The sequence below is a fragment of the Marinobacter sediminum genome, from assembly GCF_023657445.1.
In the GTDB taxonomy this organism is placed as follows: domain Bacteria; phylum Pseudomonadota; class Gammaproteobacteria; order Pseudomonadales; family Oleiphilaceae; genus Marinobacter; species Marinobacter sediminum_A.
Genome location: NZ_JAGTWY010000001.1, coordinates 1 through 230686, shown reverse-complemented (window position 1 = coordinate 230686; position 230686 = coordinate 1). Strand labels below are relative to the sequence as shown.

The 230686-nt window shown below is 55.7% G+C and carries 216 protein-coding genes, 2 tRNA genes, 3 rRNA genes, 1 other RNA gene and 1 riboswitch (1 of these 223 cut by a window edge); of the genes, 50 read left to right on the top strand and 172 right to left on the bottom strand.

Annotation, left to right across the window (positions count from 1 at the left end):
• Positions 1 to 303, top strand: the end of a protein-coding gene (locus KFJ24_RS01110; protein WP_250829239.1) for a GGDEF domain-containing protein. Its footprint begins 696 nt before the window's first position; 303 of the gene's 999 nt are visible here — the last part of the coding sequence; its start codon lies beyond the left edge, outside the window; the stop codon is at positions 301 to 303.
• Positions 300 to 1748, top strand: a complete 1449-nt coding sequence (locus KFJ24_RS01105; RefSeq protein WP_250829238.1) for a bifunctional DedA family/phosphatase PAP2 family protein — start codon at positions 300 to 302, stop codon at positions 1746 to 1748. Before KFJ24_RS01110 ends, KFJ24_RS01105 begins: the two co-directional genes overlap by 4 nt.
• On the opposite strand, the gene KFJ24_RS01100 is transcribed toward KFJ24_RS01105, so the two are convergent.
• Positions 1745 to 2323, bottom strand: coding sequence for an LON peptidase substrate-binding domain-containing protein (locus tag KFJ24_RS01100; protein ID WP_250829237.1), 579 nt, complete (start codon positions 2321 to 2323; stop codon positions 1745 to 1747). The two genes, KFJ24_RS01105 and KFJ24_RS01100, sit on opposite strands and share 4 nt — an antisense overlap.
• Positions 2324 to 2375: 52 nt before the next feature.
• Positions 2376 to 3632 carry an HDOD domain-containing protein gene (locus tag KFJ24_RS01095; protein ID WP_250829236.1) on the bottom strand — a complete coding sequence of 419 codons (1257 nt, stop codon included), beginning with the start codon at positions 3630 to 3632 and terminating at the stop codon, positions 2376 to 2378.
• Between the two features lie 172 nt (positions 3633 to 3804).
• Here KFJ24_RS01095 and ilvD point away from each other — a divergent pair, with 172 nt between their 5' ends.
• Positions 3805 to 5640: a dihydroxy-acid dehydratase gene (gene ilvD, locus KFJ24_RS01090; RefSeq protein ID WP_250829235.1), complete on the top strand. Its 1836-nt coding sequence runs from the start codon at positions 3805 to 3807 to the stop codon at positions 5638 to 5640.
• Between the two features lie 66 nt (positions 5641 to 5706).
• Here the strand turns inward: ilvD and KFJ24_RS01085 are convergent, their stop codons facing one another.
• Together KFJ24_RS01085 and KFJ24_RS01080 are read right to left on the bottom strand one after the other, a co-directional pair.
• The gene (locus KFJ24_RS01085; RefSeq protein WP_250829234.1) at positions 5707 to 6126 is read right to left on the bottom strand and encodes a peptidoglycan-binding domain-containing protein; all 420 of its coding nucleotides are present in this window, start codon (positions 6124 to 6126) and stop codon (positions 5707 to 5709) included.
• 123 nt (positions 6127 to 6249) lie between these two features.
• Positions 6250 to 7350, bottom strand: coding sequence for an AI-2E family transporter (locus KFJ24_RS01080; protein WP_250829233.1), 1101 nt, complete (start codon positions 7348 to 7350; stop codon positions 6250 to 6252).
• Between the two features lie 143 nt (positions 7351 to 7493).
• Here KFJ24_RS01080 and KFJ24_RS01075 point away from each other — a divergent pair, with 143 nt between their 5' ends.
• The 3 genes from KFJ24_RS01075 (at position 7494) to KFJ24_RS01065 (ending at position 9219) form a co-directional block, all read left to right on the top strand.
• Positions 7494 to 7844: a hypothetical protein gene (locus tag KFJ24_RS01075; RefSeq protein WP_250829232.1), complete on the top strand. Its 351-nt coding sequence runs from the start codon at positions 7494 to 7496 to the stop codon at positions 7842 to 7844.
• A gap of 74 nt (positions 7845 to 7918) precedes the next feature.
• Positions 7919 to 8173, top strand: coding sequence for a hypothetical protein (locus KFJ24_RS01070; RefSeq protein ID WP_250829231.1), 255 nt, complete (start codon positions 7919 to 7921; stop codon positions 8171 to 8173).
• Between the two features lie 146 nt (positions 8174 to 8319).
• Complete coding sequence (locus KFJ24_RS01065) at positions 8320 to 9219, top strand: haloalkane dehalogenase (RefSeq protein WP_250829230.1); 900 nt, start codon at positions 8320 to 8322, stop codon at positions 9217 to 9219.
• 33 nt (positions 9220 to 9252) lie between these two features.
• Here KFJ24_RS01065 and KFJ24_RS01060 read toward each other — a convergent pair whose 3' ends face one another.
• Complete coding sequence (locus KFJ24_RS01060) at positions 9253 to 10041, bottom strand: acyl-CoA thioesterase (RefSeq protein WP_250829229.1); 789 nt, start codon at positions 10039 to 10041, stop codon at positions 9253 to 9255.
• Positions 10042 to 10238: 197 nt separating this feature from the next.
• On the opposite strand from KFJ24_RS01060, the gene KFJ24_RS01055 reads away from it, so the two are divergent.
• Positions 10239 to 11765 carry a DEAD/DEAH box helicase gene (locus KFJ24_RS01055; protein WP_250829228.1) on the top strand — a complete coding sequence of 509 codons (1527 nt, stop codon included), beginning with the start codon at positions 10239 to 10241 and terminating at the stop codon, positions 11763 to 11765.
• Here KFJ24_RS01055 and KFJ24_RS01050 read toward each other — a convergent pair.
• Genes KFJ24_RS01050 through KFJ24_RS01035 form a run of 4 tightly spaced genes read right to left on the bottom strand, consistent with a single transcriptional unit; the run spans position 11762 to position 14733 of the window.
• Positions 11762 to 12271, bottom strand: coding sequence for a dihydrofolate reductase (locus KFJ24_RS01050; RefSeq protein ID WP_250829227.1), 510 nt, complete (start codon positions 12269 to 12271; stop codon positions 11762 to 11764). The two genes, KFJ24_RS01055 and KFJ24_RS01050, sit on opposite strands and share 4 nt — an antisense overlap.
• Before the next feature lie 29 nt (positions 12272 to 12300).
• On the bottom strand, positions 12301 to 13140 hold the full coding sequence (locus tag KFJ24_RS01045; RefSeq protein WP_250829226.1) for a thymidylate synthase: 840 nt from the start codon (positions 13138 to 13140) through the stop codon (positions 12301 to 12303).
• Positions 13137 to 13925 carry a prolipoprotein diacylglyceryl transferase gene (gene lgt / locus KFJ24_RS01040; RefSeq protein WP_250829225.1) on the bottom strand — a complete coding sequence of 263 codons (789 nt, stop codon included), beginning with the start codon at positions 13923 to 13925 and terminating at the stop codon, positions 13137 to 13139. Before lgt ends, KFJ24_RS01045 begins: the two co-directional genes overlap by 4 nt.
• 10 nt (positions 13926 to 13935) lie before the next feature.
• Positions 13936 to 14733, bottom strand: a complete 798-nt coding sequence (locus KFJ24_RS01035) for a sulfite exporter TauE/SafE family protein (RefSeq protein WP_250829224.1) — start codon at positions 14731 to 14733, stop codon at positions 13936 to 13938.
• Between the two features lie 88 nt (positions 14734 to 14821).
• On the opposite strand from KFJ24_RS01035, the gene KFJ24_RS01030 reads away from it, so the two are divergent.
• The 4 genes from KFJ24_RS01030 (at position 14822) to dxs (ending at position 18873) form a co-directional block, all read left to right on the top strand.
• Positions 14822 to 15595 carry an NRDE family protein gene (locus KFJ24_RS01030; protein ID WP_250829223.1) on the top strand — a complete coding sequence of 258 codons (774 nt, stop codon included), beginning with the start codon at positions 14822 to 14824 and terminating at the stop codon, positions 15593 to 15595.
• A 57-nt stretch (positions 15596 to 15652) separates the two neighbouring features.
• Entirely contained in the window at positions 15653 to 15907 is a 255-nt protein-coding gene (locus tag KFJ24_RS01025; protein ID WP_250829222.1) for an exodeoxyribonuclease VII small subunit, read from the top strand.
• Positions 15907 to 16803, top strand: coding sequence for a polyprenyl synthetase family protein (locus KFJ24_RS01020; protein WP_250829221.1), 897 nt, complete (start codon positions 15907 to 15909; stop codon positions 16801 to 16803). Before KFJ24_RS01025 ends, KFJ24_RS01020 begins: the two co-directional genes overlap by 1 nt.
• Before the next feature lie 132 nt (positions 16804 to 16935).
• Positions 16936 to 18873 carry a 1-deoxy-D-xylulose-5-phosphate synthase gene (gene dxs / locus KFJ24_RS01015; RefSeq protein ID WP_250829220.1) on the top strand — a complete coding sequence of 646 codons (1938 nt, stop codon included), beginning with the start codon at positions 16936 to 16938 and terminating at the stop codon, positions 18871 to 18873.
• 60 nt (positions 18874 to 18933) lie between these two features.
• Here the strand turns inward: dxs and ribA are convergent, their stop codons facing one another.
• The 6 genes from ribA to KFJ24_RS00985 form a co-directional block, all read right to left on the bottom strand.
• The gene (gene ribA, locus KFJ24_RS01010; RefSeq protein WP_250829219.1) at positions 18934 to 19548 is read right to left on the bottom strand and encodes a GTP cyclohydrolase II; all 615 of its coding nucleotides are present in this window, start codon (positions 19546 to 19548) and stop codon (positions 18934 to 18936) included.
• 141 nt (positions 19549 to 19689) lie between these two features.
• Entirely contained in the window at positions 19690 to 20172 is a 483-nt protein-coding gene (moaC, locus tag KFJ24_RS01005) for a cyclic pyranopterin monophosphate synthase MoaC (protein ID WP_250829218.1), read from the bottom strand.
• 88 nt (positions 20173 to 20260) lie between these two features.
• Positions 20261 to 21232 carry a Nudix family hydrolase gene (locus KFJ24_RS01000; protein WP_250829217.1) on the bottom strand — a complete coding sequence of 324 codons (972 nt, stop codon included), beginning with the start codon at positions 21230 to 21232 and terminating at the stop codon, positions 20261 to 20263.
• Between the two features lie 2 nt (positions 21233 to 21234).
• Positions 21235 to 22452 carry a bifunctional glutamate N-acetyltransferase/amino-acid acetyltransferase ArgJ gene (gene argJ, locus KFJ24_RS00995; RefSeq protein ID WP_250829216.1) on the bottom strand — a complete coding sequence of 406 codons (1218 nt, stop codon included), beginning with the start codon at positions 22450 to 22452 and terminating at the stop codon, positions 21235 to 21237.
• A gap of 107 nt (positions 22453 to 22559) precedes the next feature.
• Positions 22560 to 25301 carry a preprotein translocase subunit SecA gene (gene secA, locus KFJ24_RS00990; RefSeq protein ID WP_250829215.1) on the bottom strand — a complete coding sequence of 914 codons (2742 nt, stop codon included), beginning with the start codon at positions 25299 to 25301 and terminating at the stop codon, positions 22560 to 22562.
• A 194-nt stretch (positions 25302 to 25495) separates the two neighbouring features.
• Positions 25496 to 26449, bottom strand: coding sequence for a M23 family metallopeptidase (locus tag KFJ24_RS00985; protein ID WP_250829214.1), 954 nt, complete (start codon positions 26447 to 26449; stop codon positions 25496 to 25498).
• 216 nt (positions 26450 to 26665) lie between these two features.
• Between KFJ24_RS00985 and KFJ24_RS00980 the strand changes: the two genes are divergently transcribed.
• Positions 26666 to 27112, top strand: coding sequence for a DUF721 domain-containing protein (locus KFJ24_RS00980; protein ID WP_250829213.1), 447 nt, complete (start codon positions 26666 to 26668; stop codon positions 27110 to 27112).
• Between the two features lie 11 nt (positions 27113 to 27123).
• On the opposite strand, the gene lpxC is transcribed toward KFJ24_RS00980, so the two are convergent.
• The 18 genes from lpxC to rsmI form a co-directional block, all read right to left on the bottom strand.
• Positions 27124 to 28041, bottom strand: coding sequence for a UDP-3-O-acyl-N-acetylglucosamine deacetylase (lpxC, locus tag KFJ24_RS00975; RefSeq protein ID WP_250829212.1), 918 nt, complete (start codon positions 28039 to 28041; stop codon positions 27124 to 27126).
• Positions 28042 to 28252: 211 nt separating this feature from the next.
• The gene (gene ftsZ / locus KFJ24_RS00970) at positions 28253 to 29410 is read right to left on the bottom strand and encodes a cell division protein FtsZ (protein ID WP_250829211.1); all 1158 of its coding nucleotides are present in this window, start codon (positions 29408 to 29410) and stop codon (positions 28253 to 28255) included.
• 97 nt (positions 29411 to 29507) lie between these two features.
• The gene (gene ftsA, locus KFJ24_RS00965) at positions 29508 to 30743 is read right to left on the bottom strand and encodes a cell division protein FtsA (protein WP_250829210.1); all 1236 of its coding nucleotides are present in this window, start codon (positions 30741 to 30743) and stop codon (positions 29508 to 29510) included.
• A 35-nt stretch (positions 30744 to 30778) separates the two neighbouring features.
• On the bottom strand, positions 30779 to 31618 hold the full coding sequence (locus KFJ24_RS00960) for a cell division protein FtsQ/DivIB (RefSeq protein ID WP_250829209.1): 840 nt from the start codon (positions 31616 to 31618) through the stop codon (positions 30779 to 30781).
• Positions 31611 to 32576, bottom strand: coding sequence for a D-alanine--D-alanine ligase (locus KFJ24_RS00955; RefSeq protein ID WP_250829208.1), 966 nt, complete (start codon positions 32574 to 32576; stop codon positions 31611 to 31613). Before KFJ24_RS00955 ends, KFJ24_RS00960 begins: the two co-directional genes overlap by 8 nt.
• A gap of 1 nt (position 32577) precedes the next feature.
• Positions 32578 to 34023, bottom strand: a complete 1446-nt coding sequence (gene murC, locus KFJ24_RS00950; protein WP_250829207.1) for a UDP-N-acetylmuramate--L-alanine ligase — start codon at positions 34021 to 34023, stop codon at positions 32578 to 32580.
• The gene (gene murG / locus KFJ24_RS00945; protein WP_250829206.1) at positions 34016 to 35101 is read right to left on the bottom strand and encodes an undecaprenyldiphospho-muramoylpentapeptide beta-N-acetylglucosaminyltransferase; all 1086 of its coding nucleotides are present in this window, start codon (positions 35099 to 35101) and stop codon (positions 34016 to 34018) included. The genes murC and murG overlap by 8 nt, the downstream gene beginning before the upstream one ends.
• Positions 35094 to 36293: a putative lipid II flippase FtsW gene (ftsW, locus tag KFJ24_RS00940; RefSeq protein ID WP_250829205.1), complete on the bottom strand. Its 1200-nt coding sequence runs from the start codon at positions 36291 to 36293 to the stop codon at positions 35094 to 35096. The genes murG and ftsW overlap by 8 nt, the downstream gene beginning before the upstream one ends.
• A complete protein-coding gene (murD, locus tag KFJ24_RS00935; protein ID WP_250829204.1) occupies positions 36293 to 37633 on the bottom strand; it encodes a UDP-N-acetylmuramoyl-L-alanine--D-glutamate ligase in 1341 nt (446 codons plus the stop codon). Before murD ends, ftsW begins: the two co-directional genes overlap by 1 nt.
• Positions 37634 to 37648: 15 nt before the next feature.
• Positions 37649 to 38734, bottom strand: coding sequence for a phospho-N-acetylmuramoyl-pentapeptide-transferase (gene mraY, locus KFJ24_RS00930; protein ID WP_250829203.1), 1086 nt, complete (start codon positions 38732 to 38734; stop codon positions 37649 to 37651).
• Positions 38719 to 40095 carry a UDP-N-acetylmuramoyl-tripeptide--D-alanyl-D-alanine ligase gene (locus tag KFJ24_RS00925; protein WP_250829202.1) on the bottom strand — a complete coding sequence of 459 codons (1377 nt, stop codon included), beginning with the start codon at positions 40093 to 40095 and terminating at the stop codon, positions 38719 to 38721. Before KFJ24_RS00925 ends, mraY begins: the two co-directional genes overlap by 16 nt.
• A complete protein-coding gene (locus KFJ24_RS00920; RefSeq protein WP_250829201.1) occupies positions 40092 to 41576 on the bottom strand; it encodes a UDP-N-acetylmuramoyl-L-alanyl-D-glutamate--2,6-diaminopimelate ligase in 1485 nt (494 codons plus the stop codon). The genes KFJ24_RS00925 and KFJ24_RS00920 overlap by 4 nt, the downstream gene beginning before the upstream one ends.
• Before the next feature lie 3 nt (positions 41577 to 41579).
• Entirely contained in the window at positions 41580 to 43319 is a 1740-nt protein-coding gene (locus KFJ24_RS00915; protein ID WP_250829200.1) for a peptidoglycan D,D-transpeptidase FtsI family protein, read from the bottom strand.
• Positions 43320 to 43352: 33 nt separating this feature from the next.
• Positions 43353 to 43757 (bottom strand): cell division protein FtsL, encoded by a 405-nt coding sequence (gene ftsL, locus KFJ24_RS00910; RefSeq protein ID WP_250829199.1) that lies wholly within the window; start codon positions 43755 to 43757, stop codon positions 43353 to 43355.
• Between the two features lie 2 nt (positions 43758 to 43759).
• Complete coding sequence (rsmH, locus tag KFJ24_RS00905) at positions 43760 to 44743, bottom strand: 16S rRNA (cytosine(1402)-N(4))-methyltransferase RsmH (RefSeq protein WP_250829198.1); 984 nt, start codon at positions 44741 to 44743, stop codon at positions 43760 to 43762.
• Positions 44740 to 45192 carry a division/cell wall cluster transcriptional repressor MraZ gene (gene mraZ / locus KFJ24_RS00900; protein WP_250829197.1) on the bottom strand — a complete coding sequence of 151 codons (453 nt, stop codon included), beginning with the start codon at positions 45190 to 45192 and terminating at the stop codon, positions 44740 to 44742. Before mraZ ends, rsmH begins: the two co-directional genes overlap by 4 nt.
• Positions 45193 to 45496: 304 nt before the next feature.
• An RNA gene (rnpB, locus tag KFJ24_RS00895) (RNase P RNA component class A) lies at positions 45497 to 45847 on the bottom strand.
• 55 nt (positions 45848 to 45902) lie between these two features.
• Positions 45903 to 46799 carry a 16S rRNA (cytidine(1402)-2'-O)-methyltransferase gene (gene rsmI, locus KFJ24_RS00890; protein ID WP_250829196.1) on the bottom strand — a complete coding sequence of 299 codons (897 nt, stop codon included), beginning with the start codon at positions 46797 to 46799 and terminating at the stop codon, positions 45903 to 45905.
• A 75-nt stretch (positions 46800 to 46874) separates the two neighbouring features.
• Here rsmI and KFJ24_RS00885 point away from each other — a divergent pair, with 75 nt between their 5' ends.
• The 3 genes from KFJ24_RS00885 to KFJ24_RS00875 are packed head-to-tail and all read left to right on the top strand — an operon-like array spanning position 46875 to position 49802.
• A complete protein-coding gene (locus KFJ24_RS00885; RefSeq protein WP_250829195.1) occupies positions 46875 to 48809 on the top strand; it encodes a penicillin-binding protein activator in 1935 nt (644 codons plus the stop codon).
• A gap of 27 nt (positions 48810 to 48836) precedes the next feature.
• Positions 48837 to 49202: a YraN family protein gene (locus tag KFJ24_RS00880; RefSeq protein WP_250829194.1), complete on the top strand. Its 366-nt coding sequence runs from the start codon at positions 48837 to 48839 to the stop codon at positions 49200 to 49202.
• A gap of 9 nt (positions 49203 to 49211) precedes the next feature.
• A complete protein-coding gene (locus tag KFJ24_RS00875; RefSeq protein ID WP_250829193.1) occupies positions 49212 to 49802 on the top strand; it encodes an SIS domain-containing protein in 591 nt (196 codons plus the stop codon).
• A gap of 41 nt (positions 49803 to 49843) precedes the next feature.
• On the opposite strand, the gene KFJ24_RS00870 is transcribed toward KFJ24_RS00875, so the two are convergent.
• From KFJ24_RS00870 to KFJ24_RS00760, 23 genes are all read right to left on the bottom strand, one after another.
• Complete coding sequence (locus KFJ24_RS00870) at positions 49844 to 50257, bottom strand: ClpXP protease specificity-enhancing factor (RefSeq protein ID WP_250832526.1); 414 nt, start codon at positions 50255 to 50257, stop codon at positions 49844 to 49846.
• Positions 50258 to 50317: 60 nt separating this feature from the next.
• Positions 50318 to 50947: a glutathione S-transferase N-terminal domain-containing protein gene (locus KFJ24_RS00865; protein ID WP_250829192.1), complete on the bottom strand. Its 630-nt coding sequence runs from the start codon at positions 50945 to 50947 to the stop codon at positions 50318 to 50320.
• 109 nt (positions 50948 to 51056) lie between these two features.
• Positions 51057 to 51812 carry a cytochrome c1 gene (locus tag KFJ24_RS00860; RefSeq protein WP_250829191.1) on the bottom strand — a complete coding sequence of 252 codons (756 nt, stop codon included), beginning with the start codon at positions 51810 to 51812 and terminating at the stop codon, positions 51057 to 51059.
• Complete coding sequence (locus KFJ24_RS00855) at positions 51812 to 53044, bottom strand: cytochrome b (RefSeq protein WP_250829190.1); 1233 nt, start codon at positions 53042 to 53044, stop codon at positions 51812 to 51814. Before KFJ24_RS00855 ends, KFJ24_RS00860 begins: the two co-directional genes overlap by 1 nt.
• Positions 53044 to 53637, bottom strand: coding sequence for a ubiquinol-cytochrome c reductase iron-sulfur subunit (gene petA / locus KFJ24_RS00850; RefSeq protein ID WP_250829189.1), 594 nt, complete (start codon positions 53635 to 53637; stop codon positions 53044 to 53046). The genes KFJ24_RS00855 and petA overlap by 1 nt, the downstream gene beginning before the upstream one ends.
• A gap of 244 nt (positions 53638 to 53881) precedes the next feature.
• Positions 53882 to 54274, bottom strand: a complete 393-nt coding sequence (gene rpsI, locus KFJ24_RS00845) for a 30S ribosomal protein S9 (protein WP_250829188.1) — start codon at positions 54272 to 54274, stop codon at positions 53882 to 53884.
• A gap of 12 nt (positions 54275 to 54286) precedes the next feature.
• Positions 54287 to 54715, bottom strand: a complete 429-nt coding sequence (gene rplM, locus KFJ24_RS00840; RefSeq protein ID WP_250829187.1) for a 50S ribosomal protein L13 — start codon at positions 54713 to 54715, stop codon at positions 54287 to 54289.
• Between the two features lie 200 nt (positions 54716 to 54915).
• Entirely contained in the window at positions 54916 to 55701 is a 786-nt protein-coding gene (locus tag KFJ24_RS00835) for a TatD family hydrolase (RefSeq protein WP_250829186.1), read from the bottom strand.
• A 22-nt stretch (positions 55702 to 55723) separates the two neighbouring features.
• Positions 55724 to 57304 carry a peptide chain release factor 3 gene (gene prfC / locus KFJ24_RS00830; RefSeq protein WP_250829185.1) on the bottom strand — a complete coding sequence of 527 codons (1581 nt, stop codon included), beginning with the start codon at positions 57302 to 57304 and terminating at the stop codon, positions 55724 to 55726.
• A gap of 88 nt (positions 57305 to 57392) precedes the next feature.
• Positions 57393 to 57878 (bottom strand): ribosomal protein S18-alanine N-acetyltransferase, encoded by a 486-nt coding sequence (gene rimI, locus KFJ24_RS00825; RefSeq protein ID WP_250829184.1) that lies wholly within the window; start codon positions 57876 to 57878, stop codon positions 57393 to 57395.
• Entirely contained in the window at positions 57878 to 58693 is an 816-nt protein-coding gene (locus KFJ24_RS00820) for a 2-isopropylmalate synthase (protein ID WP_250829183.1), read from the bottom strand. Before KFJ24_RS00820 ends, rimI begins: the two co-directional genes overlap by 1 nt.
• 32 nt (positions 58694 to 58725) lie before the next feature.
• The gene (locus KFJ24_RS00815) at positions 58726 to 60276 is read right to left on the bottom strand and encodes a 2-isopropylmalate synthase (protein WP_250829182.1); all 1551 of its coding nucleotides are present in this window, start codon (positions 60274 to 60276) and stop codon (positions 58726 to 58728) included.
• 119 nt (positions 60277 to 60395) lie between these two features.
• Positions 60396 to 60510: ribosomal RNA gene (rrf, locus tag KFJ24_RS00810) — 5S ribosomal RNA — on the bottom strand.
• A 91-nt stretch (positions 60511 to 60601) separates the two neighbouring features.
• Positions 60602 to 63496 (bottom strand): 23S ribosomal RNA (locus KFJ24_RS00805).
• A 319-nt stretch (positions 63497 to 63815) separates the two neighbouring features.
• Positions 63816 to 63891: transfer RNA gene (locus KFJ24_RS00800), tRNA-Ala, on the bottom strand.
• 45 nt (positions 63892 to 63936) lie between these two features.
• Positions 63937 to 64013, bottom strand: a tRNA-Ile gene (locus KFJ24_RS00795).
• Positions 64014 to 64102: 89 nt separating this feature from the next.
• Positions 64103 to 65642: ribosomal RNA gene (locus tag KFJ24_RS00790) — 16S ribosomal RNA — on the bottom strand.
• The 16S, 23S and 5S rRNA genes sit together here with 2 tRNA genes alongside, the layout of an rRNA operon.
• Before the next feature lie 521 nt (positions 65643 to 66163).
• On the bottom strand, positions 66164 to 66787 hold the full coding sequence (locus KFJ24_RS00785) for a sulfite oxidase heme-binding subunit YedZ (protein WP_250829181.1): 624 nt from the start codon (positions 66785 to 66787) through the stop codon (positions 66164 to 66166).
• Positions 66787 to 67761 (bottom strand): protein-methionine-sulfoxide reductase catalytic subunit MsrP, encoded by a 975-nt coding sequence (msrP, locus tag KFJ24_RS00780; protein WP_250829180.1) that lies wholly within the window; start codon positions 67759 to 67761, stop codon positions 66787 to 66789. Before msrP ends, KFJ24_RS00785 begins: the two co-directional genes overlap by 1 nt.
• Before the next feature lie 101 nt (positions 67762 to 67862).
• The gene (gene pssA, locus KFJ24_RS00775; protein ID WP_250829179.1) at positions 67863 to 68714 is read right to left on the bottom strand and encodes a CDP-diacylglycerol--serine O-phosphatidyltransferase; all 852 of its coding nucleotides are present in this window, start codon (positions 68712 to 68714) and stop codon (positions 67863 to 67865) included.
• An 89-nt stretch (positions 68715 to 68803) separates the two neighbouring features.
• Positions 68804 to 69820, bottom strand: a complete 1017-nt coding sequence (gene ilvC / locus KFJ24_RS00770) for a ketol-acid reductoisomerase (RefSeq protein WP_250829178.1) — start codon at positions 69818 to 69820, stop codon at positions 68804 to 68806.
• A 64-nt stretch (positions 69821 to 69884) separates the two neighbouring features.
• The gene (gene ilvN / locus KFJ24_RS00765; protein WP_250829177.1) at positions 69885 to 70376 is read right to left on the bottom strand and encodes an acetolactate synthase small subunit; all 492 of its coding nucleotides are present in this window, start codon (positions 70374 to 70376) and stop codon (positions 69885 to 69887) included.
• A 2-nt stretch (positions 70377 to 70378) separates the two neighbouring features.
• A complete protein-coding gene (locus tag KFJ24_RS00760) occupies positions 70379 to 72097 on the bottom strand; it encodes an acetolactate synthase 3 large subunit (protein ID WP_250829176.1) in 1719 nt (572 codons plus the stop codon).
• Between the two features lie 520 nt (positions 72098 to 72617).
• On the opposite strand from KFJ24_RS00760, the gene KFJ24_RS00755 reads away from it, so the two are divergent.
• The gene (locus KFJ24_RS00755) at positions 72618 to 73091 is read left to right on the top strand and encodes a DUF4124 domain-containing protein (protein WP_250829175.1); all 474 of its coding nucleotides are present in this window, start codon (positions 72618 to 72620) and stop codon (positions 73089 to 73091) included.
• A gap of 56 nt (positions 73092 to 73147) precedes the next feature.
• Here the strand turns inward: KFJ24_RS00755 and clpB are convergent, their stop codons facing one another.
• The 3 genes from clpB to rluD all read right to left on the bottom strand — a co-directional run bounded on the left by clpB (position 73148) and on the right by rluD (position 77612).
• Positions 73148 to 75724, bottom strand: coding sequence for an ATP-dependent chaperone ClpB (clpB, locus tag KFJ24_RS00750; RefSeq protein ID WP_250829174.1), 2577 nt, complete (start codon positions 75722 to 75724; stop codon positions 73148 to 73150).
• Between the two features lie 168 nt (positions 75725 to 75892).
• Positions 75893 to 76645, bottom strand: a complete 753-nt coding sequence (gene pgeF / locus KFJ24_RS00745; RefSeq protein ID WP_250829173.1) for a peptidoglycan editing factor PgeF — start codon at positions 76643 to 76645, stop codon at positions 75893 to 75895.
• Positions 76635 to 77612, bottom strand: a complete 978-nt coding sequence (rluD, locus tag KFJ24_RS00740) for a 23S rRNA pseudouridine(1911/1915/1917) synthase RluD (protein ID WP_250829172.1) — start codon at positions 77610 to 77612, stop codon at positions 76635 to 76637. Before rluD ends, pgeF begins: the two co-directional genes overlap by 11 nt.
• 136 nt (positions 77613 to 77748) lie before the next feature.
• On the opposite strand from rluD, the gene KFJ24_RS00735 reads away from it, so the two are divergent.
• Positions 77749 to 78582 (top strand): outer membrane protein assembly factor BamD, encoded by an 834-nt coding sequence (locus KFJ24_RS00735; RefSeq protein ID WP_250829171.1) that lies wholly within the window; start codon positions 77749 to 77751, stop codon positions 78580 to 78582.
• 20 nt (positions 78583 to 78602) lie between these two features.
• Here KFJ24_RS00735 and KFJ24_RS00730 read toward each other — a convergent pair whose 3' ends face one another.
• Positions 78603 to 80267 carry an NAD+ synthase gene (locus tag KFJ24_RS00730; protein WP_250829170.1) on the bottom strand — a complete coding sequence of 555 codons (1665 nt, stop codon included), beginning with the start codon at positions 80265 to 80267 and terminating at the stop codon, positions 78603 to 78605.
• A 93-nt stretch (positions 80268 to 80360) separates the two neighbouring features.
• Here KFJ24_RS00730 and KFJ24_RS00725 point away from each other — a divergent pair, with 93 nt between their 5' ends.
• From KFJ24_RS00725 to KFJ24_RS00715, 3 genes are all read left to right on the top strand, one after another.
• Positions 80361 to 82010, top strand: a complete 1650-nt coding sequence (locus tag KFJ24_RS00725; protein ID WP_250829169.1) for a sensor histidine kinase — start codon at positions 80361 to 80363, stop codon at positions 82008 to 82010.
• A gap of 56 nt (positions 82011 to 82066) precedes the next feature.
• Positions 82067 to 83455: a sigma-54-dependent transcriptional regulator gene (locus KFJ24_RS00720; RefSeq protein ID WP_250829168.1), complete on the top strand. Its 1389-nt coding sequence runs from the start codon at positions 82067 to 82069 to the stop codon at positions 83453 to 83455.
• A gap of 121 nt (positions 83456 to 83576) precedes the next feature.
• Positions 83577 to 84137 (top strand): GspH/FimT family protein, encoded by a 561-nt coding sequence (locus KFJ24_RS00715; RefSeq protein ID WP_250829167.1) that lies wholly within the window; start codon positions 83577 to 83579, stop codon positions 84135 to 84137.
• A 40-nt stretch (positions 84138 to 84177) separates the two neighbouring features.
• Here KFJ24_RS00715 and KFJ24_RS00710 read toward each other — a convergent pair whose 3' ends face one another.
• From KFJ24_RS00710 to murJ, 13 genes are all read right to left on the bottom strand, one after another.
• On the bottom strand, positions 84178 to 84627 hold the full coding sequence (locus tag KFJ24_RS00710) for a type IV pilin protein (RefSeq protein ID WP_250829166.1): 450 nt from the start codon (positions 84625 to 84627) through the stop codon (positions 84178 to 84180).
• Between the two features lie 6 nt (positions 84628 to 84633).
• Positions 84634 to 87564 carry a pilus assembly protein gene (locus KFJ24_RS00705; RefSeq protein WP_250829165.1) on the bottom strand — a complete coding sequence of 977 codons (2931 nt, stop codon included), beginning with the start codon at positions 87562 to 87564 and terminating at the stop codon, positions 84634 to 84636.
• On the bottom strand, positions 87561 to 87935 hold the full coding sequence (locus KFJ24_RS00700) for a hypothetical protein (protein ID WP_250829164.1): 375 nt from the start codon (positions 87933 to 87935) through the stop codon (positions 87561 to 87563). Before KFJ24_RS00700 ends, KFJ24_RS00705 begins: the two co-directional genes overlap by 4 nt.
• Before the next feature lie 25 nt (positions 87936 to 87960).
• Positions 87961 to 88443 (bottom strand): PilX N-terminal domain-containing pilus assembly protein, encoded by a 483-nt coding sequence (locus tag KFJ24_RS00695; RefSeq protein WP_250829163.1) that lies wholly within the window; start codon positions 88441 to 88443, stop codon positions 87961 to 87963.
• Between the two features lie 13 nt (positions 88444 to 88456).
• Positions 88457 to 89548 carry a PilW family protein gene (locus KFJ24_RS00690; protein WP_250829162.1) on the bottom strand — a complete coding sequence of 364 codons (1092 nt, stop codon included), beginning with the start codon at positions 89546 to 89548 and terminating at the stop codon, positions 88457 to 88459.
• An 8-nt stretch (positions 89549 to 89556) separates the two neighbouring features.
• A complete protein-coding gene (pilV, locus tag KFJ24_RS00685; protein ID WP_250829161.1) occupies positions 89557 to 90099 on the bottom strand; it encodes a type IV pilus modification protein PilV in 543 nt (180 codons plus the stop codon).
• Between the two features lie 14 nt (positions 90100 to 90113).
• Entirely contained in the window at positions 90114 to 90719 is a 606-nt protein-coding gene (locus tag KFJ24_RS00680; protein ID WP_250829160.1) for a GspH/FimT family pseudopilin, read from the bottom strand.
• 216 nt (positions 90720 to 90935) lie between these two features.
• Positions 90936 to 91889 (bottom strand): 4-hydroxy-3-methylbut-2-enyl diphosphate reductase, encoded by a 954-nt coding sequence (ispH, locus tag KFJ24_RS00675; protein WP_250829159.1) that lies wholly within the window; start codon positions 91887 to 91889, stop codon positions 90936 to 90938.
• Positions 91890 to 91927: 38 nt separating this feature from the next.
• Positions 91928 to 92380, bottom strand: coding sequence for an FKBP-type peptidyl-prolyl cis-trans isomerase (fkpB, locus tag KFJ24_RS00670; RefSeq protein ID WP_250829158.1), 453 nt, complete (start codon positions 92378 to 92380; stop codon positions 91928 to 91930).
• 5 nt (positions 92381 to 92385) lie between these two features.
• A complete protein-coding gene (lspA, locus tag KFJ24_RS00665; RefSeq protein WP_434967990.1) occupies positions 92386 to 92910 on the bottom strand; it encodes a signal peptidase II in 525 nt (174 codons plus the stop codon).
• A complete protein-coding gene (ileS, locus tag KFJ24_RS00660) occupies positions 92910 to 95729 on the bottom strand; it encodes an isoleucine--tRNA ligase (protein ID WP_250829156.1) in 2820 nt (939 codons plus the stop codon). Before ileS ends, lspA begins: the two co-directional genes overlap by 1 nt.
• Before the next feature lie 71 nt (positions 95730 to 95800).
• Positions 95801 to 96772: a bifunctional riboflavin kinase/FAD synthetase gene (ribF, locus tag KFJ24_RS00655; protein WP_250829155.1), complete on the bottom strand. Its 972-nt coding sequence runs from the start codon at positions 96770 to 96772 to the stop codon at positions 95801 to 95803.
• A 113-nt stretch (positions 96773 to 96885) separates the two neighbouring features.
• Entirely contained in the window at positions 96886 to 98466 is a 1581-nt protein-coding gene (murJ, locus tag KFJ24_RS00650; RefSeq protein ID WP_250829154.1) for a murein biosynthesis integral membrane protein MurJ, read from the bottom strand.
• 258 nt (positions 98467 to 98724) lie between these two features.
• On the opposite strand from murJ, the gene rpsT reads away from it, so the two are divergent.
• Positions 98725 to 98994, top strand: a complete 270-nt coding sequence (rpsT, locus tag KFJ24_RS00645) for a 30S ribosomal protein S20 (protein ID WP_250829153.1) — start codon at positions 98725 to 98727, stop codon at positions 98992 to 98994.
• Between the two features lie 67 nt (positions 98995 to 99061).
• Here the strand turns inward: rpsT and proB are convergent, their stop codons facing one another.
• The 4 genes from proB to rplU form a co-directional block, all read right to left on the bottom strand.
• On the bottom strand, positions 99062 to 100186 hold the full coding sequence (gene proB, locus KFJ24_RS00640) for a glutamate 5-kinase (protein WP_250829152.1): 1125 nt from the start codon (positions 100184 to 100186) through the stop codon (positions 99062 to 99064).
• Between the two features lie 21 nt (positions 100187 to 100207).
• Positions 100208 to 101401, bottom strand: a complete 1194-nt coding sequence (gene cgtA / locus KFJ24_RS00635) for an Obg family GTPase CgtA (protein ID WP_250829151.1) — start codon at positions 101399 to 101401, stop codon at positions 100208 to 100210.
• Positions 101402 to 101544: 143 nt separating this feature from the next.
• Positions 101545 to 101805 (bottom strand): 50S ribosomal protein L27, encoded by a 261-nt coding sequence (rpmA, locus tag KFJ24_RS00630; RefSeq protein ID WP_250829150.1) that lies wholly within the window; start codon positions 101803 to 101805, stop codon positions 101545 to 101547.
• A gap of 36 nt (positions 101806 to 101841) precedes the next feature.
• Positions 101842 to 102153, bottom strand: a complete 312-nt coding sequence (gene rplU / locus KFJ24_RS00625) for a 50S ribosomal protein L21 (RefSeq protein WP_219868811.1) — start codon at positions 102151 to 102153, stop codon at positions 101842 to 101844.
• 240 nt (positions 102154 to 102393) lie between these two features.
• On the opposite strand from rplU, the gene ispB reads away from it, so the two are divergent.
• Positions 102394 to 103362: an octaprenyl diphosphate synthase gene (ispB, locus tag KFJ24_RS00620; RefSeq protein ID WP_250829149.1), complete on the top strand. Its 969-nt coding sequence runs from the start codon at positions 102394 to 102396 to the stop codon at positions 103360 to 103362.
• On the opposite strand, the gene KFJ24_RS00615 is transcribed toward ispB, so the two are convergent.
• Positions 103355 to 104341: a glutathione S-transferase family protein gene (locus KFJ24_RS00615; RefSeq protein ID WP_250829148.1), complete on the bottom strand. Its 987-nt coding sequence runs from the start codon at positions 104339 to 104341 to the stop codon at positions 103355 to 103357. The two genes, ispB and KFJ24_RS00615, sit on opposite strands and share 8 nt — an antisense overlap.
• A 159-nt stretch (positions 104342 to 104500) precedes the next feature.
• Here KFJ24_RS00615 and KFJ24_RS00610 point away from each other — a divergent pair, with 159 nt between their 5' ends.
• Positions 104501 to 105412, top strand: a complete 912-nt coding sequence (locus KFJ24_RS00610) for a LysR substrate-binding domain-containing protein (protein WP_250829147.1) — start codon at positions 104501 to 104503, stop codon at positions 105410 to 105412.
• 115 nt (positions 105413 to 105527) lie between these two features.
• On the top strand, positions 105528 to 107057 hold the full coding sequence (locus KFJ24_RS00605; protein ID WP_250829146.1) for a WS/DGAT/MGAT family O-acyltransferase: 1530 nt from the start codon (positions 105528 to 105530) through the stop codon (positions 107055 to 107057).
• Positions 107058 to 107092: 35 nt separating this feature from the next.
• On the opposite strand, the gene KFJ24_RS00600 is transcribed toward KFJ24_RS00605, so the two are convergent.
• A complete protein-coding gene (locus KFJ24_RS00600) occupies positions 107093 to 107773 on the bottom strand; it encodes a DUF2057 family protein (protein WP_250829145.1) in 681 nt (226 codons plus the stop codon).
• A gap of 170 nt (positions 107774 to 107943) precedes the next feature.
• Between KFJ24_RS00600 and KFJ24_RS00595 the strand changes: the two genes are divergently transcribed.
• Positions 107944 to 108246, top strand: a complete 303-nt coding sequence (locus KFJ24_RS00595; protein ID WP_350455557.1) for a DUF6316 family protein — start codon at positions 107944 to 107946, stop codon at positions 108244 to 108246.
• A gap of 29 nt (positions 108247 to 108275) precedes the next feature.
• Here the strand turns inward: KFJ24_RS00595 and KFJ24_RS00590 are convergent, their stop codons facing one another.
• The 8 genes from KFJ24_RS00590 to glyA form a co-directional block, all read right to left on the bottom strand.
• Positions 108276 to 108803 (bottom strand): phosphatidylglycerophosphatase A family protein, encoded by a 528-nt coding sequence (locus tag KFJ24_RS00590; RefSeq protein WP_250829143.1) that lies wholly within the window; start codon positions 108801 to 108803, stop codon positions 108276 to 108278.
• Positions 108800 to 109756 (bottom strand): thiamine-phosphate kinase, encoded by a 957-nt coding sequence (gene thiL / locus KFJ24_RS00585; protein WP_250829142.1) that lies wholly within the window; start codon positions 109754 to 109756, stop codon positions 108800 to 108802. Before thiL ends, KFJ24_RS00590 begins: the two co-directional genes overlap by 4 nt.
• 3 nt (positions 109757 to 109759) lie before the next feature.
• Complete coding sequence (gene nusB / locus KFJ24_RS00580) at positions 109760 to 110236, bottom strand: transcription antitermination factor NusB (protein WP_250829141.1); 477 nt, start codon at positions 110234 to 110236, stop codon at positions 109760 to 109762.
• A complete protein-coding gene (gene ribH / locus KFJ24_RS00575; RefSeq protein ID WP_250829140.1) occupies positions 110236 to 110712 on the bottom strand; it encodes a 6,7-dimethyl-8-ribityllumazine synthase in 477 nt (158 codons plus the stop codon). The genes nusB and ribH overlap by 1 nt, the downstream gene beginning before the upstream one ends.
• Positions 110713 to 110759: 47 nt before the next feature.
• A complete protein-coding gene (ribBA, locus tag KFJ24_RS00570) occupies positions 110760 to 111875 on the bottom strand; it encodes a bifunctional 3,4-dihydroxy-2-butanone-4-phosphate synthase/GTP cyclohydrolase II (protein WP_250829139.1) in 1116 nt (371 codons plus the stop codon).
• Between the two features lie 64 nt (positions 111876 to 111939).
• Positions 111940 to 113055 carry a bifunctional diaminohydroxyphosphoribosylaminopyrimidine deaminase/5-amino-6-(5-phosphoribosylamino)uracil reductase RibD gene (gene ribD / locus KFJ24_RS00565; protein ID WP_250829138.1) on the bottom strand — a complete coding sequence of 372 codons (1116 nt, stop codon included), beginning with the start codon at positions 113053 to 113055 and terminating at the stop codon, positions 111940 to 111942.
• Complete coding sequence (gene nrdR / locus KFJ24_RS00560; protein ID WP_250829137.1) at positions 113052 to 113570, bottom strand: transcriptional regulator NrdR; 519 nt, start codon at positions 113568 to 113570, stop codon at positions 113052 to 113054. The genes ribD and nrdR overlap by 4 nt, the downstream gene beginning before the upstream one ends.
• A gap of 75 nt (positions 113571 to 113645) precedes the next feature.
• The gene (glyA, locus tag KFJ24_RS00555; RefSeq protein WP_250829136.1) at positions 113646 to 114899 is read right to left on the bottom strand and encodes a serine hydroxymethyltransferase; all 1254 of its coding nucleotides are present in this window, start codon (positions 114897 to 114899) and stop codon (positions 113646 to 113648) included.
• 264 nt (positions 114900 to 115163) lie between these two features.
• On the opposite strand from glyA, the gene ettA reads away from it, so the two are divergent.
• Positions 115164 to 116825: an energy-dependent translational throttle protein EttA gene (ettA, locus tag KFJ24_RS00550; protein WP_250829135.1), complete on the top strand. Its 1662-nt coding sequence runs from the start codon at positions 115164 to 115166 to the stop codon at positions 116823 to 116825.
• The gene (gene radA / locus KFJ24_RS00545; RefSeq protein WP_250829134.1) at positions 116825 to 118201 is read left to right on the top strand and encodes a DNA repair protein RadA; all 1377 of its coding nucleotides are present in this window, start codon (positions 116825 to 116827) and stop codon (positions 118199 to 118201) included. Before ettA ends, radA begins: the two co-directional genes overlap by 1 nt.
• Positions 118202 to 118382: 181 nt before the next feature.
• Here radA and KFJ24_RS00540 read toward each other — a convergent pair whose 3' ends face one another.
• The 12 genes from KFJ24_RS00540 to KFJ24_RS00485 form a co-directional block, all read right to left on the bottom strand.
• The gene (locus KFJ24_RS00540; protein ID WP_250829133.1) at positions 118383 to 118751 is read right to left on the bottom strand and encodes a PilZ domain-containing protein; all 369 of its coding nucleotides are present in this window, start codon (positions 118749 to 118751) and stop codon (positions 118383 to 118385) included.
• Between the two features lie 123 nt (positions 118752 to 118874).
• On the bottom strand, positions 118875 to 119939 hold the full coding sequence (gene hemE, locus KFJ24_RS00535) for a uroporphyrinogen decarboxylase (protein ID WP_250829132.1): 1065 nt from the start codon (positions 119937 to 119939) through the stop codon (positions 118875 to 118877).
• Between the two features lie 131 nt (positions 119940 to 120070).
• Positions 120071 to 121489, bottom strand: coding sequence for an FAD-dependent oxidoreductase (locus KFJ24_RS00530; RefSeq protein ID WP_250832525.1), 1419 nt, complete (start codon positions 121487 to 121489; stop codon positions 120071 to 120073).
• Between the two features lie 81 nt (positions 121490 to 121570).
• On the bottom strand, positions 121571 to 126019 hold the full coding sequence (gltB, locus tag KFJ24_RS00525) for a glutamate synthase large subunit (RefSeq protein WP_250829131.1): 4449 nt from the start codon (positions 126017 to 126019) through the stop codon (positions 121571 to 121573).
• A 218-nt stretch (positions 126020 to 126237) separates the two neighbouring features.
• Positions 126238 to 127824, bottom strand: a complete 1587-nt coding sequence (locus KFJ24_RS00520; RefSeq protein WP_350455556.1) for an SPOR domain-containing protein — start codon at positions 127822 to 127824, stop codon at positions 126238 to 126240.
• The gene (aroB, locus tag KFJ24_RS00515) at positions 127787 to 128881 is read right to left on the bottom strand and encodes a 3-dehydroquinate synthase (RefSeq protein ID WP_250829130.1); all 1095 of its coding nucleotides are present in this window, start codon (positions 128879 to 128881) and stop codon (positions 127787 to 127789) included. Before aroB ends, KFJ24_RS00520 begins: the two co-directional genes overlap by 38 nt.
• Positions 128874 to 129440, bottom strand: a complete 567-nt coding sequence (gene aroK, locus KFJ24_RS00510) for a shikimate kinase AroK (protein WP_250829129.1) — start codon at positions 129438 to 129440, stop codon at positions 128874 to 128876. The genes aroB and aroK overlap by 8 nt, the downstream gene beginning before the upstream one ends.
• Positions 129441 to 129577: 137 nt before the next feature.
• Complete coding sequence (pilQ, locus tag KFJ24_RS00505; protein WP_434968028.1) at positions 129578 to 131638, bottom strand: type IV pilus secretin PilQ; 2061 nt, start codon at positions 131636 to 131638, stop codon at positions 129578 to 129580.
• 65 nt (positions 131639 to 131703) lie between these two features.
• Positions 131704 to 132252, bottom strand: coding sequence for a pilus assembly protein PilP (locus KFJ24_RS00500; protein ID WP_250829128.1), 549 nt, complete (start codon positions 132250 to 132252; stop codon positions 131704 to 131706).
• Between the two features lie 2 nt (positions 132253 to 132254).
• Positions 132255 to 132866, bottom strand: coding sequence for a type 4a pilus biogenesis protein PilO (locus tag KFJ24_RS00495; RefSeq protein ID WP_250829127.1), 612 nt, complete (start codon positions 132864 to 132866; stop codon positions 132255 to 132257).
• Positions 132866 to 133429 carry a PilN domain-containing protein gene (locus KFJ24_RS00490; RefSeq protein WP_250829126.1) on the bottom strand — a complete coding sequence of 188 codons (564 nt, stop codon included), beginning with the start codon at positions 133427 to 133429 and terminating at the stop codon, positions 132866 to 132868. Before KFJ24_RS00490 ends, KFJ24_RS00495 begins: the two co-directional genes overlap by 1 nt.
• Positions 133429 to 134493: a pilus assembly protein PilM gene (locus tag KFJ24_RS00485; protein WP_250829125.1), complete on the bottom strand. Its 1065-nt coding sequence runs from the start codon at positions 134491 to 134493 to the stop codon at positions 133429 to 133431. The genes KFJ24_RS00490 and KFJ24_RS00485 overlap by 1 nt, the downstream gene beginning before the upstream one ends.
• A 195-nt stretch (positions 134494 to 134688) precedes the next feature.
• On the opposite strand from KFJ24_RS00485, the gene KFJ24_RS00480 reads away from it, so the two are divergent.
• Positions 134689 to 137187, top strand: coding sequence for a penicillin-binding protein 1A (locus tag KFJ24_RS00480; protein WP_250829124.1), 2499 nt, complete (start codon positions 134689 to 134691; stop codon positions 137185 to 137187).
• A gap of 85 nt (positions 137188 to 137272) precedes the next feature.
• On the opposite strand, the gene KFJ24_RS00475 is transcribed toward KFJ24_RS00480, so the two are convergent.
• Positions 137273 to 138538, bottom strand: a complete 1266-nt coding sequence (locus tag KFJ24_RS00475; protein WP_250829123.1) for a malic enzyme-like NAD(P)-binding protein — start codon at positions 138536 to 138538, stop codon at positions 137273 to 137275.
• Between the two features lie 218 nt (positions 138539 to 138756).
• Positions 138757 to 138981: a 50S ribosomal protein L31 gene (rpmE, locus tag KFJ24_RS00470; protein ID WP_250829122.1), complete on the bottom strand. Its 225-nt coding sequence runs from the start codon at positions 138979 to 138981 to the stop codon at positions 138757 to 138759.
• Positions 138982 to 139246: 265 nt separating this feature from the next.
• On the opposite strand from rpmE, the gene KFJ24_RS00465 reads away from it, so the two are divergent.
• The 6 genes from KFJ24_RS00465 (at position 139247) to hslU (ending at position 147816) form a co-directional block, all read left to right on the top strand.
• Complete coding sequence (locus KFJ24_RS00465) at positions 139247 to 141421, top strand: primosomal protein N' (RefSeq protein ID WP_250829121.1); 2175 nt, start codon at positions 139247 to 139249, stop codon at positions 141419 to 141421.
• Between the two features lie 200 nt (positions 141422 to 141621).
• Positions 141622 to 143304: a hypothetical protein gene (locus KFJ24_RS00460; RefSeq protein ID WP_250829120.1), complete on the top strand. Its 1683-nt coding sequence runs from the start codon at positions 141622 to 141624 to the stop codon at positions 143302 to 143304.
• A 159-nt stretch (positions 143305 to 143463) separates the two neighbouring features.
• Positions 143464 to 145149, top strand: a complete 1686-nt coding sequence (gene argS, locus KFJ24_RS00455) for an arginine--tRNA ligase (protein WP_250829119.1) — start codon at positions 143464 to 143466, stop codon at positions 145147 to 145149.
• 9 nt (positions 145150 to 145158) lie between these two features.
• A complete protein-coding gene (locus KFJ24_RS00450; protein ID WP_250829118.1) occupies positions 145159 to 145800 on the top strand; it encodes an SPOR domain-containing protein in 642 nt (213 codons plus the stop codon).
• Positions 145801 to 145944: 144 nt separating this feature from the next.
• Positions 145945 to 146475 carry an ATP-dependent protease subunit HslV gene (gene hslV, locus KFJ24_RS00445; protein ID WP_250829117.1) on the top strand — a complete coding sequence of 177 codons (531 nt, stop codon included), beginning with the start codon at positions 145945 to 145947 and terminating at the stop codon, positions 146473 to 146475.
• Positions 146476 to 146487: 12 nt separating this feature from the next.
• On the top strand, positions 146488 to 147816 hold the full coding sequence (hslU, locus tag KFJ24_RS00440; protein ID WP_250829116.1) for an ATP-dependent protease ATPase subunit HslU: 1329 nt from the start codon (positions 146488 to 146490) through the stop codon (positions 147814 to 147816).
• A 41-nt stretch (positions 147817 to 147857) separates the two neighbouring features.
• On the opposite strand, the gene KFJ24_RS00435 is transcribed toward hslU, so the two are convergent.
• From KFJ24_RS00435 to KFJ24_RS00425, 3 genes are all read right to left on the bottom strand, one after another.
• On the bottom strand, positions 147858 to 149099 hold the full coding sequence (locus KFJ24_RS00435) for a patatin-like phospholipase family protein (protein WP_250829115.1): 1242 nt from the start codon (positions 149097 to 149099) through the stop codon (positions 147858 to 147860).
• Positions 149100 to 149216: 117 nt separating this feature from the next.
• Complete coding sequence (gene ptsP, locus KFJ24_RS00430; protein ID WP_250829114.1) at positions 149217 to 151523, bottom strand: phosphoenolpyruvate--protein phosphotransferase; 2307 nt, start codon at positions 151521 to 151523, stop codon at positions 149217 to 149219.
• Positions 151524 to 151538: 15 nt separating this feature from the next.
• Complete coding sequence (locus tag KFJ24_RS00425; protein ID WP_250829113.1) at positions 151539 to 152069, bottom strand: RNA pyrophosphohydrolase; 531 nt, start codon at positions 152067 to 152069, stop codon at positions 151539 to 151541.
• Positions 152070 to 152242: 173 nt separating this feature from the next.
• On the opposite strand from KFJ24_RS00425, the gene KFJ24_RS00420 reads away from it, so the two are divergent.
• On the top strand, positions 152243 to 152899 hold the full coding sequence (locus KFJ24_RS00420) for an HAD family hydrolase (RefSeq protein WP_250829112.1): 657 nt from the start codon (positions 152243 to 152245) through the stop codon (positions 152897 to 152899).
• A gap of 21 nt (positions 152900 to 152920) precedes the next feature.
• On the opposite strand, the gene KFJ24_RS00415 is transcribed toward KFJ24_RS00420, so the two are convergent.
• The 6 genes from KFJ24_RS00415 to thiC all read right to left on the bottom strand — a co-directional run bounded on the left by KFJ24_RS00415 (position 152921) and on the right by thiC (position 159213).
• Positions 152921 to 154117, bottom strand: coding sequence for a class I SAM-dependent rRNA methyltransferase (locus tag KFJ24_RS00415; protein WP_250829111.1), 1197 nt, complete (start codon positions 154115 to 154117; stop codon positions 152921 to 152923).
• A 114-nt stretch (positions 154118 to 154231) separates the two neighbouring features.
• On the bottom strand, positions 154232 to 154624 hold the full coding sequence (gene gcvH, locus KFJ24_RS00410) for a glycine cleavage system protein GcvH (RefSeq protein ID WP_250829110.1): 393 nt from the start codon (positions 154622 to 154624) through the stop codon (positions 154232 to 154234).
• Between the two features lie 159 nt (positions 154625 to 154783).
• The gene (gene cpdA / locus KFJ24_RS00405) at positions 154784 to 155590 is read right to left on the bottom strand and encodes a 3',5'-cyclic-AMP phosphodiesterase (RefSeq protein ID WP_250829109.1); all 807 of its coding nucleotides are present in this window, start codon (positions 155588 to 155590) and stop codon (positions 154784 to 154786) included.
• 203 nt (positions 155591 to 155793) lie between these two features.
• Positions 155794 to 156279, bottom strand: coding sequence for a DUF1249 domain-containing protein (locus KFJ24_RS00400; RefSeq protein WP_250829108.1), 486 nt, complete (start codon positions 156277 to 156279; stop codon positions 155794 to 155796).
• A complete protein-coding gene (locus tag KFJ24_RS00395; RefSeq protein ID WP_250832522.1) occupies positions 156279 to 156896 on the bottom strand; it encodes an NUDIX domain-containing protein in 618 nt (205 codons plus the stop codon). The genes KFJ24_RS00400 and KFJ24_RS00395 overlap by 1 nt, the downstream gene beginning before the upstream one ends.
• A 439-nt stretch (positions 156897 to 157335) precedes the next feature.
• Positions 157336 to 159213, bottom strand: a complete 1878-nt coding sequence (thiC, locus tag KFJ24_RS00390; protein WP_250829107.1) for a phosphomethylpyrimidine synthase ThiC — start codon at positions 159211 to 159213, stop codon at positions 157336 to 157338.
• A gap of 92 nt (positions 159214 to 159305) precedes the next feature.
• A riboswitch (TPP riboswitch) is annotated at positions 159306 to 159426 on the bottom strand.
• Positions 159427 to 159609: 183 nt separating this feature from the next.
• Between thiC and KFJ24_RS00385 the strand changes: the two genes are divergently transcribed.
• The gene (locus tag KFJ24_RS00385; RefSeq protein ID WP_250829106.1) at positions 159610 to 160989 is read left to right on the top strand and encodes a TolC family outer membrane protein; all 1380 of its coding nucleotides are present in this window, start codon (positions 159610 to 159612) and stop codon (positions 160987 to 160989) included.
• A gap of 33 nt (positions 160990 to 161022) precedes the next feature.
• On the opposite strand, the gene waaA is transcribed toward KFJ24_RS00385, so the two are convergent.
• A complete protein-coding gene (gene waaA, locus KFJ24_RS00380) occupies positions 161023 to 162276 on the bottom strand; it encodes a lipid IV(A) 3-deoxy-D-manno-octulosonic acid transferase (protein ID WP_250829105.1) in 1254 nt (417 codons plus the stop codon).
• Between the two features lie 122 nt (positions 162277 to 162398).
• Here waaA and lpxL point away from each other — a divergent pair, with 122 nt between their 5' ends.
• From lpxL to KFJ24_RS00360, 4 genes are read left to right on the top strand one after another with little or no spacing between them, the layout of a single operon-like run.
• The gene (gene lpxL, locus KFJ24_RS00375) at positions 162399 to 163346 is read left to right on the top strand and encodes an LpxL/LpxP family Kdo(2)-lipid IV(A) lauroyl/palmitoleoyl acyltransferase (protein WP_250829104.1); all 948 of its coding nucleotides are present in this window, start codon (positions 162399 to 162401) and stop codon (positions 163344 to 163346) included.
• A 50-nt stretch (positions 163347 to 163396) separates the two neighbouring features.
• Positions 163397 to 164383, top strand: coding sequence for a mitochondrial fission ELM1 family protein (locus KFJ24_RS00370; RefSeq protein ID WP_250829103.1), 987 nt, complete (start codon positions 163397 to 163399; stop codon positions 164381 to 164383).
• Entirely contained in the window at positions 164380 to 165495 is a 1116-nt protein-coding gene (locus KFJ24_RS00365; RefSeq protein ID WP_250829102.1) for a glycosyltransferase family 4 protein, read from the top strand. Before KFJ24_RS00370 ends, KFJ24_RS00365 begins: the two co-directional genes overlap by 4 nt.
• Positions 165492 to 166550 carry a glycosyltransferase gene (locus KFJ24_RS00360; RefSeq protein WP_250829101.1) on the top strand — a complete coding sequence of 353 codons (1059 nt, stop codon included), beginning with the start codon at positions 165492 to 165494 and terminating at the stop codon, positions 166548 to 166550. The genes KFJ24_RS00365 and KFJ24_RS00360 overlap by 4 nt, the downstream gene beginning before the upstream one ends.
• Before the next feature lie 7 nt (positions 166551 to 166557).
• On the opposite strand, the gene KFJ24_RS00355 is transcribed toward KFJ24_RS00360, so the two are convergent.
• The gene (locus KFJ24_RS00355) at positions 166558 to 167361 is read right to left on the bottom strand and encodes a glycosyltransferase family 2 protein (RefSeq protein WP_250829100.1); all 804 of its coding nucleotides are present in this window, start codon (positions 167359 to 167361) and stop codon (positions 166558 to 166560) included.
• Positions 167362 to 167495: 134 nt separating this feature from the next.
• Between KFJ24_RS00355 and KFJ24_RS00350 the strand changes: the two genes are divergently transcribed.
• The 3 genes from KFJ24_RS00350 (at position 167496) to KFJ24_RS00340 (ending at position 171918) form a co-directional block, all read left to right on the top strand.
• Positions 167496 to 168911 (top strand): mannose-1-phosphate guanylyltransferase/mannose-6-phosphate isomerase, encoded by a 1416-nt coding sequence (locus KFJ24_RS00350; protein WP_250829099.1) that lies wholly within the window; start codon positions 167496 to 167498, stop codon positions 168909 to 168911.
• Positions 168908 to 169813, top strand: a complete 906-nt coding sequence (locus tag KFJ24_RS00345) for a lysophospholipid acyltransferase family protein (RefSeq protein WP_250829098.1) — start codon at positions 168908 to 168910, stop codon at positions 169811 to 169813. The genes KFJ24_RS00350 and KFJ24_RS00345 overlap by 4 nt, the downstream gene beginning before the upstream one ends.
• A 92-nt stretch (positions 169814 to 169905) precedes the next feature.
• Positions 169906 to 171918 carry a glycosyltransferase gene (locus tag KFJ24_RS00340; protein WP_250829097.1) on the top strand — a complete coding sequence of 671 codons (2013 nt, stop codon included), beginning with the start codon at positions 169906 to 169908 and terminating at the stop codon, positions 171916 to 171918.
• Positions 171919 to 171945: 27 nt separating this feature from the next.
• Here the strand turns inward: KFJ24_RS00340 and KFJ24_RS00335 are convergent, their stop codons facing one another.
• The 4 genes from KFJ24_RS00335 to KFJ24_RS00320 are packed head-to-tail and all read right to left on the bottom strand — an operon-like array spanning position 171946 to position 175893.
• Positions 171946 to 172947, bottom strand: a complete 1002-nt coding sequence (locus KFJ24_RS00335; protein ID WP_250829096.1) for a hypothetical protein — start codon at positions 172945 to 172947, stop codon at positions 171946 to 171948.
• A gap of 34 nt (positions 172948 to 172981) precedes the next feature.
• On the bottom strand, positions 172982 to 174061 hold the full coding sequence (locus KFJ24_RS00330; RefSeq protein ID WP_250829095.1) for a CDP-glycerol glycerophosphotransferase family protein: 1080 nt from the start codon (positions 174059 to 174061) through the stop codon (positions 172982 to 172984).
• On the bottom strand, positions 174062 to 175180 hold the full coding sequence (locus KFJ24_RS00325; RefSeq protein ID WP_250829094.1) for a glycosyltransferase family 4 protein: 1119 nt from the start codon (positions 175178 to 175180) through the stop codon (positions 174062 to 174064). It lies immediately after the preceding gene.
• Positions 175177 to 175893, bottom strand: coding sequence for a 3-deoxy-D-manno-octulosonic acid kinase (locus tag KFJ24_RS00320; protein WP_250829093.1), 717 nt, complete (start codon positions 175891 to 175893; stop codon positions 175177 to 175179). The genes KFJ24_RS00325 and KFJ24_RS00320 overlap by 4 nt, the downstream gene beginning before the upstream one ends.
• A 149-nt stretch (positions 175894 to 176042) precedes the next feature.
• On the opposite strand from KFJ24_RS00320, the gene KFJ24_RS00315 reads away from it, so the two are divergent.
• Positions 176043 to 177080, top strand: coding sequence for a glycosyltransferase family 9 protein (locus KFJ24_RS00315; RefSeq protein ID WP_250829092.1), 1038 nt, complete (start codon positions 176043 to 176045; stop codon positions 177078 to 177080).
• Positions 177081 to 177128: 48 nt separating this feature from the next.
• Here KFJ24_RS00315 and KFJ24_RS00310 read toward each other — a convergent pair whose 3' ends face one another.
• The 3 genes from KFJ24_RS00310 to glnE form a co-directional block, all read right to left on the bottom strand.
• Positions 177129 to 177533: a DUF6165 family protein gene (locus KFJ24_RS00310; RefSeq protein ID WP_250829091.1), complete on the bottom strand. Its 405-nt coding sequence runs from the start codon at positions 177531 to 177533 to the stop codon at positions 177129 to 177131.
• 90 nt (positions 177534 to 177623) lie between these two features.
• On the bottom strand, positions 177624 to 178550 hold the full coding sequence (locus KFJ24_RS00305) for a branched-chain amino acid transaminase (RefSeq protein ID WP_250829090.1): 927 nt from the start codon (positions 178548 to 178550) through the stop codon (positions 177624 to 177626).
• A 76-nt stretch (positions 178551 to 178626) separates the two neighbouring features.
• Complete coding sequence (gene glnE, locus KFJ24_RS00300) at positions 178627 to 181533, bottom strand: bifunctional [glutamate--ammonia ligase]-adenylyl-L-tyrosine phosphorylase/[glutamate--ammonia-ligase] adenylyltransferase (protein WP_250829089.1); 2907 nt, start codon at positions 181531 to 181533, stop codon at positions 178627 to 178629.
• Positions 181534 to 181613: 80 nt separating this feature from the next.
• Here glnE and KFJ24_RS00295 point away from each other — a divergent pair, with 80 nt between their 5' ends.
• Positions 181614 to 182771 carry a potassium channel family protein gene (locus KFJ24_RS00295; RefSeq protein ID WP_250829088.1) on the top strand — a complete coding sequence of 386 codons (1158 nt, stop codon included), beginning with the start codon at positions 181614 to 181616 and terminating at the stop codon, positions 182769 to 182771.
• Positions 182772 to 182777: 6 nt separating this feature from the next.
• Here the strand turns inward: KFJ24_RS00295 and KFJ24_RS00290 are convergent, their stop codons facing one another.
• From KFJ24_RS00290 to typA, 6 genes are all read right to left on the bottom strand, one after another.
• A complete protein-coding gene (locus KFJ24_RS00290) occupies positions 182778 to 183632 on the bottom strand; it encodes a CYTH domain-containing protein (protein WP_250829087.1) in 855 nt (284 codons plus the stop codon).
• 97 nt (positions 183633 to 183729) lie between these two features.
• Positions 183730 to 184704, bottom strand: coding sequence for a porin (locus KFJ24_RS00285; RefSeq protein ID WP_250829086.1), 975 nt, complete (start codon positions 184702 to 184704; stop codon positions 183730 to 183732).
• A 313-nt stretch (positions 184705 to 185017) separates the two neighbouring features.
• Entirely contained in the window at positions 185018 to 185995 is a 978-nt protein-coding gene (locus tag KFJ24_RS00280) for a porin (RefSeq protein WP_250829085.1), read from the bottom strand.
• Between the two features lie 507 nt (positions 185996 to 186502).
• Complete coding sequence (gene dtd, locus KFJ24_RS00275) at positions 186503 to 186952, bottom strand: D-aminoacyl-tRNA deacylase (RefSeq protein WP_250829084.1); 450 nt, start codon at positions 186950 to 186952, stop codon at positions 186503 to 186505.
• A 91-nt stretch (positions 186953 to 187043) separates the two neighbouring features.
• Positions 187044 to 188006: a prolyl aminopeptidase gene (pip, locus tag KFJ24_RS00270; protein ID WP_250829083.1), complete on the bottom strand. Its 963-nt coding sequence runs from the start codon at positions 188004 to 188006 to the stop codon at positions 187044 to 187046.
• Positions 188007 to 188104: 98 nt separating this feature from the next.
• Complete coding sequence (gene typA, locus KFJ24_RS00265) at positions 188105 to 189916, bottom strand: translational GTPase TypA (protein ID WP_250829082.1); 1812 nt, start codon at positions 189914 to 189916, stop codon at positions 188105 to 188107.
• A 543-nt stretch (positions 189917 to 190459) separates the two neighbouring features.
• Here typA and glnA point away from each other — a divergent pair.
• The 4 genes from glnA (at position 190460) to ntrC (ending at position 195333) form a co-directional block, all read left to right on the top strand.
• Positions 190460 to 191863 (top strand): glutamate--ammonia ligase, encoded by a 1404-nt coding sequence (gene glnA / locus KFJ24_RS00260; protein WP_250829081.1) that lies wholly within the window; start codon positions 190460 to 190462, stop codon positions 191861 to 191863.
• Between the two features lie 177 nt (positions 191864 to 192040).
• Positions 192041 to 192565 carry a DUF4124 domain-containing protein gene (locus tag KFJ24_RS00255; protein WP_250829080.1) on the top strand — a complete coding sequence of 175 codons (525 nt, stop codon included), beginning with the start codon at positions 192041 to 192043 and terminating at the stop codon, positions 192563 to 192565.
• A gap of 249 nt (positions 192566 to 192814) precedes the next feature.
• On the top strand, positions 192815 to 193909 hold the full coding sequence (gene glnL, locus KFJ24_RS00250) for a nitrogen regulation protein NR(II) (RefSeq protein ID WP_284709137.1): 1095 nt from the start codon (positions 192815 to 192817) through the stop codon (positions 193907 to 193909).
• Entirely contained in the window at positions 193906 to 195333 is a 1428-nt protein-coding gene (gene ntrC / locus KFJ24_RS00245; RefSeq protein WP_250829079.1) for a nitrogen regulation protein NR(I), read from the top strand. The genes glnL and ntrC overlap by 4 nt, the downstream gene beginning before the upstream one ends.
• Positions 195334 to 195393: 60 nt before the next feature.
• Here the strand turns inward: ntrC and KFJ24_RS00240 are convergent, their stop codons facing one another.
• The 19 genes from KFJ24_RS00240 to KFJ24_RS00150 form a co-directional block, all read right to left on the bottom strand.
• A complete protein-coding gene (locus KFJ24_RS00240; protein ID WP_250829078.1) occupies positions 195394 to 198264 on the bottom strand; it encodes a DUF6701 domain-containing protein in 2871 nt (956 codons plus the stop codon).
• A 116-nt stretch (positions 198265 to 198380) separates the two neighbouring features.
• Positions 198381 to 198794 (bottom strand): hypothetical protein, encoded by a 414-nt coding sequence (locus KFJ24_RS00235; protein WP_250829077.1) that lies wholly within the window; start codon positions 198792 to 198794, stop codon positions 198381 to 198383.
• Positions 198784 to 199569: a pilus assembly FimT family protein gene (locus KFJ24_RS00230; protein WP_250829076.1), complete on the bottom strand. Its 786-nt coding sequence runs from the start codon at positions 199567 to 199569 to the stop codon at positions 198784 to 198786. The genes KFJ24_RS00235 and KFJ24_RS00230 overlap by 11 nt, the downstream gene beginning before the upstream one ends.
• A complete protein-coding gene (locus tag KFJ24_RS00225) occupies positions 199569 to 200060 on the bottom strand; it encodes a prepilin-type N-terminal cleavage/methylation domain-containing protein (protein WP_250829075.1) in 492 nt (163 codons plus the stop codon). The genes KFJ24_RS00230 and KFJ24_RS00225 overlap by 1 nt, the downstream gene beginning before the upstream one ends.
• Positions 200057 to 200488, bottom strand: a complete 432-nt coding sequence (locus KFJ24_RS00220; RefSeq protein ID WP_350455555.1) for a type II secretion system protein — start codon at positions 200486 to 200488, stop codon at positions 200057 to 200059. Before KFJ24_RS00220 ends, KFJ24_RS00225 begins: the two co-directional genes overlap by 4 nt.
• Before the next feature lie 139 nt (positions 200489 to 200627).
• Positions 200628 to 201128, bottom strand: a complete 501-nt coding sequence (locus tag KFJ24_RS18150; RefSeq protein WP_434967989.1) for a type II secretion system protein — start codon at positions 201126 to 201128, stop codon at positions 200628 to 200630.
• Between the two features lie 35 nt (positions 201129 to 201163).
• Complete coding sequence (locus KFJ24_RS00210; protein ID WP_284709136.1) at positions 201164 to 201682, bottom strand: type II secretion system protein; 519 nt, start codon at positions 201680 to 201682, stop codon at positions 201164 to 201166.
• A 36-nt stretch (positions 201683 to 201718) separates the two neighbouring features.
• Entirely contained in the window at positions 201719 to 202300 is a 582-nt protein-coding gene (locus KFJ24_RS00205) for a type II secretion system protein (protein ID WP_250829073.1), read from the bottom strand.
• Positions 202301 to 203530, bottom strand: coding sequence for a type II secretion system F family protein (locus tag KFJ24_RS00200; protein ID WP_250829072.1), 1230 nt, complete (start codon positions 203528 to 203530; stop codon positions 202301 to 202303).
• Positions 203530 to 205296: a GspE/PulE family protein gene (locus KFJ24_RS00195; protein ID WP_250829071.1), complete on the bottom strand. Its 1767-nt coding sequence runs from the start codon at positions 205294 to 205296 to the stop codon at positions 203530 to 203532. The genes KFJ24_RS00200 and KFJ24_RS00195 overlap by 1 nt, the downstream gene beginning before the upstream one ends.
• A gap of 2 nt (positions 205297 to 205298) precedes the next feature.
• Positions 205299 to 206447 carry an MSHA biogenesis protein MshN gene (locus tag KFJ24_RS00190; protein WP_250829070.1) on the bottom strand — a complete coding sequence of 383 codons (1149 nt, stop codon included), beginning with the start codon at positions 206445 to 206447 and terminating at the stop codon, positions 205299 to 205301.
• A complete protein-coding gene (locus tag KFJ24_RS00185; protein WP_250829069.1) occupies positions 206444 to 207283 on the bottom strand; it encodes an ExeA family protein in 840 nt (279 codons plus the stop codon). Before KFJ24_RS00185 ends, KFJ24_RS00190 begins: the two co-directional genes overlap by 4 nt.
• Before the next feature lies 1 nt (position 207284).
• On the bottom strand, positions 207285 to 209009 hold the full coding sequence (mshL, locus tag KFJ24_RS00180; RefSeq protein WP_250829068.1) for a pilus (MSHA type) biogenesis protein MshL: 1725 nt from the start codon (positions 209007 to 209009) through the stop codon (positions 207285 to 207287).
• Positions 209006 to 209341: a hypothetical protein gene (locus KFJ24_RS00175; RefSeq protein ID WP_250829067.1), complete on the bottom strand. Its 336-nt coding sequence runs from the start codon at positions 209339 to 209341 to the stop codon at positions 209006 to 209008. Before KFJ24_RS00175 ends, mshL begins: the two co-directional genes overlap by 4 nt.
• A 13-nt stretch (positions 209342 to 209354) precedes the next feature.
• Positions 209355 to 210047, bottom strand: coding sequence for an MSHA biogenesis protein MshJ (locus KFJ24_RS00170; protein WP_250829066.1), 693 nt, complete (start codon positions 210045 to 210047; stop codon positions 209355 to 209357).
• Positions 210047 to 210652 carry a PilN domain-containing protein gene (locus KFJ24_RS00165; RefSeq protein ID WP_250829065.1) on the bottom strand — a complete coding sequence of 202 codons (606 nt, stop codon included), beginning with the start codon at positions 210650 to 210652 and terminating at the stop codon, positions 210047 to 210049. The genes KFJ24_RS00170 and KFJ24_RS00165 overlap by 1 nt, the downstream gene beginning before the upstream one ends.
• The gene (locus tag KFJ24_RS00160; RefSeq protein WP_250829064.1) at positions 210649 to 211581 is read right to left on the bottom strand and encodes a biogenesis protein MshI; all 933 of its coding nucleotides are present in this window, start codon (positions 211579 to 211581) and stop codon (positions 210649 to 210651) included. The genes KFJ24_RS00165 and KFJ24_RS00160 overlap by 4 nt, the downstream gene beginning before the upstream one ends.
• Before the next feature lie 221 nt (positions 211582 to 211802).
• Positions 211803 to 212333, bottom strand: a complete 531-nt coding sequence (gene ssb / locus KFJ24_RS00155; RefSeq protein ID WP_250829063.1) for a single-stranded DNA-binding protein — start codon at positions 212331 to 212333, stop codon at positions 211803 to 211805.
• A gap of 58 nt (positions 212334 to 212391) precedes the next feature.
• Positions 212392 to 213762 carry an MFS transporter gene (locus KFJ24_RS00150; RefSeq protein WP_250829062.1) on the bottom strand — a complete coding sequence of 457 codons (1371 nt, stop codon included), beginning with the start codon at positions 213760 to 213762 and terminating at the stop codon, positions 212392 to 212394.
• Positions 213763 to 213946: 184 nt separating this feature from the next.
• Here KFJ24_RS00150 and uvrA point away from each other — a divergent pair, with 184 nt between their 5' ends.
• Positions 213947 to 216769 (top strand): excinuclease ABC subunit UvrA, encoded by a 2823-nt coding sequence (uvrA, locus tag KFJ24_RS00145; protein ID WP_250829061.1) that lies wholly within the window; start codon positions 213947 to 213949, stop codon positions 216767 to 216769.
• A 108-nt stretch (positions 216770 to 216877) separates the two neighbouring features.
• Here the strand turns inward: uvrA and rplQ are convergent, their stop codons facing one another.
• The 28 genes from rplQ to rpsJ all read right to left on the bottom strand — a co-directional run bounded on the left by rplQ (position 216878) and on the right by rpsJ (position 230500).
• The gene (rplQ, locus tag KFJ24_RS00140; RefSeq protein WP_250829060.1) at positions 216878 to 217276 is read right to left on the bottom strand and encodes a 50S ribosomal protein L17; all 399 of its coding nucleotides are present in this window, start codon (positions 217274 to 217276) and stop codon (positions 216878 to 216880) included.
• A 33-nt stretch (positions 217277 to 217309) separates the two neighbouring features.
• Positions 217310 to 218314, bottom strand: coding sequence for a DNA-directed RNA polymerase subunit alpha (locus tag KFJ24_RS00135; RefSeq protein ID WP_218637441.1), 1005 nt, complete (start codon positions 218312 to 218314; stop codon positions 217310 to 217312).
• Positions 218315 to 218349: 35 nt separating this feature from the next.
• On the bottom strand, positions 218350 to 218970 hold the full coding sequence (gene rpsD / locus KFJ24_RS00130) for a 30S ribosomal protein S4 (protein WP_250829059.1): 621 nt from the start codon (positions 218968 to 218970) through the stop codon (positions 218350 to 218352).
• 18 nt (positions 218971 to 218988) lie between these two features.
• Entirely contained in the window at positions 218989 to 219378 is a 390-nt protein-coding gene (gene rpsK, locus KFJ24_RS00125) for a 30S ribosomal protein S11 (protein ID WP_007153992.1), read from the bottom strand.
• A gap of 13 nt (positions 219379 to 219391) precedes the next feature.
• A complete protein-coding gene (rpsM, locus tag KFJ24_RS00120; protein ID WP_250829058.1) occupies positions 219392 to 219748 on the bottom strand; it encodes a 30S ribosomal protein S13 in 357 nt (118 codons plus the stop codon).
• A 140-nt stretch (positions 219749 to 219888) separates the two neighbouring features.
• Positions 219889 to 220002 carry a 50S ribosomal protein L36 gene (gene rpmJ / locus KFJ24_RS00115; protein ID WP_008174902.1) on the bottom strand — a complete coding sequence of 38 codons (114 nt, stop codon included), beginning with the start codon at positions 220000 to 220002 and terminating at the stop codon, positions 219889 to 219891.
• Positions 220003 to 220031: 29 nt separating this feature from the next.
• A complete protein-coding gene (gene secY / locus KFJ24_RS00110; RefSeq protein WP_250829057.1) occupies positions 220032 to 221354 on the bottom strand; it encodes a preprotein translocase subunit SecY in 1323 nt (440 codons plus the stop codon).
• A gap of 17 nt (positions 221355 to 221371) precedes the next feature.
• Entirely contained in the window at positions 221372 to 221806 is a 435-nt protein-coding gene (gene rplO / locus KFJ24_RS00105) for a 50S ribosomal protein L15 (RefSeq protein WP_250829056.1), read from the bottom strand.
• Position 221807: 1 nt separating this feature from the next.
• Positions 221808 to 221996 (bottom strand): 50S ribosomal protein L30, encoded by a 189-nt coding sequence (rpmD, locus tag KFJ24_RS00100; protein WP_250829055.1) that lies wholly within the window; start codon positions 221994 to 221996, stop codon positions 221808 to 221810.
• 4 nt (positions 221997 to 222000) lie between these two features.
• Complete coding sequence (rpsE, locus tag KFJ24_RS00095) at positions 222001 to 222501, bottom strand: 30S ribosomal protein S5 (protein WP_008174892.1); 501 nt, start codon at positions 222499 to 222501, stop codon at positions 222001 to 222003.
• Between the two features lie 12 nt (positions 222502 to 222513).
• Positions 222514 to 222861, bottom strand: a complete 348-nt coding sequence (gene rplR, locus KFJ24_RS00090; protein WP_250829054.1) for a 50S ribosomal protein L18 — start codon at positions 222859 to 222861, stop codon at positions 222514 to 222516.
• 9 nt (positions 222862 to 222870) lie between these two features.
• A complete protein-coding gene (rplF, locus tag KFJ24_RS00085) occupies positions 222871 to 223404 on the bottom strand; it encodes a 50S ribosomal protein L6 (protein WP_250829053.1) in 534 nt (177 codons plus the stop codon).
• 9 nt (positions 223405 to 223413) lie between these two features.
• On the bottom strand, positions 223414 to 223806 hold the full coding sequence (gene rpsH, locus KFJ24_RS00080; RefSeq protein ID WP_250829052.1) for a 30S ribosomal protein S8: 393 nt from the start codon (positions 223804 to 223806) through the stop codon (positions 223414 to 223416).
• A gap of 88 nt (positions 223807 to 223894) precedes the next feature.
• A complete protein-coding gene (rpsN, locus tag KFJ24_RS00075; protein WP_250829051.1) occupies positions 223895 to 224200 on the bottom strand; it encodes a 30S ribosomal protein S14 in 306 nt (101 codons plus the stop codon).
• Between the two features lie 12 nt (positions 224201 to 224212).
• The gene (rplE, locus tag KFJ24_RS00070) at positions 224213 to 224752 is read right to left on the bottom strand and encodes a 50S ribosomal protein L5 (RefSeq protein WP_250829050.1); all 540 of its coding nucleotides are present in this window, start codon (positions 224750 to 224752) and stop codon (positions 224213 to 224215) included.
• 15 nt (positions 224753 to 224767) lie between these two features.
• Positions 224768 to 225088: a 50S ribosomal protein L24 gene (gene rplX, locus KFJ24_RS00065; RefSeq protein ID WP_250829049.1), complete on the bottom strand. Its 321-nt coding sequence runs from the start codon at positions 225086 to 225088 to the stop codon at positions 224768 to 224770.
• Positions 225089 to 225105: 17 nt separating this feature from the next.
• The gene (gene rplN, locus KFJ24_RS00060) at positions 225106 to 225474 is read right to left on the bottom strand and encodes a 50S ribosomal protein L14 (protein ID WP_250829048.1); all 369 of its coding nucleotides are present in this window, start codon (positions 225472 to 225474) and stop codon (positions 225106 to 225108) included.
• A gap of 18 nt (positions 225475 to 225492) precedes the next feature.
• A complete protein-coding gene (rpsQ, locus tag KFJ24_RS00055; RefSeq protein WP_012139774.1) occupies positions 225493 to 225759 on the bottom strand; it encodes a 30S ribosomal protein S17 in 267 nt (88 codons plus the stop codon).
• 1 nt (position 225760) lies between these two features.
• Complete coding sequence (gene rpmC, locus KFJ24_RS00050; RefSeq protein WP_041341437.1) at positions 225761 to 225952, bottom strand: 50S ribosomal protein L29; 192 nt, start codon at positions 225950 to 225952, stop codon at positions 225761 to 225763.
• Positions 225952 to 226365 (bottom strand): 50S ribosomal protein L16, encoded by a 414-nt coding sequence (rplP, locus tag KFJ24_RS00045; protein WP_218637435.1) that lies wholly within the window; start codon positions 226363 to 226365, stop codon positions 225952 to 225954. The genes rpmC and rplP overlap by 1 nt, the downstream gene beginning before the upstream one ends.
• A gap of 12 nt (positions 226366 to 226377) precedes the next feature.
• Positions 226378 to 227061 (bottom strand): 30S ribosomal protein S3, encoded by a 684-nt coding sequence (gene rpsC, locus KFJ24_RS00040; RefSeq protein ID WP_070970521.1) that lies wholly within the window; start codon positions 227059 to 227061, stop codon positions 226378 to 226380.
• Between the two features lie 11 nt (positions 227062 to 227072).
• Positions 227073 to 227405 (bottom strand): 50S ribosomal protein L22, encoded by a 333-nt coding sequence (gene rplV, locus KFJ24_RS00035; RefSeq protein ID WP_041341430.1) that lies wholly within the window; start codon positions 227403 to 227405, stop codon positions 227073 to 227075.
• Between the two features lie 16 nt (positions 227406 to 227421).
• Positions 227422 to 227697, bottom strand: coding sequence for a 30S ribosomal protein S19 (rpsS, locus tag KFJ24_RS00030; protein WP_218637434.1), 276 nt, complete (start codon positions 227695 to 227697; stop codon positions 227422 to 227424).
• A 23-nt stretch (positions 227698 to 227720) separates the two neighbouring features.
• Positions 227721 to 228548 carry a 50S ribosomal protein L2 gene (gene rplB / locus KFJ24_RS00025; protein WP_250829047.1) on the bottom strand — a complete coding sequence of 276 codons (828 nt, stop codon included), beginning with the start codon at positions 228546 to 228548 and terminating at the stop codon, positions 227721 to 227723.
• Positions 228549 to 228565: 17 nt separating this feature from the next.
• A complete protein-coding gene (rplW, locus tag KFJ24_RS00020) occupies positions 228566 to 228859 on the bottom strand; it encodes a 50S ribosomal protein L23 (RefSeq protein ID WP_041341428.1) in 294 nt (97 codons plus the stop codon).
• The gene (gene rplD, locus KFJ24_RS00015) at positions 228856 to 229461 is read right to left on the bottom strand and encodes a 50S ribosomal protein L4 (protein WP_250829046.1); all 606 of its coding nucleotides are present in this window, start codon (positions 229459 to 229461) and stop codon (positions 228856 to 228858) included. Before rplD ends, rplW begins: the two co-directional genes overlap by 4 nt.
• 11 nt (positions 229462 to 229472) lie before the next feature.
• Positions 229473 to 230111 (bottom strand): 50S ribosomal protein L3, encoded by a 639-nt coding sequence (gene rplC, locus KFJ24_RS00010; RefSeq protein WP_250829045.1) that lies wholly within the window; start codon positions 230109 to 230111, stop codon positions 229473 to 229475.
• Positions 230112 to 230188: 77 nt separating this feature from the next.
• Positions 230189 to 230500 carry a 30S ribosomal protein S10 gene (rpsJ, locus tag KFJ24_RS00005; RefSeq protein WP_041341420.1) on the bottom strand — a complete coding sequence of 104 codons (312 nt, stop codon included), beginning with the start codon at positions 230498 to 230500 and terminating at the stop codon, positions 230189 to 230191.
• Positions 230501 to 230686: the final 186 nt, after the last annotated feature.

Genomic DNA, 230686 nt, shown 5'->3' with positions numbered 1-230686 from the left:
TTCGGCGTGATACGTGCGGGTGACACCCTGTATACCCTCAACAATTCCGAATTCTTTCTCATTCTTCCGTTTACACCCGAAGAGGGTGTGAGGGTGATTGCCGAGCGTATTCGCCGGACGATTGCAGAACGCGAGTGGCCAGTTGTCGGCAAAGCCACCGTCAGTCTTGGTTGCACAACCCGTGAAAACGGGGACACCCGCACTGACGGGCTTCGGAAACGGGCCCACCAGGCAATGGAGGAAGCCCACAGACGCGGTGCGGACTCTATCTGGTTCAGCCCGGGAGAGACCATTACGACATGAGCACCAGCTGGCTTGGTGACCTTTCAGCCTGGCTGAGCATCCATCCGGGCTGGCTGGCCGCCGCACTTTTCAGCACAGCTTTCGTCGAATCACTGGCCATCGCCGGCATTATCGTGCCCGGGGTCGCCATCCTGTTTGCAGTTGCTGCCCTTGCGGGCCAGACCGGCATGCCACTGATAGCAGCACTGATCTGGGCCGGGCTTGGCGCCATCGCCGGGGATACCATCAGCTTTGCGCTCGGACGAATGCTTCAGGGCAGACTGGACTCCGTGTGGCCCCTGAGTCGCTTTCCGGCACTGATTGCCAAGGGAGAATACTTCTTCCGTCAACACGGTGGCAAAAGCGTTGTTATTGGTCGCTTTGTGGGCCCTGTTCGCCCGGTCATTCCGATGATAGCGGGTGCCCTGCTCATGCCCTGGCAACGGTTTATTGCGTTCAATGTCGCTTCAGCCGTGGGCTGGGCACCAGTCTATATTTTACCAGGGTTTCTGGTGGGCAATGCACTGGCCAGTGAAATACAACCGCCAGCGCACTTTTACGCGGTCATTGGAATTAGCCTCGCCACGCTTCTGATGGTTTATCTGGTGCTGTTTCGATTCCAACTTGGTCTCGGTGAAGGCAGCCGTTTTTATTCATGGCTGGAACGCGCAATGGCACACTATGATGCCACCCACCGCTTCTGGCGCCTCTATACGAATACCCGCCCGGCGCAAGAGGGGGAGTTTCCTCTGGCGTCCTTCATGCTTGCAGCGGGAGCATCCGGCCTACTGCTCTTATGGGGTCAGCTGGCGACCCACACGCAGGTGTTGACACCGTTCAACCATTTGGCACTGGAATGGTTCGAGCAGTTGAGACAACCGTTACTGGATGGCCCCGCGATTGTCGCCACACTGCTGGGTGATCCCCCGGTGCTTGTTGCAGCCGCCATACTGGGTTGTCTGGCCCTCATGTTCAGGGGCTATTATGCAGCTGCCGCTCACATAGTCGCCGCCACATTACTGACTATTGTTCTGGTCTGGCTACTGAAATTCACCTTGAGCATCCCCCGTCCTGATGAAGTATTGAGCCCTCCCACTTCCGGTTCGTTTCCAAGCGGGCATAGCGCCGGCATTACCGTGTTTGTAACCCTGCTCGCCAGTTTCGTGGCGGGCGAGACGCGTAATCGAAAACGCTGGCAGACCTATGTCCTGTTCTCACTACCTTTACTGCCCGTCGCTATCAGCCGGCTGTACCTGGGGGTGCATTGGTTCACGGACATTATCGGGGGGATACTTTTGGGACTGGCTATTACATCTGGTGTCCGGGCCAGCTACAGTCGTTTTGACCGGATTCACCTCAGTGCAGACCTGACCCTGGTCCTCGCGGGGATGTTGTGGTTTGCCTTCACAATCGGCTATCTGGTACTTGCCTGGCCAAATGCGCTTATCGCCTATCGGCCGGTCTAGCCTTCCTCCAGCGCTTCCAGCAATTCCTGCAAACGACTCAACCGCTCCAGAGGGTCCTGCAACTCAACAAGTCTCTGTTTTTCCTGTTTGTCCAGGGGCAACAGTTCTGTAAGACGCCAGCCGACATGGCGCGCATCCTCGTAATCCACCTCCATCTCGAGATCACGGATAACAGGATGTTGGGAGAGCGCCCGCAGAACCGAAGGCAATTCACTGAAACGCCCCGGGACTTTGCTATCCGCCTCATCCAGCAGAACTTCCACGTCGCCGATATTCAGGCCGTCTTCCTGTTGCCAGCTACGAACCACGGAAACCTTGGCAACCCCCTCCACAGTTATCCCCAACAGGCCATTTTCAAGCTGCTGAAAATCAGTAATGCGTACATAGGTACCGATGTCGTAGAAGGCAGCGGTAGAAGCTGTCTCGTTGCCATCCCGTAACAGGACCACGACAAAACCACGATCCTCCTTGAGGCAGCGTGTAAGCATGTCAATGTATCGCGGCTCGAACAGCTGCAAGGGTATCCTTCCCCTGGGCAGGACTATCGAATTCAGGGGAAAGAGAGGTACATTCATATCAGGACCGGTCACCGGAAATCAGACTCCAAAAGTTATACAGCCCAGACGATTATCGAATCGACAACAGTTGCTGAACTTCCTCAACGCGCGCGCGGGCTTCCGTCAGAAGCTGCAGGCTTCGGGATGCGTTCAGTTCCATTTCACCCAACCGGCGATACGCAGGCACCTGATCAAAGGATGGCAGATCGGCATTCTGGCTGGAACCGATCATGGCGTGCAATTGTGCCACGATCACCACATCTGTCAGCTGAGGTTCCGACTCGGGACATTCGTGCTGCCATTCTTCGGCAAAGCGTACCGCATTGATAAAGGTTGGCGGGAAAGACCAGCTTTCCAGAACGGCAGTCCCAACATCGGCGCGGAGCTCCCCAATCGCATGCTGGAGGTTGGCCTCGTTGGCAAACAGATTCGAATGGTGCTCGGCCTGAACCAGAACGGGGACAACCCCGATATCGTGCAGCAAGCCGGCCAGGAGTGCTTCTTCAGGGTTGAGACGTGTGGCATGATCCGCCAGCACCCAGCACAGAGCTGCCACTTCCCGCGAATGGCGCCAGAGCTTCTCCATTTCTCTCTGCAGGGGTGCCTGCCGGGTTTTGAACACCTCCCTCATGGAAAACACGGTCACCAGCTGCCGGGTTGTTCTCATCCCCAGTCGAACCACCGCTTCACGGACATTACGAACATCACTGAAACCGCGATAGAGTGGACTGTTACATGCCCGCACCAATTTGGCGGCGATGGCCGGGTCGGCGGATACGGCGTTTGCAACCTGTTCTGCGGTTGACTCTTCACGATCCACCAAACGCCGGACTTTCCAGGCCACGTCCGGAACACTGGGCAGTTTGAGCTGATTGGAACGGAGCTCAGAGTAGAATTCCATCAACAAGTGATGCTCTTCACTCTCCTCTCCACCCGTGCCTTCACCGGAATCCATCTCGACCTGGGCAACCGGAGCCGAACGCAGCATCTGGTTGAGAATGTCCTGTTCTACCACGAGAAACTCGCAAGGTTTAACGGCTGTCACGTCGTACATTCGAGGCTGAAGTCGCGCAATCGGATGAAGCGCCTTGTCACTCTCCGCATCAATCACGGATTTACGCCCATCAACGGCTTCGAGCTCAACCTGACCGCTGACCAGAAAAAATTCCAGCCCGTCGCGAACACCACGTTCAACAACCCGTTGGCCGGGACCGAGAGAACGTCGTTCAGCGCGACTGGCAAGAAGGACCAACTGATCATCAGTGAGTCGATTTAGCGGCTGAAACACTTTAAGACGACGAAGAGGCAGGCTGTCCTGGCCGGCCATAGGCAAGCTCCTTGTCTGGTTCAAACGATAGGGTAATCTTTCGCTTCTGTTAAACATTGTAACGACCGACTGGCAAAACAACCATGCGATAGGAGTCTAATCTGGTATCCTCTGATTTTGCCCTATGCCATCAGGTATCACCTATCAGGTAACTACAGAGAGAACAGAACACATGCCTCAGTATCGCTCGCGGACATCCACGGCAGGCCGCAACATGGCCGGCGCCCGCGCCCTCTGGCGCGCCACCGGTATGAAAAATGAAGATTTCGGCAAACCCATCATTGCGGTTGCCAACTCCTTCACCCAGTTTGTCCCCGGCCACGTTCACCTGAAAGATCTGGGCCAGCTGGTCTGTCGCGAAATCGAAGCTGCCGGCGGTGTGGCCAAGGAATTCAACACGATCGCCGTCGACGACGGCATCGCCATGGGCCACGACGGCATGCTGTACTCTCTCCCGTCCCGCGAAATCATCGCTGATTCAGTGGAATACATGGTCAACGCGCACTGTGCGGACGCCCTGGTCTGCATATCCAACTGCGACAAAATAACCCCGGGCATGCTCATGGCCGCCATGCGCCTGAACATTCCGACCATCTTTGTCTCCGGTGGCCCAATGGAAGCGGGCAAAACCAAGCTGTCAGAGCACAAACTCGACCTGGTAGACGCCATGGTCATCGCGGCTGATCCCAATGCCGATGATGAGACAGTCGCAGAATATGAGCGCAGCGCCTGTCCGACCTGCGGCTCCTGCTCTGGCATGTTCACCGCCAACTCCATGAACTGCCTGACCGAGGCCATTGGCCTGGCGCTGCCAGGCAACGGGTCAATGCTGGCTACCCACTCCGATCGCGAGCAACTGTTCCTGAAAGCCGGTCGTCAGATTGTGGAGAACGCACGCCGCTATTACGAGGAAGACGATGCCAGCGTCCTGCCCCTGAGCATTGCTTCAATGGCGGCATTTGAAAACGCCATGGTGATGGACATTGCCATGGGCGGCTCTACCAACACCATTCTGCACCTTCTGGCCGCCGCGCAGGAAGGTGGGGTGCCGTTTACGCTGAACGAGATCGACCAGTTGTCCCGCACGGTACCCCAACTATGCAAGGTCGCGCCAAACTCGCCGAAATATCACATGGAAGATGTACACCGCGCCGGCGGCATAATGGGCATTCTCGGTGAGCTGGAACGCGGCAACCTGATCAACACTGACCTGCCAACGGTGCACAGCAAAACCATGAAAGAGGCGCTGGAAACCTGGGACATCATGCGCTCCCCGACTTCAGACGTTGTGGAATTCTACAAGGCGGGGCCAGCAGGCATTCCGACACAGACCGCCTTCAGCCAGAGCACGCGCTGGCCAACGCTGGATGGAGATCGTGAGACCGGCTGCATCCGTTCAGTCGAGAACGCCTACTCCGCCGAAGGTGGCCTTGCTGTTCTTTACGGCAACATTGCACTGGATGGCTGCGTGGTGAAGACCGCCGGCGTGGACGAAAGCATCTATGTTTTTGAGGGCAAGGCGCGGGTCTTCGAGAGCCAGGATTCCGCTGTAGCCGGCATTCTGAGTGACGAAGTCAAACCCGGAGAGGTGGTTATTATCCGGTACGAAGGCCCTCGCGGCGGCCCCGGCATGCAGGAAATGCTTTACCCGACCAGCTACCTTAAATCAAAAGGTCTCGGTAAGGACTGTGCCCTGCTGACCGATGGGCGCTTCTCGGGTGGCACCTCCGGGCTCTCTATCGGCCACGCCTCGCCCGAAGCCGCAGCGGGGGGCGCCATTGGCCTGCTCGAGAACGGCGATTTGATCCGTATCGACATTCCCAATCGGAGCATCAATGTGGAGCTGGATCAATACGAGCTGGATCGTCGCCGGGAGGCCCGTGACGCCCGGGGATGGAAGCCCGAGCTGGCCCGGGACAGGAAGGTCTCTACAGCACTCAAAGCCTACGCACTGCTTGCCACCAGTGCAGACAAAGGCGCCGTCCGGGATCTGAGCAAGCTCGACTGAGCATCGTCGGACCGATAAAAAAGCCCGCTCAGGTATCCTGGCGGGCTTTTTTGCTTCCAGCACGGCTTACCAAAGTGACCAGCCACCGTCATCATCTTCTTCAATAGCCTCTTCCTCGGCGTCAGCTTCCGGCTCTGCGGGAGCTGCGGACTGAGCTTCCACGGAGGTGCTTGAGTCCGTATTGGCCCCAGCCGATGCAGAGGATGCTGCAGCGACCTGAACCGAAATCATCCCCAGGGCTTCTTTGGTTTCGTCATTGAGAATCCCGGTTGCCTGCAGGCCGTTATCGTTCTGAAACTTCGTCAGAGCCGAGCGGGTCGCATCGTCCATCTCGGGACTGACATTCGTGATGCTGTACCCCGCTCCATAAAGCGCATTCTTGAGAGCAACGGTTTCATCTGCATAGGCTGCGGGCGCAAGCCCCAGCATAAAAGCGGCGCCGGCTGCAATTGCGAGACGGCTCAGAGGGTTGGTCGCTTTTCTCATGGTACTCACCTGCATTACTCCTGATATCTCACCGATACCTGTTTCTTTTTTGTTATGTGGTGCCTATCTCCACAAGCTGGGGCAAACAATGAAAATCGTATCACACTTTAGTGACAAGTCACTTTAACCGGCGTCGGGGTCCGCACTCTCCGAGCCTTTTGTGACACGCTTCCCTGACTGAGCTTCATGTCCGAACTCACGAATGAATATACCCCAGAACGCCATGAAGAGAGCCGCCACAAGAGGGCCCATAACAAAACCATTCACACCGAACATAACAATGCCACCCAGTGTCGACAGCAGCACAATATAGTCAGGCAGCTTGGTATCCCTGCCAACCAGCAGAGGGCGCAGCAAATTGTCCGCGAGACCAATGACCACGACCCCGAAAGTCGTCAGTACCACGGCTTCAATCACATCTCCGACAGCCGCCAGATAAATCGCTGCGGGCACCCACACCAACGCGGCGCCCACCGCAGGTAACAGGGAGAAGATCGACATCACCACACCCCAAAGCAGGGCTCCCTCGATTCCAAGAATCCAGAAAATAATGCCCCCCAACGCGCCCTGAATAATCGCAATCAACAGATTGCCCTTTACGGTTGCGCGAGTCACTTCGGCGAACTTCGCGAACAACAGGCGCTCCCGTTCATCGCCTAGCGGCAAGGCATGAATAATAAGCTCCACCAGCTTGCTGCCGTCCCGCAAAAGGAAAAAGGCAAGGTAGACCATCAGCGCAAGCCCAAGGAAAAACTGAAACGTATTCTGGCCAAAGCCAAGCGCCTGCTTTGCCAGGAACTGACTACCGCCAACAAAGGCGCTGACGGTACGATCCCTCAGTTCCGCAAAACTGACGTCAAACTGAGCCAGAAAATGCTGTATCGCCGGGAACGACTGGTTCACCTGATCTATGTATTCTCCGGGGCGGATTTCTCCGCTCTGGATCTGCTGATACAGAGCCACTCCCTCTGCAATAAGCGACGTCACCAGGACAAGCACCGGGATCACCACAATGACCATGCAGATCGCAAGCGTGATCAGCGCGTTAAGATTCGGCCGATCCCCCAGCTTTCGAACCAGCAACTGCTGGACCGGATGAAAAATAAGCGCAATGGCCACAGCCCAGAAGATCGGGCCGAAGAAAGGCTTCATAAGAAACACGAAAGCCAGGGAAACCCCCACCAGCATCGCCAGAAAAGTCCGTGTTTCGAGTTTTGCGTACATAATCCTTGTTTTCCCCGAGCAAGTTGAAGCGGTTGATTAGGGGGCCGCCATACCCTCTGGGCACTAGCGTATCACGGTGGCATGGCCACTGTAGTCCGCTTCAGGTTATAGTGAACGGTTACTGATCAGCCATTAAACAGGTCATGTTGTTGGAACTGGAAACCTTTACCACAGAAACCGCTGTTGAGGCCGCTGTTGAGCTACGCAGGGTACTGGCAGCCCGCACCCATCGCCGCAAGGTCATGGGGCAGGAGGTTCTGGTACCCGGTCAGCTTGGTGAAGCCCTCCATCTGCCGCGCACGATCAACCGGCTCCAGAGCAAACAGCAAAGGCAGAGAGAAAAGGGGCTGGAAGATTTTCAGGAGCTGTGGCCAACCCTCTCCCCGACGACCCGTGAGAAAGTACTCGACGGCATTGGCTGGTACGATCCAAAAGAGCTTGATTGGGAAGATAAGCGCTCCAACCGCCGCCCGCTGGTCGATCCGGACAACTGATCCGTATACACAGCGGGACAGACTTAGACTTGTCACACTCTGTCCCTATGCTGGGAGTTATCAGGAGGATTTTAATGAGTATGACCGAACCACAACATTACACCGCTGTTTTAGTCGAAAACAGTGCAGTACCTACCCTGCTCTGTGGCCACTGCCGCTCCATTCTTTCCCGTGCCCGGATATTTCAGAACGGGAGCGATAACCAGCAGGCGACCGGGTGCAAAACCATTGGTCTTTGCTCCGCCGATGATTGCGGTGCCGTAAACTGCTGTGACGAGGCCATGGCCCGAATTGACAACCCGGAAAAACTATTCGGACTCGCCTCCTGATTCAAAGCGGCAACGCTCTGTTACGCAACTCAAACACACAAAATTTCCATCTGATTTATCCTGATCTTTGACGATTGTCTTAGGGAATACCCGGAAACGGCAGGTTCCGACAATCACGCAACCAATCAGTCAGGACAGTCGATGGCATGCGTATTCTGAGAACCGATGAAGCCCGCTTCGCAGGACTTCCGGATTACCCTTTTGCCCCCCACTATCTGGACGTGGATCCCAACCTGAGGATGCACTACGTCGATGAAGGCCCTGAGTGTGCCTCACCAGTGCTGATGCTGCACGGCGAGCCCTCGTGGTCTTATCTTTACCGGCATATGATTCCGCTGGTAGCGAATGCAGGGCACCGGGTACTGGCACCGGATCTCATCGGTTTCGGGAAGTCGGACAAACCAGCCTCAGTGGCGGATTACAGCTATGATCGACACATGGCGTGGCTGACCAGTTGGCTGGAAACTCTGAACCTCAAAAACATCACACTGGTGTGCCAGAATTGGGGGTCGCTGCTTGGGTTAAGACTGGCTGCGGCAAACCCTCAGCGCTTTAGTCGCATCATTGTCGGTAACGGCATGCTTCCGACCGGCGAAAACCGGATTCCGACTGTCTTTTCCCTCTGGAAAGCTTTTGCCACGCACAGCCCCTGGTTCCCCGTAGGTCGCATCGTCCAACTGGGAACCGAACGCACACTTTCAAAGGGTGAACTGGCCGCTTACGAAGCACCGTTTCCGGCGCCTGACTACAAGGCCGGGGCCCGGGCGTTTCCGAAGCTGGTTCCGGTCTCTGGAGCGGATCCATCCAGCGGAGCCAACAAAGCGGCATGGCGAGTACTGGAAAAGTGGAAGAAGCCGTTCATAACCTGTTTCAGTAACGGAGACCCCATTACCCGCGGCGGCGATCGCTATATGCAACGCCGAATCCCGGGTGCCCACGGCCAGCCGCACATAACGCTCCGCGGCGGCCATTTTTTGCAGGAAGATTCTCCGGAAGACTTCGCCCGCATTATCAACGACGCCCTGAAAGCAGAAATGGCAGCCTGAGCTGCCACTTCTGTGCGGGTTTAAACAGGTCGTTTAACCAAATACGGTGACTGTCTGCCGGCTAAGCGCCAGCAACTCGCCTCTCGGTGTCCAGATACTTGCCTGAAAGTGACAGTAGCCATCACCGGCCTGATCAATACTCGCTTTGTAAAGCAGCCAGTCGCCAGGCTCAACTGCTGGTCTTGGGTGAAGAATATCCAGGGCCCAGGATAGTGAACTTGCCGGCACCCTTGATTTGAGGTGGGGGAGAACCGGGGCCGGCCAGGCGTCGATCAAAGCCACAAGGTGGGCGTCAGAAATGGCCTCCGGCGTTTCCCTGAAACGCATCCAGCCGCCCATTTCGCGGCCACCCTTACCGGTGAACGGCATGTTTCCGAATACCCATCGCATTTCGATATGCCGGGTAAATTCCGGGGTGACGCCTTCGATATAGGGCAAGCCCTGGCAATGGTCCACGGGCGCCGCTTCCGGTGCAGGCAGACCCTCAACTCGTACCGCCGACTCCCGATCACCACCAAAACTGGCCATACAAACCAGCCGCGGTTCTCCCTTCTGGACAATTCGGCCCTCTACCTGGCTGACAGCCCGACCTTCCCGAAGCAGGTCGGCATGGAACGTCACCGGCACCCCGGGCTCTACTGGCGCCACAAAAGACACCTGCATGGACCGCATGGCACGGCCAGGAGCCACCAGATTCTGCATCCGATCGAATATGAGCGCAGTCACCAGGCCACCAAAGGTGGCTCGTCCCTGCGCCCAGCTTGGGGGCATGACAAGCTCTTCGCCGGCACGGCCGGCCGACAACAACTGATCAAAGGTCATTCGTGCATTCCTGTTAGCAACCTATCGGGAAAAAAGAAGACTGCCGCAGATACGTTAGCAAAGCAATAATGGCGCACCGGCAACTACCTACCGAGCCCTCCGGAATTTGCGTATTAAAATAGCGCTAAAGTGGCTATAATGTCGGCACATCATGCATTGCCTGGCAATGCTTTACCTCCCGAATTCCGAGTAAATAAATGTCTGAATTGTCCTTTGCCGAACTTGGTCTGGACCCGGCCGTACTTGAAGCCGTGACCGCTGTTGGCTATGAAAAACCATCTCCCATCCAGGCTCAGGCCATCCCCGCACTGCTGGCCGGCAACCATCTTCTGGGCGTTGCCCAGACCGGCACCGGCAAAACCGCCGCCTTTGCGCTGCCTTTACTGAGCCGGATTGACGCCTCTGTCAGCGAACCCCAGATTCTGGTGCTGGCACCCACGCGTGAGCTGGCCATTCAGGTGGCTGAAGCCTTTACCACCTATGCCAGCAAGTTCCGTCATTTCCATGTGCTGCCGATTTACGGTGGCCAGGATTTCTATCCGCAGATCAAGGGCCTGAGGCGCGGTGCCCAGGTTATCGTTGGCACGCCTGGTCGCATGCTCGACCACCTGCGCAAAGGCACACTGAAACTCGACAGCCTGAAGGCACTGGTGCTGGATGAAGCGGACGAAATGCTCCGCATGGGCTTCATTGACGATGTTGAAGCCATTCTGGCCAAGACGCCGGACAACTGTCAGCGCGCCCTGTTCTCCGCCACCATGCCGCCGCAGATCAAGAAGGTCGCCCAAACCTATCTTCGCAACGCAACAGAAGTGAGGATTGAGAGCGAGACCCGCACCGTTGAACGAATTTCACAGTTCGTATTGCCCGTCTACGCCGAGCGCAAGCTGGATGCCCTGACCCGCATTCTGGAAGTTGAGCCGATCGATGCCGCCATTATTTTTGTGCGCACCAAAGCGGAAACCACCATGCTGGCCGAGAAGCTTTCGGCTCGTGGCCATGCGGTCGCGCCCCTGAGCGGAGATCTGAACCAACGCCAGCGGGAACAGACTGTTGAAGACCTGAAGCGCGGCAAGAAAGACATTATTGTTGCCACCGATGTGGCTGCGCGCGGTCTGGATGTGTCCCGTATCACGCACGTCATCAACTACGACGTCCCCTACGACACTGAAGCTTACATCCACCGGGTTGGCCGTACCGGTCGCGCCGGTCGCGAAGGCAAGGCGATCCTGCTGGTCACACCCCGTGAGCGCAGTTGGCTGCGAACGCTTGAACGCGCAACGAACTCGCCGATGGAAGCCTACGAGTTGCCGTCTCCCGTCGAGCTCAAGAAAATGCGGGAGCAGCAGTTCGAATCCCAACTGCTGGGCTTTGCGGAAGACAAGAAACTGGCCAAGGCGATGTCGCTTCTGGACGAAATTGCCGAGCGCAATGACATGGATATGGCCATGGTAGCTGGCGCCCTCGCTTGCTGGATGGAAGCTGCCCAGCCAGGTTCCCTGCCCCTGGAACAGCCGGAAGCTTTGCCCACTATGTCGACCACACCGCCACGCCGTGATCGCAAAGGCGGCGGCCGTCCGGGCGAGAATCGCAAGGGCCCGAAAGGTGGCTTCAAGAAAGGTGGTCCGAAAGGCCGTGGCGGCCCTGGTGGCCCCGGCGGCCGTGGCAAGCCCCCCGGCAAGGGCGGAAAGCCCGCTGGCAAACGCCCACCTCGCCAGGCTTAAGCCTGGCGCTGATAGACGACGAAGCTGTAGTCGTAAGGATTGTTATCGGACGCGGAGAAATCCTCCCGTCCGATTTCTTCCCACTGATCCCAGTTCACTTCCGGAAAGAAGGCATCCCCGTCCACCTCTGCGTGCACCTGGGTAACGTACATTCGATCCACCATCGGTAAGGCCTCGGTATAGATCTGGCCGCCACCGATAATCATCACTTCCTCACCACCTTCCAGTTCCGCCTGGGCCTCGGCCTTCACCAACGCTTCCTGCAACGACATTGCTGCCACTGTTCCGGCGGGCGCTGCCCAGTCCGGGTTCCGCGAAATCACAACGTTCATCCGTCCAGGCAATGGCCGGCCAATGGAATCCCAGGTCTTGCGCCCCATTATGATGGGTTTGCCCATGGTGGCCTGCTTGAAGTAACGCAGGTCGCCCGGCAGGTACCAGGGGAGGTTGTTGTTGCGACCGATGACCCGGTTGCGGGACATGGCGACTATGAGGGCTTTCCTCATTTGGAGTCCTCTTGTTACGGAGTTCACATTTAGATCGCAATAGGCGCCTTGATACCCGGATACGGCTCGTAGCCGTCAAATTCGAAATCTTCGAGCTCGTACTCGAAGATCGATTCAGGCTTGCGCTTGAGCACCAGCGTCGGCAATGCCCGCGGTTCGCGTTTGAGCTGTTCGAAGACAATATCGTCGGTCAGGTGGTTCTGATACAGGTGACAGTCGCCGAAAGTATGCACGAACTCACCAACGTCCAGATCACATTGCTGGGCGATCATGTGCGTTAGCAAAGCATAGGAGGCAATATTGAACGGCACCCCCAGAAACAGGTCGGCACTGCGCTGGTAAAGCTGGCAGGAAAGTTTGCCATCGGCAACATAGAACTGGAACAGACAGTGGCACGGGGCGAGTGCCATGCGACCTTCGCGCACGTTGTCCTGTGGCCCGATGGATTCGTCCGGGAGTTCCGCCGGATTCCAGGCAGACACAATCAGCCGGCGGGAATTGGGCTTGGTGCGGATCTGCTCAATCACTTCGCTGATCTGGTCAACCACGCGGCCATCCGGGCAATGCCAGCTACGCCACTGCTTGCCATAGATGGGCCCCAGATCACCATCGTCCAGCGCCCACTCATTCCAGATTGAGACCTTCCGCTCTTTCAGCCAGTTGTTGTCCGTAGAGCCGTTCAGGAACCAGAGCAGTTCGTAAATGATGCTGCGCAGATGAACTTTCTTGGTGGTTACCAGCGGAAAGCCGTCCTTGAGGTTGAAGCGAACCTGGCGGCCGAATACGGATCGGGTGCCGACACCGGTCCGGTCACCTTTATCAAATCCGTTATCGACAACATCCTGCATCAGGTCGAGATAGGCTTTCATTCCGCATTTCTCCGGTAAGCAATGAACATCAGGGCGGCGCCCGCCACAATCATCGGTGTCGACAACACCTGTCCCATCGTTAGCCAGTCAAACGCCAGGTACCCAAGTTGCGGGTCCGGCTCCCGTACGAATTCCACCAGGAACCTGAACACCCCATAGAAGATCAGGAACATCCCGGACACCGCCATTCGCGGGCGGGGCCTGGCAGAGAACCACCACAGGATGACGAACAGGGCGACGCCCTCCAGGGCAAACTGGTAAAGCTGGGAAGGGTGTCTGGCCAGGGCATCTGGCGCGGTGGGGAATACCATACCCCAGGAGACGTCGGTCGGTTTGCCCCAGAGCTCGCCATTGACAAAGTTGCCGATACGCCCCGCACCCAGGCCAACCGGGACCAGCGGCGCGACAAAATCAGCAATCTTCCAGAACCCGGCATCCACCTTGCGACCGTACCACCACATCGCCAGCATCACGCCAAGCAGACCGCCATGGAAGGACATGCCGCCCTCCCAGACGCGGAAAAGCCAAAGCGGATCCGCCAGGAATGTATCGAAGTTATAGAAAACCACATAGCCGAACCGGCCACCAAGAATGACCCCAAGGGCCAGATAGAACAGCAGGTCCCCCATCTGTTCCTCGTTGATCGGGGACCAGGGTTTGCGTGTACGCAAACGACCCAGCCACCAACCGGCCAGAAAGCCAACCAGGTAGGTCAAACCATACCAGTGAATCTTGAGGGGACCGATGGCGATCGCCACCGGATCTATCTGGGGATGCTGCAGCATCGACAACCTCTCAGCTCAGAAGAAAACGGAGTCCCACCAAAATCAGGACAATGGCAAATATTCGCTTTAAAACCACGGCATCCAGCCGGTGAGCCAGAGTCGCACCCACCCTGGCAAAAAGCACACTGGTCATGATAATCCCGAGCAGGGCCGGCAGGTAAATAAAGCCCACACTGTATTCGGGGAGATTTGGATGATCCCAACCGGTCCAGATGTTACCCAGTGCACCGGCAACAGCAATTGGAAGGCCGCAGGCCGCAGATGTACCCACAGTCTCCTGCATTCGCACGTTACACCAGTTAAGGTATGGCACTGTCAGGGTACCGCCGCCGATCCCGAAAATAGCGGAAGCCCACCCTATGACGCCGCCAGAGGCAGCCAGCCCGGGTTTGCCCGGAACATCCCGCCCCGGTTTGGGGTTGGCCCCCGTGAGCATTTTGATCGCGACCAGGATCACGAACACTCCGATAACCAGCTCCAGGGTCGGGCCGCTCAGCATTGCGGCGGACCATGCGCCCAGCACGGCACCCACGACAATACCAACCGTCATGGGGCGGAAGATATCCCAACGCACAGCATCATGTTTCTGATGGGATCGGATAGAACTCATGGATGTGAAAACGATGGTGGCCAATGAGGTACCTACGGCCAGATGGGCAGCTATCTCGAAACTGATGCCCTGCAACCCGAAACTGAAGATCAGAACCGGTACGATGACGAGCCCGCCGCCAATTCCGAAAAGACCCGCGAGAGTACCGGCCAGAGCGCCCAGCGCAAGATAGGAAGCAAATACGTATATCAGGGTCATAGCCATTGTTCCGCACCCAAAAACAAGGCTGGTATGATACACACCGCAACAGCCAACTTCATTAACTCCGGGGGACTCACTCCATACCATGTGCCTGATCGCCTTCACCCTTGGCCAGAATGCGCACTTTCCGCTAGTCGTCGCGGCCAACCGGGACGAATTCTTTCGTCGACCCACTGCTCCGATGCACTGGTGGAACACAGATTCGGGAATGGGCGTTCTCGCCGGCCGGGACCTGCAATCTGGCGGAACCTGGCTTGCGGTGTCCCGGGACGGGACAGTCAGCGCTGTTACCAATGTCCGGGAAGGCGTGCCTGAAGCCGGACGCAGCAGCCGCGGCGAGCTGCCGTTACGTGCTCTGCAGGAGCCGATAACGTCACTGGAGGCCGGGCTCTCGGATGAGGCGGGTCGATACTCGGGTTTTAACCTGATACATCTGGCCGAGACATCCGGCTGGTATTACAGCAACCGGGACGCCCAGCCGGGCCGGCATATTCATCGTGGGCTCTACGGGCTCAGCAACCACCTGTTGCAGACTCCCTGGCCAAAACTTCTGCGCCTCAGACAAACAGTAGGCGATGCAGTAACCGTTGCCAGTAACGATGCAGAGGCACTTCATGAAGAGCTGATCGAGCTGCTGCAGGATACCACTCCAGCTCCGGACCATCTGCTGCCGGACACCGGGATCGCTCTGGAAACCGAGCGCTTCCTCTCCTCCCCCTTTATTATCGGAGAAGAATACGGCACACGCGCAACCACCGTGGTCAGCATTTCCCGCGAGGGCGAAATACGGGTGAGCGAACAAAGCTGGGGGCCCAACGCCGAAAGAGGTGAATGCCGCCGTTTCGACTGGCAGCGATAGCCTTCAAGCTCTGATATAATCCGCCAAATTCTGCCACCCGATCGGAGGATCTCCCCGATGGCCAGTGAACAAAGCGCCACATCCATCGCCGATTTCGAGAAATCCCTTGATGAACTGGAGAAACTGGTTCGGGACCTGGAACAGGGCGAACTTTCTCTGGAACAGTCGCTGTCTGCCTTCGAGCGCGGTGTCAAACTGACCCGTGAATGCCAGCAGGCCCTGAAGAGCGCCGAACAAAGGGTTGAACAACTTGTTCAGACCAGTGATGGCACTCTGGAAACCCGACCGTTCTTGCCGGACGATGCTGACTGATGAGTGATCAGAACAAATTGGCGCTCGACTTCCTCGAGACCTGCCGCATTCGGGTAGATACCGAACTGGACCGCTGTATTGATCGCAGCTCTGCGTCTGAACGGCTGCAGGAAGCCATGCGTTACAGTGTCCTTGGTGGTGGTAAACGGATCCGCCCCGCATTGTGCCTCGCCGCAGCAAAAGCCCTGGGGCAGACTGCAGAAGACGCTCTGGCACCTGCATGTGCGGTAGAGCTGATTCACGCCTATTCCCTGATCCACGACGACCTGCCAGCCATGGACGATGACGAGCTGCGCCGTGGTCGGCCGACCACACACATTGCCTTTGACGAGGCCACCGCCATTCTCGCCGGCGATGCGCTCCAGGCACTGGCCTTTGGCTGGCTGGCGGGAACCACGCGCATCAGTGAATCAGCCCGCCTGATGATGGTTCAGGAACTGGCCCGGGCAAGCGGCCACCTTGGCATGGTAGGGGGGCAATCGATTGATCTGGAATCCGTGGGAAAAACCCTGTCGCTTACTCAACTTGAGACCATGCACCGACACAAGACAGGCGCCCTGATCGAAGCCAGCGTACGTATGGGTGCACTGACGGCGCCCACTGTCACCGAGACAGCACTGAATTCATTGAGCGCCTATGCCAAGGCACTGGGGCTCGCGTTCCAGGTGCAGGACGATCTGCTCGATATTGAGGGCGAAACAGAAGTTATCGGTAAACCTCAGGGATCTGATGCCGCCCGGGAAAAACCCACCTACCCGGCCCTGCTTGGCGTAACCGGTGCCAGGGAACATTTGTCCGCGCTTCTGGCCAGTGCTTTGGACAGTCTCGGGGATTTTGGGCCGGAGGCTGATGCGTTACGGGCCATGGCAGATTACGTGGTAGCACGAACTCATTGAATCCGGGCGTCTGAAGGGCGCACACTGGCTCTTACAATCTCGCAATAACTGGCCCGATAGGTGTGAAACCGACTCCCCTATTCCCCTATAATGCCAGTCAGTTGCCGAATATTCCGGAAAAGACCCGAGCAAATGCAGGACACTTATATTTTCAAGGAAATCCCGTCACAGCGGCCCAATACTCCGTTGTTGGACCGGATGGATTCACCGGCCCAACTTCGTGAACTACCGGCCGATCAGCTTACCCAGCTGGCAAGGGAGCTCAGGGCATTTCTGCTGTGGTCAGTCGGTCAGACGGGCGGCCATTTCGGTGCCGGTCTTGGCGTACTGGAACTTACCGTTGCGCTGCATTATGTCTTCAATACTCCAGAAGACCGTCTGGTCTGGGATGTGGGTCATCAGGCTTATCCTCACAAGATCCTGACCGGACGCCGTGAACAGATGGACAGCATTCGCCGCAAGGGAGGCCTTGCCGGCTTCCCGAAACGGGCTGAAAGTGAGTACGACACCTTCGGCGTCGGCCATTCCAGTACCTCCATAAGTGCCGCGCTCGGTATGGCCATCGCCTCCCGACTTCAGAACACCGGCCGAAAGAGCATCGCCGTGATTGGCGATGGCGCCATGACCGCAGGCATGGCCTTCGAAGCACTGAATCACGCCGGTCACCTGCACGCGGACATGCTGGTGATCCTCAATGATAACGACATGTCGATCTCTCACAATGTCGGTGGTCTTTCCAACTATTTTGCCAAGCTGCTGTCCAGCCGCACCTATAACCAGGTCCGCGATGGCAGCAAAAAAGTGCTTCAGGGAGCCCCCCACCTGATGGCTCTGGCCAAGAAAACCGAAGAGCATTTTAAGGGCATGATTGCGCCTGGCACCCTGTTCGAGGAGCTGGGTTTCAATTACATCGGGCCTATTGATGGTCATGACTTGCCCTTGCTGGTGGAAACCCTGGAGAACATCCGGGAACTGGAGGGTCCCCAATTCCTGCATGTGGTGACAACCAAGGGCAAAGGCTTTGCTCCGGCCGAGGCCGACCCGATTGGCTACCACGCCATCAACAAGATTGAACCGGTACCTCCCAGTAAGCCCGAGCCAGTGAAACCGAGGCCGGCGAAACTCAAATACGCCAACATATTCGGCCAATGGTTGTGTGATGCGGCGAAGCAGGATGATCGGGTGGTCGGCATTACGCCCGCGATGTGCGAAGGTTCGGACCTGCTGGCGTTTTCACAGCAGTTCCCGGACCGCTATTTTGACGTTGCCATTGCCGAGCAACACTCGGTCACCCTGGCAGCGGGCATGGCCTGTGACGGCGCCAAACCCGTAGTCGCCATCTATTCCACCTTCCTGCAACGGGGCTATGACCAACTGATCCATGATGTCGCCATCCAGAACCTGGATGTGCTGTTTGCCATAGATCGTGCTGGCCTGGTCGGCGAGGATGGACCGACCCATGCGGGCGCTTTTGACATCAGTTATCTGCGCTGCATTCCGAACATGGTCGTAATGACCCCTTCTGATGAAAACGAGACTCGTCAGATGCTGCATACCGGAATGCTGTTCAACGGCCCGGCTGCGGTCCGCTACCCACGCGGGACCGGCCCGGGCGCGGAAATACAGCAGCAGCTGACACCTCTGCCAATCGGTAAAGGACGACGGCTTCGTGAGGGCAGCAGTATTGCTATCCTGAACTTTGGCACCCTGCTGGCGCCGGCGCTGGAGGCTGCGGAGGCCCTGGGAGCAACCGTTGTCGACATGCGCTTCGTCAAGCCGCTGGACGAAGATATGCTGCTGGCTCTCGCCGAGCAGCATGAGTTGCTGGTAACACTCGAAGAAAACTCCATTGCCGGCGGAGCGGGTAGCGCTGTCACGGAATGCCTGAATCGCCGTGAAATTTCAATGCCGATACTCCAGCTCGGACTGCCGGATACGTTCATTGATCACGGCAAACACGGGGAATTGCTCAGTGATTGCGGGCTGGACTCTGCCGGCATTCAGGCCGCCATTGAAGAACGGATGGAACGCCTCCAGCGCCAGAGACTGAACTTGAAAGCGGTCAAGTAACCTCACGCCCGCTGCATCACAAAAAAAGCCCGCCAGATGGCGGGCTTTTTCGTGTCCGGGTCATACCTCCGGATCATCGTCCTGATGGGTTTCCAGCCAATGACCAAGCTTGCTCTGCTTGGTGTTCAGGTAATGTTCGTTATGGGGGTTCCGACCCACATGCAGGGGCACTCGCTCAGCGATTTCGATACCATAGGATGAAAGCGCCTTGACCTTCCGGGGATTATTGGTCATCAGCCTCAGGCTGCTGATGCCCAGATGCTCCAGCATGTCCTTGCACATGCTGTAGTCGCGAAGATCAGCGGCAAAGCCGAGGCGCTCGTTCGCCTCAACAGTATCTGCCCCCTGATCCTGCAGATGGTAAGCACGGATTTTGTTCAGCAGGCCAATTCCCCGACCTTCCTGGCGCAGATACATGAGAATGCCGCGCCCCTCACGAGCAATACTTCGTAAAGCCTCCTCAAGCTGGTAACCGCAGTCACAACGCATACTGTAGAGCGCATCACCGGTAAGACACTCGGAATGAGTGCGAGCAAGCATGGGTTCCGTACTGTTCAGTTCGCCCAGAGTCAGTGCTACGTGTTCCTTTCCGGTATCCGGTTCTTCAAAACCATGCATGTCAAACACCCCGAACGGGGTTGGCAACCGGCAGGTCTGGATGTAACGAACAGCCACAGTCTTTCCTCGTGGTTCAGTCAATCGGGCCGCGCATTCTATCATGCGGCCATCTTCTTGGCGTAATCCCGGCACTGTAGCTCCTCCGACAGTCTTAAAGTATCGGGGATTTACGAACCCGGGAACGTTGCGGATTAAAGATCAGGACTGCCCGGCAACCCAGTGACCGCTCCGACCACCTTTCTTCTCAAGCAGCCGGACATCGCCGATCTCCATGCCCCGGTCCACCGCTTTGCACATATCGTAGAGGGTGAGCGCGGCAACACTGGCGGCCGTCAGTGCTTCCATTTCCACACCGGTCTGACCGGACAGTTTGCAGCGAGTCAGAATATGAACCGATGCGCCATCCTCGCCGGGGCTAAGCTCTACCTTGACTGACGTCAGATTAAGAGAGTGACAGAGGGGAATAAGTTCATGGGTTTTCTTCGCCGCCATGATCCCGGCGATGCGGGCGACTGCCAGCACATCGCCCTTGGGATGCTCACCTTCAACGATCATGCTCAAGGTATCTGGCGCCATGCGGATGGTGGCCTCAGCCCGGGCTTCTCGCTCGGTCGCCGCCTTGTCCGTCACGTCCACCATACGGGCCTCGCCCTTGTCATCCAGATGGGTCAGTTTGCTCATGGCGTCTCCAGGAATTTCTTGAAACGGGGAATTAATGATGCAGGCGGAGAAGCATACCAGAGATCCGGTAAGATTCCGCTGTAAACCGTCAGGTTTCCGGCCACCAGAAGCGGATACCGGCAATGCCCTGCCCGCCCTCCTGACGAGCTTTCAACACGTCTCCGGGACCAAGACCACCCAGGCCATAAACGGGGAGCGGAGCCGCGCTCACGCTATCCCGGAAAGCCCGCCAGCCAATACCGGCTGCTTCCGGATGGGTGGCTGTGGGTTTGACCGGCCCAAGGGTGACATAGTCTGCACCAAGGCGCACTGCATGGGCGATCTGGCCGGAATTATGACAGGACACCCCTAACCATACGCCGTCCGGCACAGGCCTTGAGGACAGCCGCTCAGCTTCCCGCCATGGCAGATGCAGCCCTGCCGCCTCCGGCACTTCCTGAAACATCGCTGGTGCACCGTGAACCACCAGGCCGGCACCCGCACGCTCACATCGTGGCATGACTGATGCCGCCAGCTGGCGATATTCGCCGGCTTCAAGGGAAGGCGCCCGCAATACCACCAGAGAGGAGGGGCGCCGCTCCAGTGCTGTGGCCAACTGCTCACAGCCTTGATCGACGCTCTCAATGCCACCGGTAATGGCCAGCGTTGGTGGTAACCGCAGGGCACGGATAATAGGCCGGTTCGCAGCGGGAAAATCCTCGTCCCGCATCTCTTCGGGCATTATCCAATCCAGGGGCTGGCCTTCACGACCTTCTGCGTCGCCCTCGGCCTCTGTCGTCCTCCAGACATCAAGAAAGACGCGCTTGTCGCCATAGTCATGGCGGATGCCAATAACAGGCTCGAGGGTCCCTTCAGGCACTTTCAGCCCGGTTTCCTCGGCGATTTCCCGAACCAGCGCCCGGTGAACGGTTTCCCCGGGCTCGACCTTGCCACCCGGGAATTCAAGTAGTCCGCCCTGATGGACATGGTGCGGCCGACGGGCAATGAGGACGCGGCCCGCTCGGATGATAACCGCGACCGCGACATGGATTTCCCGCCCTGCGGATATGTCACCGGCCATGGTCAGGTACGATATTCCGCGTTGATGGTCACGTAATCGTGGGAAAAGTCGCAGGTCCAGACCGTTTCTTTCACGTTCCCACGTTTGAGGTCAATCGCGATGACGATGTCATCCCGGTCCATCACCGCTTGTCCACGTGCTTCCGAGTAATCATCGGCACGGCCACCATGGCGAACAAGGCAGACATCACCGAGGAAGATCTCCAGGGCATTGAGGTCGAGCCCCGGCACACCTGCACGGCCAACGGCAGCAAGAATCCGCCCCCAATTGGGGTCAGAGGCAAACAATGCTGTTTTCACCAGAGGCGAGTGCGCAACGGCATACGCAACATCAAGCGCCTCCTGCTGGGCGGCAGCGCCACTGACTTCGATCGTGACAAACTTTGTCGCGCCTTCACCATCACGGACAATGGCGTGTGCGAGCTCCAGATATACGCTCTGTAACGCCTCTCTGAACTTCGTCAACGCCGGGCTGTCAGCGCTAATTTCAGGTCCCCCGTATTGGCCACTCGCCATCAGCATGCAGCAATCATTCGTGGAGGTGTCGCCGTCAATGGTAATCCGGTTAAACGACTTCTCACCCAGTTCGGACGCCAGAGTCTGAAGTAGCCCTGGTTCGATGCGGGCATCGGTCGCGATGAAGCCAAGCATGGTTGCCATATTCGGGCGGATCATCCCTGCGCCCTTGCTGATACCGGAGATCGTCACGGTATCGCCATCCAGATCTATCTGACAGGAGGCTCCCTTGGGGCGGGTGTCTGTGGTCATGATGCCACTGGCTGCCTCAGCCCAGCGAGTTTCCGAGGTGCTGGCCAGGGCCTCGGGAAGAGCATCAACAATTTTCCCGGTCGGCAGAGGCTCGCCGATCACACCGGTGGAAAACGGCAGTACTTCTTCGGCGCTGACACCGGCCTTCTCAGCCAGAGCTTCACAGCAGGTAATGGCATCTTTCATGCCACGCTCCCCGGTTCCAGCGTTGGCATTACCGGTATTGATAAGCAGGTAACGGGGCGCTTTCGCCGCCAGATGCTTCCGACTCAGGGTCACCGGGGCTGCGCAGAACTGGTTCTGGGTGAATATGCCGGCAACACCGCTACCCGGCGCAAGCTCAAACACCACAATATCTTTACGACCGGGCGTTTTGATACCTGCACTGGCAATACCAAGCCTGACCCCCGCGACCGGGAAAAATTCGGGTAAGGTTCCTGGACCTACCGCCATCCTGCCTCTCCTCTAACAATGCCTGAAACAGGCAATTTAAAACGGAAAAACCCGCAGCCTGAGAGCTTCAGGTTGCGGGTCTTGAAGATCACTTCAGTATCGGGCGATCAACTGACCTTGCCGTGACACTGCTTGTACTTCTTGCCGGACCCGCAGGGGCAAGGTTCGTTTCGTCCCACTTTGCGCTCCTGTCGCACAAAAGTCTCCGGCGCAGCCGACTGCTGCTCACCCTGACCTTCACCTTCGCCCTGACTCTGGGCAGTAGCACTGGTCTCATCATGGCGCAGTCGAGCCCGAGCCAGCTCCTGTTCCAGCTCCTGCTTACGACGACGCTCGACCTCTTCCATCTCTTCCCGGCTCTGGACACGGACGTGACACAGAACGCGGGTAACGTCGCGCTTCATCGTATCCAGCATATTTTCGAACAGGTTAAAGGCTTCCCGCTTGTATTCCTGTTTGGGGTTTTTCTGAGCATAGCCACGCAGGTGGATACCGCGACGCAGATGGTCCATGTTGGAGAGGTGTTCTTTCCACAGGGTATCTAGCACCTGAAGAAATACCTGCTTCTCAAACTTGCGCATGGACTCCGAACCGGCGATTTCTTCTTTGGCGCGATAAGCCGTCACGATCTCATCAAGAATCTTCTGGCGCAGGTTCTCTTCGTAGAGTTTGTCGTCTGCTTCCAGCCACTGCTGAACCGGTAGCTCAATAGCCATTTCAGACTGTAACTGGGATTCCAGACCAGCAACATCCCACTGTTCCGGCATGCTCTGAGGCGGAATATATTCACTGACCAGCCCATCCACAACATCTTCACGGATGGTATCGACCATCTCGGAGATGTCCTCGGAGGACATCACCTCGTTACGCTGATCGTAGATCACCGTGCGCTGATCATTGGCAACGTCATCGTATTCCAGCAGGGTTTTCCGCATGTCGAAGTTGCGGCCTTCAACCTTACGCTGGGACTTTTCGATGGCGTTCGTCACCATACGGTGTTCGATGGCCTCGCCCTTCTTCATCCCCATCGCTTGCATAAGACTCTTGACCCGGTCCGGTGCAAAAATCCGCATCAGGTTGTCTTCCAGAGACAGGAAAAATCGGGACGAACCAGGGTCACCCTGACGACCGGCACGACCCCGGAGCTGGTTATCGATACGACGGGATTCGTGGCGTTCGGTACCGATGATGTGCAGGCCGCCGGCATCAAGCACGTGATTGTGGCGCTCGGTCCATTCAGCCTTGATGCGGGCAACCTCTTCCTCAGTCGGATTCTCCATCGCAGCCACTTCGTATTCCCAGTTACCACCAAGAACGATATCGGTGCCCCGGCCCGCCATGTTGGTCGCTATCGTCACTGCCCCGGGACGGCCTGCCTGCGCAATGATGAGGGCCTCTGAGTCATGCTGTTTGGCGTTGAGGATCTTGTGCTCGATACGCGCCTTTTTGAGCAGCATGGAAAGCAACTCGGACGCCTCGATGGATGCTGTACCAACCAGAATGGGGCGACCTTCTGTGGTGACGTCCTTGATCTCATCAATTATGGCGTGGAACTTTTCTTCCTGGGTCAGATAGATCAGATCGTTGTAGTCAACACGCTGAATCGGCTTGTTCGGCGGGATAACCACCACATCCAGGCCGTAGATCTGCCGAAATTCAAAGGCTTCGGTATCTGCGGTACCGGTCATGCCAGCAAGCTTGTCGTACAGACGGAAATAATTCTGGAATGTCGTGGATGCCAGGGTCTGGCTTTCGGCCTGAATCTTGACACCTTCCTTCGCCTCGACGGCCTGGTGCAGACCTTCACTCCAGCGACGGCCAGGCATGGTGCGGCCAGTGTGCTCATCAACAATTACGACCTGATCACCCTGAACGATGTAATCAACATCCTTCTGGAACAGGTGATGTGCACGCAGTGCCGAATGGACATGGTGCAGCATACTCAGGTTGGTGGCCGAATAAAGGCTCTCGCCTTCCTCCAGGAGCCCCTGACCGAGCAGCAACTCTTCGACCTTTTCGTGACCGGCTTCCGTCAAGTCAACCTGACGGGACTTTTCATCAACGGTAAAATCACCCGTTGGCTCGCCCTCCTCGGGCACCTCTCCCTGCTCCAGACTCGGAACCAGCTCGTTAATCGCCTTGTACATTTTCGAGCTGTCTTCCGCGGCACCAGAGATAATCAGCGGAGTACGGGCTTCATCGATCAGTATCGAGTCTACCTCGTCCACGATGGCGTAGTTGAGACCCCGCTGCACCTTGTCCTCGGTGCTGAACGCCATGTTGTCTCGCAGGTAATCGAAGCCGAATTCGTTATTCGTACCGTAAGTGATGTCAGCCTCGTAGGCGGCCCGCTTCTCTTCCGGAGCCTGGCCGGCAACAACGACACCCACCTGCAGGCCAAGGAAGCGATAAAGTTTGCCCATCCACTCGGCATCCCGGCGGGCAAGGTAATCGTTCACGGTGACCAGGTGAACGCCCTTGCCAGATAACGCATTCAGGTAAACTGATGCTGTCGCTACCAGTGTCTTGCCCTCACCGGTTTTCATTTCGGCGATATGGCCTTCATGGAGCGTTATGGCACCAACCAGCTGGACATCGTAATGACGCATGCCCATGACCCGTCGCCCTGCTTCGCGCACCGTGGCAAAGGCCTCCGGCAAAATAGCATCAAGACTTTCGCCTTCATCTACACGCCGCCGAAATTCTGCAGTCTTACCTTGCAACTCGGTATCGGACAAATTGCCAAACTGCTCCTCAAGTTCATTAATGCGCGATACGGCTTTACGCATTCTCTTGATTTCTCTGGCATTTTTACTGCCGAACATCTTGGTTGCAAGCTTTGTGAACATAGACCACTGCTTCTTTGATTAAACGGAGGAAGCCGGCATTCTAACCTTATTTCGCGACAGGACAAAAGCCACGGCTCACACCAGTAGAATTTGGAGTAACTCGTTGATGTCCCGACTGCAAGCCTGCGCGCAACAGGAGCGCCAGAACGCAGCCGGAACAGAAAAGGCAAGACTAAGCCAAAGAAAGGAAAATATCAGCTATCGGAACGGGCGATGTACTTCACCGGGTCCTTGGATCGACCGTTCGACAGAACTTCAAAGTGCACATGAGGACCGGTAGAACGGCCAGTGCTTCCCATGAGAGCGATAACCTGATTCTTCTGAACCACATCACCCACCTTCACTTTTACCGTTTTACAGTGGCCATAACGGGTTACCAGGCCATCACCATGGTCAACCTCCACCAGGTTGCCATAACCATAGCGCTCGCCCGCCCAGGTCACCACGCCGCCGGCAACGGAAATGATGTCACTGCCGTCTTTACCTGCGAGGTCGACACCATCGTGCCAGGTACGCTTGCCAGTAAACGGATCGGACCGGTAGCCGTATTTGGACGACAACCAACCCCAGGTGATCGGCCGACCCTCAACGAACATTTCGTCTTCGAGTTTCTGTCGGGAAGCCAGCTTGTCCAGCAAGCGCAACTGCTGCTCCCGATCTTCAAGCTGATATTCAAGACGCTCAATCATGCTGGTCAGACCGGGAGCGGAAAAAGACTCTCTCGGTGCTGCGCCCTCGGGGCCACCCACGGCTGCGGGCTCTTCAAAATTGAATTCATCACTGGATACCAGACCCGATTCAACAAAACGCTGGCCCAGTGCATCCAGACGCAGCAGGCGCCCCTGCATAGCTCCCAACCGCAGGGTCAGGGCGTCAATTTGTTGCTGCACTTCCTGTTCCACAGAAGCAAGCTCGGACTTCTGCTCTGCCAGGCGCGACTGCCAATGGGCGACTAGCTCGGACGAAGTCGGTTCAGTCGACTCCGCCTTACTGACAGCCACCTGATAACCGGTCCAGCCGGCAGCGATCAACAATGCAAGCACCACCAGAACAAGCCCAACGGCCATGGAACCGTTCAGGGCCAACACACGGGATTTCCCATGGTGCCTGCCAACGAGGATAATGTTCATACCGTCTTCTGATTTCATCGATGAGCCGCAACCTCGGTTCCTGTAGTGTTGCGTCCCGGACATTTTACGAGTGGGCCTGCCATCCTTGACAGCGACTACATACTAAAAAATCGTAGCACCCGGTAGACATACTCATTTATCACAATGTAAAACGAGTGTAATACAGGCACCACGCACAAACCGTGCCGAAGTGTAACCAATCGTAAACGGAGTCGTCGAGAAAAAAGCCCGTCCATGAAACGAAAAAGTGAACAGAAAATGACCTTCGACAAGCTCGGCGGTTCACCGGTCCTGAAAGACCTCGTGGCACGGGCCGAACTCCATCGACAGGCAGAAACGCAGGTTCTGGCGTCCCTGCCTCCTGACCTGGTGCCAGGGACCCGCTTCATAAGCTGCAAAGAGGGAGAGCTGGTACTGTCTGCGGAAAACGCCGGAAAAGCCAGTCAGATCCGGTTTCGCCAGCACGAGATCATGGAGAAAGTGCGGGGAAATGAACTGTTCAGGTTCGTATGGAAGCTGAAGGTGAAGGTGGCACCACCTCGCTTTCGGGAAAAACCACGATTCGAAAAAACACCTCTCAGCAAAGAAAATGCCCGGCTCCTCAAAGAGGAAGCCGGGCACACGAAGGATAAAAAACTACGCGAGGTTCTCGAAAAACTCGCAAGCCACGTCCGGGATTAAAGCGTCCTGCCTTAGCCCTGGGCCGCCAGCACAGGTTTCATGTAGGAAATGGGCGCGGTCGCCTCGTCATCAAAGGTGACAACTTCCCATGCATCCTCTTCTGCCCTGAGCTTGCGCAGCAGCTTGTTATTCAGATCGTGACCGGACTTGATACCCCGGAACTCACCAATCAGGCTGTTACCAAGCAGATAAAGATCACCAATGGCGTCCAGCACCTTGTGCTTGACGAACTCGTCATCATAACGAAGACCGTCTTCGTTCAGAATCTTGTAGTCGTCAACCACAATCGCGTTATCCACGCTGCCACCGAGTGCCAGATTCATCGCGCGGAGCTTCTCAATATCACGCATGAACCCGAAAGTCCGAGCGCGACTGACTTCCTTCACGAAGGAAGTGCTTGAAAAATCCACGGTCGCTGTCTGGGCACGGCCCTTGAAGACCGGGTGGTCAAAATCAATGCCGAAACTGACCTTGAAGCCTTCGAACGGCAGGAAGGTAGCCTTCTTGTCGCCCTCTTCAATGGTGACTTCACGCTTGATCCGGATAAAACGCTTGGCAGCTTCCTGCTCGGCAATACCGGCAGATTGCAGCAAAAAGACGAAAGGACCGGCTGAGCCGTCCATAATCGGCACTTCAGCTGCGCTGAGTTCAACGAAGCAGTTATCAATACCGAGACCAGCCATCGCTGACAGCAAATGCTCAACTGTCGCCACGCGGACACCGTCTTTTACCAGCGTCGTGGACAGCATGGTCTCACCGACATTTTCCGCGCAGGCACGGATCTCGATCGCAGGATCCAGATCGGTGCGGCGGAAGATGATTCCCGAGTCTACAGGCGCTGGCTTGAGGGTCAGGTATACTTTCTCACCTGAGTGCAGGCCAACTCCGGTAGCTCGGATGGTGTTTTTTAGGGTCCGTTGTCTGATCATCGGTACATAATTCCGTCACAAAATGGCGATATTCTAGGCAGAAATCTGCCCGGAGAATACCAGAAAATAAGACTGAATACTATTTAGCCAATCCAGCATTACCTGAAGTTCATACGTGCCAGATACTTGGCAATCAGTGCACGCTGCCACCGGCCAAACAGTTCCCTTTTTCGCAAAGAGACCGGAACCGGATCACAATTGCACCAATATATCAGTCAGCCTGGCGACGGAGGAATGCGGGAATATCGAGATAGTCGACTCCCTGCTCCTCACTATCCTTGCTCTGATCAATCGCCACATTTCCATTGGAAACCGCACGACGGCGAAGAACAGCCGGTCGATCCAGCTGGTTGTAATCGGTCTTGCCGTCCAGGGTTCGACTGTTATCAACCACCTTTGTCGGCTTCTCACGATCACCACCCAGACCAGTCGCGACCACGGTCACCTTGAGCTCGTCGGTCATTTCCGGATCGATGACGGTACCAACCACCACCGTAGCGGAGTCAGAGGCGAATTCACGCACAATATCGCCAACCTCGGAGAACTCGCCCAGGTTGAGATCCATGCCCGCAGTGATGTTAACCAGAATGCCTTTGGCACCCTGAAGGTTGATATCTTCCAGAAGCGGACTACGAACGGCGGCTTCTGCGGCTTCACGGGCACGGTTCTCGCCAGTAGCGCGCGCGGTACCCATCATCGCCATGCCCATCTCGGACATAACCGTTTTTACGTCGGCGAAATCGACGTTAATCATACCGTTGCGGGTGATCAGGTCTGCAATGCCCTGAACCGCACCCAGCAGGACGTCATTGGCAGCTGCGAAAGCGTCCAACAGGCTGGTTTTCTTACCCATCACCGCAAGCAACTTTTCGTTCGGGATGGTGATCAGCGAATCAACGCTTTCTTCCAGCTCCTTGAGACCGGAGTCGGCGACGCTCATGCGCTTGCCACCCTCGAACATGAACGGTTTGGTTACAACGGCAACGGTCAGGATACCCAGCTCACGGGCCACTTCGGCCACAACCGGAGCAGCACCGGTACCTGTACCGCCGCCCATGCCCGCGGTAATAAAGACCATGTCCGCGCCCTTCAGGGACTCGGCAATGCGGTCACGGTCCTCCAGTGCGGACTGGCGCCCGACTTCCGGGTTAGCGCCAGCACCCAGGCCCTTGGTGATATTTCCACCCAGCTGAATAATCTGGCGAGCATCCATATCCGTCAGTGCCTGCGCATCGGTATTGGCGCAGATAAATTCCACACCTTCGATGTCGCTATTGAGCATGTGACGCACGGCGTTGCCGCCGCCGCCGCCCACACCGACGACTTTAATGACAGCGTTTTGCTGGACATTATCGACGAGTTCAAACATTTCCCTACTCCTTCGTGCTGTTTTTTTTCAGCCTTTTCAGGCTGTTTTTCGAGATTGTGTTTTCGAGATACCTTCGTTTATTACCTGCCTGGCACCGTCAGAAGTGACCGGTAAACCAGGCCTTCATTCGCTCAAACAGCGAGGGTGCGTCTTCACCCTTGAGCACCGGCGCCCGCCCCAGATCCATCTGGCGGAAGCCATGAATCAGCAACCCGACGCCAGTGGCGTAAATCGGGTTATTGACCACTTCCGTCATTCCGGAGACTGCCTGCGGACAGGCAAGCCGTACCGGCATGTGGAAGATTTCCTCAGCCAGCTCCACCACGCCTTCCATGGTGGAGGAGCCGCCTGTAATCACGATGCCCGCGGGAATCATGTCCTCGAAGCCCGAGCGGCGAAGCTCGGACTGGACCAGAGTGAACAGCTCCTCATACCGGGGCTCCACCACTTCGGCCAGCGCCTGCCGTGAAAGGTCCCTGGGGGCACGATCACCGACGCTCGGAACTTTGATGGTTTCCTCGGCCCCGGCCAGCTGAGTCAGTGCGCAGGCATACTTGATCTTGATTTCCTCGGCGTTCTGGGTCGGCGTCCGCAAGGCCATGGCGATGTCATTGGTGACCTGGTCACCGGCAATAGGAATCACCGCGGTGTGACGAATTGCGCCGCCGGTGAACACGGCGATATCGGTCGTGCCACCGCCGATATCGACAACACAGACACCCAGTTCTTTTTCATCCTCGGTCAGGATCGCGTGGCTGGAAGCCAGCTGCTCCAGAATGATGTCGTCGACCTCGAGACCGCAGCGCTTTACGCATTTCTCGATGTTCTGGGCAGCATTTACCGCACAGGTCACCAGGTGCACTTTTGCCTCAAGGCGCACCCCGGACATACCCATCGGCTCCTTGATGCCCTCCTGGCTATCGATTACGAATTCCTGAGGCAGGATATGCAGGATCTTCTGATCTGCCGGGATGGCAACGGCCTGGGCTGCATCGATCACCCGGTCAATATCCGCCTGAGTCACTTCACGGTCGCGGATCGCAACAATGCCATGGGAGTTCAGGCTCTTGATGTGACTCCCGGCAATGCCTGCATACACCGAATGGATGCGGCACCCGGCCATCAGTTCGGCCTCCTCCACAGCGCGCTGGATAGCCTGGACAGTGGTTTCGATATTCACCACCACACCACGTTTGAGCCCCCGTGAGGGATGGGAACCAATACCCACCACCTCGATAGTCCCGTCCATCTTGCGCTTGCCGACAATCGCAACCACCTTGGAGGTTCCGATATCGAGGCCGACAATCATGTTTTCCGTTTCAACCGATGACATGTATCTCACCAAACCGTGGTCTGAATTAAATGTTGCTATGATTTCGGACTGGAGGCGCCCTCGGCCGCCTTCCATTGCACTGCTACACCATTGGTGTAGCGGGCATCGACCCGACTGACTTCATCCGACCGTGACGCCAGTCGGGTTTCATAAACTGTGATAAACCGTTCGAACCGCTGCTCCACCTGATCCCGGCCCAGCACCACCTCGATGCCGTTGGCCAACTGCAAGGTCCAGGCTCCCCGCTCTTCCAGCGAGAGCCCGGCGAAGCTCAGGCCATGACCAACCAGCTCTTCACTCATGGTCCGGGCCATCCGGATCACATCGCGGACCCGTTCGTCCGGCCCTGCGAGCCGGGGTAGTCTGCCGGCAACTTGCGGATTCTCCGGCGCGAACAACTCGCCGGTGCGACTAACAAGTCGTCCGTCGTCCCAGTAAGCCAGCGGCTTCTTTTCTCGAATGTCGATGACCAGTCGATCGGGCCAGACCCTGCGTACCGCAGCGGACTCGACCCAGGGCCGTCTCTCAAGGCTCTCCTTGATCTCGGAAAGGTCTGTAGAGAAGTAGCTTTTACCGATCCAGTTTCCAGCCGCCCGCTCAAGGGCTACCTGGCTGTCGCCAATGAAATCCCCATTCACGTCGACAGCCAGAAACTGCTGATCCATCGCATTGAGCACTTTTCCAGTCCCCCAAGGCACCAGGGCCGCCAACAAAACAATCACAGCCCCCATGCCTATCTGCAGCCAGGGGACCGCCGCCAATACTGCTTTCAACACGCCAAACCGGTCCCGCTCTGGCCCCAGGGTCGTAGCGCCCCTGCGGCGAGGAGGGTCAGACGGTACCGCCCGACTCCGGATCAGCAATGTCTCAAGCATTGGCATCCTCCAGTGTGTCACGGAGTATCCGCACCACCAGTTCCTCGAAACTGATGCCCGCTGCTTTTGCAGCCATAGGTACGAGGCTATGATCAGTCATTCCGGGCACCGTGTTTACTTCAAGCAGCCAGAACTGACCATCGGAATCCTGCATGATGTCTACCCGGCCCCAGGTACGACAGCCCACCACCCGAAAGGCATCCAGTGCCAGCTTTTGCAGACGCAATTCGTCGTCCGTAGCCAAGCCACAGGGGATGCGGTAACGGGTGTCGTCGGCCAGATACTTGGCGTTGTAGTCATAAAACACGTGATCTGTGCTCAATCCGATGGCCGGCAGCGCCTGATCCTGTAACAGACTGACCGTAAACTCGGGGCCCTCGATCCACTCCTCTACCAGCACCAGATTGTCCAGCGCGGCAGCCTCTTCATAGGCTTCCGCCAATTCATCTGCAGTTTGCACCTTGCGAATGCCGATACTGGATCCCTCCCGCGACGGTTTTACGCTCAGGGGCGGGTTCAATTCGCTGACAATCTGTGCTGCCTCAGCGGCGGCTGCCATGGTGCGGAATTTCGGCGTCGGCAGGGCACAACCTTCAAACACGTATTTGGTGCGCAGCTTGTCCATTGCCAGGGCTGACGCCAGAATCTCACTGCCGGTATAGGGAATGCCGGCCTGGGAAAGAATTGCCTGTATCGTGCCGTCTTCGCCGCCACGACCGTGCAAAGCGATGAAGACGCGATCAAAGTCAGGGTTCTCAACGGTCTTGAGCAGACAGCCCTGTACATCGACAGCAAAAGCATCGACGCCGGCTGAGAGCAAGGATGCGAGCACCGCTTTGCCACTTTTCAGCGACACTTCCCGTTCCGCTGAGTCGCCGCCCATGAACACGGCGACACGACCGAGTGCCCGGACAATCTCCGGAGCGGCCTGATAGGCTTGAGGTTCACTATGCTGCATATCACTCACCGGGAATCACTCCTGCTGCGGCTAACCTTGCAGCGACACCGCCAATATCACCCGCGCCCTGGGTAATCAACAGATCGCCATCCTGCAGCATGTTGCTCAACAGACTTTCAATTTCATTGTTGTCCTCGACAAATACCGGCTCAATCTTGCCCCGTTGCCGGATACTCCGGCACAACGCACGGCCATCTGCACCCGGAATCGCCGGTTCGCCGGCCGAATAGACATCCATCAGCAAAAGGCCATCTACCTCCGACAAGACCCGAACAAAATCCTCATAGAGATCCCGGGTGCGGGAATAACGATGTGGCTGATAGAGCATGACAAGTCGACGGTCCGGCCAGGCAGCATGAGCAGCCCGGATGACCGCTTCCACTTCCGTCGGATGATGGCCGTAATCGTCGATCAGGGTGATGGTTCCCCTGGGCGTCTGATAATCGCCATACACCTGAAAGCGACGACCAACGCCGGCAAAGTCCGCCAGCCCTTTACCGATGGCTTCGTCGGCGACGCCTTCGTCCGTTGCAACAGCTATAGCTGCCAGCGCATTCTGGACGTTATGGTGACCCGGCATCTTCAGTTCCACGGCCAGATCACTTCGGCCGCCCGGGCGCTTGACCACAAAACGGGTCCGAAGGCCATCCGAGACAATGTTCTCGGCACGGTAGTCGGCATCCGGATTCTCGATACCGTAAGTAATGATGGCGCGGGAGATACGGGGGATGATTTCCCGCACATAACCGTCATCCACACACATCACGGCAACGCCATAAAACGGCAGGTTGTGCAGGAAATCGACAAACGTCTGTTTCAGCTTTTCCACGTCCCCGCCATAGGTGTCCATGTGATCCGCCTCGATGTTCGTCACCACGGAAATCACGGGCGTAAGATGCAGAAAAGAGGCGTCGCTCTCATCCGCCTCTGCAACCAGGTAACGGGAACCACCCAGTTGGGCATTGGTACCTGCACTGTTGAGTTTGCCGCCAATAACAAACGTAGGGTCCAGGCCAGCCTCACCCAGCACTGAAGCAATCAGACTCGTCGTGGTGGTCTTACCATGCGTTCCAGCCACGGCAATTCCATGGCGATAACGCATGATTTCGGCCAGCATTTCGGCTCGGGGCACGATCGGAACGCGGCGACTGCGGGCAGACACAACTTCCGGGTTGTCAGCGGCCACAGCGGAAGACACCACAACCACGTCCGCGCGGGCACTATTGTCCTCACGATGGCCTATCTGTACCTCAACCCCCATCGCTTTGAGCCGGTCAGTCACTGCACCTTCTTTCAGATCCGAGCCCGAGACCTCATAGCCCTGATTCTTCAGCACTTCGGCAATGCCGCTCATGCCAGCGCCGCCGATACCCACAAAATGGATATGGCGAATCCGGCGCATTTCCGGCACTTGATAGACCAGTGGCGGATTGGTTGCATCAGCCATGGGCGGCCTCCAGACAGTAATTCACGACTCTCTCCGTTGCATCCGGGCGGGCCAGCGTTCGCGCAGCCTTCGCCATGTTCATTACCCGGGTCCGATCCTTTGCCAGATCGCCCAGAGTGTCAGCCAGTGCCGAGGGTGTCAGACGGGACTGGGGAATCAGCATGGCCGCACCGGCACTCACCATCTGCTGGCCATTCTTGGTCTGATGATCATCTACGGCATGAGGGAATGGCACCAGAATCGCTCCTATACCCGCTGCGCAAAGCTCGGAAACCGTGAGCGCACCGGCCCGGCAAAGCACCACATCAGCCCAGCTATAGGCCTCAGCCATATCCGCAATAAAAGGTTCCACACTCGCCTCAACTCCGCTTTGCGCGTATGCGGCATTGGCGGCCTCCAGGTTCTTTTCACCGCACTGGTGCCGAACCTCCGGGCGTTCGCTCTGGGGCATCATGGCCAGGGCCTCCGGCAATTGCTCGTTAAATACCTGAGCACCGAGACTACCGCCCACCACCAACAGCCGCAGAGTTCCGGTTCGATCATTCATCCTTTGATCCGGCGCCGGTAGTTGCGCCAGATCCTGACGCACCGGGTTTCCGGTACACCGTGTAACCACACCTTTTTTAAAGCTTCCGGGAAACGCCTCCAGCACGGTTTCCGCGAACCGAACAAGAATTCGATTGGTCATGCCGGCTATCGCATTCTGCTCGTGGATCACCAGTGGAGTCCGGGTCAGCCAGGCAGCAACACCCCCCGGCCCCGTGACAAAACCACCCATACCGATCACGCAGTCGGGGCGAATCCTGCGCACGACGGTGAAGGCTTCGCCCAAAGCCCGCATCAGCCTGAACGGCGCCGCCAGCAATGCCAGCATGCCTTTTCCACGAAGGCCGGAGATGTGGATCAGTGACAGCGGGATATCGGTGTCACTGATTAACCGCTGCTCCATGCCACCGCTGGCACCCAGCCAGTAAACCTGATGGCCTTTCTCCTCAAGGGCTCGGGCAGTTGCCAGGGCCGGGAACACATGACCGCCGGTACCGCCTGCCATTATCAGGAAACGACGCTGATCACTCATATTTGGCGCCTCCCCTGGTCCCTGGACCGGCCTTCTCCCGGGCAAGTCGCTCCTGGTCCAGGCGCTCCATTTCAACCCGGGCCAGCACACCGATGCAGATACACATAATCATCAGGCTTGAACCGCCGTAGCTGACCATTGGCAGGGTCAACCCCTTGGTCGGCAACAGGCCGGTGCTGACCGCTATATTGATCGTCGCCTGAAGCCCGATCAGCAACGTAATGCCATAGGCAAAACAGGCACCAAAGGGCATTTCGGCCTTTTCCGCCCGACGGGCGATTACGAAACCGCTAACCACCAGCAATGTAAACAGGGACAGCACGATGAGAGAACCCAGTAACCCGAACTCCTCGGCAATAATGGCGAAGATAAAGTCGGTATGTGCTTCAGGCAGATAGAACAGCTTCTGGATCGAGTTGCCGAGACCGACACCACCCCATTCGCCGCGACCGAATGCGATCAACGACTGAGTCAGCTGATAACCGCTGTCGAACTGGTCCTTCCACGGATCGAGATAGCTCACCACCCGTTTGAGCCGGTAGGGCTGCGTCAATACCAGGATCGCGCCCAGAACAACCAGCGTTACGATCAAAGGAACAAATCTGCTAAGTCTTACGCCACTCAGGAAGATCATGCCGGCCGCCGCAGAGACCAGAACTACGGTCGCCCCGAAGTCAGGCTGGATAACCAGCAAAACCGAGGCAACCCCAAGTACCACCAGAGGTTTCAAAAAGCCCCACCAGGTATTCAGAAGCTCCTCCCGGCGACGCACCACATAGCCCGCCAGATAGGCAATCAGGCAAAGTTTCGCCACTTCCGAAACCTGAACGTTGAACAAGCCAAACGAGATCCATCGAGTGGAACCGTTAACTGTGTGCCCCAACGGAGTAAGCACCAGAACCAGCGCCGACAAACCTACACCCAGCAACAACCAGCCGCTGCGCTCCCACCAGGCGACGGGCACGTTTACTGCAACCAGTGCCATGACACAGCCCATACCTGCAAACAACAGCTGGCGAATGGCATAGTGATAGCTATTACCCATGGTTTCCGCGGCCATATCCATGGACGCCGAAGAAATCATCACCACACCCATGACGAGCAGGGCAACTGAACTGATCACCAGCAAGGGCAGCGGCTGGATTTCGCCCAGCCACTCGCTCCGGTTTGGCATTGCGATCTCTGTCTGCATCACAGCGCCTCCACCAGTCTGCGGAACTGGTCACCGCGATCACTGTAATCACGGAACATGTCAAAGCTCGCACACGCGGGGGACAGCAACACCCGATCACCTGCCTTTGCCAGACCCGCAGCGGTGGAAACAGCTTCCTCCAGCGAACGCGCACGGTGAACTTCAACGTTCCCGCCGGTCGCCTCGGCAATCTGCCCCGCGTCACGACCGATCAGAACTAATGCACGGCAGTGCAATACCGCGGGCGCCTGCAGAGGCATAAAGTCAGCACCCTTGCCATCGCCACCGGCGATCAGCACCACCTTGCCGTTGTCTGGTACGAGGCTCTCGATAGCGGCCACGGCAGCTCCGACATTGGTACCTTTGGAGTCGTTGATGTAGTCCACACCCGCCAATTGGCGAATAAACTCGCATCGGTGGGGCAAACCCCAGAAATTGCGGGCCACATCCAACATAATCTCCATGGGGAGGCCGGCTGCATATCCCAGCCCCAGAGCAGCCATGACATTACTGATGTTGTGGCGTCCCAATAATTTCAACTCACTGGCCAACAGCAGGTTTTCAAAGCCAAAAGTAATCCAGGTTCCCTCGTCGTCATCGCGGGTACTGAACGTATCCGGATTGACCCGATGAAATCCGAAACAGATGAACCGGAGAGAATCCCGCGCCATGGGCGTGCTCAGGGCATCGTCCAGATTAACGACGGCATTCTTGCAGCCTCGGAAAATCCGCTGCTTGGCCTGGAAATAAGCCATCTTGGTCGGATAACGATCCATGTGATCGTCACTCACGTTCAACACCGTTGCCGCCAGAGCATTCAGCTCACTGGTGGTTTCGAGCTGGAAACTGGACAGCTCAAGTACGAAAAGATCGGCACCACGTCCGAGCAGATCAAGGGCTGGCGTTCCGATGTTGCCACCGGTCTCTACCCTGCGGCCCGCCGCCTGTGCCATTTCCCCCACCAAAGTGGTTACTGTTGTCTTGCCGTTTGACCCCGTAATAGCGACAATCGGTGCATCGGCAGCCTCGGCAAACAGGTCGATATCCCCGCGGATAAAGGCGCCGGCCTGCGCCGCCCTGGCAATGGCAGGCTCTGCCACACTGATACCCGGGCTTACAACCAATTCGTTAAAGCCCTCGAAAAGCTCCGCATCAAACGCCCCGAGGTAAACGGGCACGTCCGGCCATTGGGCTCGCAATTGTTCAAGCCCCGGAGGGTTTTCCCGGCTGTCCGCGACAGCGATTTCCCGGCCTTGTCCGGACAGATAGCGCACGCAGGAGAGCCCGGTTTTACCGAGCCCTACCACCAGTGTGCGACGATCCGAAACAATGACACTCATAATGGCTGCTTATTCCTAACGTAACTTGAGACTGGCAATGCCAATCAGAACCAGAACAACGGTAACGACCCAGAAGCGCACGATGACGCGCGGCTCCGGCCAGCCTTTCAATTCAAAATGATGATGTAGTGGGGCCATGCGGAAAATCCGCCGACCGGTTAGCCGGAAAGAGGCCACCTGAAGGATGACCGACACGGTTTCCATGACAAACACACCACCCATAATGAAGAGCACGATCTCCTGGCGAACAATCACTGCTACCACACCCAACGCGGCACCCAGTGCGAGGGCACCCACATCGCCCATAAAGACCTGCGCTGGATAAGTGTTGAACCAGAGAAAACCAAGCCCCGCGCCGACTATGGCTCCGCAAAAGACAATCAGCTCACCGGTCCCCGGCAAGTGCGGAATCAACAGGTAATTGGCAAACTGGGCGTGGCCGGAAAGATAGGCGAAAATACCCAGGGCGCCGGCAACCATGACCGTGGGCATGATCGCGAGTCCGTCCAGGCCATCGGTCAGGTTCACAGCATTACTACTGCCGACAATCACGAAGTAGCTGAGCAGGATGAAAATGACCGGCCCAAGTGTTAGAGAGACCTGCTTCACGAACGGCACATATAGGGACGTCTCCTGAGGCAGCGAGGCACTGAAAAACAGTGCGATGGCAGCGCCTGCACCGATAACGGACTGCCAGAAGTATTTCCAGCGTGCCGGCAGACCGCGGGGGTTACGTTCCACCACCTTGCGGTAATCGTCTATCCAGCCAATGGCACCAAACAGCAGGGTTACAAGCAGCGTAACCCACACATAGCGGTTGCTCAGGTCAGCCCAGAGCAAGGTACTGGCACCGATCGCCACCAGAATCAGAGCACCTCCCATAGTGGGGGTCCCGGCCTTGCTGAGGTGGGTCTGAGGCCCGTCGTCACGCACCGCCTGTCCAATCTGGTATTGCGCCAGTTTGCGAATCATTACCGGACCGATAATCAGCGAAATCAGGAGCGCCGTCAGCGTTCCCAGAATCCCGCGCAGGGTCAGGTACTGAAATACCGTCAGGGCGGAGAAGTATTGTGATAGAGCCTCTGTCAGCCAGAGCAGCATGAGTTATTCACCTTTTCTTTAATCCCCTCCACCACGCGGTCCATGGCGGAACTGCGAGAACCTTTAACCAACACAGTTGCTGGCCCCTGTTTAGCACCGACTATCGCCGCAACAGCCTGTTCGTGGGTCTGGCACTCCTCCGTACTGTCACCAAAACCGTCGGCGTAACCTTCGCATCCCGGGCCTACTGTCAGTAATCGTTCGACCTTCTCGTCCCGGGCATACTGCCCCACTTCCCTGTGCAGAGCCCGCGCATCGGGACCAAGTTCTGCCATGGCACCAAACACGGCAATCCGCTCTCCGGACCGCTTTGCGAGAACACTCAATGCAGCCTTCATGGAAGCCGGGTTGGCGTTATAGCTGTCGTCGATAACGGTCAGGTCCGTCGTCAGATTCAGACTCTGCAACCGCCCCTTGACGGGCTTGAGCCCAGCCAGACCGGCCGTGAGCGCGCTATCTTCTGCCCCGAGATCCCGGGCTGCGGCGATAGCAAGCAGCGCATTAGAGATGTTGTGCTCGCCTTCGAGGGCCAGGAACAGATTGCAGCACCAGCCGTCGGGGCCGGTTATCCGAAGCTCAGTCCCGTTTTTGGTCGCCGTATAGTCCGCTTCGGCATGTCCGAACCGGCTGACGCTTAGAACGCGACTTGCCCCGGCGCGATCCCGCCACTGCTCAAACGCAGGATCATCCCGGTTGAGCACGACCAGACCACCCTCCATCACACCATCAATAATCTCGCCCTTGGCGCGAACAATATTTTCGTAGCTGCCAAAGCCCTCGAGGTGCGCAGAACCCGCGTTAGTCAGGATCACGACCCGGGGCCTGGTTATTGCGACCGTATGGGCAATTTCGCCCAGCCCACTTGCTCCCAGCTCAATGGCGCCATAGCGATGCTCCGGCGCCAGGCCGAATAGAGTCAGGGGGACACCAATGTGGTTGTTGAGGTTGCCCTGGGTTGCCAGAGTCGGGCCCATCTGCGACAGAATTGCCGCTGTCATTTCTCGCACCGTGGTTTTACCACTGCTACCCGTAATCCCGACAAGCTGGGCATCGCTCTCAGCGCGGTTGCCAGCGGCCAGCTTTGCCAGTGCATCAATGGTGTCTTGAACCACCAGTTGGGGCATGTCCACGGAATCATCAAACGTGTCCACCACTGCTGCCACAGCACCAGAGTCCCGCGCAGTTCGCAGAAACCGATGACCATCAAAAGTCTCACCACGCAGTGCCACAAACAGCTGGCCCTTCTCAAGCGACCGGGTGTCGGTGGACACACCGGAAAAACAAAGCTTATCGGATTCGTGGTCTGCACCGGTGGCTCCGGTCCAGTGACGGGCCTCAGCCAGGGAAAAGGCGCGCATCATGCCACACCTCCATTGAGGTTCAAGCCGTGGCGAACCTGTTCGGCATCGCTGAAGGGAAACCTCTGGCCGGCCACCTCCTGATAGGTTTCATGACCCTTTCCAGCCACCAGCACGAGATCCTCGGCACAGGCCGACTGAATAGCAGTACGGATTGCCTCGGCACGGTCATGAACAATCATCGCCCGGTCCGGAGCCGAGAATCCGGCAACGATGTCCCGGACAATGACGGCCGGATCTTCGCTCCGGGGGTTGTCATCAGTAACAACAATGACATCGGCAAGCTTTTCTGCCTCCCGGGCCATTTCTGGACGCTTACCACTGTCGCGGTCGCCGCCACAGCCGAAGACGCAGATCAGACGTCCGGTGACATGAGGTCTGAGCGCTGTCAGGGCGTTGGCAAGCGCATCCGGCGTGTGAGCATAGTCAACCACAACACGGACACCATCGGCGCTTCCGAACTTTTCAAGCCGGCCCGGCGGCGGTTCCAGCTGGCTGACCGCTCGCTGCACCCTTTCGACAGGCACTCCGAGGGTAAGTACGGTTGCTATAGCTGCAAGCACGTTGCTTGCATTGAAACTGCCCATCAACGGGACGGAGATATCGAAAGCACCCCACTGACCATCTACCTCCGCATCGAAGCCGTCATCCGTCGGACGGAAGCCCTTTAGCCAGAGTTCAGTCTGGGCTTCATGGAGGCTGTAGCGCACCCGATCGCACTGGCCCTCGAGCTGGCCAAACAACTGGCGCCCAAACGGGTCGTCAAAGTTGATCACGGAAAAGTGCAACTCTTCACGCTCAAACAGCTTCGCCTTGGCCTCGCCATAGGCGTCCATGGAGCCGTGGTAGTCCAGATGATCCCGCGTCAGGTTTGTAAACACACCGGCAGTCATGGCCAGATCATCCACGCGCCCCTGATCGAGGGCATGAGATGAAACCTCCATAACGGCTGCTCTACCACCTTGGGACAGGATTCGTGACAACACACGATTGACCTCAACCACGTCAGGCGTTGTATGAGTTGCGGGCTGCAGTGCACCAGGCATGCCATAACCGACGGTACCCAGGACACCACAGGGAGTACCCGTTTCTTTCAGCAGATGGGCAATATATTGACAGACGGAGGTCTTGCCATTGGTTCCGGTGACGCCAATCAGGCGCAACCGCTGGGACGGATGCTCAAAGAAGCGATCAGCAATCCGTCCAAGCTTTGATTTCAGACCGGCCACGGGGACGATCAGTGCACCATGGTGTTCAGAACATTCGCCGGCAACATCGGATTCAAGCAACACGACCGTGGCACCAGCAGCGATGGCCCTGTCAACATGGTAGTCAGCCGGCGTTTTAGCGCCTGACAAGGCAATAAATGCATCACCTGAACGCACCTCCCGACTGTCTGCCTTGAGACCATGAATGGTCACGTCAAACACCGACGGTACCGGAACAATACCTTGCAACAACGTACTGAGAGATGTGATGCACATAGGTTATCCCCTCGCCCCGGTCGTCTCTGCAGGCGCAGGTGCGCCGCCGACTTCCAGTTCAGGCTTCACATTCAGCAGTCGCAGTGCGTCACTCATCACCCGGGCAAATACCGGAGCAGCGACTTCGCCACCGTAGTATTCACCGGACTGTGGCGCATCAACGGCCACAACCGTAACAATTCTGGGATTATCAATTGGCGCCATACCGGCAAAAATTGCCTTGTACTGGCTATCCTCGTAGCCCTGCTTGCCCACAAGGTGAACCGTCCCCGTTTTACCGCCCGCCGAATAGAAGCCCGGCTGGGCACGGGTACCTGTGCCCCGGGTTACAACCTCCCTGAGCATGTTCCGGACGTCGTAGGTTACCTTCTCGGACAGCACGCGCTGACCCTGAGGCTCTTTATCCAGTTTGAGCAGGCTTAACGGATACCGGATACCGCCATTGGCAATTACCGTGTAGGCCTGTGCCAGCTGAAGCGCGTTTACACTCATGCCGTAGCCATAGGACAGCGTGGCTTCCTCGACCGGGCGCCACTTTGGCGGTGCAGGAAGCACACCTACCGCCTCCCCGGGGAAACCGATACCGGTGGGCTGGCCAATGCCCATTCGGGCATAGAGGTCACGAATGGTGTCTCCACCAATATCCGTTGCGATCTTGCTGATCCCGACATTGCTGGACTTGGCAATGATATCGGTAAGGCTGATGACGCCATAATTGCGGTGGTCACGGATGGTAAAGCGACCAAAACGCCGGTAACCCGGCGATGTATCAATCGTGGTGTTGACCGAATACTCCCCCGATTCAAGGGCGGCAGCCATGGTAATCGGCTTCATGGTTGAGCCGGGCTCAAACAGGTCTGTAATTGCTTTGTTTCTCAGATTTTCTGCCGCCAGCTGACTACGGTCATTGGGGTTGTAAGACCCCTGATTGGCCATAGCCAGCACCTCACCGGTATCCACATCAAGCATGACCAGCGTGCCACCTCGGGCGCTATGTGCATTAACGACCGCTTTAAGCTCGCGATAGGCAAGGTACTGCAGACGCAGGTCAATACTGAGTTCGAGATTGCGGCCAGGGCTGGCATCACGAATGAGGGTCAGGTCCTTGATAGTTCGGCCACGGTTGTCTTTCAGAACCCGCTTGCGACCAGACTCACCGGACAACCAGGGATTGTAAGCCAGCTCCATACCTTCCTGACCATACTCATCAATATTGGTAAAACCGACAATATGAGCAGTCACCTCGCCTGCAGGGTAATAACGACGGTACTCCTGACGGGTGTATACCCCGTCGATATCCAGAGCCATCACGTCTTTGGCAAGACCCGGCTGAACTTTTCTCCGCAGATAAATGAACTCTCGACCCGAATAGTCCTCTAGCCGCTTGCGAAGACCTGCCTCACTGATATCCAGAAGCCGGGCCAGATTTGTCAGACGGGCTTCTTCCGGATCTGCCTCCGAAGGATTGGCCCAGATAGTCTGAACCGGCGTACTGACAGCGAGGGGCTCACCATAGCGGTCCGAGATAACACCGCGATGGGCATCAATCGTCTCTACCCGGATGGTGCGGACATCGCCCTGCTTCCGCAAAAACTCGTTGTCAACAACGTGAAGGTCCACCAGCCGCCAGCCAAGAACTGCAACCACCAGCAGAAAAACACCCAGCACAGAGCCAAAGCGCCAGGCCTTCAGGCCCGTCGCCAATCGCTGGCTCCATGTTGTCTGCTTTCGCTGACCGGACAAATCAATCACCCTGACGGTTATTTTTGTGCTTGATTACTTTGCGGCAACAGGCGACATCAGCGGCACCAAAACGATGTCCTGACGCCCCGGAACCACCATACCGAACCGCTCCGAGGCCAGGTTTTCTACCCGACCGTGAGCACTCAGTGCACTCTGTTCCAGCAGCAGCTGACTCCATTCTCTGTGAAACCGATCGCGTTCCGCCTGCAGATGGGAAAGCGTATTGAAAAGCTCCCGGTTTTCATGGGCACTGACAACAACGCCGATGGACGACGCCAATAGCAGTGCCACCAATGCGAGCGATACCAACACGTTTTTTTGCCCGGTCGCATCGAACACCCGGTGGGAAATACGCACAGCCGTTGCAACGCCGTCACGCACTCTCTGTTTGTTCAACTTTGCCGTCTTAACCGGCTGCTCTATGGCCACCGCGCCCATGATCACGCGCTCCCCTGCGAATTTATATTAATATCAATGCGTTCCAGAACGCGCATGACCGCGCTCCGGGCTCTGACATTGTCATTTATCTCGTCAGAACCTGCCTTGTTGGCCTTGCCAATCAGGCGGAATGCCGACGCTTCCTGGTCCGCCGTCACCGGTATTCCTTTGGGCAACTGAGGCCCACGGGCCAGATCCCTCATGAACCGTTTGACCAGCCGGTCTTCGAGTGAATGAAAACTGATGACCACCAGCCGGCCACCCGGAGCGAGATGTTCAACCGCTGCCTGAAGCCCTGTTTCCAGATCTTCCAGCTCCCGATTAATAAAAATCCGGATGGCCTGAAACGTCCGGGTAGCAGGATGCTTGTGCTTTTCCTTTTTAGGCACAGCCTCACTGACCAGTTCCGCCAGCTGGCGGGTCGTCTCGATGGCCTCTTCCTGGCGACGCGCAACAACAAGACGCGCGATACGGCGAGAGAACCGCTCCTCACCGTATCGCCAGATAACATTTGCGATGTCCCGCTCGTCCGCTTCTGCCAGCCATTCAGCGGCGCTTGGAGATTGCTGGGGATTCATCCGCATATCCAGAGGTCCATCCCGCATAAAGCTGAATCCGCGCGAAGCGTCATCAAGCTGGGGCGAGGACACACCCAGATCCATAAGAACCCCGTTAACATCGCTCCACTCCCTGCGCGCAAGCGCCAGGCTCAGTTCTGCAAACGAACCGTGGAACCAAGAGAATCGCGGGTCCTCAATGGCGAATTGTTCAGCCACCCTGATAGCTTCCGGATCCTTGTCGATGCCTAACAGATGCCCGTTTTCTCCAAGGCGGCCCAGAATCAGCTGACTGTGACCACCACGACCAAAGGTGCCATCCACATATGTTCCATCGGGGTCACTGACCAGATAGTCGACCGCCGAATCCAGAAGTACCGAGCGATGCGGAAGCGCTGCTCCGTCCTTCTGCCTGCGATCGGAGGTCATAAAGAGAGCGCTTCCATTTCAGGTGGCATATCTTCATCGTCGGAGGACTCGTCAAGCCATGCGAACCAGCGCTCTTCGCTCCAGAGTTCCAGCTTGTTTCCCTGTCCTATCAACATCAATTTTTTCTCAAGGTGAGCGTAGCTTCTTAGTGTCGGTGGAATCAGAATGCGCCCCGCGGAGTCCAGCTCCATAGGCGCGGCATTACCAAGCAATAACCGCTGCAACCTTTTCGCCGCCTTGTTCATATTGGGTAGCGCTTTGATTTTCGGCTGCAACTCTTCCCATTCAGGCTCGGGATAGACCAACAGACACCGCTCTTCATCGGCATTTGCTGTCAATACAATGCGGCCACCACAGGACTGCGCGAGCTCTTCGCGCACCTTGGCGGGGATCGCCAGGCGACCCTTCGCATCCATATTGATGGCATGACTGCCGAGAAAATTGCTCATTTACGCTGTCTCTGAGAGCCTGGAAACCACAAAAAACCACTAGAAACCACTTTTTACCACTTCTGCACACTATAGAAACACGCAATACACAATGCAAGCGCCGCGAACGGCGTCGCACTTGGAAAAGTTCCTTTTATGACAAGAGGTTACGAGCAAAGATTTGACGAAATGGTGAGATTACGAAAAAGAAAAGAAGAAAAATCAAACACCTGCAAAAAAGTCTGAAGAAGACAAGTGAGGTTTAAGATTGTTTGGCTATAACAGACATCTACTAAGAATGATGGGCTTCAAATGAAAGGAAAAGAAATCGAGCTCGCCGGTAAGCCGGGTTCTGTCGTGGACAGTCATTCATCTAGGGCCTGCGTCACCACAGGCCTCAAGCAACCTACCCGAATCCAGCGCGGGCCACGCCATTGGATTCCTATTTGGTCTTGCTCCAGGTGGGGTTTACCATCGCCGTGAACTGTTGCCAGCCACGCGGTGCGCTCTTACCGCACCGTTTCACCCTTACCGGCACCCTTAGGTGCTTAGGCGGTATACTTTCTGTTGCACTTTCCGTCGGCTCGCGCCGCCCAGGCGTTACCTGGCACCTTGCCCTGCGGAGCCCGGACTTTCCTCCCCCGGTTTAACCGGCGGCGACTGTCTGGCGAGCTCGGGCGTGACAATACTCCTGCCCACCCGGCCTTGCAAGAAAAAGAACCCTCGCTTTTTTAGTCCTGCTTGAGCTCCAAAGCCCGTTGATAGAGTACGTTTTTGGAGAGACCAGTCAGTTCAGCCGCCATTCTGGCCACCTTTTTCACCGGCAACTCGGCCATTAGCAGCCGGATAAGGCGATCCACATCGAGCGCCCCGCATTCTTCACCTGTTTCAACAGGCTCAGCCCCACGAACCATCACCACAAATTCGCCCTTGGTACCATGAGGATCTGATTCCAGCTTCTCAAGCACTTCACCCATCCCGCCGGAGTAAAAGGTTTCGAAGGTTTTGGTTAGCTCCCGTCCGAGCACAACTTCCCGGCTCTCACCAAAGACTTTCACCAGATCGCGCATTGCGTCCAGTATCCTGTGCGGTGACTCGTAGAACACCAGGGTAGCCCGCTCCTGACCAAGTTCCTCAAGAGCCGTTCGCCGCCCTGTCCGTTTGGCGGGCAGAAAGCCCACGAACAGGAACCGGTCGGTCGGCAGGCCCGCAGCACTCAGCGCCGTAACGATGGCGCACGGACCAGGTATGGGCGAGACCGTCAGACCCCGGTTTCGCGCCTCTCGCACCAGCACATACCCCGGGTCGGAGATAAGAGGCGTCCCGGCGTCCGAAATCAGCGCAACATCCAGCCCGGCCTCCAGCTCATCCAGGAGACTCCCGGCCCGAGCCCTTTCATTATGATCGTGAAGTGCAATCATGCGTTTTTGCAGACCGAGGTGCTGGAGCAGGCGCCCGCTGTGGCGGGTATCCTCGACCGCAACCACATCCACTTTCGACAGCACATTGCTGGCCCGGGGAGAGAGGTCCTCCAGGTTTCCGATAGGCGTAGCGACTATATATAACGTTCCTTTCGGAGCGTCATTTTTTCCCGCACGGCTTGCCGGCTCATCTGCCTCGGATTTCAAATTGTTCGCCTCATTGTTTCTTACTCTCACACCATGACACTTACGTCATGTGAATTGACCCCGGAGCTGCTAAACTTGCCACCGTTAGAGCGGCGCCACAAGCCCAATTATCCGGAGTATTTCGAGCTTGCCATGACCAAGAACCGTATTAACCATCGAGCCCTGGCCAGTATATTAACCGTGGCACTCCTGTCTGCGGGATGCGCCAGCGTCAACCTGCAGTCTCACATTGCCCAGACCCCTGAACAGGCGCTGGACCTTGCCGGCCAGGAAGACAACCGCGAGACAGCTCAACGCTATCTGCTGCGCATTGCCAGCCGGTTTCAGGACCAGGGCGACGACATGGCGGCTCGCACGCTACTGCAAAGCCCACAGTTGACGCAACTGACACCGCCTATGGAGAACCAGAAACGCCTTCTGGCCATGGCTGGTGCAGTCGCGCTGCAAGACAGCGAATGGGCTCGGTCACTGACTGTCGATCTGGACGTAGAGAGTTTTATTAACTACAGCCCGGAACTGGTAGGTCGGGCTGCAGATCTTCAGGCACAGACCTTCGCCCTTGCAGGTGATCGACTGTCGTCAGCCATGACACTCGTTCTCCTGTCTCAGACCGACGGCACCGCAAACCCGCAGGAGCTCCATGACAGGATATGGCAGCTGCTGAAGGCTGTCCCTGAACCCGAGCTGGAAGTCGCCAACACCGAGTCCATCGGATACGAAGTCCAGGGCTGGCTAGAGCTTGCCGCTGCATTTCGGGAGCCAGGGACGGGGATTGATGAAAAGGGCCGCACCATCCGGCGCTGGCAGAACAACTGGCCGGTTCATCCGGCAGCTCAGGTCCTGCCATCCGAGCTGCAGCTGATTGCTACCCTTGCCGAAAGCCGACCGGAAAAAATCGCGCTTGCCATCCCCCTCAACGGACCGCTGGCCAGTGCGGGCAAAGCTATCCGCGACGGATTCATTGCCGCCTACTACCTCGATAAATCCGTGGATCGCAGCAAAACTGATATTCGTATTGTCGACACATCGGGCGGGGCCTTCAGCGAGCTGTACCGGGAACTGTCCGGACAGGATATCGATCTGATCGTTGGCCCCCTGGAAAAGGACTCGCTCGCCGGTCTTCGCTCCCTGAACACACTTCCCGTGCCGGCTCTTGGCCTCAATTATCTTCCTGCCGGCAGCCAGGTTCCCGATGGGTTGTACCAGTTTGGCCTGTCGGCAGAAGACGAAGCGCGTCAGATTGCTGACCGACTGGCTGCGGAAGACATTCGCGACGTGCTGATCCTGATTCCCCAGGGAGAATGGGGAGACCGGGTTGAATCAGCGCTTTTGCAGCGGATGGCGGAAAACAACACGACGGCCCTGGATATCGAAAGATTCTTCCGGGAGGACAACCTGCGGGCAGTCACTGCAGACCTTCTTGGCATCACGATTTCCCGCGACCGGGCGATCCAGGTTGAGCGCACGATTGGCATGGACGTCGAATTCGAGCCCAGAAGGCGACAAGATGCGGAAGCCATCGTCATGGTGGCCGATCCGACCATTGGCCGGCAGTTCAAACCACTGTTCGCGTACTATTTCGGAGGCGACCTTCCGGTCTACTCTCCGTCCATTGTCTATGAAGGTTCACCAGACCCCTCCAGGGATCGGGACCTGAATGCGGTGATCTTCACTGACATTCCCTGGGTTCTGAGCGAGGCAAACGAGCTTAGAACCCAATCTGCGAACTACCTCTCCGGGACCCGGGGACAGGTCGGCCGGCTATTTGCGATGGGCGCCGACGCCTGGAAGCTCAGTAAACGGCTACCGTTGCTGCGGCAGATAGAAACGGCATCGGTGAACGGCGAGACAGGAGTGCTGACAATGACTCCGGAAGGCAGTATTCACAGGGAGCAGACATGGGCGCAATTCAGGAATGGTGTTCCCGAATTACTTCCCGAACTGGAAAAACCGATGTCGGAATCCAACGCTCCGGAAGCGTCAACGGATACTGAAAACACAGCACCATAATCCGCTCACTACCCGGGAGTTCTTGCCATGGAAGGCAGAAAGACTCTGGGCAACCACTTTGAGTCGGTTGCCGCCCGCTATTTGGCCAGTCGCGGCGTGCACATCATTGAACGCAATGTCTATAACCGTGGGGGAGAGATCGACCTCATAGGACGGGACAAGGACACTCTGGTTTTCTTTGAGGTTCGCTATCGGGGCCCGGGCAGTTTCACCGATCCGGCCAGTTCAATCAATTACCCGAAACAGCGTCGCTTACTGAAAGCCGCCTCCTTTTATCTTCACAGACACGGGCTTTGGGACAGCTTGAGCCGGATAGATGTCATTGCCATTAGCCCGGGAACCATCAAAAAATACCGGGTACAATGGATCAAAAATGCAATTCAGGCAGGATAAACAGACGCAATGACCGATACCGAACACCAGATAAACCAATGGTTCGCGAGTCATATGGAGCACACCGCGCAGGCAGCCAGCACGGTGGGCCCGGCAATTGAGGATGTCGCGGACGCCTTTGTTGGCGCCCTGCTTCAGGACGGGAAGATCATCACTTGCGCCAACGGCAATGCCAACATTCTTGCCCAGTATTTCTGCACGGCTTTATTGAACCGTTTTGATCAGGATCGCCCGGCACTGCCAGCCATCAATCTGGGCGCCGATGCAACGACCTATTCGGCCATATGTCGTGACAACCGGTTTAACGACACGTTTTCTCGTCAGGTAAGAGCCATTGGCAAGCCGGGGGATCTGCTGTTCGTCATTGTTGATGACGGCCATAAGGCCAACCTGATACAAGCTATTCAGGCGGCCCACGACAGGGAAATGAATGTCGTGGTGCTCAGTACCCGGGAGAAGTCCGACATAACTTCCCTTATGCAACCTGAGGACCATGAAATTGCATTGAATAATCTGACGCCGACAGAAGCAACACCGCTGCTACTGGTTATTATCAATGCCCTGTGCGGACTGATTGACAGCAAACTTTTTGGGGGATAAAAAAGCCAGCAAATAATGCTGGCTTTTGAGGGAACTGCTTACTACTTGACGACTTTCAATGTCGGGCGACCCGAAGGGCGCTCTTCCTGGCCATGCCCCTGCTCAGATGCATCGCCATCACTGGTACCGTCAGGATCTGGAGAACCCGGCTCACTGCCGAACACCATGCCCTCACCGTTTTCTTTGGCATAGATGGCCATAACCGCCTGGAGCGGAATAAACACCTGCATTGGCACACCGCCAAATCGGGCACTGAACTCCAGCGCCCCATTACCAACGACCAAACTACGGACCGCACCGGGGCTGATGTTCAGGACAATCTGACCATTAGCCACGTGCTCATTTGGCACCTGAACACCCTGAACGCCGGCATCGACCACAATGTATGGCGTGCAGTCGTTGTCCAGTATCCACTCATTAAAGGCCCTTACCAGGTAAGGGCGGCTGGACGTCATAGTGATTTTGCTATCAGGCACTGCCACTCTCCTGCCCCGCGTTCACGAGTTTCCGCCAAATCAGCTGCGAATATCTTCTTCGAGGTCTGAAAGACTGGCTTTGAAACCCTCACGACTGAAAATGCTTTCCATATACTTCTGAAGCGGTTTTGCCTGCTTGTCATTCAGCTCAATACCCAGAGCCGGCAAACGCCAAAGGATTGGAGCAATACAACAATCGACAATCGTAAACTCTTCAGACAGGAAGAAGGGCATTTCACCAAACAATGGCGCCGTTGCCAGCAGACTTTCCCGAAGCTCCTTACGCGCAGCGTCTGATGCTTTCGCGTTGGGCTGGGCCAGAATCTGATCCACCAGGCCACACCAGTCCTTCTGGATCCGGTGGATCATCAGGCGACTGTTTGCCCTGGCAACCGGATACACAGGCAGCAACGGCGGATGCGGGAAACGCTCGTCCAGGTATTCCATCATGATGTTGGGCTCATAGAGCACAAGATCACGATCCACCAGCGTTGGCAGGGCGTTGTACGGATTCAGGTCGGCCAGCTCAGCCGGCGGGTTATCAGGATCCACGTCTACAATATCGACGGTAACACCCTTCTCTGCCAGGACAATACGCACTCTGTGGCTGTAATGGCTGGCTGGATCCGAGAAAAACGTCATTGATGACCGCTTGGTCACAACGCCCATAGAACTACCTCACGAGTAAACAAATCGAAATGATCCTGAAAAAACGCAAAATTCCAGCGGGCCAGTTACTGCCCGCTGGAAATCAGGAGACGGGATTATACCCTATTTCTCAGTGTACGTCCTTCCAGTACTCACGGTTGAGCAAGTACGCAAAGATGAAGAAGATCGCCACGAAGATCAATACGAAGATCCCCAGACGCTCACGCTCCACCTTGACCGGATCAGCCATGTAAGAGAGGAAGTTGGTCAGGTCATACATTGCCTGATCAAATTCTTCGGCTGACATACTGCCCTCAATGGCATAGTCAGAACATGCATCCGCATTATTGATGTTGCCACTCAGCGGCTCAACGCTTGGCTCAACACCAATCTGCGGCTCAGTTGCACACAACCCTTGCAGGTCATACATAACGTGCGGCATACCGACATTCGGGAAAACCACGTTGTTCACACCGAGGGGACGGCTCTCATCCTTATAAAACCCTCTAAGATAGGAGTATACCCACGACTCGCCACGAAGACGGGTCTCAAGAGTCAGGTCGGGAGGCGGAGCACCAAACCAGCCTGCTGCCATGTCTTTGCTCATGGAGTTCTTCATCAGCTCACCAATCTTGGCGCCGGTGAAGATCAGGTTGTCCTCATAGAGTTCAACAGGAATCTCGAGGTCATCGGCAACCCGCTTGTAACGGGCGTATTCCATGGAATGACATCCCATGCAATAGTTGGTGAACAGGGCAGCGCCGCTTTGCAGCGATTCCTTGTTGGTGTGATCCGTCTCGATATGATCAATAGGAACAGCACCTCCGGCTGCCAGCCCGAGAGCCGGCAGGACTGCGATGAAAAGACCAAAAATCAGCTTTCTCATTATCCTGTCACCCTCTCTGGTACTGGCTTGGTTTTCTCCATGCGCGTGTAGAACGGCATGAGAATGAAGTAGAGGAAGTACAGCACTGTCAGAATCTGTGCAACAGTGGTTCGGCCCTCGGTCGCCGGAACCAGGCCGAGGTAGCCCAGGATCACAAAGCTGACGGCGAAAATAGCGAGGGCAATTTTACTGAGCCAGCCTTTGTAGCGCATGGACCGAACCGGACTCTTGTCCAGCCAGGGCAGCACGAACAGGATGGCAATAGCACCGCCCATGACAACCACACCCCAGAACTTGGCCGGCAACCCGAACAGGTCAACCGTGACCGCACGCAGCATGGCGTAGAACGGTGTGAAGTACCAGACAGGCGCAATGTGCGCTGGCGTCTTGAGGGCATTCGCCGGCTCAAAGTTTGGCTTTTCGATGAACAAGCCACCCATCTCCGGGAAGAAGAACACCACGACGAAGAAGATAAAGAAGAAAACTGCAACGCCCACGAGATCGTGAACGGAATAGTACGGATGGAATGGGATACCGTCTTTCGGGATACCGTTTTCATCCTTGTTCTTCTTGATATCGATACCATCAGGGTTGTTGGAACCAACTTCGTGCAAAGCCAGGATGTGGAGAACAACCAGGCCCAACAGAACGATCGGTAGAGCAACAACATGCAGGGCAAAGAAGCGGTTCAGGGTAATACCGGAAATCAGGTAGTCGCCGCGAATCCAGAGGGACAGGTCGTCACCGATCACTGGAATAGCGCCGAACAGGTTCACAATCACCTGGGCACCCCAGTAGGACATCTGGCCCCAGGGCAACAGATAACCCATGAAGGCTTCAGCCATGAGTACGAGATAGATCAGCATACCGAAAAGCCAGATCAGCTCTCGGGGTTTCTGATATGAACCGTACATCAGGCCGCGGAACATATGGAGATAGACCACAATAAAAAACGCGGAAGCACCGGTGGAGTGCAGGTAGCGCAGCAACCAACCCCATTCAACATCACGCATGATGTACTCGACGGACGCAAATGCGCCTTCCGCAGAGGGGTTGTAGCTCATCGTCAGCCAGATACCGGTAACCAGTTGGTTTACCAGCACCAGCATCGCCAGGGAGCCAAAGAAGTACCAGACGTTGAAGTTCTTCGGCGCGTAATACTTGGCCAGGTGTTTGTTCCAGGCATCAACGATCGGCAGACGGTCGTCTACCCACTGAATTAGCTTCTGCATTACGCTGCCTCCGGATCAAGACCAATCGTGAGGGTCGCATCATCGTCAAAACGATAAGGTGGCACCTCAAGGTTCAGGGGAGCAGGCTGCGCCTGATAAACCCTGCCAGCCAGGTCATAGTGCGTACCGTGGCAAGGACAGAAGAAGCCACCCAGCCAGTCTTCCCCCAGATCGGCGGGCGCCACTTCCGGGCGGAAGGAAGGCACACACCCCAGATGCGTACAGAGCCCGACCAGAACAGCGAATTCGGGTTTTATGGCCCGATAAACACCCTCGATGTACTGCGGCTGCTGAGGCTCTTCAGACTGAGGATCTTTCACCTTGTCGTTCAGCTTCTCGATGTTTTCCAGCATCTGATCCGTACGGCGGACAACCCAGACCGGTTTACCCCGCCACGACACGGTAATCTGCTGACCCGGTTCAATCTTACTGATATTGACGGTTACCGGCGCACCAGCTGCTTCCGCCTTGGCACTGGGATTCCAGGATGCCACGAAAGGAACTGCCGCACCGACGACGCCGACTCCACCTACCACGGACGTGGCGCCGATCAGAAACCGGCGCCGGCCTTGGCTCACGTCGCCATTATTCATTATGGTTTTCTCCCATCAGGCGATGTCACAGCCCGCCAACCAGCCGGCAATGTACATCTAAAAGGACTTCACAACCCAAAAATATAAGCGCCCAAATGGTAATGAAATTACCGGAGGCTTACAAGTCGGAAAGCCGCCGGATGCGGCTCCACCCCTGCTCCAGATCAATTTGAAGCCAAATCGTCCGGCCATAAAAAAACCCGACCGAAAGGGCCGGGTTTTCCTGGGCTCTGCTCCAGCGGAATTAACGCTTGGAGTACTGAGGACGCTTACGCGCCTTCCGGAGACCCACTTTCTTACGCTCGACTTCACGGGCATCACGGGTTACATAACCCGCTTTGCGCATTGCCGGACGCAGAGTTTCATCGTAATCCATCAGGGCACGAGTCAGACCGTGGCGAATTGCGCCTGCCTGACCACTGATACCACCACCCTTTACAGTGATGTTGATATCAAAACGATCGGACGATTCAGCAACAACCAGCGGCTGACGAACGATCATGCGCAAAGTCTCACGACCGAAGAAATCTTCGATGGTGCGACCATTGATGGAAATGTTACCGCTTCCCGGCTTGATAAAAACCCGAGCCGTGGATGTCTTGCGGCGACCAGTACCGTAATTTTGTGCTACAGACATATCCGCCTTCCGTTAAATGTCGAGTTCTTTGGGCTGCTGGGCTGCGTGAGGGTGCTCAGCGCCGGCATAGATTTTCAGCTTCTTGAACATGGCGCGGCCGAGCGGCCCCTTCGGAAGCATGCCTTTCACAGACTTCAGAATAACCTGTTCAGGCGCCTTGTCCACCAGCTTCTCGAAGTTGATGGACTTGATTCCACCCGGAAAGCCGGTGTGACTGTAATACATCTTGTCAGATGCCTTGTTGCCTGTAACCCGGACCTGGCCCGCATTGATAACAACAATGTAATCGCCAGTGTCTACATGAGGGGTATACTCAGGCTTATGCTTGCCCCGCAGACGACGGGCGATTTCGGTTGACAGACGACCCAGCGTCTTGCCGGCTGCGTCTACAACGTACCAGTCACGTTTTACTGTTTCTGGTTTCGCACTCAGAGTCTTCATTGATTCCGCCTTGAACGCTATATAAGAAACGTTAAAAACCACCGCCGGTAAATGCGTTGCATCCGGAGGCGATTCTGTACCTGTAATAAAGTCGGCAGTGACACCATTCGGGGCTGAGATAGTGACATCGCCTTGAAAAGCCAGGGCGCGAAGTATACTCGAACAAAAAAAGAAAGCCAACCCTGAAGACTCATGTTTCGTTATTCCCCTACAGCGTTCTTATTCAAGCCATAGAGCCGGCATACGTTATCCATAAGAACCGGCGCCAGCTCCCGCTCTGTCATACCCCGGAGGTCAGCCAGGGCGCGAACAATCTGCCCGAGAAACGCCGGTGAATTTTGTCCCCGCCCCACCCCGGCTGGCGACATATCCGGGGCGTCGGTTTCAAGAACCAGGGATTCCACCGGGAGGCCTGCTATAGCGTCACGGGTTTTCCGGGCGCGAGGATGGGTGATAACTCCTCCAACCCCGATATAACAACCCAGATCCACCAGCTTCCTTGCCTGCTGATAGCTCCCGGAAAACCCGTGCACCAGAGCTCGCCCACTCCAGTTCGCACGATTCAGGGTACTATGTACCTCGTCGTGGGTTTTGACGGAATGAATCACAAGCGGAAAGCCCAGTGCCGAGGCCAGATCAACCTGCGCCTCAAACCATGGCCACTGAGCCGACAGATCACCCTGCAGCCTGTCCAGGCCGCACTCACCAATAGCAACACAACGGCCGGGATTTTCACGCACAAGTTCACCAAGAACCTGCAAATCGCTCTCACGGTGCTCGGCGACAAACCAGGGATGAATTCCCAGGCAATAATACAACCCCGGATAAGCCTCCGCCGTTTTACGGACCCTGGACCAGTCTGGCCGTCTCACGCCCGGGATCACCAGACCAACCACACCCGCCTTTCGCGCAGCTTCAAGCTCCCTCTCACGGCAGCCATCAAATCGAGGAAAATCGAAGTGACAATGGGCGTCGATGATCTGCACCTGGCCCTCCATCCCGACCGGATTAATGCTCCCGGGTCTTATGGAAATGGACGTCCGGATAACGCTCCTGCGCCAGATTGAGATTCACCATCGTGGGTGCGATATAGGCAAGGCGGTCGCTACCATCAAGCGCGAGGTTGTCATTATTCTTACGCTGGAATTCGTCGAACTTGCGCTCATCCTGGCAGGTTACCCAGCGTGCAGTCGCGACATTGATCGGCTCGTATATAGCCTCGACCTTGTACTCACTCTTGAGGCGACTAACGACAACATCAAACTGCAGAACACCAACAGCCCCAACAATCAGATCGTTGTTCCGTAGCGGACGAAACACCTGCACCGCACCCTCTTCGGAAAGCTGAATCAGCCCCTTTTGAAGCTGCTTTGCCTTCAGCGGATCTTTAAGGCGGATGCGGCGGAACAATTCCGGTGCAAAGTTCGGAATGCCGGTAAATTTCATATCCTCGCCAGCCGTGAAGGTATCGCCGAGCTGGATCGTCCCGTGGTTATGAAGGCCGATAATGTCGCCAGCAAAAGCCTCACCAGCGTGCTCCCGATCACCCGCCATAAAGGTCAGGGCGTCAGAGAAACGCACATCCTTGCCAATTCGTACATGGCGAGCCTTCATCCCCTGGGCATACTTACCTGAGACAATTCTGAGAAAGGCAACCCTATCCCGGTGCTGCGGATCCATATTTGCCTGAATCTTGAAAACAAAACCGGAAAAGCCGTCATCTTCCGGCTCAACCAGACGGAGATCCGTTTCCCGTGGCTGCGGTTCAGGGGCCCACTCGACCAGGCCATCGAGCATATGATCAACACCGAAATTACCCAAAGCCGTCCCGAAAAACACGGGGGTAAGCTCACCTGCCATGAAAGCCTCCCGGTCGAACTCGTGAGAGGCCCCCTTGACCAGTTCAATCTCATCCCGCAGGTCACCGGCATACGCACCAATCGCCTCTTCAAGCTCCGGATTATCCAGCCCTTTGATGATTCGGGTGTCCTGAATTGTATGCCCCTGGCCGGATTTGTAGAGAATTACTTCATCCCGAAGCAGGTGATAAACCCCCTTAAAGCTCTTACCCATGCCAATAGGCCAGGTAATCGGGGCGCAGGCAATTTTCAAAACGTCTTCGACCTCGTCCATAAGCTCCACCGGATCACGGGTATCCCGGTCCAGCTTGTTCATGAACGTGAGGATAGGCGTATCCCGAAGCCGGGTAACTTCCATCAGCTTGATGGTGCGCTCCTCGACGCCCTTGGCACTGTCGATAACCATCAGGCACGAATCCACCGCTGTTAGCGTCCGGTAGGTATCTTCAGAGAAGTCTTCGTGGCCGGGGGTATCAAGAAGGTTGACCAGCTTGCCACCATAAGGGAACTGCATGACGGAAGTGGTCACGGAAATCCCCCGCTCCTTTTCCATCTCCATCCAGTCGGATTTTGCATGCTGCCCGGACTTTTTCCCTTTTACGGTACCGGCTTTCTGAATGGCCTGACCAAACAGCAACACCTTTTCAGTAATAGTGGTTTTACCGGCGTCCGGGTGCGAGATAATCGCGAAAGTGCGGCGTTTGGCCACTTCCTGGGGAAGGTTCGACATAATAGAAAAACAACCTGAATCAGATGTTCGGATAAACCCGCTATTATAAGGGCTAAGCGATCAATACGCGACCGGATGCAGCGTGGGGTCAGTGCCTTAAGCGAAAGACCATGACGCAGGCATCTTCTCTGCCACTGGCGCCGGGGTAATAGTCCGGTCGCCGGCCAATCTCTTCAAAACCCTCGCTGGCATATAGACCGTTAGCCACAGCATTGCTGGTCCGCACCTCGAGAATGACCTGCCACATCTGCTCCCGGGACGCCTCAGCCAGCATATGGCGCAGCAACAAACGAGCCGTTCCCTGCCCCCGACTGTCGGGATGGATGCAAAGGTTGAGCAAATGCGCCTCGTCGAACATATAGGCAACCACCGCATATCCCACCAGTACGTCCCCGCGCCAGGCGGCCCAGAGGCGGTAATTCTCTCTGAAACAGTCACGGAAAACGGTTTCTGCCCAGGGATGGGAGTAGCCCTGACGCTCAATTTCCAGAACCTGCGGAAGGTCTCCCGGAAGCAGCTCCCGGATAAAAAGATCACTCCCCATAACGGCCCTGTAAGTATCCGGCTCCGACATCAGTTTCCTGCCAGTGGCTTAATCTCGTGCCACAGCTCACGCTTGAGGGCGGGGTTCGCGGCAAGCTCTGCGAGAGAGTGGGGGAAAATCACCTCCGGACTGACGCCCGGCATCAGATCCATCAGGGGGAGCTCCTTGCCCCCCGGCTCTCCTACCCCAACTGCCAGAACCGTTTGACCGTCAAGGCGGGACATAACGTGACTCATTACCGAATGCAGATCCGGCAGGGAGTTTCCGGGGGCCAGAAGGTTGTTAAATACAGGCCAGCGGATCACCCCCAAAGAAAGGGGGGACGACTCCCCAAGACTCTTGAGGATATTCAGGGCCAACGTCTCCTGCAGCCGGACACTCGCTTCCTGGGACAGCCCGGCAATCAGGGCGACGTGCCGCCCCATCCAGACCTGCACGTTTAGACGAACGGGCAGCTCTTCTACCCCAACTGCAGTAGAAGCCGGACTTTCCGGGTGCTCGGGCAAATCCGACCGGTCTACGACAGTCTTCTCTTGAGCGGTAGCGAGATCTGCAGCCGCAGGCGCCGGCTCAGACGATCCGGACGTGCGGTCCATCATGGCCTGAAGACTGGCAATCCGGGCGGCGCCCGCCTCATGATCCGGCCTCACTGGCTTATTAGCCCCGGAGGGCTTACTCACAGGCGCGGCAGATGCCTCAAGCGACTGCACAGGTAGCTCGGGCTCATTGTCGGCAAACACAAACTCAGGGCTTGGTGCCGCGCCAGGCAGCGCTTCACGGGCATACCATAGCCGTACACCGGTCATGCCAAGATAAAATTGTCGTTCCGTTTCCGACCGGATCATCAGACTTTTCCCGAATTCCTGCTAAAAACCATTCAGACGTCCGCGACTTGAGGGTGCTGACGAACGCCCCCACGACTAATCAGGTTAAGAGCCTCAATGTAAGCCTTGGCAGATGCAATGATAATATCCGTGTCTGCACCCACCCCATTGACGATGCGCCCTCCCCGCTCCAGGCGCACGGTAACCTCGCCCTGGGCGTCGGTACCACTGGTAATGTTGTTAACCGAGTACAGCTGGAGATTACACCCGGAATCAACCAATGACTCGATGGCCTTGAACGTTGCGTCCACCGGACCACTGCCCTCGGCTTCCACTTTGTGCTCCTTGCCATCGACAGTCAGGGTCAGGTTCGCTTTGGGCACCACACCGGTCTCGGAACAGACCTGCATGCACACCAGCCCATAAGGCCCCACTTCTTCCTTTTGCCGGGTATCGCTGGCGATTGCCTGCAGATCCTCATCAAAAATCTCATGTTTCAGATCGGCGAGGGCCTTGAATCGGGTGAAGGCTTCATTGAGCTCGGTTTCCGTCTCGAACTGAATACCGAGCTCAAGCAGGCGTGAACGGAACGCGTTGCGCCCGGAATGTTTGCCAAGCACCAGGCTGTTGGTGTGCCAGCCAACGTCCTGGGCGCGCATGATTTCGTATGTCTCCCGATGCTTAAGAACACCATCCTGGTGGATACCTGATTCATGGGCGAAGGCGTTGGCACCGACAATCGCCTTGTTCGGCTGAACCGGAAAACCAGTAATGGTGGAGACCAGACGGGAAGCAGGCACGATGTGCTGGGCATCGATCCGGGTATCAATATGGAAAAGATCCTGACGGGTGCGCACGGCCATCACAACCTCTTCCAGCGAGGCGTTACCCGCACGCTCACCGAGACCGTTGATGGTGCACTCCACCTGACGCGCTCCCTGGGTCACAGCCGCGAGAGAGTTGGCGACAGCCAGGCCCAGATCGTTGTGACAATGCACCGAAAAGATTGCCTTGTCTGCATTGGGAATACGGTTTAACAGCAGACGAATAGTCTCAGCAAACTGCTCCGGAATCGCATAACCCACCGTATCCGGAATATTGATAGTGCGGGCACCGGCATCGATAGCAGCCTCTATGATGCGACAGAGGAAATCCAGCTCTGAGCGACCGGCATCTTCACAGGAAAACTCGACATCATCAACGTGACTGCGTGCACGCTTCACCGAGCGTACGGCTTGTTCGACCACCTCGTCGGGCTGCATTTGCAGCTTGTGCTTCATATGGATCGGCGAAGTTGCAATAAAGGTATGGATGCGACCTCGTTCCGCCGGCTGGATGGCTTCAGCGGCTCGATCAATATCCTTATCCAGGGCTCTCGCCAGGCTGCAGATGGTAGACCCCTTGATGGATTCAGCGATCGCCTTCACCGCATCAAAGTCACCCTGACTGGCAATGGCAAAGCCAGCTTCAATAACATCAACCCTTAGCTTCTCCAGTACCTTGGCAATACGGAGCTTTTCCGTTTTGTTCATGGTTGCGCCAGGGCTCTGCTCGCCGTCGCGCAGCGTCGTATCGAAGATAACCAGGTGATCTTGGGCGGGCATTCGAAGGCTCCATCAAATAGTTTGGCTTGGTATAACGGGAGTATACCACTGACATGGAATTTTTAGATGGCAATAAAAAACCCCAGCTTCGAAGAAGCTGGGGTTTTCAGGTATTAAGAGTCTGACGATGACCTACTCTCACATGGGCAATGCCACACTACCATCGGCGCAGGCCTGTTTCACTTCTGAGTTCGGGATGGGATCAGGTGGTTCCAAGCCGCTATGGTCGTCAGACAAATCGGTTGATCACTGGGGGACGAGATGGAACTGAGTGATGCTGATTTCGTTGGTGCTTTGCGTTATCCGCAATTGTCTTGGGTGTTATATAGTCAAGCCGCACGAGCAATTAGTATCGGTTAGCTCAACGCCTCGCAGCGCTTACACACCCGACCTATCAACGTCCTGGTCTTGAACGGCTCTTCAGGGACCTCGAAGGTCCAGGGAGATCTCATCTTGGAAGGGGCTTCCCGCTTAGATGCTTTCAGCGGTTATCCTATCCGAACATAGCTACCGGGCAATGCGTCTGGCGACACAACCCGAACACCAGCGGTTCGTCCACTCCGGTCCTCTCGTACTAGGAGCAGCTTTCCTCAAATCTCCAACGTCCACGGCAGATAGGGACCGAACTGTCTCACGACGTTCTAAACCCAGCTCGCGTACCACTTTAAATGGCGAACAGCCATACCCTTGGGACCGGCTTCAGCCCCAGGATGTGATGAGCCGACATCGAGGTGCCAAACACCGCCGTCGATGTGAACTCTTGGGCGGTATCAGCCTGTTATCCCCGGAGTACCTTTTATCCGTTGAGCGATGGCCCTTCCATACAGAACCACCGGATCACTATGACCTACTTTCGTACCTGCTCGACGTGTCTGTCTCGCAGTTAAGCGGGCTTGTGCCATTACACTAACCGCATGATGTCCGACCATGCTTAGCCCACCTTTGTGCTCCTCCGTTACGCTTTGGGAGGAGACCGCCCCAGTCAAACTACCCACCACACAGTGTCCTCAACCCCGATAAGGGGTCCAAGTTAGAACCTCAAACATGTCAGGCTGGTATTTCAAGGTTGGCTCCACGATGACTGGCGTCATCGCTTCAAAGCCTCCCAGCTATCCTACACAAACATGCTCAAAGTTCACTGTGAAGCTATAGTAAAGGTTCACGGGGTCTTTCCGTCTAGCCGCGGATACACCGCATCTTCACGGCGATTTCAATTTCACTGAGTCTCGGGTAGAGACAGCGCCCCCATCGTTACGCCATTCGTGCAGGTCGGAACTTACCCGACAAGGAATTTCGCTACCTTAGGACCGTTATAGTTACGGCCGCCGTTTACCGGGGCTTCGATCAAGAGCTTCGCACGAATGCTAACCCCATCAATTAACCTTCCGGCACCGGGCAGGCGTCACACCGTATACGTCCACTTTCGTGTTTGCACAGTGCTGTGTTTTTAATAAACAGTCGCAGGGGCCTGGTATCTTCGACCGGCTTCTGCTCAACCCGCGAGGGGCGTCACATACCACCGGCGTGCCTTCTCCCGAAGTTACGGCACCATTTTGCCTAGTTCCTTTACCCGAGTTCTCTCAAGCGCCTTGGTATTCTCTACCTGACCACCTGTGTCGGTTTGGGGTACGGTCTCGAATAGCCTGAAGCTTAGAAGATTTTCCTGGAAGCAGGGCATCAATAACTTCCCGCCCTAAAAGGGCAGTCGTCGTCGCGTCTCAGAATTGTGGAACCGGATTTACCTAATCCCACTCCCTACACGCTTAAACCGGGACAACCGTCGCCCGGCTTACCTAGCCTTCTCCGTCTCTCCATCGCAGCTATCCAAGGTACGGGAATATTAACCCGTTTCCCATCGACTACACCTTTCGGTCTCGCCTTAGGGGCCGACTCACCCTGCGCCGATTAGCGTTGCGCAGGAACCCTTGGTCTTCCGGCGTGCGGGTTTTTCACCCGCATTGTCGTTACTCATGTCAGCATTCGCACTTCTGATACCTCCAGCATGCTTCTCAACACACCTTCGCAGGCTTACAGAACGCTCCCCTACCCCGCATACAAAGTATGCAGCCGCAGCTTCGGTGACCAGTTTGAGCCCCGTTACATCTTCCGCGCAGGCCGACTCGACTAGTGAGCTATTACGCTTTCTTTAAAGGATGGCTGCTTCTAAGCCAACCTCCTAGCTGTCTGAGCCTTCCCACATCGTTTCCCACTTAACTGGTACTTGGGGACCTTAGCTGGCGGTCTGGGTTGTTTCCCTCTTCACGATGGACGTTAGCACCCACCGTGTGTCTCCCGGATAGTACTCACAGGTATTCGGAGTTTGCATCGGGTTGGTAAGTCGGGATGACCCCCTAGCCGAGACAGTGCTCTACCCCCTGTGGTATTCGTCCGAGGCGCTACCTAAATAGCTTTCGGGGAGAACCAGCTATCTCCGGGCTTGATTAGCCTTTCACTCCGATCCACAAGTCATCCCCTGGCTTTTCAACGACAGTGGGTTCGGTCCTCCAGTTGATGTTACTCAACCTTCAACCTGCTCATGGATAGATCGCCCGGTTTCGGGTCTATGCCCAGCGACTAAATCGCCCTATTCAGACTCGGTTTCCCTACGGCTCCCCTAAACGGTTAACCTCGCCACTGAACATAAGTCGCTGACCCATTATACAAAAGGTACGCCGTCACAGAACAAGTCTGCTCCGACTGCTTGTACGCATACGGTTTCAGGATCTATTTCACTCCCCTCACAGGGGTTCTTTTCGCCTTTCCCTCACGGTACTGGTTCACTATCGGTCAGTCAGGAGTATTTAGCCTTGGAGGATGGTCCCCCCATATTCAAACAGGATATCACGTGTCCCGTTCTACTCGATTTCACTAAACTCAGGTTTCGGATACGGGGCTATCACCCACTATGACGGCACTTTCCAGAGCCTTCTCCTACCAGTTGTTTAGCTTAAGGGCTAATCCCCGTTCGCTCGCCGCTACTTAGGGAATCTCGGTTGATTTCTTTTCCTCGGGGTACTTAGATGTTTCAGTTCCCCCGGTTCGCCCCTTACACCTATGTATTCAGTGCAAGGTACCTGGCCGAAACCAGGTGGGTTTCCCCATTCAGAAATGTCCGGATCACAGCTCGTTTGCCAGCTCCCCGAACCTTATCGCAGGCTTCCACGTCTTTCATCGCCTCTGACTGCCAAGGCATCCACCGTATGCGCTTAGTTGCTTGACTATATAACCCCAAGACAACTGTTCTTCGAAGCAACACCACTCACCGGGCAAGCCCGATGCGCGAGTTATTTCGAGACAGTCTCTTGAAGTGATATAACAACCACTTCAACGACAACACCGGATAACGCTTGAAATCGTTATCACTCTGATCAATGAATTCCGGAGATAATGGAATCCATTAATCGTGTTCTATCTCGTCCAATTTGTTAAAGAGCAAATCTGACCCAGTGATCAGAAAGAAGAACTTCATCCAACAACTCTATCGTCGTGATGAAATGCTTGTTTCTGGACACTGCTAACCGAAGTTAGCCAGTAAATTTTGGTGGAGCTAGGCAGGATCGAACTGCCGACCTCCTGCGTGCAAGGCAGGCGCTCTCCCAGCTGAGCTATAGCCCCATTTAAGCTACCTCAAATCGTTCAACTCCAGGAGTTGAGCAATTTTGGTGGGTCTGGGTGGACTTGAACCACCGACCTCACCCTTATCAGGGGTGCGCTCTAACCACCTGAGCTACAGACCCAATGGTACGGGCCTGAAAGACCCATCTGCTCTCTTTATTAATCAACCAAGTAATTCGTGTGGACTCTGACCGAAGCATTCGGCTTCGTTTAAGGAGGTGATCCAGCCGCAGGTTCCCCTACGGCTACCTTGTTACGACTTCACCCCAGTCATGAACCACACCGTGGTAATCGTCCTCCCGAAGGTTAGACTAACTACTTCTGGTGCAATCCACTCCCATGGTGTGACGGGCGGTGTGTACAAGGCCCGGGAACGTATTCACCGTGACATTCTGATTCACGATTACTAGCGATTCCGACTTCACGGAGTCGAGTTGCAGACTCCGATCCGGACTACGATGCGTTTTGTGAGATTAGCTCCCCCTCGCGGGTTTGCAGCCCTCTGTGCGCACCATTGTAGCACGTGTGTAGCCCTGGCCGTAAGGGCCATGATGACCTGACGTCATCCCCACCTTCCTCCGGTTTGTCACCGGCAGTCTCCCTAGAGTTCTCAGCCGAACTGCTAGCAACTAGGGATAGGGGTTGCGCTCGTTACGGGACTTAACCCAACATCTCACGACACGAGCTGACGACGGCCATGCAGCACCTGTGTCAGAGTTCCCGAAGGCACCAATCCATCTCTGGAAAGTTCTCTGCATGTCAAGGCCAGGTAAGGTTCTTCGCGTTGCGTCGAATTAAACCACATGCTCCACCGCTTGTGCGGGCCCCCGTCAATTCATTTGAGTTTTAACCTTGCGGCCGTACTCCCCAGGCGGTCAACTTAGTGCGTTAGCTGCGCCACTAAGGATTCAAGATCCCCAACGGCTAGTTGACATCGTTTACGGCGTGGACTACCAGGGTATCTAATCCTGTTTGCTCCCCACGCTTTCGCACCTCAGTGTCAGTGTTGGTCCAGGTAGCCGCCTTCGCCACTGGTGTTCCTTCCTATATCTACGCATTTCACCGCTACACAGGAAATTCCACTACCCTCTACCACACTCTAGCCTGACAGTTCGAAATGCCGTTCCCAGGTTAAGCCCGGGGCTTTCACATCTCGCTTATCAAACCACCTACGCGCGCTTTACGCCCAGTAATTCCGATTAACGCTTGCACCCTCCGTATTACCGCGGCTGCTGGCACGGAGTTAGCCGGTGCTTCTTCTGTGAGTGACGTCAAGGCTAGCCAGTATTAGTGACTAACTTTTCCTCCTCACTGAAAGTGCTTTACAACCCGAAAGCCTTCTTCACACACGCGGCATGGCTGGATCAGGGTTGCCCCCATTGTCCAATATTCCCCACTGCTGCCTCCCGTAGGAGTTCGGGCCGTGTCTCAGTCCCGATGTGGCTGATCATCCTCTCAGACCAGCTACGGATCGTCGCCTTGGTAGGCTCTTACCCCACCAACTAGCTAATCCGGCATAGGCACATCCAATAGCGCAAGGTCCGAAGATCCCCTGCTTTCCCCCGAAGGGCGTACGCGGTATTAATCCGGGTTTCCCCGGGCTATCCCCCACTACTGGGCAGTTTCCTATGCATTACTCACCCGTCCGCCGCTCGTCAGCGGGTAGCAAGCTACCCCTGTTACCGCTCGACTTGCATGTGTTAAGCCTGCCGCCAGCGTTCAATCTGAGCCATGATCAAACTCTTCAGTTTAAATCATACAAGATCCGAAGATCTTTAATCTTGCTCAAGACAAAACTCAATTTCGACGAGTCACTGTCCTGATATTTCATATCCGAAATACCTCGGCCAGCGCCCACACGAATTACTTGGTCAATTTTTTAAAGAGCGTTTGAGCTGTTGCTCAATCAAGGCCGCGTATTCTACATCGAACCGCCGCCTTGTCAACCGTTTCTTTTTCCTTGCTTTCCGTCTCCGGAAACCGCCGAAAAATGAACCGGCTTACTGCTTGTCTCGAGGGGCGCATTCTACAGCGAATCGCTTTCCTGTCAACCGCTTTCTGAAGAATTTTGAAACTCAATTTCTTCAGCGCTTTCAAGCAGTTACTCCCTCGGCAAACCGCTGTGTCAGTGGCTTGTCCCTCAGAAGAGATGCGCATTCTACAGGCGTCAGGAAAACTGTCAACGCGGTTTTCAAACTAATTGCCAAAAGTAGCGGTTTCCACCTACGAAATCACTCGCGAAGCGCTGCACCTGGTCAAGAAGCAACCATACCTATCCCCTTTTCAGAGGCATAAGACTCTTCCACCCCGACCAATAACTGCGAAGTGCCAGCAAGCACACAACGACCACGGCATAGGCAACCATTTCCCCGATGTCGCTTCTGGCCTGCCAGATAAAATGAACCCATGCCACAACCACCGCCAGATAGGTCAGTCGGTGTAACCGCTTCCAGCCTGGCCCGAGTCTTCGCATCATACCTTTGGTAGATGTAGCCGCCAGGGGAATAAGGCAAAGGAATGCTACAGCACCGGCGATAATGTAGGGACGCTTGGTGAAGGTTGCCCACAGATCAAACCATCCAACAATGAACTGCAGAAAGGCCAATATATGGATAGCCGCATACGAGAAGGCAAACAGACCCAGCATTCTTCGAATGCGGAGCCAGCCACCCCAATTCGTCCAGCGCTTTAATGGCGTCATACACAAAGTCGCCAGCAATAACTGGAAGGCGGCAAGCCCCAGAGACTCAGTTATCGCCTGCCCAGGGTCTGGCCCCAGCTCACCGGCAAACAAGCGCCAACTCAACAGCCCGAACGGCAACGAGGCCACCACCACAGCTATAAGACGGAAAACCAGGAAAAAGCGGGGGCTCCGGCGCCAATCAAATCCAGGCATCAATAGAATTTCCGCAGATCCATCCCCTTATAGAGGCTCGCAACCTGCTCGCCATAGCCATTAAACTTTTCCGTTTCGATCCAGTTGGGCGAGAGGAGACCGGAAGGCAAGCGACGCTCTCGCTTCTGACTCCACCGGGGGTGATCTACTTCCGGATTAACATTGGCGTAAAACCCATATTCCTGAGGGGCAATCATTTCCCAGGTGGTCTTGGGTCGCTCTTCCTGAAACCGGATTTTCACGATCGACTTGATACTCTTGAAGCCATATTTCCAGGGAACGACCAACCGGATAGGCGCCCCGTTTTGTTCTGGAAGGGTTTTTCCGTAGAGGCCAACCGCCAGGAAAGCCAACTCATTCATCGCCTCATCCATACGCAGCCCTTCCTGATACGGCCAGTCAATGGTACTGAACAGCGACCGCTGCGCCCGCATCTGCTCCGGGTCGTGAAGGGTTTCGAAGTAAACATACTTCGCCCGGGAACCGGGCTCAAAGCGCTTCAAAACGTCAGACAGTGAGACCCCGACCCAAGGGATCACCATCGACCATGCCTCGACACACCGTAAACGGTATATCCGCTCTTCGTAATCATGCGGCTTCAGCACGTCCTCAAGAGCATAGGTGCCCGGCTTGCCGCACTCGCCCTCTACGGTAATTGACCAGGGGTCGACGGACATCTCATCGGCATACTTCGCAGGATCGCCCTTTCCTGTACCAAACTCATAGAAGTTGTTGTAGCGAATGACGTCTTCGTACGGCGTTTTCTCTTCGTCAGTCGACAAGCGCGGCGTTCTGGAAAAGTTCAGCGACTCGCCCTGAACTGGCAGTGGGGCAGCAGATAACAGGCCAGGCATTACAAGACCGGCCGCACCCGCGACAGCTCCGGACATGAAGCGCCGGCGGTTTAGGAAGATACGTTCAGGTGTGACCTGGGAATAGGGGAGCGCCCAGGAAGGACGTTTTTTGATAAACATCGGAACTCTCCGTTCAAGCCATCAAAGTATCTGGCAATAGGGTCGTTGACCGGAGGTTCCGTGTAAAATTCCCGAGCCACAAGGGCCCGGGTCTGATTCACCTATTCAGAAGTGCCCGGGCTACGACGGGGCTTTTTTCTAAATAGCGCACGGAGAGGACCGGACAACGCATAGATCAGGAATCCGGAAAAGAGTACGGTAGCCGGGTCTAGCGCGATCACTACGAAGGTCAACACCACCAGCAATATCGCAGCAAAAGGCACCCTCCCCCGCATATCGAGATCCTTGAAACTGCGATAGAGGATATTGCTCACCATCATCACACCGGTGCCACCAACAACCACGATGGTTAGCAATGTCAGCCAGGACGCCGGCTCGAACTGATGGAAACACCACACCAGGCCAGCCACACAGGCCGCGGCGGCCGGACTGGGCAAGCCGACAAAATACTTCTTGTCGACTGAGCCTATCTGGGTATTGAAGCGGGCCAGCCGCAAGGCAGCCCCGGCAACATAGATAAAGGTGATGGCCCAACCAGCCTTTCCAAGGCCGTTCAGCGACCAGAAAAATGCCACCAGGCCAGGAGCTACACCAAAGGCAACCATATCGGCGAGGGAATCATACTCCTCACCAAACTTGCTCTGGGTATTGGTCATTCTGGCGACCCGGCCATCAAGCCCATCAAGAATCATGGACACAAAAATGGCGATAGCGGCGTTATCAAACATGCCATTAGCAGCCGAAACGATCGCATAGAAGCCAGAGAACAAAGATGCGGTGGTGAGTGCATTGGGGAGCAGATAGATGCCCTTGCGACGCACCGGGGCCCCCTCAACCAGCTCTTCCTCGACCACTTCGCCCGGTTCGACTTCGTATTCCGAGGCATGTTTTTCAGTTTGTTCCGATGAAGCACTCTGTGCGTCAATGTCGGCAGATTTTCTTTCGTCAGTCATTCCCATTACTCCGGAAAGCATTTGGGCGGAGTATATACGAAAAACGCGGCCACCCGGGCCGCGTTTTTCAAAACCAGGCGGAATCCCGCTTAGTTTTTGTCCTTATCCACGATCTTGTTCGCGGAGATCCACGGCATCATGCCGCGCAGCTTCTCACCCACAACCTCGATCTGGTGATCAGCGTTCTGGCGACGACGCGCAGTCATCGACGGGTAGTTCAGGGCACCCTCGGAGATGAACATCTTGGCGTACTCACCGTTCTGAATGCGCTTCAGTGCATTGCGCATGGCTTCCCGGGACTGTTCGTTGATGATTTCCGGGCCAGTCACATACTCACCGTACTCCGCGTTATTGGAGATGGAGTAGTTCATGTTCGCGATGCCGCCTTCGTACATGAGATCAACGATCAGCTTCAACTCGTGCAGGCACTCGAAATACGCCATTTCCGGCTCGTAACCGCCATCCACAAGCGTTTCGAAAGCCGCTTTGACCAGCTCGACCGTACCACCACACAGAACTGCCTGCTCACCGAACAGATCGGTTTCAGTCTCGTCCTTGAACGTGGTTTCGATGATGCCCGTGCGACCACCACCGATACCGCTGGCATAGGACAGCGACAGGTTCTTGGCGTTGCCGGAAGAGTCCTGAAAGATGGCGATCAGGTCTGGGATGCCGCCACCATTGGCAAACTCGGTGCGGACGGTGTGGCCAGGAGCCTTCGGGGCAACCATGATGACATCCAGGTCTTTGCGCGGAACGATCTGGTTGTAATGAATCGCAAAGCCGTGGGCAAACGCCAGGGTCGCGCCCTGCTTCAGGTTCGGCTCGATTTCAGCCTGATACAGCTGTGACTGGAATTCATCCGGGGTGAGAACCATAACGACGTCAGCTGCTGCAACAGCAGAAGGAACGTCGTTGGTTTTCAGACCGTAAGCTTCGGCCTTGGCGATGGAGGAAGAGCCCGGACGCAGACCAACCGTCACATCAACGCCGGATTCCTTCAGGTTGCACGCGTGGGCGTGGCCCTGGGAACCGAAACCGATGATGGCAACTTTTTTGCCCTGGATGATGGAAAGATCGCAATCCTTATCGTAATAAACCTGCATAAAAAACCTCTGTTATTTGTGATGCCCCCGCAGGGCCATAATGTCCAAACTCTGTTTAAAATTATTAAAGGCTGAGCACCTTCTCGCCCCGGGCAATACCGGATACACCGGTGCGCACCACTTCCAGCACGCCTGAGGTGCCAACAGCCTGAATAAAGCCATCCAGCTTTTCACTGTCACCCGCCAGCTGAACGGTATAGACCGAGCTGGTCACATCCACGATCTGACCGCGGAAAATATCAACCGTACGCTTGATCTCGGCGCGTTGTGAACCGGTGGCCTTCAGCTTCACCAGCATCAGCTCGCGCTCGATGTGAGAGCCTTCCGTCAGATCCACCAGCTTCACCACTTCAATCAGTTTGTTCAGCTGTTTGGTAATCTGCTCGATAACCTTGTCCGAACCCGTGGTTGTAACCGTAAGACGCGACAGGGTCTCGTCCTCTGTCGGCGCAACAGTAAGGCTTTCGATATTGTAGTTACGCTGGGAGAACAGACCCACTACCCGCGACAGCGCGCCCGGTTCGTTTTCAAGCAAAACAGAAATGATTCGACGCATGATCACACCCTCTCCGTCTTGCTGAGCCACATGTCCTTCATGGAACCACGGGCAACCTGCATAGGATAGACGTGCTCAAACCGGTCCACGTAGATATCCACAAATACCAGCTCGTCCTTCATGGCCAATACTTCTTTCAGTTTGGTTTCCAGATCGGCCTTCTTGTCGATCAAAACACCCTTATGACCATATGCCTCCGCCAGCTTGACGAAGTCCGGCAGAGACCCCATGTAGGACTCAGCATGGCGGGACTCATAATTCATATCCTGCCACTGCTTCACCATGCCCAGGGCCTGGTTGTTCAGGTTAATGATCTTGACCGGCAGGTTGTACTGTTTGCAGGTGGACAGTTCCTGGATGTTCATCTGGATACTGCCTTCGCCGGTGATGCAGAGCACTTCGTCGTCCGGGTGCGTCAGCTTTACACCCATGGCCGCAGGCAAACCAAAGCCCATGGTGCCCAGGCCGCCAGAGTTGATCCAACGGTTGGGCTTGTCGAACTTGTAGTACTGAGCAGCGAACATCTGGTGCTGACCGACATCGGACGCCACGAAGGCTTCACCCTTGGTGAGCCTGCAGAGCATTTCGATGACTTCCTGGGGCTTGATAACATCGTCGCTGGTTTCGTAGCGCATGCCATGGAAAGCGCGCCATTCGTCGATCTGCTTCCACCAGGCACCCAGTGCGTCCGCGTCCGGTTTTTCTTTACTTTCTTTCACCAGCGAGAGCATTTCCTTCAACACCGCATCAACGGGCCCTACGATGGGCACGTCCGCATCAATGGTCTTGGATATGGACGCCGGATCGATATCGATATGAATAATGCGGGCGCCGGGACAGAACTTCTCGGTGGCGTTGGTGACACGGTCGTCAAAACGGGCCCCCACACAGAGAATCAGATCCGAATGGTGCATGGCCATATTGGCTTCATAGGTGCCATGCATGCCCAGCCAGCCCAAGTGCTGTTTATCACTGGCCGGATAACAGCCGATACCCATCAGGGTATTGGTGATCGGGTAACCCAGGGTGCGAACCAGTTCAGTCAACTGATCGGAGGCCTTGCCCAGAATGACACCACCACCGGCATAGATAATCGGACGGCGTGCCGCCAGCATCATATCTACTGCCTTCTTGATCTGGCCGGCATGGCCACGGATCGCGGGGTTGTAGGAGCGCAGCTTCACCTTCTTCGGATAGGAATACTCATACCGCTCGTTCGGCGTTGTCATATCCTTCGGGATATCGACAACGACAGGACCGGGGCGACCGGTGGCGGCGATATGATAGGCCTTACGGATAATTTCCGGAATTTCTTCGGGGTGACGAACGCTGAAGTTGTGTTTTACCACTGGGCGGGACACGCCCATCATATCCGTTTCCTGGAAGGCGTCCTCACCAATGAGGGTTGACGCAACCTGGCCGCACAGAACCACCATGGGAATGGAGTCCATAAAGGCGGTGGCAATGCCGGTAATGGTATTGGTGGCTCCAGGACCTGAGGTCACCAGGACAGTACCCGGTTTTCCGGATGCCCGGGCGTAGCCGTCGGCCATATGGACCGCAGCCTGCTCGTGCCTTACCAGAATATGTTTAACTGCATCCTGCCTGAACAGCGCATCATAAATATGAAGGGCTGCACCACCCGGATAGCCGTATATGTACTCGATACCCTCATCTTTAAGGGACCGGATCAGCATATCGGCGCCAGACAATAACTCCACGATTTTCTACCCTCTTCTACGAATGAATGAGCCGGGGCCACGCCCCGGTTGCCTGGATTCACGGTTTCCCTGCTTCTTGTGAAAGCGGAACCGGCTCCTCCTCCACACCTTGTAAGAGGTTGTCTCCTGGCCAGCCGCCCTCCTGAGGGTTGCGGAGAACGGCCAATCAACGGGTTGCTCATAAGCAACAACCATCCCGCGACGACGGCGCGATGCGTTCAGTGTGGTGGTTAACGGGGGATACTCGCTCGGGATTGCCTGCCGTATTGACCCCCAGTCTTCAGGCGACTGGTAATTCTGACAGCGCGAAACTCCCTGTCAATAGGCTGCGCAGCTTAAAAGCACCAATATCGCCAAAGGTCTGCCATACTTGGATCGATTACGGATCAGAGATTTGAACCAGACAGAAGAAAAACCGCTGCATGAATGGCATGATACCCTTGTAGCTTGAATAAAGACGGGCCCGGCTACCCAGGTTTTTACCTGCCCCGGGAGCAGTGAACATACGATGAGTAGACCCATGAACAAAAAAATCCTGACGCTGACCTTGTTACTGGCCGTTGTACCAGGTGTTGCGATGAGCGCCTCTGTCTATAAGTGGACAGACAAGAATGGTGTGACTCACTTCGGAGATCGGCAGCCTACCGGTAAAAAATCGGAGAAACTGAACGTGCGCTCTGGCACATCGTCGCAGTCTGCCTCAAACCGTCAGAGCCCACAGGAACGTATGGATGACGTTCAACAACAGCAAGAAGATGAAACAGTAAGACAGCGCGAAACTGCCCAGCAAGAAGCTCGCCGCAAACAGCGCGAAGCCAATTGCGCCACAGCGCGCTCCAACCTGGAGGTCATCGACAGCAAGGCTCGCATCCGTGTGGAAGAAAACGGTGAGCAGCGATACCTGTCACCGGAAGAAATTTCCGAGCAGCGCCGGAAGTTTGAAGAAATTGCCACTGAAAACTGCGGACCGGAAAAAGACCAGGCGCAGCAGTAAATCGGGCGGGAGTGAATACGGGGCCAGACCTCCGATGGTCTGACCCCGCTGACCTGTCAGGCTTTTGCAAATACCAGTTTGTGATCCTTCACAGTGCCATGAATGGTATCCCCGGACACAAACTCGCCCTGCAAGAGCCGCTGTGCCAGCGGATTCTCGATCATCCGCTGGATTGCCCGTTTCAGAGGACGTGCACCGTAGACCGGGTCGTACCCGACTTCCGCCATTAGCTCCATGGCAGGTTCATCCAACTCCAGCTTCATGTCCTGATCTTTGAGGCGCTTGCTCAGGGATTCGATCTGAACCCGGGCAATGCCCAGAATCTGACTCTCGGCCAGCGGATGAAATACGACCACTTCATCAACCCGGTTGATGAACTCCGGGCGGAAATGCGTACCTACCACCTCCAATACCGCGCTCTTCATGGCTTCGTAATTCTCCTCGCCCGCTTTCTGCTGGATAATGTCCGACCCGAGGTTTGAGGTCATTACGATCACGGTGTTGCGGAAGTCCACGGTCCGACCCTGACCATCGGTCAGCCGACCATCATCAAGCACCTGCAGGAGGATGTTGAAAACATCAGGGTGCGCTTTCTCTACCTCGTCCAGAAGCAATACAGAGTATGGACGACGACGAACCGCTTCGGTCAGGTAGCCACCCTCCTCATAACCGACATAGCCGGGAGGAGCACCAATCAGCCGCGCAACCGAGTGCTTCTCCATAAACTCGGACATATCGATACGGACCATGGCTTCCTCGGTATCAAACAGGAAGGACGCCAATGTCTTGCATAGCTCAGTCTTACCAACACCGGTCGGGCCAAGGAACAGGAAGGAACCGTTCGGCCGATGAGGGTCGGACAGACCTGCACGGGAACGGCGCACCGCGTTGGACACCGCCTCGACTGCCTCATCCTGACCTATCACGCGGGCGTGGAGCGCCTCTTCCATGCGCATTAGCTTATCCCGTTCACCTTCGAGCATTTTGGAGACTGGAATGCCTGTCCATTTGGAGACGATTTCGGCGATTTCCTCGTCAGTTACTCTGTTGCGGAGCAACTTCATCTCCATCATTTCTGCCTGACTCGCCATATCCAACTGGCGCTCCAGTTCCGGGATCTGGCCGTACTGAAGCTCAGACATCTTGCCAAGATCCCCGGCGCGACGCGCATTTTCCAGATCGATGCGAGCCTGCTCCAGCTGACTCTTGATCTTTTGGGAACCGTGAAGCGCCGCTTTTTCCGTATTCCACACTTCCTCAAGGTCCGCGTATTCACGCTCAACCCCGACAATCACATCGGAGAGTTCCTGGAGGCGTTTTTTGGAAGCCGCATCGGTCTCCTTCTTCAGGGCCTCGCGTTCGATCTTTAGCTGGATCAGCCGACGCTCAAGACGATCCAATGCTTCGGGCTTGGAATCCATTTCCATGCGAATCTGGCTGGCAGCTTCATCGACCAGATCAATAGCCTTGTCCGGCAACTGACGATCCGTGATGTACCGGTGAGACAGCTTCGCCGCAGCAATAATGGCACCGTCGGTGACCTCTACACCGTGGTGCACTTCATACCGCTCTTTAAGTCCACGAAGGATGGCAATGGTGTCTTCCTCACTGGGCTCGCTCACCAGAACCTTCTGAAAACGACGCTCCAGTGCGGCATCCTTCTCGATATTCTCACGGTATTCATTCAGCGTGGTGGCACCGACACAGTGCAGCTCCCCACGGGCCAGCGCTGGCTTGAGCATGTTGCCGGCATCCATGGAGCCTTCGGCCTTGCCGGCGCCTACCATGGTGTGGATCTCGTCGATGAACAGGATAATCTGACCTTCCTGCTTGGACAGCTCATTCAGGACCGCTTTCAGGCGCTCCTCGAACTCACCCCGGAATTTGGCACCGGCGATCAGAGATCCCATGTCGAGCGAGAGTACTTTTTTGTCTTTCAGGCCCTCGGGCACTTCACCGTTCACGATACGCTGGGCAAGGCCTTCCACAATGGCGGTTTTACCGACGCCAGGCTCGCCGATCAACACCGGGTTGTTCTTGCGCCGGCGCTGCAAAACCTGGATGGTACGGCGAATCTCATCATCACGACCGATTACCGGATCCAACTTGCCAGCCTCGGCCCGTTCCGTCAGATCGATGGTGTATTTGGAGAGAGCCTGGCGGTTTTCCTCGGCACCGGCATCGTCCACAGAGTCACCACCACGAACCTCGTCGATGGCCTGCTCCAGAGCGGCTTTGTCAACGCCCTGCTCCCGCAAAACACGACCAAGGGTGCCACGGTCTTCCAGGGCAGCCAGCAACACCAACTCACTGGAAACGAACTGATCATTGCGCTTCTGAGCCAGCTTGTCCGCGATATTGAACAGTCGCCCCATATCGTTGGACATGGAAACGTCACCGGCCGAGCCCTTCACCTCCGGCAGGTTCTCGATTTCACGAGCAACAGCCTGGCGCAACCGCCCGGGCTCCGAACCAGCCTGCTTCAGAAGTGGCTTGATGGAGCTACCATCCTGATCCACAAGTGCCTGCATCAAATGCAGTGGCTCAATGAAGTTGTGATCCTTGCCAACTGCAATTGACTGGGCATCCGCAAGAGCGGTCTGCAGCCGGCTGGTCAGCTTGTCGATTCTCATAAGTCCTGTTCCCCAATCGGTTCGCGAATGCTGCGGTAGTCTTTAAATGGTCGTCAGCATTCTCTTTGCTTTGACCTTTAATGTAGGGGCAACTGGTGGGACTTCAAGCGGGTAGAAAGCTAAACTGTCAGAAAATTGACGGATATCATCCCTAGAGCAGTGGACGGATTAACCGTCCAACCAGATAAGGCTGGCCATCCGGCCAGTCCGGCCATCGCGGCGGTAGGAATAGAAACGCCCTGGGTCGGCGACAGTGCATAGCGTGCCTCCATAAATCTCATGAACTCCAGCAGCCTCAAGCCTTTGTCGAGCCAACCGGTAGATATCTGCCATGAAGTGACCCGGGCGGCGGGCACCGTCGGTAGAGAACGCGTCCGAAGCGCGGCCATTCTTAACGACAAAAGCCTCCCGAACTTCAGGGCCCACTTCAAAGTGCCGGGGGCCGATAGCAGGGCCAAGCCACGCCATGACATCACTGCCCGATGCTCCGAAACGGCTGACGACCGCTTCAAGAACGCCATCACACAAACCCCGCCAGCCCGCGTGAGCCGCTGCAACACGGGTTCCATCACGGTTGCAGAACAGAACGGGCAGACAATCTGCAGTCAGAATTGCGCACACTTCGCCGGGACGATCAGTCACCGATGCATCGGCAACGGGCACCGCCTCTGCCGGCAGCTCAGTAACACCGGTTCCGTGCACCTGAGACATCCAGCCAATAGATCCCGGATCAAGGGCAAGCCTGTCCGCCAGCCGCTTCCGGTTAACTCCCACATGCTGAGGGACATCGTCGACGTGCCCGCCTAAATTCAGGCTGTCCCAGGGCGGCTCACTCACGCCGCCCATACGGGTTGTACATGCTGCCCGAACATTGGCTGGCGCCGGCCATTCAGGCTGGATTAACGGCAACTTAGAACTCATCGCTTTCCAGGTCTTTCACATGTTTCCGGAGCGCCGCCAGCAGTTGCTCCATATCCTCCGGCAATGGCACTTCCCAGGTCAAAATTTCACCGGTCTCCGGGTGTTCCAGAGTCAGCTTTTGTGCATGGAGCGCCTGGCGGTTGAAAGCGGCCAACACATCGCGCAATTCATCTGTGGTGCCTTTGGGCAAACGCAGACGACCGCCGTAAAGAGGGTCTCCTATCAGCGGATGCTTGACATACGCCATGTGCACACGAATCTGGTGAGTTCGACCGCTCTCCAGTTTGCAGCGAATGTGGGTATGGGCCGCAAAACGCTCCACCAGGCGGTAATGCGTGACCGCAGGCTTGCCGGTGGGAACGACGGCCATCTTTTTTCGCTCCCGCGGGTGTCGACCGATAGGTGCATCAATCGTGGCGCCACCGGTCATTGTGCCGACAACTACCGCTTCGTATTCCCGCCCCATTGTTCGGGTCTGCAATTGTCCGACCAGCGACGTGTGCGCAATCAGGCTCCGGGCAACAACCATAACCCCGGAGGTGTCCTTATCCAGCCGATGAACAATCCCGGCCCGCGGAAGATTCTCGACCTCCGGGGCATAATTCAGCAGCGCATTCACCAGCGTGCCATCGGCGTGACCTGCAGCCGGATGCACGACAAGGCCGGCAGGTTTATTGATGATCAGTAAGTGCTCGTCTTCATATACGACATCAAGCGTAATCTCTTCGGCCTGCCAGCTGACTTGAGCTTCGGGCTCGGCATCAAGCTTCAGCCGGTCATCCAGCATTACCTTGTCCCGGGGTTTGCGTGCCTCGCCATTGACGGTCAGGGCCCCGCTCTTGATCCAGGACTGCAGTCGCGAACGGGAGTGTTCGGGCATCAGTTCTGCAGCAGCCTGATCCAGCCGCCGGTCGCTTAGTTCCGGCGGTACAACGAAACTGCCGGTAATTCGATTTTCAGATGACATTAAGCCCCCAGGGCCTGTGTGTGTTACGTTTCGGACATAATTTTTCAAACAGAAGAGCCACACTCTGCACATGTAGCGTCTTCCCCGCTACAATGGCTTCTCTTTCGAATTTATCGACATTATACGGGATTCCGGCATGAGATCAGTTGTCCGTTTACTGCTATTGACCACACTGGTGGTGTTGGTCAGTGCCTGCGCCTCCAATCAACAGGAAGAAGTACTGCCGGAAAAGACCTATTATGAAAACGCCAGAGATGCTATGAACTCTGGCAATTTCAATGAGGCAGAACAGAATCTGGATTCACTGGAAACCTATTACCCCTTTGGCCGTTATGCTGAGCAAGCACAGCTCGATCTGATCTATGCCCGGTACCAGAACCTGGATCTGGAAGGTGCCCGTGCCGCAGCGGACCGCTTCCTTCGCCTGAACCCCCAGAGCGATCACGCAGACTACGCGTTATATATGCGAGGGCTGGCTTCCTATAACCTTGATATTGGCCTGGCCGCCCGCTACCTTCCGATCGATGTTGCCGCCCGTAATCCGGGCGAGCAAACCCAGTCTTTTCGGGATTTTTCCGAGCTTCTGAGCCGCTATCCGGACAGTCAATATGCCGCCGATGCCCGCCAGCGCATGATTGCCGTCCGTAACCGCATGGCAGAGCTGGAGATATATGCCGCTCGCTATTACATCAAACGTGAGGCCTACGTCGCCGCCAACAACCGCGCCCGCTACATCGTGGAAAACTACCCCACGTCTCCGATTGTCGAGGAGGCGCTGGTTATTCTCGCAGAAACGTTCCGCTTCTTGGATTTCAAGAAGGGGACTCAGGATGCCATCGCGATGCTGCGGGATAACTTCCCGAAAAGCAGCGCGTTTAACGAAGCAGGCGAGTTTGAGCCCGACGTGCTCAAAGGCGAGAGCCGTTCTCTCTCCAGCGTTATAACATTCGGGCTCATGGGCGACGAATAGGCCTGGCAATCACCACAGATTCACTTGCCGCTCTTCCATCCATTAGTGATGGGATAGCGGCGATCCTTTCCGAAGCCCCGCTCCGTGATCCGCACCCCAATCGGCGCCTGACGGCGCTTGTACTCGTTGATGTCAACAAGCCGGATCACCCGCTCAACATCCTCCCGGTCAAAGCCTTCGGCGACGATCGCATCGGCGCTGAAATCACGCTCGACATAGAGATTCAGAATCTGATCCAGAACGTCGTATCCCGGAAGGCTGTCCTCATCCTTCTGATCCGGAGCCAGCTCCGCTGATGGCGGCCGGGTAATGACACGCTCCGGTATAGCCTGTGACAGGGTATTCCGGTAGTTGGCAAGACGGAACACCAGGGTCTTGGGAACATCCTTGAGCACATCAAACCCGCCAGCCATATCGCCGTAGAGCGTGGAATAACCCACAGCCATTTCGCTCTTGTTGCCGGTCGTCAGCACCAGGGAACCGAACTTGTTGGACAGGGACATCAGCAACACACCCCGAAGCCGTGCCTGCAGGTTCTCTTCCGTGGTATCCGGCTTAGTACCTTCAAAAGGTTCCGACAGGGTTTTCATGAAGGCATCGTACATTGGCTCAATAGAAAACACGTCGTACTGAACATCCAGCGCGACGGCTTCGGCTTCGGCGTCCTCAAGACTCATACCAGAGGTATAACGAAACGGCATCATCACGGCACGGACCCGATCCTTCCCCAATGCGTCAACCGCCACGGCCAGAGTAACGGCCGAATCGATACCGCCAGACAAACCGAGGACCACCGAGTTAAAGCCGTTCTTGTTCACATAATCCCGGACACCGGTCACCAGGGCTCTGTAGACGTTGGCCTCCAGAGACGGCTCGTCCGGCAGCGGTTGCGAAACCGGCTGACAATGGTGTTCGCAAATAAACTCCACCGGGAACAACCCCTCATCAAACTGGGGAGCTTCAGCCATAAGAACCCCGGAGTGGTCGAACACCATGGATCCACCATCAAAGACCAGCTCGTCTTGCCCGCCAATCAGATTGACGTAGACAATACTGACCTGGTTCTCCCTCGATTTCCTTTCAAGCAGAGACTTTCGGCGCAGTTGCTTGTCTACATCGTAGGGAGAAGCGTTCAGGTTGAGAATCAACCTGGCGCCGGAGGCGGCAGTATCTTCAACCGGCCCGTCCTTCCATAGATCCTCGCAGACCGTTATCCCCACCGGCACGCCACGAATTTCCAGAGTCAGGACATCCGAGCCCTCGGCAAAATAGCGTTTTTCGTCAAAGACCTGGTAATTCGGTGGGAAACGCTTGAAGTAGCGGCCCGTTATTGCGCCGTTTTCAATAACGACAGCTGAGTTATATAGCAGGGCACCGTGGCGCAGGGGCGCTCCAATGACAATCGCCGGCTCCAGCGCTTCGGCCTGAAGCCGCTCAAGAGCCTCGTTAACACGCACCTCCAGGCTGGGGCGCAGCAACAGGTCCTCTGGAGGATACCCCGTTAAACACAGCTCCGGAAACACAACAATATCTGCACGATGCTCCTGTGACGCACGACGAGCGGCATCGATCACCAGATCGGTATTGCCGGGGATATCGCCCACAAGAAAGTCCAGTTGGGCCATCACCACCCGCAATTTTCTGGATGAAGTCTGTAGTGATGATGCGTTCCCGGAAACGGACATAAATTGGCTCCTGTAACTCATTGCCATGAAAAGGCTATTATAACCCCGCAAGAGTGAGGATTTCTTCCGATCAACAGCGGATTCCCGAGAACCATGGCAGTCGATCACCCAAAAACGGATGCAATAAGCCCCATACCTGTCTCTCCGTCACGACGGCAGCAGGTCAAACTGTTCCGCATTTATAACCACTACCGTCTCGCTGTCAGCCTGATGTTGCTTGGGCTGTTGTTCGTTGACCCGGTCAACTTTGACACCCGTTTCCGCCTGCTGGAGTACTATCAGGCCGGAGTGGCCGGATACTTTGGACTCAATGCGTTCATTGCACTGGTCATGCTGGCTGGCTTTAAACCAGGTCAGAGACACATCACCCTGTCGATTCTGCTCGACATTCTCGTCATACACGGGCTATTGCTCGTGAGTACCGGTATCACTAACGGACTCGCAAATCTGGTCATCATCTCTGTCGCTGCCGGAAATATCCTGACGCCCAGCCGCATGGGTACTTTCTACGCCGCACTGGCTGCCATCTGCTCCCTTGGAATCTCAGGATGGGCGGCACTGGCTCTGGGTGAGTCCGCAGACGACATCGTTCGCGCCGGCTTCCTCGGCATCCTTTATTTCGCCGCCGCTTTCGCCCTGCAGTATATTTCCCTGAGAATGATGCGTAGCGAAGCACTTGCCAGCAGCCGCGCCCGCAGTATTGCCGAGCTCGAACAAATCAATCAGCAGATTATTCAGCGGATGCGCACCGGCATTCTTGTGCTGGACAGGTATGGGCAGATCCGCCTCGCCAATGCGGCAGCCGAAGAGTTGTTATTTGGAAACCCGACTGACCGGACAAGGGATGGGGGCGGCGCCCTCACTTTGCCCCGCCCTCTCAAACTTGGGCTTGAAGCCTGGCTAAGGGATCCGAAACGGCGAATAGAACCTTTCCAGCCGTCCCCGACCTCCCCCGTTCTTCAAGCCAACTTCACCCAGCTGGACCGAGAGCGCGGCGATCAGATTCTCGTGTTCATTGAAGATATGAGCAAAGTCACGCAGCAGGCCCAGCAAATGAAACTCGCATCACTGGGTCGGCTAACAGCAGGCATTGCCCATGAGATCCGAAATCCACTGGGCGCCATTAGCCATGCAGCTCAGTTAATGGAAGAGTCACCCCACCTCGATCAGGGCGATCATCAAATGCTCAATATTATCCGCCGCCATTCACGCCGGGTGAACGGCATCATCGAGAATGTTCTGGACCTTTCCCGGCGGCGGGCGGCCGACGCAGATTTGGTGGACATGGGTGCCTGGCTGGAGGAATTCAGAGCCGACTTTCTGCAGACCCAGGATGAGGACTCCGCTCTCGCATACATTGATTTGCGGGTTGCCTCTGGTGTCCCGCCAGCCAGATTCGATAAAAGCCAGGTTGAACAGGTTATGGTTAATCTCTGCGACAATGGTTTGCGCTACAGCCAGCAACAGACCGGCGATCGACGAATCGAGCTCCATGCTGGCGCAACCGTTGACGGAGAGAGAGCCTATGTCGATGTTCGGGATTTCGGCCCTGGCATTGCATCTGAATACCGCAGTTCAATCTTCGAGCCCTTTTTCACCACCGACAAGCGGGGAACCGGCCTCGGGCTTTATCTGGCCAGGGAACTGTGCGAGGCTAATCAGGCCCATCTGTCGCTGGTGGAGGACGGTCAACCCGGTTGCTGTTTCCGCATTACCTTTGCCCACCCCGGGCGATTGATCTGAGCTGACGCTGGCACAAATCGGGCGTCTGAATAACGACACGGAACCGACAAGATACAATGACAACTCATACAGCCCTTATTGTTGACGACGAGCCGGATATCCGGGATCTGCTGGAAATCACCCTCACCCGGATGGGCATCAAGGCCCTGACAGCACCAGATATTACAAGCGCCCGCAAGCTTCTAGGAGAGAACAACTTCCACCTCTGCCTCACCGACATGAATCTTCCGGATGGCAATGGCATAGAACTGGTGCACTGGATTCAGCGGTACACACCCTCCACGCCAGTGGCCGTCATCACCGCCTATGGCAATATGGATACAGCCATCGAATCGCTTAAAGCCGGGGCGTTCGACTTTGTCTCCAAACCTGTAGAGTTGCCACGGTTGCGCGAACTGGTTACCAGTGCTCTGAAGCTCTCACAAACCAAACCAGACTACGAAACTCCGGGAGACGAGCCAGGATTATTGTTAGGAAACTCCCAGCAAATAAAGAAGCTGCGAAATCAGACTCGCAAACTCGCCCGCAGTCAGGCACCCGTTTTTATCAGCGGCGAATCCGGTAGTGGGAAGGAGCTGGTTGCCCGGATGATTCACTTGCAGGGGCCCAGGCGCGAAGGCCCTTTCATTGCCGTCAACTGCGGTGCCATTCCTTCAGAACTCATGGAAAGTGAATTCTTCGGTCACAAGAAAGGAAGCTTCACCGGCGCTGTCGAAAATAAGGATGGCCTTTTCCGTTCCGCCAACAGTGGCACGCTGTTCCTGGATGAAGTCGCGGACCTCCCTCTGGCCATGCAGGTGAAGCTGCTCCGCGCCATTCAGGAAAAAGCAGTTCGTCCTGTTGGTGACACCAAGGAGGTGCCCGTAGATATTCGGCTTCTCAGTGCTACTCACAAAAACCTGCCGGAACTGGTCCAGGAAGGCGGTTTCCGACAGGACCTGTTCTACCGCATTAACGTTATTGAGCTTGGGGTGCCACCGCTAAGGGAAAGGCCGGACGATATTGCCCTTCTTTCCAGTCACATCCTCGAACGGATTGCCGGTGAATATGATTGCGATCCGGCCACATTAAAGCCGGGTGCCATCAAGCACCTTCAGGACTACGATTTTCCAGGAAACGTCCGTGAACTGGAGAACATCCTCGAGCGCGCATTTACCCTATGTGACGCGGATGAGATCGACGTGGGCGACCTGCATCTGGGCAGTGGAGCTCATTCGCCCACTTCTGCTTCCGGAATAATTACTCAGGGACAAGGTGCTGAAGGGGATACCACTGCGGTGCCCGAAGGAGAAATCGATCTTGAGGGCTATCTGGAAAGCATCGAACGTCAGGCTATCGAGAAAGCGCTAGAAGCCACTCGATGGAACAAGACAGCGGCGGCAAAGCGACTGGGCATCAGCTTTCGGGCGCTCAGGTACCGGCTAAAGAAGCTGGGGATGGAGTAACAATTCCAAGAGAGATATCGCAGTCCGGATTCCAAAGATCATTGTCCTCCAATATACTGCAACTCCCCTGGCAGGAAGCCGGGCAGGAATATAATTCAAATCTTTACAAGGAATGTAACCGATGCACGTCTCAAAGAGCGTGGCAGGGTATACCCTGCCAGAACTCATCATTACGATCGCAATTCTGGCTATTGTCACAGGCTTCGCCACACAAAGCTGGAATACATGGGTCGGAAAAGCCAGACACAGAGCGATCCTGGAAAACTACCACACCCTTTTCGCCTTCGCTCGCTGGACGGCTGCGAGCCAAAGAAGCATAGTGACCGCTTGTCCTCTCTCAGCAACCAACGAATGCGTCGATGACTGGCAGAAGCCGGTTTCGGTGTTCATAGACAATAATAAAGACCGAAAACCAGACGACGACGTTATCCTGAGGCAGGTGAAAGTTGACCTTACCTCGTACTCTCTTCGATCCAGAACAGCTAGTCGCGGCTATTTCCGCTTTAATGCATCGGGTATGAGCGAGGGAGCAATGGGCAGCCTAGTTTTATGTCCCCAAGATACCACCCAAGGCACGATGACCTACATGCCAGTCAACATCGCAGGTCGATTCCGCGTTGAATACGATACAGATGGAGATGGCATCATGCGTTTACCATGGGGGGCAAAGATCAGCTGTTGAATAAAAAAAGAGTCGGCCAAGGCCGACTCTTTCAAAATTATCACTGATCCCAAGTATTATCTCCGGAATCAAATCCATCGTCGTTAACATCCCATCGCCGGACTCCTGTCGAGTCCAACTCCAAATTGCCATTACCAGCCTGCACGCCCTTTGGCGTTGCCCGCAGGGTATACGAGGTCGCGTCGGCGGACTCAATCGTCAGATCATAGTACTTTTGATCGCTTTCCAAAGGCGCTTCATCCGGAAAAATAGCGGGGGCGCCGGTATCGGCTGCCGCAGCGGCAGCACCACCATAGCTATTGTTCGTGGCATAGTAGCGTTCCATCGCTGCCGACATTTCCATCAACACCCCTTGTGCATCTACCCTGCGCGTCCGTTCCACATATTCCTGATAGCTGGGATACGCAATGGCTGCGATGATTCCGACGATCGCGACCACGATTAACAGCTCGATCAGGGTAAATCCCGACTCCTTATGTTGCTCTTCCACCACCGGCTAGTCCTCGTACCAGTATGTTTCTACGACACCGCTCACTGTATCGATCGTCTGACACTCGGTACCAACACATATGACATCGGTATCTTCCACCCGCATTCGCTGCGGTGTCGGGGGCAAGCCTGCAGTACCAAGTTCGACATAGCGGTCTGGTCTGGTTAGTGCATCTGGTTCGCCTAAGCCGTCATAGTTTCGGACAGCCCGTCCATCAAGAACAGAAAGATGATAGAGGCGTGACGTTCCTGTCGGCGGTAGGCAGGGGTTGTCACTGGCCTTCGGTTCGTAAGTCGTGATAAACACCTCGTTATTCACTGTCGTGCTGGACGACAGAACCTTCTCGCCTTCGTTCTTCAGAGTTATATACCAACCTTGCTTCCCAGCCAGAGACTGCGCGGCCGCGTCACGTTCTGTCTCATTACCTTGCTGAATCAGATTGTCGGTCGCGTCGTAGAGGCCGGGACTTGACTCGGACCCGGACTCTGTAATCGTGTTGTAAAGTACCGTCAGTCCATCCTCGTCAGCGGGATCCAGAGGCGCCGAACTGACCGCCGCTATCTTGAGCATATAGATCCGATCATCAACGACTTTATCCAGCGGACTCGCCTGATAACCAGATCCGATCGAAAGGCCTAAATAGCGGGCGCCACCAATCTTGATTCCGAAAAGATCCGGCGAATGATAGAACCGCCGATTGTTTGCAGCATCGTCACCCGCCAGATCGGCAATACGGCCGGCGGTCGCAAATTCCGAGAGTCTATTGGTGTTTGTGAAGTCAAAACGGAGAATTTGCCCCCCCATATCGCCAACATAAACCTGATCGGCAAGCCCATCGCCGTTGATATCCAGCACTTTGGGCGATGCAGGAATGCTGTATTTCATTGCCGCCAATTCAAGGTTGGCACCACTGTCCGCGGGGCCAGCCCACCACAGTAGGCCTCCTGTCTCTGCGTCAACGATAAATAAAGCATTTCCGCTAGAGTCCGGGGTTCGAACATCCACCGAGTCTTGATTGGTGTCATAACCGCCACCGAAGATCAAAACATCGTACTCTCTATTGCCGATAGCTATCTTGGTTTTCACGGGCTTGGACCAGGTTTGGGCCAAATATTCGAAGTCGGTATCTGCCACTCCTCCTGTAATACTCCAAAGTAACTCAGGCGATGTCCGGTCTGTGACGTCTAGCGCGTAATAACTCTTGCCGCCTCGACGCATACCACCGTAAATGCGGGCAAAGTCGTTGTCCGAGGAATCAATCACCCCATCCCGATTTTCATCTTTGACCCATTGCACAATGGTGCCGTCCATGCCGTATACCTTGGCCGAACTTTCTGTGCTGTTCATCATCGCCGGCTGGTTTTTCAAAAGTTCACGTGGGATAAAGGAAAAATGACTTTCCCCAGTTATGCCATTGACTGCGTGAACATAACCCTGATTATCCCCATAGAAGATGGAGATATCCTGAGGGCTGGTTTCCGCATCATAGATAACCAACTGAGGCACGGAATGTAATGGGTCTGCGAGAAATTTCCTTGCTTCCGTCAGGTCTGAATCGCTGTCAGCATCCTTGACGTCAACACCTCGCGTCCACTTGATGATCTCGGCGAGCGCCTCCGGCGTCATGCTAGTGTCGCCAAAGTCCGCGCCTGAGAGATTATTGCCAGTGGTTACAACGGCGTTTGTGGAATGCGAGAGGTCGCTTTGGTTGGAGTTCAGGTTTGAGTATACTTTTCGACTTGAGGTCGTTGCGGGGAGCTGCGACGCGGCTCCACCAATCTTAACATTCGGACCATCCACAACCGGACTCCACCAACTCTGTGCCGTGTCCTTGAAAAATCCGGTTGCCTTATCAATTGCAGCATTGCCATTTTCATCCACGATCACCGCTGTGGGTTGACCGGTATCGTCTGTCTCAATGGCCAGCTTATAACGCTTGAGATTTCCGTTCCAGACTGCGCCTTTTGCGGACTGGAACAGAGCATAGTACAACATGTTCAGATGATTGAGACGATCAAAGGTGTTCACCGCTACACCCGGCGCAACATAAGTCGTGGACTTGGCCCTTACATCGTCCAGAACTTGTGTCAGAGCCGAAGTTAGTTCCGTGGCATTGTCTGCACGCAGGAACTCGCCGCCCCCCTTCGAGGCAGTATCCCTTAACAAGGCCAAGTCCAAGTCAAAGCCAACCGTATATGTCGATATTTTTTGCTGCCCTGGAAAGGAATCGCTCGGATCAGTCGAAGCCGGGATCATGTCGGAAGTAAACATGTGCTCTGCGATTTCATCCAGGCAATTACCGCTACAGCTCCCAACAACATCCTCGATTGTACTCTGATAGTTGTCGTCTCTGGTCGGTTCGCCATCGGTCAGCAAAATCGCGTAGTTCGGCTGGCATGAATATTCGATCGGACTTGTGAAGCTTCCATTTGATGCCACACCATCTACAAAAGCGTCACCCTCGTCGGTACTCCGGATGAAGACATCTTCGCCCTGATAATAGCGCATGGCCTGAAACAGACTTTCCGAAAGGGGCGTGAAGCCACCTGCTGTCAAACCATCTATTTTCTCTCTGATTCCCTCCCTCTGGCTTTCAATCGGTCCCACAGGTGCCTTGAAATAAGCGCCATCATCGCCACCAAAAGCCATCAAGCCAACATTTACATTCTCGAGAGTGGAGACGAGATCCGCCGTCACATCTTTCATTACCTCAAGTCGGGTTGGTTCGTCGTCGTCAAAATTGCCGTCGCCATTGATATCAACTTTGTTATCTCCCATGCTTCCAGAAATGTCGAGGAGTAGCATGATATTCGGCGTTACTGTCTCACTTCTGTCCGTAAAGAATATTTCCGTATCGTCCGCCATGGCGGCATTGCCTGCCATGGAAAAATAGAGGGCAGAACAAACAGTTGTCATAACTCGACTTGAATACTTCATTTTTCGCTCTCCCTGCCACGCGGCATCCAGAAGATGACTTTGACAACCATGCCCGATTTCCGATTAAGCACGACAGTACCGGCCTGCTCGTTCACACCACTCGGCTCGCCGGAAAATGCTGGATTACCCGCCTGCATTACGCTCAAATCAGGCGACGGCAGATAACTGGCCCGATCGCATTGCTCGCACTCTTCAACCAACACCTGAACGACCTCTCCGGAAGAGTTCACAACAAGATCCACCCTTCCCGCTTCCGCCGCCAACAGATTGCCGTCAAGCATCGAGCGGCTCTCATCGGCCTGAACCAAGACCGGTACAAGATTCATCGCAACACAAGCTATGAACACATACAAGAATCGCTTTAAGTTCATCGAATTCTCCCTCCGCCCAAGCGGATCAATAATACTCAATACCCTTGAATACCCGTGCTCCAGCACCGGTATTTGCCATTTCTGACTCACCAATCAGCTCGTACCGATAGCCCTTCAGGTCACTGGAGCCCTCATCGGCATTCATGGAACTGCCGCTTGTGATGATAATTTCCCCCAGATATCGCACCTGGTATCTTCCTGTCACCCCATTTGAAGCATCCAGCGTTTGCTCCACCTTGGAGCTTTCTTCCGACGCTGACTGCATGGATTCCCGCAACAGATCGAGGTCATTCGCATAGAGCTGATTCGTAAGCGCACCAACCGTACTTTCAGCAGCCTGAAAGGCCCGGTTGGAATTCTGGGAATTGACGGCCATCCGTTCCTGCATCACCGAAGTGTTCATCCCCGCCACACCAATCAGCGTGAGCACAAGCAAGATTATCAGGCTGATAATAAGTGCCGCGCCACTATGCTTCTGTCCAAAGCCGTTCTGGGATATCTGCTTCATAAGCTGTATTCCTTCAGTCCCGATTGCGGAGCATTACTGTTGAAATAAATGTGCGGCGAAGCCTTCCGTCCTCGGGATGTGTCACAGCTCCAGCAGCAGCGCTCGTCTCAGCCTCAACGGTCTCACCAGGTAGCGCGTAATCCGCAGTATCCCCAATATCTCGCACCTGGTCAGTATGGCTGATCAACATACCAAGTCTGACCGCAACCACACCTGCCATATCGCCGACATTATCTGCGGTGGTATAACGAATATTGTTAGTACCCAACAGCTCCCCATATTCAATCTGCAGGCTTTCTACCCCCTCGACGATTTCCTGAGGTGCAGAAAACGAACCGTCCAACGCCAAGCTTTGCCGATACAGAGCAAAAATGGCGTTTCCTTGAATATCGCTCCTGCCGGTATCTGCAACGAAGTAGATACTGGAAGAAAAGCGCATAATCCTGGCAGCGTCAGTGTAGGCCTGACTCAGGCGATTAGCGGTATTCACATTATTTGCGTGCGCCCATGTGCCCGAGGACGGTGTGCTCGAGATCCGGAACAGGTCGGAAGCCTCGCAATCGGATATCAGAACCAGGTCGTTCTGAGCAAAGCGAACAACATCGTTCCCCACAACCTGGACGTTCGCATTATCTGCGGTCATATTCCCCGTCAGCTCGATTTCCATTGATTCGCCGCGCTGCACGGCAATAACATCACTACCTATACGCGCACTCGACTCGATGGTTGTATTGTCATATTCCGTTCCATTGGCCCAGGTACCACTGTCAACTTCCCAGCCACGCAGTGTCGTTTCGAAGAAGTTGGAGGTGGGCGGGTTGTTGGCAATTACGTTCAAGGTCACATCATCGGGATCGGCACAGCCCTGAAACCCAACCATCCGCATATCCCTTGCCATAACGTCAGTCGCTATGCGCCCGGATTCCTGGATTCTGGCAAGGGAGGTGGCCAGACGTGAGGTCTGACTCGAATCCATGTAGACAGTGAAAATACCCAATATCAGTGTTGTACTGAGCGCCAACGCAATAATCAGTTCAACTAGGGACAAACCACGCTGACGCCCTGCTCGGCAGCTGTTTTTATGGCCATGAGAAAGCTTCATCATTCCGAACCTCACAATGTAAAGCGGACAGAATAAGCACTATCGCCGGCGATCTGTTCACTAGCATCACCGCCCCTGCTCGCCTCCTGCCATTGCACCGTAACCGTGTATACATTCGACGCCGCATCGAACTGAATGCTGCCAACTCCGCCAGGGACCATAGTTATACCGCTTCCAACACTCTGAATTTGCCTGGTCCAGCCCACAAGATCCAGTGTTACCTGATCGGAAGGTGTGCATCCGGTTGCAAGACTTGCACATCCAGGCAATGCAGTTGACGCGCCGTCGGTGGTAAACCCACCATAGCTGGCGGCCATATTACTGTTAGCACGCATCCGATCCGCCATGTCATAGGCCAAAATGCTTGCCTGTGTACGAAGGTAGGCCCCCTGATTATTGCGCATACCTTCAAATAGCAGTCCCGCCAGCCCGAGCAAACCAATTGCAAGGATAAAAAGCGTTACGAGGATTTCGATCAGCGTGAAACCATTCTGACAACGCGTCCGCAACTGATTACCAGGATTCTTCATTACTTGAGGTTTCTGTTTGCGCATCGTGCTTTCTACCCTCACGGACATGAAATGTCGTTGCCGTCATGATCATTCAGAACACCGGCCGTGCCACCACTGTCCCTCGCCAAACGCGTTTGCCCAGAGACATTGACAACAGTCGCTCTTGCCCTCGCGGCTCCACGGTCATCGCAGATTATGAAGGTGCCAGAAGCGTTACCTGTGGCAGAGGGAACGGGAAATCCGTTACTGGCAAATTGAACCCAGTTACCGCTGTCGCTGCTCAAGTCAACAACCCTGAGCGAATTTCCACCAGACAGGGCGCCACGAACTTTCAGCAACTGATCACCATCGGCCGTTTCAAGCGCTCGATCGCCATCGATATCGCGGAAAACAACCCAACCAGTTTCCCATGCTGCACTACCCGAGCAACTTGCACTATCAGTTGAGCCGCAGACCGTTACCACACCCGCTCGAAGCTTCGACGCCTCACTACGCGCATAACTGATCAGGCTAGAGGTTTCATTAATCTGAGCAGTCAGTCGATTATTCAAAACCGTCTCTTGGAACGACGGAATAGCAAAAGATGCAACGACCGCCAGAACAACGATCGTTATCATCAGCTCAAGCAACGTAAAACCCGAGGAGCGTTGAAATCCCGACATAATTCTTCCCTATTTCTATCTGATTACAGACTATTTAGAGTCCGAAAGGGAAGCTACTCCCTTACGACAAGCGGAAGCCCCATGCGGATAAACGGTCACTAAATGAGTGGTTACGAGAAATTGCTCACAAATCAGTCGAGCACGAAACTGTTTGGCGGGGTGTCTTCCCGGATGAACAGGAGTTTCATCCGGAGGCATGAAAAATGAGGCGGGAAGTCAGGAAACCTCGACAGCATCGATTCTCAATTCACGCGGCATAGAAAACACAATATTCTCCTCCCTGCCTGCAATTTCTTCCGGAACATGCCCCCCCAGTTCACGCAGGCGGGAAATCACATCGTTCACCAACACTTCCGGTGCAGAGGCACCGGCGGTAACACCCACTGAAGTCTTGCCGTCCAGCCATTGCGGCTCGATCTGCCCTGCTTCATCAATCAGATAAGCCGGCGTTCCCATCCGTTCCGCCAGTTCCCGCAACCGGTTGGAGTTGGAACTGTTGGGCGAACCCACCACCAGCATCAGATCGCAATCGCCGGCCAGTTGTTTGACCGCATCCTGCCGGTTCTGGGTGGCGTAGCAGATGTCGTCCTTGCGAGGGCCCTCTATTTCAGGAAATTTGGCCCGCAGGGAATCGATTACCCGGGCGGTATCGTCCATGGAGAGGGTAGTCTGGGTGACATAGGAAATGCGGCTAGCGTCTTTCACGTCCAGTTTCGCAACGTCTTCCTCGTCCTCAACCAGGTAGATCTCACCGCCATTGCTGTGGTCATACTGCCCCATGGTGCCTTCTACTTCGGGATGGCCATGGTGGCCGATCAGAATGCATTCCCTGCCATCACGGCTATAGCGCATCACTTCCAGATGCACCTTGGTAACCAGCGGGCAGGTGGCGTCGAACACTTTGAGGCCACGGCGAGCAGCCTCACTCTGAACCGCCTGGGAAACACCGTGAGCGCTGAAAATCACCAGCTTGTCATCGGGCACCTCGTCCAGCTCATCAACGAAAACAGCACCGCGATTGCGCAGGTTATCCACCACAAACTTGTTATGAACCACCTCGTGCCGCACGTAAATCGGTGCGCCGAATACATCGAGGGCGCGATTAACGATTTCGATGGCGCGGTCCACGCCGGCACAAAAGCCGCGAGGATTGGCGAGTCGGATCTGCATGGTAAATTCCCGGTACTGGTTAATGAGCCGTCTAAAAGTCAGTGCGCTGGCTTTGCCGGTTCGACGTCAATGATTTCCACATCAAATGTCAGTGTACGCCCCGCCAGCGGGTGATTGAAGTCCACTTCTACTTCATCCCCCTCGACGCGGCTGACCACACCCGGAAGTTCGCTTTGCCGGGCATCCGCAAATGAAATCATCACACCCGGCTCGAGCACCATGTCAGCACTGAACTCATGGCGCTTGAAGGTCTGAAGGTTGTTCGGGTTGTGCTGGCCAAACGCTTTCTCGGGCGGCACCTCATAGCTCTCCCTATCACCCGCCTTCATGCCCATCAGGTAGGCTTCAAAATTCTCCGGCAGGTTATCATCACCAATTTCGAGCGTGGCCGGTTCCTTCTCGAAGGTGGAGTCAATCACCTCGCCATCGGGAAACTTCAGGGCAAAGTTCAGCTTTACGCGGGTGCCCTTGTCTACGGGAAGTTCTTTCATGAGCGTTATTTACTCCTTTCGGCATTCCCGTCGGCATCGGCGGGTTTGCGGAAAATATCAAGGATCATCATGGCGGCGCCGATCGTTATCGCGGTATCCGCCAGGTTAAACGCGGGGAAATGCCAGTTCTGCCAGTAGAAGTGCAGAAAATCGACAACGTAGCCGTGAACGACACGATCATAAACGTTGCCAAGAGCCCCTCCGAGAATCAGTACGATGGCAACAGCTGTCCAGGTTTCATGGCGCTGAAGATTTCTCAGCCAGTAAACCAGCACGCTGCTAACAACGAGCGCGAGAGTTACAAAGAACCAGCGCTGCCACCCGGCCGCTTCAGCCAGGAAACTGAACGCTGCCCCGGTGTTATGGAGCAACGTCAGATTAAACATAGGCATGACCGGCACCGGGTCACCGTAATCCAGCATGGCGGTGGCCATGGCTTTGGTGCCAAGATCAATCGCGATCACCAACACCGCCAGCCATAGCCATTTCAGCTTGGTTCCGATTTCCTGCTCAGCCATTGCCGTCTCCATCAGGCAAAGGAGCGGGCTTCACCGGGCCCTTCCACATTAATGACGCAGCGGCCACACAGGTCTCCATATTTGGCATTGCGCCCCACATCTTCCCGATGATGCCAGCAGCGCTCACACTTGGCGTGCGTCGCAGGTGCCACTTTCACCCGCAAACCTTCGTGGCCAGTGACTTCAGCGTCACCTGCTTCGGAAACCGGTTTAACGGTCGCCTCGGAAGTGATCAATACAAAGCGAAGCTCTTCGCCCAGATGCTTCAGGTCGGCTGCCAGGTCACCTTCGCAATAGAGGGTGACTTCGGCGCTCAACGACCCCTTGATCTCACCACGGGCACGTGACTCCTCCAGGCACTTGTTGACAGCCTCCTTGACGTTATACATCTCACGCCAGTAATCCCGACCCAGCTCAGTCGTTTCAGGCAGTTCAAACAGGCCTTCGTACCAGATCTCATAAAATACGGTGTCGCTGCGTTTGCCTGGCAGCTGCTGCCAGATCTCATCGGCGGTGAAGCTCAGAATCGGGGCAATCCAGCGGACCAGAGCTTCGGCAACGTGATACAGAGCCGTCTGACAGGAGCGCCTGGCGAGACTGTCCGCCTGAGTGGTGTACTGGCGATCCTTGATAATGTCCAGATAGAAGCCACCAAGAATGGCCTCACAGAAATTGTAAACTTTCTGGTAGATCCTCAGGAACGCGTAGTTCTGGTAATCCTCATCCAGCTCTTTTTGCAGCTGCAACGTACGATCCACCATCCAGCGGTCCAGGGCGATCATGTCCTCTGGCGCCACCATATGCTGGCCGGGCTCGAAACCGGTCAGGTTGCTGAGCAGGAAGCGCGACGTGTTACGGATCCGGCGATAACCATCGGCCGTCTGACGCAGTATGTCCTTGGATACGGTCATTTCACCGCTGTAATCGGTCGCCGCTACCCACAGACGGAGGATATCGGCACCCAACTCATTCATGACCTCCTGGGGCGCGATAACATTGCCCAGGGACTTGGACATCTTGTGTCCCTTGCCATCGACGGTAAACCCGTGGGTCAGTACCTGCTTATAGGGTGCCTCGCCATTCATGGCGATAGAGGTTTTCAGGGAGGACTGGAACCAGCCTCGATGCTGATCTGAGCCCTCAAGGTACATGTCTGCCGGGAACTGACCAAGTTCGGAACGAACCCGTAAAACCGAGTCGTGCGTAACCCCGGAGTCAAACCAGACATCCAGAGTATCGGTTACCTTTTCATACCGTTCCGAGTCATCACCCAAAAGGTTCTTGCCGTCGATATCATACCAGGCGTCGATGCCGCCCACTTCGACCTCCTGAGCGACCTTCTCAATCAGACTCTGGGTATCCGGATGCAGCTCCTGAGTTTCCTTATGGATAAACAGAGTGATAGGAACGCCCCAGGTACGCTGGCGGGAAATACACCAGTCCGGCGACTGGTTAAACATGGCTTCGATCCGGTTCCGGCCCCACGACGGAACCCAGCGCACACCCTTGATGGCTTCGAGGGCATCAGCGCGGAGGTTTTCCTTGTCCATGCTAATGAACCATTGGGGGGTGGCACGGTAAATCAGCGGCGTTTTGGTCCGCCAGCAATGGGGATAACTGTGCCGGAATTTCTCCGAGCGCACGAGTTTGCCCTCACGCTCCAGCGCGGCGCATACCGGTTCATCGGCCTTGTACACATGCACGCCCGCCAGCTCGCCCGCCGCACTGGTGTAGGTACCGCTGGCCTGAACCAGGTTGATGGTGCCAATGCCGTAGGCCTTGCCCACTTCAAAGTCTTCCACACCGTGGTCCGGTGCGGTGTGCACGGCACCGGTACCCGCATCGGTGGAAACATGATCACCCAGAATGACCGGTACCCGCTTGTCGTAAAACGGATGCTGCAATGCCAGATGCTCAAGGTCAGCACCAGCACAGGTAGCCAGGACTTCGAACTGTTCCACATTCCAACGCGCCATGATGCCTTCCACCATGTCCGCAGCCACGATGATGCGCTCCGGCCCCTGCCCTACATCGGCTTGCACGAGGGCATACTGGAAGTCGGCGTTCAGGGATACCGCCTGGTTGGCCGGTATGGTCCAGGGCGTGGTGGTCCAGATAACAACAGACACATCGCCCTCACCCTTAGCGGTACCGAACAGTGCCAGGGCTTTCGCCTGATCCACTGCAGTGAAGCGCACATCAATCTGGGTTGAGGTCTTGTCCTGATACTCTACTTCGGCTTCCGCCAGTGCAGACTGACCGACCACACTCCAGTAAACCGGTTTGTAACCACGAACCAGGTGCCCCTTGGCCACAATCTTACCGAGGGCCCGGACAATGCCCGCCTCGACCTTCGGATCCATGGTCAGGTAAGGCTTGTCCCATTCGCCCATAACGCCCAGGCGAATGAAATCTTCCTTCTGGCCGGCAATCTGTTTAGTGGCGTAATCACGACAGGCCTGACGGAAGGTTTTGTAATCCACCTTCACACCGGCCTTGCCAATTTCCTGTTCCACCTTGTGCTCGATCGGCAGACCATGGCAGTCCCAGCCTGGAACATAAGGCGCGTCGTATCCCATGAAACTGCGGGACTTGACGATCATGTCCTTGAGAATCTTGTTGACCGCATGACCGATATGAATACTGCCGTTGGCATAGGGAGGGCCGTCATGAAGAATGAACTTCTCCCGACCCTCACGCTGCTTGCGCAGGTTGCCGTAGACATCGAGGTCCTGCCAGCGTTTGAGCATTTCAGGCTCGCGCTTGGCCAGGTTACCGCGCATGGGAAAGGCGGTTTCCGGCAGATTCAGGGTATGCTTATAGTCGCTCATGGTCTGTGTGCGTACTCTTTTGGTCAGTATGGGTCAGTAATCAACTACGTGTGGGCCAGGGTCATCGGTTTTCAATGAGTAGTCCGGGACGATCCAGCCTTGGCAATCCATGCCCTGGCATCGTCAAAGTCACAGGCAATCTGTTCTTTAAGCGCATCCACGGAATCAAACCTGATCTCTTCCCTCAGTCCGTGGCGAAAGACAACTTCTATATGTCGGCCGTAAAGTGTGCCAGCAAAGTCAAACAGGTGCACTTCCAAGGCTGGCTGCTTGCCGTCGACGGTCGGGCGCAGGCCGATGTTGGCAACACCGTCATAAACCAACCCGTCGTCAAGTTTCGTGCTCACAACATAAACACCCTGCAAAGGCGCCATTCTCTGCAACAGTATGTTGGCAGTCGGAGCCCCGATTTGACGCCCTAACTGCCGGCCGTAAACAACTCTGCCGCGAATCCGGTAAGGATGGCCAAGAAGCACTTCAGCTTCCTCGAGCCGGTTCACATTGAGCCGCTCCCGAATCCTTGTGCTGCTCACCCGCTCACCATCAATGGTCACTGTACGGGTGTTCTCAACCGTAAACCCCTGTTGCTCGCCCGCTTCACGAAGCAGCATGAAATCGCCTGTGCGGTCGCAGCCAAAACGGAAGTCATCGCCGACAACCAGGTGACGAACCCCCAGACCATCCACCAGCACAGCATCAATAAACTCACGGCTGGTCAGGCGTCGAAGACGCCCGCTGAAACGCAGGCAAAGCACATGGTCGATACCGGCTGCGGTCAGTGCTTCGAATTTCTGCCGGAAAGACATCAGCCGCGGAGGCGCTTCAGCACCCTGAAAAAACTCTCTGGGCTGGGGTTCAAACACCATCACCACCGACGGCAAACCAAGGCTTTCAGCCTTTTCTTTTACCTGCTCGAGAATGGTCCGGTGTCCAATGTGCACGCCATCGAAATTTCCAATGGTTGCAACACACCCATTCGAGAGCGGTGAATCCTCGCGCCGGGACAGCATGTTCAGGTTGGTCAGGCCACGGATAAGACGCATGTAATGCGAACCTTCAATTGCCAACTGGCTTTCAGCGCCCTTCCCGCACCTGTCAGAAGCGCATTATTACTCGGTGCTACGGGAACGCTGGTGAGAAAACGCGCGATTATACCTTACCTCTGGCGGAAATGTCTTACCCGGACGCCAGCCAGGGCAAGCGCAAGAAAATAGACTGCCACACCGGCGCCCACGAGCGTTGCCATGTCTCCGGCCCGCTCATACCCACCAGCAGCCAGCCACGAGCTGGCCGGCGCTTTCAGCCAGAGAATGGTGCCAGCCAGCGCAGCATTGGCGAACAGCATTTGCAGCAGGAATCTCGGCCAGCCCGGCTGGCTGTGCCATGCGCCCTCCTTGCGCAGCCCTCTCCACAATAAAAACCCGTTCAGCCAGGCCGACAGTGACGTGGCCAGGGCGAGGCCAGCATGGGCCAGCGGGACGATAAGGGCGAGATTGAGGACCATATTGGCAACCATGGCGATAACGCCAATTTTTACCGGAGTCCGGGTATCCTCGCGAGCAAAAAACCCGGGGGCCAGGACCTTAATCAACATAAACGCCAGAAGCCCGGCCGAGTATGCCCGCAAACTCTGTGCAGACATCACCACATCCCGGTCTGTCACTTCACCGTAATGAAACAGGGTGGCAATCAGAGGTTCAGCAAGCAGGGCCAGCGCCAGCGCTGCCGGAAGACCAATCAGCAATACCGCCCTTACAGCCCAGTCAAGCGTGGCAGCGAACTGGTCCGGGGAGGCTGCCGCATGCTTCCGGGAGAGACTTGGCAGAATAACTGTGGCAATCGCAATGCCGAAGACGCCCAGAGGTAACTCGGACAATCGATCCGAGTAATAGAGCCATGACACGCTGCCGGTCTGAAGAAACGAGGCCAGGACTGTATCCAGCAAAAGGTTGATCTGACTGACGGAAACACCAAAAAGTGCCGGCGCCATCAGCTTAAGGATGCGGCTAACCCCCTCATGGCGGTAATCGACCCGGGGGCGCGGCATAAGCCCGAGACGCATCAAAAACGGCAACTGGAAAAACAACTGAAGCGCGCCGGCGATGAACACACCCCACGCCAGCGCCATAACAGGTTCATCCATCAGCGGCGTGAGGTAAATGGCCGCCCCTATCATGGCCAGGTTAAGCAGGACCGGTGTAAATGCGGGCACGGCGAACCGGTCATAACTATTCAAAATACCGCCCGCAAAGGCCGTCAGGGAAATCAACAGAAGATATGGAAAGGTAATGCGCAACATGTCACTGGTCAGGGCAAACTTCACATCATCGTCAAGGAAGCCCGGCGCAAAAACAGCCGTCAGAACCGGCGCCCCCAGCATGGCGACCAGCGTAACCCCCAGCAGAATCAGCCCCAGTGAACCGGAAACCGCATCAACCAGCCGTTTAACATCAGAAACCGACTGACTCTCCCGATAGGAGGACAACACGGGCACAAAGGCCTGGGAAAAAGCACCTTCCGCAAACAGCCGCCGAAGAAAATTGGGTATTTTAAAGGCGACGAAAAAAGCATCCGCCCCCGTACCTGCACCAAAATAACGGGCAATCACCATATCCCTGACCAGGCCCAGTACCCTGGACAGCATGGTCATGACCCCCACCAGTCCCGAGGAGCGGAGCAGGCCTGGCGCTTTGGGCAGCGATTTATTGTCGGGAGTGGTTTCAGATTCCGAAGACATGCAGGCCCTGATCTGGCGGTGAACATCCTTATGGACAGACATCACGGGAATTACTTGCTTAGCCCGGACACCTGCACCCAGTGAGCGGCGAGTTTAACACAGGCCTTTGGTGTCGGGGGATGAAATGGGTTTTGGTCTTGACATTTTGGGGCTTCAGCGGCATAGTTCGGCGTCATTTATTTCGACGCGCTGGTTTTGGCGCGCCCGCGATGTAACGAATCATTCAGCAACGAATTTAAGATTTTCAGGAGTTTTACGGTGGCAAATTCCCCGCAAGCCAAGAAGCGCGCACGTCAGAACGAGAAGAACCGCAAGCACAACAACAGCCTGCGTTCCATGGCTCGTACTTACATTAAGAAAATCCAGTCCAAGATTGAGGCTGGCAACTACGAAGAAGCTCAGGCAGCTTTCCAGCAGGCTCAGCCGATTCTGGACAGCATGGTTAACAAGGGCATCTTCGCCAAGAACAAGGTTGCTCGCAGCAAGAGCCGCCTGAGCGCCAAGATCAAGGCTCTGAAGAGCGCGTAAGCGGACTTTTCTTCAGATTAAAAAAACCGGCCATTTGGCCGGTTTTTTTTGTGTCCGAGAAACTAGTTTACACGATAACCAGATTATCCCGGTGAATCATTTCCTCACCGGAAACGTAGCCAAGCACCTCCACGATCCGGTCACTGGAACGGCCTGCAATGGCCCGGGCCTCGTCCGAACCGTAATTGACCAAACCGCGGGCAACCTCCTTACCTTTTTGATCAACGCACGAGACCATTTCACCGCGACGGAACTGTCCCGTAACACTTTTTACCCCGACGGGCAGCAGACTCCGCCCTCCGAGGCACACCACTTTAACGGCCCCGTCATCCAGGATCAGCTTGCCACGAGTCTGCAGGTGGCTGGCCAGCCACTGCTTTCGGGCGGCGATTCTACCTTGCTCAGGCAACAGTAGCGTGCCGATAACATCACCCTGACGCAAACGGGTAATTACCCCCTCGATCCGCCCACCGACAATCACAGTGAACGCGCCTGAGCGAGCAGCCAGACGAGCTGCACGAACCTTGGTCTGCATACCACCCCGACCCAGGGCACCAGCACCCTCGCCCGCCATGGCGTCCAGTTGATGATCACCCGCCTTGTGCTCAGTGACCAGCCGGGCATCCGAATGCGTGCGGGGATCCTTGTCAAACAGACCAAGCTGATCGGTCAGAATAATCAGACCATCGGCCTCAATCAGATTAGCGACAAGGGCACCCAGCGTATCGTTGTCACCAAAACGGATTTCATCGGTGACCACCGTGTCATTTTCATTAACGATAGGGACCACGCCGAAATCCAGCAGAGCGCGCAAGGTGCTGCGGCCATTCAGATAGCGTTTGCGATCAGAAAGATCATCGTGCGTCAGAAGGATCTGCGCGGTGTGCACACCGTGGCGCTTGAACTGAGCCTCCCACGTTTGCACCAACCCCATCTGGCCGACTGCGGCGGCGGCCTGCAACTCGTGAAGCTGCTCCGGACGGGCCGACCAGCCCAACCGGCTCATGCCTACGGCAACCGAACCAGAGGAGACGATAACCACTTCCACACCATCTTCAATCAGCTCCGCAATCTGGTCCACCCAAAGACCCAGCGAGGCCACATCCAGGCCTTTGCCGTCATTGGTCAGCAGAGCACTTCCGATTTTGACCACCAGGCGGCGGGCCTGGCGCAGCTGGGTGCGTTCACTCATGATGCGTGCGATTCTCTCGATTTACTCTGGGGCGTAGACCACTTCAACGTCGTAATCATCATCATCAAAGTCGTCATCATCGTCATCCTGGCGGGCAGACCTTCGGGCCTGCCGCTCCGCCTCGATCCGGGCCCGCGCTTCTTCGTCCATCTGACGACGGCGCGCAGCTTCGCGCTCAGCAAACTCGGGATTCTCTGCCTCTTCCTGCGCCTGCTCCTCGATCCAGCGCATGACCGCCTGAGAAAGCGGCTTTGTGCCTTCGCCACTGAGTGCAGAAATCCGGAAAACCGGCCCTTTCCAGCCCAACTCATCCACGATCGCCTGACAATGGGCATCACGATCCTCTTCGGCCACCATATCGACCTTGTTGAGCACCAGCCAGCGCTCCCGGTTTGCCAGAGTTTCGCTGAACTTTTCGAGCTCATGCTCAATTGCCCGAACGGACTCCACCGGCGAGGACTCATCGTAGGGCGCAACATCAACCAGGTGGAGCAGCAGGCGTGTCCTGACCAGATGCTTCAGGAACCGGATACCCAGACCCGCACCTTCTGCAGCCCCTTCAATCAGCCCCGGAATGTCAGCAATAACGAAACTCTGGTGTGCCTGGACACTCACCACCCCGAGATTGGGCACCAGTGTTGTGAACGGATAGTCCGCCACCTTCGGACGCGCAGCGGAAACCGAGCGAATAAACGTGGACTTGCCCGCATTGGGCATACCCAGCAACCCCACATCTGCCAATACCTTCAACTCAAGCCGAAGATTCCGGAGTTCACCTTCAGAGCCCTTGGTGGTTTGCCGCGGCGCGCGGTTCACAGAGGACTTGAAACGGGTATTGCCGAGACCGTGGAAGCCGGCCTGAGCAACTTTCAGACGCTGGCCGGCATGAGTGAGATCACCCAGCACCTCATGGGTATCCATATCAACAACTGTGGTACCCACGGGCACCGGCAATGCCAGATCTTCACCTTTCGTACCGGTACAGTTCCGGCCTGAGCCGGGCTCGCCATTCTGCGCCTTGTGTTTGCGCTGGAAGCGGTAATCGATCAGCGTATTCAGCGCGCTGTCGGCTTCCAGATATACGGAGCCACCATCCCCGCCGTCACCACCGTCAGGACCACCTTTCGGCACATATTTCTCGCGCCGGAAACTGAGGCAACCATGCCCGCCCTTTCCGGCTTCAACGATGATGGTGGCTTCGTCTACGAATTTCATGGATAAACCCTTTGCGCTTCGCGCATAAACTAAAAAGCCCCGCAGCCTCTAGGAAGCTTTGCGGGGCTCCAGACAACACTGACAACTGACTATATCAGGATATCAGTGCCATCCAAGGTTCGACAGAACCGGATCGCCGCTGCTTACGCAGCTGGAACGATGCTCACGAACTTGCGGCTCTGCGGGCCTTTGACTTCGAACTTCACCTGGCCTTCCGCTTTCGCGAACAGGGTGTGGTCCTTGCCAATGCCAACGTTGTTGCCGGCGTGGAAACGGGTTCCGCGCTGACGAATGATGATGCTGCCTGCAGATACAGTCTCGCCGCCGTAGCGCTTCACACCAAGTCGTTTCGACTCGGAATCGCGACCGTTACGGGTACTACCTGCTGCTTTTTTATGAGCCATTACAAGCCTCCTGGTTTAAGGGGTGATTCCAGAGCCTCAGCCCTTGATACCCGTGATCTTGACTTCAGTAAACCACTGGCGGTGGCCCTGACGCTTCATGTGGTGCTTACGACGACGGAACTTGATGATGTTAATCTTGTCGTGACGGCCGTGGCTAACCACTTCCGCTGTCACCTTGGCACCATCAACCACCGGCGCGCCTACCTGAACCTTGTCGCCATCGGCAACCAGCAGAACGCGATCAAACTCAACGTTGCCACCTGTTTCAACTTCCAGCTTTTCCAGCTTCAGGGTTTCGCCTTCTTTCACACGGTGCTGTTTACCACCGCTAACAATAACTGCGTACATTAACATTCTCCGCGATTGACCCATCCCTGCTCTTATCCACCTGGTTCTAAGGGAAGCGCTCTGGCAACCCTATAGCAGGGAGCGCAGGTTGGGATGAGTTGGGCGCGTGATTGTACGAAAAGGCGCTTCGCAATACAAGCCAAGTTGACACTGTAGGCAGCAATACCTAGCATTGCCGCGACCTGCCCAATTTATCAACATCAGTTTCAACTGAGAACCAGCAAGGGATCCACAAGCCGCATGACAGCCGAGCGCATTTACGACACCGTGGCAGAGGACTTCAGCCGCGTTAACGACTTGATCATTCAGCGGCTTTCATCAGACGTCCCTCTGGTGGAAAAAATAGCTCAATACATCATCGAAAGCGGCGGTAAGCGCTTGAGACCACTGCTGGTTTTGCTATCAAGCCAGGCTGCAGGCTACGACCGGGATGATCATCTGAAGCTGGCCGCCGTGATTGAATTCCTGCATACCGCCACACTGCTCCACGATGATGTCGTCGACACCTCCGATATGCGCAGAGGCCGAAGCACTGCTAACGCCCGCTGGGGCAATGCTCCGAGCGTGCTGGTAGGTGATTTCCTCTACGCACGTGCTTTCGAGATGATGGTGGAGCTCAAAAGCCTTCCCATAATGCAGGTTCTCTCTCATGCAACTGCCGTCATCGCCGAGGGCGAAGTCATGCAGCTGATGAACGTTAAAAATCCGGATCTTACTGAAGATCAATACATGCAGGTCATCCACAACAAGACCGCCATGCTGTTTGAGGCCGCCTCCCATACCGGGGCCCTGCTCGCCAATGCCAACCATCAGCATGAACAGGCCCTGAAGGATTACGGAAAGCACCTTGGACTGGCGTTCCAGCTTGTGGACGATGTGCTGGATTACCGGGGAGACGCCGAAGCCATGGGCAAGAACGTGGGGGATGATCTGGCCGAGGGCAAGACTACCCTGCCACTGATTTACGCCATGGCAAATGGTAAAGAAGATGAGCGACAGCTCATCCGCCAGGCAATCCGCAAGGGCGGCCTGGATGACCTGCCGCAGATTCTGGAAATCGTGGAGACATCCGGCGCACTCGAATACACCATGCAACAGGCCAGAACCGAGGCAACCCGGGCTGCAGACCGTCTGTCCGGCCTTGCAGCGTCACCCCACAAGGAAGCTTTGGAACTGCTGACACAGATGGCCGTGGCACGGGTTAGCTGAGACTTGCCCGGCCGTGTGGCGCATCGAAATCCAGCTCAGGCCCGACCGGAACAACCTGGGAGGGGTTAATGGTGCGCTGGCTTACATAGTAATGCCGTTTAATCTGATCAATAGCCACCGTGCTGGCCACGCCGGGCACCTGATACAAATCCCTAACATACTCTGAAAGCGCTGGAAAATCGGTGATCCGTTGGCGGTTGCACTTGAAGTGACCAAAGTACACGGCATCAAACCGGATCAACGTCGTAAACAAGCGCCAGTCTGCCTCCGTTAACTGCTCGCCGACCAGATACCTCTGCGCTGACAGTCGCTCCTCAAGCCAATCCAGTGACTTGAAAAGCTCGGTATATGCTTCTTCGTACTTGTCCTGAGCTGTCGCGAACCCTGCCTTATAAACACCATTATTAACGGTGTGGTAAACACGCTCGTTCACCTCATCAATTTCAGCGCGAAGCGACTCCGGATAGAAATCGGTATCGGCATTGACGCCCTCAAGCCCGTTAAACGCCGAATTGAACATCCGGATAATCTCGGCGGACTCATTGCTGGCAATGGTTTGCTTCTCCTTGTCCCATAACGCCGGCACCGTGACCCGACCGGTATACCCGGGAGCCGCTCTGGTATAGAGCTGGTGCATAAATCGGAAATCGAACAGATGATCCCTGTGCTGATCATCCTCCGGCCGGAATTCCCAACCGTTCTCAACCATATCGGGATGAACCACTGATACCGATATGTGCTTCTCCAGACCTTTCAGTTTTCGAAAAATCAGAGTGCGATGCGCCCAGGGACATGCCATGGAGACGTACAGATGATAACGCCCTGACTCGGCCTTGAAACCACCGTCACCGGCCGGCCCGGGGGATCCGTCGGGCGTCACCCAGTTCCTGAACCGCGCAGCTTCTCGCTCGAACTTGCCACCGGTCTTGTCGGTGTCGTACCACTGATCATGCCATTCGCCATCGATAAGAAGACCCATTTCTGACCCCCAATGAATATAATGGTGCTTTAACGAGAAAGGGTGCGCATATAGCTGTCCGCCACGCGCCTGAACCCTACATTTAGAGAGAAGAATACCGGCGACCCTGCTACCCTCTCAAACAAGCATTTCTGGCCAACAACCTCAGATAATTCGAACATGCATACAGCCATCACCATAGACGCCCTGAAAGTCCTCGATGCGATTAACAGAAAAGGGAGTTTCGCCGGAGCCGCCGGCGAGCTTTTCAGAGTGCCCTCCGCAATCAGTTATACCGTGCAAAAACTGGAGGAGGACCTGAATGTCGCCATTTTCGACAGAACCGGACACCGGGCAACACTGACCCCTGCCGGCCGGTACCTGCTTGAGGAAGGGCGAACACTCCTGGAAGCTGCGGAAAACCTGGCCCACACCACGAAACAGGTCGCTCAGGGCTGGGAAACCCGTTTACGCATCGGCTTCAACTCACTGCTTCCGGCGGAATGCCTGTTTCCGGCCATCCGCGAGTTCTATGAACTGGGCGTTCCGGTTGATGTGCAAATTATCGAGGACGTCTTCGCCGGTGCATGGGACGCCCTGCAAAGCCGTCGTGTTGATCTGGTTGTCGGCGCAGATCATTTCAGTAAGCCCGCTGGCAACTTCACCACCAAGACACTGGGCAACATGCCCTTCGTTTTTGCCGTTGCAAGCAACCACCCCCTCGCCAGCGCGAGCGGACCACTAACCGAGGACGATATATCCAAATACCCTGCCGCCGTCGCCGCCGACACGTCCCGCTCTCTTCCTCCTGGCCATGCGGGCATATTTCGCCGCCAGCGCACATTAACCGTCGCCAATATTGATCAGAAGATTGCCGTTCAGGAATCGGGCCTCGGCGTAGGCTGGCTACCCCTGGCCCGGATCCGCAGGCAACTGGATTCGGGCAGCCTGATCATCAAGCATGTGAACGAGCCCAGACAACCTATCGCGCTGCACCTGGCCCGCCACGCCGAGGACCAGGGCAAAGCCCTGATGTGGTTCTGGAGGCGCCTGACCTCGGATAGCACCATCACCGACTGGCTAACTGATTGAAATGAAAATTTTTAAATATGGCCCGTGGACGCGCTGACAATGGGCAAATGAGTCAACTTTAAACCCGTTCCATTCGTTTATACTGGGGAAACAGTTAGCCAAAGGGAGTTCATTGATGCGGCAGCTTTCGGAACTGGATGCCTCATTCCTCTACCTGGAATCCGAGACCACACCGATGCATATCGGGGGCATCTATCTATTTGACGCCAGTGAGCGGAAGACGCCCCTTGCGTTCAGTACGTTCGTTGCCTATCTGCGCAGTCGCCTGCACGTGGTACCTGTGTTCCGCCAGCGGTTGAAGGAAATCCCCTTACGTCTCGGCCGGCCTTACTGGATTGACGACCCTGATTTTAGTATTGAAAGACACCTTGCCTATGTGAACCTTGGCGAAAATGGCCACAAGACCAGCCTGATGACACTGGCCTCGAAGATCCTTGAAGAGCCGCTAAAGCGCGACCGCCCGCTATGGCACATCACGTTTGTAGACGGATTCAAACTGGATGAGGAGGATTCTGGCAGTAACGGCTTTGCCCTGATTGTCAGACTCCACCACGCCGCCATTGATGCATTCAGTGGTGAAGAAATCATTGGCAAGCTCCTTGAATACACCCCCGAACCAAGAGCGATCAGCGCGCCAAGACCCTGGCAACCGCGCCCCGAGCCCTCCGAAGAACGCGTCATCATCCAGGCCGGTGCCAATATTCTGAGAACACCGCTGCAATTTACCTCTCTCGCCGTCAACGCTGCCGAGGCAACTGCCCGAGGACTGGTTCAGAGGCAGCTACGCAAACTCCCGTTGCCGTTGCCCCTGTTTTCCGCCCCGCATAGCCCGTTCAACCGACAGATTACAGCCAACCGCCAGATTGTTGCCGCCAGCGTCGGTCTGTCGCGCCTGAAGGCAATCAAGGCGACGCTCGGAGACGTTACACTTAACGATGTGGTGCTTGGCTTGTGCGCAGAAACGCTTCGCAGATACATGAACAATCACGGCGCTGACACCGGTAAGTCCCTGGTTGCCATGACGCCAATCTCGGTGCGCTCGAACAGCTTGCGCCGAGCCACCGGAAACCAGATGTCGGCCATGCTGCTGGATCTTTCCACCAGCGAGCCTGATCCGGCTTTACGTATTCGCAGGATTCACTGGAATGCGGTGGCATCGGAACCTTATCGGGAAGCGATCGCAGCGGATCGTCTGACTGAACTTCTGCCCTCAACGATGCTCGCGCTATCCGCCAGGTTATATTCTGAGCTGCAAATCGCACAGCGTTACCAACCGGTCTTCAACTTGCCAATCACCAATGTACCGGGACCCCAGGTGCCGCTGTATCTGCAGGGGGCTCGCCTGGTCCAGCAGTACAATACAGCCCCGCTATTCGACAGCATGGGGCTTGTGATTGTGGCAATAAGCTATCAGGGCAAGCTCACGGTGAACTTCACACTCTGCCCGGACGTGGTAGCAGACGGAAGCTCACTGGAAAATTATGTGAACGAAAGCCTGGATGCAATTGAAGAGGCTGCGAACCGCCTTGGGCCAGAGGGCGGCCATGAAGAAGCGCCAGCAGCGCATCCTCAATCGTTAACAGATGACGCACTAACCGCGCTTGAAGGCATTCTGCAAACGGTCCTGCAGCGTTTCAGGAGATAAGGAGAAACCTGCGGGTTAGCGCAGGTCAAACAAGCTTACTCGAATGCCCAGCGGAGGAATGCCTTTTTCTCATCTTCCGTGGCGGTCGCCCAGACAGACTTGAGCGTATTCAGTGCACTTCCCCCGGACGCAGCTTCTGCAGCTTGACTGCCGGAAAGGTTCGGCGTGCGGTCCCAGACCTTGCTCGGCTCCCAAACGCTGGATTCAGCAACAACCTGGCCGTCTTCCTCTATAACAGTCGCTGAGAATCCCTCCAGCATCCCCTCAGCCTCACTGCGTGATTTCGGCTGATCATAACGGAAACGATAGACAGCATCCGGTTCGGCATTAAAACGCACAACCTGCGGGGCACTTTTTACCACATGCACCTTTGATTCGCCGTTTTCGACCACCCCGGACTTTGCCCAGATCGTTTTATGAGTAAACACCACCTCGTTTTCCCCAGGCAACAGAGCATAATTCAGGGCGAAGTCATCCATCAGAAAACTTGTCATTTTCTGACCATTAACCTGGGAAACCTGAATCGGACCCGGTGCTTCCAGCGTGGCTGCATTGGCCGCAGATGCCGGACTTCCCTGCCAGGTTTCAACTTTAGCTACATTCGACGAGCAGCCGGCCAGTGCAAGCAGGAGAACACCTGACAGGCCCCATCGGCCACTCTGCTTAACGGCTAGAGAGCACGACTTGTACAAGCTTAAAACGTGACAGATGTTCATTTAATCTCCTTGGTATGAGAGGAAGGGCGCGAATACAGGTTAGCACCGGTTTCATTGCATTCTGACGAGTGCGGCCGATCAGGGCAAGCCAGCTTGTTGAGCAGCTTGCGGCCCGCTCACAGCACCCGCTCTGCTCCTGACTGAGACCTATCTCGTAAAAATGTAAAAAAATGTTGAATTTGTATGGAATTGGATTAATTTTAAACAGATCGGCAAAACAAATTAAGCGCCCGATAACGAGAAAGAAAAAAACGGGCACAGGAGAAGCCATGGACACCCATTGCAGGTCCGGAGAACAAGGGCCAGTGCCCTTTCGCAGTAGCCGATTCTTCTGCGTCGGAAGCAAGTGGTACTTCACAACCCGGGAGGGCTTTGATAGCGGCCCCTTTGCTTCGCGGGAACGCGCCGAAACTGGTCTGAAGCGGTTTTTACACGTCGTCAGATTATTACCAGAGGAACAACAACTCCACTGACCGGGAGTTACTGGCCGAAAAAAACGTGTTCATACAATGACCGGCATCAACCACCGGTCAATGGCGAACAGGCACCCCAATGCCATAAATCCCGCGACAACGTCATCAATCATAATGCCGAGCCCTCCTGGCATACGCTTGTCGAGCCATCCGATGGGCCACGGCTTTACAATGTCGAATAGACGAAAGAGAGCAAAAGCCATTAACACGCCGTAAATGTGATCCGGGAAAAGGCCAAGGGCAATCCACATTCCCACGAACTCATCCCAGACAATCCCTCCGTGATCATGAACTTTCAAATCGCTTGCTGTCTTCCCGCATAACCAGATACCGACCAGAAAAGCGACGAAAACAAGTAACCAATAGGTAAAGGCCGGGAGCCACGCGAACACGTACCACAAGGGAATAGCCGCCAGACTCCCCCAGGTTCCGGGGGCGCGTGCGGTCGCGCCGCTGCCAAAGCCGAAGGCAAGAAAGTGAACGGGATGCTTCAGAAACCCCGGTGGAAGCAATGCGTTCGGCAGATCCGGTTCGTCTATCTGATCATGCCCGCTCATGACACTCCCCCAAAATGATCGAACCCGAGGGCATCACCCTCTACAGAATGAGGAGATCCCAGGAGGCGAAGGCCTTGATCATGCTCGATTGTACCAATCATGGTAAGTTGCTCCTTCAGTTGCTCCGGAGCAACCTTCCAGCATTCGGGAGAGACAGTCACACAAAGCTCATAGTCATCACCCGAACTCAACCCGTAACGTGCCGCTTCACTACCCTTGACGTTACAAAGCGCCGGGGACAAAGGCAGCTTTGTTACATCAACAGTGGCGCCTACGCCTGAGGCTCTCAGGATATGCCCGAGATCGGCAATCAGACCATCAGAAATATCGATACAGGAAGACCCAAAACCCACAAGCGACTTGCCCAGGTCGAGCCTGGGCGAGGGGTGATGGTAACGGCCAAGTACAAACGCGATGTCATCCGATGGTTCGGGCTCGTCCAGAAAGTCCAACGCAGCACCGGCATCGCCGAGCGTTCCGGACACAAAGACCAGGTCACCAGCCCTCGCTCCGGATCGACTTAACGCCTCGCCACGCTTTATGGTGCCATGCACTTGCAGGCTCACGACCAATGGCCCGCGGGTTGTGTCACCACCAGCCAATACCAGACCGAAACACTCGCTGGCACGGGACAACCCCATGGCAAACCCTGCAAGCCACTGCTCATCAGCCACCGGTAATGTCAGGGCAAGGGTAAAACACACCGGGTCCGCCCCCATGGCCGCTAAATCACTGGCAGCTGCTGCCAGAGCTCGCCAGCCAAGATATTCGGGACAATACCCTTTCGGAAAGTGGATGCCTTCCACCATGGTATCGATGGAAAACACCAGATCCTGATCTGCAGGAATACGTTGAATGGCACAGTCATCCCCGATCCCCAACACAACAGCTTCGGAGCCCTTGTGTTCAGCGAGCGGCTGGAAGTAACGCCGGATCAGATCGAATTCGCCCATGCCCTATCGGGGACGAGTCTCAGCCAAACGCAGGCGACGGCTGAGTTTATCCAGAATGCTATTAACGAACTTGTGCCCTTCCGTTCCGCCAAACCGCTTCGCCATCTCAATGCCTTCGTTAATAACCACCTTGTAGGGAACATCAAGGCGGTACTTCAACTCGTAGGCACCCAGACGCACGATAGCCATTTCGATGGGGTCCACTTCAGTGACAGGACGATCCAGGAAAGGCTCCAGGAGCTTGTCCAGCTCGCCCTGCTCCCGGTGAACGCCACGCAGCAAATCCCGGAAGTACAGCAGATCCACCTTACCCATGTCGTTGTCGACCAGGAATTCGGCTTCGATGTCTGAAATAGAGCTTTTGCTGAAATGGCGTTGATACAGCCCCTGCATCGCCAGAGCCCGCGCACGGCGACGATCGCCGGCTTTGGGCTGACCGGTCGGTGCCGGCTGGGGGGTATTGTCGTCAGTTACGCTCATTACTCACCCAGCTTCTTGAAAAGGCTAACCATTTCCAGCGCAGTAACTGCCGCTTCGGCGCCCTTGTTACCGGCCTTGGTGCCCGAACGCTCAATAGCCTGTTCGATGGAATCCACCGTCAGGACACCGAAGGAAACAGGCACGTCGGTCTCTAGGCTGACAGCACCCAGACCGCTGGACGCCTCACCCGCAACATATTCGAAGTGAGGAGTGCCACCACGGATCACCGCACCGAGGGCAATGATGGCGTCATAGTTCGAAGTCTCTGCAACACGCTTGACCGCCAGGGGCATCTCGTAAGCACCCGGGACCCGAATGATGACGATGTCATCGTCGGAAATCCCGTGGCGACGCAGGGTGTCAACGGCACCCTCAACCAGACTCTCGACCACGAAGCCGTTGAACCGGCCCACTACGAGTGCATACCGACCGCTGCACTGAGTAAAATCACCTTCAATTACTTTGATATCTGCCATGCATGGCTCCTTCACTGGTCACGGCGCACTGGCCATGACCGGGTTAATCATTCGGGGGTATAGGGAACGTATTCAACCACTTCCAGATCGAAACCGGAGATGGCAGAGAACTTGATCGGCGGGCTCAACAGGCGCATCTTACCAACGCCAATATCCCGCAATATCTGAGAGCCGGTGCCCACGGTAAAGTAAACACCGGAGCTACCCTTGCCGGCGGAGCCTTGGCCTTCGTCAAAGAACTCGTGAATGCGATCCTCCAGGTTATAGCTGTCTTCGGCGCTGTTAAGCAGCACTACGGCACCCTTCCCTTCCTCTGCCACCTTTTCCAGGGCATGGTGCAACGGCCAGCTGCGAGAATCCTTGCGGCGGGCACCAAGCAGGTCTCTTAATGTGTCGGTGATATGCACACGCACATAGACCGGCTCGTCGGAGCTGATGTCACCCATAACCATAGCGAGGTGAGTGGCGCCCTGGATGCTGTCCCGGTAGGTGCGCAAACTGAATTCTCCATACTCGGTATCCAGCTTGTTCTCCTCCACACACTCAATGGTGCGCTCGTTCATAGTGCGATAGTGGATCAGGTCAGCAATAGTGCCAATCTTCAGGTCGTGCTCTTCCGCGAACCGTTCCAGATCTTCACGGCGTGCCATGGAACCGTCATCATTCATGATTTCACAAATCACGCCGGCAGATTCGGAGCCGGCAAGCGCAGCGAGGTCACAGGAAGCTTCGGTGTGGCCGGCACGGCTGAGCACGCCACCCGGATCGGCCATCAGCGGAAAGATATGGCCGGGCTGGACCAGGTCTGACGCCTTGGCGTCACGGGCAACTGCTGCCTGAACCGTGCGGGCCCGGTCTGCAGCGGAAATACCAGTGGTAACGCCTTCTTTCGCTTCGATAGACAGGGTGAACTTGGTGCCGAAGCCTGACGCATTCTGCTGAACCATCAGCGGAAGACCCAGTTGTTCGCAGCGGTTACGGGTCATCGGCATACAAATAAGACCCCGACCGAAGCGAGCCATGAAGTTGATAGCTTCAGCCGAACAGTGTTCAGCAGCCATCACCAGATCGCCTTCGTTTTCGCGATCCTCGTCGTCCATCAGAATAACCATCTTACCCTGACGAATGTCTTCAATGATTTCTTCAATGCTGTTCAGTGCCATACGGTTTTGCACCCTTGCGGTTTATCGATAGCCTCAGGCCGTCGAAACACCGTGAATTTAATGATTACCGGCGTGCCAGGATCAATCGTTGATCCTCACCCACCTGACGTCGATCCAGCACCTTCCATTGTACCTTGTCTGCCATCGATTCCAGTGGCAGGTGGGCCGTGGGACGTCCTGTGCTGCCCAGAAAAACCGGGGCCTGATAGAGCCAGAGTTCATCCACCAGCCCTTCGCTGATAAAGGTTCCTGCCAGTGTCGGACCCGCTTCCACCAGCAGCTCGTTAATACCAAGTTCGCCGAGGGAATCAAGCAGTTCCGCCACGTCAATGCCGTTGTCTTTCCAGGCGACCCCATTAATGCTGATCCCTAACGCCGCCAGATCCTGAGCGGGCGCCGTTGCCAGCGTAGACGAGGCACAGAACACCTGGACGTTACCGCCCTGCAAAATGTTCGCAGAAGGCGGTGTGCGGGCATCTCGGTCAGCGATGACCCGAAGCGGCTGCCTGGACGGTTCGGTGGCATCACCTATCCCGCCCAGCTCTTCCCGACGCACCGTCAGCGAAGGATCATCCGCCAGAACCGTGCCGACACCAGTCACAATCGCATCACTGATTGCTCTCAGGCGCTGCACATCCTGACGGGCTGCAACGCCGGTGATCCACTGGCTTTCCCCGGATGCCATGGCAGTGCGGCCATCCAGGCTGGCAGCCATCTTCAGTCGCACCCAGGGTCGCCCGGTGTTCATCCGCTTCATGAACCCCGGGTTCAGTCCGGCCGCTTCATCAGCCAGCAACCCTTCGGTGACCTGAATGCCGGAATCGCGAAGCAACTCAAGTCCGCGCCCTGACACCGACGGATTGGGGTCTTTCGTGGCTGCAAACACATGCGCAACGCCCGCATCGATTAACGCACGGGCACAGGGCGGGGTCCGCCCGAAATGGCTGCACGGTTCAAGCGTCACGTAGACCGTTGCACCACGCGCCGAGGGTCCGGCCTGACTCAGGGCCCGGATCTCGGCGTGCGCCTCTCCGGCTCTTTCGTGCCAGCCCTCACCCAGAATCCGGTCGCCTCGGGCAATCACACAGCCGACCCTCGGGTTCGGGTGTGTCGAGTAACGACCGCGCCAGGCAAGCTGGACGGCCCGCGCCATCATGGCCCTGTCACGGACGTCGGTCATGCTTTTCCCTTCGAGGAGTGGTCGCCGGCCAGCACTTTCGCAACATCAACCGCATTTTCGCCATTGCTTGCCGATAGCCGTTCAATCTCTTCCTTGAACTCGTTGATGTCCTGAAAGCTGCGATATACCGAGGCAAACCGGACGTAGGCAACCTTATCCAGCTGCCTCAGTTCGATCATTACCTCTTCGCCCAGCTGCATCGACTTGACCTCCCTCTCACCGGTGGCACGAAGCCGATATTTGATTCGGTTCAGTGCGGCATCGATTTCTTCAATACTCACCGGGCGTTTCTCAAGCGCTTTCATAAGACCGGAACGCAGCTTGTCCTCGTCAAAGGGCTGACGGGTTCCATCCTGCTTGACGACCCTGGGCATCACCAGCTCAGCACTCTCGAACGTCGTGAAACGCTCATGACAGGACAAACATTCCCTGCGGCGCCGTACCTGATCGCCCTCGGCCACCAGGCGCGAGTCAATCACCTTGGTATCTGCTTCACCACAGAAAGGACAATGCATAATCAGAAACTCCGGAGAGGAGGCCGGAGCCGAACACCCAACTCGGTATCCGGCCCGGCAGGTCTTGCCTGAAGTTTAGCCGTAGACCGGGAAGCGGGCGCACAGAGCAGCAACCTGCTCGCGTACACGACTGTTAACGGATTCGTCTTCAAGGTTGTCGAGAATGTCGCAGATCCAGCCTGCCAGATCTCGGCACTCTGATTCACCAAAACCGCGGGTCGTGATTGCCGGCGTACCGATACGCAGACCGGACGTTACGAACGGGGAACGGGGGTCGTTGGGAACGGCATTCTTGTTGACGGTAATGTGGGCACGGCCCAGCGCCGCATCTGCATCTTTACCGGTGATGTCCTGCTTGATCAGACTAACCAGGAACAGGTGGTTCTTTGTGCCACCGGAGACAACATCGTATCCGCGCTCGATAAAAACCTGGGCCATGGCAGAGGCGTTTTTCACCACCTGCTGCTGGTAGGTTTTGAAGTCATCGCTCATGGCTTCCTTGAAGCAGATCGCTTTTGCCGCGATCACGTGCATCAGGGGACCGCCCTGACCACCCGGGAACACCGCAGAGTTAAGTTTTTTCTGCAGATCGGCGTCATCACAGGCCAGAATCAGGCCGCCACGGGGCCCGCGAAGGGTCTTGTGCGTGGTCGTAGCGACAACGTGCGCATGAGGTACCGGATCCGGATAGACGCCTGCGGCAACGAGCCCTGCTACGTGAGCCATATCGACGAACAGAAAGGCACCAACCTTGTCAGCGATGGCGCGGAAGCGGGCAAAGTCCAGCTCCTGGGAGTAGGCGGAGAAGCCAGCAATGATCATTTTTGGCTTGTGCTCAACGGCCAGAGCTTCAATCTCGTCATAATCAATCAGGCCGGTTTCCGGGTTCAGTCCGTACTGCACAGCGCTGTAGATCTTGCCGGAGAAGTTAACGCTCGCACCGTGGGTGAGATGGCCACCATGGGCCAGGCTCATGCCCAGAACAGTGTCGCCCGGTTTAAGCAGCGCCATGAATACGGCCGAATTGGCCTGGGAGCCTGAATGTGGCTGTACGTTGGCGTAGGCGGCACCAAACAGCTCCTTGGCGCGATCAATCGCGAGCTCTTCAGCAATATCCACGAACTCGCATCCACCGTAGTAGCGCTTACCGGGATAACCTTCGGCGTACTTGTTGGTCAGCACACTGCCTTGCGCTTCCATCACGCGCGGGCTGGTGTAATTCTCGGATGCAATGAGCTCAATGTGAGCTTCCTGGCGTTTCTCTTCCGCCTGCATGGCGTTCCAGAGTTCGTCGTCAAAGCCGGCGATTTTCATATCACGATTAAACATGGATGCGCTGCCCCTGTGTGCATGGCTGGCCCGGAGAGCTTTGGAAATCTCCTCAGGCTCCCTGAAAAATTGGGCCGCTATTCTATCTTACAAACGGGTAAAAAATCATCTTTTATAGGGCCCGGAGGCCCTCCGCAGAAACCGTCACACCGCAACATGCGATTTTCCCTCAATTGCCATAGCTTTCCGGTTTCGCTACCTTACGGGCCTTATCTACGAGTTTCTTTTATTTACCTCCGATTACAACAGAGGACACAGCCAGTTATGGCCCAGTACGTATACTCCATGAACCGGGTGGGCAAGGTCGTCCCTCCCAAGCGTGAAATCCTCAAGGATATTTCCCTGAGCTTCTTCCCGGGCGCCAAGATTGGCGTACTCGGCCTCAACGGTTCCGGTAAGTCCACCCTGCTCCGTATTATGGCGGGCGTCGACCAGGATTACATCGGCGAGGCCCGACCACAGCCAGGCATCAACGTCGGCTATTTACCTCAAGAGCCAGAGCTCGACGACGACAAGACCGTCAAGGAAATCGTCGATGAAGCCGTCTCTGGTGTGCACGACGCATTGGCCGAACTGGACAAGGTCTACACCGCCTACGCCGAGCCCGATGCCGATTTTGATGCGCTTGCCAAGAAACAGGGCGAACTGGAAGCCTACATTCAGGCCACCGACGGTCATGACATCGAGCGCAAAATGGAAGTCGCCGCAGACGCTCTGCGCCTTCCGGCCTGGGACCAGAAAGTAAAACTTCTGTCAGGTGGTGAACGCCGCCGTGTCGCCCTTTGCCGCCTTCTGCTGTCCGGCCCGGACATGCTGCTGCTGGACGAGCCCACCAACCACCTGGACGCCGAGTCGGTCGCCTGGCTTGAACGCTTCCTCCATGACTACGAAGGTACCGTGGTTGCCATCACTCACGACCGCTACTTCCTGGACAACGTCGCTGGCTGGATCCTGGAACTGGACCGTGGCCAGGGCATCCCGTTCGAAGGCAATTACAGCCAATGGCTTGAGAACAAGGAAAAGCGCCTGGAGATGGAATCCAAGCAGGAAGCCTCTCACCAGAAAGCCGTCAAGCAGGAACTGGAGTGGGTTCGCAGCAATGCCAAGGGCCGTCAGTCCAAGAGTAAGGCCCGCCTGGCCCGCTTCGAGGAAATGAGTTCCCAGGAATTCCAGAAACGCAACGAAACCAATGAACTGTACATTCCGCCCGGACCACGCCTGGGCAACAAGGTGATCGAGGTGGATGGTATCCGCAAGTCTTTCGGTGACCACCTGCTTTACGAAGACGTGTCTTTCAGCGTGCCGCCCGGTGCCATTGTCGGCATCATCGGTGGCAATGGTGCCGGCAAGTCCACCCTGTTCAAGATGATCGGGGGTTACGACAAACCCGATTCCGGCAACATTACTGTCGGTGAAACCGTAGAACTGGCGTACGTGGACCAGATGCGCGACCTTGATGGAAGCAAAACCGTCTGGGAAGAACTCTCCGACGGCAATGATATTATCAAGGTTGGCAACTATGAGACGCCTTCCCGCGCCTATGTCGGCCGCTTCAACTTCAAGGGCAGCGACCAGCAGAAACGCGTCGGCGACCTGTCCGGCGGCGAGCGCAACCGTCTGCACCTGGCCAAATTGCTGAAGGAAGGTGGCAACGTACTGCTGCTGGACGAACCCACCAACGATCTGGACGTGGAAACACTGCGTGCGCTTGAAGAAGCGCTGCTGAACTTCCCGGGCTCAGCACTGGTCATCTCGCACGACCGCTGGTTCCTGGACCGGGTAGCCACCCACATCCTGGCGTTTGAGGACGACGGCGAAGTGGTGTACTTCGAGGGCAACTTCAGCGAATACAATGAAGACCACAAGAAGCGCAAGGGGGACTCTGCGATGGTGCCCCAGCGCATGAAGTACAAGAAGCTGGCCTGATGGCGAAAACAAGAACCGCCTACGTCTGCACCGAGTGCGGTGCAGACTATTCCAAATGGCAGGGGCAGTGCACAGCCTGCCAGGCGTGGAACACCATCAGCGAAGTTCGCGGAGCCAGCGGCAATGCCAAAGGCGCCCGCGGTGCTCGTTTTGAAGGCTTTGCCGGCAGCCTGTCGGAGGTTCAGAGCCTGGACGACGTCAGCCTCGCAGAGCAACCCCGCATCAGCTCGGGCATGCAGGAATTCGACCGGGTTCTCGGTGGGGGCCTGGTCGAAGGGTCCGCCGTTCTGATGGGAGGGCACCCGGGCGCCGGCAAGAGCACCCTGCTGCTTCAGGCTGTTTGCCATTTGGCCGCCAGCGTCTCCGCCCTCTATGTGACTGGCGAAGAATCCTTGCAGCAAGTCGCCATGCGCGCCAAGCGCCTGGGCTTACCCACCAGAGACCTGAAAATGCTGTCTGAAACCAGTGTTGAGCGGGTGATGCAGGTGGCGGAAGCCGAGAAGCCTCGCATTCTGGTGGTAGACAGTATCCAGGTAATGCACATGGCGGACATAGAGTCTGCTCCGGGAAGCGTTTCCCAGGTCCGCGAAAGTGCAGCATACCTGACCCGTTTTGCCAAACAGACTGGCACAATTCTGTTCCTCGTCGGCCACGTCACCAAGGACGGCAGCCTTGCTGGCCCCAAAGTCCTTGAACACATGATCGACTGTTCCATTCTGCTGGAAGGCTCCAGTGACAGCCGGTATCGCACCCTCCGGGGCATCAAGAACCGCTTCGGCGCAGTGAATGAGCTGGGCGTGTTTGCGATGCTTGAACAGGGTCTCAAGGAAGTGAAGAACCCCAGTGCCATCTTCCTCAACCGTGGCGAGGAGGCCGCGCCAGGCAGTGTCGTTATGGTTGTCTGGGAAGGCACCCGGCCAATGTTGGTGGAAATCCAGGCGCTGGTGGACATGGCTCAGGGCGGCTACCCGCGGCGGGTTGCCGTGGGTCTCGATCAAAACCGGTTAGCCATGCTTCTGGCGGTGCTTCATCGCCATGGCGGCATGCATGTGTCCGATCAGGATGTGTTTGTAAACGTTGTCGGCGGCGTAAAGGTAGCGGAAACAAGCGCCGATCTTGCGCTTTTGGCCGCCATTGTCTCCTCGTTCCGTGACCGCGCCCTGCCCCAGGACCTGGTGATTTTCGGGGAGGTCGGCCTCTCTGGCGAAATTCGACCGGTGCCTAGTGGTCAGGAGCGAATTTACGAGGCGGCGAAACATGGGTTTACCCGGGCTCTGGTGCCCAAGGCCAATGCACCTCGCAAAAATATCGAGGGAATGAAGGTGATTCCTGTGACAAAGCTTAGTGACGCTCTCTCGGCTTTGGAGGAGCTTTAAGCTGCTGCCCGAGATGGCAAGGCTCGGTGATTGGTCAGCATTGGGGAGCCTTTCCAAAAACCGCTACGAGCACATCCATGTGCGCTTGTTTCCGGCCATCCATGGCCTCCAACATTTTTGGAAAGGCTCCCCAATGCTGACCTTCCGACTCTCTGGCGGAGTCCAGGAAAAAGTAACGAGATTAATCAATCAGGTGGGCAAATTCCCGTTCAAGCAATGCCTGATCGCCCAAGTTGAGCTCAACCAGGCGTTTTAGGTGAGAAGCACTGTCCAAATCGATGTACTGACATTTGAATCCGAGCCTGTGCGGCTCCACATGCCGCAACTCCACCGCCATAACAATAGCCGCCTCATGATCATTCAGGTGAATAATCACCTCACAAGGCTGCTTTAACGGCACATCCCATCCCTCGGGTCGCTTGACCAGAACGCCTTTCAGCGAGATGTCGAGCACCTCCGTTGTCCAGACACTCTCCAGACAGTGCAGCTCACAGGGCGCATCGAATTCGATTCTATGGAATCGGCGTTTCTCGGGGCTTTTGGCAGGCAAGTGGTTACTCCTGTTTACCGGTCTTGTTTTACCTGACTATAGACCGGCCAGCAGAGGACATCCACTGAGAGCCCCGGGGCCGCCTCCCGGAGCTTAAAGGCCGGGAGGCGACTGCTCCCCGTGTTACTGATGATATTCGGGGCTCAATTCAACAACGGCTTCAATAAATGCTTTGGCATGCTCAGGATCCACATCCGGCGTAATACCATGCCCAAGATTGAAAACATGGCCGGTACCGGTGCCAAAACGGCGGAGAATATCCGCCACTTCCTGACGAATCCGCGCGGGCGGCGCATACAGCATGGCCGGATCCATGTTGCCCTGAAGGGTAACTCGATCGCCAATACGGGCACGGGCCTTACCAATATCGGTGGTCCAGTCGAGGCCGACCGCATCGGCACCGGTATCCGCAATAGACTCCAGCCACTGGCCACCGTTCTTGGTAAACAGAATCACCGGGATATGGCGGCCTTCACGTTCGCGGATCAGACCGTCGACAATTTTCTTCATGTAACGCAGCGAAAATTCCTCATACGCCCAGCTGCTGAGCACGCCGCCCCAGGTATCGAAAATCTGAACAACCTGGGCACCGGCCTTGATCTGACTGTTGAGGTAATCGATGACCGCATTCGCCAGATGATCGAGTAACCGATGCATGACCTCAGGCTGCCCGTACATCAACTTCTTGGCCTCCCGAAAATCCTTGGAGGAACTGCCTTCGATCATGTAGGTCGCCAGGGTCCAGGGGCTGCCGGAAAAACCAATCAGGGGCACACTGCCATTGAGCGCTCCGCGAATCGTGGACACGGCGTTCATGACGTAGTCCAAATCCACTTCGGCAGTCAGTGTCGGCAGCGCAGCCACGTCTGCTTCAGAGCGGATCGTATTCTTGAATTTGGGCCCTTCGCCGGTTTCAAAATACAAGCCCAGACCGAGAGCATCCGGAATGGTCAGGATATCGGAGAACAGGATTGCCGCGTCGAGCGGGTAGCGCTCCAACGGCTGCAGGGTCACCTCGCAGGCCAGCGGAGTATTCTTGCACAGGCTGAGGAAATCACCCGCCTTGGCACGGGTGGCGCGGTATTCCGGCAAATACCGGCCGGCCTGGCGCATCATCCATACCGGGGTACGGTCAACGGGCTGGCGCATCAAGGCGCGCAGGAAGCGGTCATTCTTCAACTCGGTCATAGAAAATCCAGCGTTCTCAGTTCTGCAAGTGGTGATAAACGAATGGGGAGCAATGATACCCCGTTTGCCATAATAAAAAAGGGCGGCTTACCCTTAGCAAGCCGCCCTTCTGATCCGGATCAGGCAGTCAATCAGATATCCAGATAGTCCAGAATACCCTCTGCCGCCTGACGACCTTCCCAGATAGCCGTTACGACCAGATCTGAGCCACGGACCATGTCGCCACCAGCAAAGATTTTCGGGTTACTTGTCTGGAACGCGAACTCGGCTTCTTCGGGGGCAGCTACGCGACCGGAATCGTCAGTGCTCACTTTCAGCTCATCGAACCAGTCCGCGGGGCTCGGGCGGAAACCGAAAGCAACCAGCACCGCATCTGCCGGAATGACCTCCTCACTGCCCGGAACGACTTCCGGGCGGCGACGGCCATTCTCATCGGGGTCGCCCAACTGGGTAGAAACGACCTTGACGCCTTCAACCTGGTCCTCACCAATGATGGCGATCGGCTGACGGTTAAACAGGAATTTAACGCCCTCTTCCTTGGCGTTCGCCACCTCTTTGCGGGAACCCGGCATATTCGCTTCGTCCCGGCGATAGGCGCAGGCCACACTCTCTGCCTGCTGACGGATGGACGTCCGGTTACAGTCCATAGCCGTATCACCGCCACCCAGAACCACCACCCGTTTGCCCTTCATATCGATGAAGTCGGCCTCGTCCTTCTCGAAACCGAGACGACGATTAACGTTAGACACCAGGAACGGCAGAGCGTCATAAACACCCGGCAGGTTCTCACCAGGGAAGCCGCCCTTCATGTAGGTGTAGGTGCCCATACCCATGAAGACCGCATCGTACTCATCAATGACATCCTCAAGCATCACGTCTTTGCCCACTTCGGTCGACAGACGGAACTCTACGCCCATTTCCTCGAATACTTGGCGGCGACGGGTCATGACAGATTTTTCCAGCTTGAACTCGGGAATACCAAAGGTCAGCAAGCCGCCAATTTCAGGATAGATATCAAAGACTACCGGCTTCACGCCATTGCGCACCAGAATATCGGCGCAGCCAAGGCCTGCCGGCCCCGCACCAATGACAGCGACCTTCTTGTCAGTCCACTTGACCGCTGACATATCCGGCTTCCAACCCAGAGCAAAAGCGGTGTCGGTAATGTATTTCTCAACAGATCCAATGGTAACCGCGCCATAGCCATCGTTCAGAGTGCAGGCACCTTCACAGAGGCGATCCTGCGGACACACGCGGCCACACACCTCCGGCAGGGAGTTGGTCGCGTGACACATCTCCACAGCCTTCATGATGTTGCCTTCAGAGACCAGCTTCAGCCAGTTCGGGATGTAATTGTGGACCGGACACTTCCATTCACAATACGGGTTACCGCATTCCAGGCAGCGATGCGACTGAGATGCAGCATTGTCTGCAGTAAATGGGTGGTAGATCTCACCAAATTCTTTCTTCCGCTTCCTGGCCGGGACCTTCTTCGGGTCCACACGCCCAACCTCAACAAACTGGAAGTCGTTATTAAGTCGTTCTTTCATCATGATGCTCTCATCAGCTCAATTTCGACAGGAGCGGCGGCAAGCAAAGCCACCGACTCCAAACCCTTTCGACCCTGTTGCTTATTCGGGACGAGCCCTGGTGCTGGCCAGCAGGCTGCGAAGGTTGGCAGCCTTGGGTTTAACCAGCCAGAAACGGCCGATGTAGTCGTCGAAATTCTCAAGAATATGCTCGGCCCACTCACTGCCGGTCTCTGAGATATGCTCCCGGATCACACCACGCAGGTGATTGCGATAGGATTCCATGTCTTCGCTGGAAATCCGCTGGATCTCCACCAGTTCGTGGTTGTATCTGTCCACAAAGGTGTTGTTCCGGTCCATCACATAGGCAAAGCCACCAGTCATACCAGCACCGAAGTTGTGCCCGATATCACCCAGCACTGTCACCAGACCGCCGGTCATATACTCACAGCAGTGGTCCCCGGCGCCTTCTACAACGGCATGAGCCCCTGAGTTACGTACCGCAAATCGCTCACCTGCTGTGCCGGCGGCAAACAGTTTGCCGCCAGTTGCACCATACAGGCAGGTGTTGCCAACGATGGACGTCTCCTGAGTTTTGAAGGCGCTGCCGCGCGGCGGCTTGACTACCAGCTTGCCACCGGTCATGCCTTTGCCAACGTAGTCGTTGGCGTCACCTTCCAGAATCAGATTGAGACCACCGACGTTCCAGACACCAAAGCTCTGGCCGGCCGTGCCGGTCAGATCAAGGGTAATCTGTGCATCAACCATGCCCTGGTTGCCGTGTACGGCCGCAATTTCGCCTGACAGGCGGGCACCAATGGAACGGTCACAGTTGGTAACCCGATAAGACCAGGCACCTCCGGATTTATTCTCGATAGCCGTAGCAGTGTCTTTCACCATCTCTTCGGCAAGCACGCCCTGGTCAAACGGGTAGTTTCGTTCAACCTGACAGGTCTGAGGCTTATCGGCTGGAATGTTGTCGTTGGACAACAGACGCGAGAGATCCAACTTCTTCTGACGCTCAGTATCGCCTGGCAGTCGCTCCAGAAGGTCAACGCGGCCGACCAGTTCTTCCAGGCTTCGCACACCCAGATTGGCAAGCCACTCGCGAGTCTCTTCCGCAACGAAGCGGAAGAAGTTCATGGCCATCTCGACAGTGCCCTTGAAGTGCTCTTCACGCAGATACTCATTCTGGGTGGCAACACCGGTGGCACAGTTGTTCAGGTGGCAGATACGCAGGTATTTACAACCCAGAGCCACCATCGGAGTGGTCCCGAAGCCAAAGCTTTCCGCGCCCAGGATCGCACCCTTGACTACGTCCAGACCGGTCTTGATGCCGCCATCGGTCTGCAGGCGAATCTTGCCTCGCAGATCATTGGCTCGCAGCGCCTGCTGGGTTTCTGTCAGGCCAAGCTCCCAAGGGGAGCCTGCATAGCGGATGGACGTCAGCGGGCTGGCTGCAGTGCCACCGTCATAACCGGAAACCGTAATCAGGTCAGCGTACGCCTTGGCCACACCCGCTGCGATTGTGCCAACACCCGGCTCAGACACGAGCTTAACGGAAACCAGCGCTTCCGGATTGACCTGCTTGAGGTCAAAAATCAACTGCGCCAGATCCTCAATGGAGTAGATGTCATGGTGCGGCGGCGGAGAAATCAGCGTCACGCCGGGCACCGAGTAACGCAGGCGTGCGATCAGGTCGTTGACCTTACCGCCCGGCAGCTGGCCACCCTCGCCAGGTTTGGCACCCTGAGCGACCTTAATCTGCATGACGTCAGCGCTGCGCAGATACTCCGCAGTAACACCAAAGCGACCGGAGGCCACCTGCTTGATCTTGGAGCGTTTCTCCGTCCCATAGCGGGCTGGGTCTTCACCACCTTCGCCAGAGTTGGAGCGCCCTCCCAACGTATTCATCGCCACTGCGAGGGCTTCATGAGCCTCAGGCGAAAGCGCCCCCAGAGACATCGCCGCAGAATCGAAACGCGGGAAGATATTCTCGACCGGCTCGACCTCGGAAATGTCGATAGCCTTGAGGTCCTTGCGGAAGCCCAAAAGGTCGCGCAGAGTTGCAACGGGACGCTCATTGACCAGTCCCGCATATTCCTTGTAGTGACCATAATCGCCGCTGGTAACGGCTTCCTGCAGCTTGCCGATGACGTCCGGGTTAAAGGCGTGATACTCCTGGCCATGAACGTACTTCAGCAGGCCGCCCTGGGAAATCGACTTGCGGGGTTTCCAGGCAATTGACGCCAGCTGCTCCTGATCCTGCTGGAAATCAAAGAAGCCTGCGCCCTGGATTCGGCTCGGCACGCCTTTGAAGCAGAGATCGACCACTTCGTCAGCGAGACCGATGGCTTCAAACAATTGAGCACCCCGATAGGAGGTAATGGTGGAGATCCCCATCTTGGAAAGGATCTTCAGCAGCCCCTTGTTGATGCCCTTACGGTAGTTGTTCTTCGCTTCGATGGGATCCATCAATACTTCGCCGGTTCGAATCAGGTCGTTAAGAAGCTGATACGCCAGGTATGGATAGACTGCCGTCGCACCAAAGCCAAACAGCACGGCAAACTGATGAGGATCGCGGGCCCAGCCACTCTCCACAATAATGTTGGAATCGCAACGCAAGCCTTTTGCAACCAGGTGGTGGTGAACCGCACCGGTCGCCATCATGGCGTTTACCGGCAGTTCGCCTTCCTTCAGATCCTTGTCGGTCAGCACCAGCAGCACCTTGCCATCACGAACGGCCTGCTCGGCCTCATCGCACACCTGGCGGACTGCCTGCTCCAGACCCAGCTCCGGGCGATAGCTCATGGAAATGCGAGCGATCTCAAAGCCGGGACGATCGTTATTGGTGATTTTGAGGAATTTCGCTGGAGATAGAACCGGAGTGGTCAAAATAATCCGATCCGCATGCTCCGCAGTTTCCTGAAAGACATTGCGTTCAGCACCAAGACAGGTCTCCAGCGACATCACGATGGATTCCCGCAGCGGGTCAATAGCCGGGTTGGTAACCTGGGCAAACTTCTGACGGAAGTAATCCCCGACATGCCTGACTTTGCTGGACAGCACCGCCATCGGAGTATCGTCGCCCATGGAACCAACCGCTTCCTGGCCATTCTCAGCCAGAGGGCGCAGCACCTGGTCGCGCTCCTCGAACGACACCATGAACATCTTCTGATGCACCTGAAGCACATCAGCATCCATCAGCTTGAATTCCGGAGTAGCCTGATTGAGCGTGGTCTCAACACGCAAAGCATTCTCCCGTAACCAGCGTTTGTATGGCTGGGCAGACTTCAGGCGCTGATCGATGTCCTTGGTATGCAGCACTTCTCCGGACTCAGTATCAATGGCCAGCATCTGCCCCGGTCCGACGCGACCCTTTGCAACCACGTCATCGGGCTGATAGCCATAGGTACCAATCTCTGACGCCAGAGTGATGAAATCATCCTTGGTGATAACCCAGCGGGCCGGGCGCAAGCCATTGCGGTCAAGCATACACACGGCATAGCGACCGTCGGACATAACCAGCCCGGCAGGGCCATCCCAGGGCTCCATGTGCATGGAATTGTATTCGTAGAAGGCTCGTAGTTCGGAGTCCATGCTGTCGACATTTTGCCAAGCCGGCGGGATCATCATGCGAACAGCACGGAACAGATCCACACCCCCAGCCAACAGGATTTCGAGCATGTTATCCATACTGGAGGAGTCAGACCCTGTCAGGTTTACCAACGGCTGAAGCGTCTGAAGGTCCGGAAGGTCTGGCGAGCTGAATTTGGCGGCACGGGCAATGGCCCAGTTCCGGTTACCGTCGACGGTATTGATCTCGCCGTTGTGGGCGAGGTAACGGAACGGCTGCGCCAAGGGCCAACGCGGCATGGTATTGGTCGAGAACCGCTGGTGGAAAACACAGATAGCAGTTTCCAGATCCGGATCACCCAGGTCCTTGTAGAAGTTGGCCAGATCGGCTGGCATCATCAGGCCCTTGTAGGCCAGTGTCCGATGCGACAGGCTGCAGATATAAAACTCGGCATCATCAACCATGTCCCGTTCGGCGTGGCGACGGCCTACAAACAGGCCGATCGCAAATTCCCTTTCGGTCTTTCCGGCCGGTACAACAAACACTTGTTCAATACGCGGCAGGCATTCCAGTGCCATGGGGCCGAGGCAGCTGTCATCAACGGGCACTTCGCGCCAGCCCATAATCTCCAGACCCTGCTCGGCCAAGCGTTTCTCAACCGCTGCACGTCCAGCTGCGGCCTTGGCCTCGTCCGGGTTCAGGAATACCTGGCCCACGGCAAACAAATCTCCGGGTTCCTTGCCAAACGCAGCCTTGGAAGCCTTTTTCAGGAAGGCGTCCGGGCTCTGGATAAGAAGGCCACAACCATCGCCGGTCTTTCCGTCTGCAGCGATTCCACCTCGGTGGGTCATGCAGGTCAGCGACTCGATGGCAGTTTGTAACAACTTGTGGCTGGCATCGCCCTTCATATGGGCAATCAGACCAAATCCACAGTTGTCCCTGAATTCATCGGGATGATACAAACCTGTCATCATAAGCGTTCTCTCGCGTAGAAATTCTTTTCAATCAAAGGGTTATTCGGCGCACTGCAACCTGGCCACCCTTTGACACTGAAAATGGGGGCTGGTCATTTTACACACGTAGAAATACGTACTCAAATCAGAGTGACATTATTTTGGGGAACAAAAACCGGACTTCCCAGTCCTCGGGCTTACGGAACAATGAGTTAGCTTGCCCGACGTGCGCGGAGCCGTTACAAACTACCAGTTGTCCGTATCCAGGGCGACCGGCTCCTGAGCGCCTGGGGCAACCGGGCTGCTGCTGCCTGGGCATCGGTCCTGGATGAAAACTGACCATAGAATACCATAAACCACGGCTGACCCTGCCGCTCACCTCTGGTATAAAGCATATCCGGCAGCTCGGGGTGCTGCTTCAGGACGTTTAAAGCGGTTTGCTCAAGGTTTCCGGCGACCAGCTGAATCGTCCAACCGCCCCGGGACCGAATCCTGTCAACGGCCACAAACTGCTCGACATTGGCGGGGCTGAACTCAGGCTCAGGCTCAGGCTCAGGCTCAGGCTCAGGCTCAGGCTCAGGCTCAGGCTCAGGCTCAGGCTCAGGCTCAGGCTCAGGCTCAGGCTCAGGCTCAGGCTCAGGCTCAGGCTCAGGCTCAGGCTCAGGCTCAGGCTCAGGCTCAGGCTCAGTAACAGGATCCAGGTTGGCCAAATCGTCCGTCAATGGTACCGGCTCATCCGCCGGCGGAGTCTCGAATTGATCATCTTGGGCTGGCGACTCCGGCCCGATTGTTACACTTTTCCGGGTGGGTTCTTGCTGTTGCAAATGCGCAACACTCTCAGAAATCGAACTGTTGTACTGCTCGGATACAAACCACCAGGAACCCCCAAGCAGGGCCAACGCCAGCATCGGCCAACCAAGATTTTTGTACGTAAGAATCGGATGGTTGACCGACCTCTTTTCGGGAGAAACAATATCCAGCCACACACCCGGGGCTACTCGCTTGAGCCGGGAGAAACTGCCCTGACTCAGGGAATGAATCCTCGCCAGCCTGGCCGGGCTCAGCAACTCGCTTAGCTTTCCTCCAGCCTGATGAATCCTCGGCTCAAGATACGCAACCAACTCCTCTTTGGTGAGCGGGCGCAGATGCACCTGATGCACATTGGTGGAGTCGGCATCAAGCCCCAGGACGCCGACCAGGTCATCAAGACCGGCGATCACTGGCACGGCCGCAGAAGCACGTTCCGAAGCAAGAAAACCAGCCAGAATCAGTTTCAAAAGCTCTGGGGGCACGCGATCGGCATCATCAATCAGCAGTACCATGCGCTGCCCCTTGCGGGCGCGGGATTCTGACCACCGAAAGAATCCATACACTACGTCCCGAGGGCTTTCATCTTCTCGCAAACCGGAAAGCCCAAGGCTTTTCAACGCCCGCGACAGGGCCTGCGAACTTGTGAGTGCAGATGTGGGAATACGATGAAAGTCCAGGCGTGACGATTCACTGCGAACAAGCTCAGCGAGCAACCGGGTCTTTCCAGAGCCGACCGCCCCGGTTAACAGCAGCGCCATGTCGCCAAAACCGCAGAGGTGGCGAAGCGTTTCAAGGGCATGATGCCGCATGGCATCGGGGAAGAATGGCGTTTCCATTTCCAGCGGGTTCGCCCGCAACCCGTACCGTTGTTGCAGCCTGGGGAACAGGCCACCACCATCCTGAGCGTTCAAGTATTCTTCCGTCACAACTCTTCCCTGCCGTTTACCCTGGCGGCCAAATACCGAATCGAGTCGGTTGTCATTGATGCCGACAGAATTCAGCCAGTGTTGCAGCAAGATTTTCCGCAGCGGCATCCGCAGTCACGACCGCGTCTCCCAGTGCACGAAGCAAAACCAACCGTAATTGTCCGTCGACATTTTTCTTGTCCACTGCCATCAGATTCATGAAATCCTCTGGCGTCATACTCTCAGGAGGTTTCTCGGGCAAGCCCGCTTGCGAAACAAGGCGCGCCGCTCTCTTACATTCCTCATGAGTTATCGAACCCTCTCGGGCAGAGAGGTCAGCGGCCATGATCATACCAACACCAACGGCCTCACCATGAAGCCAGTTGCCATAGCCCGAAAAGGTTTCAATGGCGTGACCAAACGTATGGCCAAGATTGAGAATCGCCCTCAATCCACCTTCACGCTCATCTTTGGCGACTACCTCTGCCTTACAGGTACAGGAGCGGAAAATGGCTTCGCCGACTGCCTCGTCTTCAAGGGCCACCAGCCGATCCATATTTTCTTCAAGCCAGTCCAGAAACCCCGGGTCCCGGATCAAACCATACTTGATCACTTCCGCAAGTCCCGCAGATACTTCGCGCGACGGAAGGGTTTTGAGACTATCCGTATCAATCAGTACGGCTTCGGGCTGATGAAAGGCACCGATCATGTTCTTGCCGAGCGGATGATTGATTCCGGTCTTTCCACCAACAGAGGAATCTACCTGGGATAGAAGAGTTGTCGGAACCTGAATAAACGGTACTCCGCGTTGGTAGCAGGCGGCGGCAAATCCAGCCATATCCCCAACAACACCGCCTCCAAGGGCGACAAGGGTGGTTTTCCGTGTATGCCGCTTTTCAAGTAATCCGTCAAAAATAAGGTTCAGAACCTGCCAGTCCTTGTACTTTTCGCCATCGGGCAGAGTTACGACGTCAGCATGCTTCCCGGGGAAACAGCCCCGCACCCTTTCCAGATAGAGCGGTGCCACCGTCTCATTGGTAACGATCATAACCTGAGAACCGCTCACGTAAGACGAGAGATCGATCTCTCCCAGAAGCCCTTGACCAATGATTATCGGGTAGCTGCGCTCACCCAATTCAACGGTGAGTTCATGAAGCACTTCAGACATGATTTCGCCCTTCCTTCCGCACTTGCCGCTTGTGGCGAGGCGTCCTGGGGTTCATTCGATTAACAAGTTGACGAACGACCAGTCGCGGACTCTTGCGATCGGTATACATAATAATATCGGCCAGCCCGGTATATAGAGGATCCCGGATCGAAAAGAGTTTGCGCAAAACCCCCTCAGGATCGTCATTCTGGAGCAATGGCCGGTTTCGGTCTCTTCGCGTTCGCTCGACCTGCTGTTCCAGGGAGGTTTTAAGATAAACCACAACGGCATCTTTCTTGAGTAACGGATGGTTTTCAGTGCGCATGACCGCTCCGCCACCTGTTGCCAGAACAGTCTTCGGCTCGGTGGACAGCTCCTCCAACATGGCCGTTTCTCGCTGACGAAAACCCTCCTCGCCTTCCACATCGAAGATCCAGGGGATGTTAGCGCCACACCGGTCTTCGATAATTCGATCCGAATCCAGAAAACGATAGCCCAGCTCTTTGGCCAGCATACGACCAATAGTACTTTTGCCAGCTCCCATGGGGCCAACCAGGACAACGCGTTTGGGCAAAGACATAACTTCCGCTCAATTGTGTTCAGGCGGGTGAGAATATCACAGGGCTACTCTTTCCATAAGTTCCCCGACTCTTATTGCAAAGGCATCAGACACAAAAAAGCCGCCGGTTTTACGCGGCGGCTTTGAACCGAACCAGATTAACGAATCAGGTCGCTCTTTATAATCTTCGGTGTTATGAAGATCAGCAACTCACTGCGCTCATCGATACGCTCAGTTCGCTTAAACAGGCGGCCCAGATATGGGATGTCACCCAGGAACGGAGTCTTGGTGGTCTGGGTAGCAACCTCGGACTGGAAAATACCGCCCAGCACAACAGTCTCCCCATTACCAACCAGAACCTGTGTAGTCACCGCATTGGTATTGATGGAAGGAATACCCGCTGTCACTTCCCCTCGGGAATCCTGATTTACCACCAGATCCATGATGATTTTGTCGTCTGGCGTAATCTGAGGCGTCACTTCCAGGGACAGCACAGCTTCCTTGAACGAAACAGAGGTTGCGCCACTTGAAGACGCTTCCTGGTAAGGAATCTCTTCACCCGACTTGATGGACGCGGTCTGGCGGTCCGCCGTTACCACGCGCGGCTGCGAGACAACTTCAGCCTGGCCATCACTCTCCAGCGCAGAGAGCTCAAGATCAACGAGGAAGTCATCACTGCCCCAACCGATGGCAAAGGATGATGCGCCCTCACCTGTGACGCCGAGGTCCACTGCCAGGGCTCCCGGGAAGGTTATTGTATTACTTCCTCCACCAGCTGCCTGTCGGGCTTCTTCGACTGCACCTTGGGAACCCCCGATGGCAAAGACGTTATCACCACTGACGTCATATGCCGCGCCGCCCCAACGGATACCGAGATCCTCGGCTACGTTGGTTTGTGCCCGCACAATACGGGCCTCAATGGACACCTGGCGCACCGGAACGTCCCACGTAGAAACGAGGCGCCGGATCTCTTCGAGTTTCTCGGCCGTTTCCCGAACACTGATGGTGTTGGTTCGAACGTCTGAGGATACGAAACCACGGTCCGAAATCAGCTCCTCGTCCTCTTTAATCAGCCCTACTATGTCACCGGCCTTGGCATAGTTCACCTGAATGATGTCCAGACGAACCGGTGCAAGTTCAGCAATCTGTTTGGTGGTTTCAAGCTCAAGCTTTTCTCGAGCCGCAATCTCATCCGCCGGAGCCACCAGAAGCACATTCCCGATCTGGCGCTTGTCCAGGCCTTTGGTTTTGAGAATCAGATCAAGAGCCTGATCCCATGGAACATTCTGCAAGCGAAGCGTAATGCTTCCGCCAACCGTGTCACTGGCAACCAGGTTCAGGCCTGTAAAGTCGGCAATCAGCTGTAACACTGAGCGGACTTCAATATCCTGAAAGTTAAGCGAGAGCTTTTCGCCGGTATACGGGAATTTTTCTTCCCTTCGAGCCTCAGCCTCCTGCTCCGTCAGCTTCTCGACACTGACTGTAAACTCGCTTCCAGACTGGTAAGCAATGTAATCGTAATTACCTTCCGGACGGATCTCGACAATGGCGTTACCATCTTCAACGTAGGTATCGATTCGATTAACCGGCGTCGCAAAATCCGTTACATCAAGACGACGGCGCAGATTCTCAGGTACGGCTAAATCCGGCATGGTCAGTCGAATCTTGCCCCCCAGTTCGGAGAGATCAACAGGCGCGGAAGTGCTACCCAGGTCAACCACGACCCTGCCTTCGCCATCCTTGCCGCGCCTGAAATCGACGCCCGCCAAAGCGTTCGCACCGGTAGTTGCCGACACTGAAGCCGCTGATGCTTCAGAGGACATGGAGGCCGTTGCAGCACCCCCGCCACCAATGGTCATCACCAGGGAATTGTTATTGCGAGTGGTGTCATAGGGCACCAACTCCACCAGATTAAAGATCAGTCGTGTACGGTCTTTGGTTTCGACAACCGTCATGCTCTGGGCATTGCCAGAGCCAAGCGGGATGCTACGGCTGTCAAGTCCGCTCGTAGTGTCGCTTAAATCAACCGCAATACGTGCGGGACGCTCAATGGTGTAGCCCGTTGGTTCCGGCGGCTGACCATCAAACTGAAGCGTCACTTCCAGGCGCTCCCCCGGCAGGGACGAAAATGTCACGTCTTCCAGCGTGACCGCATTGGCCAGGCCGGATAACAACCCAAAAGCAACCACGCTGACGTATACATTGAGTTTTCTGAACATCGCTAGCCTCGACCCCAAACTTTTTTGTTCGTGCATGTTTCTGTCAATCATCATAGTGCCGCTCCTTAGCCCTCTTCCCCAGTCAGTGTCAGGGAACGCGGACGCTCTACCCAACCACCCCGGCCATTGGGAACGATTTCAATGAGTTCTATACGCGTTTCGCCCACGCCAACAATACGGCCATAGTTTTTACCCATATAGTTGCCTGCGCGTACCCGGTGAATACCGCCAGTATTGTCCTCGATTAAGGCAAAGAGGTTGCCTGACGTGCCCTGCAGAGTTCCAACCATTACCAGCTCTTTGATATCAAAGTTCTCAAGAACCTCTCGTGGCCTGTCTAGATCAGGCTCAACGTCACTGACCGGCTGCTGGTCAACCATCGTTAGCTGAACATCGACGGGCGGCTCGAAGGGCGCACGCCTGTCCGCTGCCGAATAGCTAAACGCCTCATAAGCCTTGAACTCAGGCAGTGGCTCCACGTGCCCTCTGGGTTTAGCACGGGTATCCGCCATAAACTTATCCAAATCCGAAAAACCGCTATCCTGGGAACATGCCGTCAGGAGAGATACCAGACATACACCCAGCCAGGCTTTTCCCGCATGCTTTACTGTCATGCTCATTCTCCGGCCCGGTAGCGGTAAGTACGGGCAAGAACCTGCATATCAAGCTGCTCTCCGTCTCCGCCAGTTGGTTTAATGGTTAGGTCATGCAGGGTCACAATCCGTGGAAGGCTTGCGACACTGCTTACAAAAGATGCCAGCTCGTGGTAAGCCCCTGAGACACGTATATTTATTGGCAACTCAGCATAAAAATCACGTCTCTTCTCAGGCTGGAGCTTCACTTCCTGCAGCGATAGCCCACTGCCCAGAGCGGTATTGGTAATGTCTTCCAACAGGCCCGGAACCTCGGTTTCACTGGGAAGCTGGCGGACAAGGGCCCCAAAGGTTTCTTCCATCTCCGCCATCTGCGCTTTGAACACCTCAAGGTTGGCAACCTGATAGGCCTTCTCTTCGTATTTCTTACGCAAATCCTGCTCGGTTTTTTCCACTCGATCCAGCTGCATGTACTGATCTTTGATAAAGAACCAGTACCCGCCACCAGCAATCAGACCAACGATAATCAATACAACAATTGCCTTGATCGGCGCAGGCCAGATACCAGCGTTATTGACGTCGAGGTCACTAACATCAAACTCATTCAAGCTCTTAAGTGAGTCCGCGAGGCTCATTACTTATCCTCCGCTTCGGGCTCGGGCGTCTTCTGCTGCACCGACAGGTTGAACTGGCTGTATCCTGCACGACGATCGTCTGCCGCTGACACATTGGAAAGGTTGGGATTGGCAAACCAGTCAGAATTTTCGAACTGACGCATCAACGTCGAGATTCTGCTGTTGGATTCCGCCATACCCACGATATTGATACGATCACCTGCCCTTGCAAGGTCGCTATAGAAGAGGCCATCTGGCAGAGTCCGAACCAATTCGTCAAAGACCCTAACGATGACCGGCCGCTTGCCTTGAAGATCCTGGATAACCTTCATGCGCGCGAGAAGTTCATCCCTTTTGCGCTTGAGACTTTCAATTTCCCTGATCTGCTGATCCAGCTTCTTCGCTGCTGTCTCAATATACGCATTCCGGGACTGTTGATAAGCGATCCGGCTGTCCATATCAGACTTCCAGAGGAATACGACCCCGGCGGCTATAATCGCGGCCCCCAGGATCATCACTACAAACTGCTTCTGCTTTTCGGCCCGTAGCTCTTCTCGCCAGGGCCTGAGGTTAATCTTTGCCATCAGTCGAAGCTCCTCATTGCCAGGCCGCATGCAATCATCAGTGAGGGGGCATCATTACTGAGAGCTGATGCATTAACCCGCGACCCTACAGCCATGTCGGCGAACGGGTTCGCAACCAGAGTAGGCGTACCGGTTTTTTCCTCGACCATTTCTGTCAGTCCCTGTATCGAGGCGGTACCGCCTGCCAGAACCACGTAGTCGACTGCATTGTACTGACTGGCACCAAAGAAGAACTGGAGAGCACGGGCAACCTGCTGAACCACAGCCTCCCTGAAGGGCGTAAGCACCTCTGATTCATAATCGTCCGGGAGACCACCCTGCTTCTTGGCAAGACCAGCCTCCTCAAGGGAAAGCCCGTAGCGACGCTGAATTTCTTCGGTCAGTTGCTTGCCACCGAAGATCTGCTCCCGGGTGTAAACCGTTTTCCCGGCCGCCAGAACGCTGAGGGTAGTCATGGTTGCACCGACATCCACAATCGCCACAACCAGTTCCTCTCCCTGGGAGTCGAGCTGAGACTCCAGCAAGGTGTAGGCACGTTCAAGCGCGTAAGCCTCAACATCGACAATTTTTGCAGACAGAGAAGCAATCTCGAGAGCGTCTTCGCGGATATCGACGTTTTCCTTGCGGCAAGCCGCAAGCAGGACATCCACCTGATCCGGATTGTTCTCTGAAGGCCCCTGCACCTCAAAGTCGATAGCGACTTCATCAAGGGGATACGGAATGTATTGATCCGCTTCAAGCGTGATCTGATCTTCCATTTCAAATTCGTTAAGCCCACCATCCATCTGAATGAGCTTTGTAATAACCGCTGACCCCGAGACAGCTACCGCCACTTGCTTCACACCTGTGCGAGACTTGGCGGCAACGCGCTTCAGCACCTCACCAACGGCCTCAACATCTGTGATGTTTTTTTCGACGACAGCATTCGCTGGCAACGGTTCAACTGCGTAGCTTTCGACCTTATAGCGGTCGCCCTGCTTCGACAGTTCCAGAAGTTTCGCCGAGCTGGAACTTACGTCCACGCCCAGCACTGCACTGGATTTCTTTCCAAACAATCCGAACACGCGCTCACCCTATACCTGGTTAGATGCACCGGGTTAAGTTACTTATGTGTTTTTTATTTAAGAGAATTTCTTCAGTTTTCCGTCTACAATGCCTGTTCTTCTTTAATTGAGAAGTATTGCGACGGTGAAGCGACTCTTCCTTCCTAAAGCAATTTCTCAAATGATAGACCTATATCCAACAGTTGTCAGAAAAAAATGTCTCATTTGTTGCGCACATCTCGCCTTTTCGCCTGGTTGATTCTTACCGGACTGAGTTCCGCCGTTATCGTCACATCAGGCTTTTATCTCTATCTTCGACCGGGACTCCCTCCCGTCGAACAACTCCTTGAAATAAAGCTGCAGACGCCTATGAGGGTCTACAGCAAAGACAGCAAATTAATAGCAGAATTCGGTGAAAAGAGAAGGGCACCGATCACAATCGAACAGATCCCAACAATTCAGTTACAAGCCTTTATGGCCGCTGAAGACTCGCGTTTTTACGAGCACTTAGGGGTCGACATCAAAGGCCTGGCGCGGGCTGCAATCGAACTGGTCTCCACCGGATCAATCCAGTCTGGTGGCAGCACCATCACAATGCAGGTTGCAAAAAATTACTTTTTGTCACGCGACAGGACCTTTATCCGGAAGTTCAATGAGATACTTCTTGCTCTTCAGATTGAGCGTGAACTGGACAAAAACCGTATCCTGGAGCTCTATCTGAACAAGATTTACCTGGGCAATAGAGCGTACGGTATCGCCGCAGCGGCCCAAGTCTATTACAACAAAACCGTCGCAGAGCTCTCTCTGGCGCAGATGGCCATGCTGGCCGGCCTGCCAAAGGCTCCCTCGGCCTTCAACCCGCTGGCCAACCCGGAACGCGCGCAGATTCGCAGAGACTGGATCCTTGGGCGAATGAGGGATCTCGGCTATATCACGGATGATGCATACGACCTGGCCTCATCCGCTCCCCTGACCGCAAGCTACAACGCCACCAAAACGGAAGTAGACGCCGACTTTGTAGCCGAGATGGCTCGCTCGGAGATGGTTCGCCGATTCGGCGAGGAAGCCTACACCGATGGATACACCGTGACGCTCACCGTCGACGGCCTGAAGCAGCAGACTGCTACAGACGCTCTCCGAAACGGTTTGGAAGCCTATGATCGACGTCACGGATTCCGGGGACCTATCGGCCAACTCGAACCTGATGCCCTTACCAACAACGAGGTGTCAGACCTCGTGCGCAATTACCCGCGAGTTGAATCACTGATCCCTGCCGTGGTTACCAGCGTCAATGACGACAAATTGCTGGCCGAGGTTTACGCAAGAGACATTGGCGAAGCAACCATGGCCTTCGAGACCATGACATGGGCGCGGCGACACAAAACGGTAGACCTGACGGGGCCGGAACCGGAAAAACCCTCCGAGGTCGTCTCCGCCGGAGACGTCATCTATGTACACGCCCTGGAAGCCTCCGATGACAATACAACCGACTCACCTCGTGCTGTGTCGCTGGCGCAGGTACCCCGGGCAGAAGGCGCCCTGATATCACTGGATACCGATACCGGGGCTGTTGAGGCCCTTGCCGGGGGCTACAGCTTTGGTCAAAGCAAATATAATCGGGCGATACAGGCAAAACGGCAACCCGGCTCCACATTCAAGCCCTTCCTTTACCTGACGGCACTTGAAAATGGCATAACCCCGGCAACCATTTACAACGATGCCCCCATCGTTTTTGACGATTCAGAGCTGGAAACCGCCTGGCGCCCGCAAAACTCGTCGGGACAGTTCTACGGCCCGACGCGGCTTCGAGAGGCCCTCTACCGCTCCCGCAACATTGTATCCATCAGACTGCTCAGGGATGTCGGCATTCAGACCACACTGGATTACCTGAAGCAGCTGAAGATCCCGGTCGACAACATGCCGGACAACCTTTCGCTTTCCCTTGGCAGCGGTCAGCTAACGCCGATGGAGCTGGCCCGAGGCCTGGCGGTGATTGCAAATGGCGGCTACGACGTCCAGCCGTACCTTATTGACCGTATTCAGGATGTGAAAGGAAAAACCTTGTACCAGGCGCCGAAAACCGTGCTTTGTGAGGAGGACTGCGACCAGATACTGACCAATGCTCCGGACGGAGACAAACAGACAGAAAATGCCTCCAGCATCATCACTACCGGCGAAACGCCAGTTGCCAGCAGCGGTTCATCCAACCAGACCCGCGTGATGAGACGACTGGCAGACGAGCGCTCTGTCTATATACTCCACTCGATGATGCGCGACGTCATCCGCCTCGGCACGGGAAGGCGCGCGCGTGCTCTGGGCCGCGATGACATTGCAGGGAAAACCGGCACCACCAATGAACAAAAAGACACCTGGTTCGCAGGATTCAACCACAAGATAGCCACCACTGCCTGGGTAGGCTTTGACCAGCCAGAACCTCTTGGCCGGCGCGAGTTTGGCGCCAGTACGGCACTGCCAATCTGGATTGACTACATGAAAGTTGCGCTAAATGGCACTCCCCCGGCAATGATGCAGCGACCCAACGGCATTGTGAACATACGCATCAACCCTGAAACCGGAAAACGCGCAAGGCCAGGTGAAGACGGCGTGTTCGAAGTCTTCAAGGAAGAGGATGCACCGGCTCCGCTGCCCCCCGAGAATGAGAGCGACGACAACGGCAACTCCGGTGGAGATGACTTGTCCCGCCAGATCTTCTGATCGCCCTGCACCTGTCGTCAGCGGCAGGCAAGCATAAAAAAACCGGCGGGATCACCGCCGGTTTTTTTATTATCCTGAACGAAACTTAGATAATGTCGTCCATAGATTTCAGCGGATAGTGCGCCGGGTACGGGTTTCTGGCAACACCAGAATCAACCGCCGCACGAGCAACCGCCGCAGGCACTACCTCAAGCAGACGCACGTCCATTGGCTTGGGAATAATATATTCCTTGCCGAACTCGAAGCTCTCCACACCATAGGCCTCGCAGATCTCTTGAGGCACTGGCTCCTTCGCAAGCTCGCGAATGGCGTTTACCGCAGCCACCTTCATCTCTTCATTGATAGCAGTTGCGCGAACATCCAGAGCGCCACGGAAGATGAACGGGAAGCCCAGCACGTTATTCACCTGGTTCGGATAGTCGGAGCGACCGGTTGCCATGATGAGGTCATCACGAACAGACAGTGCTACTTCCGGACTGATCTCGGGGTCCGGATTTGAACAGGCAAACACAATGGGATTGGGCGCCATTTTCTTGAGCTGATCCGCTGTCAGCAGATCCGGACCGGACAATCCCAGGAACACATCTGCGCCATCAATGGCGTCATCCAGAGTGCGCTTATCCGTATCATTGGCGAACATCGCCTTATACTGGTTCAGATCCTCACGACCCGAGTGGATCACACCCTTACGGTCGAGCATGAAGATGTTTTCAGAGCGAATACCGCAGCTGATCAGCAGCTTCATGCACGCGATAGCAGCTGCGCCCGCACCGAGACAGACAACCTTCGCTTCTTCAATTTTTTTACCCTGCAGCTCAAGGGCATTGATCATGCCGGCTGCAGTTACGATGGCAGTACCGTGCTGGTCATCGTGGAAGACGGGCACATTGCACTTTTCGATCAGCGCACGCTCAATTTCAAAGCACTCAGGCGCTTTGATGTCTTCCAGGTTGATACCACCGAAGGTATCCGCGATACGCTCAACTGTTTCAATGAACGCCTGCGGGCTTTCGGAATTGACTTCAATATCGAAGACATCAATTCCGGCAAAGCGCTTGAACAGTACGCCTTTGCCTTCCATAACCGGCTTACTTGCCAGCGGACCCAGGTTACCCAGACCAAGAATCGCTGAACCGTCGGAGATTACAGCCACCAGGTTGCCCTTGGCCGTGTATTTATATGCGTTCTCCGGGTCCTTTGCGATCTCGCGGACCGGTTCGGCAACCCCGGGGCTATACGCCAGAGAGAGATCGCGGGAGGTCTTGGTTGGCTTCGTGATTTCAACACTCAGCTTACCAGGCCGCGGCTTGGCGTGATATTCAAGGGCTGCTTCTTTCAGATCTTGAGACATTGCCACTGTTCCGTTTGTCACGTTTAAGGGTAATAAACCGCCGAGCTTCCACTCAGCAGAGCGCGCCATTATGGCGCGCTCGTCCCCAAACGACAAGTGGCATTCGGGCATTTTGTGATCAGTCAATAGTGCGAATTGCGTATGTATTCAAAAAATACATACTTTCCCGAGGGCATAAAAAAAGCGCCCGGAGGCGCTTTTTTCTTTTACCAGAGCGATCAGTCTTTCTTGCCGCCGGCGATGCGACCGCCGAAGCGCTTCTGGAAGCGGTCGATACGACCACCGGTATCCATAACCTTCTGCTTGCCAGTGTAGAACGGGTGGCACTGGGAGCAAACGTCCAACTGCAGGTCATGCCCGATAGTGGAGCGCGTCTTGATTACATTACCGCAGGAACAAGTTGCAGTAATCTCTTCGTACTTGGGATGAATACCTTCTTTCATGGCGAACCTCTTTAGGGTCATGCCGCTACCTGATCAAGGGGGCTGAACACCAGCCCGGTGCCAGGCACCGCATGTTTGAATCAATTGACAAGACGGGGCACACTAATGCCCTGCCGGAAACAGACCGCGAATCTTACTTGCAATTACCACAGCAGGCAAGCGCCACACCGTTTTCTGGCCCCGCCCGCAAGCGTTTTCGCCGTAAGTCGCCGATTACGAAAGGATAGGGAAAAACCGTAACACTCTATTTTCAGTGGAGCACTTTGTGCCATCGATTGCACGTATTGCCCTGAATCGCCCATTACGCCGACTGTTCGATTACACCATTCCTGACGATCTCCGGCTTGTCGCGGGCCAGAGAGTCCGGATACCTTTTGGCCGACAGCAAGCGACAGGGCTGGTTGTTCAAACCGGAGTGGAGCCACTGCGCGGGATAAGCCTTAAACCGGTTTACGCCGCACTGGAAAACTGGCCCGCACTGCCAGAGGAAACCTTTCGGCTTCTAAGCTGGGCCAGCGACTATTATCAGCACCCACTCGGAGAATGTCTGTTCACTGCCTTACCACCTGCCCTGAGGCGAGGCCGGGTTGCTGAAGAGAAAACGCAGGAATGGTGGCTCGCCTGCAATGATGGCGAAGCGCTTCCCGCCAACGCCCATCGACAAAAGGCACTGTTTGCATGGCTGAACGAACACCGATCCGGCGTAGCAGCAAGCGACATTATTAAGGCCGGATTTACCCGGGCCCAACTCAGGGCCCTCAGCGACAAGCAACTGATCAAACTTACCTCCCCCCCCGCCAGCGGCTCTTCGCCTGAGACTGTCGAGGCCGTGTCTGAAAAGCCAGCCCTTTCAGCTGCGCAGACTACCGCCGCCAGCGCACTCGCCACCCCTGCCGAGGGATTCAGCACATCCCTCCTATACGGAATCACTGGAAGCGGAAAAACAGAAATCTATCTGCACTACCTTAAGCAAAACCTTGAGGCTGGCGACCAGGCTCTGGTACTGGTTCCGGAAATTAACCTTACCCCTCAGACTGTCGCTCGATTCCGACACTACTTCGGTACGCGTATTGTGGTGTGGCATTCAGCCCTCAACGACAGCGAGCGACTTGCTACATGGCTGAAAATACGCAACGGTGAGCCGGTCATCCTGATCGGCACCCGGTCGGCTGTTCTAATGCCGTTCACCGGCCTGCGCACGATCATTGTCGATGAAGAGCATGACAGCTCCTACAAACAGGGTGAGGGTTTCCGCTATTCCGGCCGCGACCTGGCGGTTTACCGCGCACACCTGAATCAATGCCCGGTGATTCTTGGCTCTGCAACTCCTTCACTTGAGTCCGTTCACAATGCCGAGCAGGGCAAATACCGACTGGTGAAACTGGAAGAGAGAGCAGGAAATGCAACCCAACCGACGATCAGCCTGCTGGATATTCGCAGCCGCAGCCTTGAGGGAGGCATCTCCCGCCCTGCCCTCAATGCCATCGAAAAAACCCTGGCCAATGGGGAGCAGGCACTGATCTTTGTCAATCGCCGGGGGTTTGCTCCGGTGATGATGTGCTTTGACTGCGGCCATATGGTCGAATGCCCTCGCTGCGACACTCGCCTCACCTATCACCGCCGTGACCGGGCCATGCGATGCCACCATTGCGACTATCAAACCGCTGCAACCGAGCAATGCCCCAAGTGTCACAGCGATGCCTTCAAACCTGTCGGACAGGGCACCGAGCGAACCGAAGACGTTCTCGCATCAACATTTCCCCAAACACCTGTTGTCCGGGTCGACCGCGACAGCACCCAACGCAAAGGTAGCATCCAGACAATTCTGAATCAGGTAAACAGCGGCAAGCCCTGCATTCTTGTTGGCACCCAGATGCTGGCCAAGGGCCACGACTTCCCGAACGTCACCCTCGTGGTCGTCGTCAACGCCGACGGAGGCCTGTTCAGTGTCGATTTCCGTGCGCCAGAGCAGCTCATTCAGACGCTCCTCCAGGTCAGTGGCCGGGCCGGGCGTGGCACAAAGCCGGGCAAGGTATTGGTGCAAACATGCCACAGCGATCATCCGCTGCTGAAAACACTGTGTGAAGGTCGTTACCTGGAGATCGCGGACCAACTTCTCAGCGAACGCGAGGAGGGGCAGTTCCCTCCGTTTCGCGCTATGGCCATTTTCCGGGCAGAGGCAGACACCATGGAAAAGAGCCTGCAAGTGCTCGATATCATCAAGCCTCTTACCAATATTCCCGGAATCGAGACATGGGGCCCACTGCCAGCACTGATTGCCCGGCGCGCCGACAAACACCGTGCGCAATTGATCCTGAATGCCAGAAACAGAAAACGACTGAACAACCTGTTAACCGGTATCTGCCAGGAACTGGACCAGAGCAAACTTCCTGCCGGGGTCAAGTGGATGATTGATGTTGATCCTCAGGAAACCGGCTAAACTGAGACATAACACCTCGCAATTTCACACTATTTCACAGAAAACCCGAGCCTCCCGATTTGCTTTCTGCGCACCTGTGCTAAGATCCTGATGATCTATTAACTTAAATTTAAGTGCAAAAATCACATATACGATTCTCATGCAGGGAATACGTTTTATGGATAGCTTTTATACCCAAATGGAAAACATGGAGATTGGAAATGTCAGGGAAATTCCTTGCACGAACGGCCGCATTGTCACTTGCGGTACTCATGGCTGCCTGTGGCGGCGATGAAAGCTCATCATCGCTTTCAGGGGCGGGCAGCTCAGGAACAGAGGGAGCCTCAGACGAAGGAACGGAGCGGACCGTAACGCTGGAGCTCGGAACCGGAAGCGGCTCCTCATTCCAAGCCGGTCAAATGAAGGTTTCAGCCTCTTCACTTTCCGCAGGAGGCTCCACGAGACTGGAGTTCAACGTAGTAAATGCTTCTAACGGGAACACCACCTACAATGCGGTCAGCACGAGCGTCAGCATTTCGTCTCTTTGTCAAAGCGCCGTTTTTGACAACCCCGTAACGACAAGTTCTGGTTCATTCACCACTACCTATGAGGCCGGTTGCGCTGGCGCCGACACTATTACCGCTCGCCTGCCAAACGGATCAACAGCAACGGCAAACGTTACCGTAGCCGCTCCTGAAATCGGGGAACTGGAGTTTGTGGGCGTTTCTCCCGATTCCATTGCTCTCAGCGGAAGCTCCAACAACGCTCGCCCCAGTGTTTCAGAGGTTTCTTTCCGCCTTGCCGACAAAAACGGAAACCCAATCACGACCGGCGAACAAATCACCTTCTCACTATCCACAACAGTTGGAGGGATCTCCCTTTCCCAAACAACGACCGAAAGCGACGAGGATGGCCTGGCAATAACCAGAGTCAATGCGGGCACTGTGGCCACTGTTGTAAGCGTTACCGCAACCTATACACCAATTTCTGGCTCTGCCATTCAGACGACTTCGGCTCCAATCTCGATCAGTGCAACCATTCCCGACCAAGACTCTTTCTCGCTGTCCGTTGAACAAAATTTTCTACCCAACTCCCGCAATTATGACGGTGTCACCATTCCTATCACCATTCGGGCTGCAGACCGAAACAACAACCGCATAAGCGACGCGGTGGTCAATTTTGTCACTAATGGAGGCTCCGTTCAAAGCGAGTGTACGCTGCAGGATGGCGTTTGCTCGATTGAATGGATAAGCCAAGACCCTCGTCCAGAAGGTGGTGTTGTACAGATTTTGGCCCGAACTGTTGGCGAAGAGAGTTTTACTGACGTAGACAGTGACGGGAAGTTCACGGCCTCAGCCGACACCTTTAACACCGCTCTGGATGATAAAGGGGAGGCCTTCCTTGATGTTAACAGGAACGGGACCTATGACCCTGGCGAGGTCTATTTCGACTATAACGACAACAAGGCTTACGACACCCCGAATGGCATATATAACGGGACCGCATGCGTTGATGAACCAAACTGCTCGACATCACTTCTCGAAATTACTCAGACGGGCAAACTGTTTCTCGCCAGCGATGACATCGGGATCACCTTCACTACCCCGGTCGCTCCGGGAACCGTTTGCGCAAAAATTGCGGGCCTCTTTGAGGACAACAGCGGCAACGTGATTGCGGGCCCACCTCCGGGCGGAACCTCAATCGCTTTCTCAACGACGAACGGTAGCATTGTGGCCCCAAACAGTTTCAACTCGCCCACGGATTTCACTGAGCTTCCGATTGAGCGCTGTGTAACGGTTGAAGCTGACGACACGCCTGACACCGGTACCCTGACCGTTAAAGTTACGCCACCACCGCCATTTAACAGCGACCCATTTGTTGCCCAACGATCAATAAGTGATTGATATCTGCTCAACAGCATGTTCTGGCCAGCGATAAGAAGCGCCGGCCAGAACTTCCGCATTTGAGAAGCTGAGCCCTTTCCGCGATAATACCCGCCTTCTATTTCTAACGGGCGCCCTGCCCTAACCACAATTCTCCAGTAAACCGAGTCATCTGACAGCATGAAAGAGACCGTTTCCGATCTGCTCCAGTCCGCACTGGCGGCCCTTCAATCCGAAGGCACGCTGCCCGCTGACCAGACCTTTACCCCACAGGTGGGCAACACCAAGGATAAATCCCACGGCGACTATGCCTGCAACATTGCCCTGGTAGCTTCAAAGGCTGCCGGTTGCCCGCCGCGCAAGCTGGCTGAAGCACTGGTTGAAAAACTGCCGGATAGTAAAGCTGTGGAGAAAGTGGAAATCGCCGGCCCCGGCTTTATTAATTTTTTCATGAGCACGGCCAGCGCCTTTGAGGTGGTCAATACCATTCTGGATGAGGCGGAATCCTACGGTCGCAACAACCAAGGCAACGGCGAGAAGGTGCAGGTTGAATTTGTATCTGCAAACCCAACCGGGCCACTCCATGTGGGCCACGGGCGCGGGGCCGCCATTGGCGACTGCCTGAGCCGACTGCTGGAAGCCAACGGATACGACGTTACCCGGGAGTTCTACTACAACGATGCCGGCGCCCAGATTAACAACCTGGCCTTTTCCGTTCAGGCACGGGTAAAAGGCCTGACGCCGGAGGACGAGAGCTGGCCGGCAGACGGCTACCGGGGCGATTACATCGTCGACGTGGCCAATGCCTATCTCGCCGGCGAGACGGTCACAGCTGATGACCGGGAAGTAACCGCCAAGGCAGACCCGGAAAATCGGGACGCCATTCGCGAATTTGCCGTTGCCTATTTGCGCCGGGAGCAGGATCTGGACCTGAAGGCATTCGGGGTTGAGTTTGATGTCTACTTCCTAGAGTCCTCACTCTATGAAGATGGAAAGGTCGAAGCCACCGTCAAGCGTCTGCAGGAAAATGGCTACACTTACGAGCAGGATGGCGCGATGTGGCTGAAAACCACAGAATTCGGCGATGACAAGGACCGCGTCATGCGCAAGAAGGACGGTGGTTATACCTACTTCCTGCCTGACGTGGCCTATCATCTGGACAAGTGGCAGCGAGGCTTCACCACTGTCATCAACGAACAGGGTGCTGACCATCACTCTACCGTTACCCGTGTGCGTGCCGGCTTGCAGGCTCTGGATACAGGGATTCCAAAAGGCTGGCCGGATTACGTTCTGCACCAGATGGTCATGGTCACCCGTTCCGGTCAGGAAGTAAAAATCTCCAAACGGGCAGGCAGTTATGTCACCGTCAGGGACCTGATCGATGAGGTCGGCCGCGACGCAACCCGCTTCTTCCTGGCGGCCCGTCGAGTGGACTCCCAGTTGACCTTCGATATCGATCTGGCCCGCTCACAGACCAATGAAAACCCGGTGTATTACATTCAATATGCACACGCGCGCATTTGCAGTGTGCTGCGGAAAATGGAAGAAGAAGGTATCACGAGGGGGCGCAATGAGTGTGTGGGGGATTTGTCACTCCTGGTCCTGGACGAGGAGAAAGAGCTGGCAAACCAGCTCGCCAAGTACCCCGAACTGATCGCCAACTCAGCAGCGCAACGTGAACCTCATCACCTGACGCACTATCTGAGGGATCTGGCTGGCCAGTTCCATACTTATTACAACGCCCACAAGGTGCTGATTGAGGATTCTGCCGTCCGTGACGCCCGTGTCAGCCTTTACCTTGCGATTCGCCAGGTTATTGCCAACGGCCTGGATCTGCTGGGTGTCAGTGCACCGGAAGAGATGTAAACAGCGACAATGTCCCGAGACTACGCACGCAAGAACCGGTCAACCGCGCCCTCTGCGACAACGCAGAATAAACAGCCGAAACGCGCGCGCACTCCGAAGAAACGACATAAGCCTGCTGCTCCGGCACGCTCTCAGCACGGAGGGCTGTCGGTGAAGTGGATTTTGTCGCTTGCCGCGGTAGGCGGATTCATCGGGTTCATTGTCTATCTGAACTCACTGCCAACCAGCAGCCCGGCGCAACCTGTCCCGCAGAGTCAAAGCCCTGCAACCGGACAGGGGATAAAACCAACAACCACGGCGAAGCAGGATGAGAAAAAGCCCGGATTCCGCTTCTACGAAATGCTGCCCGAATCCGAGGTGGTACCGCCAAAAGTTGAAGAATATACCCCTGGCCCGGTCAAAAAGGATTTCGATTACCTGGTCCAGTCCGGCTCTTTCCGCAGCAAAGAGGACGCCGAGCGACAGCGGGCGCAGATCGCCTTCCAGGGCCTCCGGGCAAACGTTCAACGCATAGACCTGGACAGCGGATCGGTCTGGTACCGTGTCAATGTGGGCCCTTTCAGCTCCCGTAGCCAGATGAACTCGGCCATCGACAAACTGGTTTCGATCAATATCCAGCCACTGATTCGCAAGATTCCCAAAGACGGCTAAGACCAACAGTTTCGGGGGTTCTGCACTCAGGGCCTTACCGGAGCCGTGCGGAGCCATGGACGGTGGAGCCGCAGCCTCTTGAATTCTCCCACCCCGCCTCCATAACTGCCTGATACCGATTTCAATCAGGCAATTGGAGCCCAAATGACTACCATACTTTCCGTCAGGCGCGATGACGAAGTTGCCTTGGGTGGCGACGGCCAGGTTTCCCTTGGCAACACTGTAATGAAGGGGAATGCACGCAAGGTTCGTCGCCTGTACAACGGCAAGGTGATCGCAGGATTCGCCGGAGGCACTGCGGATGCCTTTACTCTGTTTGAACGGTTCGAAGCCCAACTTGAAAAACACCAGGGCAATCTGACCAAAGCAGCCGTAGAATTGGCGAAAGACTGGCGAACAGACAGGGCTCTCCGGAAACTGGAAGCGTTGCTGGCAGTAGCGGATAAAACAGCATCGTTGATCATAACCGGTAACGGCGATGTTATAGAGCCGGAACAGGGCCTGATTGCCATCGGCTCTGGCGGCCCCTTTGCCCAGGCATCGGCCCGGGCACTGCTCGAGAACACCGACCTCTCAGCTCACGAGATTGTTGAGAAAGGCCTCGATATTGCCGCCGACATCTGCATTTACACCAATCACAATCGCACCGTCGAGGTGCTGTCTACCAACGACTGATCCGGAGCGACCATGTCTGCAATGACTCCCCGTGAGATTGTCCACGAACTCAATAAACACATCGTGGGCCAGGAAGAAGCCAAGCGGGCGGTGGCGATCGCCTTGAGAAATCGCTGGCGCCGGATGCAACTCGATAGCAGTCTGCGAGATGAGATCACGCCGAAGAATATCCTGATGATTGGCCCGACCGGGGTAGGCAAGACAGAAATTGCCCGACGCCTGGCGAAACTGGCCGACGCTCCCTTCCTGAAGATAGAGGCAACCAAATTTACGGAAGTGGGCTATGTCGGTCGCGATGTAGAGTCGATCATTCGCGACTTGGCGGACATGTCCATCAAAATGCTGCGTGAACAGGAGATGAAGCGTCATGAACACCGCGCCCTGGATGCAGCAGAGGATCGCATTCTGGACGCACTCCTCCCGCAACCTCGTGACTTCAATGAGGACAGCCAGCGCAGTGAGGATTCATCAACCCGTCAGATGTTCCGCAAGAAACTTCGCGAAGGTGAGTTGGACGATAAAGAGATTGAGGTCGACCTGAGCAGCAGCGGTGCCGGCGTTGAAATCATGGCACCTCCCGGAATGGAGGAGATGACCAACCAGCTTCAGAGCATGTTCTCTAACCTGTCTTCCGATAAGCGCAAGACCCGCAAAATGAAGGTGTCTGATGCGCTGAAACGGGTCAAGGAAGAGGAAGCGGCAAAACTGGTCAACGAGGAAGAAATAAAGCAGAAGGCCATCCAGGCCGTGGAGCAGAACGGTATAGTCTTTATCGACGAGATCGACAAGGTTGCCAAACGCTCAGAGAACACATCGTCTGACGTTTCCCGCGAGGGCGTGCAACGAGACCTGCTCCCGTTGATCGAAGGGAGCACCGTCAGTACCAAGTACGGCTCTGTTCGCACCGACCACATCCTCTTTATCGCCTCTGGCGCTTTTCACCTGTCAAAGCCCTCGGACCTGATTCCGGAACTTCAGGGCCGCCTTCCAATTCGGGTTGAATTGCAGGCCCTGACGCCCGATGACTTCAAACGCATCCTCACCGAACCGGATGCCTCCCTGGTCCAGCAGTACGAAGCACTAATGGCTACTGAAGGCGTCAAGCTGACGTTCCGAGATGATGCGATAGCCCGAATCGCCGAAGTTGCCTGGAAGGTGAACGAGACGACTGAGAATATCGGTGCCCGTCGCCTGCATACGGTTCTTGAACGGCTGCTGGAAAGCCTCTCGTACGATGCTGGTGACAAAGTCACGGATGGCTTTGAAGTGACGGCAGAGTTTGTGGACGAGAAGCTTGGCGAGCTGTCCGAGGACGAGGACCTGAGCCGCTATATTCTATAACTCTCGCGAATGGGCACCCGAGGGTGCCCCAAACCCAAAGCTTACTGGGCCCTGTTGAACAACTGCGTTACGTTCTCGAGGCCCGAAGCCAGCCGGCCTTTTTCGGCTTTTTTCTTACGGCCCTTCGCCACATAAAGCGGCAACATCTCCCCGTAAAGACTGGTGCTGATCGTCCGCTGCTCATCTTCCAGACGATCCCTACGAAGTTTGATGCCATATTTCGCGAGCTTTGGCTCCAGTTGATCCGCACGATTAAGCAGGTCCCGACGTGTCATCTGGTAGGCATGCTCACAGACCATGCGGCGAGACTGGAAGCTGAAGACATTGGAGAAAAACAGTTTGGCATCGTCGCGCGTGGGCTCGAACAACAAGATATCCTTGTCCGGGTAGTCCCGCGCATACTGGGCAATACCTGACTGCATCCGCGAATAGACCATGGTTCGGAATGTCTGTGACAACAGATGCGGCATGCCGGAACGGGTCAGCTCACCCGGTTTCATTGTGCCAGCCCGAACAGCGGCGCTGGCGTCAATGGGCACCTGGGGGTTAACGGCAAAGACCAGATCTGCGCCATCCTCAAACGCGACAGATGCGTGCAAACCCTTGCGAAGCGTTCCGTCAACGTAATAACGGCCATCGATCTCTACAGGAACATATAGCCCCGGAGACGCCGTACTGGCCTGAATCGCCTTCGAAATAGGCACGTGGTCAAAGCCCGGTGCCCCAAAACAGACAGCGTCCGTACTCTCCACATCCGCCGCTACAATATAGAGGCTGCGCTTCAGCTGTCGGAAATCATTGGTTCGGCCGAGCATGGTAAAAGCCCGCTTCAGGTACTCGTGCAGCCCATCATTGTCGAAAAGACCAGCGGGCGCTGCCTGAGCCAGAATAGTCAGGGCTTCCAGCAGGCTCTGATCGTAGGGGTTATTAATAAAGCGCTGAACAGCCGTAGAGACGAGACCGGGCACGGACAACAGCCGGCTACCGATTTCCCGAAACGCCGGCCGGTAGAATACCTCAGGGTGAAAGGGATGGACCTCGGCTTCGTTTCGGACGAATATCCGACAAAGCTGGGCCGTTGTCATCTGGTTGGCCAGATTGGCCGCCGCAAAGGACCCGGCATTAACCCCGACATAGACATCAATATCGTTAAAATCGAGACCATCCAGAGCTTCGTCCAGGGCCCTCAGGGCACCGATCTCATAAATACCACCCAGTGGTCCACCGCCACCAAGGGCCAGCCCGATGCGGGGAGTGGATTTAAGCTCGGTTGGAGCGGTCATGGCCTTTCCTTTACCGTTTCGGTTCTCGGGAACCGTGTTCATTTATCAGCGTATTCCCCAAACTATCAGCCTGCTTTAGAGTTCACACCCTATATTTCCCGAAATTGGCAACAAAGTTCACGAAACGGCCTTCTCGGCAAAGGCCGCTGACGTTGATCGCCCCGGCCGCAAATATCGTCCAAATCCCGCGTTCCGCAGTGCCAGATCCACACAACTCTTGATCACATGCGGCGAATCCAGCAGCAGGACATCCTCCAGGAGCTGCACGGCCCACTCACGACTGACGCTGCGAATCACGGACTTCACTTTCGGCAGGCTTGCTGCGTTCATGGACAGGGAGTCGTACCCCATGGCCATCAAAAGCAAGGCGCCTCCGGGATCTCCTGCCAGCTCGCCACAGATACCCACAGGCTTACCAACCACATGGGCGTCCTGCGCGATTCGGACAAGGGCTTGCAGCACTGCCGGGTGGTAGGAGTGGTAGAGCTGCGCCACACGCGGGTTGTTGCGATCAACCGCAAGCAAGTATTGGGTGAGGTCGTTCGACCCCACCGAGAGGAAATCGACGCGATCCGCAAGTTCACGAATCTGGTAGACTGCGGCCGGGATTTCTACCATCACGCCCACCTTGGGCATGTGGATATCGTATCCCTCTTCCCGAACCTCATGGTAAACGCGGTAGATCAGGTGCAGTGATTCCTCGACTTCCGAGATGTTGCTGATCATCGGCAGCATGATCTGAAGGTTATTCAGGCCTTCACTGGCCTTGAGCATGGCCCGCACCTGAACCAGAAAGATTTCCGGGTGATCCAGAGTCACACGGATACCACGCCAGCCCAGGAAAGGGTTTTCTTCCTGAATAGGAAAATAGGACAGGGACTTGTCCCCGCCAATGTCCAGCGTCCGCATGGTGACCGGACTCGGAGCAAAAGCCTCCAGTTGCTCCCGGTAATATTCCCGCTGCTCCTGCTCCGATGGGAAGCGCTCCTTGATCATGAACGGCACTTCAGTCCGATAAAGACCAATGCCTTCAGCGCCATGGGACAGAGAGCGAACCACATCGGTCATCAGCCCCGTGTTCACCAGCAATGACACCCGGTGCCCATCGGTGGTTTCACAGGGCTTGTCCTTTAATACCTCAAGGCCGCGGAAGAGTTCGTCTTCCTCGTCGCAGATGGCCTGATAGAAAGTGCGCAGATCGTCGGATGGCGAGGCAAAAATCTGGCCTTCAAAACCATCGACAATCAGCTCTTTGCCATCCAGCTGGTTGACCGGGATATCCACCAGCCCCATGACCGTCGGAACCCCCATGGCGCGCGCAAGAATGGCAACATGCGAGTTGCTGGATCCCTTTACGGAAACCAGACCAACAAGCTGGCCCTTGGGGACTTCCCCCAGCATGGCGGGCGTCAACTCCTCACTAACCAGAACGGTGCGTTCCGGGTATGCCACATGCTTCTGCTCACCTTCCTGAAGATGAGACAACAGCCGGCGGCCCAGATCACGAATATCCACAGCTCGCTCTTGCAGGTAATGATCATCCATCATTTCGAAGTGACGGATGTATTGCTGGACCACCTGCTTCAGAGAGCCCTGCGCCCAGACCCCCTCCCGGATCTTGTTGGCAACCTCCCCGGGCAAAGCATCATCACCGAGCATCCTCAGGTATACGTCAAAAAGTGCCTGTTCTTCTGGTCGAAGCTGGGAGGCCAGCCGCTTTGCAACGCGCTCAATGTCCTCCCTTACTGCTTTTACGGCGGCGCGGAACAAAGCCAGTTCCTGGTCAATGTCTTCCGTCTTTTTTTCTGGCACGACATCCAGATCGGCCGCAGGGTAAACCACAACGCCAGCACCAATGGCCACGCCAGGAGCGCCAGGAACACCACTGAAGCTGACATCCCTGGCCTCTTCTCCGGTCAGCGACAAACCACTGATGGCCCCGGTCGCCTCACTGTGGGCGATAACACCCGCCAACTGCGCCGACACGGTAACCAGAAATGCTTCCTCGCCCTCGTCAAAACAGCGGGAACTCTCGCGTTGCTGGACCACGAGGACACCAAGCACCCGGCGATGGTGGATGATGGGAACACCCAGAAAGGACCGGAAGCGCTCTTCACCGGTTTCCGGAAAGTAGCGATACCTCGGGTGGGCAGGCGCATCTTCGAGATTAATGGGCTCTTCACGGGAACCCACAAGACCAATAAGCCCCTCAGAATAACCTAGGCTCACTTGTCCTACGGCTTTACGGTAGAGGCCTTCAGTGGCCATCAGGATGTAGCGATTCGTGGCAGGATCCAGCAGGTAGACGGAACAAACCTCAGTTCCCATAGCCTTCTGCACCCGCGATACGATGATATCCAGCGCCTCCTGCAAATCGCGGGCGCTGTTTACCTCTTGTACAAGACTTCGCAGTATGCTCAGCATGGCTGAATCAGTCCGTCATTTCTGGTGTTCCTTTAAACGCCGGTTCTGCTCGCTACGGTGCCACTGTTCCATGTTGTAGAACAGTCGCGGGGCGAGTTCTCTCAGCGCACGTCGATACACTTCACGCTTGAAGGAGACAACCTGGCCCAACGGATACCAGTAGCTTACCCACTGCCAGCCGTCGAACTCCGGTGAATCGGTACCGTCCACGCAAACCTGCGCGTCCGGCGATAACATCCTCAGCAGGAACCATTTCTGTTTTTGGCCCACACAAACGGGGTGCGAGTTATGGCGTACCATCCTCCGCGGAAGCCGGTACCTTAGCCAGCCCCGGGTACAGCTGATGATTTCCACATCACTGCCCTCCAGACCAACTTCCTCTCCAAGCTCCCGGTACAGTGCCTCCTCTGGTGATTCGTTGTGTTTGATACCACCTTGCGGGAACTGCCAGGAGTCCTGCCCTATTCGCCTTGCCCACAGGACCTCTCCCCTGTGGTTGGCCAGAATGATTCCGACGTTGGGTCTGAAACCGTCTGAATCGATCACGGCACAGTCCTCTCAAGAGTCGGCAGACCGGCACAAAAATTCACCGGTCGGAATTGTCCAAGTTGCTATCATTCTTACAGAATCCCAAGGGTTCGGCAAACGGAGCCGCAATGCACATGTCATGGTAGACTGTCGCCTTTGGCGCAAGCCCTGCAATCACCGGAGGTAACAGCTTGACCCTAGCGATTTTCGATCTCGACAACACTCTTCTGGCCGGCGATAGCGACCATGCCTGGGGCGAATTCCTTGTAGAAGAGGGTATTGTGGATGCCGAGGAATACCGTAAGGCCAACGACCGGTTTTACCATGAATACCTGAATGGCGAGCTGGACATCCTGCACTACCTCGGCTTTGCGCTTGAGCCTCTGGCAAGCCACAACATGGATCAGCTGCTGGACTGGCGTAATACTTTCATGGACAAGAAGGTCCGACCAATGATGCTCAGCAAGGCTGCCGAACTGCTGGACCGCCATCGCGACCAGGGCCACACCCTGATGATCATTACAGCCACCAACCGGTTCGTGACCGAGCCGATTGCTGAAGCACTGGGCATTGAGCACCTGATTGCAACCGAGCCGGAGCTGGTAAATGGCCGCTATACCGGAGAAGTTGCCGGTATACCCAGCTTTCAGGATGGCAAAGTCGAGCGATTAAACGCCTGGCTGGAAGCGCACGGCAAGAATCTGGACGGAGCCTGGTTTTACAGCGACTCCCACAACGACGTTCCCTTGCTGAAGGTGGTAAGCAATCCCGTTGCCGTAGACCCGGACCCCACACTGGAAGCACTGGCTCGGGATCAGGGTTGGCAGATCCTGTCCTTGCGGGATTGACCAGAATTTGACCAGATTTTTTCAGAAGAAGCTGGTCAGGGACCGTACAAAGCAGGATTTGATGTAATCAGTTTCCGGAATGCCCGGAATTACCGGGTGGTCCGGGGCCTGATGCCCCTGCTCCAGCAGCTGCACGAAGCGATCAATCTTGCGACCACTACCGCGTATAATATCGGTCAGCTTTTCCTGAGAAAGATGCATGGAGCAGGATGCTGATACCAGAATCCCGTCCCGCTCGAGCAAGCGCAAACCCAACTGATTGAGCCGAGCGTATGCCTGCTCTCCTGCCTTCTGATCTCGGCGGCGGGGAATCAGCGCCGGCGGATCCAGCACGACAATGTCGAATTTCTCTTTCTCGTCACAGAGTGCTTTCAAGGCTTCGAAGGCATCCCCTTCCAGGGTTTCCACGTTATCAAGACCGTTCAATCCGGCATTGTGATGCACCGAGTCGATCGCTGACGAAGAGCTGTCCACACAGGTTACATGAGTCGCACCGGCACAGGCGGCCTGAATTCCCCACCCTCCGACATAACTGAAAACGTCGAGGACCCGCTTGCCCGGTGCATAGGCCTGCAACCGCTGACGATTCATTCTGTGATCGTAAAACCAGCCGGTCTTCTGGCCGCCTTCCAGCGGCACCTCAAAACACACCCCGTTTTCTTCAATCCTCAGCAGAGACGTTTCAGGACCATGCGCCTGCTCCACGTATGTGTCCAGCCCCTCAACCTTTCGCATCTTGCCATCGTTTTTCAGAACAATCGCTACCGGATGCACCAGACGCTGAACGGCCCGCACGATCGCATCTTTCAACAACTCCATGCCCGCCGTTGAAATCTGCACTACCACTGTATCGTCAAAGCGATCAATAACCAGCCCGGAAAGGCCATCACTGTCCCCAAAAACCCAGCGGTAAAAAGGTTTGTCGAAAAGACTTTTGCGCAGAGCCAGCGCCGTTTCCAGGCGTTCGGTCAAACGTTTTGGTGTCATGCCATGACTGGCATCGCGACTGATCAGACGACCACAAATCAGGGCCTGCGGATTAACGAAAACCGTTCCCAACGACTTGTCGTTGGACGCTCTCAGCTCAGCCTGAGCACCGGCTTCAAAGTCGCTCAGCGGCGAACGGCGGGTATCCACCTCATTGCTGTAAACCCACAGGTGACCCGCCCGGAGCCGGCGCTCGGCACCTTTGCGAAGATATAAAACCGGAAAATTCATAACGACCACCTGACAGAAACAAAAACGGGGGCGAGGATTATACATAACCCTGAAACAACAACACGGAATAACGGGAGCCGCCGGGCCGGCGGCTCTTGCACCTATTCGCAGAGATTACCCCTCGGCAGCGACATGCTCCGAGTAGGCCGTAGCATCCATCAGACCATCCAGCTCGCCCTGATCAACCAGCTTTACCTTGAACAACCAGCCATCTCCGTATGGATCTTCATTGACCTTTTCCGGCTCATCCTCAAGGGCCTCATTCACCGCAACAACCTCACCGGTGACCGGGCTGAAAACATCTGAAGCTGACTTGACCGACTCCGCCACTCCAGCCTCTTCGCCCCCGTTCACCGTAACACCCAGATCCGGCACACCAATATAAACCACATCACCCAGCTGCTCCTGGGCAAAATCGGTGATACCGACAGTTGCCGTGCCGTCACCGGAAACACGGACCCACTGGTGAGTTTCAATGTATTTGAGATCTGCGGGTATGTTGCTCATGGTCGGATTCCCTGATTGGATTTTTCGCGCAGTTTACCGCAAGAGCCGAATGCCAGCGAGCTTCAGGCACCATAGTCATGATCGAATTCAGATCATCCACTCCCCTGCCCCCTGCGCTTGAGGGAATGCTCGAAGCAGCCAGGCAACTTCGGGGAAGGCTCAGTAGCCTGTGCTGTCCTGGTCCAGCTCGAACTCGAAGTTCGTGGCCCGGTGTACGTCAGTCTTGAAGTTGCCGCCAGCGCTGAGCTCGAACCAACGATAGCCCGGAGGTACAGCCTCAACAGAGAACTGGCTGGATCCAGAGGTAAACTGGATGCAGGTAGAGGGGGTCGCCAAAAGGCTGACGCCGTGCCTTTCCAGATCATGCTCCTGATGAATATGTCCCCAAAGCACCATTCTTACCTGTGGGAATCGATCCACAACCTCCCAGAACGCGTCCCGGTTCCTGAGGCCGATTTTCCCCATCCAGTCAGAACCAATGTCGACCGGGTGATGGTGGAGGGTCACCAGAGTGGGAATGTCAGGATTCTCTCTAAGCGTGCTCTCAAGAAAGTCCAGCTCGGATTGGGCCAGCTCGCCATAGACTTTGCCGGCTACTGAAGAGTCCAGCAGGATAAACTGCCAACCACCCTGAACGATGTGGCGCCGATCTGCCTGATAATCCGCCGCTACTTCACGCAACGTTCCGGCATCATCATGATTGCCTGCGAGCCAGGCCGACCCACAAGCAAACGCCTTCAGGCTATCGCCAAAAACTCTATAGGCCGTTTCCGAGCTGTCCTGCGCCAGATCACCGGTCGCCAGAATGAGATCCGGCTGACCGTGCACTTGCAGAACTTCTTCAATGACGGCATTCAGACTGTCCCGGGTATTGACCCCCAGCAACTCACCGCTGGCATTGGCCATCAAGTGGGGATCTGTCAGTTGCAGCACCCGGAATGGCCGGGATTCATCCTTTGTGGTCATGGCGCTCTTGGTCAAAATCGGCCTACGTCGCTTGAACTAGGGGTAAGTGTACGACGACAGCTCCTGAATTTATCACTTTGCAATGGAACCGGGATCACATTCTGACCATGCCCTGGCGACAGTTTGCAATTTTTGACAACTATGGCACACAGGTCGCGCCAAGCCAGCCCAATCTCGTCCTGCTTTCAACATGAAGAGAAGATTCAGTCGACACCTTCTCCAGCCGACCAGGCTGCATGCTCCATAGGCAAATGGCCAAAGCGCAGACAGTAATCGAGCCAATCGGCCAGAAAACCATTCACCTGGACCTTTTCATCAGGGTGGTGCATGAAACGATTGGGGTAGTCGTTTACGGGAGCAATCTGCCTATCCCGATAGCAGCTGATAACCTCCGCCAATCCCGCATCATGATAAACGCGCACGGTCATCTGCGGATTGTTCAGCCAGCGTCCGGAATTATGCACCTGCTCGAGCAACAGGGTTTCCGTGAATTTTGCCGTCTGCAGAACCTTTATCCGGACCCGCCCCAGGTACTGGTTTTCGCGATGGAGCTCAAACTCACAGATAGGTCTGCCATCCACTTCCAACTGACGCAGCTTGTTCAGACGCTGATAATTACCATCACACAAAGCGCCCAGCTGCCTGAGATTCGGCACATAACGCTTTGGCTTCATGCTCCACTCTGTCATTACTTCGCCTCCTTCCGAAGCCTTGAACGGTTCAGTTCAAGCCATTGAAGCGCGATGATAGCGGCCGCATTGTTGATCCGGCCATCGTGGATCATGGCAATGGCCTCGTCGGCGCCGACCACATGGGCACGAATGTCCTCATGCTCGTGTTCGACACCGAACAGGCCACCCGCGGATTCAGTGCTGATCAGGCCACAGAACAGGTGAATCATTTCTGTGCTGCCGCCCGGAGAGACCAGGTAGTCGCAGATCTTGTCCAGCTCACTGAATGTCAGGCCGGCCTCCTCCTGCCCTTCGCGCTGGGCGACTTCTTCAGGCGTTTCGCCGTCCTCGTTCATGCCCGCGACCAGCTCCAGCAGCCAGGGCGACTGTTCACGCCCGAGGGCTCCCAGCCGGAACTGCTCCAGCAGCACGACTTCATCCCGCGCAGGGTCGTAGGGAAGTACGCAGGTAGCGTCCCCGCGGATAAACAGTTCTCGCGTGAAAACAGGCATTTCCCGGCCATCAAAACGCGGGTGGGTCAGCCATAGCTTGTCCATACGGAAGAAGCCCTGGAAGACGGTTTCGCGTTTTTCGACTTTGACGTCGCTGGCCTGAAACTGGAACGGTTTGGTCATCATACATCCGACTTCTGAATCGACTTTGAACGATAGCCGGTGGCTGACTCTTATTGCAAGCCCCTTGATCCAGGCTCTGGTGCAAGGCCAGTGTTGGGGGCGGCTTTCCAAAACACGCTCCTTGCGGCACGTCCATGTGACGCTTGAGCTCCGCCATCCATGGCTCCGCACAGTTTTGGAAAGCCGCCCCAACACTGGCCCCATAATTTCCAGAAAGCCGTAGTCTTAAGCGAAACATACAGAGAAAGTCCTCGAACCATTCAGCTATTTTCTCAGCGATATTGCCGAGTTCAGATAGAGCCGGGCTGGTGAGCCTGGTCAGAAACGTGCGGAGCCAGGGATGGCGGAGCCCGAGACGCACAGGGACGTCTCGAGTCGCTTTCTGAGCGGGCTCACCAGCCCGGCTCACGCACAAACCTGTCAGGCCAAGTGTCAGACCTCAGACCTTATCGTAGAGCTTACTGCCGGATTCCACGAATTCGCGAGACTTCTCCTGCATCCCGGCGTCAACCGCCGAAACCTCGTCCAGGCCATGCTCCCTGGCATAATCCCTGACTTCCTGGGAAATCTGCATGGAACAGAATTTCGGACCGCACATGGAGCAGAAGTGCGCCACCTTGGCAGAATCCTTGGGCAGGGTTTCGTCGTGATAAGAACGCGCGGTATCCGGATCAAGCCCCAGGTTGAACTGGTCTTCCCAGCGAAACTCAAAACGGGCCTTGGAGAGTGCGTTGTCCCGAATCTGGGCTCCGGGGTGTCCCTTGGCAAGGTCAGCGGCGTGGGCGGCAATTTTGTAAGTGATGATGCCGGTTTTCACATCGTCCTTGTTGGGCAGCCCAAGGTGCTCTTTGGGCGTAACGTAGCAGAGCATTGCGCAGCCATACCAACCGATCATCGCGGCGCCAATGCCCGAGGTAATGTGGTCGTACCCGGGAGCAATGTCGGTGATCAACGGGCCAAGGGTATAGAACGGCGCCTCATCACAGCACTCAAGCTGCTTGTCCATGTTTTCCTTCACCAGATGCATGGGCACATGGCCGGGGCCTTCGATCATCACCTGCACGTCATGTTTCCAGGCAATTTTTGTAAGCTCGCCTAACGTCTCCAGCTCACCAAACTGGGCAGCGTCGTTGGCATCGGCAATTGAGCCCGGACGCAGTCCGTCGCCCAGACTGAAAGAAACATCGTAGGCTTGCATGATTTCGCAGATGTCTTCGAAGTGCTCGTAGAGAAAGCTTTCCTTGTGGTGAGCCAGGCACCACTTTGCCATGATTGAGCCACCGCGAGACACAATCCCTGTGGTCCGCCGGGCGGTCAGAGGCACATGGTGAAGGCGCACACCGGCATGAATGGTGAAGTAGTCAACGCCCTGTTCTGCCTGCTCAATCAGAGTATCGCGGAAGACTTCCCAGGTCAGGTCCTCAGCCACACCGCCAACTTTTTCCAGGGCCTGATAGATGGGCACCGTGCCAATAGGGACCGGGGAATTGCGGATAATCCACTCCCGCGTTTCGTGTATGTTCTTGCCAGTGGACAAGTCCATAATGGTATCCGCGCCCCAGCGAATTCCCCAGGTCAGCTTCTCCACTTCTTCCTCTATCGATGAGCTCACCGCGGAATTACCGATGTTGCCATTAATCTTCACCAGGAAGTTACGCCCGATAATCATCGGCTCGGATTCAGGGTGGTTAATGTTTGCCGGGATGATGGCACGACCTCGCGCCACTTCATCACGGACAAACTCCGGCGTAATCTCTTCCGGCAGGCTGGCGCCGAAGGCCTGTCCGGGATGCTGGTCTTTAAGCAGCCCCTTATCACGGGCTTCCTGAAGTTTCAGGTTTTCCCGAATGGCAATGTATTCCATTTCCGGCGTGACAATACCCTTGCGCGCATAGTGCATCTGACTGACATTTTTACCCGGTTGCGCCCGCAGGGGTTTGCGCTCGTCCATGAATCTCAGTGTATCCAGCTGAGGATCTTTCATCCGGCGAAGAGTAAATTCCGACGTGTAAGCGGGTAACTGCTCCACGTCGTCGCGCTCGAAGATCCATGGGGTACGGATCGGTTCGAGCCCCTTGCGGAGGTCAACGGCTGCTTCAGGGTCGGTGTAGGGGCCAGAGGTGTCGTAGACCATAACTGCCGGGTTCTGCTCTCCCCCCAGCTCTGTGGGCGTATCGCTGACGGTTATTTCCCGCATGGGTACGCGCAAGTCGACACGACTGCCTTGCACGTATACCTTTCGGGAATTTGGCAGGGATGTAACTGCTGCGGAATCTACCTGGGCGGAATCACTGAGGTAGGAAGGTAGCTCTGTCATCATTCGCTCCCGGGACTTCTGTTGGATGTCGGGTCGCGTATGACGGAGCTGCGGACACAGCTTCCCCTTCGTACCGGGAAAAGTCTGCCTCTGAGCGATGTGGTCTCAATCCCTACGCCGGTATTATCCGGATCAGGTCGCGGGTTCTGCATTGCAATCTCAGCCGGCCGCCCTCATTCAAAGTAAGGCAGGCCAGCACCCCGTCAAGACGCGAAACTGTTTTGTGTAACACCTACAATCGGTGTTGTTTGCAAGTGTAGAGCTGCCAACCATTATTGTCCATAATGGCCAACCATAGCCTTTCGATTGCACTGCTCATCACAGCTTTTGTGGTTCTGCAGCCAAAACAGCGTTTCAGAGCGGGACGCATATGCGCACAGGTATTCAGGAGAAACGATGAAGAAACGACTGCTTTCCGGACTTGTTGGCCTATTGGCGGCCCAGCCTGCCCTTTCCATGGATCTGGTAGAGACCTATGAGAAAGCACTCTCCTACGACTCTGGCATTGCTGCCGCCCAGGCCAGCTTCGAAGCTCAAAAGGCCGCGAGCGACGTCAGTAAGAGCGCCTTGCTGCCGCAGATTGGCGCGTTTGGCGAGACGAACCACACCGATGTGGACGGTCCAAACCAGGACAACAGTTACCGTGAACTGAACTATGGCATTCAGTTGACCCAGCCACTGTTTCAGGCGGATGCGTGGTTCCGGTATGACGCGAGCCAGTTCCAGACAGATTCGGCACGCGCCCAGTACAACCTCGCGCAACAGCAACTGATGTTGGACGTTGCCACCGCCTACTTCAACGTACTCCGCGCCAGGGACACAGTGACGACAACATTGGCGGCTGAAGCTGCAATTCAGCGCCAGTATGAACAGGCACAGGAGCGTTTTGATGTAGGCCTGATTGCGATTACTGAGGTTTATGAGGCCCGCGCAAGCTACGATGACACCCGAAGCCGGCGCATCGTCGCTGAAAATCAGCTGAACATTGCGCGGGAACAGGTAGCCCGGCTAACCGGAGAATTCGCGGAGGACCTCGAAAACCTGCGTCAGAACTTCCCTCTCGGTCGGCCGGATCCGATGAACCCTTCCGCCTGGGAGACGACCGCACTGGAGCAGAACTGGTCGATTCGTTCGGCTATGTACGACCTGAACGCCAGTGAAGCTAACCTGAAGGTTGCCAAGTCCGGCCACTACCCGACGGTCGACCTGACGGCTTCCTATGGCAAGTCTGACATCAGCGGCATTGAAGACCCTAACGCCATCCAGACACAGAGGGATGGCACCACAACCCAGGGCGTCATTGGGCTAACGCTGAACGTACCGATTTATACCGGTGGGGGCACCCAGGCCGGCGTTCGCCAGCAGCGTTCACAGGTGACGGTTGCGGAGCAGTCATTGAATACCGTGCGCAGAGATGTCCGCGTGAACACGCGCAGCCTGTTCCTGACAGTGAACAACAATATTGAAACCGCGTCAGCACTGGGGCAGACGATTATTTCCCGCCGCAGCGCACTGGACGCGACCCGCGCGGGATATGAAGTGGGTACCCGCAATATTGTAGAGGTTCTGGATGCCGAACGTGCCTATTATGTCGCACTTCGAGACTATGCCAATGCCCGTTACGACTACGTGATCAACACGCTTCAGCTGAAGCAGGCGGCCGGAACCCTTAGCCCCCAGGACCTGATCAGTCTCAATAACTGGCTGAGTGAGACGGCGCCCGGAATAGAGGCCCTGGCGAACGAAGAAAAAATGCTGGAAGTTCCGGCCCAATAAATGCTGAAGGCGGACGAACCGTTTCGTCCGCCTTCAGATCCGCTCAATAATTCCGTCCACGACCTTGTCCAGCGCTCCGCGGTTTTTGTCGACCACAGACAGCGCTCGCCGTCCGATTGCCTTTCGCGCCTCTTCGTCACTGAAAAGATGGATGATATGCGCTGCCAATTCGTCCACATTGGTAACGAGTTTGACCCCAGCATCATCCAGCAGACACTGATAAATGGTTTCAAAATTAAAAACGTGGGGCCCTGAGAACACCGGAATTCCCCATGCGGCAGGTTCAAGAGGATTATGCCCTCCGCGTCTGATCAGTGAGCCGCCCACAAAAGCCATGTTACTCACACCATAAAGCATCATCAGCTCACCCATGGTGTCCCCCAGATACACCTGGGCGGTGCCGGGAGCATCACCGGTTGACCGGCGAACGAATGAGAGCCCGGCCTTGCCAATTTTATCTGCTACCGCCTCAAACCGATCCGGATGACGCGGCACAATAATCAGCAAGGCCTCGGGGTGCGCTTCCAGAACCCTCTGGTGGGCCGCCAGCAACTGCACATCCTCACCTTCGTGGGTACTGCCCGCTATCCAGACCGGGCGTTTGGACAGCCTGTTTCTGAGCGCGCCGGACTCTTCACGGACATCGTCTGGAATATCCACGTCAAACTTCACACTGCCCGTTACCGCAACTTTGGCTGCAGCTACACCGATCCGACGGAAACGCTCGGCGTCCCTTTCAGCCTGCGCGGCAACCCAGCCGATACTGCGCATGATCGGCGAAGCCAGACTCCTGATGCGCTCATAACCCCGGGCGGAGCGCTCAGAAAGACGGGCATTAATGAGAAAGACAGGCACGTTGCGGTTCCGGCACTGACGTATCATATTTGGCCAGATTTCCGTTTCCATGATTACGAGAATACGGGGGTCTACCCGATTCAGGAAACGACGAATGGAGCCGGGCGTGTCATAAGGCGCATAAGCATACTGGACCTGATCACCAAACATCTTGCGAGCCTGAGCGAGCCCCGTATCGGTCATGGCTGTCATCAGGATGGTAATGTCGGGATTCCGGCCGAGCAGCCGGCGAACCATGGGGCCGGCGGCAATCGTCTCGCCCACGGAGACGGCATGCACCCATACCACAGCCCCTTTTGCGCGGGGCACCAACCCGAGCCTCTGTCGCCAATTTCGACGAAGCTCAGGAGCCTCGCGACCGTTCCACCACAGTCGCAGCAAAATAAAGGGTAAAAGCAGCCGTATCAGCTGGGAATAGATAAATTGCAGCACACAGGACTCCCGGCAAAACAGTGCGGTATCATAGCGCAAAACCTGTTGATTTGCTTCCGGTTGATCCCTTAGTCACTCTACATGTGACGACCAGTATGACGAACACGCAGGACCCGTTTCCAGTGAAAAAGAAATACCGCAAACTAGCGAGAAATACCGATTATTCAGCCTACCGCCATCCTCGCTGGTGGCCCACATGGATGGGCATTTCCCTGATGTGGTGCATTGCACAACTCCCCATTCGCCTTCAGTGGTGGCTCGGGAAAATGGCTGGACTGCTGGCCTGGAAACTGGCAAAAAGCCGGCGCCACGTCACCGAAGTGAATATTCAACTTTGTTTTCCAGAACTTACGGCAGCTCAACAATACGCTCTGGTCCGAAAGGCGTTCATCGCCAATGGCATCGGCTTGCTGGAGCTGGGGATCGCATGGTTCCGGGATCCAGCCAAGCTGATCGGCATCACCAGGGTTCATGGCCTGGAGCATTTCGAGCAGGCACTATCCAATGGCAAAGGCGTTCTGCTTCTCGGAGGTCACTATAGTACGCTGGACCTCGGGGGCAGTCTGGTCACGGAATACATCAACTCAGATGTCATGCAACGGGATCACAATAATCCACTTGTGAATGCTGTTATGACAAGAGCGAGGGAAAGGCGCTACGGCACCGTACTTGGAGCCAGGGACCTGAGGGGATTATTCCGAAACCTGAAAAAGAACCACGCGGTCTGGTATGCCACGGACCAGGATTACGGTCGTAAAGATATCGTCTTCGCCCCGTTTTTTGGCGTCGAGGCCGGCACCATCACAGCGACCTCTCGCATCGCCGAGCGCAGCGGATGCAAGGTTGTGCCATTCAGCCACTTCCGGCGGGAAGATAGACCGGGCTATGACATCTATTTCCACCCTGCCCTCGAGAACTTCCCCAGCGGGGATGATCTCAAGGACGCGACGCTGCTCAATGGCATTATCGAACGGGAAATCCGGCGGGCACCGGACCAATACCTCTGGATGCACCGCCGTTTCAAAACCCGCCCGGATCCGAAAGCCCCGGGCTTTTACGGTAGCAAGTAAACCGGAAAGCCATTCAATACAGGGAGGCCGGCAGTCAATGTCCGGACACCATGGCAAAACCAAATGACCGTGACAGCTCCGCACCAGTCGTATGGCTGTTAACGGATAATAAGCCTGGCCACCGGAACCAGCTGAAGGGGCTGGGCAATCGCCTTCGGGTGTTGGCCGGCGTCAGTCTTTACTGGATAGATACCTCGGCATTAAAAGTCTCACTCTGGCGCGCCTTGCTGGCAGTACCTCCGTCCGTGAATGACGCGTTTCCGCACCCGGACCTTGTAATCGGTGCAGGTTCCGGAACGCACCGTTTGCTGCTCTCGCTGCGCCGGCTGAAAAAGACAAAATCCCTGGTCATTATGAAGCCCGCCTTTCCTCTGGGCTGGATCAGTGGCGCGATAATCCCTGCCCATGACAGAGTTCACCCGGAGCCTAATGTCCTGATGACGGAAGGCGTAATTAACACGGTCACACCATTGGCCCGGATAACGGACAAACCCGAAGCACTCATTCTCGTGGGCGGACCCTCTCCACATTTTGACTGGGACAGCGACGTGGTGCTGGGGCAGATCAATCACCTGATTGGCCATTACCACCAATGGCGCTGGACCATCAGTGGTTCCCGACGCACACCAACCGACCTCCTGGCACGCCTCGATGAGCAGGCTGGCCCGAAAATTACCGTTGCCGACCCGGCAAAAACTCACGAGAGCTGGCTCAGCCACCGTCTTTCAGCCTCAAGGGCGGTGTGGGTTACCCCGGACAGCATGTCCATGGTCTGTGAAGCGGCAACCTCATCAGTGCCCACCGGGATTTTCGAGCTGCCGAGAAGGACCGGCAGTCGCGTGGCAGAGGGAATCGATCGACTGGTCAGCCGCGGCCATATTGCCAGTTGGAGTAACCATGCCGCTGTCATGGCGGGGGAGACTGGTCATCATGAGACCTTGTGGGAAGCAGATCGCGCTGCCCGCTGGGTACTCAAACAGGGTCTGTTGCCCGCAGAGAAAGACAGCCATCGAAACAACAAAAGGAAAGACGTTTGAGAATTCTCCAGGCACTGCCTGCGCTATACAGCGGGGGGGTAGAACGTGGCACCGTTGAATTCGCTTCCGACCTGGTGAAGCGGGGCCACGAGTCATTTGTGGTCTCCAAGGGTGGTCCGATGGCCGAGCAGCTTCGGGGCCAGGGTTCACGGCACATCTTCATGCCCATACACCGAAAGTCCCCAGCCTCGTTCGGGCAGGTCCTGCCAATGAGGAAGCTGCTCCTTGAGCTGAAGCCGGACATTGTTCATGTCCGCTCCCGTATGCCGGCGTGGATCATTTACCTGGCACTCCGAAGTATTCCGGCAAGCCAGCGTCCGGCTATCGTTTCCACCTTTCATGGCATGTACTCCGTCAACCCATACAGCGCCATCATGACCCGGGCCGATCACATGATTGCCGTATCCCAATGTGTGCGGGATTACATTTTAAAAAGCTATCCGGTACCCGAGGAAAAACTGTCAGTAATACAGCGTGGCGTTGACGTGGATGCCTTTCGGCAAAGGGAGCTCACACCGCAGTGGCTGAGCCGATGGTTCCGGCAATACCCGCAGCTGACCAACCAGAGAATCATCATGATGCCGGGCCGAATTTCACGCTGGAAAGGCCAGCTGGATTTCCTGACCATGATGGCGAAACTGGTTCACCAGCGGCCGGATTGCCACGGCATCATCGTAGGCGGCGCCGAACCCGGCAAGGAGCACTTTCTGGAAGAACTGGAAAAAGAACGCGCCCGCCTGAACCTGACCGACAAGGTCAGTTTTCTGGGCCAGCGTAACGACATGACCAACCTTTACCTTCTGGCGGATGTCGTCTGCCACATGAGCACCAAACCGGAACCCTTCGGCCGCACGGTCACTGAAGCTCTCGCCTCAGGCACACCGGTGGTGGCCTACAACCGCGGGGGAGCCGCGGAGACACTTCAGGCCTGCTTTCAGGCCGGACTGGTGACGCCGGACGATACCGACGGGGTTGCCGAAACCGTATTACGGCTTCTGGACTCGGAGACGCCGACCATTGAGATTCCCTACCGGTTTCGGCTTGAAGCGCAAACCGAAGCGTCGCTGCAAGTCTATGAGAATGTGCTCGCGCAACGCAAAAACGCCCAATGAACAGCGAACACAAACTAACCATCGTTCTGGTTTTAGGAACGCCGGGCACAACCTGGGGCGGCATGGAGAAACACACTGCCGACCTGGCAGGAGCACTGGCCAGTCGCGGTCATAACGTGCACGTAATGGGGCACCCCTCCTACATCGACCGATTCCCGAGAGGTGTGCACTTCCACTCTGTGCCGTTTCATCTTGGGCGGCGCAATCCCTGGCTCATCCTGACCCTCAAGCACCGCGTAAAAAAGATCGCGCCGGATATCCTCCACGCCCAGGGAAATAAAGCAGCCCAGCTGACAGGAAGTATTCAGTCTGACACCATAAAACTCAGGGTAGGCACTGTTCACGGTATCAAATCCAGTCACAAAGCGTTCAATCGCCTGGACAGGGTTATAGCTGTCAGCCCCCGGATCTTCGAGAACCTTAAGCACCCTGGCAGGCACCTGATCTACAATGGCGTGGCGTTGCCTCGCACGCCGGAGCCGGAAAATTCATACAATCCGGCGTTCCCACCCGAAGTAATCAATGTTGTTGCCATTGGCCGACTTGAACCGGTTAAAGGCTTTCAGAGGCTCATTGAAGCCTGGGCCCTGCGGGCAAAGTCGTTACCTTCGGCTCACCTCACGATATTTGGTGACGGCTCCGAACGAAAACGACTTGAAAAGCTGATCTGCGAACTAAGCCTCGGGGACGACGTTACCCTCGCAGGATTCCACAACGACCTGAGTTCAGTCTATAAACAGGCGCAACTGACGGTACTAAGCTCTGAACGGGAAGGCTTTCCCTACGTCTTGATTGAATCACTGTTGGCCGGCTGCCCGGTCATTTCAACACCGGTCTCCGGGCCACAAAACATTCTTCCGGCCGGTGCGCTCTGTCAGGACCACGAAATCAGTTCCTTATCCGATCTACTGTCTGAAGCCCTTGGCAATCTGGCCGGACTGAAAAAAGCTGAAGGACCGGCAATGGCTTTCGCGAGAAAGAAACTCACGCTTGAAAACATGACCGATGAAACGGAACAACTGTATTTCGATGCATTGTCCGTTGACCGAAACTGAGCACTGGTCAGAATCGCTTTGGACCCGAATCCATTTCCAGCTCCGCAAGCATCTGCAACTCCTTTGCTTTCGCCAGCCGCATAAAATTTCTGTTTGCTGCGGTGATGGCGACGCTCAGGCCAAACCAGCCATTCAGAATCTGCCGATGAATCAGGTAGTACTTCAGGAACTTGAGCGGAAACTCCGCAAACAACCGGCCACTGGAGATGCGCCGGCCTTTGGCCGCGAGGAATCTCGCCTGCTCTGTGGAGAGCTGACAGTATTTCCGTTCCATCTGTTCCAGCGAAACAAGCGTTCTGTGCAGCACATCGCCCTTCAGATCAAGTACCCGCCCTTCCCTGACCTGCGGCCGGTCGTTGTTGCTGTCTTTTTCAGCTTCGATAACTGCCTTCTTCCGATTGTACAAGCGCAGAATTTTCTTGGTTTTATCATGCTTAAAAGGGTGCGCCGGATTCGGCTGGGACAATACCCAGCGCATTCGGAAACCAGCAACATCTTCGGGAACAGGCTGAACAAACACAGCCTTGATGTTTCTTACCAGTTCATCGGACAACACTTCATCGGCGTCGAGGTCCAAGGCCCAGTCATTGCGACAAAGGCTTGCGGCATAGGCCTTTTGAGAGGCAAAGCCCTGCCAGTCGTTGTAGACAAAACGTGCCCCGGCGCCTTCGGCTATCTCTCTTGTTCTGTCGGTGCTTCCGGAATCAACCACAATGATCTCATCCACCCACCCGGTCACTTTCGCCAGAGACTCGGGCAGCCTTAACTCTTCGTCCTGGGTGATGTAATAAACGGACAGAGGTAGCTTCATCACAGTTCCTGATTTTAATGTTGTTGGATTCGGTTTGTACCGGGGCAATATTATGATGTCCCTGTGCTAAGATGGCGCACATTCAGATCAATGTTTTTTCACGGCATTCCCAAACTCAAGCCCGGAGTAAGCACATGATTCACCCCGTCATTATGGCTGGCGGCACCGGCTCACGGCTCTGGCCACTGTCTCGGCAACTGAATCCAAAGCAATTCCTGAAATTGACAGACAGTCCACTATCAATGCTGCAGTCAACAGTCGCCCGGCTTGAGGGAATGGACACTGACAACCCCCTCCTTATCTGCAATGAGGAGCACCGGTTCCTTGCCGCGGAACAGATGCGGCAATCCAATCACGAAGACGTCCAGATCATACTGGAACCCTGCGGGCGCAATACCGCACCTGCTATTGCCCTGGCCGCGCTGCAACTGTGTGAAAGCGCAGGTGAGGATAATCCCCTGATGCTGGTCCTGGCCGCTGATCACCTCATCCAGGATGTTACTGCCTTTCAGCAGGGTGTCACCAAAGCCTTACCCCTGGCCCAGCAGGGTAAACTGGTTACCTTTGGCATCGTTCCTCACCAACCCGAAACGGGGTATGGCTACATCCACCAGGGAACCGGGCTGGCAACCGATTGTTACTCTGTCGACGAATTTGTCGAAAAACCGGACCTCGAAACCGCAAAAAGCTACCTTGCCTCCGGCGAATATCTCTGGAACAGCGGCATGTTCCTGTTCGGCGCCAGAGATTATCTGACCGAACTGGGAACCCACCGCCCTGACATCCTGTCCGCATGCAGAGCTGCGATTAACGATGCCAGCGAAGACCTTCACTTCATCCGCGTCAATTCAGAGTTGTTCGCCGCATGCCCTTCTGAATCGGTTGACTACGCCGTGATGGAAAAAACAGACAAAGCGGCTGTCGTGGCCCTGGACGCCGGGTGGAGCGACATCGGCTCATGGTCTGCACTCTGGGACGTGAGTGAAAAGGACGAGGATGGCAACAGCCTGGCGGGCGACGTGATTGTCCACGAAACGGCCAACACCCTCGTTCGTGCAGATAGTCGCCTGGTAGCGACAGTCGGCGTGGACAACCTGGTCATCATTGAGACCAAGGACGCGCTTCTTGTTGCTCACAAGGACAAGGTCCAGGACGTCAAAACCATCGTCGAGCAGATCCGCAATGATGGTCGCCACGAACACATGAATCACCGGGAGGTCTATCGGCCCTGGGGTGTTTACGATTCCATTGATAACGGGACCCGGTACCAGGTTAAACGAATCACGGTGAAACCCGGCGCCAAGCTATCGGTACAGATGCATCACCATCGCGCCGAGCACTGGATTGTGGTCAGCGGCACGGCTCGCGTTACCAATGGCGAGAAAACGTATCTGGTCACTGAAAACCAGTCCACCTTCATCCCCGTGGGACAAGTACATTCCCTCGAAAACCCGGGCGTAATCGACCTTGAGCTGATAGAGGTCCAGTCTGGTTCTTATCTGGGCGAAGACGACATCGTAAGATATGAGGACCGGTACGGCCGAAAATGAGCAAGTTCAAGTATTTCGTCATCGCCGGGCTTCTGCGTATGGCTGGCTGGCTGCCTCTCGCTGGAGCCCAAAGAATCGGTAAGTCACTGGGATTGCTGCTCTGGAAACTGCCGACCAAGTCGCGTCAGGTGACCGACATCAATCTCTCGATCTGCCTGCCAGAACTTTCTGACAGCGTGCGCCGCGAAATGTCCAGGGAGTCAATGGCTCAAACAGGCATGACAATGCTTGAGGTCCCGCTTATGTGGGAGTGGCCGGTGGACAAGTGCCTCGGACTGATCAAGGAGACCGAAGGCCTGGAGCTGATCGATGAAGCCCTGTCCGGTGGCGAGGGCCTGATATTGCTTGCCCCCCATCTCGGAAACTGGGAATTAGCCGGCCTCTTCTTTTCCTCCCGCTATAAGATGGCCGCACTGTACAGTCCGCCCAACATGCCCGAATTTGAAAACTACATGATCAAGGTTCGGGGGCGCCTGGGCTCCGAACTCGTGAGGGGAGACAGACGCGGACTGGCAAGACTGGCCTCAATCCTCCGTGAAGGTGGTGTTGCTGGCATACTGCCTGATCAATCGCCCCGGGGAAAAGGCAACGCATTTGCCCCCTTTTTCGGCATGGAAGTCAAAACCATGACTCTGGCGTCCAAGCTGATCCAGCGCACGGGCGCCAATGTCCTGATCACCTACGCTGCGCGGCTTCCAGATGCCCGAGGCTTTCGTATCGTTGTCCGTAAAACAGAACCAGGACTAGGAGACAAGGATCCCGTGGCCGCGACAACCGCCATGAACCTGTCCATTGAACACTGCGTAAGAGAGATCCCCGAGCAATACCAATGGGAGTATAAACGGTTGAGACATCGCCCGCCCGGTGAAATAAATCCCTATAATCCGGATCGGGTATGCTAGGCCTGCCGGAAGTCAGAAGCGCCATTGATCATCGCACCGTTTACGGCTCAAACGGCCAGACGCTCACCAGATAACACACGGAATTCAGACACATGACCGCCCACGTCCGGACGTTACTCCCGCTATTGCTGATGATTGGCCTCGGAGGCGCCCTTTTATCTTCGACTATTCTCGCGGCAGCGACACTGCTGCTGGCCATCGCTGGCATGACCATCGGTATTCGCAAGTCACTCCAGAACACCGGCTGGGACCAGCCGAAAGAACTGCGACTGATGCATTTTGCGTTCTGGTTTTTTGTACTGGTGAGCTTCTGCTCCTGGACCCTCGAAGGATTTGACTATGAGGGCGGGAAAACCCTGGGCACCCATGCCCGCTTTATTCTGTTCTGGCCACTGATTGTTGCCCTGAGCTACGCCCAAGTCCGCGCCAGTCAGGCTTTTGCCGCGGTCGGACTGATAGCACTATCCGTGATCATGAGTTTTGTCATAGCTCTTGCTGCCCGCCACGGAGCCCTCGGGCAGCTTATGAATACCCGTTTTGGTGGCGGCATCAACCCCATCAGTTTCGGCAATATTGCCCTGCTTGGCGGCATGATGACGATAGTCGGCGGGTTATTCTTCATTCGCTGCAAACGTAACATTCTCGCTGCTCTGTTCCTGGTGGCAGGGGGAGTTGCTGTCGTGGTATCTATGCTCTCCGAAACCCGGAGCAACCTCGTTGCTCTTCCCTTCCTCTTGCTGGCGCTCCTGCCGCTAGTCGGCAAAAAGCTCCGCCTCGCCGGTTTTGTTCTGGTTCCAGCCTTAGTGATCGCGGCAACTGCAGGCAGCGATCGTATGACGCAATCGCTTGAGGGCGTTTATCAGAATGGCCATCTCGATACAGGAATGGAAGTTCGACTGGAAGTGTGGGAGCTTGCCTGGACCATGTTCCAAGACAATCCGTGGACAGGTATTGGCCTTGGCGGGTATACCCACAGCATAGAATCGTCTGTGGAAACCGGCGAGGCATCAGCCATTCTGTTCGATTGCTGTACAGGCCACGCCCATAGCGACCTTCTTAACAGTGCTGCGACCAGCGGCGTTCCCGGCATATTGAGCTGGCTTTTCCTTATTTTCATACCGCTTGTCACTTTTGCGCGTCACCTGCCAAGCAAGCACGGACCTACGGCCCATCTTGCTGCAGCAGGCACCATGGTCACAGCAGGTTACTTTTTCTTCGGCCTGACAGAGGCAACCTTTAACCGAACCCTGTTTCTGACCTTTTATCTACTCGCTGTCGCAGGCCTGGGCTCAGCGTTGTTTAACGAGCTAAGCGCATCTTATACGCGGAAACGGACGCGAAGAGTCTCAGCCACCATCATCACGAAAAACGAGGAAGACCATATTGCTGACTGTCTGCAGTCAGCACGGTTGGTGTCAGACGAAATCATTGTTCTCGATAGTGGTAGCACCGACAGAACGGTGGAAATCGCAAGGGACTATGCGGATGTCGTCGAGATCACCGACTGGCCGGGGTTCGGGATACAGAAGCAGAGAGCCCTGGAAAAAGCAACGGGGGACTGGGTGCTGTCGCTGGACGCAGATGAACGTATCACGCCTGAGCTCGCCCGCGAGATCAATCATCATCTGGCCAACCCGGATGCCGATGCCTACAAGCTGCCCTGGGCCGTCACTATCTATGGTAAACGCCTCGACTTTGGCCGCAGCGGCCGGGCACCACTGCGCCTGTTCCGGCGTGAGGGAGTCCGCTTCTCTGATGCGCTGGTGCATGAGCGCATCCTGATTCCCGAGGGCAGGAAAACCAAAACACTGCGTGGCCGCCTTACCCATTACACTCACCGGGACTTTGGTCACTCTTTGGAGAAAAGTGCCAAATATGCCTGGCTGGGATCACTGGAAAAGCACCGGAAGGGCAAGAAGACCCGAACCATGATTTATCCAACGTTGCGAGGATTAATGACTTTTGTGCAGGTTTATTTTATCCGGTTCGGGTTTCTCGACGGTGCAGTGGGGTATCTGACGGCTGTCACCTATGCCCAGGTAACCTTCAACAAATACGCAGGCTTGTGGACGCTGGACAGAGCTGACCAGTCCAGCAAGACTTGATGCGCAGGCCAGGCAGGCCCCGGGAAGTCAAAGCGTAGTCGTCTCGACGCCGATTTCCCGAAACATGCTTACGATCTTATCGTAAAAGGGAATCCTGACACTCAGCACCTGGTCGTCAATCTGGCACATCTGCATATCCGGGAAGATTTTCTTGAGGGTAAACAGAGCCGTGGATACAAAACTGTAGAAGGCAATGTAGGCTTCACCGGAAAGGGCCACCTCTACCTCGATGGGACGCCCCGCCTGCCGGATCTCAACCGGAAAGCCGGCCAGTATTCGCTCAAGTTCCGTCCGACTCTCCTTTCGGTGCATAAAATAGACGATGCGTGTTTCCGGATGACGTTCGACCACATGTGCCATCTGGTCACGAAGCTGCTGCGGCCGACTCTCGCCGCCTATGGGTTGCCCCAGAAAACCAACCAGAGGCTCGCCCCCCTTCTTCCGGGCGCTTAATGCGAACGTCTCGCGAAACACTGGAAAGTCATGAACCCGAACCTGGACACGTTCGGAACTTGCGAGCGGAAAGCAGGTAAAAAAAGCAATGACCTCGGGCGCAATCCGATGCAGGTGGATTCCCATAACCGCCAGCAAGCGGCTCTTCTCGCGGGAGATCCTCGAAGCAATACCTTCGTCGTGAATCGCATGATAGTACTTGACGGTTGCCAGGCCGTCATCGACAAAAATGAGCTGCTCACTGTCGAGCCCACGGTAAAATATCTCGTGAATCCAGCTCGATTTATTCCCGATAAAGAGCCGATGAATCACCCTGCCAGACAGGCTTCGCGAAATATACCCAAGCCGAAAATAGAAAGTGCTCTTCTTCAGGTAGATGGTTTCCACGCCATGCCACCCCAGCGCTTCAGCCAGAAAAGCCATCTGCGATTCGGTTTCCCGGTTGTCAGGCCTCGCTATGACCAGAAGACAAGTGTCAGCCGGGCAGCCATAAGCGTGACGCGCCTCCGTACAACTCATAAGCTGTAACGGCGTGCTGGCAACGAAAACATTAAGGGGGACCGTGTGTTTGCTCACAGCCACAGGTTCCTGTTCAGAATGGCAACGCAACTCATGGCGCGCTCCCGTACCTCATCTTTTTAAGCTCCCTGCGGAGCCGACGCCTCACCTTGATTTTCCGAAGCAGGTTTAACGGTTTTTCGCGTAATGTTGACCGTTTGTTGGCGATAAAATCCTCTACGGCATCCAGCACTCTCGCACTGGAATGACCGTCACGGAAACTGTGGAGATCATCGCAAAGTGCTCGTGTGGCGGCCATCAGATCCTGCGGATACTCTAGCGCTTTCTCCAGCGCCCCCTCCAGGTTTTCGACCCTATCAACATCAATAAGATATGGGCCGGGCATTTTGGTTCTGAACGTCACCACCGGTCGATCCAGGAACATGAATTCAAACATGATCGAAGATGTATCGCACAACATGATATCCGCTTCCGGCAGGATCGGCAGGAGATCCTCATCGCTCTCGACAAAGCGAAGGTGCTCACCCGCCAGACTGCGATATTCCTCGACAACCGATGGATCCATTTTAGGATGAAGCGTGACAATAAACTTCCAGCGGCCACTCGACGCAAGACTCGCTATTTTTTCGGCCAGGGCCGGAGCTGAGGTTACCGAACGACTGAATGTTGATGCGTAGAAGACGACAGGGAGCTCGCCTTCAGCACGATGTCGCTTGCCATGAAGCGGCTGAGTCAGAAGCGGGTCCAGTTTCGGCCAGCCAGTATGGGTCACGGAGAAGTGCTGGTGAAGCTCTGCAAGCTCCTGGAACTTCGCGGTGTCTTTCCTGGCATGGGTGCAGTAAAGGTCAAACCATCCCCGAATACGGTAGTGGTCACTCTCATCTTCACTGGAGTGGCCCCGTTTATTCCGGGCCATACCATGGAACACCTCGACCTTGATCCCCGGGAAGAAGTAAGGCACCCAGTCGCCGGGCACGAAAGTCGCATCCGCGTTGAACGCCATCACTTCTTTTACCGTCGTGAGTCGCCGCTCATCGGGCCCAAGCGGCGCCGTGGTGCAGCCGGCGACAAACCAGGCCGCTTCCCCGCCACGCCGACGGATCTCATCCTGCAATGGCCGGAGAATCGAATAGGAATAGGGCTGATTGACAAAAAAAAGATATCGCCGCATTCAGTTCCTGCCTGTCAACGCTTTGTACATCTCACCGGTCTCGGAGACCGTTTGAGAGGTATGAAACTGATGCCCAATGCGGTCTTGTGCAGCCTGCCCCATACTGGCCATCAACGGCCTGTCCCGATAGAGCCTTTCGATCGAGGATGAAAGTGCACGGGCACTTTTTGGTGGAACAACAAGACCACTTACGCCATCTTCCACCAGCTCTGGCATTCCGCCAACGCCGGTCACCACAGGAGTAACGCCGTAAGCCATCGCTTCAATTACAGCCCTGGGCAGGCCTTCCCGCTCCGTTGACGGCAATACAAACACATTACTCGCCGCAGCAATGGCAGGGGCGTCATTCCGATAGCCGGTGAAATGAATTCTTTCAGGATGAGAGGAAGCCGCAACCTGGGCCTTCAGGTCATCGTTTTCAGTAACATCGCCAACGAGCAACAGATGTGCCTCTACGTCATCCGGAAGATCGCTCATTGCGTTAACAAGGACATCAAAGCCTTTTCGAGGCGTGTTTCGTCCGGTACAGCACACAACAAAGGCATCTTCCGGCACACCAAATTCGCCAAGATCCGCCGGTTCCGCCTGATACCAGTCAAGATCATGACCTTTGTATATACGCTGAAGTTTTTTCTCCGGAATGCGCATCCATAAAAACCGGAGACTCGCCAGGTAGTCCTTAATCGCATCCGCAACACACACGATCTTGCTGACTCGTGGGTGCAGGAAAGTAATCCAGGATTCAGGGTTGAGAAAGCTTATATTGCCAATCACGCCACGGTAGGCAACGATCTTGATGTCGGTTCCTTTCGAAGCCCGCAGGCCACAGGCCAGAGCCCTGGGGTTATAGGCATGGATAACCTCATAGTTCTTTTTTGCCAGCTGCTCCCGGATGGCCGCAGTCCCCTCTTTGTCAAAGCGATTCTTTAACGCCATCGGCTGGGCGACCATGCCTTCATCAACCAGACGCTGAAAGTTTCGGCCTTTAGGGTTGCACATGACATCGACGTCAAAACCGGCATTCTTTAAACCGATGAACAGCTCGGTTTCAGGGCGGTCACAGGCATCCGTCAGGCAGAGAATCGCAGGCAATGAAGGTTTGTGCTGTTGTTCGGTCAAGCGGTGTGACTCCCGTTATATCCGTTCATGAAAGAAACCCAGACTCGCCGCTGGACCTCGTCTCCCGCCACCTTTCTTAAGGAGCGGGCAAAACGATCAAGATTGGCCCCTTTCCATCGAGGAGCGGCCTCCTGCGGCATGATACACCCCTTGTCAAAATCAATCAGAAAGAAGGCGCCATCTCGTACCAGAACGTTGAAACAGTTCAAATCAGCGTGCCGCACCCCAGCGTCATGAAAGCGCCGTATGACCTCGCCGAGGTTATACCAGCCGTCATCTTCCAGACCACCAATCAGGTCTGCCAGCGGCGAGGCATCCACCAGCCTTTCAATCATGATCGCGGCCTGGTAATGCAATGGTGAGGCCTTCCGATACCAGGCCGCGACGGGTTTTGGCACGGGCAACCCCATCGTTACTAAACGCATAAGGAGCCTGAACTCGGAAAAGGACCGCACGTTCTTTTCACCGGTGAAAGCATAGGTTTTCCGGGACACGTTTGCAGCGAGGCCTCCCCTGAGATACTCCCGCAATACAAGGCCGGCACCATCAGCATCAACGAACCATGCACCACCACGCCCACCGCTGCCAACGGGCACGGCCTTGTCGCCCCAGTAGCCCGGATCGAACCAGGACATGGTCACCCTACCCTGATAGTCCGGATGGATGAGCAACGCAGAGCTTTTGTCACGCTCACAGATTTCAGACTCGACCATGATCCCCCGGACATCGCGCTGAGAACACTCACCAGCACAGGCATCGGGACGTCTGTCGGCGAGTAAGTTAGAATGTGCGCCAGTTTATCAATGATTAGCCGTCAAGCTCCACAAGCCGGCTTCCATAACCTCAAACGGATTATTTTTTGATGAAGTCCATTTGCATCCTCCGCCTCTCCGCCATCGGGGACGTAACTCATGTAATACCAGTCGTGCTCAGCCTGCAGGAGCAAATACCTGGCATTCAGATCACGTGGGTTATTGGCAAGATCGAAGCAAAGCTGATCGGGGATCTACCGGGTGTGGAGTTCATCGTCTTCGATAAAAAGGCCGGCAGGAAGGGCTATGCCGATCTGCGGAAACAGATGAAAGGTCGCACATTCGATGCCCTGCTGCACATGCAGGTGGCGTTCCGTGCAAATCTTGCGGCCGCCTGCATTCCGGCCAGAGTCCGGGTCGGATACGACAAGGCCCGCAGCAAGGATCTTCACAGCCTCTTCATCAACCAGCGCATTCCACCGGCGGAGCAGCAACATGTTCGCGATTGCCTCGCCAGCTTTCTCACTCCCCTCGGATTGCAGGCCGCCCCTCCGCGCTGGACTATCCCTTTGAGTGACAGTGACCTCGCCTTTGCAGGAGAACATCTTGCGACCGACCGCAAGAACCTGGTCATCAGCCCCTGTGCCAGTCACACCCTGCGTAACTGGCCGACAGAACGTTATGCCCGACTCGCAGACCACGCTGTCCGGGCCCATGGCATGAAGGTTATTCTGGTGGGCAGTCCTGCCCCTTTTGAAGCTGAGTATTGCGCTGCTATCGAGTCCGCCATGACGGAAAAGGCTCACAATATCTGTGGCAAGGACACCCTCAAGCAACTGACCGCCCTGATGACACGTGCCGATCTGGTTGTGGCTCCGGACACGGGCCCGGCTCACATTGCAAGTGCGGTTGGTACCGATGTTCTCGGACTTTTCGCTGCCAGCAACCCCAACCGTTCAGGGCCCTACAATTCTCTTCGCTGGTGCGTCAATCGCTACCCGGAAGCTTTGCAGAAGTTCACAGGGAAAACGGTCGATGAAGCGCGCTGGGGTGCAAAGGCAGAATTCGAGGGGGCCATGGAGCTGATAACCGTGGAAGATACGACCATCATGCTTGACCGCTGGATCGCGGCACAAGACCAGAACTGATGTGGCGTTTCCCTTGAACAGTAACACCACACCAGGGGGAATAACCCGTTATTTTCTGGCGGTGTAGTCCTGGTAGGACTTCTCTTCCACGAACCTCGACCCAAGCGCCAGGTTAACGTCTTTTTTGATCGCGGCGCGCTTGTCGTTGGTCACATAGACGGCCCGCGCAAGTTCAATGAACCTGGGGCCGAAATCCTGAGCCGCTTCCTGGTCACGGATATCGTCTTCAATAACCCAGAGTTCCTCGTTGACTGCCTTTAACTGCTTACGCAGATCGGCTATGGCGTCCTGATCCGTGACGGCTTCATTCCAGGTGGCACTCAGCTCTTCCAGCTCCAGCCGGACATTTTTCAATTTAGCCTCGTCCCCGATTCGCTCAGACTTGATTTCAAGGATCGTGATCTTGTCGAGGACTTCGCCGAAGGAGACCGGTACTTTGATGACGTCTGCCATTTGCTCTTCCTGCAAAATAAGTGAATTTGACCAAAACAAAGCCGCCTGACTGCAGCAAGCAGACGGCGGCTATAAGAAACCCTTTGACGATCAGCCGCTGACAGGTGTCAGCCATCCGGCATGCTCGGCAAGCTTACCTTTAACCGCGTCAAAGTACATAGCCTGCAGCTTCTCTGTGACCGGACCGCGCTTGCCCGCACCGATAACCCGGCCATCCAGTTCACGGATTGGCAATACTTCGGCGGCGGTGCCGGTAAAGAAGGCCTCATCGGCAATATAGACTTCATCCCTCGTAATACGACGCTCTTTCACCGGAATGCCCAGTTCCCGGGCGAAGTCCAGTATGGTCTGACGGGTAATGCCTTCCAGGCAGGATGTCAGTTCCGGAGTATGCAACACGCCATCACGGAGAATGAATATGTTCTCACCTGAACCCTCTGCCACATAACCCTCGTTGTCCAGCAACAGAGCCTCTTCACAGCCGCTCGCAATGGCTTCATTCAATGCCAGCATGGAGTTGATGTAGTTTCCGTTCGCCTTGGCCTTGCACATGGTGATGTTGACATGGTGCCGGGTATAGGAAGAGGTCCGAACCTTGATTCCGATCTCCTTGGCTTCAGGCGACATGTAAGAGGGCCAGCTCCAGGCAGCAACCATAACGTGCACTTTCAGGTTGTCTGCACGCAGGCCCATCCCCTCAGAACCCAGGAATACCATTGGCCGCAGATACGCTTCATCAAGGTTGTTTTCACGAACCGCAGCGCGCTGAGCCTCGTTGATCTCTTCCTTGCTGAACGGCATCTTCATATTGAGGATGTGAGCTGAACGGAACAGACGATCAGTATGCTCCTTCAGGCGAAAAATGGCCGGACCGGTCGCAGTGCTGTAGGCCCGCACACCTTCAAAACAGCCGAGGCCATAATGCAGAGTGTGAGTCAGGACGTGGGTCTTGGCTTCGCGCCAGGGAACCATTTCACCATCCAGCCAGATAACGCCATCGCGATCAGCCATCGACATTCTTCGTTGCTCCTAAAAAAGCGGTTTTCGGGGAAATGGCATTCTAGCAGGAAATTTTGCCAGAATTGAATTTGGGTTAGGAATCGATCATCACTTTTTCCCACATGCTCCTAATGTAAGCCCGCTCTTGCGGGAACGCATCCCCATCAACCTGGCTATTGAGATTCTGCAGCGCCCTGTGATGAATGGTTGAACGCAAAGAGATAAACGCTTCCCTCAACTTTTCAGCATCCTCCATCGTCATCACCCCCGCCCGGCCCAGCTCTTCCATCTGGCGAATATTGTCCGACCACTGGGTCAGCTCAGGGTGCTCGGAACACCAGGCCAGCATCAGGTACTGCACCAGAAACTCGATATCAACAATACCGCCGACATCATGCTTGATGTGAAAGACCTCTTCCTGTCGAGCCTCAGGCGTCGCCAGGCTCGTACGCATTTTCTCCCTCATGTCGACAACTTCCCGGCGCAAACTCTCCCGATCCCGCGGCTGGCAAAGCGTCTCATGGCGAATAGTCTCGAACATCTCCAGGGTCTCCCTGCAACCAGCCACACCACGCGCACGTGCAAGTGCCTGATGTTCCCAGGTCCAGGCGTCGTTCCGCTGGTACTTTTCGAAAGCCTGCAGGGTACTGACCAACAACCCTGAGTTACCCGATGGCCGCAACCGCATATCAACCTCGTATAACTGCCCAGACGGCGTCTGTGTATTGAGGATATGAACAATGCGCTGCCCCAACCGGGTATAGAACACCGCATTATCGATGGTTTTTTCGCCATCTGTGGCCAGTTCCGGGTCAGCCTTGTGAACAAACACCAGATCCAGGTCAGACGTATACCCCAATTCAATGCCACCGAGTTTGCCGTAACCGATGACAGCGAAGTCCGTCTCACAGGCAGAACCGTCGGAGCGCTTCGGATAACCATGCCGACTTACCAGGTTCGAGAAAGCCACCTCGACCACATGATCAAGCACCACTTCTGCGATCCAGGTCAGGTAATCGCTAACCTTCATCAGCGGCAGCGTCCCCTTGAGTTCTGAAGCCGCTACTCGAAGAATGTGGGCCTTTTTGAAGTGGCGCAGTGATTCCATCTGCTCCTCAAGATCTTCAAAGGGGATCCTGAGCATCTGCTGTCGCAAATCGTCCTGCAACTCCGCCTTTGCCGGTGGGTGGTAAAGGCTTTCGGCATTAAGCAACTCGTCCAGCAGTAACGGCGTCTCCGCCAGCTGACGGGCGATCCACGGACTCTCGCTACACAGCTTGACCAACTGGGTGCAAGCCCCCGGGTTTTCCAATAGAAGGACCATGTAGGCCGTCCGGCGCAGAATCGCTTCAACAAGCTGTAATACGCGAGACAGAGTTTCCGAAGGGTTGTCCACCTGCGTCAACGCCTCCAGCAGCACCGGCATAAACTGGTTAAACCGCTTGCGTCCCTGGGTCTGCATGGTCTGAACCGTGCGATTTTCCCTGAGGTCGGTTAACGCACGATAGCTTGCAGCAGCATCCTCGTAGCCGTTGTCAGCCAGCCATTTAACAGAAGCCTCCTCATCAACTTCCGACAGCCAGAGTTCGTGCCAGGCTTCATCCAGAGTTGCGGTGCCGGTCTCTTCCCCCTCGTCCGTCGCAATGATATTGGCGAAATGGGTCGCAACCCGTTGACGGTGCTCATCCAGAACCGTTTCACATGCCTGCCAGTCATCAAAGCCCATAATCACTGCGACCCTGGTTCTGTCGAGGTCATTGTCAGGCAGAAGCTGCGTCTGCTTGTCTTCCAGACCCTGCAAAGCGTGCTCAAGGTCACGCAGGAAGACATAAGCCTCCCGCAGCTCCTTTACAACCGTCGAGGGCAACAACTCGAGCGCTTCCAGCTCTTTCAGAATCAACAACAGCTCCCGCTGTTGCAGCTCCCGGTCGCGACCACCCCGGATCAGTTGAAAGGCCTGCACTACAAACTCAATCTCGCGAATGCCACCACTACCGAGCTTTATATTGTTCTCCAGGCCCTTTCGGCGTACCTCCCGGCTGATCATCGCTTTCATGCTGCGTAGTGATTCGAACGCACTGAAGTCAATGTATTTGCGATACACGAAGGGACGAAGACTTTCCATCAACACACGCCCGGCTTCCTGGTCACCAGCGACCACTCGGGCCTTGACCATCGCATATCTTTCCCAGTCCCGGCCCTGATCCTGGTAGTAGGTCTCGAGCGCGGCAAAGCTCAAAGCGAGAGCCCCGCTCTGGCCATAGGGTCGTAACCGCATGTCCACGCGGAAGACGAATCCATCTGCCGTTATCTGATCAAGCGCCTGAATCAGCCGTTGGCCCAGCCTGATAAAAAAGGTCTGATTGTCCATGGACCGGCGGCCACCGCGGGTTTCTCCCTTGCCGGGGAAGGCGAAAATCAGATCGATATCCGATGAAACGTTAAGCTCTTTCCCCCCAAGCTTACCCATGCCCAGCACAACCATTTTCTGGGGCGCGTCCTCGCCACTGACAGGGTGCGCACCCCAAGGAGTGCCAGACTGCTCGCAGGCATCTTCATAGAGCCAGTCAAGGGCGCCCTGGATACAGGTATCAGCAAATGCGCTGGTGGCGGCCATGGTTTCTGCCAGATCGGCCCATCGCAACAAATCCCTCCAGATAATCCGGAACTGGGACTCGCGACGAAACTGACGCAGGGCCGCATTCAGGGCCTGCTCATCATTCACCCCGGCCAGGTACTCCTGCCAGCGCTCCGCCAGATACTCGGGGCTGGTAGGCTCCGTCAACGGTCGAGAATCCAGCATGGCGCGGATAGCGTCCCGGTGACGCTCCAGAGACTGACGGAGAAACAGGCTGCGCGCCATGGCATCAGCGACGACCTCAGCCGTCATGCCAACCTGCGCTGTCAGCCAATCCGGGATACCCTCCGGAAACACCGAACTCCAACAGGCTGCCACTTCATCGGCTAATGGCGTTGGAAGGGAGCTCCATGGCTCGGACATAATGCAAACCCCTGTCTCTCTGTTATATTTCCGGTACTGTATAACGAACTCTCACTCGACTGAACAGGCCCGACCAACGGATGCAGAGAAACCGCCGCCCGCTGAACCCGGAACACGAACAGACTCACCTCCCGATGGGCGGGCTAATTCGGCATCGCATGAAACGTCTGTTCCTGATTCTGGCTGGATTATTGTGCCTGCAGATTCTGGTTATCTGGACGGTTGAGGACCTGAGCTTTTTCGAATCGGTCTGGATTACCATGACCACGGTATCCACCGTTGGCTATGGCGATTTCTCTCCCAAAACCTATGTTGGAAGACTCAGCACCATACTGATCATGTTTGTTGGGGCCATTACCCTGCTTACTTTGATCATCAGTGACTTTATCGAGTACCGGTTCTATCGCCGGGAACGTATTCTGAGCGGAAGATGGATCTACAAAATGAATGACCACATCGTAATCATCAATACACCCCGAAATGGCGGCGAACAGTACTTCGTGCGGTTTGCGTCGCAGATACGCTCGGTCCCCGGTTACGAAACCATTCCTATCATGCTGCTAACGCGTGAGTTTCCAAACGGACTACCGACCGAGCTGTCCGATGTCGGACTGGTTCATTACCATGGCTCCGGCTATGATCCCAAGGCGCTCAAAGCGGTTCATGCAGGTAGCGCCCGCCACATCGTAGTGCTTGCTGCGGACGAGTCCGATCCGTATTCAGACAGCCTGACATTCGACATCGCGCACCGACTAAGTGAGCTCAACCTCGGCAACCACACCACCCTGGAATGCGTCAGCGATGGGAACCGGGAAAGGTTCACGAAACTGGGTATACGAACGATTATCCGTCCGGTGCGAACCTATCCGGAGATCATGGTTCGTTCCGTTGTTGCGCCGGGCTCTGAAAAGGTACTGGAGGATCTGTTCAACTACGAACATGACCACCCCCATCGATATGACCTTAAGCTGGATGACCTGAACTGGGCAGACATCGTAAGCGCCCTTATCCGGCACGGTATCGGCACCGCACTGGCTTACATTGACAATGATGATGAAGTGATCTGCCACCCGCCAACCGCGGAAGAAATCGAGGGCAAGGGATTGATCGTTATAGTGAAATCGTCAGAAACGCCGGACGTAGAGGTGGTTCAGGAGGCCCTGGATCGCTATAGGACATTTATCGCCAGCTGGCACGAAAAAAACGCCCCCAAAACGGAAAACACGAAAGCCTCCTGACCTCCCTCAGGAGGTGGCAAGTATTATCTGCAGTTTGCCCAGCGCCGCTCTGGCCATCAGCGTTTCGATATCAGCCCCCCCGGCGAGACTGGCCATTACCTCAGAATAGACACTTCCGTATCCCGCGCGCTCAGCCAACCGCGCCACCTCCGACAAATCCAGATCGTCGACTGGATAAGGATTGCCAGTCAGCCAGGACACACTGAGGCCATAGAGGAAATCGGTTACTGACACAGGGACTGAACGATCAGGCCCCTGCGGAACATCAAGCCCCGCAAGGTAATAGCCCTGTTCCGCCTTGCTGACAAGATTCAGGAAGACCGGAACTTGACGGGCCAACCGCCCGGCCCACTCGATAAGCGCCGCAGGGTTACCTGATTTCAACTCGAACTCTACTTCGTTGAGCGGGCGGGCCGTCTCACCACTTACAATTTCACCATGATCAAGAGCCACTTCGATCTCGGCATCCCCTTGCCGCAACATGATTATCTGTCGGGTGAAGTTTGTTTCGAAGACCGGCTGCAGGCGGGCCAGGTTAATACCATCACCCAAAGGCGTGTCGGCCAGCAATCCGAGGGCCAGTTCCGTGCCCGGCAAAGGCCACTCCCACTCCTGACGCCGGTGCGCGCCGCCAACAAATTCACCTTGCGTCTTGAGGGTCTGGATACACTTTGTACCCGCCTGACGTACTCGCAGAGCCGCCCGCTGGCTGTTCAGCTCTGACTCCGGCGTGTCGTAATAGCGATTCAGCAGGGATTTCCCGGGCCCTTTCTCGGCCTCAGGCTGCCCTTCCAGCCACTCAAGCGCCTTCTTGAGTCCGTCTTGCGTCAAAGTCAGTTTGATCTCGAGCTCTTCAGCCACACATCACTCCTGTCGGTTTCGTAGTTTCAGGATACATAAAAAAACCGGCGACCCGAAGGTCGCCGGTTTTCGACTACTGGATTAGCTGGTGAGCTGATCAGAAGTAGTAAACAGCACCGACAGAAGCGATCGACTGCTTATCACCGGACGCACCTTCAAGGGTGTACTCACCGGCATCGTCTGAACCAGACAGGTAGCCTTCGACGTAGACGTACATGTGGTCAGACAGGTTGTGAAGAGCCTGCACGATGACGGTGTCGTTCTGGTCACTCGCTGCAGTGTCGTCCTCACGGAGCTGGTAAGACAGCGCGAACTGATTGGCACCCAGGGTATAAACACCCATCAGGCCGATAGTGTCCGCAACGTCCTTCCGGGTCTCATACGACGCGGTCAGACGCAGGTTGTCCAGGCTGTAGCTACCACGAAGACCGTAGGAGTTTTCGTTGTTATCGCCACCACGACCACCGTCGTTGGAATCAACAGCAAAAGCCAGCTCCAGTGCATCCACTTCATACATCGCGGCCAGCTGCCACGGGTAGGATTTCTTGGAAACCTGAGCATCGCCATCGCCGTTTACCTGAACGGCTGCACCGACAGTCAGGCCGCCGAGAGAGGGAGAAGCGTATTGGATCAGGTCACCTTCGCCGGTGTCATAATTGAAGCCAATGTCAGAACCCACTTCATGGAACTGGGCCACCTCATCGACGGCACGCTCGTAGGTAGAATCATCGGAACCAACCCAGATCTGACCGAAGCTGTCACCTTTAATACCAATGTAGGCTTCATCCAGGCCATCGATGCCTCCACTTCCGGTTTTATCATCAGCGTTGATGCTTTCTGTTTCCAGCTTAAAAAAACCGGTTACGCCGGGAGCGATTTCGTGGTCATGCGCGACACCCAGAGTCGAACCGTTATCGGCGTGCTCAACCGTTGAACCTGCGCCATCTACATTGGTGTGCTTCAGGACATACTGGATGTTGCCATAAACAGTTGGCATGTTGCCTTCCGCCGCCAGTGCCGCACTCGAGCAAGTAGCTGCAGCAATAGCAGCTGCAATGAGCGTTTTTCTCATCGTTTGTCTTCCTTTTTTAGTAACCGAAGGCTTTCGTGAAGGGCGGGGGTATCCCCATATTTCAGGACATCAAAGCCGCCACAAACTTCCTGTACCCTATTCCGGACAAGCATATAGCCCGGCACGCCTTGACCACCCTCCCGGTATATTATCAACCCAATCAGGGGCCTAATGTAGTCAATTCTGGGTGAGAGTCAACTGGATCTGGAGCTTAGCTGCCCTGTGCGCCATGGAAGCCACCGGGCCTGAAAATAAAAAAACCGATAGCCTGACGGCTACCGGTTTTCGACTACCTGATTAGCCGGTTGGCTGATCAGAAGTAGTAAACAGCACCAAGAGCTGCGACTGAAGCTTCGCTCTCGTCGGCAACACCGTATACGCCGTCGTCACCACCACCGAGGTAGCCTTCAACGTACACGTACATGTTGTCAGAAACGTTGTGCAGGGCCTGCAGAGTCACAGTGTTCTGCTCTGTATCAGCTGCGTCGTCAGCAACTGCCATTTCATATGACAGTGCGAACTGGTTCGCACCCAAAGCGTAAACACCCTGAATCCCGTACAGGTCGCCAACATCTTTACGGGTCTGATACTCACCAGTAAGGCTCATGTCGCCCATGGAATAGGTAGCACGCAGACCATAGGTATTTTCATTATTCACGTCAGCGGTGGTGCTGGAGTATCCAGTCGTGCCGTCGTTGGAGTCCATGGCGACTGCCAGCTCCAGGTTATCTACGGCGTAGATGGCCGCCAGCTGGTAAGGATAGGATTTACCACCGGTGGTGCCATCGCCATTTACCTGGACCGCTGCGCCAACAGTCAGGCCGCCGAAAGAGGGTGAAGCGTATTGGATCAGGTCGCCTTCGCCCGTGTCGTAGGACCCACCGATGCTTCCATCAGCCGCTTCGTAGAAGTTGGCGATGGTATCAATGGCGCGCTCGTATGTAGAGTCGTCAGAACCAACCCATACTTGGCCAAAGCTGTCGCCCTTAACACCGATGTAGGCTTCGTCCAGAGAGTCAATGCCGTTGCTAGCGGCTTTATCATCGGCGTTGATGCCTTCGAGTTCCAATTTGAAGAAGCCGGTAATACCCGGAGCAATTTCGTGGTCATGCGAAACACCCAGGGTGCTTCCGTTGTCACGATGATTGATGCCGTTGTCACCACCTTTGACATCGTCATAGATCAGCGCGTACTGAATGTTACCGTAAACGGTCGGCATTTCGGCAGCAGCGGCTGCGCCAGAAAATGCAGTGGCAGCAGCGATAGCGGATGCTAGAAGCGTTTTTTTCATGTTGCGTCTTCCTTTTTGAGTTAACTCAGGTTTTAGCGACGGGTTCTTATCCCGATTTTTTAAGGCACCACCAGTCGGGCTGGATGTGCCAGATTCTGCATTACCTCTGTGTCAGTTCTGTGACACCAAAGATAACTTTTCTTCTGATTATTAAAACCTGTCTCTAAACAGGTCTTTACAGCTCAACCACTTACAGAACCTTCTTAAAGCCCTGCATGATGAAACTGTTTTAATACAATGAACCTGTTTTTGCAAACATTTGGCGGTGCATTTTTAGCTTTTTTGGCACCAGAAACGCAAGTATTTATGCTTTCCGGTACTCAGAAGCTCCGTGGCTCTTGTGTTTCAAATCCGGGGCCAGAATCATTTAAATCTTTATTAATCATAACGTTAAAACACTTTTAATCATGTAATCGCCTGAAACCGCCTCACTATAGGCACTTTTACGCACCAAGAAAAAACACCGGACACCTCACCGCCCAGCAATGGTGCGTAACTGAAAGGCAGTTATGGATTTTCTTCCAACAGAAAAGTAACCGGCCCATCGTTTACCAGTTGAACTTTCATGTCAGCACCAAATTGGCCCTCACCTACTCTTGCTTCTGCGATCATAGAGCGGGCCTCGCTAACGAAAAAATCATAGAGTTCGCTGGCCACCTCCGGTTTGGCTGCCGTCGAAAACCCCGGACGCGTGCCGGAAGACGTATCTGCCGCAAGAGTGAACTGTGGGACAACCAGAAGCGAGCCACCAATGTCGCTCAGACTCCGGTTCATTCGGCCATGATCATCGGGGAAAACACGATAGGTTAGAATTTTTCGGCACAACGCCCTTGCCTGAGCCTTTTCATCTCCACGCTCTATACCAAGCAATAACAAAAGCCCGGCGCCAATACAGGCAATTTGCTCTCCCTCCACCATGACACTGGCTTCCGAAACTCTCTGGATAAGCCCTTTCATTCGTTTTCCTGGAAAAATTCGAATGCACGAAAATAAGAATGATTGCCATTCTATCGATGCCCGCCCGCAGCGGCAACATTACAACTCACGACTAGCTCACACTTTTCCCCGATTTGGCAACAACCTCTTCAACCCCCCTGATCAAGGCGTCCACAATCGCTGGCTCGGAGGCGGAATGCCCGGCATCCCGCATGATGCGCAGCGTGGCTTCCGGCCAAGCTCTGCTAAGCGCAAGGGCATTCTCAAGCGGACAGACCATATCATAACGCCCGTGCACGATAATCCCGGGGATATCAGCGAGCTTACTGGCATCGCGAACGATCTGATCAGGCTCCAGAAACGCGGAATTCATAAAATAGTGGCACTCAATCCGCGCCAGTGCGATCGCCACATGCGGGTGCCCGAAGTGGTCAACGACTTTCGGGTTGGGATGCAGAGTGGCACAGCGCCCTTCCCAAATTGACCAGGCCTTTGCGGCCTGGATCTGTTCCAGCTCGTTGGTACTGGTAAGCCTTCTATAATAAGCAGAAACCATGTCGCTCCGCTCAGCCTCAGGAATCTGGCTTTCAAACGCTTCCCAGTAATCGGGAAAGACCCTGCTGGCACCGTCCTGATAGAACCACTGAATATCGCGGGGACGACACAGAAAGATGCCGCGCAACACCAGACCCAGCACTTTCTCAGGGTGGGTCTGAGCGTATACCAGACTCAACGTTGACCCCCAGCTTCCTCCGAACAGCAGCCACTGGTCGACACCCAGGAATGAGCGGACCGTTTCCATATCCTCAACCAGCTTGCCGGTACTGTTACCCTCGAGTTCAGCCAGTGGCGTTGACCGCCCTGATCCTCGTTGATCCATGAGAATAATGCGGAAACGCTCGGCATCGAAAAACTGCCGATGATAGTCCTCACAGCCGCCACCTGGCCCGCCGTGAATCACGATGACGGGAATACCATCGGGGTTTCCGCTTTCTTCAAGATAGAGCTCGTGAGGGGGATCAACCGCAATGCGATGCCGGGCATATGGCTTGATTTCAGGATAAAGGTTGAGCATGAGCTGTTCCGGACAAGGAATTTACCGGAGTGTAGCTGAAGTAAAAAAAAAGGGGCAGATCACGAGTGATCTGCCCCTCCACAATCCCAAGCAGGGATTTACTTTTTCTTGGCGCGCTTGCGCTCATTTTCAGTCAGCAGCTTCTTGCGCAGACGGATTGATTTAGGCGTCACCTCCACCAGCTCGTCATCATCGATAAACTCCAATGCCTGTTCGAGGGTGAACTTGATCGGCGGCACCAGAGCTATGACCTCATCCTTGCCGGAGGCTCGCATGTTGTCGAGCTTCTTGCCCTTGGTCGGGTTCATGACCATATCGTTGTCACGGCTATGAATACCACACAACTGGCCCTCATAGATCTCCTGACCTGGATCCAGGAACAACTTACCGCGACTCTGGAGCGTTTCCAGCGAGTAGGTCAGCGCAGTACCGGTTGCCATGGACACCAGCACACCGTTCTGGCGACTGGTGACATCGCCGACTTTGATCGGGCCATAGTGGCTAAAGGTAGATGTCAGAATACCGGTGCCGGAAGTCATGGTCAGAAAGGTATTTCGGAACCCGATAAGACCACGCGCAGGAATCGTGTAATCGAGACGCATGCGCCCCTTTCCATCCGGCACCATGTTGGTCAGGTCACCTTTCCGCAGACCCATCTGCTCCATCACGGGCCCCTGGTGCTGCTCCTCGATGTCGACAATGACGTTCTCGTAGGGCTCCTGCTTCTCACCATCAACTTCACGAATAACTACTTCAGGGCGACCCACAGCCAGCTCGAAGTTTTCGCGACGCATGTTCTCAATCAGCACCGACAGATGCAGCTCACCACGGCCGGACACCTTGAACTTGTCCGCCGAGTCGCCCTCTTCAACCCGCAGTGCGACGTTATGCAGCAGCTCTTTCTCTAGCCGCTCTTTGATGTTGCGACTGGTAACGTACTTACCTTCCCTGCCCGCAAACGGCGAGTCGTTAACCTGGAAGGTCATGGATACCGTAGGCTCGTCCACCGTCAATGCCGGCAACGCCTCAACGTTGGATTGATCGCACAATGTATCCGAGATGAACAGCTCATCCATTCCGCTCACACAAACGATATCACCCGCTTGTGCTTCGTCGACTTCCACACGCTGCAGACCGGAGTGCCCCATGATCTTGAGGATTCGACCATTGCGCTTCTTACCGTTGGCGCCGATCGCGGTCACGGGCGAATTGGTCTTAACCTTGCCCCGCGCAATGCGGCCGATACCAATCACGCCCAGGAAGCTATTGTAATCCAGCTGGGAAATCTGCATCTGGAACGGGCCATCAAGATCGACATTGGGCGCTGGCACATGATCAACGATTGCCTGGAACACGGCGTCCATGTTGTCATCCAGATTCTCGTGATCCATCCCGGCGATGCCGTTCAGGGCACTGGCAAAGACAATCGGGAAGTCCAGCTGTTCGTCGGTGGCACCCAGGTTGTCAAACAGATCGAACACCTGGTCAACCACCCAGTCCGGACGCGCGCCCGGACGGTCAATCTTGTTCACGACCACAATCGGGCGCAGGCCCGCATCGAAGGCTTTCTGGGTCACAAAGCGGGTCTGCGGCATCGGTCCGTCGATGGAGTCGACCACCAGCAACACACAATCGACCATGCTCATAACCCGCTCGACTTCCCCACCGAAGTCGGCGTGACCCGGCGTGTCGACGATGTTGATGTCATAGTCATGCCATTTCAGCGCCGTGTTCTTGGCGAGGATGGTAATGCCACGCTCTTTTTCCTGATCGTTGGAATCCATCACACGCTCGCTCTCGAGCTCTTTGCGCTCCAACGTGCCGGACTGACGCAGCAACTTGTCTACGAGTGTGGTTTTACCATGGTCGACGTGGGCGATGATGGCGATATTACGAAGCTTATCAATCACAACTTTAATCCTGCGGCATGCTTTTCTTTGACCTGAGAGGGTCTTAAGGAGGCGAAGCCTCTCACATGCCGTCTCAAATCCGTAAAATGAACCCATTGTCCGGTGCCGGGCGGCACCAGCCCCGACTGGCTGTCCGAATCAGGGTATAAATGAGGAGGCGCGAAGTATATCGAAAACTCCGTGTCGTTAATATGAAGAAAAACGCTTATTCACCAATCAACCTTTCCGCCTTTATTTGGTGCACTCCCCCATCATTATGCACTTTTTTGGTGCTTTCTTTGCGGTCAGACTGCACCAATGCCTCGTCGCTAACAGGCCCAATACGGCGGAAACCCTTGCCATTAAAGCATTCTGGCGTGTGCCCTAAAAATTGGCAAGAGCCTTGCTTTATCGAAAACAGCCGAAATTTGCAGGTAAGTGGTAACGGCATTTGCTAAGCTGCGAAAGCCTGAATAACAGATCGGAACTCAGGTGCCCTGAGCGATCCGGCAACACGAACATGAATACGCCCGTTGAAACGGGATAACTTACGGAGCATGCACAATGTCCAAGACAGTTGATTTGATCAAAGAACACGAAGTCAAATGGGTCGATCTGCGCTTTACCGACAGCCGCGGTAAAGAGCAGCACGTAACCCTGCCAGCTTCAGAGGTAGACGAAGACTTCTTCGCTGACGGCAAGATGTTCGACGGCTCTTCAATCTCCGGCTGGAAGGGCATCAACGAATCCGACATGATCCTGATGCCGGACGACTCCAGCTCCGTTCTTGACCCGTTCACCGAAGAAACCACTCTCAATATCACCTGCGACATCGTAGAGCCTTCTACCATGCAGGGTTACGAGCGTGACCCACGCTCTGTTGCCCGCCGTGCAGAGGAATACCTCAAGTCCACCGGCATTGCTGATGGCGCCCTGTTCGGCCCTGAGCCGGAATTCTTCGTATTTGACTCGGTCAAGTGGGAAGTGGACATGAAAGGCGCGGGCTACTCCATCCACTCCGAGGAAGCCGCCTGGGTTTCCGGTGAAGACTTTGACCGCAACAACATTGGTCACCGTCCTGGCGTGAAAGGCGGTTACTTCCCGGTTCCGCCGGTAGACAGCCTGCACGACCTGCGTGGCGCCATGTGTGCCGCCATGGAGTCCATGGGCCTGGACATCGAAGTACATCACCACGAAGTGGGCACCGCCGGCCAGTGTGAAATCGGTGTTGGCGCCAACACGCTGACCAAGAAGGCTGACGAAGTTCAGATCCTGAAGTACTGCGTACACAACGTCGCTCATGCCTATGGCAAGACTGCTACCTTTATGCCGAAGCCAGTTGTTGGTGACAACGGTTCCGGTATGCACGTACACATGTCCCTGAGCAAAGACGGCAAGAACCTGTTTGCAGGCGACAGCTACGCGGGTCTGAGCGAGTCAGCACTGTACTACATTGGTGGTGTTATCAAGCACGCCAAGGCCATCAACGCCTTCACCAACAGCTCTACCAACTCATACAAGCGTCTCGTTCCGGGCTTTGAAGCTCCGGTTATGCTGGCCTACTCCGCCCGTAACCGCTCTGCTTCCATCCGTATTCCGTACGTGAACAGCCCGAAAGCACGTCGTATCGAAGTGCGCTTCCCGGATGCGTCGGCCAACCCGTACCTGGCCTTCGCCGCCCTGATGATGGCTGGCCTCGACGGCATCCAGAACAAGATCCACCCTGGCGATGCCATGGACAAGGACCTGTACGACCTGCCGAAGGAAGAGGCTCTGAACATTCCGGTCGTAGCCGAAACTCTGGCCGAAGCTCTGGATTGCCTGGAAGGAGACCACGAGTTCCTGACCCGCGGTGGCGTCTTCACTGAAGACATGATCCAGGGTTACGTCGAACTGAAGCGCGGCGAAGTCGAGCGTCTGAACATGACCACACATCCGGTCGAGTTCGAGCTTTACTACTCCTGCTAAAAAACAGCCCGTTCATTCGGTGTTGTGAAAAAGCCCCGCCCTGTGCGGGGCTTTTTTTTGAGGGCGCTAACAATCGCCCCGCCCTTAACGATATGTAACCAACAACTCGCCCCGCAGGCGTTGAAATGACTCCGGGAGCCGCAGATAATCAATAAAACAATCGAAACAGGTGTGCTTATGAAACCAAGGACCGGATTGTTTGCCGTAGCTCTGATCCTGCTGGCTGGCCCAGCAGGTGCCGAGGTCTACCGAAATGTAGATGCCTATGGCAACGTCACATTCTCCGACGAGCCGTCCGATGGTGCAGAGGCTATCAAGGTAAAGCCTGTCACCACGGTTACGCTTCCCAAGCCCCAGAATGTCCGGGAAACCGACAAGCTTCGCGAGGAAGTGAAACGGGAAGGCTCAGTGTACGAAAGCGTTTCCTTCGCCTACCCGGAAAACAATCAGGCCTTCCAGAGCGGCAGCGGTGATATCCAGTTCGAGGTTCGCAGTGCGCCAGGCCTTCAGGATGGCCACAAGTACGAAGTCACCCTGGACGGACAGCCTGTCGGGCAGACTACCTCGGGCACGGTCACCGTTAGCAATGTCTTTCGCGGAACTCATGAGGCTCGCGCACATATCGTCGATGAGAATGGCGTCCAGGTAAAAACCGGCCCGGTAATCACCTTTACGGTTCATCGCCCTTCCGTGGCAAACTAGACTTATCCGCACTGAATTGGTGCGCCCGCACCACAAAAAAGCCATACTCTGACCAGCAACAGGGCGATTCGTCTGAGCTGGTTTTGCCAACCCCAGGAATATGCACCAGCTTACGGCATGTTTATGCGCCAAATAGCGCCCATGCCCGTCCTTAGCCCAATCTTTTCCCACGAAGACTCAAAGTGGTTCGTTTTTTGCAAATCTTTGGGGGTCAACACATTTATCATGTCGAGCCAACGGGATTCACTCATGGCATTGCCTTCGGCCAGCGTAAGCGGATACAAGAGCATTCTGGACAGCCTGACAACTGCTGTGCTGGTGCTCGAGGACAGCTTGAAGATCCGTTACCTGAACCCGGCCGCAGAAAGTCTGTTTGAAACCAGCATGACCCGCAGCTACGGGCAACCTTTCAACGACATCCTGGTGGATTCGAGAGATGCCCTGACAACCCTTTATGCCGCCGTTGAAAACGGCCAATCCTATACTCGTCGCGAGGCAGAGTTCGTTTTAACCAGTGGCACCCGTCTCACCGTGGATTATTCCGTCACACCCGTCAGCCTGGACCCCGCAGAGCTGCTCATTGAAATACAGCCCAGGGATCGGTTGCTCCGCATCAGCCGGGAAGAAGACATCATCTCCCAGCAGGAAACGACCCGGATCCTGGTTCGTGGCATGGCCCACGAGATCAAGAACCCGCTGGGCGGGATTCGTGGTGCAGCCCAGCTGCTTGACCGGGAGCTGAACAGTGAGGATCAGCGGGAATACACACGGGTCATCATTGACGAAGCAGACCGCCTTCGCAGCCTGGTCGACCGTATGTTGGGGCCGAACAAGGCGCTAAAGCTGGCCTCGACCAATATTCACGAAGTGCTGGAGCGAGTCGGAACGCTTCTGGAAGCGGAGAGTAAAGGCCGACTGGTATTTCTCAGGGACTACGATCCCAGCATCCCCGAGTTCCGCGGCGACAAGGAACAACTGATACAGGCCTTCCTCAACATTGCCCGAAATGCCATGGAAGCGGCCTTTGAGACTCGGGCCGGTCACAGCAGCCAGGAATCGCCGACAATCACTTTCCGTACCCGGGCTCTTCGCCAGTTCACTATTGGTCATCGCCGCCACCGACTGGCGTGCCGTGTCGATGTTATTGATAACGGGCCCGGCATTCCGCCGGATCTTCTGCAAAATGTTTTCTATCCGATGATCAGTGGCCGTGCCAGTGGCACCGGCCTGGGTTTATCCATCACCCAGAGCATTATCGGACAACACCATGGACTGGTTGAGTGCGAGAGCGAACCAGGACGAACCGACTTCATCATCTTCCTGCCTCTGGAGGACACCCCATGAGCCAACCGGCAAACGTCTGGATCATAGACGACGATCGCAGTATTCGCTGGGTGCTGGAGCGCGCCCTTAACCAGGCCGGTATGCAGCCCCGGGTTTTCGAAAGCGGCGAGAGCATTATGATGCGTCTCGAGCACGAACAACCGGATGCCATCATCAGCGATATTCGCATGCCCGGCGTCGATGGCATTACCCTGCTCTCCCAGATTGTCGAAGTGCATCCCGATGTGCCTGTTATCATCATGACAGCTCACTCGGATCTTGAAAGCGCGGTCACAAGCTACCAGACGGGCGCCTTCGAGTACCTCCCCAAGCCTTTCGATGTAGACGATGCTGTGGCGCTGGTTAAGCGCGCCGTAGCCCACAGCCATGAAAAGCGGGCAAGTGCGGAACCCCAGGTCGAAAGCGTCCAGCGGAATATGGAGATTATCGGCGAAGCGCCGGCCATGCAGGAGGTGTTTCGAGCCATTGGTCGTCTCTCACACTCCAACATCACGGTACTGATCAACGGCGAAAGCGGAACCGGTAAAGAGCTGGTGGCCCAGGCCCTTCACAATCACAGCCCGCGAGCCAAACACCCGTTTATCGCCCTGAACATGGCTGCCATTCCCAAGGATCTGATCGAATCAGAACTATTCGGACACGAGAAAGGCTCCTTTACCGGGGCGGGGGCTGCCCGACAGGGTCGGTTCGAACAGGCCAATAGCGGCACGCTTTTCCTCGATGAAATCGGAGACATGCCGGCGGATACCCAGACCCGACTGTTACGGGTGCTTGCCGACGGTGAGTTTTACCGGGTAGGCGGCACAACCCCCATAAAAGTAGATGTACGGATTATTGCCGCAACCCACCAGGATCTGGAAAAACTGGTTCAGGCCGGCTCGTTTCGGGAAGACCTTTTCCACCGTCTGAACGTCATTCGTGTGCACCTGCCCAAGCTTGCGGAACGGCGTGAGGATATTCCGCGCCTGATGCAGCACTTTCTGAAGCGTGCCGCCAAGGAACTTGCTGTAGAAACCAAGATCCTGCGGCCCGACGCTGAAGAATACCTCACCACCATGCCCTGGCCCGGTAACGTCCGCCAGCTTGAGAATACCTGCCGATGGCTGACAGTCATGGCCAGCGGTCGTGAAGTCCATATTGATGACTTGCCGCCGGAACTACTGCACCAGGCCGAAACGCCGACGACCGGAACAACCTGGCAGGAAGGCTTGCGTAACTGGGCAGAACAGGAACTGAAACGGGGCAAGAAAGGCATTCTGGATGCGGCTGTGCCAGAGTTTGAAAAGATCATGATCGAGACCGCCCTGAAACACACCGGCGGTCGCCGACGGGATGCCTCAGTGCTTCTTGGCTGGGGGCGTAACACCCTGACGCGGAAGATCAACGAATTGGGACTGGATCACCCTGAAAATGATGACGATTGAGCCACCGGGCTCTTTTTCAGGGGCAGGTCGTAAGGCCTGCCCCTTTTTTTATTGCCCGCATTAACGTTCCCGCCAGTAAATAATGCGATCATGGCCGCGGTATACACCGAAGGTGGCCAGGCCTGCCGGGTCTTCCAGCAATCCATCGCCGTCGGCATCCTCCTCAAACCAGAGAGGGACGTCCCAAACCAGGACGTCGGTTCCCTGCGTACCACTTGGCTGGAGTGTCAAAGGCCCCCCAAGGCCACTCAGCAGAGAACCAGATCCGGGCACCAGAGAATGATGCACCTCGGGATCGGCAATTGGCCCTGTAGACCATGACGAACAGCTATCCGCATCATTCTGCACGTATCGGCCACCATTCCAGAATTCAGCACGGAACGGCATATAGAGCTCACTCACGTTCTCCGGTCCATAGACATTTTCTGCCACCCAGCGGCCATAGCGAACTTCCAATGGGGCGAGCGGCGTCACCGGCACCGAAACAGCCGGAGCGAGAACGCCATCCGAATCCTCGATAGCGTCAATCGTGACCGTCATATCGGGCGAAAACGGCGCCACCTGGACGTCGACTGATTTTTCATAGACAAACTGATCGCTGGTTGAAAATGCGAAGGTCACAACGCCTGGACTGGCAACGGACACCAACCCGGACTGCAGGCTTGCAGTGATCGGATAACCAGCGCCGGACAAATCCGCCTGAGTATTGTCCGTTGTGGGGCTGCTGCGGGATACGTCCAAAGCCGTCAGCTTCAAGAACCCGCCCTCCGTGTAATTACGCGCAACGTAAGTACCCGGCCCCATAGCTGAAATCGTCAGCTCCGGAACGACCGCCCAGCCCATGGGTTGGCCGGAATAAACGAAAGCCGCTCCAGCACTGCAGAAAGGCGCAAGCTGTCCGGGTGAGACGGCGACTTCGAATCGCTCAGGTACGAAACGACCAACCTCACCGGACGCACCGTTGACAGCTGGAGCTACCCCGAGATAGGCCGAGTTGCGGGCCAAAAGTTCAAGGATCCCCACTTCGTTCCAGCGCAGATCACTAATCGTCGCCTCTCCGCCGCTGAACGAAGAACCCGGTACACTGACTGTGCCTGAAAGCGTGCCAGCCTCGCCCCCAACAGGTTGCAACAGGGAATGGCTCATACTCGCGCCCTGAGGGGAGCCCTCCTGACCAAAGCTCACTGTCGGATTGCCATTGGCACCGACCGCAGACAACAGCAGCTCGAACGACTGACCGGCGGCTCTGAACACAGACCCACTAGCACTGGTAGCAGCTGGGTTGTCCGTCACAGCCAGCCTGAACCGGTCTGGCCGAACAGTCCACAAGACACTCGTTCCCGCAACCGGAAGAGCGTTGCCAGTTGCGTCGACGACAATGCCGGACGTGTCATCCAGCAGATTCAATCGGTACTGCCCGACATCGCTCGTGGTCAAAGAAAAGGCGGCAGATCCGCCACTGAAATTGAGAGCCAGGTTATCCGACGATGGCGCAGCATCTCCAGGTGCTGAGGCAGAGATACCACTCTCTAGTACAGGGGCGGCACCACCGGGGTCGTCGCCAGTTCTCGATAACCAGGTTTTCACGTCAACCTGCCCGTCATAGTCGGGAATCACACCACACTCGCCGGTTGTCGTATCACGACGTATCGCTCTGGCCACAAAACTGTGGCCACGCTCAGCCACGATGTCGAGTGCATTAATATCAGCGCTTTCGATTACAAATGCGTTCTCTAGGAACTGAACCGATCCGGAACGACCTTGCTGCCCGCCTGCAAGGTCAGTGACGAGAACGGTAAGCTCATCAGCGGTCTCATTTGCAAGAGCCAGAGAAACGGTACCGTTATCGGAGCTGCTGAACTGATAGGTCGCGGCGCCATCATTATTGGTATCTGGGCTCGGCGCCAGGGTTCCGGCAGGCACATCCAACGGCCATCCAGACCAGTTCCCGCTACCGGAGCTTGTTTGCAGGGAAACCTGACCGTCGTAGTCAGTCACCAAGTCACCCTGCTGATCACGAGCGCTAATCGTCACTTCCACCGGCGCGCAAACGCTTGCAGTTGCAGCGACGCCTACCTGAAAGCTGTCGACACCGTTAGCCGGTGGCAGGATTGTTGCAAAACCAGCCTGGTTGCTGAACGTGCCGAATTGCGTGTCATCGGGCTTCCTCGGGTTGCTCAGGACTACAAAAAATGCTGTCTCGTTCGGATTACCGGAATTCAACGTCTGAACACTCAGTGTCCCTTGATTCTGCCCGGCAGGGATCGTCAGCACCCCGGCTTGAGATGAATAATCAACGCCCTCGGTTGCAGAAAAGTCTCGGGTCTGGAAATCAATCAGAACATCAGTGTTCTGAATGGCACTCAGAGTGACCGTGAATTGTGCAGTAGCACCCTGAAAAACCGAGATATTGTCGATGTTGATAGTGGGTCCTGGCACACCCTGATCGTTTGTATCACCTCCGGTATCTTTGCCACCTGATGCACCTTCGCTCATGGACCAGTCGCCGTTACCATCAGGGCCGCGACGGGCATATTTACCACTCTGTCCCCCTGTCAGGCTCAGACGAGTATCGAAGGGTAAGGGTTCAGGATCTGTGGAACATGAGGAGTCCATAGAGTTATCAACAGAAGAACCAACGCGCACATAGTCAATGGTCCTGCCAGTCGGATCCGACAGCCTGACATCCATGCCGGCAAGATTGATATTAGCGCCGCCCAAGTCTCCTGCCCCCATAACTAGCCAGGGAAAGGTATTGCTCGACGCGTCCGCAACAGACTGCAAGCCACTACAACTGAGAGGTTTGTTGTTGCCGCCCAGCGCACAAAACTCTAGCTGCCAGTTATCATAGATTGAGGAATCGACGCCCGATGACAGAATCTTGATCTCAATAAAGCCGCCTTGCTCGGATATCTCATTTATCGTTGCCAACCCGGCGTATGGAGAGCAAGCGGCGCGCAACAATTGAGGCAGCGTTAATAACAAAACAGCACATGCCAAAAGCACCGTTTGCCTTACATAACGTGAATGCCTCGGTATCAACAGATTCATCGGACTTTCACCTCAACCACCCGCTCGGCACGGTCAATACCAGCACCGCATTGCCCGGTACTGGTCAGTGTGAATATCTCTTCCGCAGGACTATTACCCGTAAGCTCAGCCGATACCGACTCGCATGTCATCACCGCCCGACAGCTCGCAAGCCCGGCAGAGGTAAAGGTTTTCGGCGAGGTGACTGCACTGCAATCGCCGCCTTCAAGCGCCTCACGCACACCAACCTGTGCTCCGCTCTCGGCCGCAAAGAGTGCACGCTGGGACTGGATCTGCAGGCTCACGGCCTCACCAGTGCCCTGTTGCAGTTGTGCCATGACAACCACGAGCAAGGCCAACACTGTAATGACAAACAACGCTATAGGCAGGCCTGCACCGGCTTGTTTTCGTTGGCATGGATCAGGGGACATTACGGACCTGCACCTCCTGACTGACATCTGTCACCTCACCAGATTGCTGGCTTTGAACCTGAAAACGGAAGCTAACCACAGCATTGCGCTGGAGCGTCGGTGGAACCACCTCAAAATTCAGTGAGGCTGGAACGAGATTACCGGCCAGCACTTCCCGTTCTGGCACGCTTGTCGGTAATAGGGCTGCCACCGAACTTTGAATTCCGTAGTTACGGAAACGGAACAGGAAACTTCCCTGCTGACAAAAGGTCCGGGGCTCCTGAATGACAAAAAACTTCCGCTCTGGCGATTTGGCCGTGAAACGATGATTGACACCACCATCGAAGGCGACTGTCACCGGTGGGGTCCCGGCCGGCAAAGTTGCGGTCGGCGAGACCGGCCCAGGACTGGTTATTGAATACAGGTTACTGCCATAACCATAAACAACAATCCGGCCGCTTGCACTGGCTCCGCCCGCCAGCGGCACCGCTTCAAAAGAGTCGGGATTCGGACCACTGGGAAGATTCAGGTAATTGGAGACCGCCTGTACCGGCATCCATTCAATGCAAGCACCATCGGCACTGACACGGACTGATCCAGGCAATGCCTCCCTGAGTGAACGGGTAATTTGCTCACTGATGACCACGGCAGAAAAGGAGCGGAGCTGACGGGAACCGACATCGATAGCACCCTGGGTCGACAGCGCAACAAAGCGAACCGATATCGTTGCCACAATCGCCAGAAGCACGATTACCATGATCAGCTCGATAAGCGTAAACCCGCGATCCCGACCCATCAGAAATTCGCCCTGTAAGCCGAGAATACGAAGCTGCGATTATCCGGCGCCGAAATAAGAAGATCAATGCGCTTTGCCTGCGATACAGGCAATCCAACATCTCCCCCCGAGCAGGTAACGGTCACCGCAACGGAAAAGCCAGTGTAGCCAGTGAGGCTCGCAAGCGCACTCGCAGGCGGCGAGTCATTGAGGCCATCGTAATCATCAACATCATCAAACGACGCCCGATCCTCAGAACCGTCAGCACCTATGCTGCAACCTCCTGAGTAGCGTGGCACACCACCCTGAGGCGTTTGTTCGTCGTACTTCCGAGTGAGGATTTCATCCATGTAGAGCTGTGCGAGGGCGACTGCCCGGGTTTCATTCAACGGATCGGCACTGCGGCCCGAGATCAGGGCAAACGCACCCACGACGCCTGCTATGGCGATACTGATGATCACAATAGTGATCACAAGCTCAACAAGCGTGGCACCACGCTGCAGCCGTTTCATGGCTGGCAGCTCCCGGAATAGACGGCGCCCAGAGAACTGATGCAGGTTTGATAGGAACTGTCGCCGCTGAAGGTGAGGTTGGTATTGCTTCCTCCTACCACCTCTCCCATGGAGTTAAATACCAGAGTCAGTGGAAGTGAAACTCCGCTCAGGCTGGTACCGGAACGTTCGACGGAAAAGGCGCGGGCATTGGATGTTCCCCCGCCGACAGTAAACACGAAGGAATCCGCCGTTTGCTCAACAGTAAGCTGACCGGCGGAGTTCCCCGCCAGCGCGGCTTGCTGGGCAAGCAGCGTGGCGGAGGATAGCTGCTGGGTAGCCAGTGAGGGAGAGAAAGCAGAACTGTTAGCGAATAAGCCTATACCCAGAACAGACAACACCCCGACCAGGATAATCACCATAATCAGCTCTACTAGGGTGAATCCCAATGATTTATAGATCCTTGGTATTATCATCCCCCTCCGAGGCTCCAATCCCACTTGTTAATCGGACACAGCGCTATTCTCTCCGCCCAAGAATCCGAAGACTCCCTCTATCCCATTGGCTTCACGTCACCAAACCAATCGCTTAACACCCGCCATCATTAACAACTACACTTGCCGGGCTGGTGCCATCGGATTCTGTATAGACCAAATTACAGGTGCCTGCACCACTATAACTATCCGGGACAAGAGTAATGGTTGGCGGCGTTGCAGTCCCGGCAATTGTGTATACGAAATCTTCACCGGCACCAGCTGTGGCAGAGGCACTCATGTTCGCCGCATCAATGATCCCATCAGTCGCGGCAGTCGGATAGCCATTTGCCATCTTTATCGCCTGTCCTTCTAAAGTCACATCAGCTCCAGCTGCCAATCCTTTAGCCAACTGTGTGCTATGGGTAATTGCTGAAGCCGATTTCATTGCTCCTGCTGCACCACTTAGGACTGATGCTCTTGCGTCACCCCCCAAGTCCGCAAACCGCGGCAACGCAAATGCCGCCAGAATCCCCAGAATCACGATCACCATCACCAGTTCGATGAGGGTGAAACCTTTCTCTTTTCTCGCTGAAAATGCTGTCATCGCATTCATGGTACTTCTCCGTTTTCTTGGTTGAGATCTTTCTATCAGTTAATCGTGGTTACGATTTCACCATTGCTGGTGTCGTAATCAATCGTGCTGCCCTGACCATCGAGCTGGTATTCGTATTCACAAACATCACCCGTTACCGAGGCCCAGTAGTCGGCATTGGCATCAGCGGCGGTTGCCGTTGAAATGGTTGGCGCATTGGATTGCAACAGCCCCTGCCATACCTGAACGCACCGGTTTTCATTCGGCGAGCCGGTGATGCTGTTGGTGGATGTTGCCCAACCTTCAGCATTTACCGCGACATCGTCGTTGCCAAAGCCATTCACGGCAGCAACAGATCCGGTGATCCCGTTGGATACCCACTGCGCCTTTACCAACGCAACGCCAGCGCTGAGCGCGCCCGCCGAAGCCCGAATACTGGACTGATGCGCCTGCTCCGAGAGCTGTGCAAATCGCGGTAGTGCGAAAGCGGCGAGGATGGCCAGAATGGCTATCACCACCACCAGTTCAATCAGGGTAAAGCCCCGCTGTTTCTGCATTTTCTTGTACTGCCTCATGAGCCAACCTCTTTCCCGGTTTCTTCGTCCATCTTGTCAGCGCTGGGCATCCTGCGTTGGCGCTGCTTCTGCTGTCAACGACACTGGCGACAGTTTGAGTCCCGTTGGTCGTTCGTCTTGCTCCCGCTGTCCGTTGTTGTTGCGGTCTGCAAATTCCGTTGTCACTTTCCAGGCCAGAGGCTTGCCCGGTTCCGTTCTCCGGCGGTCCAGGTCTATCCGCTGCCGCGGAGTATAAATTAACCAGCCTTTGGGCCTGTTTACTGTTTGCTTTTGTTCCCTCCAATGGAAACACCAGTTGCCTCGAGCCGGTTGCTGCGACCGACAGGCTCCCTGGTAGTTCAGCCACTGGTGCTCGACCAGTTTGAAAGGGTTGATCCCTACCTGCGCCCCCAGATCGCCCTCCCGACTGAGCATAACTTCCGCGCCGCGAATCACCAGGGCCGCCCGCAACTGCGCCAACACCATGTTGGCGGCCCGCTCTTCCGCGTGCCGTGTCTCACGCTCCAGCACGTTCAGCAGGAACCACGCCAGCACGCCAATAATCGTGACTGTCACCAAGAGGCGCAGCTTTCGGGCGTAGGCGAGTCCGGCGACACCCGTTGCCCGGCCGGGGTGCACTCAGCCCCTCCCCATGGCCGCTGCCCCCAGATCCCAGATCGGCAGAAATACGCCCAGTGCAAGAATCAGTACCAGCACACCCATGGCAACGATGAGGATCGGCTCAATGGACTCCGCCAGTCGTTTCAGTCCGTAATCCACATCCTCGTCATAGAAATCCGCCACATTGTTCAGCATGTCATCCACCGAACCGGTCTCTTCCCCAACGGCAATCATCTGCAGAATCAAGGGGGTAAACATCTCACTCTGGCGAGCGGTACGAAGCAGACTCTCACCGCGTTCGATGCCGACTCGCATTTCCTTGATATGCCTGCAGATCCAGGCATTATCCGTGGCATCGGCTACCACCGTCAGCGCCTGTGTTACCGGCATACCTGCGCCCAGCATCGTCGCAAAATTGCGCGCAAAACGGCTCAGTGTAATCAGTTCCAGCAGTGGCCCGATGATCGGAATGCGCAGCTTGTATCTGTCCCAGGTTAAGGCCCCCTGCTCCGTCTGCTTCCATTGACGTATCAACAGGCCAACTGCGGCCACCGCAAACAGCACCACATACCAATAGCCCAGGAGGAAATTGGAGGTGCCTACCAGAACCTGGGTCAGAAAGGGCAGATCCGCCCCTAGTTTGTTAAACACGGCGGCAAACTTCGGAATCACCAGGAAGTTCACCACCATCAACGCCGCCAGCAGCGCGACCATCACGAAGGTCGGATAGCGCATGGCCTGCGTCAGGCGACGTTTGGTATCCCGCTCCAGTTCCAGAATTTCCGACAAACGTTTGAAGGCATCGTCCAGCATCCCGGTGTTTTCACCCACATGGATCATGGCGATAAACAGTTCAGAGAAGACTTTCGGATGGGCCTGCATGGCAGTCGCCATAGTGGTGCCACCCTCCAGCCTGGAAGTCACATCCTCCAGTACCTCCGCCAAAACCGGAGAGCGCGAAGTCTCTGCCAGCCCGCGCATGGTGCGGATCAAGGGGATGCCCGCCTTGGTGAGCGCATACATTTGCCGACAGAAAACAATCAGTTCATCCAGCGTCACCTTCTTCCGGAACAGTGAAAGACTATTCAACCGATCAATGATAGATGCCTGTTGTTCCTGCTCGCGGATCATAAGCGGGGTGATGCCCCGGCGCATCAGTTCAGACGCGGCAGCGTCAGCACTGGCAGCCACAAGGGAGCCCTGCTGCACGGTGCCGCGACTGTCCTTGCCCCGGTAGCTGAACTGCATCAGGCAGGACCTCCAATAGGCTCATCAGGAACCGGGATCTCATCTTCCGGCGAAAACTCCCCTTCTGACGTGGCGGCGACTCGTGCAACTTCTTCCAGGGTTGTTATACCCCGCAACGCATAATCCATGGCGCAACGGCCAAGCGGACGATAAAGCTCGCCCTTGCGTGCCGCCCTCGTAAAGCCTGAAACATCCTGGCGGCGCAGGGCATCCAGCATGCTCTCGTTCATCTCCAGCAACTCGTACACACCAATCCGGCCCTTGTAGCCGGTGTTGCTGCACTGGTAACAACCGCGCCCGTGCACAAAGCCCGCTTCGATATCCAGAGGGTCCAGGTCAAAGTTCTCTAGCCAAACGCGCTCCTGATCTGTTGGCTGATACGCCTCTGAACAGTTCTCACACACCCGTCGAACCAGCCGCTGAGCCACAACACCAAGCAGGGAACTGGCCACAAGGAACGGCTCTGCTCCCATATCAATTAGCCGCATGGCGCTGCTTATGGAATCGTTCGTGTGCAGGGTAGAGAGCACGAGGTGACCGGTCATGGCCGCGCGAAGGCCAATTTCGACGGTTTCCCGGTCCCGCATTTCCCCGACCAGAATCACGTCCGGGTCCTGACGCAACGCCGAGCGCAATACGCCGGCAAATTCCAACCCGATTTTCGGATTCACCTGCACCTGGGTAATCCGGGGCAGACGGTATTCCACCGGGTCTTCGGCGGTAATGATTTTCACTTCCGGGCGATTCAGTTCGGTTAGTGCCCCGTAAAGGGTGGTCGTCTTACCGCTACCCGTTGGCCCGGTTACCAGAATCATGCCATGGGGCTTTTTGATCATCCTTCGGAAATGATCGAGCAGCTGAGGCGGCATCCCGGTGCCATCCAGGTTCAGCATTCCCTGGCTTTGATCCAGCAAACGCATAACCACCGATTCTCCGTACTGAACCGGCATGGTGGACACCCGCACGTCGATACTGCGCCCTTTCACCCGCACGTTAAAGCGACCGTCCTGGGGCAACCGCTTCTCGGAAATATTGAGCCCAGCCATCAGTTTCAGACGCAGGACCAGCGCGGCATTCACCCGCTTTTCCTTCATTACCTGCTCTTGCAGGACACCGTCCACCCGCTGACGGATGCGGACAACGGTCTCGTCCGGTTCAATATGAATGTCTGAGCTTCGCGCCTGCAAAGCGTCTTCAAACAGGGTTTGCAGCAGCTTGACCACCGGCGCTTCGGCACTCTCGGACTCAGCCGAGAGATCGGCAAGGTCAAAGGCATCGTCACCCAGTTCGTCTTCCAGCTCTTCAGCGAGCGATGCAATCTCATCAGTACGGCGATACACCAGGTCGAGCGTGCTGAGCAGCTCACTTTCCCGAACCACGGCTTGCTTGATCGGTTGCTTGAGGATCCGGACAAGCTCGTCGTACGCGAAAATATCCAGTGGGTCAGCCATGCCGACCAGTAACTCGCCACCCTGCTCCGCCAGCACAATGCTGCGGAACCGGCGCGCCATGGCTTCCGGCAGTTTCTTTACAAGATCGTTATTGAACTGGTAATGCCGGAGCTGAACGAACGGTACCTCAAGCTGCCTGGACAGGATGTTAAGGAGATTATCTTCATCCACATAGCCCAGATCGGTAAGAGTCTTACCCAGTTTGCGCCCGGTGCTTTTCTGTTCCCGCAGCGCGGTCATCAACTGCTGCTCAGTGATAACATCGCTCTGAACCAGCAGATCGCCTAAACGGACTTTTTTCTTCGGCTCCGTCATCCCTATCCTGCCTGCAGCTTGTTCAAACGTTGACGAACATAATCCGACAGCGAGGGCGACAACCCCGGCAATTGTGCCGCCTGGCCATAGGCCCTTATGGCCCCGCCAAGCTCACCCCGGGCCTCCAACGCAATCGCCAGCCCGACCCACCACGCAGCACGGCTGTCATCCACGGCGATCAACGCAGACCAGTGTCTGGCCGACTCGAGGCTCTGCCCGTACTGTTGCAGCAGAGTCGCCAGGGTCACCCGATACTCAATATGGGTTTCGACCGGCGGAACTTCCGTCAACAGCGTGGCCACGGCCCCGTCCAGGTCCCCGGTTGACAGTAGCGCCCTGGCTCTGAGCAATCTCAGCGCCGGATAGCTTTGAGCTTCCGCATCGGACAGCCAGCGCAAGGCCCGCTCCGGCATGTCCTGAACGAGCATGGCCCTGGCAAAGACTTCCCGACTTAAGGGTGCGGTTTGTTCTTCGGCCAGCTTACCCAACATCTGCTCACCGGTACCGGAGTCACCCGCGCGCAGCAGGGTCGCCAACTGCCGGCTGACTCTCAGGTCTACCGCTTCCGGTGTTTCCCGTACCTGCTTAATCGCCGGATTGCTAGTCGGAGGTTGCGAGCCGGCCGATGGCGCCTCGCGCACTTGCTCTTCCGCTGCAGCCTTCACGGTATCGGTATCCACTTGTGCTGGTTGCGCAGACACCTCAGCAAGCTCCTGTGTCTGCTCGGCCGGAACAGGCTCAGGCTCCATCAATTCGACCACCTTTACAGCTTGTTCGGGCGCCATTGCCTGTTTCTCTGCCGAGGCGACAACGTCCGGTTCAGGCTCGGATGGAGCCGAGGCCAGCGGCACTTCAGCCGGTTCAGCCGACGCTTCTGACGCGGACCCGGAAACTGTTTGTAAGACCTCAGAAACGCTGGCAGCGACATCCTCAGGAGCCTTATCCGAGACAACGGATGCCCCGCTATTGCCACGGGTCAAAAAGCCATAGAAGACCACGGCCACAAGCATGGCGATGAGCACGAACAACACCGGAGCCAGCCAGCGCCGCCGTCTCTGGGGCGTCCGGGCCTGCCCAGTGTAAGCCGCTGCCACCTCTGGCCGGTTCTGGCGCTGCTCTGCCGCGCGAAGGGCGTCGTTCAGCAGGCTCATAGCCACCTCGCCAGCAGCCCCGGAGACCGGGCACTTTCGGTATCGCGAACGGCCTGCATCACATGGTGCCGGGTGATCAGTCGCTCCCCCGTGCCCCAGGCGGAAAGCATGGCTTTGTGCGAGAGGATGTTGACGAGTCGCGGAATGCCGCCTGATGACCGGGTAATCAACCGAAGTGCTCCGGGCGAAAACAGATCACCTCCGTTGTAGCCGGCCTGGGCCAGTCGATGCCTGAGGTATTGGGCAACAGACGTCTTGTCGAGAGGTTCGAGGCGGTAGTGAAAGGTAACGCGTTGGCGCAACTGGCGCAGACTGTCTTTCTGCAAAAGCGCATCCAGCTCCGGTTGACCAAACAATACGATCTGCAGCAGGCGCACGCTCTCAGTCTCGAGATTCGTGAGCAGGCGCAGGGCCTCAATGGTTTCTTCCGGCATGGCCTGGGCTTCATCAATCACCAGGACCACCTGCCGCTGGTCCATGGCCAGTGCAATCAACCGCTCATTAAGAGCCTTGAGAATCTGATGGGTATTGGCGCAACGGGACACATCCACACCAAGTTCCTCCGCCACCGCTTCGTAAAGGGTATCCGGGTTCAGGTGCGGATTCGGGATGTAGGCGGTGTACGCTTTTTGCTCAAGTTCGTTGAGCAGCAGTCGACACAACAGGGTTTTCCCGGTGCCGACCTCCCCGGTAATCTTGATGAAGCCCTCACGCTCACTCAAGGCAACCAGCAGCAGCTCCAGCGCATCGCTATGGCTGGGCGCCCGCAGGAAATAGCGGGTATTCGGCGTCAATGCGAACGGTGCTTCCTGCAGTCCGAAGTGGGATTCGTACATGCTAGCGACGGGCTTTCTCCGATTGGGGTTTCACGGACTCTGAGGATTCCAGCAACTCCCGGAGGACATTCATCCGCTCCCGGCTTGCCGCAACATCGGCGTTCATCTGGGCTGGCGCAGCTACAACCGGACGCAACAGGATAACCAGCTCACTCTTGCGGGACTCGAACTTGCGCTGTTTGAACAGCTCCCCCACCACCGGGATGTCGCTAAAGAATGGCACTGCGGAGTTGTCGTCTTCACTGGTGTTCTGTATCAGGCCACCAATTACGACAATCTGACCACTCTCAGCCCTGATTACACTGTCTGTCTCCCGCACGGTGCTACTCGCCAGTGGTAGGGTGACGTCCTGTTCGCCAATGGTGATGATTTTCTCCTGATCACTGACCTCACTCACCGCAGGGTGGACGTGAAGCGTGATACTGCCGTTCTCCGAAATCTGGGGCGTAACATCCAGGGAAATGCCGGAGAAGAAAGGCGTCAGTTCAACCGATGTGGACGTGCTGTCGGTCGCAGTAACCGCGGAATTGTTATTATCGAAATCAATATCCGTCACGAAGAACTCATCCGTGCCAACCTTGATCACCGCCTTCTGATTATTCACCGTGGAAATTCGCGGGCTGGAAAGGATCTGTACGTTACCCTGATTCCCCAACAACTGAATGAGCGCCGTAAAACTCCCCTCCCGGAAGGTTGCAGAGAAAAGCCCGCCGATATCAGACGTCTGAATTGCCTGGCCAGCGAGTGACTGCGCGGTGAAATCTGCCGGCAGACCATCACTCGCCGCGATCGAAGATGCGCTCTGTAAATCAGACCAGTTTATTCCCTGCTGATAGCTCTCATTCAATCCGATCTCGAGTATCTTCGCCTCCAGGATAACCTGGCGCTGCATGATCAGCTGGGTCCGGCGCAAATACTCTTCCACGAGTCTTAACTCATCTGTCCCGGCACTCACCATTACGAGTCCGGCTCCGGCGTTCACGACAACCTGGCGATTCCCGTCATTTCCGATAATCATGTTCAGTGCCTGGCGAATATCCGACCAGAAATTGGATTCGGTCTCCGTGGAAATCGTAGTCCCCGCAACATTTCGGGTTTCATTGCTGCCGTTATCAGAGTTATTCGACACACTGCCGTTGCTTCGGGAACTGGTCACCTGACCGGAGCTGACCCGGGTTTCCGAACCACCCTTACGCTTGAAGTTAAGATAATCAATCGGGAACATTCTGGTCCGGACACGATCGGCATTCACCCGGAACAGGCGGCCATTACGCTGAATATCGAGACCATAGAGGTCAGTGGCAATATCCATGACCTCCGGAACGGTGACATCACGCAGGCGCAAATCAATACTCGCCGTTACATCGGGATGAATAACCACGTTGTAGCGGGTGCCCTCAACGAGGGCTTCAAAGAAGCTGCGCGCAGCGATGCCACTGGCGTTAACATCAAAGCGCTCCTCAAGATCCGTCCCGCCGGTAAGTGGGGGCAAAAGTGCGGCGCTCACGTCCGCAGGCACGGCCGCGGATTCCGGCGCCGGACTCTCTTTCGGCGAAGACTGCTGTTCCGCCTCCACCATGGCGTTTTCGATGGCATCAGCAGCATCCGTGGATGTCGCCGTGGATGTCCGCATGAGCGGATTATTGCTGCACGCCGTCAGTACAGCCGCCATCAGCAGCGCACCCAGTCGTTTCATCGTTATCATGGTTGCCTGTTTGTTTGTCATTGGGTTCCCCGCACCTGCGGAAGCCTGTCCAGATACAACACCCGCACACGGCCATAGTCCACAACCTCTACACGGTTACGGTATATCCGGCGAACCCGGATTCCATCAAACACCTGCCCTTCAGCTCGTGGCTCGCCGTTGATCACCGCCACCCGCCGTTTGCTCCCGACCAGAATCGACTCAAGGGAAAGGCTGGTCTTGGGTATTGCTTTGACCGGGGCGTCACCGAATCCGGGCGGTCTGGTGGGGTCCTGGAGCGCAAAGGCCTGAGACACAAACACCGATGAAAGCCCGACCAGTGTCAGGGCGAGGAAACCTGATTTTACCCTCATCAGTCTGTTCACCTCACACTCCCAGCCAGGCAGGTTCCAGGCTCAGGGTTCGCACCTGTATAACGGCTTCGCCCCTCGGCCAGTTTTCGGCATCGTATTCCAGCACCACCCATCCCAGACGCTCATCCAGGGTTTCCAGATGTTCCAGGTAGGAGAGCACCTCCAGATAGCTTCCCTCAATCTTTAGCTCAACATCGTGGGCATACAGTAACGGGTCGTCAGTTTGCTGCCCGGTTGACTCAGTGCCGGGTGAACCTGACGCAGGTGCAAAGACCGGCGTTGGTGTTTTCAATTCCATGGCCTGAAGTTTTAAGGATTTCTGGGCTGCGAGCATCTCTCTTAGCAGCGAAACCATGGCCTTCGGGGCGATCAATTGTCCTGTGGTCTCGGCAATCTGACGATTGAGCCGGTCAAGCCGCGCCTGCCGCGCCTTCAACTGGTCGCGAAGTACCCTAGAAGGGTCCGTGGCCAATTGCTGGTTCAGGCTTTCTTGCTGAGCCAGCAGACTATTCCGGCTGTCGGACAAAGTTTGCTGTCGATTTTCAAGGCGCTGCTGCGTTTCCTGTGCCGGGGCGATACCCAGCTCCCACCCCAAAAACGCAAACAGAACCAACACGGTTGCTGTAATCAGTACGCGTTCCCGAATTGGCCGCTCATTAAACCAGGTCGCGCCCCGGTTCAGAGGTTCACGCCAGGACGTTGCCATCAGCCACCCTCCCCGGAACGCTCGGTTGCCACATGGAACTCGATCCAGGCGCCTTCTTCAGGCCTTGAAAGCCGGAATGCGCCAAATGTCTTGCCAGTGAAGACGGGTTCATTACCCAGGTTCTCCAGATACGCCGGCACCAATGCGCCAGACCTTGCCCTGCCTTCGATGGTAACCCGGTCCCTTTGCGCATCCAGTCGAATACCTGTCAGCCAGACGTCTTCGGGTATCTGCCTTGCAAGCGCCGCCATGCGGGGCGAAAAACTGGCGCCGCCATCCAGCACCAGGCTCTCCACACGTTCCAGCAAGCGCTGTCGGCGAGCGAGGGTATCGGTAATACGTTCCAGGGCGTCCTGCACATCAGGTTCCGGCTCTCTGACTCGCACGGCCTCTGAGAGTTGGGTGACGACCTGCTCCAGACCGCGATTCTGTTGTTCCAGCAAGGCGACCCGATCTTCAAGATGGTTATTCTGATAACGAACGATGGCAAAGGCTGCAACCAGAACCAGAAAAGCAAGTACAACGAGACCCAGGGCGGCACCTGCTTGAAGCCTCTCTTTCCGTGGGCGTAGCTCCTTGGTGAAGAGATTGACCTGCTGAATCATTGGTGCTCCCCTTCGGGAACAGAGAGGCTGGCGCTCCAGGCCGGCAAGCATCGACTGTCCAAAGGCTCCTCAAAGCCAACCGCCGACCAGTCCAGAGTTTCTACGCCGGCGGCGACATAAGAGGACAGCATGGACGCCAGCGGCAGAATATTATCCCGGGCAACCAGGTGAATCATTGCCGGCGGGACCTGGCCAAGTTGGCTCTCGTAGTAATCCAGTGAACGTTGCATTTCCAGCGCCAGTGACTGAACGGCCCCCTCCTGACGAGAAGCATCCCGCAGATCCTCCAGAGTCACATCAAGGCGACGTGACAGATACAGGGTACCCTCACGACACACAACCATCTGACCGTAGCGCTCCCTGAGATGTACCAGTGCCGCACCGCGATTTTTCTTATCGAGCCGGCTGACCAAATTACGCAAGGCCAGCTCTGCAATATCGATTTGATTCAGCTCCAGGCCGGCTTCCTGCACCAGCGTAACCAGTCCACTGACCAAGGACTTTCGTGCGGCAACAACATTGACCAGGGCGCCGCGACCACGAGACGCATCTTCAGGGAAGGGAAAGACATCGGAAACCGAATCGGAAGGGCTGAAATCCAGAAAATCCTTCAGTTTCCACTTAAGCGCATCGCCCAACTCGGACTCATCGATCCCCTCCGGACGTTCCATCTGAAAGACCTGGTACTGATCCAGTGGCAGTACGAGCGTAGTGTCCGCACCTGACCAACCATGCTTGTCCACGAGAGCCTGCAAGACCTTATGACGCTTTGCAGGCAGACATTCCTCAAATCCGGCAGACAACCCGGATTCCGCGGGCGATACAGCCCAGGCAATGCCGTCCGGGCGAACCTCCATAAAGACACGCTGGCGCCTTCGGGGGCCAGTAAACAAGCCGGTAATCTTTCTTGCGAGGGCATTTTTTGTCATGGAACTCTTTTAAGTAAAACCGAGACCTCTCGCCAACTTTGCGTCTCGCTCAAATATTTATCGCCCAAAAAAAGCAACTTTTGCGATGAATCGCATGATAGATGAGAGAGTGAACGTAACTCCACGCTTTTTGCCAGATTTCACCTGTTTTTGCATGTCATTTACAAAGAAGCCCCCGCAATGCGGGGGCTTCTTTGTAATGAGTGACCCTGAGGTTAACTCTAGAACGGAATGTCGTCGTCAAAATCATCAACGGGCTCAGGCATACTCCCCTGAGAAGGCTGACTGTAGCCACCGGACTGTTGCTGGGGCGGCGGGTTGTTGTTCTGCTGACCCGCAGGGGCATTGTATCCCGACTGCTGGGGCCGACCGGCCGGCGCACCCTGATTCATGCCACCTTCGCCACCACGACTGTCCAGCATCTGCATCTGGCCATTAATGTCGACCACGACTTCCGTGGTATAGCGATCCTGGCCATCCTGCCCCTGCCACTTACGGGTTTGAAGTTTACCTTCAATATACACCTTGGAACCCTTGCGCAGGTATTGGCCCGCAATCTCGGCGATCTTTCCGAACATTACGATGCGATGCCATTCGGTTTTCGGCACCAGCTGCCCCGACTGACGATCCTTATAGCTTTCGTCAGTTGCGAGATTCAGATTCACCACGGCATTGCCGTTGGGGGTATAACGGGTTTCCGGATCCTGCCCCAGGTTCCCGATAAGGATGACCTTGTTTACGCCTCGTGCCATTTTCTGCTCCTGACTCTGTTTTCAGGGACAACCCGCGCTCCCTGCGGGCTTCCAAATTTCAAGAACTGCTACCCTGCCGGACAAACGATAAGTCCGCAAGTAGCGCTTCATCAAACTGCTGACGATCCACCTTAAGATAGGCTGTGGCCGCATCCTCAACAATCACAACGTCCTGCACGCCGGGCACCCGGCGCAGGCTGTTATCGATATCGTCGTACTCGTTACCGACGACCTTCTGCAACTGTACCACGAAACTGGTGGTGTAACCCGGCGACGGCATCGTCAGCGCTACCATTAACCAGATCGCCAGAACGGCAACCATTAACCACAACACCCCGGGAACTCCCACCTGCTCCAGCAGCAGACCGCCGAGCGCGCCCCCGAGAAATGCACCCATAAACTGGGAGGTAGAATAGGCTCCCATCGCGGTGCCTTTGCTGGCTGCCGGCGCCTCCTTGCTAATCAGCGAAGGCAGGCTGGCCTCCAGAAGATTGAATGCCATGAAGAAGAAAAAGAGCACACTCCATGCCGCCAGCAAGCCCGCCGATACGCTCGCCAGGCTAGCGGTTGCCAGCGTCAGCAACGCGATTGCACCACAAAGCACCGGCTTCATCATGCGTTTCTTTTCACCAATAATAATGAACGGCACCATGGCAAAAAAGGATGTAACCATCACGCTCAGGTAAAACCACCAGTGCGAACTGCTGGCCAGGCCCAACTGATCCTGAAGCATGGTCGGAAAAACAAGGAAAAGCGATGTCAGCACCAGGTGGAGAGAAAAGATACCAAGATCGAGCCGTAGCAAACGACCGTCGGACAGCACACGGCCCAGCATCTCCTTTGCTGGATGAGTATCGGCACTCACCTTGTGCTGATGCGGCGTAGGCACAACACGGCTGACAATGATCAATGCAATAATTGCCAGAACGCCGGTTGTATAAAAAATTCCCGAGAGCCCCCAGACAGAACCGACCAAAGGCCCGAGCACCAGCGAAACGGAAAAGGAAAGGCCAATGGAGATGCCAACCGTCGCCATTGCTTTGGTGCGTTCCTCTTCCCGGGTCAGGTCACTCAGCAGAGCCATCAACACACTGGCAATTGCACCGGCACCCTGAAGAATCCGCCCGGCAATCACAACGTATATGGAGTCGGTGGAGCCAGCCAGGACGCTGCCGGCAGCAAACAGTACGAGACCAATGTAGATCATCCGCTTGCGACCTACCCGGTCCGACAGCAAGCCGAAAGGAATTTGCAGCAGCGCCTGACTAAGACCGTAGGCACCAATGGCGAAACCAAGTAATGCCGGTGTTGCGCCTTTCAGATCGCTGCCCAGCAGCATGAACACGGGCATGACCATGAACAGCCCCAACATACGCATCGCATAGACAGAAGCGAGGGCTGCAACGGATCGTCTTTCCAGCGCGTTCATGGCACTACTACCTCATCCGGGGTTGAAAGCGGAATGATGTGAAGGCACCTAAGCCCACAGGCCGCGCATTGTACCAGAAGGCGCAACAATCCGGGGACAGATCCGGATACCCCAAAACAACCGGCATTTTCGCCGTAGCCGCGGTAACGCGGTATAATTTTCGTTTTTATTTGAGCGAGGTGTTATGGACCATATCCAGATCAAAGGGGCACGAACCCACAACCTGAAGAACATCGACCTGGATATACCTCGGGACAAGCTGATTGTGATCACAGGGCTGTCTGGCTCGGGTAAGTCCTCGCTGGCATTCGACACGCTCTATGCGGAGGGCCAAAGGCGCTACGTAGAATCACTGTCCACATACGCCCGGCAATTCCTGTCCATGATGGAGAAGCCCGATGTGGATCACATCGAAGGTCTTTCCCCTGCCATTTCCATTGAACAGAAATCCACTTCGCATAATCCCCGTTCCACGGTTGGAACCATCACCGAGATCTACGATTATCTCCGGCTGCTCTTCGCCCGCGCTGGCGAACCGCGCTGCCCGGACCACGACCAGCCCCTCGAAGCGCAGACTGTGAGCCAGATGGTCGACCAGGTTCTGGCGATGCCCGAAGACAGCAAACTGATGATTCTGGCACCGGTCATTCGCGACCGTAAGGGCGAACATCAACAAGTCATCGATACCATGAGAAGCCAGGGCTTCATCCGCTTGAGGGTCGACGGCACCGTTTACGATATTGACGACATCCCGGATCTGGAAAAGAAACGCAAGCACCAGATCGACGTTGTGGTAGACCGTTTCAAGGTTAAGCCGGGGCTGGAGCAACGGCTGGCAGAAAGTTTCGAAACCGCTCTCGGCCTTTCAGACGGTATTGCATTTGTCGCACCTATGAGTGGCGACGGCGAAGAACATACATTCTCGGCCCGATACGCGTGCACCCAGTGCGGCTATGCCCTCAGCGAGCTGGAACCCAGAATCTTCTCATTCAACAACCCGGCCGGGGCTTGTCCGACTTGCGACGGGCTTGGGGTTAAACAGTTTTTCGATCCTGAAAAGATCGTCCAGCACCCGGAGGCAACCCTTGCCGCAGGTGCGATCAAGGGCTGGGACCGTCGGGCTGTCTATTACTTCCAGATGCTGGGAAGTGTTGCCGAGCACTACGACATCGACCTTGAAACGCCTTGGCTGGATCTGCCAGAAGACTTCCAGGACGTTCTGCTTAATGGTTCCGGCAGTGAAGAAATCCCTTTCCGGTACGTTAACTCTCGCGGTCACATAATGGAAAAGGCACACCCTTTTGAAGGCATCCTTCCGAATCTGGAGCGCCGGTATCGCGAGACAGACTCCCAAAGCATGCGCGAGGAGCTGGCGCGCAACCTGAGCACCCAACCCTGCAAAAGTTGCCACGGATCCCGCCTCCGCAGAAGCGCACGCCACGTCTTCATCGAAAACCGAAATTTACCGGAGGTAACCCGGCTGCCGGTTGGGGATGCCCACGACTATTTTGAAAAACTTGCGCTGCCCGGACGCAAGGGAGAAATCGCCGAAAAGATTCTCAAGGAAGTTCGTCAAAGACTCCAGTTTCTGGTGAACGTGGGCCTTGAATACCTGACTCTTGAAAGAAGTGCCGACACCCTTTCCGGGGGCGAAGCGCAGCGAATACGGCTTGCCAGTCAGATCGGTGCCGGCCTTGTCGGTGTGATGTACATTCTGGACGAGCCCTCTATCGGTTTACACCAACGCGACAACGATCGCCTGCTCTCCACGCTGACGCACCTCCGGGACCTCGGCAACACCGTTATTGTCGTTGAACATGATGAAGACGCGATCCGGGCCGCCGATCACGTCATTGATATTGGACCCGGCGCCGGGATTCACGGGGGGCATATCATCGCCCAGGGCACCCCCCAGGCAGTCATCGACAACCCTGACTCGCTGACCGGTCAATACCTGAGTGGCATCAAGGAAATTGCGGTTCCCGGAAAACGCAATACCGGCACGGGCAAACAGCTGACGTTGACGGGTGCCAGCGGAAATAACCTTCAGGAAGTCACTCTGAAACTCCCGCTTGGAGTCATGACCTGCGTCACGGGTGTTTCCGGTTCCGGCAAGTCCACCTTGATAAACAGCACCCTTTACCCAGTGGCTGCTGCCAAACTGAACAAGGCAACCAGCCTTAACCACGCGCCCTACAGTTCGCTCAAAGGCCTGGATCATCTGGACAAGGTCATCGACATAGACCAGAGCCCTATCGGACGCACACCCCGGTCTAATCCGGCAACGTACACCGGACTGTTCACCCCAATCCGGGAGCTCTTTGCCGGGACCCAGGAAGCCCGGTCACGGGGCTACAAGCCAGGACGCTTCTCCTTTAACGTCAAGGGCGGTCGCTGCGAAGCCTGTCAAGGCGATGGCGTCATCAAGGTTGAGATGCATTTCCTGCCAGACGTCTACGTACCCTGCGATGTTTGCAAAGGCAAGCGATACAATCGCGAAACCCTGGAGGTGCGTTACAAAGGAAAAAACATCCATGAAGTCCTGGACATGACTGTTGAGGAAGGACGCGAGTTTTTCGACGCCGTCCCCTTTCTGGCACGCAAACTACAGACACTCATTGACGTGGGCCTTTCCTACATCCGCCTGGGCCAGAGCGCTGTCACCCTCTCTGGCGGTGAGGCTCAACGTGTAAAGCTCGCAAAAGAGCTTTCCAAACGGGACACAGGGAAGACGCTTTACATCCTCGATGAGCCAACCACCGGCTTGCATTTCTACGATATTCAGCAGCTACTCAACGTCCTGCAGCGCCTTCGCGATCACGGAAATACAGTGGTAGTGATTGAGCACAACCTTGATGTGATCAAGACAGCAGACTGGATTGTCGACCTCGGGCCCGAGGGTGGATCAGGCGGCGGCAGAATTATCGCTGAAGGGACTCCCGAAGGTGTGGCGAACAACCAAGAATCCCATACCGGGCACTACCTGAAACCCATTCTCTCAAACTGAAATAAAGCGCCCGGCCACCTCTACAACTTTCGTCGGGCGCTTTCCTCTGGGCATAAAAAAACCGTCAATCCGAAGATTGACGGTTTTTTTGAACAAGTCCGAAGAGTCTTACTCTTCGTCGTCGTCCATCTCTTCAGCTTCAATATCCAGCGGACGACCCACCAGCTCAACAAATGCCATTGGGGCATTGTCGCCAGCACGGAAACCGCACTTCAGGATACGAAGGTAACCACCCGGACGCTCATTGTAACGGGGACCAAGCTCGTCAAAAAGCTTGGCAACCGCTGCATCGTCACGCAGGCGCGAAAACGCCAGACGACGATTCGCTACCGAATCATTTTTTGAAAGCGTGATCAAAGGCTCTGCTACCCGACGAAGCTCTTTGGCTTTCGGAAGCGTTGTTTTGATCAGCTCGTGTTCAACCAGTGACGCAGTCATGTTACGGAACATGGCCTTGCGATGCGCACTGGTCCTGCTGAACTTACGACCACTCTTACGATGACGCATTGCTCTTATTCCTTACCTTAAACTAATCGGCGATTAACCGCCCAGAACCCGGTCGTCGCCACGAAGGCTAGCCGGCGGCCAGTTATCAAGACGCATACCCAGTGACAGACCACGGGACGCCAGAACGTCCTTGATCTCGGTCAGCGACTTTTTACCAAGGTTAGGCGTCTTCAGCAGCTCAACTTCTGTGCGCTGAATCAGATCGCCGATGTAGTAAATGTTCTCAGCCTTCAAGCAGTTAGCTGAACGCACTGTCAACTCCAGATCATCTACCGGACGCAGCAGAATCGGATCGATTTCTTCCTCTTCCTCTACTCTTTCCGGCTCTTTCTCGTGATCGAAGTCAACAAACACAGCCAGTTGCTGCTGGAGAATGGTGGCGGCCCGGCGAATTGCTTCTTCCGGATCGATAGTGCCATTCGTTTCCAGGTCAATAACCAGCTTATCCAGATCGGTCCGTTGCTCAACCCGTGCACTTTCCACGGCATAAGCCACACGACGAACCGGGCTGAAAGTTGCATCCAGCTGCAGGCGTCCGATGGCGCGAGTTTCGTCCTCGTCGAGACCACGCTGGTCCGCAGGCTCATAGCCGCGGCCACGGTTAACCCGAAGGCGCATGTTCACTTCACCATTTTCACTCAGGTGACAGATCACGTGCTCCGGGTTGGCAATCTCAACATCATGGTCGAGCTTGATATCACCGGCTGTGACAACGCCCGGGCCTTTTTTGCTGAGCGTGAGCTCGGCATCGTCCCGACCGTTCATTTTCACGGCGACGCCTTTAAGATTCAGGAGAATCTCGATGACGTCTTCCTGGACACCCTCAATGGCGCTGTACTCGTGCAAGACGCCGTCGATCTGCGCTTCAGTCACGGCGCAGCCCGGCATCGATGACAAGAGAATACGGCGCAGTGCGCTACCGAGTGTATGCCCGAAACCTCTTTCCAGAGGCTCAAGCGTAACCTTGGCACGCGTGGCGCTTGATTCCTTCACGTCAATGGTACGAGGTGTCAATAACTCATGTACTGAACGCTGCATAGACGCCCCTATCTGCTATCGTTGCTAACTGGGCTTTACTTGGAGTAAAGCTCGACGATGAGGTTCTCGTTGATGTCGGCCGGCAGTTCAGTACGCTCTGGCACTGATCTGTAAACGCCGGACATCTTGTTGGCGTCGACCTCTACCCAGCTCACCGGTGCACGACTTGCAGACAGATCCAGCGCGCCTTTTACGCGAAGCTGGTTCTTGGCCTTTTCGCGCACACTCACAACATCACCGGGCTTGACCTGGTAGGAAGCGATGTTCACTACCTTGTCGTTCACCAGGATCGCTTTGTGAGAAACGAGCTGACGGGATTCTGCACGGGTAGAACCAAAGCCCATGCGATATACAACGTTGTCCAGACGACCTTCCAGAAGCTGCAGCAGGTTTTCACCCGTTGCGCCCTTGATTCGGGCCGCCTCTTTGTAGTAGTTGCGGAACTGCTTCTCAAGCACGCCGTAGATACGACGGACTTTCTGTTTTTCACGAAGCTGTACGCCGTACTCGGACAGACGACCGCGACGCGCGCCGTGCATACCCGGCGGAGTCTCGATGTTGCACTTGGAATCGAGCGCGCGAACACCGCTCTTCAGAAAAAGATCTGTCCCTTCACGACGAGACAGCTTGCACTTCGGGCCTATATAACGAGCCATATTTCACTGTCTCCTGTGTTAGACGCGGCGCTTTTTGGGCGGACGACAGCCGTTATGGGGAATCGGCGTCACATCTGTGATGTTGGTGATCTTGTAGCCACACGCATTCAGCGCGCGAACTGCAGACTCACGTCCGGGCCCAGGACCCTTAACCTCTACGTCCAGGTTTTTAAGGCCGTATTCAGCAGCCGCATTACCGGCTCTTTCAGCTGCTACCTGCGCAGCAAAAGGTGTACTCTTACGTGACCCACGGAAACCGGAACCACCGGAAGTGGCCCAGGACAGGACGTTGCCCTGACGGTCGGAAATGGTCACGATAGTGTTGTTGAAGGACGCGTGAATGTGCGCGACGCCATCAACAACCGTCTTTTTCACCTTTTTACGGGTACGTGTACCTGGCTTTGCCATGATTGCCTACCTGTTACTTACGAATAGGTTTGCGAGGACCTTTACGGGTGCGCGCGTTGGTCTTTGTGCGCTGGCCACGGACCGGAAGGCCATGACGATGACGCAGACCACGGTGACATCCGAGATCCTTCAAACGCTTGATGTTCATCTGTACTTCACGACGCAGATCGCCTTCGACAGACACCTTGCCCACTTCGGTACGAAGTGTTTCAAGCTGCTCATCGCTCAGGTCTTTGACCTTGACGTCCGGCTTTACGCCGGTTGCATCGCAAAGCTTCTGGGCTGTTGTCTTGCCTACACCAAAAATATAGGTGAGAGAGACAACAGCATGTTTGTGATCGGGTATATTGACACCGGCTATACGTGCCATCCAAATTACTCCGCGTTCAAAGCTTTGCTGTGTGAATGTTCCGCCACAAAAAGGGCGCGAAATAATAGCGCCTGACTCCCACCGGAGTCAAGCGCTACTATTACGTACCCCTTTGCGTTATCAGGTTTGGTCCCGAGGGATCAGCCCTGACGCTGCTTGTGGCGAGGCTCCGAGCAAATGACTCGTACTGAGCCATTGCGACGAATTACTTTGCAGTTACGGCAAATTTTCTTTACCGAAGCGCGTACTTTCATTGTCGACTCCAGTTTTCAAGGGGAACGGCTTAACCGTTCCGACCATAGCCCTTGAGATTGGACTTCTTCATCAGCGAATCATACTGATGCGACATCAGGTGTGACTGTACCTGCGCCATGAAATCCATCACCACGACTACCACAATCAGCAGCGACGTACCGCCCAGATAGAACGGAACGTTCCCGGCCACCATCAGAAACTGAGGGAACAGAGAAACTGCTGCAATGTACATTGCACCGAACAACGTCAGACGAGTCAGAACGCCGTCAATATACTTGGCAGTCTGATCACCCGGACGAATGCCCGGAATAAACGCTCCAGAGCGCTTGAGGTTATCCGCAACTTCCTTCGGGTTGTACATCAACGCTGTGTAGAAGAAGCAGAAGAAAACGACTGCTGCTGCAAACAGAATGATGTACAACGGCTGGCTAGGCGCCAACGCCTGGGAAACATCGCTCAGCCATTCCATACCTTCGCCCTGACCAAACCACTGCCCGATCGATGCCGGGAACAACAGAATGGATGACGCAAAGATCGGCGGAATAACGCCGGCCATGTTTACCTTTAACGGCAGGTGGCTGGACTGCTGAGCAAACACCTGACGGCCCTGCTGACGCTTGGCATAATTGATCGTCAACCGGCGCTGACCGCGCTCCATGAAGACAACAAAGCCAATCACCGCCACCGCGAGGACACCAATCCCGAGCACAACCAGGAGGCTCATCTCACCATTTCTGGCCTGCTCCAGCGTTTGCCCGATCGCACCTGGCAAGCCAGCCACGATACCCGCGAAAATCAGCAGGGAAATCCCGTTGCCGACTCCGCGCTCCGTGATCTGCTCACCCAGCCACATCATAAAGACCGCACCGCTGACGAAAGAAACAACCGCCACAAAGTGGAAGCTGAAGCTATCGTTAAACGTGACGCCCTGAGATGCCAGACCGACCGAAATGCCAGTACCCTGAACCAGGGCAAGGATGACCGTACCATACCGGGTGTACTGACTGATCTTGCGACGACCAGCTTCGCCTTCTTTCTTCAGCTGCTCAAGCTGCGGACTGACCGCAGTCATGAGCTGCATGATAATCGAAGCCGAGATGTACGGCATGATACCGAGAGCGAAGATACTCATGCGCTCAAGCGCACCACCGGAAAACATGTTGAACATGCTCAGGATGGTACCCTGATTCTGCTCAAACAGTGCCGCCAGACGGTCGGGGTTGATCCCCGGCACCGGGATATGGGCACCGATCCGGTACACCAACAATGCCAGGAAGACAAACCAGAGCCGCGATCGCAACTCTGCCAGTCCTTTACCCGCGCCCGCAGGCAATGATGCTGTCTTGGCCATTTAGTCCTCGACTCGCCTTAGTCTTCGACTTTACCACCCGCGGCGGCAATTGCCTCGCGTGCGCCTTTGGTTACCCGAAGTCCCTTTACGGTCACCGCACGGCTCAGTTCGCCGGACATGATAACCTTGGCTTCACGAATTTCTTCGCGAACGACATCTGCCTTTTTCAGGGCTTCCAGATCAACCACATCACCCTCTACCTTCGCCAGTTCGTTCAGGCGAATCTCAGCAACATACCGCTGCTGACGAGAGGTGAAGCCGAACTTCGGCAGACGACGGGCCAACGGCTGCTGACCACCTTCAAAACCGGGAGCAACGCTGCCGCCAGAACGGGCTTTCAGACCCTTGTGACCGCGGCCGCCGGTTTTACCGAGACCACTACCGATACCACGACCGACCCGCTTGGGGGCCTGGCGTGAACCGGGCTCCGGACTAAGTTCGTTCAGACGCATCTTAGTTCTCCTCAACCCGAACCAGGTAATATACCCGGCTGATCATGCCGCGAATGGAAGGCGTATCTTCCACTTCCACGGTGTGACCGATTTTACGAAGACCCAGGCCCTTAACACACATCTTGTGCTTGGGCTGGCAGCCGATAGGGCTGCGGGTCAGAGTTACTTTGATCGTATTTGCGTTCGCCATGACTTCAACCCAGAATCTCTTCCACGGTCTTACCGCGCTTGGCTGCAATATCTTCAGGCGCTTGAGTAGCCTGGAGACCCTTGATGGTGGAACGTACAACGTTCACCGGGTTGGTAGACCCGTAACACTTGGACAGTACGTTCTGGACACCCGCCACTTCCAGTACTGCACGCATCGCGCCACCGGCGATGATACCAGTACCTTCGGACGCCGGCTGCATGTAGACCTTGGAGCCCCCATGCTGCGCCTTGACCGGGTATTGCAGGGTAGTACCGTCGAGCGGAACTTCTACCATGTTTTTGCGTGCGGCTTCCATGGCCTTCTGGATAGCGACCGGCACTTCACGCGCCTTGCCACGACCAAAACCAACGCGACCTTTACCATCACCCACTACTGTCAGTGCGGTGAAGGCGAAAATACGGCCACCTTTTACAACCTTGGCGACACGATTGACCTGAACCAGCTTCTCCTGGAGCTCAGGCGCCTTCTGTTCGTTAACGCTCATCTTCTCCACCTCTTAGAATTGCAAGCCAGCTTCACGGGCTGCATCGGCCAAAGCCTGAATACGGCCATGGTAACGGTAACCGGAGCGGTCAAAAGCAACCTGCTCAACACCTGCTGCCTTGGCACGCTCAGCAATCAGCTGACCGACCTTTTTCGCAGCGTCCACGTTACCGGTTGCACCCTGGCGCAGATCCTTATCCAACGTGGAGGCAGAAGCCAGCACTTTACTGCCATCTGCTGTCGTAACCTGGGCATACATGTGACGCGGTGTGCGATGAACGCACAGGCGATTGGTACCCAACTCACGGATCTTCATGCGCACCTTGCGTGCGCGACGCAATCTTTCGCTATTTGTGCTCATAGTCCCGCCTTATTTCTTCTTGGCTTCTTTGCGTCTGACCTGCTCATCCGCATAACGAACACCCTTACCCTTATAAGGCTCGGGCGGACGGAACGCACGGACATCCGCAGCGACCTGGCCAACCTGTTGCTTATCGATACCGCGAATCACAACTTCCGTATTGGACGGAGTTTCGGCGGTAATCCCCTCGGGCAGCTCATACTCGACCGGGTGAGAAAAACCCAGTGTCAGGTTGAGCTTCTTACCTTGCGCCTGGGCACGGTAACCTACGCCCGTCAGCTGGAGCTTACGCTCGAAGCCTGTGGATACACCGGTCACCATATTGTTGACCAATGCACGAGTAGTACCAGCAAGAGCGCGGGACTGTTTAGCACCATCGCGGGCCTCGAAGCGCAGAATGTTTTCTTCCTGCTTTACTTCAACCGCTTGGTGAATGGTGAATTGAAGCGCTCCCTTGGAGCCCTTCACACTAATTTCCTGTCCGTTTAGCTTAACCTCAACACCGGAAGGCAGCACGACAGGATTATTGGCAACCCTGGACATGTGTATCTCCTAGAATACGGTGCAGATGACTTCGCCACCCACGCCAGCAGCACGTGCAGCGCGGTCTGTCATAACGCCCTTGGACGTTGAGACAATCGCGACTCCCAGACCACCGGATACTTTCGGCAGTTCCCCAGCGCCTCTGTACTGGCGCAGACTCGGACGGCTGGCCCGCTTGATCTCTTCAATAACCGGTTTGCCACCGAAATATTTCAGATCAATGGTCAGCTCGGGTTTCGCGTCAGCTGAAACGGAAAAATCCTGAACGTAACCTTCGTCCTTAAGGACCTGGGCTACGGAGATCTTCATCTTCGAAGATGGCATCGTGACGTCTGCCTTTGATGCCATCTGTGCATTACGGATACGGGTAAACATATCCGCAAGCGTGTCTTGCATACTCATTGGTATGAGGCTCCTGATCTTTTTAGTTGTGCAGCGGCGTGCCGCACCGCTTACCAACAGGCACCCGACCGAGGTCAGGGAACCTATCTTACCAGCTAGCTTTGGTCAGTCCCGGAACGTCACCGCGCATGCCGTATTCACGAAGCTTAATCCGTGACAGCTCGAACTTGCGCAGAACGCCGTGGGGGCGACCAGTTACCTGGCAACGATTACGAAGACGCGAAGGAGATGCATCGCGAGGAAGCTGTTGAAGCTTCATCTGTGCGTCCCAACGGTCATCATCGCTGGTATTCGGGTTCTTGATAATCGCCTTGAGCTCGGCACGCTTCGCTGCGAATTTCGCAACGGTCTTCTCGCGCTTGAACTCACGGTTTTTCATGGAAACCTTAGCCATTACACTCGTTCCTTATCTCTTGAACGGAAAGCCAAAGGCTTTCAGCAGTTCACGACCTTCATCGTCGGTACCGGCAGTGGTGGTAATGGTGATGTCCAGACCACGGATCTTGTCGACTTTGTCGTACTCGATCTCAGGGAAAATGATCTGCTCACGCACACCCATGCTGTAGTTACCACGGCCGTCGAACGACTTGGGATTCAGACCACGGAAGTCACGAATGCGGGGAACCGCAATGTGAACCAGGCGATCAAAGAAATCCCACATACGCTCGCCGCGCAGGGTAACTTTACAACCGATAGGCCAACCTTCACGGATTTTAAAACCCGCTACAGATTTACGTGCCTTGGTAACAACAACTTTTTGACCCGTCAGGCGCTCTAGATCCGCCACAGCGTTTTCAATCAGTTTCTTGTCACCAACCGCTTCGCCGACACCCATGTTAAGGGTGATCTTTTCGATACGCGGCACCTGCATAACGTTCTTGTAGCTGAACTCTTTCTGCAGGGCGGGTACCACTTCCTTACTGTACTGCTCTTTCATGTTAAGCATCGTAACCACCACCGCTTACTGGTTATCGACAGCTTCTTTCGTGGACTTGAAGATCCGCATCTTCGCGCCGTCTTCCTTGGTCTGGAAGCCTACACGATCGGCTTTGCCGGTCTGCGGATTAAAAATAGCCACGTTGGAAGCCTGGATAGGTGCTTCTTTTTCGACGATGCCACCTGGGGTGCCCAGCATCGGGTTCGGCTTGGTGTGCTTCTTGATCATATTGATACCAGAAACAACCATACGGCCATCGTCCTGAACCTTCAGGACTTTACCACGTTTGCCTTTGTCTTTCCCCGTGGTGACGATTACTTCGTCATCTCGTTTGATCTTTTTCATAACCGGCCTCTGGTCCTTTAAAGTACTTCGGGTGCCAGTGAGATAATTTTCATGAACTTCTCATTACGCAGTTCACGGGTAACCGGTCCGAAGATACGGGTACCAATAGGAGCGTCCTGAGCGTTCAGAAGTACTGCCGCGTTTCCGTCGAAACGGATCAGCGAACCGTCGGGACGACGAACACCCTTACGAGTGCGCACAACGACGGCGTTCAGGACCTGGCCTTTCTTCACTTTACCGCGGGGGATGGCTTCCTTGACGGTCACCTTGATGATATCCCCTACGCTGGCATAACGCCGATGTGAACCGCCCAGGACCTTGATGCACATCACCTGACGCGCACCGCTGTTATCCGCGACTTCAAGCATTGTTTGAGTCTGAATCATGGTTGTTCTCCGGGCGAATTACACCTTGGATGCACGTTCAGTGACTTCCACCAGGGCCCAGCTCTTGGTCTTGGAGACCGGACGGGTTTCCTGAATGGTCACAGTGTCACCAACGTTGCACTGATTGCTCTCATCGTGAGCGTGGATCTTGGTTGAACGCTTCATGTACTTACCGTACAGAGGGTGTTTCACCTGACGCTCGACCAGAACGACGATGGACTTCTCCATCTTGTTGCTCACGACCTTGCCGCTCAGAGTTCTGGCAGTTTGGGTAGCTTCAGTCATGTCACTGTCCTGCCTTTTCATTCAATACTGTTTTCACGCGAGCAATCTCGCGCTTCACCTTGCCGAGAAGGTGAGACTGATTCAGCTGACCTGTCGCCTTGCGCATGCGCAGGTTGAACTGCTCCTTCAGGAGGTCGATCAGCTCTTTGTTCAGCTCCTCGACTGACTTTTCACGCAGCTCTGTTGCTTTCATCACATCACCGTCCTCGTTACAAAGGTGGTCTGTACCGGCAGTTTGGCCGCTGCGAGTGTGAAGGCATCACGAGCGATATCCTCGGAAACACCTTCCATCTCGTAGAGCATACGGCCTGGCTGGATCTCAGCCACCCAATACTCGACAGAACCCTTACCTTTACCCATTCGTACTTCAAGCGGTTTGCCGGTGATCGGCTTGTCCGGGAATACCCGGATCCAGATCTTACCGCCCCGCTTGATGCGGCGAGTCATGGTACGACGCGCTGCCTCTATCTGGCGCGCAGTTATACGCCCACGGCTGGTCGCCTTCAATCCGTATTCACCGAAGCTCACCTTATTGGCGCGGTGAGCAAGACCGGTGTTACGGCCTTTCATTACCTTGCGGAATTTGGTGCGTTTTGGTTGCAGCATAAGAGTGCCCCTTTACTTAGAACCTTTCTTCCCAGAGGCTTTCTTGTCAGCACGGACCTGCTCCATACCACCAAGAATCTCACCTTTGAAGATCCATACCTTGACGCCGATTACGCCGTAAGTGGTATGCGCTTCGTAGGTCGCGTAATCAATATCTGCACGCAGAGTGTGCAGAGGTACACGACCTTCGCGATACCACTCGGACCGCGCGATTTCAGCACCCCCGAGACGACCACCTACCTGAATCTTGATACCCTTGGCACCCTGGCGCATGGCGTTCTGAACCGCACGCTTCATAGCGCGACGGAACATCACACGACGCTCCAGCTGACCGGCAACGTTTTGCGCTACCAGGCGGGCATCCAGATCCGGCTTGCGGACTTCTTCGATGTTGATGTGCACAGGCACACCCATCATGTCGCTGACTTCGCGACGCAGACGATCAACATCTTCGCCCTTCTTACCGATAACAATACCGGGACGGGCAGTATGGATCGTGATACGGGCGTTCTGAGCAGGGCGCTCGATCACAATCTTGCTGACAGACGCCTTAACCAGACGCTTGTCGAGGAATTCACGAACCCGAATGTCATTCAACAGGTTTTGTGAATATTCCTTTTTGTCGGCATACCAGACTGAGTTGTGCTCTTTGATCACACCCAGGCGCATGCCGGTTGGATTTACTTTATGACCCATCTGAGCATCTCCTACTTGTCGGCGACCTTGACGGTGATATGACAGGTGCGCTTGAAAATCCGATCAGCGCGCCCCTTGGCTCGAGCTTTGATTCGCTTGAGCGTCGGACCTTCATCCACCATGACGGTGGAAACCCGCAGTTCGTCAACGTCCAGACCTTCGTTATGCTCAGCGTTAGCGATGGCAGACTCAAGAGCTTTCTTGAGCACGACCGCCGCCTTCTTCGGGCTGAAAGTCAGAATGTTCAGGGCGTCCTCAACAGCCTTGCCGCGTACTTGGTCAGCGACAAGACGTGCTTTCTGAGCTGAGAGGTTAGCGCCCTTATACTTGGCTGCTACTTCCATTTCTATTCCCTCACAATCAGCGTTTAGCTTTCTTGTCGGCCGCATGACCACGATAAGTACGCGTTGCCGCGAACTCACCCAGCTTATGTCCAACCATATCTTCGGTGACATAAACCGGCACGTGCTGCTTGCCGTTGTGGACTGCAATGGTCAGGCCTACCATCTCTGGAAAAACTGTCGACCGGCGGGACCAGGTTTTGATCGGCCGCTTGTCGTTAGTTTCCAGAGCTGCCTCGACCTTCTTCAATAGATGCAGGTCTATAAAAGGACCTTTCTTCAAAGAACGTGGCACAGCAATTACCTCTATGTAGTCGTTTACTTGGCCGAACGACGACGTACTATCATCTTGTCAGTACGCTTGTTCTTACGAGTCTTATGCCCTTTGGTCGGAACACCCCACGGAGTAACCGGGTGACGCCCGCCAGAGGTACGCCCTTCACCACCACCATGTGGGTGGTCAACTGGGTTCATAGCAACACCACGTACTGTTGGCCGTTTGCCGCGCCAACGTGATGCACCCGCTTTACCAAGCTGCTTGAGACTGTGTTCGCTGTTGGATACTTCACCCAACGTTGCACGGCAATCTACAAGCACCTTTCGCATTTCACCTGAGCGCAGGCGGATGGTGGCATATGCACCTTCACGCGCTACCAGCTGTACGGATGCGCCCGCGGAGCGAGCCAGCTGAGCACCTTTGCCAGGCTTGAGTTCGACGCAGTGGATCACAGAACCGACCGGAATATTCCGGAGCGGCAGTGTGCTACCCACCTTAATCGGTGCGTCGATACCGGAGCGCACCGGATCACCGATCTGCATTCCTTTGGGAGCGACAATGTAACGACGCTCACCATCGGAGTACTTCAGCAGTGCAATGTGCGCAGAGCGGTTCGGATCGTATTCCAGGCGTTCAATAACTGCCGGGATACCATCTTTGGTCCGCTTGAAATCAATTACGCGGTAGTGCTGCTTGTGGCCACCACCAACGTGACGAGAGGTAATGCGACCCGCATTGTTACGACCTCCCGTTTTATTCAGTCTCTCTACCAACGGCTCGTGAGGGCGCCCTCTGTGCAGATCCTGGTTGTAAAGCTTTACAACGTGACGGCGTCCGGCAGATGTTGGTTTGGTTTTGACGATCGGCATATTACGACCCCTTTACCTTATTCCACATCCAGAAAATCGATGTCCTGACCTTCTGCCAGCTTTACATAAGCCTTACGAATGTCATTACGCTTGCCGAACCCGCGGATAGTGCGCTTGAGCTTACCCTTACGGTTCAGAACCTGAACACCTTCTACGGTGACGTTGAACAGCTGCTCAACGGCTTTTTTGATCTCCGGCTTGGTAGCATCCGGGGCAACCCGGAAAACAACCTGGCCATGCTCGGCCACCAGAGATGCTTTTTCAGATACGTGTGGCCCAAGCAGGACCTTGTAAATACGTTCCTGATTCATCCCAGCATCTCCTCGATCTTCTTCAGAGCGGGAACCGTCACCACGACATTCTCATAGGCAACCAGGCTAACCGGATCCAGACCCGCGATATCGCGCACATCTACGTGCGGAATGTTGCGTGATGCCAGGTGCAGATTCTGCTCAACGCTCTCAGACAGAATCAGAGCGTTGCTCACACCGAGATCCTTCAGCTTGGCGGTGAATGCCTTGGTCTTCGGGGTATCAACGTTCATCTCGTCAACAACCACCAGACGCTCTTGGCGAACCAGCTCGGAAAAAATGGAGCGCATCGCTGCGCGGTACATTTTGCGGTTTACCTTTTGCTCAAAGCCACGAGGCTTGGCTGCAAAGGTAACACCACCGGCACGCCAGATCGGGCTACGAATGGTACCCGCACGGGCACGACCGGTGCCCTTCTGACGCCAGGGCTTCTTACCGCCACCGCTGACTTCGGAACGCGTTTTCTGAGCCTTGGTACCCTGACGGCCTGCTGCCATGTATGCAGTAACCACCTGGTGAACCAGCGACTCGTTAAAATCTTTGGCAAATGCAACGTCGGAAACAGAGATTCCCTTGCCGCTGCCTGTAATAGTCAATTCCATCGCACCGCTCCTCAGGCTTTAACTGCAGGCTTGATGACAACATCGCCGCCAGTAGCGCCTGGAACGGCACCACTCACCAGCAGCAGGTTGCGCTCAGCGTCGACACGGACAATCTTCAGGTTCTGCACGGTGACCTGTGCGTTACCCATCTGGCCCGCCATCTTCTTGCCCTTGAATACCTTACCCGGAGTCTGGTTCTGACCAATGGAACCCGGAGCACGGTGAGAGAGGGAGTTACCGTGGGTAGCGTCCTGCATGGAGAAATTCCAACGCTTCACGCCGCCCTGAAAACCCTTACCTTTGGACTGACCGATGGCATCAACCACCTGACCATCTTCAAAGACGGAAGCACTGATCTCGCCGCCGGCCGCCAGGTCTTCACCCTCGCCTTCAGCCAGACGGAATTCCCACATTCCACGGCCGGCTTCAACACCCGCCTTGGCAAAGTGGCCTGCTTCACTCTTGGTTACACGGGAAGAACGACGAGTACCAACAGTAACCTGAACGGCACGATAACCATCGTTTTCAAGAGTTTTTAGCTGGGTAATGCGGTTTGGCTCAACCTCAATTACCGTTACGGGCAGCGCCTGCCCGTCTTCCGTAAAAATACGGGTCATACCGGCCTTCCGACCGACTACACCAATTGCCATGTTTCACCTCTATAAGTGTACGGGGCTCTCACCCTCTATGGCCTTATGACAGTTACACAGACTAATACCGGGCGGTATTAGCCGAGGCTGATCTGAACGTCTACACCTGCTGCCAGGTCCAACTTCATCAAAGCATCTACTGTCTTTTCCGTCGGCTCGACAATATCGAGCAAACGCTTATGCGTACGAATTTCATACTGATCGCGCGCGTCCTTGTTGACGTGCGGAGAGACCAGGATGGTGTACTTTTCCTTCCGCGTCGGCAGAGGGATTGGTCCACGCACCTGAGCGCCGGTCCGCTTCGCGGTATCGACGATCTCCTGCGTGGACTGGTCGATAAGGCGATAATCAAACGCCTTCAACCGGATTCGAATCTTTTGGCTTTGCATGATGCACCAAACTCCACTCGTAGCAGCTACTTGTTAGCCGACCTTCAAAAAAAGGAGCCGCATTGTATGCATAATACCCAACGCTGTCAACAGCATTGCTGTTTGACCGGGTCGGGCACAAGCTTCGCGACTGAAACAGAAAAAGGGGCTGAGTATTCAGCCCCTTTTTCCTGATCAACCGAGCAG

Excerpts from the sequence above, each read along its gene's own strand:
- KFJ24_RS01105 (WP_250829238.1), top strand. The coding sequence starts at position 300 with ATGAGCACCAGCTGGCTTGGTGACCTTTCAGCCTGGCTGAGCATCCAT.
- KFJ24_RS01100 (WP_250829237.1), bottom strand. The coding sequence starts at position 2,323 with ATGAATGTACCTCTCTTTCCCCTGAATTCGATAGTCCTGCCCAGGGGA.
- KFJ24_RS01095 (WP_250829236.1), bottom strand. The coding sequence starts at position 3,632 with ATGGCCGGCCAGGACAGCCTGCCTCTTCGTCGTCTTAAAGTGTTTCAG.
- ilvD (WP_250829235.1), top strand. The coding sequence starts at position 3,805 with ATGCCTCAGTATCGCTCGCGGACATCCACGGCAGGCCGCAACATGGCC.
- KFJ24_RS01085 (WP_250829234.1), bottom strand. The coding sequence starts at position 6,126 with ATGAGAAAAGCGACCAACCCTCTGAGCCGTCTCGCAATTGCAGCCGGC.
- KFJ24_RS01080 (WP_250829233.1), bottom strand. The coding sequence starts at position 7,350 with ATGTACGCAAAACTCGAAACACGGACTTTTCTGGCGATGCTGGTGGGG.
- KFJ24_RS01075 (WP_250829232.1), top strand. The coding sequence starts at position 7,494 with ATGTTGTTGGAACTGGAAACCTTTACCACAGAAACCGCTGTTGAGGCC.
- KFJ24_RS01070 (WP_250829231.1), top strand. The coding sequence starts at position 7,919 with ATGAGTATGACCGAACCACAACATTACACCGCTGTTTTAGTCGAAAAC.
- KFJ24_RS01065 (WP_250829230.1), top strand. The coding sequence starts at position 8,320 with ATGCGTATTCTGAGAACCGATGAAGCCCGCTTCGCAGGACTTCCGGAT.
- KFJ24_RS01060 (WP_250829229.1), bottom strand. The coding sequence starts at position 10,041 with ATGACCTTTGATCAGTTGTTGTCGGCCGGCCGTGCCGGCGAAGAGCTT.
- KFJ24_RS01055 (WP_250829228.1), top strand. The coding sequence starts at position 10,239 with ATGTCTGAATTGTCCTTTGCCGAACTTGGTCTGGACCCGGCCGTACTT.
- KFJ24_RS01050 (WP_250829227.1), bottom strand. The coding sequence starts at position 12,271 with ATGAGGAAAGCCCTCATAGTCGCCATGTCCCGCAACCGGGTCATCGGT.
- KFJ24_RS01045 (WP_250829226.1), bottom strand. The coding sequence starts at position 13,140 with ATGAAAGCCTATCTCGACCTGATGCAGGATGTTGTCGATAACGGATTT.
- lgt (WP_250829225.1), bottom strand. The coding sequence starts at position 13,925 with ATGCTGCAGCATCCCCAGATAGATCCGGTGGCGATCGCCATCGGTCCC.
- KFJ24_RS01035 (WP_250829224.1), bottom strand. The coding sequence starts at position 14,733 with ATGACCCTGATATACGTATTTGCTTCCTATCTTGCGCTGGGCGCTCTG.
- KFJ24_RS01030 (WP_250829223.1), top strand. The coding sequence starts at position 14,822 with ATGTGCCTGATCGCCTTCACCCTTGGCCAGAATGCGCACTTTCCGCTA.
- KFJ24_RS01025 (WP_250829222.1), top strand. The coding sequence starts at position 15,653 with ATGGCCAGTGAACAAAGCGCCACATCCATCGCCGATTTCGAGAAATCC.
- KFJ24_RS01020 (WP_250829221.1), top strand. The coding sequence starts at position 15,907 with ATGAGTGATCAGAACAAATTGGCGCTCGACTTCCTCGAGACCTGCCGC.
- dxs (WP_250829220.1), top strand. The coding sequence starts at position 16,936 with ATGCAGGACACTTATATTTTCAAGGAAATCCCGTCACAGCGGCCCAAT.
- moaC (WP_250829218.1), bottom strand. The coding sequence starts at position 20,172 with ATGAGCAAACTGACCCATCTGGATGACAAGGGCGAGGCCCGTATGGTG.
- KFJ24_RS01000 (WP_250829217.1), bottom strand. The coding sequence starts at position 21,232 with ATGGCCGGTGACATATCCGCAGGGCGGGAAATCCATGTCGCGGTCGCG.
- argJ (WP_250829216.1), bottom strand. The coding sequence starts at position 22,452 with ATGGCGGTAGGTCCAGGAACCTTACCCGAATTTTTCCCGGTCGCGGGG.
- secA (WP_250829215.1), bottom strand. The coding sequence starts at position 25,301 with ATGTTCACAAAGCTTGCAACCAAGATGTTCGGCAGTAAAAATGCCAGA.
- KFJ24_RS00985 (WP_250829214.1), bottom strand. The coding sequence starts at position 26,449 with ATGAAATCAGAAGACGGTATGAACATTATCCTCGTTGGCAGGCACCAT.
- KFJ24_RS00980 (WP_250829213.1), top strand. The coding sequence starts at position 26,666 with ATGAAACGAAAAAGTGAACAGAAAATGACCTTCGACAAGCTCGGCGGT.
- lpxC (WP_250829212.1), bottom strand. The coding sequence starts at position 28,041 with ATGATCAGACAACGGACCCTAAAAAACACCATCCGAGCTACCGGAGTT.
- ftsZ (WP_250829211.1), bottom strand. The coding sequence starts at position 29,410 with ATGTTTGAACTCGTCGATAATGTCCAGCAAAACGCTGTCATTAAAGTC.
- ftsA (WP_250829210.1), bottom strand. The coding sequence starts at position 30,743 with ATGTCATCGGTTGAAACGGAAAACATGATTGTCGGCCTCGATATCGGA.
- KFJ24_RS00960 (WP_250829209.1), bottom strand. The coding sequence starts at position 31,618 with ATGCTTGAGACATTGCTGATCCGGAGTCGGGCGGTACCGTCTGACCCT.
- KFJ24_RS00955 (WP_250829208.1), bottom strand. The coding sequence starts at position 32,576 with ATGCAGCATAGTGAACCTCAAGCCTATCAGGCCGCTCCGGAGATTGTC.
- murC (WP_250829207.1), bottom strand. The coding sequence starts at position 34,023 with ATGGCTGATGCAACCAATCCGCCACTGGTCTATCAAGTGCCGGAAATG.
- murG (WP_250829206.1), bottom strand. The coding sequence starts at position 35,101 with ATGAGTGATCAGCGTCGTTTCCTGATAATGGCAGGCGGTACCGGCGGT.
- ftsW (WP_250829205.1), bottom strand. The coding sequence starts at position 36,293 with ATGCAGACAGAGATCGCAATGCCAAACCGGAGCGAGTGGCTGGGCGAA.
- murD (WP_250829204.1), bottom strand. The coding sequence starts at position 37,633 with ATGAGTGTCATTGTTTCGGATCGTCGCACACTGGTGGTAGGGCTCGGT.
- mraY (WP_250829203.1), bottom strand. The coding sequence starts at position 38,734 with ATGCTGCTCTGGCTGACAGAGGCTCTATCACAATACTTCTCCGCCCTG.
- KFJ24_RS00925 (WP_250829202.1), bottom strand. The coding sequence starts at position 40,095 with ATGATGCGCGCCTTTTCCCTGGCTGAGGCCCGTCACTGGACCGGAGCC.
- KFJ24_RS00920 (WP_250829201.1), bottom strand. The coding sequence starts at position 41,576 with ATGTGCATCACATCTCTCAGTACGTTGTTGCAAGGTATTGTTCCGGTA.
- ftsL (WP_250829199.1), bottom strand. The coding sequence starts at position 43,757 with ATGGGCGCGGTGGCCATAGAGCAGCCGGTTAAGACGGCAAAGTTGAAC.
- rsmH (WP_250829198.1), bottom strand. The coding sequence starts at position 44,743 with ATGACCTCCGATCGCAGGCAGAAGGACGGAGCAGCGCTTCCGCATCGC.
- mraZ (WP_250829197.1), bottom strand. The coding sequence starts at position 45,192 with ATGAGCAATTTTCTCGGCAGTCATGCCATCAATATGGATGCGAAGGGT.
- KFJ24_RS00880 (WP_250829194.1), top strand. The coding sequence starts at position 48,837 with ATGGAAGGCAGAAAGACTCTGGGCAACCACTTTGAGTCGGTTGCCGCC.
- KFJ24_RS00875 (WP_250829193.1), top strand. The coding sequence starts at position 49,212 with ATGACCGATACCGAACACCAGATAAACCAATGGTTCGCGAGTCATATG.
- KFJ24_RS00870 (WP_250832526.1), bottom strand. The coding sequence starts at position 50,257 with ATGACGTCCAGCCGCCCTTACCTGGTAAGGGCCTTTAATGAGTGGATA.
- KFJ24_RS00865 (WP_250829192.1), bottom strand. The coding sequence starts at position 50,947 with ATGGGCGTTGTGACCAAGCGGTCATCAATGACGTTTTTCTCGGATCCA.
- KFJ24_RS00860 (WP_250829191.1), bottom strand. The coding sequence starts at position 51,812 with ATGAGAAAGCTGATTTTTGGTCTTTTCATCGCAGTCCTGCCGGCTCTC.
- KFJ24_RS00855 (WP_250829190.1), bottom strand. The coding sequence starts at position 53,044 with ATGCAGAAGCTAATTCAGTGGGTAGACGACCGTCTGCCGATCGTTGAT.
- petA (WP_250829189.1), bottom strand. The coding sequence starts at position 53,637 with ATGAATAATGGCGACGTGAGCCAAGGCCGGCGCCGGTTTCTGATCGGC.
- rpsI (WP_250829188.1), bottom strand. The coding sequence starts at position 54,274 with ATGTCTGTAGCACAAAATTACGGTACTGGTCGCCGCAAGACATCCACG.
- rplM (WP_250829187.1), bottom strand. The coding sequence starts at position 54,715 with ATGAAGACTCTGAGTGCGAAACCAGAAACAGTAAAACGTGACTGGTAC.
- prfC (WP_250829185.1), bottom strand. The coding sequence starts at position 57,304 with ATGTCGAACCTTCCCCAGGAAGTGGCCAAACGCCGCACTTTCGCGATT.
- rimI (WP_250829184.1), bottom strand. The coding sequence starts at position 57,878 with ATGTCGGAGCCGGATACTTACAGGGCCGTTATGGGGAGTGATCTTTTT.
- KFJ24_RS00820 (WP_250829183.1), bottom strand. The coding sequence starts at position 58,693 with ATGATCCGGTCGGAAACGGAACGACAATTTTATCTTGGCATGACCGGT.
- KFJ24_RS00815 (WP_250829182.1), bottom strand. The coding sequence starts at position 60,276 with ATGCCCGCCCAAGATCACCTGGTTATCTTCGATACGACGCTGCGCGAC.
- KFJ24_RS00785 (WP_250829181.1), bottom strand. The coding sequence starts at position 66,787 with ATGCCTGGATTTGATTGGCGCCGGAGCCCCCGCTTTTTCCTGGTTTTC.
- msrP (WP_250829180.1), bottom strand. The coding sequence starts at position 67,761 with ATGTTTATCAAAAAACGTCCTTCCTGGGCGCTCCCCTATTCCCAGGTC.
- pssA (WP_250829179.1), bottom strand. The coding sequence starts at position 68,714 with ATGACTGACGAAAGAAAATCTGCCGACATTGACGCACAGAGTGCTTCA.
- ilvC (WP_250829178.1), bottom strand. The coding sequence starts at position 69,820 with ATGCAGGTTTATTACGATAAGGATTGCGATCTTTCCATCATCCAGGGC.
- ilvN (WP_250829177.1), bottom strand. The coding sequence starts at position 70,376 with ATGCGTCGAATCATTTCTGTTTTGCTTGAAAACGAACCGGGCGCGCTG.
- KFJ24_RS00755 (WP_250829175.1), top strand. The coding sequence starts at position 72,618 with ATGAACAAAAAAATCCTGACGCTGACCTTGTTACTGGCCGTTGTACCA.
- clpB (WP_250829174.1), bottom strand. The coding sequence starts at position 75,724 with ATGAGAATCGACAAGCTGACCAGCCGGCTGCAGACCGCTCTTGCGGAT.
- pgeF (WP_250829173.1), bottom strand. The coding sequence starts at position 76,645 with ATGAGTTCTAAGTTGCCGTTAATCCAGCCTGAATGGCCGGCGCCAGCC.
- rluD (WP_250829172.1), bottom strand. The coding sequence starts at position 77,612 with ATGTCATCTGAAAATCGAATTACCGGCAGTTTCGTTGTACCGCCGGAA.
- KFJ24_RS00735 (WP_250829171.1), top strand. The coding sequence starts at position 77,749 with ATGAGATCAGTTGTCCGTTTACTGCTATTGACCACACTGGTGGTGTTG.
- KFJ24_RS00730 (WP_250829170.1), bottom strand. The coding sequence starts at position 80,267 with ATGTCCGTTTCCGGGAACGCATCATCACTACAGACTTCATCCAGAAAA.
- KFJ24_RS00725 (WP_250829169.1), top strand. The coding sequence starts at position 80,361 with ATGGCAGTCGATCACCCAAAAACGGATGCAATAAGCCCCATACCTGTC.
- KFJ24_RS00720 (WP_250829168.1), top strand. The coding sequence starts at position 82,067 with ATGACAACTCATACAGCCCTTATTGTTGACGACGAGCCGGATATCCGG.
- KFJ24_RS00715 (WP_250829167.1), top strand. The coding sequence starts at position 83,577 with ATGCACGTCTCAAAGAGCGTGGCAGGGTATACCCTGCCAGAACTCATC.
- KFJ24_RS00705 (WP_250829165.1), bottom strand. The coding sequence starts at position 87,564 with ATGAAGTATTCAAGTCGAGTTATGACAACTGTTTGTTCTGCCCTCTAT.
- KFJ24_RS00700 (WP_250829164.1), bottom strand. The coding sequence starts at position 87,935 with ATGAACTTAAAGCGATTCTTGTATGTGTTCATAGCTTGTGTTGCGATG.
- KFJ24_RS00695 (WP_250829163.1), bottom strand. The coding sequence starts at position 88,443 with ATGAAGCAGATATCCCAGAACGGCTTTGGACAGAAGCATAGTGGCGCG.
- KFJ24_RS00690 (WP_250829162.1), bottom strand. The coding sequence starts at position 89,548 with ATGATGAAGCTTTCTCATGGCCATAAAAACAGCTGCCGAGCAGGGCGT.
- pilV (WP_250829161.1), bottom strand. The coding sequence starts at position 90,099 with ATGCGCAAACAGAAACCTCAAGTAATGAAGAATCCTGGTAATCAGTTG.
- KFJ24_RS00680 (WP_250829160.1), bottom strand. The coding sequence starts at position 90,719 with ATGTCGGGATTTCAACGCTCCTCGGGTTTTACGTTGCTTGAGCTGATG.
- ispH (WP_250829159.1), bottom strand. The coding sequence starts at position 91,889 with ATGCAGATCCGACTCGCCAATCCTCGCGGCTTTTGTGCCGGCGTGGAC.
- fkpB (WP_250829158.1), bottom strand. The coding sequence starts at position 92,380 with ATGAAAGAACTTCCCGTAGACAAGGGCACCCGCGTAAAGCTGAACTTT.
- lspA (WP_434967990.1), bottom strand. The coding sequence starts at position 92,910 with ATGGAGACGGCAATGGCTGAGCAGGAAATCGGAACCAAGCTGAAATGG.
- ileS (WP_250829156.1), bottom strand. The coding sequence starts at position 95,729 with ATGAGCGACTATAAGCATACCCTGAATCTGCCGGAAACCGCCTTTCCC.
- ribF (WP_250829155.1), bottom strand. The coding sequence starts at position 96,772 with ATGCGTCTTATCCGTGGCCTGACCAACCTGAACATGCTGTCCCGGCGC.
- murJ (WP_250829154.1), bottom strand. The coding sequence starts at position 98,466 with ATGTCTTCGGAATCTGAAACCACTCCCGACAATAAATCGCTGCCCAAA.
- proB (WP_250829152.1), bottom strand. The coding sequence starts at position 100,186 with ATGAGTGAACGCACCCAGCTGCGCCAGGCCCGCCGCCTGGTGGTCAAA.
- cgtA (WP_250829151.1), bottom strand. The coding sequence starts at position 101,401 with ATGAAATTCGTAGACGAAGCCACCATCATCGTTGAAGCCGGAAAGGGC.
- rpmA (WP_250829150.1), bottom strand. The coding sequence starts at position 101,805 with ATGGCTCATAAAAAAGCAGCAGGTAGTACCCGTAACGGTCGCGATTCC.
- rplU (WP_219868811.1), bottom strand. The coding sequence starts at position 102,153 with ATGTACGCAGTTATTGTTAGCGGTGGTAAACAGCACCGTGTGAAAGAA.
- ispB (WP_250829149.1), top strand. The coding sequence starts at position 102,394 with ATGACAGCCGAGCGCATTTACGACACCGTGGCAGAGGACTTCAGCCGC.
- KFJ24_RS00615 (WP_250829148.1), bottom strand. The coding sequence starts at position 104,341 with ATGGGTCTTCTTATCGATGGCGAATGGCATGATCAGTGGTACGACACC.
- KFJ24_RS00610 (WP_250829147.1), top strand. The coding sequence starts at position 104,501 with ATGCATACAGCCATCACCATAGACGCCCTGAAAGTCCTCGATGCGATT.
- KFJ24_RS00605 (WP_250829146.1), top strand. The coding sequence starts at position 105,528 with ATGCGGCAGCTTTCGGAACTGGATGCCTCATTCCTCTACCTGGAATCC.
- KFJ24_RS00600 (WP_250829145.1), bottom strand. The coding sequence starts at position 107,773 with ATGAACATCTGTCACGTTTTAAGCTTGTACAAGTCGTGCTCTCTAGCC.
- KFJ24_RS00595 (WP_350455557.1), top strand. The coding sequence starts at position 107,944 with ATGTTGAATTTGTATGGAATTGGATTAATTTTAAACAGATCGGCAAAA.
- KFJ24_RS00590 (WP_250829143.1), bottom strand. The coding sequence starts at position 108,803 with ATGAGCGGGCATGATCAGATAGACGAACCGGATCTGCCGAACGCATTG.
- thiL (WP_250829142.1), bottom strand. The coding sequence starts at position 109,756 with ATGGGCGAATTCGATCTGATCCGGCGTTACTTCCAGCCGCTCGCTGAA.
- nusB (WP_250829141.1), bottom strand. The coding sequence starts at position 110,236 with ATGAGCGTAACTGACGACAATACCCCCCAGCCGGCACCGACCGGTCAG.
- ribH (WP_250829140.1), bottom strand. The coding sequence starts at position 110,712 with ATGGCAGATATCAAAGTAATTGAAGGTGATTTTACTCAGTGCAGCGGT.
- ribBA (WP_250829139.1), bottom strand. The coding sequence starts at position 111,875 with ATGGCACTGAACAGCATTGAAGAAATCATTGAAGACATTCGTCAGGGT.
- ribD (WP_250829138.1), bottom strand. The coding sequence starts at position 113,055 with ATGACCGACGTCCGTGACAGGGCCATGATGGCGCGGGCCGTCCAGCTT.
- nrdR (WP_250829137.1), bottom strand. The coding sequence starts at position 113,570 with ATGCATTGTCCTTTCTGTGGTGAAGCAGATACCAAGGTGATTGACTCG.
- glyA (WP_250829136.1), bottom strand. The coding sequence starts at position 114,899 with ATGTTTAATCGTGATATGAAAATCGCCGGCTTTGACGACGAACTCTGG.
- ettA (WP_250829135.1), top strand. The coding sequence starts at position 115,164 with ATGGCCCAGTACGTATACTCCATGAACCGGGTGGGCAAGGTCGTCCCT.
- radA (WP_250829134.1), top strand. The coding sequence starts at position 116,825 with ATGGCGAAAACAAGAACCGCCTACGTCTGCACCGAGTGCGGTGCAGAC.
- hemE (WP_250829132.1), bottom strand. The coding sequence starts at position 119,939 with ATGACCGAGTTGAAGAATGACCGCTTCCTGCGCGCCTTGATGCGCCAG.
- KFJ24_RS00530 (WP_250832525.1), bottom strand. The coding sequence starts at position 121,489 with ATGAAAGAACGACTTAATAACGACTTCCAGTTTGTTGAGGTTGGGCGT.
- gltB (WP_250829131.1), bottom strand. The coding sequence starts at position 126,019 with ATGATGACAGGTTTGTATCATCCCGATGAATTCAGGGACAACTGTGGA.
- aroB (WP_250829130.1), bottom strand. The coding sequence starts at position 128,881 with ATGTCTGAAGTGCTTCATGAACTCACCGTTGAATTGGGTGAGCGCAGC.
- aroK (WP_250829129.1), bottom strand. The coding sequence starts at position 129,440 with ATGTCTTTGCCCAAACGCGTTGTCCTGGTTGGCCCCATGGGAGCTGGC.
- pilQ (WP_434968028.1), bottom strand. The coding sequence starts at position 131,638 with ATGTTCAGAAAACTCAATGTATACGTCAGCGTGGTTGCTTTTGGGTTG.
- KFJ24_RS00500 (WP_250829128.1), bottom strand. The coding sequence starts at position 132,252 with ATGACAGTAAAGCATGCGGGAAAAGCCTGGCTGGGTGTATGTCTGGTA.
- KFJ24_RS00495 (WP_250829127.1), bottom strand. The coding sequence starts at position 132,866 with ATGAGCCTCGCGGACTCACTTAAGAGCTTGAATGAGTTTGATGTTAGT.
- KFJ24_RS00490 (WP_250829126.1), bottom strand. The coding sequence starts at position 133,429 with ATGGCAAAGATTAACCTCAGGCCCTGGCGAGAAGAGCTACGGGCCGAA.
- KFJ24_RS00480 (WP_250829124.1), top strand. The coding sequence starts at position 134,689 with ATGTCTCATTTGTTGCGCACATCTCGCCTTTTCGCCTGGTTGATTCTT.
- KFJ24_RS00475 (WP_250829123.1), bottom strand. The coding sequence starts at position 138,538 with ATGTCTCAAGATCTGAAAGAAGCAGCCCTTGAATATCACGCCAAGCCG.
- rpmE (WP_250829122.1), bottom strand. The coding sequence starts at position 138,981 with ATGAAAGAAGGTATTCATCCCAAGTACGAAGAGATTACTGCAACTTGT.
- KFJ24_RS00460 (WP_250829120.1), top strand. The coding sequence starts at position 141,622 with ATGTCAGGGAAATTCCTTGCACGAACGGCCGCATTGTCACTTGCGGTA.
- argS (WP_250829119.1), top strand. The coding sequence starts at position 143,464 with ATGAAAGAGACCGTTTCCGATCTGCTCCAGTCCGCACTGGCGGCCCTT.
- KFJ24_RS00450 (WP_250829118.1), top strand. The coding sequence starts at position 145,159 with ATGTCCCGAGACTACGCACGCAAGAACCGGTCAACCGCGCCCTCTGCG.
- hslV (WP_250829117.1), top strand. The coding sequence starts at position 145,945 with ATGACTACCATACTTTCCGTCAGGCGCGATGACGAAGTTGCCTTGGGT.
- hslU (WP_250829116.1), top strand. The coding sequence starts at position 146,488 with ATGTCTGCAATGACTCCCCGTGAGATTGTCCACGAACTCAATAAACAC.
- KFJ24_RS00435 (WP_250829115.1), bottom strand. The coding sequence starts at position 149,099 with ATGACCGCTCCAACCGAGCTTAAATCCACTCCCCGCATCGGGCTGGCC.
- ptsP (WP_250829114.1), bottom strand. The coding sequence starts at position 151,523 with ATGCTGAGCATACTGCGAAGTCTTGTACAAGAGGTAAACAGCGCCCGC.
- KFJ24_RS00415 (WP_250829111.1), bottom strand. The coding sequence starts at position 154,117 with ATGAATTTTCCGGTTTTATATCTTCGCAAAGGTGCCGAGCGCCGGCTC.
- gcvH (WP_250829110.1), bottom strand. The coding sequence starts at position 154,624 with ATGAGCAACATACCCGCAGATCTCAAATACATTGAAACTCACCAGTGG.
- cpdA (WP_250829109.1), bottom strand. The coding sequence starts at position 155,590 with ATGACCACAAAGGATGAATCCCGGCCATTCCGGGTGCTGCAACTGACA.
- KFJ24_RS00400 (WP_250829108.1), bottom strand. The coding sequence starts at position 156,279 with ATGACAGAGTGGAGCATGAAGCCAAAGCGTTATGTGCCGAATCTCAGG.
- KFJ24_RS00395 (WP_250832522.1), bottom strand. The coding sequence starts at position 156,896 with ATGACCAAACCGTTCCAGTTTCAGGCCAGCGACGTCAAAGTCGAAAAA.
- thiC (WP_250829107.1), bottom strand. The coding sequence starts at position 159,213 with ATGACAGAGCTACCTTCCTACCTCAGTGATTCCGCCCAGGTAGATTCC.
- KFJ24_RS00385 (WP_250829106.1), top strand. The coding sequence starts at position 159,610 with ATGAAGAAACGACTGCTTTCCGGACTTGTTGGCCTATTGGCGGCCCAG.
- KFJ24_RS00370 (WP_250829103.1), top strand. The coding sequence starts at position 163,397 with ATGGCAAAACCAAATGACCGTGACAGCTCCGCACCAGTCGTATGGCTG.
- KFJ24_RS00360 (WP_250829101.1), top strand. The coding sequence starts at position 165,492 with ATGAACAGCGAACACAAACTAACCATCGTTCTGGTTTTAGGAACGCCG.
- KFJ24_RS00355 (WP_250829100.1), bottom strand. The coding sequence starts at position 167,361 with ATGAAGCTACCTCTGTCCGTTTATTACATCACCCAGGACGAAGAGTTA.
- KFJ24_RS00350 (WP_250829099.1), top strand. The coding sequence starts at position 167,496 with ATGATTCACCCCGTCATTATGGCTGGCGGCACCGGCTCACGGCTCTGG.
- KFJ24_RS00345 (WP_250829098.1), top strand. The coding sequence starts at position 168,908 with ATGAGCAAGTTCAAGTATTTCGTCATCGCCGGGCTTCTGCGTATGGCT.
- KFJ24_RS00340 (WP_250829097.1), top strand. The coding sequence starts at position 169,906 with ATGACCGCCCACGTCCGGACGTTACTCCCGCTATTGCTGATGATTGGC.
- KFJ24_RS00330 (WP_250829095.1), bottom strand. The coding sequence starts at position 174,061 with ATGCGGCGATATCTTTTTTTTGTCAATCAGCCCTATTCCTATTCGATT.
- KFJ24_RS00320 (WP_250829093.1), bottom strand. The coding sequence starts at position 175,893 with ATGGTCGAGTCTGAAATCTGTGAGCGTGACAAAAGCTCTGCGTTGCTC.
- KFJ24_RS00315 (WP_250829092.1), top strand. The coding sequence starts at position 176,043 with ATGAAGTCCATTTGCATCCTCCGCCTCTCCGCCATCGGGGACGTAACT.
- KFJ24_RS00310 (WP_250829091.1), bottom strand. The coding sequence starts at position 177,533 with ATGGCAGACGTCATCAAAGTACCGGTCTCCTTCGGCGAAGTCCTCGAC.
- KFJ24_RS00305 (WP_250829090.1), bottom strand. The coding sequence starts at position 178,550 with ATGTCGATGGCTGATCGCGATGGCGTTATCTGGCTGGATGGTGAAATG.
- glnE (WP_250829089.1), bottom strand. The coding sequence starts at position 181,533 with ATGTCCGAGCCATGGAGCTCCCTTCCAACGCCATTAGCCGATGAAGTG.
- KFJ24_RS00295 (WP_250829088.1), top strand. The coding sequence starts at position 181,614 with ATGCAGAGAAACCGCCGCCCGCTGAACCCGGAACACGAACAGACTCAC.
- KFJ24_RS00285 (WP_250829086.1), bottom strand. The coding sequence starts at position 184,704 with ATGAGAAAAACGCTCATTGCAGCTGCTATTGCTGCAGCTACTTGCTCG.
- KFJ24_RS00280 (WP_250829085.1), bottom strand. The coding sequence starts at position 185,995 with ATGAAAAAAACGCTTCTAGCATCCGCTATCGCTGCTGCCACTGCATTT.
- dtd (WP_250829084.1), bottom strand. The coding sequence starts at position 186,952 with ATGAAAGGGCTTATCCAGAGAGTTTCGGAAGCCAGTGTCATGGTGGAG.
- pip (WP_250829083.1), bottom strand. The coding sequence starts at position 188,006 with ATGCTCAACCTTTATCCTGAAATCAAGCCATATGCCCGGCATCGCATT.
- glnA (WP_250829081.1), top strand. The coding sequence starts at position 190,460 with ATGTCCAAGACAGTTGATTTGATCAAAGAACACGAAGTCAAATGGGTC.
- KFJ24_RS00255 (WP_250829080.1), top strand. The coding sequence starts at position 192,041 with ATGAAACCAAGGACCGGATTGTTTGCCGTAGCTCTGATCCTGCTGGCT.
- glnL (WP_284709137.1), top strand. The coding sequence starts at position 192,815 with ATGGCATTGCCTTCGGCCAGCGTAAGCGGATACAAGAGCATTCTGGAC.
- ntrC (WP_250829079.1), top strand. The coding sequence starts at position 193,906 with ATGAGCCAACCGGCAAACGTCTGGATCATAGACGACGATCGCAGTATT.
- KFJ24_RS00235 (WP_250829077.1), bottom strand. The coding sequence starts at position 198,794 with ATGTCCCCTGATCCATGCCAACGAAAACAAGCCGGTGCAGGCCTGCCT.
- KFJ24_RS00230 (WP_250829076.1), bottom strand. The coding sequence starts at position 199,569 with ATGGGTCGGGATCGCGGGTTTACGCTTATCGAGCTGATCATGGTAATC.
- KFJ24_RS00225 (WP_250829075.1), bottom strand. The coding sequence starts at position 200,060 with ATGAAACGGCTGCAGCGTGGTGCCACGCTTGTTGAGCTTGTGATCACT.
- KFJ24_RS18150 (WP_434967989.1), bottom strand. The coding sequence starts at position 201,128 with ATGAATGCGATGACAGCATTTTCAGCGAGAAAAGAGAAAGGTTTCACC.
- KFJ24_RS00210 (WP_284709136.1), bottom strand. The coding sequence starts at position 201,682 with ATGAGGCAGTACAAGAAAATGCAGAAACAGCGGGGCTTTACCCTGATT.
- KFJ24_RS00200 (WP_250829072.1), bottom strand. The coding sequence starts at position 203,530 with ATGCAGTTCAGCTACCGGGGCAAGGACAGTCGCGGCACCGTGCAGCAG.
- KFJ24_RS00195 (WP_250829071.1), bottom strand. The coding sequence starts at position 205,296 with ATGACGGAGCCGAAGAAAAAAGTCCGTTTAGGCGATCTGCTGGTTCAG.
- KFJ24_RS00190 (WP_250829070.1), bottom strand. The coding sequence starts at position 206,447 with ATGAGCCTGCTGAACGACGCCCTTCGCGCGGCAGAGCAGCGCCAGAAC.
- KFJ24_RS00185 (WP_250829069.1), bottom strand. The coding sequence starts at position 207,283 with ATGTACGAATCCCACTTCGGACTGCAGGAAGCACCGTTCGCATTGACG.
- mshL (WP_250829068.1), bottom strand. The coding sequence starts at position 209,009 with ATGACAAACAAACAGGCAACCATGATAACGATGAAACGACTGGGTGCG.
- KFJ24_RS00175 (WP_250829067.1), bottom strand. The coding sequence starts at position 209,341 with ATGAGGGTAAAATCAGGTTTCCTCGCCCTGACACTGGTCGGGCTTTCA.
- KFJ24_RS00170 (WP_250829066.1), bottom strand. The coding sequence starts at position 210,047 with ATGGCAACGTCCTGGCGTGAACCTCTGAACCGGGGCGCGACCTGGTTT.
- KFJ24_RS00165 (WP_250829065.1), bottom strand. The coding sequence starts at position 210,652 with ATGATTCAGCAGGTCAATCTCTTCACCAAGGAGCTACGCCCACGGAAA.
- KFJ24_RS00160 (WP_250829064.1), bottom strand. The coding sequence starts at position 211,581 with ATGACAAAAAATGCCCTCGCAAGAAAGATTACCGGCTTGTTTACTGGC.
- ssb (WP_250829063.1), bottom strand. The coding sequence starts at position 212,333 with ATGGCACGAGGCGTAAACAAGGTCATCCTTATCGGGAACCTGGGGCAG.
- KFJ24_RS00150 (WP_250829062.1), bottom strand. The coding sequence starts at position 213,762 with ATGAACGCGCTGGAAAGACGATCCGTTGCAGCCCTCGCTTCTGTCTAT.
- uvrA (WP_250829061.1), top strand. The coding sequence starts at position 213,947 with ATGGACCATATCCAGATCAAAGGGGCACGAACCCACAACCTGAAGAAC.
- rplQ (WP_250829060.1), bottom strand. The coding sequence starts at position 217,276 with ATGCGTCATCGTAAGAGTGGTCGTAAGTTCAGCAGGACCAGTGCGCAT.
- KFJ24_RS00135 (WP_218637441.1), bottom strand. The coding sequence starts at position 218,314 with ATGCAGCGTTCAGTACATGAGTTATTGACACCTCGTACCATTGACGTG.
- rpsD (WP_250829059.1), bottom strand. The coding sequence starts at position 218,970 with ATGGCTCGTTATATAGGCCCGAAGTGCAAGCTGTCTCGTCGTGAAGGG.
- rpsK (WP_007153992.1), bottom strand. The coding sequence starts at position 219,378 with ATGGCAAAGCCAGGTACACGTACCCGTAAAAAGGTGAAAAAGACGGTT.
- rpsM (WP_250829058.1), bottom strand. The coding sequence starts at position 219,748 with ATGGCACGTATAGCCGGTGTCAATATACCCGATCACAAACATGCTGTT.
- rpmJ (WP_008174902.1), bottom strand. The coding sequence starts at position 220,002 with ATGAAAGTACGCGCTTCGGTAAAGAAAATTTGCCGTAACTGCAAAGTA.
- secY (WP_250829057.1), bottom strand. The coding sequence starts at position 221,354 with ATGGCCAAGACAGCATCATTGCCTGCGGGCGCGGGTAAAGGACTGGCA.
- rplO (WP_250829056.1), bottom strand. The coding sequence starts at position 221,806 with ATGCGTCTGAACGAACTTAGTCCGGAGCCCGGTTCACGCCAGGCCCCC.
- rpmD (WP_250829055.1), bottom strand. The coding sequence starts at position 221,996 with ATGGCGAACGCAAATACGATCAAAGTAACTCTGACCCGCAGCCCTATC.
- rpsE (WP_008174892.1), bottom strand. The coding sequence starts at position 222,501 with ATGAGCGTTAACGAACAGAAGGCGCCTGAGCTCCAGGAGAAGCTGGTT.
- rplR (WP_250829054.1), bottom strand. The coding sequence starts at position 222,861 with ATGAGCACAAATAGCGAAAGATTGCGTCGCGCACGCAAGGTGCGCATG.
- rplF (WP_250829053.1), bottom strand. The coding sequence starts at position 223,404 with ATGTCCAGGGTTGCCAATAATCCTGTCGTGCTGCCTTCCGGTGTTGAG.
- rpsH (WP_250829052.1), bottom strand. The coding sequence starts at position 223,806 with ATGAGTATGCAAGACACGCTTGCGGATATGTTTACCCGTATCCGTAAT.
- rpsN (WP_250829051.1), bottom strand. The coding sequence starts at position 224,200 with ATGGCTAAGGTTTCCATGAAAAACCGTGAGTTCAAGCGCGAGAAGACC.
- rplE (WP_250829050.1), bottom strand. The coding sequence starts at position 224,752 with ATGCTTAACATGAAAGAGCAGTACAGTAAGGAAGTGGTACCCGCCCTG.
- rplX (WP_250829049.1), bottom strand. The coding sequence starts at position 225,088 with ATGAAAAAGATCAAACGAGATGACGAAGTAATCGTCACCACGGGGAAA.
- rplN (WP_250829048.1), bottom strand. The coding sequence starts at position 225,474 with ATGATTCAGACTCAAACAATGCTTGAAGTCGCGGATAACAGCGGTGCG.
- rpsQ (WP_012139774.1), bottom strand. The coding sequence starts at position 225,759 with ATGACTGAAGCTACCCAAACTGCCAGAACTCTGAGCGGCAAGGTCGTG.
- rpmC (WP_041341437.1), bottom strand. The coding sequence starts at position 225,952 with ATGAAAGCAACAGAGCTGCGTGAAAAGTCAGTCGAGGAGCTGAACAAA.
- rplP (WP_218637435.1), bottom strand. The coding sequence starts at position 226,365 with ATGCTGCAACCAAAACGCACCAAATTCCGCAAGGTAATGAAAGGCCGT.
- rpsC (WP_070970521.1), bottom strand. The coding sequence starts at position 227,061 with ATGGGTCATAAAGTAAATCCAACCGGCATGCGCCTGGGTGTGATCAAA.
- rplV (WP_041341430.1), bottom strand. The coding sequence starts at position 227,405 with ATGGAAGTAGCAGCCAAGTATAAGGGCGCTAACCTCTCAGCTCAGAAA.
- rplB (WP_250829047.1), bottom strand. The coding sequence starts at position 228,548 with ATGCCGATCGTCAAAACCAAACCAACATCTGCCGGACGCCGTCACGTT.
- rplW (WP_041341428.1), bottom strand. The coding sequence starts at position 228,859 with ATGAATCAGGAACGTATTTACAAGGTCCTGCTTGGGCCACACGTATCT.
- rplD (WP_250829046.1), bottom strand. The coding sequence starts at position 229,461 with ATGGAATTGACTATTACAGGCAGCGGCAAGGGAATCTCTGTTTCCGAC.
- rplC (WP_250829045.1), bottom strand. The coding sequence starts at position 230,111 with ATGGCAATTGGTGTAGTCGGTCGGAAGGCCGGTATGACCCGTATTTTT.
- rpsJ (WP_041341420.1), bottom strand. The coding sequence starts at position 230,500 with ATGCAAAGCCAAAAGATTCGAATCCGGTTGAAGGCGTTTGATTATCGC.